192 protein-coding genes, 1 tRNA gene and 6 pseudogenes (1 of these 199 cut by a window edge) are annotated in these 230,686 nt (G+C 72.2%); 123 read left to right on the forward strand and 76 right to left on the reverse strand.

From position 1 onward, the window contains the following. Both HCC30_RS01390 and HCC30_RS01395 read right to left on the reverse strand, forming a co-directional pair. A protein-coding gene (locus HCC30_RS01390; protein WP_169440081.1) for a 2-hydroxy-3-oxopropionate reductase crosses the window boundary here: on the reverse strand, window positions 1-701 show its 5' portion. The gene continues 205 nt to the left of window position 1, outside the view; the window shows 701 of its 906 coding nt (coding positions 1-701); it begins with the start codon at window positions 699-701; its stop codon lies beyond the left edge, outside the window. 90 nt (window positions 702-791) lie between these two features. Further along, entirely contained in the window at window positions 792-1,628 is an 837-nt protein-coding gene (locus tag HCC30_RS01395) for a TIM barrel protein (RefSeq protein ID WP_169440493.1), read from the reverse strand. Window positions 1,629-1,947: 319 nt separating this feature from the next. On the opposite strand from HCC30_RS01395, the gene HCC30_RS01400 reads away from it, so the two are divergent. The 9 genes from HCC30_RS01400 (at window position 1,948) to HCC30_RS01440 (ending at window position 10,504) form a co-directional block, all read left to right on the forward strand. Beyond that, window positions 1,948-2,202, forward strand: a complete 255-nt coding sequence (locus HCC30_RS01400; RefSeq protein ID WP_169440494.1) for a hypothetical protein — start codon at window positions 1,948-1,950, stop codon at window positions 2,200-2,202. After that, window positions 2,199-2,609, forward strand: coding sequence for a helix-turn-helix domain-containing protein (locus HCC30_RS01405; RefSeq protein ID WP_169440082.1), 411 nt, complete (start codon window positions 2,199-2,201; stop codon window positions 2,607-2,609). The genes HCC30_RS01400 and HCC30_RS01405 overlap by 4 nt, the downstream gene beginning before the upstream one ends. 161 nt (window positions 2,610-2,770) lie before the next feature. Further along, window positions 2,771-3,304 carry a 2-oxo-4-hydroxy-4-carboxy-5-ureidoimidazoline decarboxylase gene (gene uraD / locus HCC30_RS01410; RefSeq protein WP_169440083.1) on the forward strand — a complete coding sequence of 178 codons (534 nt, stop codon included), beginning with the start codon at window positions 2,771-2,773 and terminating at the stop codon, window positions 3,302-3,304. Next, entirely contained in the window at window positions 3,301-3,756 is a 456-nt protein-coding gene (locus HCC30_RS01415) for a hydroxyisourate hydrolase (RefSeq protein ID WP_169440084.1), read from the forward strand. Before uraD ends, HCC30_RS01415 begins: the two co-directional genes overlap by 4 nt. A gap of 7 nt (window positions 3,757-3,763) precedes the next feature. Continuing rightward, on the forward strand, window positions 3,764-4,696 hold the full coding sequence (gene pucL / locus HCC30_RS01420) for a factor-independent urate hydroxylase (protein ID WP_169440085.1): 933 nt from the start codon (window positions 3,764-3,766) through the stop codon (window positions 4,694-4,696). Between the two features lie 116 nt (window positions 4,697-4,812). Beyond that, window positions 4,813-6,237: a nucleobase:cation symporter-2 family protein gene (locus HCC30_RS01425; protein ID WP_169440086.1), complete on the forward strand. Its 1,425-nt coding sequence runs from the start codon at window positions 4,813-4,815 to the stop codon at window positions 6,235-6,237. 41 nt (window positions 6,238-6,278) lie between these two features. Further along, window positions 6,279-7,676: an 8-oxoguanine deaminase gene (locus HCC30_RS01430; RefSeq protein WP_169440087.1), complete on the forward strand. Its 1,398-nt coding sequence runs from the start codon at window positions 6,279-6,281 to the stop codon at window positions 7,674-7,676. A gap of 402 nt (window positions 7,677-8,078) precedes the next feature. Further along, window positions 8,079-9,578 (forward strand): nucleobase:cation symporter-2 family protein, encoded by a 1,500-nt coding sequence (locus HCC30_RS01435; RefSeq protein ID WP_169440088.1) that lies wholly within the window; start codon window positions 8,079-8,081, stop codon window positions 9,576-9,578. A 218-nt stretch (window positions 9,579-9,796) separates the two neighbouring features. Beyond that, entirely contained in the window at window positions 9,797-10,504 is a 708-nt protein-coding gene (locus HCC30_RS01440) for a class I SAM-dependent methyltransferase (protein WP_169440089.1), read from the forward strand. On the opposite strand, the gene HCC30_RS01445 is transcribed toward HCC30_RS01440, so the two are convergent. Further along, on the reverse strand, window positions 10,499-14,677 hold the full coding sequence (locus HCC30_RS01445; protein ID WP_169440090.1) for a M48 family metalloprotease: 4,179 nt from the start codon (window positions 14,675-14,677) through the stop codon (window positions 10,499-10,501). The genes HCC30_RS01440 and HCC30_RS01445 overlap by 6 nt on opposite strands. Window positions 14,678-14,680: 3 nt before the next feature. Next, window positions 14,681-15,211, reverse strand: coding sequence for a hypothetical protein (locus tag HCC30_RS01450; protein WP_169440091.1), 531 nt, complete (start codon window positions 15,209-15,211; stop codon window positions 14,681-14,683). Between the two features lie 254 nt (window positions 15,212-15,465). Here HCC30_RS01450 and HCC30_RS01455 point away from each other — a divergent pair, with 254 nt between their 5' ends. From HCC30_RS01455 to HCC30_RS01480, 6 genes are all read left to right on the forward strand, one after another. After that, on the forward strand, window positions 15,466-16,104 hold the full coding sequence (locus HCC30_RS01455) for a TetR/AcrR family transcriptional regulator (protein WP_169440092.1): 639 nt from the start codon (window positions 15,466-15,468) through the stop codon (window positions 16,102-16,104). Between the two features lie 33 nt (window positions 16,105-16,137). Beyond that, window positions 16,138-16,770 carry a DUF2867 domain-containing protein gene (locus tag HCC30_RS01460; RefSeq protein WP_169440093.1) on the forward strand — a complete coding sequence of 211 codons (633 nt, stop codon included), beginning with the start codon at window positions 16,138-16,140 and terminating at the stop codon, window positions 16,768-16,770. Beyond that, on the forward strand, window positions 16,767-17,006 hold the full coding sequence (locus HCC30_RS01465) for an antibiotic biosynthesis monooxygenase (protein WP_169440094.1): 240 nt from the start codon (window positions 16,767-16,769) through the stop codon (window positions 17,004-17,006). The genes HCC30_RS01460 and HCC30_RS01465 overlap by 4 nt, the downstream gene beginning before the upstream one ends. 387 nt (window positions 17,007-17,393) lie before the next feature. Further along, a complete protein-coding gene (locus HCC30_RS01470; RefSeq protein ID WP_169440095.1) occupies window positions 17,394-17,690 on the forward strand; it encodes a hypothetical protein in 297 nt (98 codons plus the stop codon). A gap of 63 nt (window positions 17,691-17,753) precedes the next feature. Further along, window positions 17,754-19,205 carry a putative T7SS-secreted protein gene (locus tag HCC30_RS01475; protein ID WP_169440096.1) on the forward strand — a complete coding sequence of 484 codons (1,452 nt, stop codon included), beginning with the start codon at window positions 17,754-17,756 and terminating at the stop codon, window positions 19,203-19,205. Window positions 19,206-19,222: 17 nt separating this feature from the next. Continuing rightward, window positions 19,223-19,846 (forward strand): hypothetical protein, encoded by a 624-nt coding sequence (locus tag HCC30_RS01480; RefSeq protein ID WP_240979246.1) that lies wholly within the window; start codon window positions 19,223-19,225, stop codon window positions 19,844-19,846. A 711-nt stretch (window positions 19,847-20,557) separates the two neighbouring features. Here the strand turns inward: HCC30_RS01480 and HCC30_RS01485 are convergent. Beyond that, a complete protein-coding gene (locus HCC30_RS01485; protein WP_169440098.1) occupies window positions 20,558-21,019 on the reverse strand; it encodes a VOC family protein in 462 nt (153 codons plus the stop codon). Window positions 21,020-21,089: 70 nt separating this feature from the next. Between HCC30_RS01485 and HCC30_RS28355 the strand changes: the two are divergent. After that, a pseudogene (locus HCC30_RS28355) lies at window positions 21,090-21,400 on the forward strand (methyltransferase domain-containing protein); the annotation flags it as partial. 157 nt (window positions 21,401-21,557) lie between these two features. Here HCC30_RS28355 and HCC30_RS01490 read toward each other — a convergent pair. Both HCC30_RS01490 and HCC30_RS01495 read right to left on the reverse strand, forming a co-directional pair. Further along, window positions 21,558-21,803: a DUF397 domain-containing protein gene (locus HCC30_RS01490; protein ID WP_169440099.1), complete on the reverse strand. Its 246-nt coding sequence runs from the start codon at window positions 21,801-21,803 to the stop codon at window positions 21,558-21,560. Further along, entirely contained in the window at window positions 21,800-22,639 is an 840-nt protein-coding gene (locus tag HCC30_RS01495; protein ID WP_169440100.1) for a helix-turn-helix transcriptional regulator, read from the reverse strand. Before HCC30_RS01495 ends, HCC30_RS01490 begins: the two co-directional genes overlap by 4 nt. Before the next feature lie 158 nt (window positions 22,640-22,797). On the opposite strand from HCC30_RS01495, the gene HCC30_RS01500 reads away from it, so the two are divergent. The 5 genes from HCC30_RS01500 to HCC30_RS01520 all read left to right on the forward strand — a co-directional run bounded on the left by HCC30_RS01500 (window position 22,798) and on the right by HCC30_RS01520 (window position 29,924). Then, the gene (locus HCC30_RS01500; RefSeq protein WP_169440101.1) at window positions 22,798-23,247 is read left to right on the forward strand and encodes an ATP-binding protein; all 450 of its coding nucleotides are present in this window, start codon (window positions 22,798-22,800) and stop codon (window positions 23,245-23,247) included. Window positions 23,248-23,878: 631 nt separating this feature from the next. Beyond that, window positions 23,879-26,125, forward strand: a complete 2,247-nt coding sequence (locus HCC30_RS01505) for a bifunctional polysaccharide deacetylase/glycosyltransferase family 2 protein (RefSeq protein WP_169440102.1) — start codon at window positions 23,879-23,881, stop codon at window positions 26,123-26,125. Then, the gene (locus HCC30_RS01510) at window positions 26,122-27,429 is read left to right on the forward strand and encodes an LCP family protein (protein ID WP_169440103.1); all 1,308 of its coding nucleotides are present in this window, start codon (window positions 26,122-26,124) and stop codon (window positions 27,427-27,429) included. Before HCC30_RS01505 ends, HCC30_RS01510 begins: the two co-directional genes overlap by 4 nt. 142 nt (window positions 27,430-27,571) lie before the next feature. After that, window positions 27,572-27,994 carry a hypothetical protein gene (locus tag HCC30_RS01515; RefSeq protein ID WP_169440104.1) on the forward strand — a complete coding sequence of 141 codons (423 nt, stop codon included), beginning with the start codon at window positions 27,572-27,574 and terminating at the stop codon, window positions 27,992-27,994. Between the two features lie 397 nt (window positions 27,995-28,391). Then, complete coding sequence (locus tag HCC30_RS01520) at window positions 28,392-29,924, forward strand: FG-GAP repeat protein (RefSeq protein WP_169440105.1); 1,533 nt, start codon at window positions 28,392-28,394, stop codon at window positions 29,922-29,924. Between the two features lie 82 nt (window positions 29,925-30,006). On the opposite strand, the gene aceB is transcribed toward HCC30_RS01520, so the two are convergent. Beyond that, window positions 30,007-31,620, reverse strand: coding sequence for a malate synthase A (gene aceB / locus HCC30_RS01525; RefSeq protein WP_169440106.1), 1,614 nt, complete (start codon window positions 31,618-31,620; stop codon window positions 30,007-30,009). Window positions 31,621-32,151: 531 nt separating this feature from the next. On the opposite strand from aceB, the gene HCC30_RS01530 reads away from it, so the two are divergent. Further along, entirely contained in the window at window positions 32,152-32,796 is a 645-nt protein-coding gene (locus HCC30_RS01530; RefSeq protein WP_169440495.1) for a DedA family protein, read from the forward strand. Between the two features lie 145 nt (window positions 32,797-32,941). Here the strand turns inward: HCC30_RS01530 and HCC30_RS01535 are convergent, their stop codons facing one another. Then, complete coding sequence (locus HCC30_RS01535; RefSeq protein WP_169440107.1) at window positions 32,942-33,604, reverse strand: nucleotidyltransferase family protein; 663 nt, start codon at window positions 33,602-33,604, stop codon at window positions 32,942-32,944. Window positions 33,605-33,879: 275 nt separating this feature from the next. Here HCC30_RS01535 and HCC30_RS01540 point away from each other — a divergent pair, with 275 nt between their 5' ends. Continuing rightward, a complete protein-coding gene (locus HCC30_RS01540) occupies window positions 33,880-34,236 on the forward strand; it encodes a DUF5955 family protein (RefSeq protein ID WP_346776474.1) in 357 nt (118 codons plus the stop codon). A 77-nt stretch (window positions 34,237-34,313) separates the two neighbouring features. Here the strand turns inward: HCC30_RS01540 and HCC30_RS01545 are convergent, their stop codons facing one another. Beyond that, window positions 34,314-35,120 carry an IclR family transcriptional regulator gene (locus tag HCC30_RS01545; RefSeq protein WP_169440108.1) on the reverse strand — a complete coding sequence of 269 codons (807 nt, stop codon included), beginning with the start codon at window positions 35,118-35,120 and terminating at the stop codon, window positions 34,314-34,316. Between the two features lie 592 nt (window positions 35,121-35,712). Here HCC30_RS01545 and allB point away from each other — a divergent pair. The 7 genes from allB to HCC30_RS01580 all read left to right on the forward strand — a co-directional run bounded on the left by allB (window position 35,713) and on the right by HCC30_RS01580 (window position 42,846). Then, window positions 35,713-37,056: an allantoinase AllB gene (gene allB / locus HCC30_RS01550; protein WP_169440109.1), complete on the forward strand. Its 1,344-nt coding sequence runs from the start codon at window positions 35,713-35,715 to the stop codon at window positions 37,054-37,056. Next, the gene (gene alc / locus HCC30_RS01555; RefSeq protein WP_169440110.1) at window positions 37,053-38,198 is read left to right on the forward strand and encodes an allantoicase; all 1,146 of its coding nucleotides are present in this window, start codon (window positions 37,053-37,055) and stop codon (window positions 38,196-38,198) included. Before allB ends, alc begins: the two co-directional genes overlap by 4 nt. 170 nt (window positions 38,199-38,368) lie before the next feature. Further along, entirely contained in the window at window positions 38,369-38,812 is a 444-nt protein-coding gene (locus tag HCC30_RS01560) for a ribonuclease (protein ID WP_169440111.1), read from the forward strand. Window positions 38,813-39,131: 319 nt separating this feature from the next. Further along, window positions 39,132-40,067, forward strand: a complete 936-nt coding sequence (locus HCC30_RS01565; RefSeq protein ID WP_169440496.1) for a sugar kinase — start codon at window positions 39,132-39,134, stop codon at window positions 40,065-40,067. 222 nt (window positions 40,068-40,289) lie between these two features. After that, window positions 40,290-40,946, forward strand: a complete 657-nt coding sequence (locus HCC30_RS01570) for a 2-dehydro-3-deoxyphosphogluconate aldolase (RefSeq protein ID WP_169440112.1) — start codon at window positions 40,290-40,292, stop codon at window positions 40,944-40,946. Window positions 40,947-41,034: 88 nt separating this feature from the next. Then, entirely contained in the window at window positions 41,035-42,276 is a 1,242-nt protein-coding gene (locus HCC30_RS01575) for a cytochrome P450 (RefSeq protein ID WP_169440113.1), read from the forward strand. 72 nt (window positions 42,277-42,348) lie between these two features. After that, window positions 42,349-42,846 carry a GNAT family N-acetyltransferase gene (locus HCC30_RS01580; protein WP_169440114.1) on the forward strand — a complete coding sequence of 166 codons (498 nt, stop codon included), beginning with the start codon at window positions 42,349-42,351 and terminating at the stop codon, window positions 42,844-42,846. 19 nt (window positions 42,847-42,865) lie between these two features. Here HCC30_RS01580 and HCC30_RS01585 read toward each other — a convergent pair whose 3' ends face one another. Further along, a complete protein-coding gene (locus HCC30_RS01585) occupies window positions 42,866-43,870 on the reverse strand; it encodes a Gfo/Idh/MocA family oxidoreductase (RefSeq protein WP_169440115.1) in 1,005 nt (334 codons plus the stop codon). Between the two features lie 100 nt (window positions 43,871-43,970). Between HCC30_RS01585 and HCC30_RS01590 the strand changes: the two genes are divergently transcribed. The 9 genes from HCC30_RS01590 to HCC30_RS01630 all read left to right on the forward strand — a co-directional run bounded on the left by HCC30_RS01590 (window position 43,971) and on the right by HCC30_RS01630 (window position 52,719). Continuing rightward, on the forward strand, window positions 43,971-44,726 hold the full coding sequence (locus HCC30_RS01590; protein WP_346776449.1) for a GntR family transcriptional regulator: 756 nt from the start codon (window positions 43,971-43,973) through the stop codon (window positions 44,724-44,726). A gap of 274 nt (window positions 44,727-45,000) precedes the next feature. Next, on the forward strand, window positions 45,001-45,981 hold the full coding sequence (locus HCC30_RS01595; protein ID WP_169440117.1) for a sugar ABC transporter substrate-binding protein: 981 nt from the start codon (window positions 45,001-45,003) through the stop codon (window positions 45,979-45,981). Continuing rightward, complete coding sequence (locus HCC30_RS01600; protein WP_169440118.1) at window positions 45,978-47,036, forward strand: ABC transporter permease; 1,059 nt, start codon at window positions 45,978-45,980, stop codon at window positions 47,034-47,036. Before HCC30_RS01595 ends, HCC30_RS01600 begins: the two co-directional genes overlap by 4 nt. Beyond that, complete coding sequence (locus tag HCC30_RS01605) at window positions 47,033-47,857, forward strand: ATP-binding cassette domain-containing protein (RefSeq protein WP_169440119.1); 825 nt, start codon at window positions 47,033-47,035, stop codon at window positions 47,855-47,857. The genes HCC30_RS01600 and HCC30_RS01605 overlap by 4 nt, the downstream gene beginning before the upstream one ends. A 187-nt stretch (window positions 47,858-48,044) precedes the next feature. After that, window positions 48,045-49,196, forward strand: coding sequence for an ROK family glucokinase (locus HCC30_RS01610; RefSeq protein WP_169440497.1), 1,152 nt, complete (start codon window positions 48,045-48,047; stop codon window positions 49,194-49,196). Continuing rightward, window positions 49,193-49,804, forward strand: coding sequence for a hypothetical protein (locus tag HCC30_RS01615; protein ID WP_346776450.1), 612 nt, complete (start codon window positions 49,193-49,195; stop codon window positions 49,802-49,804). Before HCC30_RS01610 ends, HCC30_RS01615 begins: the two co-directional genes overlap by 4 nt. Before the next feature lie 90 nt (window positions 49,805-49,894). Continuing rightward, window positions 49,895-51,169, forward strand: a complete 1,275-nt coding sequence (pcaC, locus tag HCC30_RS01620; protein WP_169440120.1) for a 4-carboxymuconolactone decarboxylase — start codon at window positions 49,895-49,897, stop codon at window positions 51,167-51,169. Between the two features lie 104 nt (window positions 51,170-51,273). After that, the gene (locus HCC30_RS01625) at window positions 51,274-51,930 is read left to right on the forward strand and encodes an MBL fold metallo-hydrolase (RefSeq protein ID WP_169440121.1); all 657 of its coding nucleotides are present in this window, start codon (window positions 51,274-51,276) and stop codon (window positions 51,928-51,930) included. Window positions 51,931-51,939: 9 nt separating this feature from the next. Further along, entirely contained in the window at window positions 51,940-52,719 is a 780-nt protein-coding gene (locus HCC30_RS01630; protein WP_169440122.1) for an exodeoxyribonuclease III, read from the forward strand. A gap of 116 nt (window positions 52,720-52,835) precedes the next feature. Here the strand turns inward: HCC30_RS01630 and HCC30_RS01635 are convergent, their stop codons facing one another. Then, a complete protein-coding gene (locus tag HCC30_RS01635) occupies window positions 52,836-54,602 on the reverse strand; it encodes an SGNH/GDSL hydrolase family protein (RefSeq protein WP_240979293.1) in 1,767 nt (588 codons plus the stop codon). A 227-nt stretch (window positions 54,603-54,829) separates the two neighbouring features. On the opposite strand from HCC30_RS01635, the gene HCC30_RS01640 reads away from it, so the two are divergent. The 5 genes from HCC30_RS01640 to HCC30_RS01660 all read left to right on the forward strand — a co-directional run bounded on the left by HCC30_RS01640 (window position 54,830) and on the right by HCC30_RS01660 (window position 58,650). After that, entirely contained in the window at window positions 54,830-55,270 is a 441-nt protein-coding gene (locus HCC30_RS01640; protein WP_169440123.1) for a DUF6278 family protein, read from the forward strand. A gap of 114 nt (window positions 55,271-55,384) precedes the next feature. Next, window positions 55,385-56,179, forward strand: coding sequence for an amino acid ABC transporter ATP-binding protein (locus HCC30_RS01645; protein WP_169440124.1), 795 nt, complete (start codon window positions 55,385-55,387; stop codon window positions 56,177-56,179). Window positions 56,180-56,190: 11 nt separating this feature from the next. After that, on the forward strand, window positions 56,191-57,123 hold the full coding sequence (locus HCC30_RS01650; protein ID WP_346776451.1) for a glutamate ABC transporter substrate-binding protein: 933 nt from the start codon (window positions 56,191-56,193) through the stop codon (window positions 57,121-57,123). 16 nt (window positions 57,124-57,139) lie between these two features. Beyond that, window positions 57,140-57,784, forward strand: coding sequence for an amino acid ABC transporter permease (locus HCC30_RS01655; protein WP_169440125.1), 645 nt, complete (start codon window positions 57,140-57,142; stop codon window positions 57,782-57,784). Next, complete coding sequence (locus HCC30_RS01660) at window positions 57,781-58,650, forward strand: amino acid ABC transporter permease (protein ID WP_169440126.1); 870 nt, start codon at window positions 57,781-57,783, stop codon at window positions 58,648-58,650. Before HCC30_RS01655 ends, HCC30_RS01660 begins: the two co-directional genes overlap by 4 nt. 68 nt (window positions 58,651-58,718) lie before the next feature. Here HCC30_RS01660 and HCC30_RS01665 read toward each other — a convergent pair whose 3' ends face one another. Continuing rightward, entirely contained in the window at window positions 58,719-59,504 is a 786-nt protein-coding gene (locus HCC30_RS01665) for a hypothetical protein (protein ID WP_169440127.1), read from the reverse strand. Between the two features lie 141 nt (window positions 59,505-59,645). Between HCC30_RS01665 and ggt the strand changes: the two genes are divergently transcribed. Beyond that, a complete protein-coding gene (ggt, locus tag HCC30_RS01670; RefSeq protein ID WP_169440128.1) occupies window positions 59,646-61,478 on the forward strand; it encodes a gamma-glutamyltransferase in 1,833 nt (610 codons plus the stop codon). 71 nt (window positions 61,479-61,549) lie between these two features. Here the strand turns inward: ggt and HCC30_RS01675 are convergent, their stop codons facing one another. Next, the gene (locus HCC30_RS01675; protein WP_169440129.1) at window positions 61,550-62,506 is read right to left on the reverse strand and encodes an ornithine cyclodeaminase family protein; all 957 of its coding nucleotides are present in this window, start codon (window positions 62,504-62,506) and stop codon (window positions 61,550-61,552) included. A gap of 168 nt (window positions 62,507-62,674) precedes the next feature. On the opposite strand from HCC30_RS01675, the gene HCC30_RS01680 reads away from it, so the two are divergent. Further along, the gene (locus HCC30_RS01680) at window positions 62,675-63,247 is read left to right on the forward strand and encodes a DinB family protein (protein WP_169440130.1); all 573 of its coding nucleotides are present in this window, start codon (window positions 62,675-62,677) and stop codon (window positions 63,245-63,247) included. Window positions 63,248-63,253: 6 nt separating this feature from the next. Here the strand turns inward: HCC30_RS01680 and HCC30_RS01685 are convergent, their stop codons facing one another. Further along, a complete protein-coding gene (locus tag HCC30_RS01685) occupies window positions 63,254-63,703 on the reverse strand; it encodes a GNAT family N-acetyltransferase (RefSeq protein WP_169440131.1) in 450 nt (149 codons plus the stop codon). 51 nt (window positions 63,704-63,754) lie between these two features. Next, complete coding sequence (locus HCC30_RS01690) at window positions 63,755-65,401, reverse strand: CocE/NonD family hydrolase (protein ID WP_169440132.1); 1,647 nt, start codon at window positions 65,399-65,401, stop codon at window positions 63,755-63,757. Window positions 65,402-65,714: 313 nt separating this feature from the next. Between HCC30_RS01690 and HCC30_RS01695 the strand changes: the two genes are divergently transcribed. Genes HCC30_RS01695 through HCC30_RS01710 form a run of 4 tightly spaced genes read left to right on the forward strand, consistent with a single transcriptional unit; the run spans window position 65,715 to window position 70,455 of the window. Then, the gene (locus HCC30_RS01695) at window positions 65,715-66,557 is read left to right on the forward strand and encodes a nitrilase-related carbon-nitrogen hydrolase (RefSeq protein ID WP_169440133.1); all 843 of its coding nucleotides are present in this window, start codon (window positions 65,715-65,717) and stop codon (window positions 66,555-66,557) included. Further along, window positions 66,557-67,975: an aspartate aminotransferase family protein gene (locus HCC30_RS01700; protein WP_169440134.1), complete on the forward strand. Its 1,419-nt coding sequence runs from the start codon at window positions 66,557-66,559 to the stop codon at window positions 67,973-67,975. Before HCC30_RS01695 ends, HCC30_RS01700 begins: the two co-directional genes overlap by 1 nt. Next, window positions 67,972-69,384, forward strand: coding sequence for a dihydropyrimidinase (gene hydA, locus HCC30_RS01705; RefSeq protein WP_169440135.1), 1,413 nt, complete (start codon window positions 67,972-67,974; stop codon window positions 69,382-69,384). The genes HCC30_RS01700 and hydA overlap by 4 nt, the downstream gene beginning before the upstream one ends. Window positions 69,385-69,435: 51 nt before the next feature. Continuing rightward, on the forward strand, window positions 69,436-70,455 hold the full coding sequence (locus HCC30_RS01710) for a TIGR03842 family LLM class F420-dependent oxidoreductase (RefSeq protein ID WP_169440136.1): 1,020 nt from the start codon (window positions 69,436-69,438) through the stop codon (window positions 70,453-70,455). Here HCC30_RS01710 and HCC30_RS01715 read toward each other — a convergent pair. After that, the gene (locus HCC30_RS01715) at window positions 70,433-73,084 is read right to left on the reverse strand and encodes a tetratricopeptide repeat protein (protein ID WP_169440137.1); all 2,652 of its coding nucleotides are present in this window, start codon (window positions 73,082-73,084) and stop codon (window positions 70,433-70,435) included. The genes HCC30_RS01710 and HCC30_RS01715 overlap by 23 nt on opposite strands. Before the next feature lie 84 nt (window positions 73,085-73,168). Between HCC30_RS01715 and HCC30_RS01720 the strand changes: the two genes are divergently transcribed. From HCC30_RS01720 to HCC30_RS01735, 4 genes are all read left to right on the forward strand, one after another. Continuing rightward, a complete protein-coding gene (locus HCC30_RS01720) occupies window positions 73,169-73,966 on the forward strand; it encodes an alpha/beta fold hydrolase (protein WP_169440138.1) in 798 nt (265 codons plus the stop codon). A 61-nt stretch (window positions 73,967-74,027) separates the two neighbouring features. Next, entirely contained in the window at window positions 74,028-74,435 is a 408-nt protein-coding gene (locus HCC30_RS01725) for a DUF1992 domain-containing protein (RefSeq protein WP_169440139.1), read from the forward strand. 463 nt (window positions 74,436-74,898) lie between these two features. After that, window positions 74,899-79,821 (forward strand): DUF6531 domain-containing protein, encoded by a 4,923-nt coding sequence (locus HCC30_RS01730; protein WP_169440140.1) that lies wholly within the window; start codon window positions 74,899-74,901, stop codon window positions 79,819-79,821. 27 nt (window positions 79,822-79,848) lie between these two features. Continuing rightward, a complete protein-coding gene (locus tag HCC30_RS01735; RefSeq protein WP_169440141.1) occupies window positions 79,849-80,781 on the forward strand; it encodes a hypothetical protein in 933 nt (310 codons plus the stop codon). Window positions 80,782-80,808: 27 nt separating this feature from the next. Here the strand turns inward: HCC30_RS01735 and HCC30_RS28360 are convergent. From HCC30_RS28360 to HCC30_RS01750, 4 genes and pseudogenes are all read right to left on the reverse strand, one after another. After that, window positions 80,809-80,937, reverse strand: a pseudogene (locus tag HCC30_RS28360) (lipoate--protein ligase family protein); the annotation flags it as partial. A gap of 15 nt (window positions 80,938-80,952) precedes the next feature. Next, window positions 80,953-83,592 (reverse strand): ParA family protein, encoded by a 2,640-nt coding sequence (locus HCC30_RS01740; protein ID WP_169440142.1) that lies wholly within the window; start codon window positions 83,590-83,592, stop codon window positions 80,953-80,955. Then, window positions 83,589-83,954, reverse strand: a complete 366-nt coding sequence (locus tag HCC30_RS01745; RefSeq protein ID WP_169440143.1) for a HEPN domain-containing protein — start codon at window positions 83,952-83,954, stop codon at window positions 83,589-83,591. Before HCC30_RS01745 ends, HCC30_RS01740 begins: the two co-directional genes overlap by 4 nt. Window positions 83,955-84,259: 305 nt before the next feature. Next, window positions 84,260-85,324, reverse strand: coding sequence for a biotin/lipoate A/B protein ligase family protein (locus HCC30_RS01750; protein WP_169440501.1), 1,065 nt, complete (start codon window positions 85,322-85,324; stop codon window positions 84,260-84,262). A gap of 211 nt (window positions 85,325-85,535) precedes the next feature. On the opposite strand from HCC30_RS01750, the gene HCC30_RS01755 reads away from it, so the two are divergent. Then, the gene (locus tag HCC30_RS01755; RefSeq protein ID WP_169440144.1) at window positions 85,536-85,928 is read left to right on the forward strand and encodes a carboxymuconolactone decarboxylase family protein; all 393 of its coding nucleotides are present in this window, start codon (window positions 85,536-85,538) and stop codon (window positions 85,926-85,928) included. 2 nt (window positions 85,929-85,930) lie between these two features. Next, complete coding sequence (locus HCC30_RS01760) at window positions 85,931-86,149, forward strand: hypothetical protein (RefSeq protein ID WP_169440145.1); 219 nt, start codon at window positions 85,931-85,933, stop codon at window positions 86,147-86,149. A gap of 9 nt (window positions 86,150-86,158) precedes the next feature. Here HCC30_RS01760 and HCC30_RS01765 read toward each other — a convergent pair whose 3' ends face one another. Continuing rightward, the gene (locus HCC30_RS01765) at window positions 86,159-87,355 is read right to left on the reverse strand and encodes a glutathionylspermidine synthase family protein (protein WP_169440146.1); all 1,197 of its coding nucleotides are present in this window, start codon (window positions 87,353-87,355) and stop codon (window positions 86,159-86,161) included. Window positions 87,356-87,406: 51 nt separating this feature from the next. Then, window positions 87,407-87,742, reverse strand: coding sequence for a hypothetical protein (locus HCC30_RS01770; RefSeq protein ID WP_169440502.1), 336 nt, complete (start codon window positions 87,740-87,742; stop codon window positions 87,407-87,409). Window positions 87,743-88,136: 394 nt separating this feature from the next. Between HCC30_RS01770 and HCC30_RS01775 the strand changes: the two genes are divergently transcribed. Next, a complete protein-coding gene (locus tag HCC30_RS01775) occupies window positions 88,137-88,880 on the forward strand; it encodes a phenylalanine--tRNA ligase beta subunit-related protein (protein WP_169440147.1) in 744 nt (247 codons plus the stop codon). 3 nt (window positions 88,881-88,883) lie between these two features. On the opposite strand, the gene HCC30_RS01780 is transcribed toward HCC30_RS01775, so the two are convergent. Beyond that, window positions 88,884-89,645 (reverse strand): Sir2 family NAD-dependent protein deacetylase, encoded by a 762-nt coding sequence (locus tag HCC30_RS01780; protein ID WP_169440148.1) that lies wholly within the window; start codon window positions 89,643-89,645, stop codon window positions 88,884-88,886. 133 nt (window positions 89,646-89,778) lie between these two features. Between HCC30_RS01780 and HCC30_RS01785 the strand changes: the two genes are divergently transcribed. From HCC30_RS01785 to HCC30_RS01795, 3 genes are all read left to right on the forward strand, one after another. Continuing rightward, window positions 89,779-91,683: a gamma-glutamyltransferase gene (locus HCC30_RS01785; protein WP_206323295.1), complete on the forward strand. Its 1,905-nt coding sequence runs from the start codon at window positions 89,779-89,781 to the stop codon at window positions 91,681-91,683. 117 nt (window positions 91,684-91,800) lie between these two features. Beyond that, a complete protein-coding gene (locus tag HCC30_RS01790) occupies window positions 91,801-92,619 on the forward strand; it encodes an inositol monophosphatase family protein (protein ID WP_169440150.1) in 819 nt (272 codons plus the stop codon). A 74-nt stretch (window positions 92,620-92,693) separates the two neighbouring features. Continuing rightward, window positions 92,694-94,121: an NAD(P)/FAD-dependent oxidoreductase gene (locus HCC30_RS01795; RefSeq protein ID WP_169440151.1), complete on the forward strand. Its 1,428-nt coding sequence runs from the start codon at window positions 92,694-92,696 to the stop codon at window positions 94,119-94,121. Window positions 94,122-94,435: 314 nt separating this feature from the next. Here the strand turns inward: HCC30_RS01795 and HCC30_RS01800 are convergent, their stop codons facing one another. Beyond that, window positions 94,436-96,139 (reverse strand): BCCT family transporter, encoded by a 1,704-nt coding sequence (locus HCC30_RS01800; RefSeq protein ID WP_169440152.1) that lies wholly within the window; start codon window positions 96,137-96,139, stop codon window positions 94,436-94,438. 336 nt (window positions 96,140-96,475) lie between these two features. Between HCC30_RS01800 and HCC30_RS01805 the strand changes: the two genes are divergently transcribed. Further along, window positions 96,476-97,618: a glycerate kinase gene (locus HCC30_RS01805; RefSeq protein WP_169440153.1), complete on the forward strand. Its 1,143-nt coding sequence runs from the start codon at window positions 96,476-96,478 to the stop codon at window positions 97,616-97,618. A gap of 301 nt (window positions 97,619-97,919) precedes the next feature. On the opposite strand, the gene pssA is transcribed toward HCC30_RS01805, so the two are convergent. The 9 genes from pssA to HCC30_RS01850 all read right to left on the reverse strand — a co-directional run bounded on the left by pssA (window position 97,920) and on the right by HCC30_RS01850 (window position 108,848). Beyond that, window positions 97,920-98,771: a CDP-diacylglycerol--serine O-phosphatidyltransferase gene (pssA, locus tag HCC30_RS01810; RefSeq protein ID WP_206323219.1), complete on the reverse strand. Its 852-nt coding sequence runs from the start codon at window positions 98,769-98,771 to the stop codon at window positions 97,920-97,922. Beyond that, the gene (locus HCC30_RS01815) at window positions 98,758-99,417 is read right to left on the reverse strand and encodes a phosphatidylserine decarboxylase (RefSeq protein ID WP_169440155.1); all 660 of its coding nucleotides are present in this window, start codon (window positions 99,415-99,417) and stop codon (window positions 98,758-98,760) included. Before HCC30_RS01815 ends, pssA begins: the two co-directional genes overlap by 14 nt. Before the next feature lie 187 nt (window positions 99,418-99,604). Continuing rightward, complete coding sequence (locus HCC30_RS01820) at window positions 99,605-100,810, reverse strand: acyl-CoA dehydrogenase family protein (protein ID WP_169440156.1); 1,206 nt, start codon at window positions 100,808-100,810, stop codon at window positions 99,605-99,607. Window position 100,811: 1 nt separating this feature from the next. Then, window positions 100,812-101,336: a MaoC family dehydratase gene (locus HCC30_RS01825; RefSeq protein ID WP_169440157.1), complete on the reverse strand. Its 525-nt coding sequence runs from the start codon at window positions 101,334-101,336 to the stop codon at window positions 100,812-100,814. A gap of 50 nt (window positions 101,337-101,386) precedes the next feature. Then, on the reverse strand, window positions 101,387-102,355 hold the full coding sequence (locus tag HCC30_RS01830; RefSeq protein WP_169440158.1) for a CoA ester lyase: 969 nt from the start codon (window positions 102,353-102,355) through the stop codon (window positions 101,387-101,389). After that, the gene (locus HCC30_RS01835; protein ID WP_169440159.1) at window positions 102,352-104,403 is read right to left on the reverse strand and encodes a protein meaA; all 2,052 of its coding nucleotides are present in this window, start codon (window positions 104,401-104,403) and stop codon (window positions 102,352-102,354) included. The genes HCC30_RS01830 and HCC30_RS01835 overlap by 4 nt, the downstream gene beginning before the upstream one ends. Before the next feature lie 10 nt (window positions 104,404-104,413). Continuing rightward, a complete protein-coding gene (ccrA, locus tag HCC30_RS01840) occupies window positions 104,414-105,811 on the reverse strand; it encodes a crotonyl-CoA carboxylase/reductase (protein WP_169440160.1) in 1,398 nt (465 codons plus the stop codon). Between the two features lie 377 nt (window positions 105,812-106,188). Further along, window positions 106,189-106,968 (reverse strand): TetR family transcriptional regulator, encoded by a 780-nt coding sequence (locus tag HCC30_RS01845; RefSeq protein WP_206323221.1) that lies wholly within the window; start codon window positions 106,966-106,968, stop codon window positions 106,189-106,191. A gap of 86 nt (window positions 106,969-107,054) precedes the next feature. Continuing rightward, window positions 107,055-108,848 (reverse strand): 3-hydroxyacyl-CoA dehydrogenase, encoded by a 1,794-nt coding sequence (locus HCC30_RS01850; RefSeq protein WP_169440161.1) that lies wholly within the window; start codon window positions 108,846-108,848, stop codon window positions 107,055-107,057. 509 nt (window positions 108,849-109,357) lie between these two features. Between HCC30_RS01850 and HCC30_RS01855 the strand changes: the two genes are divergently transcribed. After that, window positions 109,358-110,032, forward strand: coding sequence for a HEAT repeat domain-containing protein (locus HCC30_RS01855; RefSeq protein ID WP_169440162.1), 675 nt, complete (start codon window positions 109,358-109,360; stop codon window positions 110,030-110,032). A gap of 563 nt (window positions 110,033-110,595) precedes the next feature. Here HCC30_RS01855 and HCC30_RS01860 read toward each other — a convergent pair. From HCC30_RS01860 to HCC30_RS01870, 3 genes are all read right to left on the reverse strand, one after another. Then, the gene (locus HCC30_RS01860; RefSeq protein WP_169440163.1) at window positions 110,596-111,399 is read right to left on the reverse strand and encodes a methyltransferase domain-containing protein; all 804 of its coding nucleotides are present in this window, start codon (window positions 111,397-111,399) and stop codon (window positions 110,596-110,598) included. Continuing rightward, window positions 111,396-111,797, reverse strand: coding sequence for a RidA family protein (locus HCC30_RS01865; RefSeq protein WP_169440164.1), 402 nt, complete (start codon window positions 111,795-111,797; stop codon window positions 111,396-111,398). Before HCC30_RS01865 ends, HCC30_RS01860 begins: the two co-directional genes overlap by 4 nt. Window positions 111,798-111,891: 94 nt before the next feature. Further along, window positions 111,892-112,932 (reverse strand): Rv2578c family radical SAM protein, encoded by a 1,041-nt coding sequence (locus HCC30_RS01870; protein ID WP_169440165.1) that lies wholly within the window; start codon window positions 112,930-112,932, stop codon window positions 111,892-111,894. A 179-nt stretch (window positions 112,933-113,111) separates the two neighbouring features. Between HCC30_RS01870 and HCC30_RS01875 the strand changes: the two genes are divergently transcribed. The 6 genes from HCC30_RS01875 to HCC30_RS01900 all read left to right on the forward strand — a co-directional run bounded on the left by HCC30_RS01875 (window position 113,112) and on the right by HCC30_RS01900 (window position 121,700). Further along, window positions 113,112-113,558 (forward strand): SRPBCC family protein, encoded by a 447-nt coding sequence (locus HCC30_RS01875; protein ID WP_169440166.1) that lies wholly within the window; start codon window positions 113,112-113,114, stop codon window positions 113,556-113,558. 333 nt (window positions 113,559-113,891) lie between these two features. Further along, window positions 113,892-116,411: an MFS transporter gene (locus tag HCC30_RS01880; RefSeq protein WP_169440167.1), complete on the forward strand. Its 2,520-nt coding sequence runs from the start codon at window positions 113,892-113,894 to the stop codon at window positions 116,409-116,411. Between the two features lie 227 nt (window positions 116,412-116,638). Next, complete coding sequence (locus tag HCC30_RS01885; RefSeq protein WP_169440168.1) at window positions 116,639-117,364, forward strand: class I SAM-dependent methyltransferase; 726 nt, start codon at window positions 116,639-116,641, stop codon at window positions 117,362-117,364. Window positions 117,365-117,430: 66 nt separating this feature from the next. Continuing rightward, window positions 117,431-118,264: a M55 family metallopeptidase gene (locus HCC30_RS01890; protein ID WP_169440169.1), complete on the forward strand. Its 834-nt coding sequence runs from the start codon at window positions 117,431-117,433 to the stop codon at window positions 118,262-118,264. Next, window positions 118,257-119,666, forward strand: a complete 1,410-nt coding sequence (locus HCC30_RS01895) for a M20/M25/M40 family metallo-hydrolase (RefSeq protein WP_169440170.1) — start codon at window positions 118,257-118,259, stop codon at window positions 119,664-119,666. The genes HCC30_RS01890 and HCC30_RS01895 overlap by 8 nt, the downstream gene beginning before the upstream one ends. Before the next feature lie 6 nt (window positions 119,667-119,672). Next, window positions 119,673-121,700: a prolyl oligopeptidase family serine peptidase gene (locus tag HCC30_RS01900; protein WP_169440171.1), complete on the forward strand. Its 2,028-nt coding sequence runs from the start codon at window positions 119,673-119,675 to the stop codon at window positions 121,698-121,700. A 33-nt stretch (window positions 121,701-121,733) separates the two neighbouring features. Here HCC30_RS01900 and HCC30_RS01905 read toward each other — a convergent pair whose 3' ends face one another. Then, the gene (locus HCC30_RS01905) at window positions 121,734-122,693 is read right to left on the reverse strand and encodes a WYL domain-containing protein (RefSeq protein ID WP_240979248.1); all 960 of its coding nucleotides are present in this window, start codon (window positions 122,691-122,693) and stop codon (window positions 121,734-121,736) included. Between the two features lie 148 nt (window positions 122,694-122,841). On the opposite strand from HCC30_RS01905, the gene HCC30_RS01910 reads away from it, so the two are divergent. Further along, a complete protein-coding gene (locus tag HCC30_RS01910) occupies window positions 122,842-123,723 on the forward strand; it encodes an NAD(P)H-binding protein (protein ID WP_169440172.1) in 882 nt (293 codons plus the stop codon). An 18-nt stretch (window positions 123,724-123,741) separates the two neighbouring features. On the opposite strand, the gene HCC30_RS01915 is transcribed toward HCC30_RS01910, so the two are convergent. Continuing rightward, window positions 123,742-124,671, reverse strand: coding sequence for a phosphotransferase (locus HCC30_RS01915; RefSeq protein ID WP_169440173.1), 930 nt, complete (start codon window positions 124,669-124,671; stop codon window positions 123,742-123,744). Between the two features lie 20 nt (window positions 124,672-124,691). Further along, entirely contained in the window at window positions 124,692-125,408 is a 717-nt protein-coding gene (locus HCC30_RS01920; protein ID WP_169440174.1) for a TetR/AcrR family transcriptional regulator, read from the reverse strand. Between the two features lie 198 nt (window positions 125,409-125,606). Here HCC30_RS01920 and HCC30_RS01925 point away from each other — a divergent pair, with 198 nt between their 5' ends. Further along, window positions 125,607-127,124: an MFS transporter gene (locus HCC30_RS01925; RefSeq protein WP_169440175.1), complete on the forward strand. Its 1,518-nt coding sequence runs from the start codon at window positions 125,607-125,609 to the stop codon at window positions 127,122-127,124. 192 nt (window positions 127,125-127,316) lie between these two features. On the opposite strand, the gene HCC30_RS01930 is transcribed toward HCC30_RS01925, so the two are convergent. The 4 genes from HCC30_RS01930 to HCC30_RS01945 are packed head-to-tail and all read right to left on the reverse strand — an operon-like array spanning window position 127,317 to window position 130,474. Then, the gene (locus tag HCC30_RS01930) at window positions 127,317-128,168 is read right to left on the reverse strand and encodes a hypothetical protein (protein ID WP_169440176.1); all 852 of its coding nucleotides are present in this window, start codon (window positions 128,166-128,168) and stop codon (window positions 127,317-127,319) included. Continuing rightward, a complete protein-coding gene (locus tag HCC30_RS01935; RefSeq protein ID WP_169440177.1) occupies window positions 128,168-129,508 on the reverse strand; it encodes a putative T7SS-secreted protein in 1,341 nt (446 codons plus the stop codon). The genes HCC30_RS01930 and HCC30_RS01935 overlap by 1 nt, the downstream gene beginning before the upstream one ends. Further along, on the reverse strand, window positions 129,508-129,807 hold the full coding sequence (locus tag HCC30_RS01940; protein WP_169440178.1) for a hypothetical protein: 300 nt from the start codon (window positions 129,805-129,807) through the stop codon (window positions 129,508-129,510). Before HCC30_RS01940 ends, HCC30_RS01935 begins: the two co-directional genes overlap by 1 nt. A 37-nt stretch (window positions 129,808-129,844) precedes the next feature. Continuing rightward, window positions 129,845-130,474, reverse strand: a complete 630-nt coding sequence (locus HCC30_RS01945) for a hypothetical protein (RefSeq protein WP_169440179.1) — start codon at window positions 130,472-130,474, stop codon at window positions 129,845-129,847. Window positions 130,475-130,956: 482 nt separating this feature from the next. Here HCC30_RS01945 and HCC30_RS01950 point away from each other — a divergent pair, with 482 nt between their 5' ends. Then, window positions 130,957-131,451 (forward strand): DinB family protein, encoded by a 495-nt coding sequence (locus HCC30_RS01950; RefSeq protein ID WP_346776452.1) that lies wholly within the window; start codon window positions 130,957-130,959, stop codon window positions 131,449-131,451. A gap of 42 nt (window positions 131,452-131,493) precedes the next feature. Here HCC30_RS01950 and HCC30_RS01955 read toward each other — a convergent pair whose 3' ends face one another. Further along, window positions 131,494-132,537, reverse strand: coding sequence for an aminoglycoside phosphotransferase family protein (locus HCC30_RS01955; RefSeq protein WP_169440180.1), 1,044 nt, complete (start codon window positions 132,535-132,537; stop codon window positions 131,494-131,496). An 868-nt stretch (window positions 132,538-133,405) separates the two neighbouring features. Between HCC30_RS01955 and HCC30_RS01960 the strand changes: the two genes are divergently transcribed. Then, on the forward strand, window positions 133,406-134,059 hold the full coding sequence (locus tag HCC30_RS01960; RefSeq protein WP_169440181.1) for a LysE family translocator: 654 nt from the start codon (window positions 133,406-133,408) through the stop codon (window positions 134,057-134,059). A gap of 67 nt (window positions 134,060-134,126) precedes the next feature. On the opposite strand, the gene HCC30_RS01965 is transcribed toward HCC30_RS01960, so the two are convergent. From HCC30_RS01965 to HCC30_RS01975, 3 genes are read right to left on the reverse strand one after another with little or no spacing between them, the layout of a single operon-like run. Continuing rightward, complete coding sequence (locus HCC30_RS01965; protein WP_169440182.1) at window positions 134,127-135,251, reverse strand: iron chelate uptake ABC transporter family permease subunit; 1,125 nt, start codon at window positions 135,249-135,251, stop codon at window positions 134,127-134,129. Beyond that, window positions 135,248-136,294 (reverse strand): iron chelate uptake ABC transporter family permease subunit, encoded by a 1,047-nt coding sequence (locus HCC30_RS01970; protein WP_169440183.1) that lies wholly within the window; start codon window positions 136,292-136,294, stop codon window positions 135,248-135,250. Before HCC30_RS01970 ends, HCC30_RS01965 begins: the two co-directional genes overlap by 4 nt. A gap of 19 nt (window positions 136,295-136,313) precedes the next feature. After that, entirely contained in the window at window positions 136,314-137,378 is a 1,065-nt protein-coding gene (locus HCC30_RS01975; protein WP_169440184.1) for an iron-siderophore ABC transporter substrate-binding protein, read from the reverse strand. A gap of 317 nt (window positions 137,379-137,695) precedes the next feature. On the opposite strand from HCC30_RS01975, the gene HCC30_RS01980 reads away from it, so the two are divergent. The 7 genes from HCC30_RS01980 to HCC30_RS02010 all read left to right on the forward strand — a co-directional run bounded on the left by HCC30_RS01980 (window position 137,696) and on the right by HCC30_RS02010 (window position 146,021). Beyond that, window positions 137,696-138,310: a 4'-phosphopantetheinyl transferase superfamily protein gene (locus HCC30_RS01980; protein ID WP_206323300.1), complete on the forward strand. Its 615-nt coding sequence runs from the start codon at window positions 137,696-137,698 to the stop codon at window positions 138,308-138,310. A gap of 142 nt (window positions 138,311-138,452) precedes the next feature. Then, window positions 138,453-140,432, forward strand: a complete 1,980-nt coding sequence (locus tag HCC30_RS01985) for a DUF5107 domain-containing protein (protein ID WP_169440185.1) — start codon at window positions 138,453-138,455, stop codon at window positions 140,430-140,432. 545 nt (window positions 140,433-140,977) lie between these two features. Then, window positions 140,978-141,739 carry a DeoR/GlpR family DNA-binding transcription regulator gene (locus HCC30_RS01990; RefSeq protein ID WP_169440186.1) on the forward strand — a complete coding sequence of 254 codons (762 nt, stop codon included), beginning with the start codon at window positions 140,978-140,980 and terminating at the stop codon, window positions 141,737-141,739. A 97-nt stretch (window positions 141,740-141,836) separates the two neighbouring features. Beyond that, window positions 141,837-143,219, forward strand: coding sequence for a sugar ABC transporter substrate-binding protein (locus tag HCC30_RS01995; RefSeq protein ID WP_169440187.1), 1,383 nt, complete (start codon window positions 141,837-141,839; stop codon window positions 143,217-143,219). Then, entirely contained in the window at window positions 143,216-144,175 is a 960-nt protein-coding gene (locus tag HCC30_RS02000) for a sugar ABC transporter permease (RefSeq protein WP_169440188.1), read from the forward strand. Before HCC30_RS01995 ends, HCC30_RS02000 begins: the two co-directional genes overlap by 4 nt. Continuing rightward, window positions 144,172-145,026, forward strand: a complete 855-nt coding sequence (locus tag HCC30_RS02005) for a carbohydrate ABC transporter permease (protein ID WP_169440189.1) — start codon at window positions 144,172-144,174, stop codon at window positions 145,024-145,026. The genes HCC30_RS02000 and HCC30_RS02005 overlap by 4 nt, the downstream gene beginning before the upstream one ends. Further along, window positions 145,023-146,021, forward strand: coding sequence for a zinc-dependent alcohol dehydrogenase family protein (locus HCC30_RS02010; RefSeq protein ID WP_169440190.1), 999 nt, complete (start codon window positions 145,023-145,025; stop codon window positions 146,019-146,021). The genes HCC30_RS02005 and HCC30_RS02010 overlap by 4 nt, the downstream gene beginning before the upstream one ends. 21 nt (window positions 146,022-146,042) lie before the next feature. Here HCC30_RS02010 and HCC30_RS02015 read toward each other — a convergent pair whose 3' ends face one another. After that, window positions 146,043-146,717, reverse strand: a complete 675-nt coding sequence (locus HCC30_RS02015; protein ID WP_169440191.1) for a DUF1326 domain-containing protein — start codon at window positions 146,715-146,717, stop codon at window positions 146,043-146,045. Window positions 146,718-146,966: 249 nt separating this feature from the next. On the opposite strand from HCC30_RS02015, the gene HCC30_RS02020 reads away from it, so the two are divergent. After that, window positions 146,967-147,791, forward strand: coding sequence for a DUF2182 domain-containing protein (locus HCC30_RS02020; protein WP_346776453.1), 825 nt, complete (start codon window positions 146,967-146,969; stop codon window positions 147,789-147,791). Between the two features lie 69 nt (window positions 147,792-147,860). Beyond that, a pseudogene (locus tag HCC30_RS02025) lies at window positions 147,861-148,784 on the forward strand (NADP-dependent oxidoreductase). 53 nt (window positions 148,785-148,837) lie between these two features. Here the strand turns inward: HCC30_RS02025 and HCC30_RS02030 are convergent. From HCC30_RS02030 to HCC30_RS02050, 5 genes and pseudogenes are all read right to left on the reverse strand, one after another. Continuing rightward, window positions 148,838-149,194 carry a VOC family protein gene (locus HCC30_RS02030; protein WP_169440192.1) on the reverse strand — a complete coding sequence of 119 codons (357 nt, stop codon included), beginning with the start codon at window positions 149,192-149,194 and terminating at the stop codon, window positions 148,838-148,840. Between the two features lie 33 nt (window positions 149,195-149,227). Continuing rightward, a pseudogene (locus HCC30_RS02035) lies at window positions 149,228-149,593 on the reverse strand (SAM-dependent methyltransferase); the annotation flags it as partial. A gap of 280 nt (window positions 149,594-149,873) precedes the next feature. Then, window positions 149,874-151,349, reverse strand: a complete 1,476-nt coding sequence (locus tag HCC30_RS02040; RefSeq protein WP_169440193.1) for an MFS transporter — start codon at window positions 151,347-151,349, stop codon at window positions 149,874-149,876. Between the two features lie 985 nt (window positions 151,350-152,334). Then, window positions 152,335-152,700, reverse strand: a pseudogene (locus tag HCC30_RS02045) (class I SAM-dependent methyltransferase); the annotation flags it as partial. Between the two features lie 81 nt (window positions 152,701-152,781). Beyond that, complete coding sequence (locus HCC30_RS02050) at window positions 152,782-154,308, reverse strand: phosphatase PAP2 family protein (protein WP_346776454.1); 1,527 nt, start codon at window positions 154,306-154,308, stop codon at window positions 152,782-152,784. 173 nt (window positions 154,309-154,481) lie between these two features. On the opposite strand from HCC30_RS02050, the gene HCC30_RS02055 reads away from it, so the two are divergent. Both HCC30_RS02055 and HCC30_RS02060 read left to right on the forward strand, forming a co-directional pair. Next, complete coding sequence (locus tag HCC30_RS02055) at window positions 154,482-154,991, forward strand: DUF402 domain-containing protein (protein WP_169440194.1); 510 nt, start codon at window positions 154,482-154,484, stop codon at window positions 154,989-154,991. 67 nt (window positions 154,992-155,058) lie between these two features. After that, on the forward strand, window positions 155,059-156,234 hold the full coding sequence (locus HCC30_RS02060; RefSeq protein WP_169440195.1) for an aminotransferase class I/II-fold pyridoxal phosphate-dependent enzyme: 1,176 nt from the start codon (window positions 155,059-155,061) through the stop codon (window positions 156,232-156,234). Between the two features lie 279 nt (window positions 156,235-156,513). On the opposite strand, the gene HCC30_RS02065 is transcribed toward HCC30_RS02060, so the two are convergent. After that, window positions 156,514-157,152 carry a VTT domain-containing protein gene (locus tag HCC30_RS02065; protein ID WP_346776475.1) on the reverse strand — a complete coding sequence of 213 codons (639 nt, stop codon included), beginning with the start codon at window positions 157,150-157,152 and terminating at the stop codon, window positions 156,514-156,516. 17 nt (window positions 157,153-157,169) lie between these two features. Continuing rightward, on the reverse strand, window positions 157,170-157,961 hold the full coding sequence (locus tag HCC30_RS02070; protein WP_169440197.1) for an MBL fold metallo-hydrolase: 792 nt from the start codon (window positions 157,959-157,961) through the stop codon (window positions 157,170-157,172). Between the two features lie 178 nt (window positions 157,962-158,139). Here HCC30_RS02070 and HCC30_RS02075 point away from each other — a divergent pair, with 178 nt between their 5' ends. Both HCC30_RS02075 and HCC30_RS02080 read left to right on the forward strand, forming a co-directional pair. Continuing rightward, entirely contained in the window at window positions 158,140-160,257 is a 2,118-nt protein-coding gene (locus tag HCC30_RS02075; protein WP_240979299.1) for an alkaline phosphatase family protein, read from the forward strand. 365 nt (window positions 160,258-160,622) lie between these two features. Further along, the gene (locus HCC30_RS02080; RefSeq protein WP_169440199.1) at window positions 160,623-162,062 is read left to right on the forward strand and encodes an amino acid permease; all 1,440 of its coding nucleotides are present in this window, start codon (window positions 160,623-160,625) and stop codon (window positions 162,060-162,062) included. Window positions 162,063-162,316: 254 nt separating this feature from the next. Here HCC30_RS02080 and HCC30_RS02085 read toward each other — a convergent pair whose 3' ends face one another. After that, window positions 162,317-162,628 (reverse strand): YrhK family protein, encoded by a 312-nt coding sequence (locus HCC30_RS02085; RefSeq protein ID WP_169440200.1) that lies wholly within the window; start codon window positions 162,626-162,628, stop codon window positions 162,317-162,319. A gap of 163 nt (window positions 162,629-162,791) precedes the next feature. Then, window positions 162,792-163,367 carry a TerD family protein gene (locus HCC30_RS02090; RefSeq protein WP_169440201.1) on the reverse strand — a complete coding sequence of 192 codons (576 nt, stop codon included), beginning with the start codon at window positions 163,365-163,367 and terminating at the stop codon, window positions 162,792-162,794. 168 nt (window positions 163,368-163,535) lie between these two features. On the opposite strand from HCC30_RS02090, the gene HCC30_RS02095 reads away from it, so the two are divergent. After that, complete coding sequence (locus tag HCC30_RS02095) at window positions 163,536-163,841, forward strand: 4a-hydroxytetrahydrobiopterin dehydratase (RefSeq protein WP_169440202.1); 306 nt, start codon at window positions 163,536-163,538, stop codon at window positions 163,839-163,841. Window positions 163,842-163,904: 63 nt separating this feature from the next. Here the strand turns inward: HCC30_RS02095 and HCC30_RS02100 are convergent, their stop codons facing one another. From HCC30_RS02100 to HCC30_RS02110, 3 genes are read right to left on the reverse strand one after another with little or no spacing between them, the layout of a single operon-like run. Next, window positions 163,905-164,162 (reverse strand): DUF397 domain-containing protein, encoded by a 258-nt coding sequence (locus tag HCC30_RS02100; RefSeq protein ID WP_169440203.1) that lies wholly within the window; start codon window positions 164,160-164,162, stop codon window positions 163,905-163,907. 11 nt (window positions 164,163-164,173) lie between these two features. Continuing rightward, window positions 164,174-164,449 carry a DUF397 domain-containing protein gene (locus tag HCC30_RS02105; RefSeq protein ID WP_169440204.1) on the reverse strand — a complete coding sequence of 92 codons (276 nt, stop codon included), beginning with the start codon at window positions 164,447-164,449 and terminating at the stop codon, window positions 164,174-164,176. Then, entirely contained in the window at window positions 164,446-165,306 is an 861-nt protein-coding gene (locus HCC30_RS02110) for a helix-turn-helix transcriptional regulator (protein ID WP_169440205.1), read from the reverse strand. Before HCC30_RS02110 ends, HCC30_RS02105 begins: the two co-directional genes overlap by 4 nt. Before the next feature lie 149 nt (window positions 165,307-165,455). Between HCC30_RS02110 and HCC30_RS02115 the strand changes: the two genes are divergently transcribed. Further along, entirely contained in the window at window positions 165,456-165,908 is a 453-nt protein-coding gene (locus HCC30_RS02115) for an ATP-binding protein (protein ID WP_240979249.1), read from the forward strand. A 29-nt stretch (window positions 165,909-165,937) separates the two neighbouring features. Here the strand turns inward: HCC30_RS02115 and HCC30_RS02120 are convergent, their stop codons facing one another. From HCC30_RS02120 to HCC30_RS02130, 3 genes are all read right to left on the reverse strand, one after another. Beyond that, the gene (locus HCC30_RS02120) at window positions 165,938-166,357 is read right to left on the reverse strand and encodes a hypothetical protein (protein WP_169440206.1); all 420 of its coding nucleotides are present in this window, start codon (window positions 166,355-166,357) and stop codon (window positions 165,938-165,940) included. 177 nt (window positions 166,358-166,534) lie between these two features. Beyond that, window positions 166,535-167,371, reverse strand: a complete 837-nt coding sequence (locus HCC30_RS02125; protein WP_346776455.1) for an aldo/keto reductase — start codon at window positions 167,369-167,371, stop codon at window positions 166,535-166,537. A 153-nt stretch (window positions 167,372-167,524) separates the two neighbouring features. Beyond that, window positions 167,525-169,351, reverse strand: coding sequence for an AMP-dependent synthetase/ligase (locus tag HCC30_RS02130; protein ID WP_169440207.1), 1,827 nt, complete (start codon window positions 169,349-169,351; stop codon window positions 167,525-167,527). 444 nt (window positions 169,352-169,795) lie between these two features. On the opposite strand from HCC30_RS02130, the gene HCC30_RS02135 reads away from it, so the two are divergent. Next, window positions 169,796-170,803 carry a bile acid:sodium symporter family protein gene (locus HCC30_RS02135; RefSeq protein ID WP_169440208.1) on the forward strand — a complete coding sequence of 336 codons (1,008 nt, stop codon included), beginning with the start codon at window positions 169,796-169,798 and terminating at the stop codon, window positions 170,801-170,803. Here HCC30_RS02135 and fdhD read toward each other — a convergent pair. Next, window positions 170,796-171,647: a formate dehydrogenase accessory sulfurtransferase FdhD gene (gene fdhD, locus HCC30_RS02140; RefSeq protein ID WP_169440209.1), complete on the reverse strand. Its 852-nt coding sequence runs from the start codon at window positions 171,645-171,647 to the stop codon at window positions 170,796-170,798. The two genes, HCC30_RS02135 and fdhD, sit on opposite strands and share 8 nt — an antisense overlap. 140 nt (window positions 171,648-171,787) lie before the next feature. On the opposite strand from fdhD, the gene HCC30_RS02145 reads away from it, so the two are divergent. Both HCC30_RS02145 and HCC30_RS02150 read left to right on the forward strand, forming a co-directional pair. After that, window positions 171,788-172,276 carry a hypothetical protein gene (locus HCC30_RS02145; RefSeq protein WP_169440210.1) on the forward strand — a complete coding sequence of 163 codons (489 nt, stop codon included), beginning with the start codon at window positions 171,788-171,790 and terminating at the stop codon, window positions 172,274-172,276. Continuing rightward, window positions 172,273-173,007, forward strand: coding sequence for an HAD-IA family hydrolase (locus HCC30_RS02150; protein WP_169440211.1), 735 nt, complete (start codon window positions 172,273-172,275; stop codon window positions 173,005-173,007). Before HCC30_RS02145 ends, HCC30_RS02150 begins: the two co-directional genes overlap by 4 nt. 13 nt (window positions 173,008-173,020) lie before the next feature. Here the strand turns inward: HCC30_RS02150 and HCC30_RS02155 are convergent, their stop codons facing one another. From HCC30_RS02155 to HCC30_RS02165, 3 genes are all read right to left on the reverse strand, one after another. Continuing rightward, window positions 173,021-173,917: an SAM-dependent methyltransferase gene (locus HCC30_RS02155; RefSeq protein WP_346776456.1), complete on the reverse strand. Its 897-nt coding sequence runs from the start codon at window positions 173,915-173,917 to the stop codon at window positions 173,021-173,023. Window positions 173,918-174,270: 353 nt separating this feature from the next. Continuing rightward, complete coding sequence (locus tag HCC30_RS02160) at window positions 174,271-175,407, reverse strand: histidine kinase (RefSeq protein WP_346776457.1); 1,137 nt, start codon at window positions 175,405-175,407, stop codon at window positions 174,271-174,273. 49 nt (window positions 175,408-175,456) lie between these two features. Then, window positions 175,457-176,146, reverse strand: coding sequence for a response regulator transcription factor (locus tag HCC30_RS02165; RefSeq protein ID WP_169440212.1), 690 nt, complete (start codon window positions 176,144-176,146; stop codon window positions 175,457-175,459). A 238-nt stretch (window positions 176,147-176,384) separates the two neighbouring features. Here HCC30_RS02165 and HCC30_RS02170 point away from each other — a divergent pair. Continuing rightward, window positions 176,385-176,469, forward strand: a tRNA-Leu gene (locus HCC30_RS02170). Here HCC30_RS02170 and HCC30_RS02175 read toward each other — a convergent pair. The 3 genes from HCC30_RS02175 to HCC30_RS02185 form a co-directional block, all read right to left on the reverse strand. Next, window positions 176,451-177,671, reverse strand: a complete 1,221-nt coding sequence (locus HCC30_RS02175) for a recombinase family protein (protein WP_169440213.1) — start codon at window positions 177,669-177,671, stop codon at window positions 176,451-176,453. The two genes, HCC30_RS02170 and HCC30_RS02175, sit on opposite strands and share 19 nt — an antisense overlap. A 907-nt stretch (window positions 177,672-178,578) precedes the next feature. Continuing rightward, the gene (locus HCC30_RS02180) at window positions 178,579-178,989 is read right to left on the reverse strand and encodes a hypothetical protein (protein ID WP_346776458.1); all 411 of its coding nucleotides are present in this window, start codon (window positions 178,987-178,989) and stop codon (window positions 178,579-178,581) included. A gap of 198 nt (window positions 178,990-179,187) precedes the next feature. Continuing rightward, complete coding sequence (locus HCC30_RS02185) at window positions 179,188-180,144, reverse strand: hypothetical protein (RefSeq protein WP_169440214.1); 957 nt, start codon at window positions 180,142-180,144, stop codon at window positions 179,188-179,190. A gap of 437 nt (window positions 180,145-180,581) precedes the next feature. Here HCC30_RS02185 and pglW point away from each other — a divergent pair, with 437 nt between their 5' ends. From pglW to HCC30_RS02225, 8 genes are all read left to right on the forward strand, one after another. Continuing rightward, a complete protein-coding gene (pglW, locus tag HCC30_RS02190) occupies window positions 180,582-184,982 on the forward strand; it encodes a BREX system serine/threonine kinase PglW (protein WP_346776476.1) in 4,401 nt (1,466 codons plus the stop codon). Next, entirely contained in the window at window positions 184,979-188,710 is a 3,732-nt protein-coding gene (pglX, locus tag HCC30_RS02195; RefSeq protein ID WP_169440216.1) for a BREX-2 system adenine-specific DNA-methyltransferase PglX, read from the forward strand. The genes pglW and pglX overlap by 4 nt, the downstream gene beginning before the upstream one ends. Continuing rightward, window positions 188,703-192,605 (forward strand): PglY protein, encoded by a 3,903-nt coding sequence (locus tag HCC30_RS02200; RefSeq protein ID WP_169440217.1) that lies wholly within the window; start codon window positions 188,703-188,705, stop codon window positions 192,603-192,605. Before pglX ends, HCC30_RS02200 begins: the two co-directional genes overlap by 8 nt. A gap of 11 nt (window positions 192,606-192,616) precedes the next feature. Continuing rightward, window positions 192,617-195,448, forward strand: a complete 2,832-nt coding sequence (pglZ, locus tag HCC30_RS02205; RefSeq protein WP_346776459.1) for a BREX-2 system phosphatase PglZ — start codon at window positions 192,617-192,619, stop codon at window positions 195,446-195,448. After that, the gene (gene brxD / locus HCC30_RS02210; protein WP_169440219.1) at window positions 195,448-196,776 is read left to right on the forward strand and encodes a BREX system ATP-binding protein BrxD; all 1,329 of its coding nucleotides are present in this window, start codon (window positions 195,448-195,450) and stop codon (window positions 196,774-196,776) included. The genes pglZ and brxD overlap by 1 nt, the downstream gene beginning before the upstream one ends. Continuing rightward, a complete protein-coding gene (locus HCC30_RS02215; protein WP_169440220.1) occupies window positions 196,773-198,896 on the forward strand; it encodes a DEAD/DEAH box helicase in 2,124 nt (707 codons plus the stop codon). Before brxD ends, HCC30_RS02215 begins: the two co-directional genes overlap by 4 nt. A gap of 965 nt (window positions 198,897-199,861) precedes the next feature. Beyond that, window positions 199,862-201,346 carry an HNH endonuclease gene (locus HCC30_RS28180; RefSeq protein WP_206323225.1) on the forward strand — a complete coding sequence of 495 codons (1,485 nt, stop codon included), beginning with the start codon at window positions 199,862-199,864 and terminating at the stop codon, window positions 201,344-201,346. Window positions 201,347-201,661: 315 nt separating this feature from the next. After that, the gene (locus tag HCC30_RS02225; protein WP_240979251.1) at window positions 201,662-203,395 is read left to right on the forward strand and encodes a DUF4157 domain-containing protein; all 1,734 of its coding nucleotides are present in this window, start codon (window positions 201,662-201,664) and stop codon (window positions 203,393-203,395) included. 28 nt (window positions 203,396-203,423) lie between these two features. Here the strand turns inward: HCC30_RS02225 and HCC30_RS02230 are convergent, their stop codons facing one another. Beyond that, a complete protein-coding gene (locus HCC30_RS02230; protein ID WP_240979252.1) occupies window positions 203,424-204,617 on the reverse strand; it encodes a transposase in 1,194 nt (397 codons plus the stop codon). A 274-nt stretch (window positions 204,618-204,891) separates the two neighbouring features. Further along, entirely contained in the window at window positions 204,892-205,431 is a 540-nt protein-coding gene (locus tag HCC30_RS02235) for a TetR/AcrR family transcriptional regulator (RefSeq protein WP_169440222.1), read from the reverse strand. Window positions 205,432-205,528: 97 nt separating this feature from the next. Here HCC30_RS02235 and HCC30_RS02240 point away from each other — a divergent pair, with 97 nt between their 5' ends. The 7 genes from HCC30_RS02240 to HCC30_RS02275 all read left to right on the forward strand — a co-directional run bounded on the left by HCC30_RS02240 (window position 205,529) and on the right by HCC30_RS02275 (window position 211,937). Further along, a complete protein-coding gene (locus HCC30_RS02240) occupies window positions 205,529-206,146 on the forward strand; it encodes a pyridoxamine 5'-phosphate oxidase family protein (protein ID WP_169440223.1) in 618 nt (205 codons plus the stop codon). 281 nt (window positions 206,147-206,427) lie between these two features. Continuing rightward, window positions 206,428-207,297: a diiron oxygenase gene (locus tag HCC30_RS02245; protein ID WP_169440224.1), complete on the forward strand. Its 870-nt coding sequence runs from the start codon at window positions 206,428-206,430 to the stop codon at window positions 207,295-207,297. Next, on the forward strand, window positions 207,294-208,151 hold the full coding sequence (locus HCC30_RS02250) for a hypothetical protein (RefSeq protein ID WP_169440225.1): 858 nt from the start codon (window positions 207,294-207,296) through the stop codon (window positions 208,149-208,151). The genes HCC30_RS02245 and HCC30_RS02250 overlap by 4 nt, the downstream gene beginning before the upstream one ends. A gap of 1 nt (window position 208,152) precedes the next feature. Further along, complete coding sequence (locus HCC30_RS29120; RefSeq protein WP_346776460.1) at window positions 208,153-208,830, forward strand: 4'-phosphopantetheinyl transferase superfamily protein; 678 nt, start codon at window positions 208,153-208,155, stop codon at window positions 208,828-208,830. Window positions 208,831-208,873: 43 nt separating this feature from the next. Beyond that, on the forward strand, window positions 208,874-209,698 hold the full coding sequence (locus HCC30_RS02265; RefSeq protein ID WP_169440226.1) for an SAM-dependent methyltransferase: 825 nt from the start codon (window positions 208,874-208,876) through the stop codon (window positions 209,696-209,698). 172 nt (window positions 209,699-209,870) lie between these two features. Further along, window positions 209,871-211,106, forward strand: a complete 1,236-nt coding sequence (locus HCC30_RS02270; protein ID WP_169440227.1) for an MFS transporter — start codon at window positions 209,871-209,873, stop codon at window positions 211,104-211,106. A gap of 39 nt (window positions 211,107-211,145) precedes the next feature. Continuing rightward, window positions 211,146-211,937 carry an alpha/beta hydrolase gene (locus tag HCC30_RS02275; RefSeq protein WP_169440228.1) on the forward strand — a complete coding sequence of 264 codons (792 nt, stop codon included), beginning with the start codon at window positions 211,146-211,148 and terminating at the stop codon, window positions 211,935-211,937. 48 nt (window positions 211,938-211,985) lie between these two features. Here HCC30_RS02275 and HCC30_RS28950 read toward each other — a convergent pair. Continuing rightward, window positions 211,986-212,241, reverse strand: a pseudogene (locus HCC30_RS28950) (TetR/AcrR family transcriptional regulator); the annotation flags it as partial. On the opposite strand from HCC30_RS28950, the gene HCC30_RS02285 reads away from it, so the two are divergent. Further along, on the forward strand, window positions 212,194-212,484 hold the full coding sequence (locus tag HCC30_RS02285) for a hypothetical protein (protein WP_169439842.1): 291 nt from the start codon (window positions 212,194-212,196) through the stop codon (window positions 212,482-212,484). The pseudogene HCC30_RS28950 and the gene HCC30_RS02285 sit on opposite strands and share 48 nt — an antisense overlap. Here the strand turns inward: HCC30_RS02285 and HCC30_RS02290 are convergent. Continuing rightward, window positions 212,474-212,755, reverse strand: a complete 282-nt coding sequence (locus HCC30_RS02290; protein WP_346776477.1) for a helix-turn-helix domain-containing protein — start codon at window positions 212,753-212,755, stop codon at window positions 212,474-212,476. The genes HCC30_RS02285 and HCC30_RS02290 overlap by 11 nt on opposite strands. Before the next feature lie 57 nt (window positions 212,756-212,812). Between HCC30_RS02290 and HCC30_RS02295 the strand changes: the two genes are divergently transcribed. The 11 genes from HCC30_RS02295 (at window position 212,813) to HCC30_RS02345 (ending at window position 222,814) form a co-directional block, all read left to right on the forward strand. Continuing rightward, window positions 212,813-214,288 (forward strand): MFS transporter, encoded by a 1,476-nt coding sequence (locus HCC30_RS02295; RefSeq protein WP_169440230.1) that lies wholly within the window; start codon window positions 212,813-212,815, stop codon window positions 214,286-214,288. A 288-nt stretch (window positions 214,289-214,576) separates the two neighbouring features. Beyond that, on the forward strand, window positions 214,577-215,683 hold the full coding sequence (locus tag HCC30_RS02300) for an aminotransferase class I/II-fold pyridoxal phosphate-dependent enzyme (RefSeq protein WP_346776478.1): 1,107 nt from the start codon (window positions 214,577-214,579) through the stop codon (window positions 215,681-215,683). Between the two features lie 139 nt (window positions 215,684-215,822). After that, window positions 215,823-216,329: a MaoC family dehydratase gene (locus HCC30_RS02305; protein WP_169440232.1), complete on the forward strand. Its 507-nt coding sequence runs from the start codon at window positions 215,823-215,825 to the stop codon at window positions 216,327-216,329. A 129-nt stretch (window positions 216,330-216,458) separates the two neighbouring features. Then, complete coding sequence (locus HCC30_RS02310) at window positions 216,459-217,298, forward strand: SAM-dependent methyltransferase (RefSeq protein WP_169440233.1); 840 nt, start codon at window positions 216,459-216,461, stop codon at window positions 217,296-217,298. Then, a complete protein-coding gene (locus HCC30_RS29125) occupies window positions 217,295-218,392 on the forward strand; it encodes a class I SAM-dependent methyltransferase (RefSeq protein WP_169440234.1) in 1,098 nt (365 codons plus the stop codon). The genes HCC30_RS02310 and HCC30_RS29125 overlap by 4 nt, the downstream gene beginning before the upstream one ends. 84 nt (window positions 218,393-218,476) lie before the next feature. Continuing rightward, on the forward strand, window positions 218,477-219,367 hold the full coding sequence (locus tag HCC30_RS02320; protein WP_169440235.1) for a diiron oxygenase: 891 nt from the start codon (window positions 218,477-218,479) through the stop codon (window positions 219,365-219,367). Between the two features lie 31 nt (window positions 219,368-219,398). Then, complete coding sequence (locus tag HCC30_RS02325; RefSeq protein WP_169440236.1) at window positions 219,399-220,262, forward strand: hypothetical protein; 864 nt, start codon at window positions 219,399-219,401, stop codon at window positions 220,260-220,262. A 1-nt stretch (window position 220,263) separates the two neighbouring features. Next, the gene (locus HCC30_RS02330) at window positions 220,264-220,761 is read left to right on the forward strand and encodes a 4'-phosphopantetheinyl transferase superfamily protein (protein WP_169440237.1); all 498 of its coding nucleotides are present in this window, start codon (window positions 220,264-220,266) and stop codon (window positions 220,759-220,761) included. 9 nt (window positions 220,762-220,770) lie between these two features. After that, a complete protein-coding gene (locus HCC30_RS02335; protein ID WP_169440238.1) occupies window positions 220,771-221,013 on the forward strand; it encodes an acyl carrier protein in 243 nt (80 codons plus the stop codon). A 74-nt stretch (window positions 221,014-221,087) separates the two neighbouring features. Then, window positions 221,088-222,122 (forward strand): PfkB family carbohydrate kinase, encoded by a 1,035-nt coding sequence (locus HCC30_RS02340; protein ID WP_169440239.1) that lies wholly within the window; start codon window positions 221,088-221,090, stop codon window positions 222,120-222,122. Window positions 222,123-222,163: 41 nt separating this feature from the next. After that, window positions 222,164-222,814: a maleylpyruvate isomerase family mycothiol-dependent enzyme gene (locus HCC30_RS02345; RefSeq protein WP_169440240.1), complete on the forward strand. Its 651-nt coding sequence runs from the start codon at window positions 222,164-222,166 to the stop codon at window positions 222,812-222,814. 87 nt (window positions 222,815-222,901) lie between these two features. Here HCC30_RS02345 and HCC30_RS02350 read toward each other — a convergent pair whose 3' ends face one another. Beyond that, on the reverse strand, window positions 222,902-223,642 hold the full coding sequence (locus HCC30_RS02350) for a PIG-L deacetylase family protein (RefSeq protein WP_169440241.1): 741 nt from the start codon (window positions 223,640-223,642) through the stop codon (window positions 222,902-222,904). Window positions 223,643-223,804: 162 nt separating this feature from the next. On the opposite strand from HCC30_RS02350, the gene asnB reads away from it, so the two are divergent. The 5 genes from asnB to mshA all read left to right on the forward strand — a co-directional run bounded on the left by asnB (window position 223,805) and on the right by mshA (window position 230,678). After that, window positions 223,805-225,670, forward strand: coding sequence for an asparagine synthase (glutamine-hydrolyzing) (gene asnB, locus HCC30_RS02355; RefSeq protein ID WP_169440242.1), 1,866 nt, complete (start codon window positions 223,805-223,807; stop codon window positions 225,668-225,670). Then, the gene (locus tag HCC30_RS02360) at window positions 225,667-226,665 is read left to right on the forward strand and encodes a PrpF domain-containing protein (RefSeq protein WP_169440243.1); all 999 of its coding nucleotides are present in this window, start codon (window positions 225,667-225,669) and stop codon (window positions 226,663-226,665) included. The genes asnB and HCC30_RS02360 overlap by 4 nt, the downstream gene beginning before the upstream one ends. Window positions 226,666-226,865: 200 nt before the next feature. Continuing rightward, window positions 226,866-227,594 (forward strand): SDR family oxidoreductase, encoded by a 729-nt coding sequence (locus HCC30_RS02365; protein ID WP_169440244.1) that lies wholly within the window; start codon window positions 226,866-226,868, stop codon window positions 227,592-227,594. Between the two features lie 69 nt (window positions 227,595-227,663). After that, the gene (locus HCC30_RS02370; RefSeq protein ID WP_169440245.1) at window positions 227,664-229,259 is read left to right on the forward strand and encodes a class I tRNA ligase family protein; all 1,596 of its coding nucleotides are present in this window, start codon (window positions 227,664-227,666) and stop codon (window positions 229,257-229,259) included. Between the two features lie 189 nt (window positions 229,260-229,448). Then, on the forward strand, window positions 229,449-230,678 hold the full coding sequence (mshA, locus tag HCC30_RS02375; RefSeq protein ID WP_169440516.1) for a D-inositol-3-phosphate glycosyltransferase: 1,230 nt from the start codon (window positions 229,449-229,451) through the stop codon (window positions 230,676-230,678). Window positions 230,679-230,686 lie beyond the last annotated feature (8 nt).

A 230,686-nucleotide genomic window follows, 5' to 3' on the forward strand; every position in this document is an offset into this window, starting at 1 on the left:
AAGTTGCCCGCCAGGATGCTGTCCTTCTTGCGGGACAGCACCGTCGAGCCGGCCAGACCGCCGTTGAGGACGTCGAGCGCGGCCTCCAGGTCGACACCGGACTTCTGCAGGAAGACCACGGCCTCGGCGACGGCCTCGATGTTGACCGCGACGATCAGCTGGTTCGCGGCCTTCACGGTCTGGCCGGAGCCGTGCGGACCGCACAGCACGATGGTCTTGCCGAGCGCCTCGAAGATGGGCTTGGCGGCGTCGAAGGTCTCCTGCTCACCGCCGACCATGATGGACAGCACGGCCTCGATGGCACCGGCCTCGCCGCCGGAGACCGGGGCGTCGAGCACCTTGACGCCCCTGGCCTTGGCGGCCTCCGCGACGTCCACGGAGGTCTGCGGGGTGATGGAGGACATGTCGATGACGGTGCTGCCGGAGGGGATGTTCTCCAGCACGCCGCCCTCGGCGAGGACGACCTGCTCCACCTGCGGGGAGGCCGGGACCATCGTGATGACGACGTCGGCGCCGGCGGCGGCCTCGGCGATCGAGGCGGCGCCCTTGCCGCCCTCCTTGACGAGCTCGTCGATCTTCGACTGCTCCAGGTTGAAGCCGGTGACGTCGTATCCGGCCTTGACCAGGTTGCGCGCCATCGGGGCGCCCATGATGCCCAGACCGATGAAGCCGATCTTCGTGTTGCCAGGGGTGAACGTCATGCGCGTACTGCCTTTCGGGTCTTTCGCTCGCGGGGAGCCGGGAGGATCGGGTCGGGCCTTCGGGGCCGGATGTCGGGTCCGGCCCGCGGGTCAGGCCGAGCGCAGGGGGGCGGGGAGCCAGCCGAAGGAGCTCGCGCTGGGCTGGTCGCCCGGCTTGTACTCCAGGCCGATCCAGCCCTCGTAGCCCGCCTTCTTCAGCCGGCCGAGGAGGTCGCCGAAGTCGAGCTCGCCGGTGCCGGGGGCGCCGCGGCCGGGGTTGTCGGCGATCTGTACGTGACCGGTCTTCGCCGTGTGCTCGTCGATGATCCGGTGCAGGTCCTCGCCGTTCATGGCCAGGTGGTACAGGTCCATCAGGAACGTGGCGTTGCCCAGGCCGGTGGCCTCGTTGACCTTGTCCACGATCTCGATCGCCTTGGGCGCGCTGACGATCGGGCACTTCGGCGACTCGGCCGCGTTCAGGGCCTCGATCAGCAGCGTGGCGCCGATGCGGTCGGCGGCGCGGGCCGCCAGCTTCAGGTTCTCCAGGGCGAGTTCGTCCTGCTCGGCCTCCGGGACGCCCTCGACGCGGTTGCCGTAGAGCGCGTTCAGCGCCTTGCAGCCCAGGGACTGGGCGAAGTCGGCCGCCACGTCGATGTTGCGGCGGAACTTCTCGGACTCCTCACCGGGGACCGACAGCGCGCCCCGGTCGGGTCCGGGCAGCTGGCCCGCGTAGAAGTTCAGCCCGGTGAGCTGCGTGCCCGCATCCTGCAACGCGGAGCGCAGCGCGTCCAGTTCGGACTGCTCGGGCACGGGCGCGTCGACCCAGGGCCACCACAGCTCGACGGCGGTGAATCCGGCGGCGCGTGCGGCGGCCGGGCGCTCCAGGAGGGGCAGTTCGGTGAAGAGGATCGACAGGTTGACGGTGAAGCGGTGGTCGGTGCTGCCGATTTCAGCGAGGGGCGCCACGGATCGTGCTCCCTTCCGAGGGTGAGTGACGAACGAGCTGAGCGGGGCTGTGGGCCACGGGATCAGCTATTCCGGATTACGGAAGTAAGTTTCTACGTAATGGAAGAGTGCTATCCGATCCCGTGGCTGTCAAGAGGAGTTCTGAGGTTCCTTCGCGGCTTCGTGCGATCCGCACCCGCGGACGGCGCCCGCTCCACCGATCGCACGAAAACCGCCCCGGGCCCGCCGCCGGCCCCGGCGGGAAGCCCGCGGCCGCAGAGCGGGGCCGGTTCCCGGCGGGGATCGCTACGGTGGGCGCATGATGCGATTGCGAGTCGAGTTCACGACCGAACCGTTCGACCTGGAGGAAGCGCCACGGCACGCCGTCGTGGCCCGGGAGGTCGTGCAGTCGGCCGAGCTGGACGCGGTGGACGTCGGCCCGTTCGGCAACACCGCCGAGGGCGAGGCGGACGGCGTCCTCACGGCCGTGGACGCCCTGCTGCGCAAGTCGCTCGCGGCGGGGGCCACCCGGGTCTCCCTCCAGGTGAACGTCCTCGGGGAGGGTGGGGAGGCATGACGGATCCGACGGGACACCCTTTCGCGGCGGCGGTGAAGCCGCTCGTGGACGCGATGGGCGGGGAGATGGTGGGCCCCGAGGAGGCACAGGGTGACGACGTGGTGCTGGCCTGGGAGGGCGAGGACGTCCTGGCGGTGCGGCTGCCGCACCTCTCCGACTCCCTCGACCACATCCTCTCCGAGCTCCAGCGGCGGCACGGGATGCCACTGTCCGAACTCGACCGCAGAACAAAGCAGTCGGTGGTCCGCATCCTGGAGACGCGGGGCGCGTTCTCCGTCCGGCACGGGGTCGAGACGGTGGCCGGCGCCCTCGGCGTCAGCCGCTTCACGGTGTACAACTACCTGAACAGGGAAAACGCGAGAGCGGGTAAGAACGACGAGAACTGCGGGGAACCCAGCGGGGCTTGACCACCCTTCGCTGTCGCGCGAACACGCACTGTCCATGAAGCTGCCGTCCGGACTCCGGGCGGCAGCTTTTCTGTCAGAAGACTTCAACAAACTGTTGACGCAATGTTCTTCGCGCACTTAGCTATTCCCAGCCCGAACAGCACCACGGCTTCGGAGGCCCCGTGACCACGCGTCTCGCACCAGGTCTGGCCTGGTTCAACTCCGCCGTGGAGAGCGACGCATCAGCCGCGCTCCACGACATCTGTGCCGCCCGGGCGTGGGGGGACGCGCTGCTCGCCAAGCGCCCCTACGCCGACGCATCCGCCCTGTTCACCGCGAGCGACGCCGCCATGGCGGAACTCAGTGCCCAGGGGCTCGCGGAAGCGATGTCGGGCCACCCGCCCATCGGCCGCCCCAAGCCCGGCGACCCCACCTCCTCCCGCGAACAGCGGGGGATGTCGGGAGCGTCCGAGGAACTGAAGGCGGAGATGCTCGAACTCAACCTGGCCTACCAGGACAAGTTCGGGCACGTGTTCCTGATCTGCGCCACCGGCCTGTCCGGCGAGCAGATGCGGGACGCCGTCCGCAACCGGATGGACAACTCCCCGGAACAGGAACGCGAGATCGTCCGCAATGAGCTGGTGAAGATCAACCGCATCCGACTGCAGGGCCTGGTCAAGACAGCGCCCGCACAGAAGGAGACCGAGCAGGCATGAGCAGCACACACGAAGCTCCCGGCGCCGTCGACCAGACCTCCGTGTCCACCCACATCCTGGACACGAGCGTCGGACGGCCCGCCGCGGGAGTGGCCGTAGCGCTGAGCGTGCGTGCCGGACGCGACGCCGCATGGACGGCGCACGGCGCGTCGAAGACCGACGCCGACGGGCGCTGCAAGGACCTCCCGGCCCTGCCGGAGGGCACCTCGCACGTACGGATCGACTTCGAGGTCGACTCGTACTTCGCGAGCAAGGAAGAGGAAAACCAGCAAGCCGAGGTACGGCAGGACGCCCCCCGCACAAGGGACAGCGCCCCTGGAGACAGGGACCGTGGCAGCAACTCCCCGTTCTTCCCCGAAGTGAGCGTCACCTTCGCGGTCGAGCCGGGCGAGCACTACCACGTACCGCTGCTGCTCAACCCGTTCGGCTACTCCGTGTACCGAGGGAGCTGACACCGATATGCCCACGTTTCTCGGCCAGAATCAGTACGGCAAGGCGGAGAACCGCGTCGTCAAGATCGTGCGGGACGGCGATACCCACCACATCAAGGACCTGAACGTCTCCGTGGCGCTCAGCGGCGACCTGGACGACGTCCACTACTCCGGGTCCAACGCCCACGTCCTGCCGACCGACACCACGAAGAACACCGTGTTCGCCTTCGCCAAGGAACACGGCATCGAGTCCGCCGAGCAGTTCGCCATCCACCTCGCCCGGCACTTCGTCGACAGCTGCGAGCCGATCCACCGGGCCCGCATCCGCGTCGAGGAGTACAGCTGGGAGCGGATAGCCAGCTCCGACGCCAACTCCCGCTTCATAGGCGCCGACGAGGTCAGCCACTCCTTCGTCCGCAAGGGCCAGGAGACCCGCACCGCGCAGGTCACCTACGACGGCGAGAACTTCGAGGTCCTCAGCGGTCTCAAGGGCCTCACCGTCATGAACTCCACCAACTCGGAGTTCTGGGGCTACATCAAGGACAAGTACACGACGCTGCAGGAGGACTACGACCGCATCCTGGCCACCGAGGTCGCCTCCGTCTGGCGGCACGGCTGGGACTGCGACGAGAAGCGCATGCCCAACTGGGAGAAGTCCTACGAGCAGACCAAGAAGCACATGCTCCAGGCCTTCGCCGAGACGTACTCGCTCTCGCTCCAGCAGACCCTGTTCCAGATGGGCGCGCGGATCATCAACAGCCGCGCCGAGGTGGACGAGATCCGCTTCTCCATGCCGAACAAGCACCACTTCCGCGTGGACCTCTCGCCCTTCGACATGAAGAACGAGGCCGCCGACGGCGCCGTGTACTACGCCGCCGACCGCCCCTACGGGCTCATCGAGGCCACGGTGCTGCGTGACGGCGCCGACGCCCGCATCCCGGTCGACATGACCAACCTGTGACGCGCGGCGGGCGCCGCCCGCAAGGTCCCGCACGCCGCTCACGGCGGCGCCCGCCCCGTCCACCACCACTTCCACCGGCCCGATCCCAGCCGGCGCCCCCATCCGAGAGGTTGGAGATGGCACACCCAGCACGTCCCGACGCCGACGGCGTTCCGGCGGGCCAGAGCCCCGAAGGCAGCGGCGTCCACCCCGTGGACGAGAAGCTTCCCGCCGCGAAGATGATCCCCGCGGCCCTCCAGCACATCGCCGCCATGTACGCCGGTGTCGTCGCGCCGCCGCTCATCATCGGCCAGGCCTGCGGGCTCGACGCTCAGGGCATGACGCTGCTGATCGCCGCCAGCCTCTTCATCGCCGGTATGGCGACCCTGCTCCAGACCCTCGGCATCGGCCGCCTCGCGGGCAACCGGCTGCCGTTCGTCAACGCCGCCTCCTCCGCCGGCATCGCCCCCATGCTCGCCATCGCCGACCAGGCGCCCGAGGGCCGCGGACTGCCCACCATCCTCGGCGCCGTCCTGGTGGCCGGAGTCTTCTGCCTGATCGTCGGCCCCTTCTTCGGCCGGCTGCTGCGGTTCTTCCCGCCCCTGGTGACGGGCGTCGTCATCACCCTCATCGGCGTCTCGCTGATGCCCGTGCCCGTGAAGTGGGCACAGGGCGGCGACGACGCGGCCGCCGACTTCGGCTCCATGCCGAACCTCGCGCTCGCCGCGTTCACCCTCGTCGTCATCCTGCTCGTGCAGCGCTTCGGGCGCGGCTTCCTCCGCCAAGTGGCCCTGCTCGTCGGCCTGTTCGCGGGAACCCTGGCCGCCATCCCGTTCGGCAAGGCCGACCTCGGGGCCATCCGGGACGCGCCCATCGCCGCGCTGCCGCAGCCGTTCCACTTCGGCGCGCCCGAGTTCCAGCCTGCCGCGATCCTCTCGCTGTGCATCGTGATGCTGGTGCTGATGACCGAGTCCTCCGCCGGAATGCTCGCGCTCGGCACGATCTGCGAACGCGACTGCGACAAGCACACCATCACCCGCGGCCTGCGCACCGACGGCATCGCCTCCGTCGTCGGCTCCCTCTTCGGCTCCTTCGCGACCAGCGCCTTCGCGCAGAACGTCGGCGTCGTCACCCTGACCAAGGTGCGCAGCCGGTTCGTCGTCGCCGTCGCCGGTGCCACCCTCGTCGTGCTGGGGCTCTTCCCCGTCCTCGGCGCCGTCGTCAACCTGGTGCCCATGCCGGTGCTGGGCGGCGCGGGTATCGTCCTGTTCGGCTCCATCTCCGTGAGCGGTATCCGTACGCTCTCCGAGGCCGGGCTCGACGACAGCTCCAACATCATCCTCGTCGCCGTGTCCCTGGGCGCGGGCATCATCCCGCTCGCCGCGCCCACCTTCTACGAGGACTTCCCCAGCTGGGCCCAGACCGTCCTGGGATCCGGCATCAGCGCGGGCGCGCTCGTCGCCGTCACGCTGAACCTCTTCTTCCACCATCTCGGCACCCGGAGCGGAAAGGGCGCGGTTCTGTCAGCCGCCCCGGCCGGTTCCGGCACTCAAATCTCCTAGGGCCCTGCCGTGCCCACCCCCGAGTGACACGAGGAAACACCATGGCAGACCACACACCGTCCGCAGCACAGCGCATCGTCATCGAGAACTGCGCCGTCGCCACCGTGGACGGACAGGACACGGAGTACGCCACAGGGCATGTGGTCGTCGCGGGCAACCGCATCGAATCCGTCGGACCGGGACCCGCCCCCCAGGGTCTCGAAGGAGTCGTGCGCCGCGTCGACGGCACCGGGCACCTGGTCACGCCCGGACTGGTCAACACCCACCACCACTTCTACCAGTGGCTCACGCGCGGACTCGCGCAGGAGGCCAACCTCTTCGAGTGGCTGGTGGCCCTCTACCCGATCTGGTCGCGGATCGACGAGGACATGGTCTACACGGCGGCCCGCGGCTCCCTCGGCATGATGGTGCGCGGCGGTGTCACCACCGCCATGGACCACCACTACGTGTTCCCCCGCGGCGCCGGCGACCTCCTCGGCGCCGAGATCCGCGCCGCGCAGGAGATGGGCGTCCGGTTCAACCCCACCCGCGGCTCCATGGACCGCGGTTCCTCCGACGGCGGGCTGCCGCCGGACTTCGCGGTGGAGACCACCGAGGGCGCGCTCGCCGCGACCGAGGAGGCCGTCGACACGTACCACGACGCCTCCTTCGACTCGATGCTCCGCGTCGGCGTCGCCCCCTGCTCCCCGTTCTCCGTCAGCACCGACCTGCTGAAGGAGGCCGCGGTCCTCGCCCGCCGCAAGGGCGTACGGCTGCACACGCACGGTTCGGAGACGGCGGAGGAAGAACAGTTCTGCAAGGAGCTGTTCGGCATGGGGCCCACCGACTACCTGGAGTCGACGGGCTGGCTCGGCGACGACGTGTGGATGGCGCACTGCGTCCACATGACCGACTCCGACATCGCCGCCTTCGCCCGCACCGGCACCGGCGTCGCCCACTGCCCCTCGTCCAACGCCCGTCTCGGCGCGGGCATCGCCCGCGTGCCCGACATGCTCAACTCCGGGGTCCCCGTCGGGCTCGGCGTCGACGGCACGGCGTCGAACGAGACCGGCGAGCTCCACACGGAGCTCCGCAACACCCTCCTCGTCAACCGTCTCGGACCGCACGCCCATAAGGCGCTCAGCGTCCGCAAGGCGCTGCGTCTGGGCACCTACGGGGGCGCCCAAGTACTGGGCAGGCAGCAGGAGATCGGCTCGCTGGAGCCGGGGAAGCTCGCCGACCTGGTGCTCTGGAAGCTCGACGGCATGGCCCACTCCTCGATCGAGGACCCGGTCGCCGCTCTTGTCCTCGGAGCCCCGGCACCCGTGACGCTGTCGCTGGTCAACGGGCGACCGGTCGTCGAGGACAACCGCCTCACCACGGTGGACGAGGACGACATCGCGCGCACCGCGCGGGCCGAGGCACAGCGGCTCGCCCGGATCGCCCAGGACGCGGGCTGATCCCCGCGTCCCCACTGAACTCCGGGGTGCATCACATCCGTCCGGCGGCCGGCAGCCGCCGGACGGCCCCGGAACCCCGGCCGGGAGGGACGGCTCCCGGCCGGGTCTGAGCAGCTGGTGCGCCCCCGGCGCGTGCCGCACCGCGAGAGCGGGACGGAGCGCGCCGGGGCGAAGATGCTCAGACGCTGCCCCGGAGATGTGGCCCAAACACTTCACATCTCCGGGGCAGTTGGTGAACCCGAGCCAGGGCGCGACAGGCCGACGGCGGTACTCCGGGACGACCTCCACGGCCGTACGTCGCACACAACCGCATATCGAGCACGACCTTGCACATGCACAGCCTCCGGGAAGCGCGTACCGGTCATCCGGGCCGGTACTGGAAAACGACAGGAGGAACCGCTCGTGGCCAATCAGCCCCGGTTCACCAAGCAAGGCACGACCCCAGAGGCGGACGACGGAGCGGGTGAGAAGCACCCGGTCGACCAGTCGCTCCCGCCGCTCAAACTCTTCACCACGGGACTCCAGCACGTCGCCGCCATGTACGCCGGCGTCGTCGCACCGCCCCTCGTCATCGGTGCGGCCGTGGGCCTCTCCGTGACCGAACTGACGTTCCTCACCGGCGCGAACCTCTTCATGGCGGGCATCGCGACGCTCCTCCAGACGCTCGGCATCTGGAAGATCGGCGCGAAGCTGCCGTTCGTCAACGGCGTCACCTTCGCCTCCGTCGCCCCCATGCTGGCGATCAACAAGTCGGAGGGCGCCGAGAACGCGCTGCCCGTCATCTTCGGCGCGACGATGGTCGCCGCGGCGCTCGGCTTCGTCATCGCCCCGTACTTCAGCAAACTCGTACGGTTCTTCCCGCCGGTCGTCACCGGCACCGTCATCACCCTCATCGGCATCTCGCTGATGCCGGTCACCTTCAACTGGGCCCAGGGAGGCGACGAACAGGCCGCCGACTACGGCTCGCCCAAGAACATCGCCATGGCGGGCGTCACGCTCGTCATCGTGCTGCTGCTGCGCCGCTTCACCACCGGGTTCATGAAGCAGGTCGCGGTGCTCGCCGGCCTCGTCATCGGCACGCTGATCGCGATACCCGTCGGCATCACCGACTTCAGCGCCCTCGGCCAGGCCGACGTCATCGGCTTCCCCACGCCGTTCCACTTCGGCGCACCGCAGTTCGCCATCGCGGCGATCATCTCCATGTGTGTGGTCATGCTCGTCTCGATGACCGAGTCCACGGCCGACATGCTCGCCCTCGGCGAGATCGTCGACAAGCCGTCCGGTGAGAAGACCATCGCGGCCGGACTGCGCGCCGACACCCTCGGCTCGTTCGTCAGCCCCTTCTTCAACGGCTTCCTGTGCAGCGCCTTCGCGCAGAACATCGGGCTCGTCGCCATGACGAAGATCCGCAGCCGGTTCGTCGTCGCCGCGGGCGGCGGCATCCTGATCCTGATGGGTCTGTGTCCGCTGGCCGCCGCGCTCATCGCGACCGTGCCGCAGCCGGTGCTGGGCGGCGCGGGCGTCGTGCTGTTCGGCTCCGTCGCGGCGAGCGGTATCCAGACGCTGGTGAAGGCCGGCATCGAGAAGGACAACAACGTCCTGATCATCGCGGTCTCGCTGGCCGTCGGCGTCATCCCGATCACCGCGCCGGAGTTCTACCACTCGTTCCCGGAGAGCGCGAAGATCATCCTGGACTCGGGCATCTCCACCGGCTGTGTCACGGCCATCGTGCTCAACCTCCTCTTCAACCACATCGGAGGCAGCAAGGAGGCCGACGACGTCACCTCACCCATGGAGCCGGGCGGCGAAATCCCGCACCAGCGTTCCCACCCCGACGACGAGCCGGGACCCGGCGAGGCGGGCCCCCACCCCACCCCGTCCCCCGAGGGCTCGAAGGCGTAGCGGGCGGCAGCCTTCGACCCACCCCGGGAAACCCTCGGGGTTCGGGAACTCCCGGAGCTCCGGGACCTGTTGCACACCGTCCGGCGGGCCCCCACCCCGCCGGACGCGACACGGCCTCGCCGGGTGCGCCGCACAGCGCACCCGGCGAGGCCGTCGCCGCGTTCAGGGGCGCCGGTGCCGCCTGGCGGAAGCTCCGCGGGCGGTGCGAAGCTGCCCCGATGAGTGCCGGGACCGCGTACCACGGGGACATGGGCGAGCACTTCGCCGCCGCGTCGGCGAAGAGCCTCTACCACGCGCACACCGACCGCCCCGCCCTGCGGGAACTCGCGGGCGACGTGACCGGCGCACGGGTGCTGGAACTCGGCTGCGGAGCAGGGCACTTCGCGGCCGAACTGCTGGAGCGCGGCGCCGGACAGGTCGTCGGCCTCGACGGGAGCGAGAGCCTGCTCCGCGCCGCCCGGGCACAGCTCGGCGCCCGCGCCGTACTGCACCGGCACGACCTGGAGGACCCGCTCACCCTCCTGGAGGACCGGTCCTTCGACCTGGGCGTCATGGCCCTGGCCTACAACCACCTCGACGCGCGGGAGCAGTTGCTCGCCGAACTGCGGCGCGTGCTGCGCCCCGGCGCGGCGCTGCTCGTCTCCACGACCCACCCCACCGCCGACTGGACCTACTTCGGCGGCTCCTACTTCACCGAGGAACGCGTGAAGCTGCCCTTCGGCGACGCGTTCGCGCTGGACTACTGGCGGATGCCGCTGGAGACCTTCCTCGGCGAGTTCCTCGGGGCCGGATTCGTCCTGGAGAAGCTCGTGGAACCACGCGCGCGGGAGGAGGGCAGGCCCGTCGACCCGGTCCGCCACGACAAGACGCACCGGCAGCCGGTCTTCCTCGCCGCCCGCTTCCGGGCTCCCGGCGGGACGTCATGAGCAGACCGCGCCCCTGTGCGGTCCGCAGACCGCGCGCGGGAAGAACTTCGCGTTGTAGCGGACCATCGAGAGGTGCACCTCCATCAACTGGCGGGTGTTGTGGGCGCTTTCCAGCTGGAGCGCGGCCGTGTGGAGGCTCACCTCGCCCCACTGGTCCGTGCCCGGGCCCAGCTCCCGCAGGCCGGTGGCACAGGTCGTGGCCGTCTTGCGCAGCTGCGGGGCGAGCCGCTGCCACGAGAGCTGGGCGCGCGGGTCGGGCGTACGGAAGTAGGCGTCGGTGTCCCGGGCCAGGTGACGGAGGCCGGCGCACACGGGCCGGAGCCCGCGCAGCCGCTCCAGCCTCTCCGGGCCCCGGCCCGAGGCGTTCAGAACCTCGTTGAACCTGGCCCGCTCACGCGACAGCCGGTCCATCAGCTCCTGACCGCCGAGCTCCAGCCACGCGTCCATCTGCTTCTTGCGGACGCGCGCCGTCACCCGGCTCTCCGGCGCCCGGTCCGGCGAGACCTGGTAGCTCATCGCCTGAAGCGCCGCGGCATCCGGCAGCCGCGCCGCCTTCCGCTCCTGATGCACCGTCTCGCCCCCGGCCACCAGCAGCGCGACCAGGACCAGGAGGACGGTGCCCGTGCGCCGGGCGGCGGTGTGGCGGGGGGCTGCCGGTGTCGGTATCGCGGGCCGTCGTCGGCTTCGTATCCGGAGGGACGTGCGCAGGCGGGACGCGGCCGAGAGCAGGGCCGAGATGAGCACGGCGGCGAAGCCCCCGAGCAGGAGCGTGGACTGCACCACGATGTGCAGATCGCCCCACCGGACAACCTCACCCGGGCGCCAACCACAGGATTCCGCAAAGCTGTTGGGCACCGGAGCGCAACCGTCCAGGGACAACGTCACGTACAGCGTCGCCAGCCCCAGCAACACAGTGGTCTCGGCAGCGACAAACGCAGCCAGCAGCCGGTACCCACGACTCAGCACCCCCGCCACGACAGCAGCAAGCACCGCAACCCCCAGCAGCCACCCCCACACCCACGCCAGCACAAGCAGCCCCTGCGAACTCCCCCGCGCCACGGGCGCCGCCTGCCCCGACACGGACGCCAGGTACGCCTGCACCCCCAGCACGGCCAGGGACGCTGCCGCACCGCCCAACAGGGCCGGGATGACGACGGGGCGACGGCGGGGGACGGCGTGCCGGCCGGTGGGCTGTGAACCCGCGTCGGCAGGCTCCAGGTCGGGACTTTCGTCGCCGGAACCCGGTCCTGTAGCGCTGGGCTTTGTGCCGGCGCCGGTACTGGAGGGCTCCGGGTCGGGAAGCTCTGGGCTGGGGCCGGCGGGTTCCGGGCACTTGGCATCGGCACCGGCGGGGGCGGGGTTCGGGTCTGCCGGTTCTGCACCTGCGTCAGCGGACATGGCATCGGTACCGGTGTTCGTGGGCCTCGGGCCGGCGGGCCCCGCTTGTGTGTCGGCAGGTTGCGGGGTGGCGCTGCCGGGTTTGGCACCGGCGCCCGTGTCGCCGGACTCCGCACCGACGCGTGTGTTGGCAGGTTGCGGGCCGGCATCCGTGGGCTTGGGACGGACGCCGGCGTCGGCCCCCGGATCTGTAGCGCTGGGCTCGGTACCGGCACCGGTACTGGCGCCGAGGATCTCCGGGCTGGGGCTGATGGGTTGGGTGTTGGCGCCGGTGTGGCTGGGCTCCGCATCGGTCCCGGTGTCGGAGAGCTCCGGGCTGATGGGTGGTGAACCGGAACCGGCGGGCTCCGTGCTGGGACCTACGTCGCCGGACCGGGGGCTTGTATCGCCGGGTTCGGTGACGGCCTCGGAACCCGCGAACTCCGGGTGGGGGAGCACCGGGCTGGGGTCGAGGCGTTTGGGGCTGGCGTCGGTGTGGCTGGGCTCCGGGCCGGTACCTACGGGCTTGGCATCGGCACCGGTGGATACGGCCTTCGGGTCGGCGGGTCCCGTGTTTGTATCGGTGAGTTCGGCATCGGCACCGGTATGGGCGGGCCTCGGGCCGGTATCGCCGGGCTTCGTACAGGAATCGGAGTCACCCGAACTCGGCTCTGCACCATCGGAGTTGGTGGGGTCTCCGGCGCCGGCGAGTTCCGGGCCGGGGAGTCCCGGTCTGATGCCGACGGGTTCGGTACTGGCGTCGGTGCGGCCGGGCCCCGTACCGGAACCGGTGCCAGCGGGCTCTGGGGTGGGGCGTGTTGCTCCTGTGCGGCTGGGCCCGACGCTGGCAGGGGTGTCGGAGGGCCCCGGGTTGGCGCCCGCGGGGCTGGTACCTGCACTGCCGGGAACCGGGCTGACATCGCCAGGCATCGTGTCGGCACCGGCACCGCCGGGACCCGGGTCTCCACCACCGGACTTGGCCCCGTACCCGGCGCCGGCCGGCACCGCCCCGTCGACCCCCACCCCGGCCTCCCCGCCGAGCCAGCGGGGCGTCCCGTGGGACGGGCGGGAGAGGCAGGCGAGGAGGGAGGCGAGGTACAGGGCGACGATGGCCGAGGTGCCGAGGGGTGGTTCGGCGAGGCTGAGGAGGACGGGGGCCGCGAGGGCGACGGCTGCTCGCAGGCCCTCGTGTTGTCCGGCCGGGCCCGGATACGCGCGGTCCACCCAGGTGCGGAGGTCCTGTGGGTCGAACCACCAGCCGAGGGTGAGTGTCGCGCCGCTGCCCTGCCACCAGGTCAGCCACGAGGCCAGGGTCAGACAGGAGGCCAGGAGGACCAGGAACACCACCGGCCGCAGCGACCGGCCACGCCACTTCGCTACCCACAGCCGGGCGCACTGCGCCGTCCACCAGGCGAAGACGGCGCCGGCCGGCAGGAGCAGCAGCAGGACCAGCGGCCGTGCGGGCAGCCACTGGTTCAAGGCGCCCTGGCCGGCGACGAGCGCGCCCAGGGTCATCCCGGCGCCGAGCCACAGCCCGGCCCGTACGGCGGAGGGCATGCGGTGCCCGGTCAGGAGGGAGTGCACGGCGGCCCGCCAGAGCGGCACCCCGGAGACGGCGACCACGAGTGCCGCAGCGGCCAGCGTCGAGAGCTGCGCCATCCACACGGTGGGGGAGCGCACGTACTGCTGGAACGCGGTGATCAGGTGGTAGTTGAGGAGGGTGGCGGCCGCTCCGGTGAGGAATATCGGGAACGCGGAAATCCGGAACAGCAGCCACGGATCGGCGAGCGCCGCCCGCCGGACGTCCCAGCGGGGGTGGGTGCGGAACAGCTGGGCGAAGGAGACGAGCGCCCGCCGTACCCGGCCGGACTCCGCCGGCGGTTCCGCGACCCGACTGCGGTGCAGGTCGGCGCCCCAGTGGGCCGCGGTCCGGTCGGCGTAGATCTCCCGGCTGCGCAGCACGTCGGCCCGCGACAGGTGGACCAGCATGCCGAGGACGAGCACCAGCACCAATCCGCGGGCGGCGAGCACCAGTTGGGAACTGCCCAGCTCCTGCGCCGCGCCGCCGACGACCATGGCCACGGACCACAGCAGGTAGAGCGGCAGGGTGAGGGCGAGGAAGACCCGCCAGAGCGTGACGGTGGCGTAGGTGAGGGTGAGGTCTCTGTTGCGGACGTGGGCGAACTCGTGGAGGACGACGGCGCGGAAGCCGTCCGGGTCGGTGCTGCGGCGGGCCAGCAGGCCGCCGTGCAGACACATTGTCGGGCGCCCGTCGCGGCCGAACACGAGCGCGCCGGTGGAGAGGGCCCCCGGGTCGACCACCACCCGGGGCAGCCGCAACAGCCCAGCCACCGCGGCCAGTTGCTCCAGCGTACGCCGGACCTCGCCGTCGTGGTCGACGTTCCGCAGCGGCACCACGCGCCGCCGCCGTCCCTTCCACGCGGGGAGGCAGAAGAAGAGCAGCGTGGCCGAGGCGAACAGCGCGAGCGGCCAGACGAGCAGGGCCCACCAGGGCGGCGGCGGGGCGTGCCGGTCCACGCAGCCGTCGAAGGCCACCCACTGCTGCACGCGCGCCTGGAGGATGTCGCTGTCCGTGGCCTGCGCCGGGTCGACGCCGGCGGCGAGCATGCAGTCGAGCAGGGAGTAGTTGGTGAAGGTGATGACGACCCGTAGCGACAGCAGGCTCGAGGTGAGCAGGATCTGGACCACCAGCAGGACGAAGCGCATGGTGGTCCCGGCGCTCACCGCGCGCTCGCCGCCCTGCGGCACCGGGCGTCCCGGAGCCGTCGTGGCCACGGCTCAGACGTCCAGGGCCGCGGCGCCGCCCTCGGCGTCGCCTCCGTCGTCCCGTGGCTCCAGCGCGAGCCGGGCGATCACGGAGTCGGCGACGGACGCCGCCCGTTCGGCGTCCAGCCCCTTCTGCTGGGCGCTCTCCCGCACCCGGCGGTGCACCTCGGCGAGCTGCTCCCGGGTCAGCGCGGGCACGAGCACGGGCGGCGAGGGACGCCTGCGCAGCCGGTCGAACAGGGCCCGGACGCGGGCGAGCCCGGTCTGCACGGCGAGGTCCGTGAACTGCCGCGCCGCCTGGTCCAGTACGAGCCAGACCACGGGTGTCACGAGCACCGCGATCTCCCCCAGCCCGAAACCCAGCGGGTCACGCCGCGGCTTCCGGCGCCCGAGCCGGCGCACCACGGTGGCGTCGTCGTAGACGGACAGGGCGTCCACGAGGGGGAGTTCCTCGGCTGCCGTGTCCGTGACGACGGCGCGGACCACGTCCCGCACGGAGCGCGCGGCCGTGCTGCTGGTGCTGACTGCTGCTTCAGAGTCCATGACGCCCCCCGGCGACTCGAATGGGAACAGCGATGTGCCGGTCACCGGCTGCCACGGGTGGGACGCGCGCTTCGTCCGCGTCCGCTCCGTGCGCCCCAACTCCGGCCGCACAGCGGCATTATGCCCGCGCTTCGCCGTAGCGGCGGCCCCCTCGGCCGAACCTGTGGACAACTCGCCCGGCCCACGACAGGCCGTCCCCCGCAGGGGTGCCGGACCACCGCGCGCGACCGGGGAGCCGCTGCTAACATACATACATGCCTGTACGTAAAGAGAGAGCGGGCGACGGCGAGACCCCGGGCGCGCACCGGTCCACGCAGGCCGAACGCCGGGCGCGCACGCGCAACGCGCTGCTCGAATCGGCGGCGCGCGGCCTGTCCCGCTACGGCTACGGCAACCTCGTGCTGGAACAGGTGGCCAGGGAGGCCGGGTACACGCGCGGCGCGCTCTACCACCTGTTCAAGGGGAAGCAGGAGCTGACCCTGGCCGCGTCCGAGTGGGTCATGGAGACCTGGAACGAGGAGGTCGGCCGCCCCGTCGAGCAGGAGACCGACCCCGCCACCGCCCTGCTCACCCTCGCCCGCGCACACACCGTCTTCTGCCGCCGCGACATCGCCCGCATCGCGATCGCGCTGCGCGTCGAGTTCTCCGGGCAGGACCATCCGATCGGGCGCGAGGTGGAGAAGGGGTACGAGCTGCTCGTCGGCCGGTGCGCACGCCTCGTCGAGGCCGGACGCCGGGCCGGCTCCCTCCCGGACGGCCCCCCTGCACGGGACGTCGCGCTCGCCTTCGTCGGCGCCCTCGAAGGCACCTCGATCACCCTGGCGGGCCGGACCCCCCACGACGAATCCCTGGTGGCCGCGGCCGTCGCCGGGACCCTCGGCCTCACCCCGTAACCGCCGCCCCTCCAAGGAGAAGGAGGCACAACGATGAGTACGGCGACGCGACTTGATCCCGCCGCGCACACCACCCGCCCCTGGCGTATCCATGCGATCGCCTCCGATTTCCGCGTCTACGACGTGTGGGCACTGCCGACGCCCGGTGGCCCCGGCGACTTCCCGCGCCTGGTGCGGCAGACCGTCGCGGGCGACACCTCCGGCAACCCGTCCCGCGTCGCCCGCACGCTCTTCGCGGTCCGCTGGAAGCTCGGCGCGCTGCTGCACTGGGACGACCCGGACTCCGGCGTCGGCTCCCGCGTCCCGACCCTCCGCGACCGCCTGCCGCAGGACCTGCGCGACGGCGAACGCGGCCCGGAGTTCGACCGACTCCCTTTCTCTTCCGTCTACTTGCTGGACGACGAGTGGGCGGCGGAGATGGCCAACCGGACGGTGCACGCCGTGATGCACCTCGGCTGGGTCCGCGACGAACACGGCGGCCACCGCGGGCAGATGGCCGTGCTGGTCAAGCCCAACGGGCTGTTCGGCAGGGCCTACATGGCCGCGATCGCCCCGTTCCGGCACCGGATCGTGTACCCGCCGCTGATGCGCGGCATCGAGGAGGAATGGCGCCGCACGACGCCACTGACGAGCGGCGACGAGACCACCGACGGGAGGACCGCATGAAGGTCGGCATCGTGGCCAGCCACTACCCGCACCCCGAGCACCGCGAGGAGTTCATCGCCCGCGTGCACGAAGTCGCCGCCGCGTTCCGGCAGACACCCGGGTGCCTCTCGGCCGAGTGCTGGTACTCCGCCGAGACGGACGCCGTCGTCTCGACCGTGCAGTGGCAATCCGAGCAGTCCCGCGACGCCTCGGCCATCGGGACACCGATTACGAAACTCGCGAACGCCCCCCGGTGAGATCCTCCAACTGGCCGCGCGCTAGGCGGCGTCCGGCTTCTGACTCCGTGACGCCCCGGCGGCGGCTGTACGTGAACAGCGGTGTGTGCTGCCGGCCCCTCACAAGTGGCGTGCGTCCGGCACGTCCGCCCCGTACCTCTCAACCTCGGCTGCACTGCGGCGCTATGCATACGTGTCGTCATAGCGACCGCCCCGGCGCAGGCTGTGGCCGATTGACGGCGGACAGGGCGTCCTCCTAGGACTCCTCGGGCAGTGCACCGGGGTTTCGGGGCTGCTGTGCCGAACTGTGAGGGGCTGGGGCCGCGACACCCGTGTGCGGTCGAAAGCCCGGTGCGCGGTAACGTGTTGAAAGGCTGTACCAAGCATGGGTAACTCCGGGGAGGGTGTATGGGCGGCTACTTCAAGGTCGAGGTAGACAATCTTGGACGTCTACTGAAGGACCTGCACGACAGTCAGGACAACATGCGCAAGGCGCTGGGCGCGATGAAGGAGACCGGGCCGAAGTCGACGGGATCCGAATCTCTTGATAATGCCTGCGATGAGTTCCATGACAGTTGGGATGGTGCCATCAAGAAAATCGCAGATGGTACTGAGGCGATCGAGGGAAAATTGAAGCAGGTAAAGCAGAACTACGAGTCGCTGGAAGATGCACTCCGAGACGCCTTCGCGAAGAATAGCAAGTAAATTGTTGCACAGTTTACGCTCGCTCAAGCCGTCCTTCGCTCTCCGATCTCCACAGGTGACTCCATGACCACGCGGGACTTCCCTGCACTAGGCTTCAATCCGGCGCCCGGTGATCTGGGCTCCGTTGATTCCCTCACTGGCAAGCTCGACTCAGCCAGGCGCTCTCTGGACTCGGCTCACCTTGTCCTGTCCCGCATTGGCAAGGGTGGTGGCGAGTGGCAGGGGGATGCGGCCAATGCATTCGCGGAAAAAGTCGGTGATCTACCGAAATACGTGCGCGACAGTCGTGACGCCATGCAGGACGCCGTTTCTCAGCTCCGCTCATGGCACACCGCGCTCTCCTCGTATCAGGAAAAGGGGCGCCAGTACGAGGCGCAGGCTGCTGCGGCCAAGCAGACGGTGACGACCAGGGAGGCTGAGAAGGAGCGCGCGGTCAAGGCCTATAACGAGGCCTCTGCCAACCCGGACTTGCGCTTGGCCGGCACCTATTACAGCGATCAGGCCGCCCTGGATGCAGCGCAGAGAAGGATCGACGCGGCGAGCGGAAGATTGAACAGGGCAGATGCTGCTCTCGACTCCGCTGGAAGCCGTCTGGATTCCGCCACCCAGGAGTTGGAGGCGATCGTAAAGAAGGCTGAGGAGCTTCTCGGGAATCATCAGGACGGCGCCCGGGGTATTGCCGACCGTATCCGGCGAGCCACTGAGAACGCGCCGGACCCGGGCTTCTGGGAAGGTCTCGGGGATTTCTTCACCAGTGTCGGTCACAGCATCCAGGAGTGGTGCACCAAGAATGCCGACCTGCTCAAGGAGATCGGCGACTGGCTGTCGATTGCCTCCAGCGTCCTGGGGGTCGCGTCGCTGCTGACTCTGTGGTGCCCGCCGCTCTCGGGTGCCTTGGCTCTCGCCAGTGCGGGTGCTTCTCTCGGCGCGCTCGCCACGCATGGAGCGGCGAAGCTCGGTGGTGCGGACGTGGGCGTGATGGACCTCGTGGGCGACGGGATTGGGGTGGTTCCATTGGGGAAGTTCGGCTCCGTCGCCATGAAGGGGGCCAAGGTCCCAATGAAGTTGGCGCAGGTGGAAGGCCGCACTGTCGCCTCAGTTGACAAGGTCAACAAGATCCGAGCTCTGCGAGATGCCGGCTTCAACGGGCGTGCTCTGGAGGGCAAGTCACTCTTTGGGATGGGTAACGAGTACGTAGGCGGCAGCAAGGCCTTCACGGCCTCTGGGTTCGGAAATCGTATGGGGCTGGCATGGAACAGTCACGTCCAGGATATTGCAGGGGCAAGCATCAAGGAGGCCGGGCTCAGTAAGGGCCTTACCAAGGCCCTCGATAGCAGCCTCACCCCCGATGCGGTCAAGGACTCCCTGCGCGGGGCCATGAGGGCCGATGGTTCTATCGACCCGCTGTCTTGGTGGTCCAAGGGGCCGCAGGTGGCCCAGCAGGCGCCGGGAATTGCTATCGACGCCCACACTCAGCTTACGGATTCAGGTGCGCCGGCTGCGGGGAGGCTTTGATGCGTAATGTCTTGGTCATGCTGGATACGCCGGAAGGTTTCCACGAACTGCCGCTGCATCTCCCTGCGGACGTTCTCGAAGCGGCGTTGTGGGAGCTGGCGGAGGAGATCTGGCCAGGCGGCACAGAGTTCCAACGCGTGACCACTGCCGTTGCCTACTCCGACCTCACCAGCGCTCTGACTGCCGACAACGTCCTTCACGCGTCTGTAGGTCTCTATGAGACGGAGGACGGCGCCGCGAGCACTGCTCATCTCCTGGTGCGTGCGGAGGCCGTTGACCTGGAGGCCCCGGAGGTAGTCGCCGCGGCGTTCCAAGAGGTGCTCTCTTTCGAGGAGCACCGCAGCGTGGCGCGCGTGGACCTGCCCTGCGGTCCGGCCGTGCTCTCTCTGCATGCGACTGAGACGGAGGGTGAAGCTGCTCTCCTGGCAGTGGAGTTCGCGCACATCGAACTCTACGTGCCGTCACCTATCCGGGGCTGGCTTTTGGTGCTTGCCCTTACGACACCGTGCTTCACCGACTTGCCCAGGTACACGAGTATCCTGCGGCAGATCGGAGAGACCCTGGTGGTCCGCCCGGCTGAACAGGAGGGCGACTCAGCAGAGACATCGGTGGTCAGCGATATGCGCGCGACGTTCGGCTAGAGAGGAACGGCGACTCCGCGAGGCGGCGGGCAGCGCCGAGGGCCAGCGTTCCTGTTACTCCGCCGTCCACGAGAGCGCCAGGACCGACATGACGAAACCGGATATTCATGACACTCACCTTCACCCGTAACCCTGACGACAGGGGCTACGAACTGCGCCCCCGAGGCGCGGACCCGGTTCATGTGCACCGCGGTGCTCCGAACGGCCACGCGCTGCCCGAGGGGTGCAAGCCCCGCTTCACCCTCGCAGCCGACCCAGGCGGTGCCTCGCCACTTGCCGTGGTCGTCCGGCAGGAAGGCGGACGTCTGGCAGTGCTCGATCCACACCACGAACGCTTGGCCACACTGCAACTGCCGCCGCGGAAGAAGCGGTGGCGGCCCGCGTACGAGATCCATCTGCCCGACGGGACAGTACTGCGTGGCCGCCGGGGGACTGTGCCGTCTCTGCTGCTGTGTCTGCTACTGCTGCCGTTCGCTCTGCTGTGGCTGGTTGCCCTGGCACTCTCCGACTCCCCGGCCGCTTCCGCCACGGCCCCGCTGCGAACGGCCTGGAAGCGGCCGGGAGATGTCTTCGGCAGACCGTCTCTCACCGAGTCGGCACGAGGCCGGTTCCGGGTCCGGGGTGACAGTCTCGACCGTCGAGTGGCATACGCGCAGGCGGTGGCGAAGTACTGGGAGCGGTGACCCGCCGGCCGCGTAGCAGCGGATTGTCTCACCTGCCGTGATCAAGCACCTCCGGCACCACGCACAGCTCGTTGCCCTCCGGGTCGGTCAGGGTGGTCCAGGTGTACGGGCCGTGCCTGCCGTGGTGGAGGAGGGCGGCGCCGTTGGTGGTCAGGCGCTCCACCAGGTGCGTGGCCTCGTTCGGGGTGGTGCGGATGTCCAGGTGGAGTCGGTTCTTGGTCGTTTTGGGCTCCGGGACGAGCTGGAAGAGGACGCGTGGAGCGCGGGCCGGGCCCTCCGGGTGGCGGATGGCGGTGCCGGCCTTCCAGGCCAGGACCCCGTTGTGCGTGGTGATCTCGGCCTCGTCCACCCGGCCCTCGGCGACGTCCCTGCGGATGGCCGCCTCGTCGTTCTCCACTTCCCAACCGAGCGCCTCGGCCCACCAGTCGGCGAGCGCGTGCGGATCGGCGGAGTCGACGGTGACCTCGAAGGTGAACGCGGTGGGTGCCATGCGGGGACTCTACTGAGGCGGCGGACACCCCGGCCCCGGAACGCGCCGCTGCGCGGCGTTGAGGACGACCGGAATCGACCTGTCTCCGGTGGTGGTCGCGCAAGTCGCCGAAGGTTGGGGGCGCTTGGGGACACACTTCGTCTGTGCCGAGGTGCTGGAACACCTGGCCGACGACACCGAGATCTACGACGCCGTGTACTCGGTCCTTCGGTGCAGCGTGGTTCACGGATCCGGCGGCGGCTGCTCCCCCAGGTCGCCGAGTGGCTGCGTCCCGGTGGCGTGTTCGCTTTCTCGCAGCCTCCAGCGATTCCGGGCGCCTACGGCGTACAGGGCATGCACAAGGGCGGATTCGCTGCCCAGGCGATGTGTACGTACCGCTACGACCAACCCCCCCCGAGACGTGGCTCGGTCCCTGGAGGCCAACGGCTTCAGGCACAGGGAGTGTGTGAGCGGGGGCCGCCGGCTGTGCGGTGTGGGTGTTTCGTGGCTGGTCGCGCAGTTCCCCGCGCCCCTTTTCGGGGCGCGTTCGTCCTCGGCGTCAGCGTGTGGTGGTGTGAGCGAGGAACGCCGACCAGGCGGCGGGGGAGAGGTCGAGCTGCGGCCCGGCCGCCACCTTCGAGTCGCGCACGTGCACGGTGCCGGGGCAGGAGGCGACCTCGACGCACTCGTCGCCGTCAGCGCCGCTGTAGCTCGACTTGCGCCAGGCGAGGGCGACTTCGACGCAGCTGTCGTTGTCTCCGGTGCTGCGGCTGCTCTTGAACCAGGTCAGTTCGCCGGTGCTCATAGCGCTCCTCGGATCTGCTTGAGCAGGCTCCGGGACTCCACGGGGGTGAGAGCCTGCGCTCGCATCCTGGCATACCTGCGCTGAAGCACGCTGAGGTCGTCTGCGTCGGTGATCAGCTGCCCACGGCGTTGTCCTTCCGAATAGGCCATGCACCGGTGTTCCTGCGTTTCCAGTAACTGGATCGGCCCTTCCAGCGCCGCATGGCTGGGCTGCATGAGAGGCATGATCTGGACCTCGACGTTGCGGAGCTCGGTCAGGGCGAGAATGTGTCCGATCAAGCCGCCGGTGACTTCCTTGCCTCCGGTGTGACGCAGGAACAGGGCCTCTTCCAGGATGAAGCTGAAGTCGCTGTTCGCGTTCCGGTGCAGTAGCTGCTGGCGTTCCATGCGGCTCGTGGTCTTGGCTTCGATGTCTTCGTCGCACAAGGACGGCACGCGGTTCCGGTAGACCGCACGTGCGTACTCGGTGGACTGCAAGAGGCCCGGCACCAATCGACACTCGTAGATCTGCAGCGTAAGTGCCTCCTGCTCCAGATCCGCCCACATCTGGAACCAGCTCGCCAGCCCCGGGTTCCGCGACAGGTGGGTGGCGGCCCTGGTGATGATGCCGGAGGCGCCGAGGGCGTGGTCGGCGCGTTGGGGGAAGTGGGGTGGTGGGAAGCGGCGGCCCAACTCGATGGAGGCGATGGTGTGTTTGGAGCAGCAGACCTTGGGGGCCAGCTCCTCCCGTGTCATTCCCGCCAGTTCACGGAAGCCCTTGACCACCTCGCCGAAGCCTTTGAGGCTGTCGGAGGGTTCGGGTTCGCTGCTGCTGCCGGGGCTCTGGTGGTCGGCCATGTTCCGGGTGCCTCTCGCTGGGTGTGGGCCACCTCACGTGGTCACGCGGCATCGTCACGCTGCGTCAGTCGTACTGTCCACCCCCGGGCCGCGTACGGAGCCCCGCGTACGCGCGTCCGAGCTGGCGTGTCCCGTCGCCCGGTGGGAAATCTGGGCGCATGCACGCACACTCGCGTTCCCAACTCCCGGTGACCGTACGTACGTTCAGGCAGCGGTTCAGCTCCACCCCGCGTGGGGCGCGGCTGGCGCGGCGGCTGGCTGTGCAGCAGCTGGACGCGTGGGGGTATCCGTACGGTGGTTCCGTGTCCGAAACCGTCGCGTTGATCGTCGCGGAACTGGTCACCAACGCGGTCACCCATGGCTGCGTTCCCGGCCGGGACTTCGCCCTCACGCTCGATCTTCGCGGGGGCGGGCTGCTCGCCGTCGAGGTGACGGACACCCGGTACGAGCGGCTGCCGCAGCCTCCCGCCGTGCCGCCGGACGAGGCGCCCGCCGAGTCCGGGCGGGGGCTGCTGATCGTCGGCGCGCTCGCCGACCGGTGGTGTGTGGGGCCGCGTACGGACGGGGGTCCGGGAAAGGTGGTGCGGGCCGAACTGGACCTGGTGTGACCGCTGTTGCGGACGTGGCGTGAACTGCGGGACCGGTTGTCGCTGAACCGTTGCGAACCGGCCGTCGAGCAGGAAGTTTATGGCGTGACCATTTCACAATGATGTTACGGATCTTCCTGTTCCCCCCTTGCAGGGACTGGCTACACTCACGCTCCATGCGCAACGTCACCCCCCACAGACGACGCCGCGAACAAGAGAACGACCCCGTATTCCTTGACACTTCAGGGAGGCGCAGACGACTCCTGCGCTGCGTGTCCGTAGCAGCGGGCGGGATATGCCTCGGCTATCTCGTGCTCGTCGCCGTGGTGCTCAGCGGGCTGCCGCAGCCCGCGCAGGCACCGTCCTCCCGAACCGTCGAGCCCCTGCCGGGCAGTTCCGCGCGTCCGCACGACGACGAGATACCCGTGAGCGTCCACCTGCCCGCGCCGGATCCCACGCCACCGGCCGGTCACCCCTCCCACGTGCCCGGCGGACACAGGTCCCCTGCCCCCGGCGGGCACCAGTCCGATGTCCCCGGCGGGCACGGACCGTCCGCTCCGGGCAGTCGCCCGCCCGAGCGTGTCCCCGAGAGTCCGCAGCGCGCCCCTGAGAGAGCCTCGCCGCCCGGAGCCGTTCCGCAGGGCGACGGCGGATGAGTCCCCGGCACGCGCTACGCCGCCCCCCACGCCGGCACTGGCTCCTGCTGCTGCTCCTGCTGCCCGTCGTCAGTGCCTCTCTGCTGTTCGAGGGCTGGACGACCCACGAGGTCGACGGCGCCCGGACGAAACGCGCGTGCACCACCTCCATACCGGCCGCCGCCGACACCGGAGCCCCGGTGCTCCGGGTCACGGGGAACTCGGCCGAGACCACGCGCATGCCCGCCCGTACCGCGGCGCTCACCTTCGACGGCGGGCCCGACCCGGTGTGGACGCCGCGCATCCTCAAGCTGCTGCGGGAGCATCACGCGCACGCCACCTTCTTCCTGTACGGGAACGAGGCGGCACGCCATCCGGAGCTGGTGCGCAAGATCCGGGACGCGGGGCACGAGATCGGCTCGTACACCTACACCGGGGGCTCGCTCGGTTCGGCCTCCGCCCCGCGTACCCGGCTCGAACTCTCGCTCACCCAGACCGCGTTGGCCGGTGCGGCGAACCTGAACACGGGGCTGCTGCGGCTGCCGCACACCACCACGGCCGACACGCTGTGCGGCGCCGAGTGGGAGGCCGCGCGGACGGCGACGGACGAGGGGTACGTGGTGGTCGCGGCGGACAAGAAGTCCCGCAGACCCTCCGAGGGCGTCATCCGCCAGTACAGCCACACCGACCTCGGGCTGCGTGAGGCGGGCGGGCTGCTGCGCAACCGGAACGTCGACCGGTTCACCACCGTCAGCGAGGGCCTGGCCTGGAACCCGCCCGCTGTGCCCGTCTCCTGGGGCGAGCGGGTGCAGGGCGAGGGCCTGATCTGGATGCAGGCCCTCGGGCACGCCTTCGCCCGGCTGATGGCCTGGGGCCTGGGCATCGCGGGCGCGCTCGGCATCCTGCGGCTGGTGCTGCTCGCCTTCCTCGCCCGCGTCCACGTGCGCAGACTGAGCCGCTACCGGCCGGGAGCGCCGTGGCTGCGCCAGGTCACCGACCCGGTGACAGTGCTGGTGCCCGCGCACAACGAGGAGGCGGGCATCGAGGCGACGGTGCGTTCGCTGCTCGCGTCGACCTTCCCGTACCTCCAGGTCGTCGTGATCGACGACGGGTCCTCCGACCGCACGGCCGAGATCGCGCAGAGCATCGAGGACCCGAGGGTGACGGTCGTGCGGCAGCACAACACCGGCAAGCCGGGGGCGCTCAACACGGGGCTGCGGCACGCCCGTTACGACCTCGTCGTGATGGTCGACGCGGACACGGTGTTCGAGCCGGACGCGCTGTTCCGGCTGGTCCAGCCGCTCGCGCATCCGGCCGTCGGCGCGGTCAGCGGGAACACGAAGGTCGGCAACCGGCGCCGTCTGCTGGGGCGCTGGCAGCACCTGGAGTACGTGCTCGGCTTCAACCTCGACCGGCGGATGTTCGAGGTGCTGGAGTGCATGCCGACGGTGCCGGGCGCCATCGGCGCCTTCCGGCGGGACGCCCTGCTCGGCATCGGCGGCGTCAGCGACGACACCCTCGCCGAGGACACCGACCTGACGATGTCGCTGTGGCGGGCGGGCTGGCGGGTGGTCTACGAGGAGACCGCCGTCGCCTGGACCGAAGTGCCCAGCTCGCTGGGCCAGTTGTGGCAGCAGCGGTACCGCTGGTGCTACGGCACCCTCCAGTCCATGTGGAAGCACCGGCACGCGGTGGTGGAGATGGGCTCCTCGGGGCGCTTCGGCCGTCGCGGGCTCACCTATCTGGCGCTGTTCCAGGTCGCGCTGCCGCTGGTCGCGCCGGTCGTCGACGTGTTCGCGCTGTACGGCGTGTGCTTCGGCGACTCGGGGCAGGCCGTCGCCGTCTGGCTCGGCTTCCTCGCCGTCCAGCTGGCGACGGCCGGGTACGCGCTGCGGCTCGACGGGGAGCGGCTGCGGGACCTGTGGTCGCTGCCGCTCCAGCTGTTCGTGTACCGGCAGTTGCTGTACCTCGTCGTCATCCAGTCCGTGGTCACGGCGCTGCTGGGCACCCGCCTGGGCTGGCACCGCATGCGCCGCGCGGGCACGGCGGGCCAGCACCAGATGCTGGAGAGCGGCGAGGAACCGGGCGCCCCGCAGCCCCTGGTGGGCGAACCGCTCCGGGGCACCTCCTCCAGCGGCGCTCCCCTCCCGCAGGCAGAACCACGCCACCATCCGGGACCGGGTCACCATCCGGGACCGGGCCACTACCCGGGCCAGGGGCACCACCCGGTGGGTGACCCGTCGAGAGCTGAGGTGTTCCGATGACCGAGGAGGAGTGGCAGGCGCACCTGCGCGGCCGCCCCGTCGCGGGCGAGCCCGTGCATCTCGGGGGGCCCGATCCGTACGGGCAGGGGGAGGCGTACGAGTACGGCCACCCGCCCGGCGAAGCCCCGCCCCCGCCCGGGAACTCCCCGGCGCCCGCGTACGGTTCGGGCTTCACGGAGCCCTCGGGACGGGTGGTGCGGGCGCGCGGTGCGGGCGTCGAACCGTGGGACGTGCCGCCGCCGCCCGGGCCGCGCGTCCCGTACGGGGGGTACGGGGACGACTCCCCGTACGATCCGCGGCGGCGTGCGCCCCGGCGCCGGGTCAGGAAGCGGCGGCCGGTGCGGCGTTTTCTGCTCGCCCTGCTGCTGGTGCTGTTCGCCACGCCCGTCACCACGTACGCCTGGGCCGACACCCGGCTCAACCGGGACGTCGACCTCGCGGCCTCCGGCATCGGGCAGCGGGAGACGGGCGGCAAGGGCACCAACTACCTGATCGTGGGCTCCGACAGCCGGGACGGGCTCTCCGAGCAGGAGCGCGAGGACCTGCACGCGGGAGGCGGCGGCGGACGCCGCACCGACTCGATGATCCTGCTGCACACGGGGGCGCACGGCACCACGATGGTGAGCCTGCCGCGTGACTCCTGGGTCACCGTCCCGGCGTTCACCAGCCCGCGCACCGGGAAGCACCATCCGCCGACGAAGAACAAGCTCAACGCGACCTTCGCGATGGGCGGTCCGAAGATGCTGGTCCGCACCGTCGAGCACAACACCGGGGTGCGGATCGACCATTACGCGGAGATCGGCTTCGGCGGGTTCGTCGGCCTGGTGGACGCGGTCGGCGGCGTACGGATGTGCCTGGACCGTGCGATCAGGGACGAGAAGTCCGGTGCCGACCTGCGCAAGGGCTGCCAGACCCTGGACGGGGCCGACGCGCTGGCCTTCGTCCGGCAGCGGCACCAGGAGGCCGGGGGCGACCTGGGGCGGACGCGGAACCAGCAGAAGTTCCTCGCCGCGCTGGCCCGGCAGGCGGCGGAACCGGGCACGGTGCTCGACCCGTCGACGGTGTACCCCGTGCTGCGCGCCGGACTGGACACCCTGATCGTCGACGAGGACACCGGGCTGCGCGAGCTCACCCGGCTCTTCCAGGCCGTGCGGGATGTGACGAACGGGCAGGGCAAGCAGCTCAACGTCCCCACGGGGCGCGGCATTTCCACCCCCGCCGGCAGCGCCCTGACCTGGAACAAGCCCCGTGCCGACCGGCTGTTCACCCAGCTCCGCGACGACCTCCCGGTCACGGAACGCTGAGCGCCCTCCGCGGACCTGTCTCGCCCGGCAGTTGGTGAAGTTCCCGGGAAACTGATCTAGAAGTATCCGTGCGTGCCACACTCGGCACAGAAAGTTACGACGGAGGCTCCCGTCGTGCCGGACCTAGAGTAGAAAGTCCTATATGACCGACTACGGAATCGTCCCAGGGGAGAAGTACCGGCTCACCGAAGTGGCGCGGGGCCGCGGCACGCACCACGAGGTGTACGCCGGTTGGGACTACGCACTCCTCACCAGCGAGGACGGCTACGCGGGCGAAGAGGTCGTCATCCACCAGCGCGGCGACGGCTTCGCGTTCCAGAACATCGAGTGCAACTGGGGCGGATACCAGTGGTGGGCGATGTCGACCACCGGCATCTACCTCGCTGACGAGGGCAAGGCCACGACCTGGTATCTCGAAGGGCCCGAGGACGGGTTCTACATCCGCAACAGCGGCAAGAACTACCTGACCTACCCGTGCGACGGGAAGAAGTGGTTGCAGGCGTTGGGTTCCGTCATGCCCAACTTCCGCGAGTTCTGCAAGTGGAAGGTGGTCCGCTCGTCCTAGCGGCTCCCGCCCTGCGGGGCACGGGGTGAGTCAGTGGGGTGCCGCGAGGCTCCTGCCGAGACGCCCGGCCGGGGTTTCCCGGCCGGGCGTCCTGCGTGGGCGGCTGTTGCCGGGAGCGGCCCGAGGAGAAGGGCGGGCATGGCGGCGGCAACGGGCCGCGTACGTGCGGCGTCCGGTGGGCGCGGCCGGCGCGAGCAGCCCGCGGGGCAGCAGGGCGGGTGCCGGGGCGGCTCGTCGCAGGGCTGTCACAGACCGTCGTCGCGGCCCTCCGGGCTTGCCGGGTGCCGGGCCTGTCGCGTTCGCTGGGGTCGTCATGGCCGCGACCGTAGGGGCTGGCGCGAGACGGACGTCCCTCCACGGAGCCGCCCCGCCCCCTACCCGGGCAGGGGGCGGGGCGGTGGAACTGGACGGGACGGAGGGGGAGTTCGTGGGTGACGCCGAGGAGACGCGGCGCGCGTCCGGGAGCGGGCGGCGGCGCAGGGTGCGGGCGGCCGTCGTGGCCGCGGGCGCCGCGGTGGTGCTGGTGCCGGCGGCCTGGTGGGGGCTGGGTGGGGACGAGGCCGGGCTCGCGGCGGCGACCGGGCCGGCGGGGACGGTGCCGCGGGCCGACTTCGACGGGGACGGGCGCGAGGACCTGGTCGTGACGAGCGAGTTCGGCGACGCGGTGGGGGTGGCGTACGGCGCGGGCCCGGAGGGCGGCGAGGCGCGGCGGCAGGCCGTCGGCCAGGAGGTCACGGGGACGCCGGAGAAGAAGGGCGACGGGGTCTCCTTCGCGGGGCACACGCTCGCCCGCGATCTGGACGGCGACGGGTACACCGACCTGGTGGCCGACGTCGACACCTACGGCGCGGACAAGGGCGGCGACGGGGCGCGGAGCGGGCTGCTCGTCGTCTGGGGCTCGGCCGAGGGGCTGCGGGACGGCACGGGCACGTATCTGCGGGGCGTGCCACGGGAGTTCAGCGTCGACCAGCCGGGCGACCACACCCTCGTCGCGGGCGATTTCGACGGGGACCGGCACCAGGACCTGGTCGTCGGGGCCGGCTCGGCGAAGGGTCTGCTGCGGGGCCCGTTCACCCGCGAGGGCGCGCCCGCCGGGACGGCCGCCGTGCCGAAGACGGAGCACCGGCCCGAGGGCATGGTCTCCGAGGGCGCGGTCTCGGACGCGTACGCGGCGGACCTGAACGCGGACGGGGCCGACGACCTGGTCACCGTCCACGAGTTCGAGGACGACGCGATGGGCGGCGGGAAGTTCTCGGCCCTCACGCCCGGCGGACCGGACGGGTTCGGCACCCCGGACGCCACCGCGCTGCCCGGCATCGACCACGCCACCACCGGCGACGTCGACGGCGACGGCAGCACCGACATCGTCCTCCGCCGGCACCCGGAGGACTCCGCTCCGGACAGCGCGGTGGAGGGCCCCGTCGAGGTGTTCCACGGCGGCAAGGACGGCCCGGGCAAGGGCGGTTCCCGGCACACGGTGCTCGACCAGGACACCGCGGGCGTGCCGGGGCGGACGCGGGACGGCGACGACTTCGGCGCGTCCCTGGCCGCCGGCGACGTGGACGGCGACGGCGCGGCGGACGTCGCTGTCGGCGCCCCCGGACGGGACGAAGGCGCCGGCGCCGTGATCCTCCTGCGGGGCGGCCGGGACGGACTCACCGGCGAGCGTGCGGAGTTGACGTCCTCTCCGGCACGGAGCGCCGAGGGCTTCGGCGCGGCCCTGCGGTTCCTGGACACCGACGACGACGGCCACGCCGACCTGGCCGCGGGCGCACCCGGCGAGGACGGCGCACGGGGCGCGGCCCACCTGCTCCGCGGCGCCCGCGCGGGCCTCACCCGCGCGGGCGCGGCGCACCTCACCCCGGACACCTTCGGCATCCCGGCCCCGGCACCCGCCCGGATCGGCCTCGGCGCGCACTTCGCCCGCTGAGCCCGGGCCGCACGCGCCGCCGCCCGCCCGCCGGGCTGAACTGGCGGGCGGGCGGCGGGTGTTGCGGGTCCCCGGGAGTGGCTCAGCCGAGCAGCTCGTAGGCGGGGAGGGTGAGGAAGTCCTCGTACTTCTCGTCGAGGGCGACCCGGAGCAGCAGGTCGTGGGCCTGCTGCCACTTGCCCGCCTCGAAGGTCTCCGAGCCGAGCTCGGCGCGCAGCGCGTCGAGGTCCTCGGCGGCGACCTTGCGGACCAGCTCGGGGGTGACCTTCTCGCCGGTGTCGAGGACGACGCCCGCGTTGATCCACTGCCAGATCTGGGAGCGGGAGATCTCGGCGGTGGCCGCGTCCTCCATCAGGCCGAAGATGCCGACGGCGCCCAGGCCGCGCAGCCACGCCTCGATGTAACGGGTGCCGACCTGAACGGCGTTGACGAGACCGTCGTGGGTCGGCTTCGCCTCGATGGTGTCGACCGCGATGAGGTCGGCGGCCTTGACGTCCACGTCCTCGCGGAGCTTGTCCTTCTGGTTGGGGCGCTCGCCGAGGACCGCGTCGAAGGACTCCATGGCGACGGGCACCAGGTCGGGGTGGGCCACCCAGGAGCCGTCGAAGCCGTCGCCGGCCTCGCGGTCCTTGTCGCCGCGGACCTTGTCGAAGGCGATCCGGTTGGCCTCGGCGTCCTTGCGGGACGGGATGAACGCGGCCATGCCGCCGATCGCGTGCGCGCCGCGCTTGTGGCAGGTGCGCACCAGGAGCTCGGTGTACGCGCGCATGAACGGTGCGGTCATGGTGACGGCGTTGCGGTCCGGGAGGACGAACTTCTCCCCGGCGTCACGGAAGTTCTTGACGATGGAGAAGAGGTAGTCCCAGCGGCCCGCGTTCAGACCGGCGGCGTGGTCCCGCAGCTCGTAGAGGATCTCGTCCATCTCGTACGCGGCCGTGATCGTCTCGATGAGGACGGTGGCGCGGACGGTGCCCTGCGGGATGCCGCAGTAGTCCTGGGCGAAGACGAAGATCTCGTTCCACAGCCGCGCTTCCAGGTGCGACTCGGTCTTCGGCAGGTAGAAGTACGGGCCCTTGCCGAGGTCGATGAGGCGCTGCGCGTTGCGGAAGAAGTACAGGCCGAAGTCGACCAGGGCGCCGGGGACGGGGGTGCCGTCGACCTGGAGGTGCCGCTCGTCCAGGTGCCAGCCGCGGGGGCGGACGACGACGGTGGCCAGCTCCTCGGCGGGCTTGAGCGCGTAGGTCTTGCCGCGGTGGTCGGTGAAGTCGATCCGGCGCTCGTAGGCGTCGGTCAGGTTGAGCTGGCCGCCGATGACGTTCTCCCAGGTGGGAGCGGAGGCGTCCTCGAAGTCCGCGAGCCACACCCGGGCGCCGGAGTTGAGCGCGTTGATGGTCATCTTGCGGTCGGTGGGGCCGGTGATCTCGACGCGGCGGTCGTTGAGGGCCTCGGGTGCGGGGGCCACCTTCCAGTCGCCCTCGCGGACGGAGGCGGTCTCCGGGAGGAAGTCCAGGGTCGCGGTGCGCGCGATCTCGGCGCGGCGTTCGGCGCGCTTGGCCAGCAGCTCGTCACGTCGCGGGGTGAAGCGGCGGTGCAGCGCGGCGACGAACTCCAGGGCGGCGTCCGTCAGCACCTCCTCCTGGCGCTCCACGGGGGCGGCGTCGACGACGGCCAGCGGAGACGGCGCTGGTGCGGACATGGTGGGTCACTCCTTCGGCGAACGGTGCCGCGGGCCGCGGGGCGGGGAGCCGTCGGGGCGGTTCCTCCGGGTCCGGTGACGGGCCCGGGGAACCACCGGACCGCGGGCTGCGCGGCACGGGGTGCCACGCGCCCGTCGGGGCTCCGCAGCGCGGTCTTCGGCGCCGCATGGGTTCCGGCATAGGTGATGGGCGCTTCTGAACAGTGGAGACTAGTTTCCTCATAGTGGAACTTCAATAGTGTGTTGACGTCGAGACACCTCTCACCCGGTTTCGCGGACGCGAGATGGCTCACAGTGCCACCGTGGAACCGGTCCGTTACCGGCACATCGCCACGGACGCCCGTCGCACACGGCGAGGGCCCGCAGCCCCGTCGTGACACGGCATCCGGGGCGGTCCGCACCCCGCGCGCGGGGCGATCACCAGGCCGGACGGGGTCCGTGCGGGGCGAATGGTTGTGCGGGCCAGCCAGTGGACGTTCATCTGCGGCACTTAGGCTCCGTGGCATGATCGAAGACTGGGCCACCGGGCTCATGGAGTCCCTCGGGGCGGTCGGCGCGGGAATCGCCATCGCGCTGGAGAACCTGTTTCCGCCCCTCCCGAGCGAAGTGATTCTCCCGCTCGCCGGGTTCACCGCACACAAGGGCGGGATGAGCCTCGCCGCCGCGATCGTGTGCACCACCATCGGATCCGTCGTGGGCGCGCTCGCGCTCTACGGGGTCGGCGCGTGGCTGGGCCGGGAGCGGACCATCGCCCTGGCCTGGCGGATTCCGCTGCTGAAGGTCTCCGACATCGAGAAGACCGAGGCGTGGTTCACCAAGCACGGCACCAAGGCCGTCTTCTTCGGCCGGATGGTGCCGATCTTCCGGAGCCTCATCTCCGTGCCCGCCGGTGTGGAGCGGATGCGCGTCGGCGTCTTCCTGCTGCTCACCACGCTCGGCAGCCTGATCTGGAACACCCTGTTCATCCTCGCCGGGTACGGGCTCGGCGCCCAGTGGCACCGCATCACCGAGTACGTCGGCGTCTACTCCAAGGTCGTCCTGGTCGTCGTCGCGCTCGGCGCGATCGCCTTCATCGCGGCGCGGGTCCGCAAGGCGCGGGCCGCCCGGAGGGCCGGCGACGGGGCCGGTGACGGCTCCGGTGAGGGGCGTACGGGGCGGGGGCGGCACCGTAAGTAGGTGACGCCGCTTGTGCGTTGAGGGGTGCGGGTGGCGCGGTGGTTTTCGCGCAGTTCCCCGCGCCCCTTTTGCGTGTGTGCCCCGGGCTGTGTGGTGCGTCGTGGTTGTTCGCGCGGTTCCCCGCGCCCCTTTCGGCCTCAGGGGCTCAGGGGGAGAGGCGGTTCAGGTCTTCCGGGGTGTCGATGTCGTGGGGGTCGGCGAGGTCGGCGCATTCGACGAGGGTGAGTTCGGGGGCGTGCGCGCGGAGGTAGTCCCGTGCGCCCCGGTCGCCCGTCGCGCTCTCGGCGATGCCCCGCCAGTGCGCGGCGCCGAACAGGACGGGGTGGCCGCGGCGGCCCGAATAGGCCGCCGCCACAAGGGAGTCGGGGCCCGCCGCGGCAGCCGCGCGGACCCGGGCGACCGTCTCGGCGCCGATGCCCGGCTGGTCCACCAGTGAAATCAGGACGGCTTCCGTGCCGGGCGGCAGGGCCCGCAGTCCGACGCGGAGCGAGGAGCCCATGCCCTCCGCCCAGCCGGGGTTGTCCAGCAGTACGGCGCCGGGGATGCGGACGCGGGCGCGCACCGCGTCGGCGGCCGCGCCCAGCACCACGTACAGCGGGTCGCAGCCGCCCTCGCGCAGCGCGGCCGCCGCGTGCTCGGCCAGCGGCCTGCCGTGGTGCGGGAGCAGGGCCTTCGGCCGGCCGCCCAGCCGCCGCCCGCCACCCGCCGCGAGCAGCAGCCCCGCCACCCGGGGCCCCGACGGCCCGCCCCCGGCCCGGGAGCCCGCCGACTGCCCTGCCGCCGTGCGCTGTTGGTCCTGGTGTGTCATACGCCCTGCCTATCCCACCCCGCGCTCGCTGTCCCGCGCCGCCCCGCCGTTCGTCGTGGTCCGGGTACGTAGGGCGCTTACCGCCGTTTCACGTCCGGTGTCGGACAGTGGGGTATCCGCGCGGGAATCTGCGGCCTGAATTTCGCACTGCGTGTGGCGGGATGAGCGGAGGGTGGCGTTTACTGTGCGGATCGACCGCGTCTGACCAACGCGGAAGGTGTCATCTGTGTGGGGGAGAGACTGTGGGGCGGAGCGAAGCTGTGGGGAGTCAGCCGGTGCTGGGCGGTGCCGCGGATCCACGCGTGGCCGGTCTGTGCGCGAGCGTGGGGCGCCTGAGGGACGAACTGGACGCCTACCCGGCCGAGTTGCGGGACAGGCGCATCGCGGAGGAGGCGCTGGACGCGCTCGCCGCGATGGCGACGGCCGGCGTCCCCGACGTGCAGGAGCTGCGCTTCGCGCTGCTCCAAGTGGCCGGTGCCGTCGGCTCGGTGAGCGCGCTCAGCGACTCCGTGGCGGCCGTGCGGCACGCCGTCGAGCTGTTCGGCGACCCCGCGCCCACGGTGCCGGAGCCCAGGCCGCCGGAGGCGGGCGAGCACCGGCGCCGCACCGAAACCGCCGACGAATCCCGCTGACCCCGCGGGCGGCACCCCGTACGTGAGCTCGCCGGATGCCCCGGGCGCGATGTGCGCCGGGCACCCGGCGGGGTGCGTCAGGCGGGCGGGGGCTGGGTGTTGGCCAGTGCCTCGGAGAGCTCGGCGGCGACCTCGTGCAGCAGCGGGACGAACTTGTCCGTCGCCGCGTCGGTGACGCGTCCGGCCGGTCCGGAGATCGAAATGGCCGCGGGGGTGGGGGAGTCGGGGACGGCGACGGCGATGCAGCGCACGCCGATCTCCTGCTCGTTGTCGTCCACCGCGTAGCCGTCCTTCTGCACCGCCTCCAGCGCGTCGAGGAAGCCCTCGGGCGTGGTGAGGGTCTTCTCGGTGGCGGCCGGCATGCCGGTGCGGGCGAGCAGGGAGCGGATCTCCTCGGCGGGGGTGTCCGCGAGCAGGACCTTGCCGACGCCCGTCGAGTGCGGCAGCACGCGCCGCCCGACCTCGGTGAACATCCGCATGGAGTGCCGCGAGGGCACCTGCGCGACGTAGACGACCTCGTCGCCGTCCATGAGCGCCATGTTGGCGGTCTCGCCGGTCTCCTCGACGAGGCGCGCGAGGTACGGCCGGGCCCAGGTGCCGAGCAGCCGGGAGGCGCTCTCGCCGAGGCGGATCAGGCGCGGGCCGAGGGCGTACCGCCGGTTCGGCTGCTGCCGTACGTAGCCGCAGGCGACGAGGGTGCGCATGAGGCGGTGGATGGTGGGCAGCGGGAGGCCGCTGCTGCTGGACAGTTCGCTCAGTCCGACCTCGCCCCCCGCGTCTGCCATCCGCTCGAGCAGGTCGAAGGCGCGCTCGAGGGACTGGACTCCGCCTGTGGCGGCGGGAGCTGCGGTGGCGCTGGGTTTGCGCTCGTCGGACGGCGGCACGTCGCGGTTCCTTTCCTGGCGGGTCTGCCGAATGCTACCGGCCGGTGCCGTCGGTCACACAGGTCGCGTCCACGCGTTCCTGCCGGTCGCGGGCGGTTTGTCCGGATGTCGCGGGCGGTGCGGAGCAGCGGGGACGCGGTGCAACGGTCGGTTGCCACGTTCTGCTTCTCGGAACGAGTCTTTCATTTCGTGGAAACGTCCAAACCGGTCCGCACGTGATCGGCTCCGGTCCGAGCCGGGCGTGCGGAGGGTGCGGCCCGCTCGCCCGGGCGCGACACGGGTTCCGGGAGCCGCTGCGGGCGCCGCTCGGCCCGAGGGTGCGGGAGAAGCGCAGGTCACGACCGTGCGGTGGGGAGGGTGTCCGGGGGCTGCGCCGGGGGCAGGGGGGTCTTGACTGTTGGGGAGTCGAAATGAAGACTCCATATACAGAAAGTTGCTTTTCGCTTCCCGGAACCGTGGGGTGGTGGAGCTGCTCTCGCGGTCCCCGCATGCGCAGCCGCCGCCTCCGTACTTCCGGTGCTTCCATTGTGCCCGGACCCGGTGCGCCCCGAGCCGCCCGGCCGGTACGACAGCAGAAGAGGAGGGGCGTACGGTGCCCGACGTAACTCTCGTACTGCGCTCGACGCGCGTGATCACGCCCGACGGTGAGCGGCCCGCGTCCGTGGCCGTCGCCGACGGACGGATCGCCGAGGTACTGCCGCACGACGCGGAGGTGCCGGAGGGGGCGCGACTGGAGGACGTCGGGGACGACGTGCTGCTCCCCGGTCTCGTCGACACCCACGTGCACGTGAACGACCCGGGCCGCACCGAGTGGGAGGGCTTCTGGACGGCCACCCGCGCCGCGGCCGCCGGCGGCATCACCACCCTCCTCGACATGCCGCTCAACTCGCTGCCCCCGACGACCACCGTCGAGAACCTGCGCGTCAAGCAGGACGTGGCACGCGACAAGGCGCACATGGACACCGGGTTCTGGGGCGGCGCGATCCCCGGCAACGTCAAGGACCTGCGGCCGCTGCACGAGGCCGGGGTGTTCGGCTTCAAGTGCTTCCTCTCGCCCTCCGGCGTCGACGAGTTCCCCGAACTCGACCCGGAGCAGCTGGAGTCGGCGATCGCCGAGATCGCCTCCTTCGACGGTCTGCTGATCGTGCACGCCGAGGACCCGGACCACCTGCACGCGGCCCCGCAGCAGGGCGGTCCCGAGTACAAGAACTTCCTCGCCTCCCGCCCCCGCGCCGCCGAGAACGACGCCATCGCCCGGCTCATCGACCTCGCCCGCCGCTACGAGGCCCGGGTGCACGTGCTGCACCTCTCCTCCTCCGACGCGCTGCCGATGATCGCCAAGGCGCGGGCCGAGGGCGTCCGCATCACCGTCGAGACCTGCCCGCACTTCCTGACCCTCACGGCCGAGGAAGTCCCGGACGGCGCCACCGAGTTCAAGTGCTGCCCGCCGATCCGCGAGCGGGAGAACCAGGACGCGCTCTGGCAGGGCCTGGCCGACGGCACCCTCGACTGCATCGTCTCGGACCACTCGCCGTGCACCGCGGACCTCAAGTCCGACGACTTCGGCACCGCTTGGGGCGGCATCTCCTCCCTCCAGCTCGGGCTCCCCGCCATCTGGACCTCGGCCCGCGAGCGCGGGCACAGCCTGGAGGACGTCGTGCGCTGGATGTCCTCTGCGCCCGCCGGACTCGCCGGGCTGGACGACCGCAAGGGCGCCATCGAGGCGGGCCGGGACGCCGACTTCACCGTCCTCGCTCCCGAGGAGACGTTCACCGTGGACGCGGCCGAGCTGTACCACCGCAACCAGGTGACCGCCTACGCGGGCAAGACCCTCCACGGCGTCGTGCGCTCCACCTGGCTGCGCGGCGAGCCCGTCACCGACCACGGCCGCATCACCCAGAAGACCGGCCGGCTCATCGAAAGGAACTCCGCATGACAGCGGCGAATTCGCAGGCCGCAGGTTCCGCCACCTTCACCGGCGACGCGAGCCCGTACGGGGGCGGCGACCCCTACGCGGACTACCGCACCCCGGGGCCCGAGGGCTTCCCCTTCTCGCACCTCGCCGACCTCGCCGACCGGCGGCTCGGGGCGGGCGTCATCGCCGCCAACGACGAATTCTTCGCCGAGCGGGAGAACCTTCTCAAGCCCGGCCGCGCCGAGTTCGACCCGGAGCACTTCGGGCACAAGGGCAAGGTCATGGACGGCTGGGAGACCCGCCGTCGCCGGGGCGTCTCCGCCGAGACCCCGCACCCGGTCGAGGAGGACCACGACTGGGCGCTCGTCCGCCTCGGCGCGCCCGGTGTGATCCGCGGAGTCGTCGTCGACACCGCCCACTTCCGCGGCAACTACCCGCAGTCCGTCTCCGTCGAGGCCACGTCCGTCGCGGGCTCGCCCTCGCCGGAGGAGCTGCTCGGTGACGACGTCAAGTGGACGACGATCGTGCCGAAGACGGCCATCGGCGGGCACGCGGCCAACGGCTTCGAGGTCACCGCCGAGCAGCGGTTCACGCACCTCCGCGTCAACCAGCACCCCGACGGCGGCATCGCCCGCCTGCGGGTGTTCGGCGAGGTCGTGCCGGACCCGGAGTGGCTGTCCTCGCTGGGCACCTTCGACCTGGTCGCGCTGGAGAACGGCGGCGCCGTCGAGGACGCCTCCGACCGCTTCTACTCCCCGGCCACCAACACCATCCAGCCCGGCCGTTCGCGGAAGATGGACGACGGCTGGGAGACCCGCCGCCGCCGCGACAAGGGCAACGACTGGATCCGGTACTCGCTCACCGGGCAGTCCGTGATCCGCGCCGTCGAGATCGACACCGGCTACCTCAAGGGCAACTCGGCCGGCTGGGCCTCCCTTTCGGGCCGCGACGGCGAGAGCGGCGAGTGGGTCGAGCTGCTGCCCCGCACCCGCATGCAGCCCGACACGGTGCACCGCTTCCTGCTGGAGGACGCGCCCGCCGTCACGCAGGTCCGGATCGACATCTACCCGGACGGCGGCATCGCCCGTCTCCGGCTGCACGGCTCCCTGACCGAGGACGGCGCCCGCCGCCTCGCCGCCCGTCACCAGGAGCTCGGCGGCTGACTCCCGCCGCGACCGGTCCGCGTACGCCGCCCCGCCTGCACGGGGCGGCGTACGCCTTTTTCCGCGCGCCCCCTCAGGCGCCTCCCCGCCCGTCGTCGGACATGTGAACGGACGGAAAAATCAAGGCACTTGGCGTTGACATGACGTCTACGCGCGTCACCATATGAGGCATGAGAATCCCCCCACGGATCGCGCGCGTCAGCGCCCTCGGTGCACTCTCCGCCGCTCTTCTCGTCGGCGGACCCGCTCTGGCCGGTGCAAGCACGGCCTCCGAACCCGCCCGGGCCCCCGCGGCCGTCTCCGCCGTCGACCGGCCGGGCGCGGCCGAGGTCGGTGACATCTGCGAGACCAAGCTCCCGGCCGAGGCCCACGACACCCTGGACCTCATCGAAAAGGGCGGCCCCTACCCCTACCCGCAGGACGGCACGGTCTTCCAGAACCGCGAGGGCATCCTCCCGGACCAGAACGAGGGTTACTACCACGAGTACACGGTGGAGACCCCGGGCTCCGACGACCGCGGCGCGCGCCGCATCGTCACCGGAGACAAGGAGCAGGAGGACTACTACACCGCCGACCACTACGAGTCCTTCGACCTCGTCGACTACAGCTGCTGAACGCCGGCCCCGCAGCCGGGCGCCCCGGACCCGAACGCGGTCCGGGGCGCTTTCGCGTGCGGGTGCGCCGGGCTCCCTTCTCCGTGCCCGCCGTCGAGTGGACACCCCGGCCCCGGCCGGGGTTAGGCTTCGCCTTTCCCGTCGTGTCGGGGTTTTCCGCCCTCCGCGGCGCCCCGGACGGGTGGGGAGAAGTGACCCCCCGGGGGTGGCAACGGCCCTCTGAGCGGGTAACGTTCCCCACAGAGAGTGATGCGCTGGTGGAAGATGTGGGGAGAAACCGGTGACAAACGGACCGGAGGCCGTCACGTGCGGTGAGGCGATGCTGCTCATGCTCGCCGAACCGGGAATTCCGCTGGACCGCGCCGTGGCCTTCCGCCGTTCCGTCGCGGGCGCGGAGTCCAACGTCGCACAGGGCCTGGCCAGGCTCGGCCACTGGGCGCGCTGGATCGGCCGGGTCGGCGACGACGCGTCGGGCGAGGCGGTGCTGGCCCAGCTGCGGGCCGACGGAGTGGACGTCTCGCACGCCGAGATGGACCCGGCGGCCCCCACCGGGCTGCTGCTGCGGGACAGCCACCCCGCGCGCCCCGTCGACGTGCAGTACCACCGCACCGGATCGGCCGCTTCCTTCCTCGGCCCCGAACAGGTCGGCGAGGACGCGCTCGCGGGCGCCCGCGTGGTGCACGTCTCCGGGATCACGCCGATGCTCTCGCCCTCCGCCGCGCACGCCACCCGGGCCCTGTTCGAGCGGGCGCGGGCCGCCGGCGCCGCGATCTCCTTCGACCCGAACGTGCGCCGCAAGCTCGGCACCGACCACGAGTGGATGCGGGTCGTCAACCCGCTGCTGCGCGAGGCCGATCTCGTCCTCGCCGGCGAGGACGAGCTGGAACTCCTGCTCGGCGGCGGCGCGGAGGAGGCCGCCAAGGCCCTGCTCAGCCTCGGCCGCGCCCGCACCGTCGTGGTCAAGCGCCGGGACCTGACGTCGGTCGCGATCAGCAAGGACGGGCAGTGGACCCAGCCGCCCTTCGACGTGCCGGTCACCGACCCGGTCGGCGCGGGCGACGCGTTCGCGGCGGGCTGGCTCTCCGCCTGGCTGCGCGGCCTCGGGCCGGAACGGGCCCTGGCCGAGGCCGCGTGCGTGGCCGCGCTCGTGGTCCAGGCCCCCTCCGACACCGACGGCCTGCCGACCGCGGCCGGCCGGGACCGCGCGCTGGCCGCCTTCCGGGGCGGCTCCGGCCCCGGCCGGGTCCACCGCTGACGCGGGCCGCCGTCCGCCCCGCATCCCCGACCGAAGCGCCCGACGCCCGAACTCCCCCGCCACCAGCGGAACTCCGTCGCCACCGGCCGCGCCGCCCGGCAGCACCACCCGGGCGAGCGGCCCGCACCGCCCGCACGGCACGGGCCCGCACTCCAGCGGCGCCCGGGCCCGTACCGCACAGGAACGACAACAGGCCGAGGACGAGAGAGGCGGCGAACTGCCGTGTACCGCTGGGAGATCACCCGCACCGCGCTCGCACAGCGCGTCGTCGCCGTGGTCCACGGCGAGAGCTACGAGGACGTCACGGCCACCGCCGACACGCTGCTCGGCGCCGGCCTGACCAGCCTCGAGATCTCGCTGACCGCGCCGCACGCGCTGGAGGCGGTCAGCACGCTGCGCCGGGAGACGGGTGACGACATGGTCATCGGCGCGGGCGGAGTGCTCGACGCCGCCACGGCACGGACGGCCGTCGAGGCGGGTGCCCGCTTCCTGGTCTCGCCCGCGCTGGACGCCGAGGTGTTACGAACAGGACACCGGTACGGCACCCCTGTCTTCGCCGGCGTCAATACCCCGACCGAGATGGTCCGCGCCCTCGAACTGGGCGCCGACGCGCTGAAGTTGTTCCCCGTCACGGGCCGCGACCCGCGCTGGCTGCGCGAGGTGCTGGACGCCCTGCCGCAGGCGCCGGTGCTGCCGAGCGGCGGCGTCACGCTGGAGACGGCGCCCGAGTGGATCGGCGCCGGAGCCGTGGCCTGCGCCCTGAACGCCGAACTGGCCGGGCGGGACCGCGAGTCCGTGGCCAAGCGCGTGACGGAACTGCTGCAACGGCTGGAGGACGCCGCCGGGGTGCCCCGGCCCCGCCGGGCCCGCCGCGGCTGACGACCCCGGCCCGCGCACGCGTCTTGAACTCGCCCCTCGCGCGGGCGAGTTCTTCCCGGTGCGGCCGGGGCGCCCTAGCCTGTGCCGCATGAGCGACGTGGAAGCGCCGGACGCGGACGCAGCGGAGATCACCGACCTCGCGGCATTCGGCGAGAGCTTCACCCGCGACCCGTACCCGGTCTACGCACAGCTGCGCGAGCGCGGACCCGTCCACCGGGTGCGGCTGCCGGAGGGCACCGAGGCGTGGCTCGTCGTCGGGCACGAGGCGGCCCGCGCGACGCTCGCCGACAGCCGGCTGACCAAGTCCTGGGACCACGCCGCGCCCGAGGTGGGCCCCTCGCCCTTCTTCGTCGGGCACCACATGCTCAACACCGATCCGCCGGGGCACGCGCGGCTGCGCGGGCTGGTGGCCCGCGAGTTCACCCCGCGCCGGGTGGCGGGCCTCGCCCCGCGCGTGGAGGAGCTGACGAACGAGCTGCTGGACACCATGCTCGCGAGCCCCGGCGGCGCGGCCGATCTGGTGGAGTCCTTCTCGCTGCCGCTGCCCCTCGGCGTGATCTGCGAACTCATCGGCGTGCCCTTCCTGGACCGGGACGCCTTCCACGGCTGGACGCTGGCCCTCGTCGGCGTCGCGCCGAAGGAGGAGAAGGACGCGGCGCGCGCCGCCGTCGGCGAGTACCTCCAGTCGCTGGTGGAGCACCGGCGCCGGAAGCCGGGCGACGACCTGCTCAGCGGACTGGTGCACGGCGGCCCGGTGAGCGCCGAGGACGCCGACGGGAGCGCCCCGCTCTCGGACGACGAACTCGTCGCCATGCTCTGGCTGCTGCTCGTCGCGGGGCACGAGACGACCGTCAACCTGATCTCCAACGCGGTCCTCGGCCTGCTCACGCACCCCGCGCAACTGGCCGCGCTGAAGGCCGACTTCTCCCTCACCGACAACCTCGTCGAGGAGGCCCTCCGCTACGACGGGCCGGTGGAGACCTCCACGTACCGCTTCACCCGCGAGGCCGTCGAGATCGCCGGGACCGTCATCCCCGGCGGGGGGCAACTGGTGCTGCCGGTGATCGCCGACGGCGACCGCGACCCGGCGAAGTTCCCCGAGCCCGACCGCTTCGACATCCGCCGCAGGACCCGCGGCCACCTCGCCTTCGGGCACGGCATCCACTTCTGCCTCGGCGCCCCGCTGGCCCGGCTGGAGGGGCGTACGGCGCTGCGCACCCTCTTCGAACGCGCCCCGCGGCTGCGGCTCGACGCGCACCCGGCGGCGCTCACCTGGCGGCAGGGGATGGTCATCCGCGGACCGCACCGGCTGCCGGTGCGCTTCGGCTGACGGCCCCTCGGGCCGGGGCCCCGGCGCCCCGGCGGGTGCCCGGCGCGCGGGCGGCTCCTTAGGGTAGGGCGAATGAAGATCAGCGAGTGCCGCGAAGAAGACCTCGCCCTGCTGGAGCAGCACATGCCGACGCTGGGCGCGCCCTCGCGGCACGCCCTGCGGTTCGCGCGGCACGCCGAGGGCACCGGCACCTACCTGGTGGCCTGGTACGAGGGCGTGCCCGTCGGCAGCTGCGAGGTGCGCTGGGACGGCTGCGCGGCCCCCGAGATACAGGCGGCCCACCCCGGATACCCGGAGGTGAACGGGCTCGGCGTGTGGCCGGGGACGCTGCGTTCGCAGGGGATCGGCACGGCGCTGATCCGGGCGGCGGAGGAGCGCGCGAGCGGGCGCGGGGCGGCCGGGATCGGGCTGGGCGTGGAGAAGAACAACCCGCGCGCCGAGGCCCTGTACAAGCGCCTCGGCTACCGCCCGGCCACCCCCTACCTGGACTGCTGGAGCTACCAGGACGGCGTGGGCGTCACCCACCGGGTGGCCGACGCCTGCACCTTCCTGGTCAAGGAACTGCCCTGAGCCGGCACGGACTTGGGGCTCACCTCGCGGGCACCTCGCCGAGCGCCACCGGGCGGCCGCCGCGGCGGGAGAGCGCGCACGCCTCGGCGATCCGGAACGCGGTCAGCGCCTCCCGCCCGTCGCACGGGTTGGGGATCTCGCCGCGCACCGCCCGCAGGAACGCGCCGAGTTCGGCCTCGTACGCGGGCAGGAAGCGGTCCACGAAGCCGGGCCACGGGTCCTTCGGTGCCCCCGTGGCCGCGGGTTCGACGGAGGTGAGCGGGGTGCGCGGGCCGAGCCCGACGGCCACCTGGTCCCGCTCGCCCGCGAGTTCCATCCGGACGTCGTAGCCCGCGCCGTTGAGCCGGGTCGCGGTGGCGGTGGCGAGGGTGCCGTCGTCGAGGGTGAGCAGCGCGGCCGCGGTGCCGACGTCGCCGGCCTCGCGGAACATGGCCGGGCCCGCGTCCGAGCCCGCCGCGTACACCGAGACCACCTCGCCTCCGGTGACCCAGCGCAGCACGTCGAAGTCGTGCACGAGGCAGTCGCGGTAGAGCCCGCCGGAGTGCGGGAGGTAGCCGGCGGGCGGCGGCGCCGGGTCGGAGGTGCACGCCCGCACGGTGTGCAGCCGCCCGAGCCGGCCGGAGCGCACGGCCTCGCGCGCGGCCGCGTAGCCCGCGTCGAAGCGGCGCATGAAGCCGACCTGGAGCAGGGTGCCGGCGGCCTCGACGGCGCGGAGCGCCTCGGCGGTGCCGGGCAGGTCGGTGGCGACGGGCTTCTCGCAGAAGACGGGGAGGCCCAGGGCGGCGGCGGTGCGCACGAGTTCCGCGTGCGAGGCGGTGGCCGAGGTGACGACGACGGCGTCGAGCCCGAGGCCGAACAGCTCGTCGGGGGAGGGGACATGGTCCACGCCGAGGGTGGCGGCGACGTCCGCGGCGCGCGTGGTGTCCGCGTCGGTGACGACGAGGCGGCTCACGTCGGGGAGCGCGGTGAGGGTACGGGCATGGAGGGTGCCGATCCGGCCGGTGCCGATGAGTCCGATGCGCATGGGGACCACGCTCGCCCCGGGCCCACACGGTGTCAATGTTTTGTCAGGACAACCGAACGTATGGCTTCCGGTGGGCCGTACGGGGGACTACCCTCGCCGCGTGGCAAAGAACGATCCCGCCGGTCTCCAGCTCAGCGTCGACCGCACCAGCCCGGTCCCGCTGTACTTCCAGCTGTCCCAGCAGCTGGAGGCCGCCATCGAACGGGGCGGGCTCGCGCCGGGCAGCCTGCTCGGCAACGAGATCGACCTCGCCGGACGGCTCGGCCTCTCCCGCCCCACCGTGCGCCAGGCCATCCAGTCCCTCGTCGACAAGGGCCTGCTGGTCCGCCGCCGTGGCATCGGCACCCAGGTCGTGCACAGCCGGGTGCGCCGCCCGCTGGAGCTGAGCAGCCTCTACGACGACCTGGAGGCGGCCGGCCAGCGCCCCGCCACCCGGCTGCTGGCGCACCGCACGGAGGAGGCCGCGGGCGAGGCCGCCGCCGCGCTCGGAGTGCCGGAGGCCACCCCCGTGCTCCGCGTCGAGCGGCTCCGGCTCACCCACGGCGAGCCCATGGCGTACCTGCGCAACCACCTGCCGCCGGAGCGCGTCGCGCCCTCGCCCGAGGAGCTGGAGACCACCGGCCTTTACCGGCTGATGCGCGGCGCCGGGATCACGCTGCACAGCGCCCGCCAGTCGGTCGGCGCCCGCGCGGCGACGGCCGAGGAGGCGGAGCTGCTCGGCGAGGAGGAGGGCGCGCCGCTGCTGACGATGGAGCGGACGACGTACGACGACACGGGACGCGCCGTGGAGTACGCCGCGCACCTGTACCGCGCCTCCCGGTACTCCTTCGACTTCCAGCTCCTCGTGCGCTCGTGAACGGCCGGCCCGCGGCACGGGGAGCCGGGACCCCATGAAGGCTTCGGGGCGTAGTGACGGATACTTGTGCGAGGTCCGCGAAACCCGCACCGATCACCACCGGGCACAGTGCCCCGGCGGCCGTGCGGGACGGTACGGCGGTGCGGCCGCCGCGAGGATCATCGGCCATACCCCCCACCGAGAGGGCGACAACCGCGTGTCCACGCCGGAGACGTTCCGAAGAGGCCGTACGCGCAGGCGTGCGGGAGCAGCTGTCAGGGCGGCGTTCGCCGTCGTGGCCGCCGTGACGGCCACCGCCGTGCTCGCTGGATGCAGCAGCACCGGGGGCAAGCGCGCCGAGGAGGAGCGCGCCGCCGCCACCTCGGGCAAGGCGAACGTGACCACCCCGCGCTGGAAGATCGCGATGGTCTCGCACTCCGGTGACGGCGACACCTACTGGGACATCGTCCAGAACGGCGCCAAGCAGGCGGCGGCCAAGGACAACGTCGAGTTCCTCTACTCGCACGACAAGGAGGCCGGCCGGCAGGCCCAGCTCGTCGACGCCGCCGTGGACAAGCGCGTCGACGGACTGATCGTCACCCTCGCCAAGCCGGCCGCGATGAAGAGCGCCGTCGAGCGGGCGGTGAAGGCGGGCATCCCGGTCGTCACCATCAACTCGGGGCAGGACGTCTCCAAGGCGTACGGCGCGCTCGCGCACATCGGCCAGGACGAGGTCATGGCCGGTGAGGCGGTGGGCGAGGAGCTCAACGAGCGCGGCCGGAAGAAGGCCGTCTGCGTGCTGCACGAGCAGGGCAACGTCGGCCACGAGGAACGCTGCCGCGGCGTGAAGAAGACCTTCGACGGCAAGGTCCAGAACCTCTACGTCGACGGCACCAACATGCCCAACGTGCAGTCCTCTCTTGAGGCCAAGCTCCAGTCCGACAGCTCCGTCGACACCGTCGTCACCCTCGGCGCGCCCTTCGCGGCCACCGCCGTCAAGGCCGTCGAGTCCGCCAGGGGCGCAGACAGCGAGGCGGAGGTCGACACCTTCGACCTCAACGCGCAGGTCGCCACGGGCCTGGAGGACGGCTCGGTCGGCTTCGCCGTCGACCAGCAGCCCTACCTCCAGGGGTACCAGGCCGTCGACCTGCTCTGGCTGTACCGCTACAACGGCGACATGCTCGGCGGCGGGAAGCCCGTCCTCACCGGACCGCAGATCCTGACCAAGAAGGACGCGCCCCGGCTGAAGGAGTTCACGAAGCGGGGCACCCGATGAGCGGCGGAGCGAGCGAGGCCGTCGGCAGCGAGGCGGTCCCCGACGAACGGCTCGCGCACCGCTCGCTGGTGCGCCGCATGGTCAGCCGCCCCGAACTGGGCGCGGTCGTCGGCGCGGTGGCCGTCTTCCTGTTCTTCGCGTTCGCCGCCGACAGCTTCCTGCGCGCCTCCAGCCTCTCCACGGTGCTCTACGCCTCGTCGACGATCGGCATCATGGCGGTGCCGGTGGCGCTGCTGATGATCGGCGGCGAGTTCGACCTGTCGACCGGCGTGATGGTCACCACCTCGGCGCTGGTCTCGTCGATGTTCAGCTACCAGATGACGGCCAACGTGTGGGTGGGTGTCGGCGTCTCGCTGCTGGTCACCCTGGCGATCGGGCTGTTCAACGGGTACCTGCTGGTGCGCACGAAACTGCCGAGCTTCATCATCACGCTCGGCACCTTCCTGATGCTGACGGGCCTCAACCTGGGCGTCACCAAACTCGTCAGCGGCACCGTCTCCACCAAGAGCATCAGCGACATGGAGGGCTTCTCCTCCGCCAAGGCGCTGTTCGCCTCGCGGCTGACGGTCGGCGGCGTCGACGTCCAGGTCACGGTGATCTGGTGGCTGGCCCTGGTGGCTCTGGCCACCTGGATCCTGCTGCGGACGAAGGCGGGCAACTGGATCTTCGCCGTCGGCGGCGGCGAGGACACCGCGCGCGCCGTGGGCGTCCCCGTCTCCCGCACCAAGATCCTGCTGTACCTGGGCGTCGCCCTCGGCGCCTGGATCTCGGGCCAGCACCTGCTGTTCAACTACGACGTGGTGCAGTCCGGCGAGGGCGTCGGCAACGAGCTGATCTACATCGCCGCGGCCGTCATCGGCGGCTGCCTGCTGACCGGCGGCTACGGCTCCGCCGCGGGCGCGGCCGTCGGCGCGCTGATCTTCGGCATGACCAGCAAGGGCATCGTGTACGCGCAGTGGGACCCGGAGTGGTTCAAGTTCTTCCTGGGAGCGATGCTCCTGGTCGCCACGCTGCTCAACGCGTGGATCAGGAAGCGGGCGGAGGCGAAACGGTGAGCGAGCTCGTCGAGCTGACCGGCGTCAGCAAGTTCTACGGCAACATCCGCGCCCTGGAGGACGTCTCCCTCCAGGTCGGCGCGGGCGAGATCACCTGCGTCCTGGGCGACAACGGCGCGGGCAAGTCCACCCTCATCAAGATCATCGCGGGGCTGCACCGGCACGACGCGGGCACCTTCCGCATCGAGGGCGAGGAGGTCGCCCTCGACTCCCCGCGCGACGCCCTCGACCGCGGCATCGCCACCGTCTACCAGGACCTGGCCGTCGTCCCGCTGATGCCGGTCTGGCGGAACTTCTTCCTCGGCTCCGAACCCACCAAGGGCCGGGGCCCCTTCTCCCGCCTCGACGTCGACGCCATGCGCCGCACCACGCACAGCGCCCTGCTGCGCATGGGCATCGACCTCCGCGACGTCGACCAGCCCATCGGCACCCTCTCCGGCGGCGAACGGCAGTGCGTCGCCATCGCCCGCGCCGTGCACTTCGGCGCCAAGGTCCTCGTCCTCGACGAGCCGACCGCGGCGCTCGGCGTGAAGCAGTCCGGGGTCGTGCTCAAGTACGTCGCGGCCGCGCGGGACGCCGGGCTCGGCGTGGTCCTCATCACGCACAACCCGCACCACGCGTACCTGGTCGGCGACCGGTTCGTGCTGCTCAAGCGCGGCACGATGGCCGCCAGCCACGTCAAGGAGGGCCTGGAGCTGGAGGAGCTCACCCGCCAGATGGCCGGGGGCAGCGAGCTGGAGCAGCTGAGCCACGAGCTCGGCAGGACCGGCCCCGGCGCGGACTCCGGGAGCCCGGAAGCGGAGGGACCGGGCGGATCGTGACGTGTCCGTCACACACGCACCGGAGCACACGGGTAAGGCACAATCGGCGGCGCGGGCCCGGCGCCGCGCCCGCACCGGACCAGCCAGCCACGCAGAGACGAGACGAGACGTTGCGCGCATCCATCCGCGGCCACCGCACCTGCCACGCGCCCGCGCCGGCGTCCGGTGAGGAGGCTGCGCAGTGAGCATGCACCGAGACCGAAGCGGTGACCGCGTCTACCGCCGCAGCGCGCCCAACGCGAGCGTGCTGCGCACGGTCAGCACCCGGGAGCGGCGCTCGCCGCAGGCCGCGCCCCGCGTCCCGACCGTCGGCATCGACATCGGCGGCACCAAGGTCATGGCGGGTGTCGTCGACGCCGACGGGCACATCCTGGAGAAGGTCAGGGCCGAGACCCCGGACAAGTCCAAGAGCCCCAAGGTCGTCGAGGACACCATCGCCGAGCTCGTCCTCGACCTCTCCGACCGGCACGACGTGCACGCCGTCGGCATCGGCGCCGCCGGCTGGGTCGACGCCGACCGCTCCCGGGTGCTGTTCGCGCCGCACCTCGCCTGGCGCGACGAGCCGCTGAAGGACGCGCTGACCTCGCGGCTCGCCGTCCCCGTCATGGTCGACAACGACGCCAACACGGCCGCCTGGGGCGAGTGGCGCTTCGGCGCGGGCCGCGGCGAGGACCACCTCGTCATGATCACCCTCGGTACGGGCATCGGCGGCGCGATCCTGGAGGAGGGCCGGGTCAAACGCGGCAAGTTCGGCGTCGCGGGCGAGTTCGGGCACATGCAGGTCGTCCCCGGCGGTCACCGCTGCCCGTGCGGCAACCGCGGCTGCTGGGAGCAGTACAGCTCGGGCAACGCGCTGGTCCGCGAGGCCCGCGAACTGGCCGTCGCCGAGTCGCCCGTGGCATACGGGATCATCGAACGGGTCGGCGGGAAGCCCGCGGAGATCACCGGCCCGCTGATCACGGAGCTGGCCCGCGAGGGCGACGCGATGTGCACCGAGCTGCTCCAGGACATCGGCCACTGGCTGGGCGTCGGCATCGCCAACCTGGCCGCCGCGCTCGACCCGTCCTGCTTCGTCATCGGCGGCGGCGTCAGCGCCGCCGACGACCTGCTGATCAACCCGGCGCGGGACGCGTTCCGGCGCCAGCTCACCGGCCGCGGGTACCGCCCCGAGGCCCGCATCGCCAAGGCCCAACTGGGCCCGGAGGCGGGCATGGTGGGCGCCGCCGACCTGGCGCGGCTCGTCGCCCGGCGCTTCCGCCGGGCCAACCGCCGCAGGCTGGAGCGGTACGAACGGTACGAACGGGCAGCGGACAACCTGCGCAGGGCGGTGGGCCAGTGACCACGTCGACCACGACCACTCCGTCCCCGGGGGCCCCGGGCCCCGGCACCGGCGACGGAGCCGTCCCTTCCGGTACGCCGGAGCGCCCGCCGCGCAAGCCGCGGCACCGGGTGCTGACCCTGCTCGTCGTCGTCCTGCTGATCGCCATCCCCGCCGGGTATCTGGTGATCTCCGCGTTCCAGAGCCGGGACAGCGGCGAGGACAAGGAGCGCGGCGCGGCGGCCACGAGCCTCTCGTACGGCTGGCCGAGCAAGGTGCAGCAGCGGATCTACGACGTGCCGGTGCCCCCGCGTTCCTCCCGGATCGCCTTCTACGAGGACAACTCGTGGAAGAAGAGTGTGCTCTTCGTGCAGTTCCGTACGTCGCCCGAGCGGCTGGACGACTTCCTCGGTGACATCGGCAGCGGCACTTCCGAACTGACGGACGGCCGTGTCACCATCAGCGGCGAACAGGCGGCGGAAGTCGGCTGGGACCTGGGGGAGAGCGATCACCGCTACGCGGGCACCACGCTCGAACAGCCGGGCGCACAGCCCGACTTGGCGGTCACCGTGGACCGCACGCACGAATCCCGCCCGCAGGTCTACGTCGTGTCCACCGCCACGTTCTGACCCCCACGAAGTCTCCCGGCGGCGGTGCGGACGCCGGAGAGAGCTGACCCGCGTGTCAGTACCCCCATCAACTCTCGGTAGCGTGAGCGTGTGAGCGAGACGAAGACCTCCCAGCTGTTGCAGCACCGGATCGACGGTCCCGACGGAGCACCCCTGCTCGTCCTGGGCCCCGAACTGGGCACCACATGGCACATGTGGGACCGCCAGATACCCGAACTGACGCGTCACTGGCGGGTCCTGCGGTTCGACCTCCCCGGACACGGAGGGTCCCCGGCCCACCCGGCCGACTCGGCCCAGGCCCTCGCGGAGCGCCTCCTCGCCACCCTCGACTCCCTCGGCGTCGAACGCTTCGGCTACGCGGGCTGCTCCATCGGCGGCGCCATCGGCATCCAGCTCGCGCTCATCGCCCGCGAACGCGTCTCCTCGCTCGCGCTCATCTCCTCCTCGCCCCGGCACGGCACGCCGGACGCCTGGCGGCAGCGCGGCGTGGTCGTCCGCACCAACGGCCTCGACCCGCTGGCCCGTTCCACCCCGGAGAAGTGGTTCACGTCCGGCTTCGCCACGGCGCAGCCCGCGATCGTCGAGTGGGCCGTGCAGATGGTCCGCACCACCGACCCCGGCTGCTTCATCGCCGCCTGCGAGGCCCTCGCCGCCTTCGACGTACGCGAGGACCTCGGCCGCATCGGCGTCCCCGCGCTCGTCGTCTCCGGCGCCGAGGACGAGGCGACGCCGCCCGCCGACGCGCGCGCCCTGGTCGCCGGGATACCGGACGCGCGGCTCGCGATCGTGCCCGGCGCCTCGCACCTCACGCCCGTCGAACAGCCGGGCGCCGTCACCGAGTTGCTGATCCGGCACTTCACCACCACCTGGCAGGAGTCCCCCGCGGGCCCGCCCGCGCCCGCGCCGATCGTCACGCAGATGCCGCCGCGCGCCTCGGCCGTCGCCGAGCTGGAGTCGGCGGAGATCGCGGGCGTGCGGATGCGCACCGACCAGTACGACGGCGGGCTGAAGATCCGGCGCGAGGTGCTCGGTGACGCGCACGTCGACCGCGCGCTGGAGGAGGCCGACGAGTTCACGCAGGACTTCCAGAACTTCATCACCCGCTACGCGTGGGGCGAGGTCTGGGGCCGCACCGGCATCGACCGCCGCACCCGCTCGGTGATCACCCTCACCGCGCTCGTCGCGCGCGGGCACATGGGCGAACTCGCCTTCCACATCCGCGCGGCGCTGCGGAACGGGCTCACGCCGACGGAGATAAAGGAGATCCTGCTGCACACCGGGGTCTACTGCGGTGTCCCCGCGGCGAACGCGGCCTTCGCCGTCGCCCAGGACATCATCCGCGAGGAGACCACACCGGAGGAGTGAGCCTTCGCGGGGTGCTCCGTGCGTCACCGGATCACCCCGCCGTCATGGCCCGGTCGCGCAGTTCCCCGCGCCCCTGCGGGGCGCGACGCGCCACAATGGCGGCCATGGATCTGATCAAGAAGGGCCACTCCTGTGTGCGGCTGGAGAAGGACGGCCGGGCGCTCGTGGTGGACCCCGGCAACTTCACCGAGGCGGACGCAGCCGTCGGCGCCGACGCGATTCTCGTCACGCACGAGCATCCCGACCACTTCGACGAGGGGCGGCTGCGCTCCGCGATGGAGGCCAACCCGGCCGCGCGGATCTGGACGCTGCCCAGCGTCGCCGAACGGATCTCCACCGCCTTCCCCGGCCGGGTGACCACGGTCCGGGAGGGCGACGCGTTCGAGGCCGCGGGCTTCGACGTCCAGGTGCAGGGGCAGCTGCACGCGGTCATCCACCCGGACATCCCGCAGATCGGCAACGTCGGCTACGTCATCGGCGACGGCGCGCACACCGTCTTCCACCCCGGCGACGCGCTGACCGTCCCCGACACCGGCGGCGAGACCCTCGGTACCCTGCTGCTTCCGGTGCACGCGCCGTGGAACAAGATCTCCGAGGTCATCGACTACGTGCGCGAGGTCGCGCCGCGGCAGGCGCTCGACATCCACGACGGCCTGCTCCAGGACCGCGCGCGGCCGATCTACGACCGGCAGATCGGCGATCTCGGGGGCGTCGCCCACGGGCGTCTGGCCGCGGGCGAGCGTGTCGGTCTCGCGCGGTAGATTTCGGCTATGCGTATCGCCACCTGGAACGTCAATTCCGTGACCGCGCGGCTGCCGAGGCTGCTGGCCTGGCTGGAGTCCTCCGGCACGGACGTGCTGTGCCTGCAGGAGCTGAAGTGCTCCGGCGAGGCGTTCCCCACCGAGGCCCTGCGCGAGCTCGGGTACGAGGCCGCGGTCAACGGCAACGGCCGGTGGAACGGCGTCGCGGTGGTCTCCCGCGTCGGCCTGTCGGACGTCGTCGCCGGGCTGCCGGAGCAGCCGGAGTACGACGGCTCGGTGGAGGCCCGCGCCGTCGCCGCGACCTGCGGCGGCGTCCGCGTGTGGTCGGTGTACGTGCCGAACGGCCGCGAGGTGGACCACCCGCACTACGCCTACAAGCTCGACTGGCTGGCCGCGCTCCGCGCCACCGCCGAGAAGGACGCCCCGGGCGAGCAGCCGTTCGCCGTCCTCGGGGACTTCAACATCGCCCCGACCGACGACGACGTGTGGGACATCGCCCGCTTCGACGGCGCCACCCACGTCACCGGGCCCGAGCGGCAGGCGCTGGAGTCGCTGCGCGGCGCCGGCCTGGCCGACGTGGTGCCGCGTCCGCTCAAGTACGACCACCCGTTCACGTACTGGGACTACCGGGAGCTGGGCTTCCCGAAGAACAAGGGCATGCGGATCGATCTGGTCTACGGGAACGCGGCGTTCTCCGCCGCGGTGAAGGACGCGTACGTGGACCGGGAGGAGCGGAAGGGGAAGGGGGCCTCGGACCACGCGCCGGTGGTGGTGGATCTGGAGCGGTAGGTCTTTGACCGCTTCGGGGTACGGGGGTGCCCCGGTCCGTGCGTCGCCGGCTGCGGGTGTGTGGGGGGTTGTTCGCGCAGTTCCCCGCGCCCCTTGTGGGGGCGCGGGGTGTGCTGTCAGGGGCGGAGTGCCGGCAGGTCGACGGATTCGCCGAGGGCGCGGAGGCCCGCGTCGCCGGGGTGCAGGTGGTCGCCGCTGTCGTAGGCGGGGAGCATCCGCTGGGGGCGCTGCGGGTCGCGGATGACGGCGTCGAAGTCGAGCACGTCGTCGAAGACGCCGGAGCCGCCGTCGTTCTCGCGGATGAACCGGTTCACCACCGTCCGGCGCTCCTCCACCACGGGCGTGCAGTCCTTGTAGCCCTCGCAGGGCGTGAGGGTCGCCGCGACCACCCGCAGGCCCCGCTCCCGCGCCCGCTCCGCGATCGCGCGCATGCCCGCGACGACCTGCTCGGGCGGGGTGTCCCAGCGCACGTCGTTGATTCCCTCGAAGAGCACCACCGTGCGCACGTTCGTCTGCGCGAACACGTCCCGCTCCAGCCGGTGCTGGGCGCTGACGCCCGCGGTGTCGGTGCTGACGCCGTCGCCCGGGTAGCGGTCGGTGACGATGCGGTTGGCCGAGATGCCGTGGTTGAGGACGCCGAACTGCGGGACGGTCGCGCCCCCGTCGTCCTCCAGGCGCCGCGCGAGCACGTCCGGCCAGCGCCGGTTGGTGCCCTCCGTCGAGCGCACCCCGTCCGTGATCGAGTCGCCGAGCGCGACCACCGAGCCGGGGCCGCCCCGCACGTCGACGCCGGTGAGGAACGGCCACATCGACAGGGACCGGGTGAAGGAGCCGCCGCCGGTCTCGCCGGTGCGGTCGCCGACGCCGCTCTCCGTCAGGTACGAGCGCTGGATCGCCTCGCTGTGCACCGGCGCCGCGGGCACCGGACCCGGCAGGTGGAGGCTGACGAGCAGGTCGGTGTTCTCCGGCACGTCGAAGTCGACCGGATCGCTCACCGCCCGCTCCCCGGCGGCCATCACGGTGCCCTTCCCGCCGTCGAACCGCAGCGGCACCGGCGGCCCCGCCGCGGCCGCGCCCTCCCCGCGCACCGCGACCGAGGCGGAGCCGATCCGTACCGGGGTGGACGCGAAGGTGTTCTCCAGGCGGATGCGCGCGCCCTGGCCGCCCCGCGAGGTGTGGACGACCAGCCGCAGCGTCTGGTCCTCCCACAGCCCGGTGCCGGTGTAGCCGCCGGTGCTGGCCGACCAGCTGCCGCTCCAGCCGTCCTGGAGCGGCCGGACGGCGGCGGCGAAGACGTGCAGATCCGCGTCGGGGCCCGGGTCGCGCGGCAGCTCGACGGAGCCGATCGGCTGCCCCTCGCGCACCGGCACCGTCACGGCGTACAGCTTGGCCTTCTCCTGCACGGTGCCGCCGCCGGTGGCGATGTGCGGCAGCGCGACCGCCTTGGTGGCGAGCGAGCCGCCGCGCCAGTCCTCGGCGGAGAGGGTGTAGCCGCTGGTGGAACCGTCCGTGTAGTGCACCGTGCCGCGGCCGGAGACGGCCGGGCCCGGGCCGCCGGGTGAGGTGGCGGCGACGAGGAAGGACACGGCGTCGCCCCGTCCCTCCAGCCGGACCCGCTGGCCGTCGGCGACGACGTTGTCCGCGCCGTCGGGGCCCGGCTCGGGCCAGGTCAGCGGCGCCGCGTCGAGGTCGAGACCGGCGCCGGGGCGCCAGCCCGCCGCGTTCAGGTCGGCTTCCGGCAGGGCGTTGCCCGCGCCGTCGAAGTCGGCAGGGTGTCCGGGGCGTTCGGGCCCCGCGACGGCCCGGTTGTCGAAGAGCTGCTCCAGCGGCAGCGGCTCGGCGGCGTCGGCTGCGGTGCCGACCGCGACGGCGGGGGTGGCCATCGCGGTCATCACGACCGTGAGGGGAATGCTCCAGATACGTCTGTGCACGGCTGTCCGTCCTCTCGTGCGGCTCCAACACACGGCTGTACGGCTCTGATTCGACCGGGACGCGGTGAAGGCGGAGAGGCCGTGGAGCAGCGCCCAGGTTTCCGTGGGGGCAAGCGGACACTGCATGTCCACAGCGTGCCTGTGGTGCCGCGGCCCTGGGGGATGCCACTCTGATCCGTATGAACATCCCCTTCCTGGACAACTGGCGCAAGAGGCATGACGCGACGCACGGCATCTCGTCGCCGGACGCGGTGGCCAGTGACCCGGAAGGCGCGGCACAGCTCTTCTCCGAATGCGAGCTGCTGCGCGCCCAGGCGGAGAGCTCCGGCGTCGAACTCGACGACTCCGCCGACTCGTTGGCCGCACTCGACCAGCTGCTCCCGCGCTGGCGGGACGACCCGGAGGTCGCCGAATGGCTCGGCACGGACGCGGGCCTCTACCTCGGCACCGTCCTCGTCCGGACCGTGCCCGGCGCGCACTGGCGGCTGTCGGACGAGGGGCAGCCCGTGGTGCGGCTGCCGTCGGAAACGGACGTCGAGGTGCTGGCCGAGGGCACCTCCTGGGCCGAGACCGGCACCCCGGAGCTGTCCCAGCTGTACGCGGAGGCCGCGGAGGGCTAGTCCGCGGGCGCCGGTCCGGGCGGCGTGGTCACGCCTTCCAGGGGAGCGCTGCGTGTCCTCCCGTAAGTCGCCTGTTTGCGGCGATAGTTTCCAGCTTCTATGGAAACGCCGCCTATGGACAAGCCGCCCAATGACCCCTCAGCCGTCGGCTCCTCGGCCCAGGGGTCGTCGACGGAGCCGCTCATCGAACTGCGCGGCGTCAACAAGCACTACGGCAAACTGCACGTGCTGCGGGACATCGATCTGACCGTCGGACGCGGTGAAGTCGTCGTCGTCATCGGCCCGTCGGGCTCCGGCAAGTCGACGCTGTGCCGGACCATCAACCGGCTGGAGACGATCGAGTCCGGCACCATCGTCGTCGCCGGGCAGCCGCTGCCCGAGGAGGGGAAGGCGCTCGCCAGGCTGCGGTCCGAAGTGGGCATGGTCTTCCAGTCGTTCAACCTCTTCGCGCACAAGACCGTGCTCGCGAACGTGATGCTCGCGCCGCTCAAGGTCCGCCGGAAGCGCAAGGACGAGGCCGAGCGCCGCGCCCGCGAACTCCTCGAACGCGTCGGCCTCGCCTCGCAGGCCGAGAAGTACCCGGCGCAGCTCTCCGGCGGCCAGCAGCAGCGCGTCGCCATCGCCCGCGCGCTGGCGATGGACCCGCAGGCGCTGCTGTTCGACGAGCCGACCTCGGCCCTCGACCCCGAGATGATCAGCGAGGTGCTGGAGGTCATGCAGCAGCTCGCCCGTGAGGGCATGACGATGGTCGTCGTCACCCACGAGATGGGCTTCGCCCGGTCCGCCGCGAACCGTGTGGTGTTCATGGCCGACGGCCAGGTCGTCGAGGACCGCGTCCCGGAGGAGTTCTTCACCGCGCCGTCGAGCGCGCGGGCCAAGGACTTCCTGTCCAAGATCCTCAAGCACTGAGAGGGCGAACCGTGCGAACCCGCCGTACAGTTGCGCGCCCCGCCCGCCACGCAGCCCTTCTGCTGTGCGTGCTGGCGCTGCTCGCCGCGGGCTGCGGCAGGGCGGGCAGTCCGCCCGTCCGCGGCCCGCAGCCGAAGGAGGAACCCCGCTACGTCGTCGACCGGGACTTCCGGCTGCCCGGGTCGCCGACCTGGGAGCGCGCGAAGAAGCGCGGCCACCTCGTCATCGGCTCCAAGGAGGACCAGCCGGGCCTGGGCGAGATGGACCCGGCCACCGGCGAGTACTCCGGATTCGACGTCGAGATCGCGAAGATGCTCGCCGCCTCGCTCGGCTTCGACCCCGAACGGGACGTCACGTTCAAGGCGATCGCCTCCGCCAACCGCGAGACGGCGCTGCAGAACGGCCAGATCGACTACTACGTCGGCACCTACACCATCAACGACGGCCGCAAGAAGCTCGTCGGCTTCGCCGGCCCGTACTACATCGCGGGCCAGAAGCTGCTGGTGCGCGCCGACGAGAAGCGGCTCAAGGGGCCCGGCTCGATGGCGGGCCGGAAGATCTGCTCGGCCGTCGGCTCCACTCCTCTGCAGCGCATCCAGGCCGACTACCCCAAGGCCGTCTCCGTCGCCTACGACAGCTACGCGATCTGCGTCGACAACCTGCTCAACAAGCAGGTGGACGCCGTCACCACCGACGACACCATCCTGCTCGGCTACGCCTCGAAGCTGCCCGACGAACTGAAGGTCGTCGGCAAGGCGTTCTCCGAGGAGCCGTACGGCATCGGCGTGCCCAGGAGCGACCGGAAGCTCGCCGAGGCGCTCGACACCGCCCTGACCGCGCGGGAGCGGAACGGCGACTGGAAGAAGGCGTACGACGCGACCCTCGCGCTCTCCGGAGAGCCCGCGCCGAAGCCGCCGCGCGTCGACCCTTCGCTGACTCGATAAGGAGGGCAGCCGGCACATGAACGTACTCACCGAGAACTTCTCGCTCTACGGGGAGGGCTTCCTCGGCACGATCAGGCTGACGGTCTACGCCTCGGTCCTCGCCCTCGTCGTGGGCGTCGTCATGGCGGGCTTCCGCGTCGCCCCCGTGCGTGCGCTGCGCGCCATCGGCACCGGCTGGGTGACCGTGCTCCGCAACACCCCGCTCACCCTGCTGTTCTTCGCGATGCTGCTGGGCCTGCCGCGCTTCGGAGTGGCGCTCTCCTTCGAGGTGTTCGCCGTGCTCGCGCTCGGCTGCTACACCTCCGCCTTCATCTGCGAGGCGGTGCGCTCCGGCATCAACACGGTGCCGCTCGGGCAGGGCGAGGCGTCCCGCAGTCTCGGCATGACCTTCGGGCAGACCCTCGGCACGGTGATCCTGCCGCAGGCGTTCCGCACCGTCATCCCGCCCATCGGCTCGACGCTGATCGCGCTCGCCAAGAACTCGGCGATCGCCGGCTCGTTCAGCGTCGTCGAGCTGCTCAGCACCTACAAGACACTCAACGAGAACGGCTACAGCGTGATCTGGAGCTTCATCTGGATCGCGCTCGGCTACCTGATCCTGACCCTCGCCATCAGCGCGCTGTTCCATCTCATGGAGAAGCGCTGGGGAGTCGCCCGATGACCGCGCACACGACCTCCTCGGCCCTGTACGACCTGCCGGGCCCCAAGGCCCGCGCCCGGCACCTGCTGTACGGCGTGGTCGCCACCGTGGTGCTGGCCGCGCTCGTCGGCTGGGTGATGTATCTCCTTGTCGACACGGGCCAGTTCGAGGCCGCCAAGTGGCGTCCCTTCACCTACGCCGGCATCCAGGAGCTGCTGCTCGCCGGGCTCGGCAACACCCTCAAGGCCTTCGTCTTCGCCGCCGTGCTCTCGCTCGCGCTCGGCGCGCTGCTCGCCTCCGGGCGGCTGTCCGAGCACGCGCCGGTGCGCTGGGTCTCCACGCTGCTGGTGGAGTTCTTCCGGGCCATGCCCGTGCTGGTGATGATCTTCTTCATCTTCGTCGCGCTCCAGGTGCAGCCGCTACCCGCGCTCGTCGCGGGGCTGACGCTGTACAACGGCTCGGTGCTCGCCGAGGTCTTCCGCTCCGGCGTGCACTCCGTCGAACGCGGACAGCGGGAGGCCGCGTACGGGCTGGGGCTGCGCAAGACGCAGGTGATGACGCACGTCCTGGTGCCGCAGGCGGTGCGGGCCATGATGCCCGCGATCATCAGCCAGCTCGTCGTCGCGCTGAAGGACACCTCGCTCGGATACCTGATCACCTACGAGGAGTTCCTGCACGCGGGCAAGCTCATCGCGATCAACCTGGACTACGCGATGCCGTTCATCCCGGTCGTCATCGTCATCTCCGCGATCTACATCGGGATGTGCATGCTGCTGTCCTGGTTCGCGCAGTGGGTGGCCAGGCGGGAGCGCGGCAACGTCAAGAACAAGGCCGTCGACATCGCACCGGCCGAGGCCGGCTCCACCATGCCGGGCGCCCGCGGCTGACGCTCCCGGACCGGCACCGGCCCTCCACCCGCACCGCGGGCGGAGGGCCGGTTTCCGTTTCCGCCGGGTCAGGGCGCGCGGTGGCTGCCGCCCTTGCGGGCGCCGCCGTTGGGCGCGGGGGCGGCGGCGGGCGGCGGGCTCGTGGCCGCGCGGGTCACGTCGGAGACCAGCTCGACCACGTCCGGGCCGTACGCCTGCGAGTTGACGACCTTCAGCAGCAGGCAGAACGAGCCGCTGCCGTACTTCCTGGCCAGCCGCGCGTGGTTCCTGGCCAGATAGCGGGAGGCGGCCTGGTGGGTGACCGGACGCTGCCCGCAGAAGAGGAACACCGGGCGGGTGTTGCCGTTCTGCCCCGCGGTGAGCCGGGCCAGCAGGACGTGTTCGACGCTGCCGTTCGCCATCCGGTACCGCTCGCCGCCGATCGCGAACGCGCCCCGGTCCGGGCCGGGTTCGGCGTCCGGGCCCGCGTTGATCCGTACGCCGGGCAGCAGCGAGGTCAGGTGGGCGGCCATCCGGCGGTTCGCGCCGGGGCCGCCGACGCAGAACTCCGTCCGTTCGCCGAAGCCCTGCTGCGCCGCGTCGTGCGGGACGAGTTCGGCGTGCGCGCCGCACTCCTTCACGTGCGCGGACAGCTCCAGCAGGGCCAGGGCGTCCCCGCGCGTCACGGGCCACTCGGCCGCGCCGGTCTCGCGGCCGACGACGAACAGGCACTCCGAGTTGTCCGGCAGCCCGAAGAACCTCTGGGTGCGCCGCCGTCCGCGCCGCCACACGGCGCCGCGCACCGCCCAGCCCGCGGCGAGCGCCGCCGCGGCCACGATCAGGACGAGCACGGTCTCGCGGAGGGTGTCATTCATGGGGCGGCAGCGTACAGCTGATGGAGAATCCGTGTTCGAGCGGGAGGTGAGGTGTCCGCGACATCCCGCCCCCGACGTGTACTGACGTGTCCGCAACATCCGGTCTAGGCTGCGCTGACCTACACGCACAGGAGGTCACGGATGCGGCGCGTACGACGACGCGGTGCCCGTTTCACCGCCCGCTCCCGGGCGTTGACGGCGCTGACCGCGCTCGCGGTGGCAGGCACACTCACGGCGGGGGCCGCCCCGCCGGGCGACCGGGCCCCGGCGAAGCCCCCCGAGAAGACCCCGGTGGCCACCGGTTCGGGCGGGGCCGTCTCCAGCGTCGACCCGGACGCCTCGGCCGCGGGCATCGAGGTGCTGAAGCAGGGCGGCAACGCCGTCGACGCGGCCGTCGCCACCGCGGCGGCCCTCGGCGTCACCGAGCCGTACTCGGCGGGCATCGGGGGCGGCGGCTTCCTCGTCTCGTACGACGCGGCCAGCGGCAAGGTGCGCACCCTCGACGGCCGGGAGACCGCGCCGGCCGGCGCCGACGAGAACCTGTTCCGTGAGGACGGCGAGCCCGTCCCCTTCGACGAGGCCGTCACCTCGGGGCTGTCCACCGGTACGCCCGGCACGCCCGCGACCTGGCAGCGGGCGCTGGCCTCCTGGGGCAGCAAGCCGCTGCGCGAGGTGCTCCGGCCCGCCGAGCGGATCGCGGACGAGGGCTTCACCGTCGACGAGACGTTCCGGAAGCAGACGGCCGAGAACGCCGACCGCTTCCGCGACTTCCCCGCCAGCGCCGAACTGTTCCTCCCCGGCGGCAAGCCGCCCCGTACCGGAACCACCCTGCGGAACCCCGATCTGGCCCGTACCTACCGCGAGTTGGGCCGGGACGGGGTCGGGGCGATGTACCGGGGCGGCATCGGCGAGGACGTGGTGCGGACCGTCCGCAAGCCGCCCGTCGACCCGGACGCCGAGCGGAAGGTGCGCCCCGGCGACCTGACCCGCGCGGACCTGCGCGGCTACGAGGCGCTGGAGCGCGAGCCCACCCGCAGCGAGTACCGGGGGCTCGACATCTACGGCATGGCGCCCTCGTCCTCCGGCGGCACCAGCGTCGCCGAGGGGCTGAACATCCTGGAGAACAGCGACGTCGGCGAGCTCGGCGAACGCGACTACCTGCACCGCTACATCGAGGCCAGCAGGCTCGCCTTCGCCGACCGCGGCCGCTGGGTCGGCGACCCGGCGCAGGAGGACGTGCCCACCGAGGGCCTGCTCTCGCAGCGCTTCGCCGACTCGCGGGCCTGCCTCGTCGACGACGACAAGGCCCTCACCAGCCCCGTCGCGCCCGGCGACCCGAACGACCCGCAGCCCTGCGAGCCGGGTGACGCGCCCGCGCCGACCACCTACGAGGGCCGGCACACCACGCACCTGACGACCTCGGACAAGTGGGGCAACATCGTCGCCTACACGCTCACCATCGAGCAGACCGGTGGCAGCGGCATCACCGTTCCCGGGCGCGGCTTCCTGCTCAACAACGAGCTGACGGACTTCTCCTTCGAGCCCGCCGTCGAGGGCGTCCACGACCCCAACCTGCCCGGACCGTCCAAGCGTCCGCGCTCCTCGATCTCCCCGACGCTCGTCCTGGACGACGGCCGGCCGCTGCTGGCGCTGGGCTCGCCCGGCGGCGCCACGATCATCACCACCGTCCTGCAGACCCTCACCAACCACCTGGACCGGGGCATGCCGCTCGTCGACGCGATCGCCGCGCCCCGCGCCAGCCAGCGCAACGCCGAGGAGACCGAGGCCGAACCGGCCCTCTACGACAGCCCGTTGCGCAAGCGACTGGAGGCGATGGGGCACCGGTTCAAGGAGACCGAGGAGATCGGCGCCGCCACCGGCATCCAGCTCCTGCCGGACGGGCGCTGGCTCGCCGCGGCCGAGAGGGAGCGGCGCGGCGGCGGCTCCGCGATGGTCGTCCAGCCGGACGACTGAGCCCGGTCACGACCGAGCCCGGTCACGACTGAGCGGTGCCCCGCGGTGCACGGCCGCGGGGCACCGCCGGTTCACGACCGGCCGGGCAGGGCTTCGTACGCGGCGGCGGCGAGGGCGAGGTCCTCCCAGGACATGCCGGTGCTCTTGAAGAAGCGTGGCCCCGTGGCCGGCAACGTCGCTTCGCCGCGCGCCAGTTCGGCCAGCCCCGTCAGCTCCTCCTCGGTCAGGACACCGGCCGCGAGGGGGAGCAGGACGTCGCCCGCCTCGCGCAGCGCCGAGGCGCGGGACTCGACGACGACCGAGGCGCGGCGCACCAGCGCGTCGTCCGTCTCCCGGGCCTCCGGCGAGTGCGAGCCGACGGCCAGCACCGTCGCGTGCCCGGCCACCCGCTCGCCCGCGAACAGCGGCACCGCCGAACTCGTGCAGCAGGCCACCAGATCGGCGCCCGCCACCGCCTCGTCGGCCGCCGCCCCGGGCGCCGCCACGGACACCGTGAGCCCCGGTCCGGTGCGCGCGGCCGCGAACTCGCGGGCGCGCCGCTGGTCCCGGCCGACGACGGTGACGCGGCGCAGCGGGCGTACCGCGCGCAGCGCCGAGAGGTGGCTGTGCGCCTGCGGCCCCGTGCCGAACAGCACCAGTTCCGCCGCCTCCTGGGGCGCGAGCAGCTCGGCGGCGGCCGCCGAGACGGCCGCGGTGCGGACCGAGGTGAGCGCCACCCCGTCGAGCAGGGCCAGCGGGGCGAGGGTCTCCGCGTCCAGCAGCAGGTAGCCGCCCTGGATGCGGGGCAGGCCCCGGGCCGGGTTGTCCGGCGCCACCGAGGCCAGCTTGACCCCGGCGTACCGGGCCGACTGCGAGGGCATCAGCAGCAGTTCGCCGTGCGCGACCGGTACCCGCGCACGTGCCGGATCGGTCTCCGGGTCCAGGCCCTCCCGCAACGCGCGCAGGACGGCGTCCACCGCGCGTTCCATCGGAAGGGCGGCCTCGATCTCCTCGGCGCCGACGGTCATGGGCATGGCTGTGCTGGACATGCTGCTCGCTCCCCGGGATGGACTGCGGCAGCGACCCTACGGCACCCGGACCTGCGGGTTTCGGGCCCCCGGGGCGGTGGGGGCCGGAGGGCGCGGTGTGTCCGTCGGGGCCGGTGTCAGTGGGCGGGGCTAGGGTCCTTCCCGTCGGTCACGAGGAAGGGGACGGTCATGGGCACGGAGCACGAGAGCGGCGGGGCGGGGCCGGGGGAGCGGGCCGATCTGCTGGAGATCGTGGCGGATCAGCGGACCAACTTCCGGTACACGGTGGACGGGCTGACCGACGAGCAGGCCCGCGCCCGCACGACGGTCAGCGAACTGACCCTGGGCGGCCTGGTCAAGCACCTGGCCGGTACACAGCGGATGTGGCTGGAGACGATCGCGGGGACGGCCCCCGCGCAGGTCGCCTTCGCCGACCTCGACCCGGACGCGTACCGGATGACGGAGCGGGAGACCCTCGCCGGGCTGCTCGCCGAATTCGACGCCGCGGCGGCCGAGTTCGACCGCGTGGTGCGCGAGGAACCCGACCCCGACCGGATGCTGACGCTGCCGAGGTACCCGTGGTCGCCGCCGGAGCCCGAGCGGTGGACGGTCCGGCACGTCCTCCTGCACGTCTTCCGCGAGATCGCGCACCACAGCGGCCACGCCGACATCATCCGCGAGTCCCTCGACGGTGCCAGCACCACCCACCGCATGGCCGAGGGGACGCCGGCGGAGGGGATGTTCGAGGAAGGGGAGGGTTAGGGCGCGTCACAGCTCCCGTTCGTAGCAGTGGGAGGCGGAATGGCCGGTGTAGGCACCGAAGTTGGGGATGCGGTGGTAGCCGGAGCGGGTGTAGAAGCGGACGGCGGCGTGCTGGAGCGGGCCCGTCTCCAGGCGGAGCCGGGTCCAGCCACGCGCGCGTGACCAGGACTCCAGAGCGTCGAGGAGCCGCGCGGCCGCGCCCGTGCCGCGGGCGGCGGGGACGACGTACATGCGCTTGATCTCCCCTGTGTCCGTGCCGAGTTCACGGAGCCCCGCGCAGCCCAGCGGGCTGCCGTCGTCCGCGCGGGCGAGGAAGAAGGCGGTGATGTCGGCGGCCGACGGGGGCACCCCGGGCTCGCTGTCCGGGGTGCCGTAGAGCCCGGCGATCTCCGCGCGCTGGTACGCGCGGAGCGCGGCGGCTTCCTCGTCGTCCCACTCCACCTGTGCGGTCTGCATGCGGGAATGGTGTCTGTGCGCTGTTTCCCGGGGGTTACGGCGCCGGGTCGGTCAGTCGCGTACCGGGATGGTGAGGCGGGACGGGTCGGTGGCCGGGGAGGTGAAGGTGAGCCGGGCGCCGTCGGGGTTGTGGTCGATGTAGAGCGGGTCGACGCCGTCGACGACCAGGGCCGTCCGGTGGCCTTCCGGTACGTCGTAGGCGGTGGCGCCGAGTTCGACGTCGACGGGGAAGGGCTCGCCCGGCTTCCGGTCGTGGAAGGTGAACGGCGCGCTGCTGATCAGCTTGGCGTGCCCGAGCGGCCCGACGTCGTACAGGTAGGCGATGCCCGTGCCGCTGCTCTCGTGCGGGGTGACGGTGGTGTGCAGCCGGGGCGCGCCGCGCACCTTCCTGGCCCGCTCGTACGGCGCGGACTCCCAGACGGCGGCGCGGGACCTGGGCAGCAGCGGGAGGGAGGCGGTCGGGGGGAGGCGGAAGAACTGGTCGAGGAGCTGGGAGAGGAAGATGGTGCCGCCGTTGGCGCCGGAGTCCTTGTCGGCTGCGATGGTCCGCGGCTCGCCGTCGAGGGGGAGTTCCTCCCGCGAGGAGGCGAGGGAGTCCCAGTCGGCGTAGCCCTCGTAGCCGCCGCTGCTGCGGGACTTGAGCTGGACGGGGGCCTCCTCGTCGATGCCGTTGCGCTCGCCCTTGAGGTAGCGGTCGAGCCAGCTCCGGGCGTGCGACCAGGTGTCGTTGGGGAGGCCGAGCAGTCCGCTCATCTCGGGGGTGGCGTGGTCGCCGGGGCGGAACTCCAGCCGCTTGGGCCCTTCGAGCTTCTCGAAGAGGTCGGCGTACTGGTTGGGCGGGAAGATCGAGTCGCCCCAGGCGTTGCCGAGCATGACGGCCGCGCCGTTGTCGTTGATCCGGTCGACGTAGGTGCTGGGGGAGCGCTTCTTCCCCCAGGCGATCATCTCGTCCTCCTTGTCGAGGTTCGAGTGCATGAAGTCGTCCAGGATCTGTCGGAGTTCGGCGCTGGGGCGGCCGGTCAGCGCGCCCGCGCCGCCGAGCATCGCGGCCGCCTGCTTGTGCTGGGTGCGGCCGCCGTAGATCGACTCGATGAGGTCGCCCCAGCCGCTGAGCGCGACGACGGCCTTGATCCGCTCGTCGTGCGCGGCGGCGAGCAGGCCGATGCCCGCTCCGTAACTGACGCCCGCCATACCGACCTTGTCCGGGTCGGCCGAGGTGTGGGCGAGGGTCCAGTCGATGACCTTGGAGGCGTCGCGGACGTCCTCGGGCCCCGCGGTCTCGATCTCGCCGCCCGACTGCCAGAAGCCGCGCGAGTTGTAACTGACCACCACATAGCCCGAGTCGGCGAGCTTCTTGGCCTGCGCGAGGTATTCGACCTGCGGCATCGCCCAGCTGGTCGGCAGGACGACGGCGGGGTGCCGCTCGCCCGGCTTCGCGTCGGCGGGGGAGACCACGTTGGCCTTGAGTGCGGTCCCGCCGTCCCCGGCGATGTCGACGAACCGCACGCGCCCGTCGTCGGACTGGCCCTGGCCGGCGGCCGCGGCCGGTGCGCTGCGGGGCGCGGCCTCGGCGTGCGGGGCGCCGGCCAGGGCCGCGGTGGTGAGGAGGCCGGCCGCCGCCGCGCCCGCCACGGCGCCGCGGGCGCGCGGGGAGCGGAGGGAGGGCGCGGCGAAGGTGCGGGGTGTGGGGGAGGGCATCAACTGCTCCAGTCGGTCGGCCGGTTCGACGGGTGGGCACCGGGTCGAGGCGCCGGGGGCGGCACATGCGAACTGACCGGAGAGTAAGCAGCAATCCGTACCCGAGGTAACCCGTCGGTAGGTTACGTCCGGGTAAAGGCATCCTCGCACCCGGGTCCGGGGTCCGCGGAAGGCTGTGCCCAGCGGGGAAACGAGATCGCGCCCGCGACGTAACGTCGATGGTCTTGCCACACTGGGTGACGGGAATTACGGTCACAAGCTCACGTGATCTACGCGTGTCGAACTGGCTGACGCCCCGGCAAAGGAGCAGTTCATGGCCCAAGTTGTGCGTGCCGCGCTGGTGCAGGCGACCTGGACGGGCGACACCGAGTCGATGATCGCCAAGCATGAGGAGCACGCCCGCGAGGCGGCCCGCCAGGGTGCGCGGATCATCGGCTTCCAAGAGGTGTTCAACGCCCCGTACTTCTGCCAGGTGCAGGACCCCGAGCACTACAAGTGGGCCGAGCGCGTGCCCGACGGGCCCACCGTCCAGCGGATGCGGGAGCTCGCGCGGGAGACCGGAATGGTCGTCGTCGTCCCGGTCTTCGAGGTCGAGAGCTCCGGCTTCTACTACAACACCGCCGCCGTGATCGACGCCGACGGCACCGTCCTCGGCTCCTACCGCAAGCACCACATCCCCCAGGTGCGGGGATTCTGGGAGAAGTTCTACTTCCGGCCCGGCAACCTCGGCTGGCCCGTCTTCGACACCGCAGTCGGCCGCGTCGGCGTGTACATCTGCTACGACCGGCACTTCCCCGAGGGCTGGCGGGCGCTCGGCCTCGCCGGCGCCCAGCTCGTCTACAACCCCTCCGCCACCTCCCGCGGCCTGTCCTCCTACCTGTGGCAGCTGGAACAGCCCGCGGCCGCCGTCGCCAACGAGTACTTCGTCGCCGCGATCAACCGCGTCGGCAGCGAGGAATACGGCGACAACGACTTCTACGGGACGAGCTACTTCGTCGACCCGCGCGGCCGGTTCGTCGGGGACGTCGCCGGGGACAAGGAGGACGAACTCGTCGTCCGTGACCTCGACTTCGGCCTCATCGACGAGGTCCGCCACCAGTGGGCGTTCTACCGCGACCGCCGGCCCGACGCCTACGAAGGACTGGTGCGTCCCTGATGCCCGGCACCCACCCGGACGACCGTCCGGCCGAACGCGGCGAGGAAGCCCGCGCGGGCGTCCAGCCGCCGCTGCCCGGCGCCGCCGGAGGCCCGACGGGCAGCCTCGAACTGCACGCCAGGCACCGCGCCGTGCTGCCCGAGTGGCTCGCCCTCTACTACCGCGAGCCGATCGACCTCTCGCACGGCGAGGGCCGGCACGTGTGGGACAGCACCGGCAAGCGCTACCTCGACTTCTTCGGCGGCATCCTCACCACCCTCACCGCGCACGCGCTGCCCGAGGTCACCAAGGCCGTCCAGGAACAGGCCGGACGCATCCTGCACACCTCCACCCTCTACCTCAACCGCCCCATGGTGGAGCTCGCCGAACGCGTCGCCGCCCTCTCCCGCATCCCCGACGCGCGGGTCTTCTTCACCACCTCGGGCACCGAGGCCAACGACACCGCGCTGCTGCTGGCCACCGCGTACCGCCGCTCGAACCAGATCCTCGCGCTGCGCAACAGCTACCACGGGCGCTCCTTCTCCGCCGTCGGCATCACCGGCAACCGCGCCTGGTCCCCGACGAGTCTCTCGCCGCTCCAGACGCTGTACGTGCACGGCGGCGTCCGGCACCGCGGCCCCTTCGCCGGTCTGGACGACGCCGTCTTCACCACGGCCTGCGTCGACGACCTGCGCGACATGCTCGGCCAGACCCGTGCCGACGTCGCGGCGCTGATCGCCGAACCGGTGCAGGGCGTCGGCGGGTTCACCTCGCCGCCGGACGGGCTGCTCGCCGCGTACCGCGAAGTCCTCGCCGAACAGGGCATCCTGTGGATCAGCGACGAGGTGCAGACCGGCTGGGGGCGCACCGGGGACCACTTCTGGGGCTGGCAGGCGCACGACGGCAACGGGCCGCCGGACATCGTCACCTTCGCCAAGGGCATCGGCAACGGCATGTCCGTCGGCGGCGTCATCGCCCGCGCCGAGATCATGAACTGCCTGGACGCGAACTCCATCTCGACCTTCGGCGGCAGCCCCGTCACCATGGCCGCCGCCAACGCCAACCTCGCCCACCTCCTCGAACACGACCTGCAGAGCAACGCCAGGCGGGTCGGCGGGCTGCTGCTCCAGCGGCTGCACGCCGTCACCGCGGGGCTCGGCATCGTCCGCGAGGTGCGCGGCCGGGGGCTGATGCTCGGCATCGAGTTCCACGAGCCGGCCTCGCCCGCCGCGCCGCACCCCGCCGACCTCGTCCTGGAGGCCGCGCGCGAGCGGGGGCTGCTGATCGGCAAGGGCGGCGGGTACGGCGCCGGCGGCGTGCTGCGCATCGCCCCGCCGCTGTCGCTGACCGTCGCCGAGGCCGAGGAGGGCGCCGAGATCCTCGAACAGGCCCTGCGGCAGGCCCAGTCGCAGCTCGACGGAGGGGAGTCCGGAGCATGACGCACCAGCCGAGCCGCACCGCGATCCGGAACGGCCTCGTCGTCACCGCGTCCGACGAACTGCACGCCGACGTGCTCATCGAGGATGGCCGGATCGCCGCCGTCGCCGCCACCGGCAGCACCGTCGCCGAGGGCTGGAGCGCCGGGCGCACGCTGGACGCCACCGGAAAGTACGTGCTGCCGGGCGGAGTCGACGCCCACACGCACATGGACTTCCCCTTCGGCGGCACCTTCTCGTCCGACGACTTCGAGACCGGAACCCGCGCCGCCGCCTGGGGCGGCACCACCACGATCGTCGACTTCGCCGTCCAGACGAAGGGCCGCGCGCTGCGCGAGGGCCTCGACCGCTGGCACGCCAAGGCCGACGCGCGGTGCGCCGTCGACTACGCGTTCCACATGATCCTCTCCGACGTGAACGAGGGCACCCTCAAGGAGATGGACCTGCTGGTGGAGGAGGGCATCTCCTCCTTCAAGCTGTTCATGGCCTACCCGGGCGTCTTCTACAGCGACGACGGGCAGATCCTGCGCGCCCTCCAGCGCGGCGCCTCCAACGGTGGCCTGATCATGACCCACGCGGAGAACGGCATCGCCATCGACGTCCTCGTCGAACAGGCCCTCGCCGCCGGGCGGACCGACCCCCGCCACCACGGCGAGGTGCGCCGGGCGCTGCTGGAGGCGGAGGCCACCCACCGCGCGATCCAGCTCGCCCGCGTCGCCGAGGCGCCGCTGTACGTGGTGCACGTCTCCGCCGAGGAGGCCGTCGCCGAACTCGCCGCGGCCCGCGACAAGGACCTGCCCGTCTTCGGCGAGACCTGCCCGCAGTACCTGTTCCTGTCCACCGACAACCTCGCCGAGCCGGACTTCGGCGGCGCCAAGTACGTCTGCTCCACCCCGCTGCGCCCCCGCGAGCACCAGGCGGCGCTCTGGCGCGCGCTGCGCACCGACGACCTCCAGGTCGTCTCCACCGACCACTGCCCCTTCTGCTTCACCGGCCAGAAGGAGCTGGGCCGCGGCGACTTCTCCAAGATCCCCAACGGTATGCCCGGCGTCGAGCACCGCATGGACCTGCTCCACCAGGCCGTCGTGGAGGGCCACTTGACCCGCCGCCGGTGGATCGAACTGGCCTGCGCCACCCCGGCCCGGATGTTCGGCCTCTACCCGAAGAAGGGCACCCTCCAGCCGGGTTCGGACGCCGACGTCGTGCTCTACGACCCGCACGCCGAGCAGACCCTCTCCGCCGAGACGCACCACATGAACGTCGACTACTCGGCGTACGAGGGGAAGCGGATCACCGGACGCGTCGAGACCGTCCTCTCCCGCGGCGAGACCGTCATCGACCGGCGGACGTTCACCGGCCGTGCCGGGCACGGCCAGTACACGCCGCGCGGCCTCTGCCAGCTGCTGCGCTGAATCCCTCCGGACCAGGAGCCACCCCTCGTCTCCCACAAGGAGCCGCACGTCATGGACTTCGGACTCGTCCTGCAGACCGACCCGCCCGCCTCCCGCACCGTCGACCTGATGCGCCGGGCCGAGGAGCAGGGCTTCCGCTACGGCTGGACCTTCGACTCGGCCGTCCTGTGGCAGGAGCCGTACGTCGTGCACAGCCGCATCCTCGACCACACCGAACGGCTGACCGTCGGCCCGATGGTGACCAACCCCAGCACCCGCGCCTGGGAGGTCACCGCCTCCACCTTCGCCACGCTCAACGAGATGTACGGCAACCGCACCGTCTGCGGCATTGGCCGCGGCGACTCGGCCATGCGCGTCGCCGGACGCAAGCCCAACACCCTGGCCACGCTGAGCGAGGCCGTCTCCGTCATCCGCGAACTGGCCGAGGGCCGCGAGGCCGTCGTCGACGGAACGCCGGTACGGCTGCCGTGGGTCGAGGAGACCAGCAGGCTGCCGGTCTGGGTGGCCGCGTACGGGCCGAAGGCCCTGGCCCTCGCGGGCCGCGAGGCCGACGGCTTCATCCTCCAGCTCGCCGACCCGTACCTGACGGAGTGGATGGTCAAGGCGGTACGCGAGGCCGCCGCCGAGGCCGGACGCGACCCCGACGCGGTCACCATCTGCGTCGGCGCGCCCGCCTACGTCACCGCCGACGACAGCCCCGAGGCGCTCGCGCACGCGCGCGAGCAGTGCCGCTGGTTCGGCGGCATGGTCGGCAACCACGTCGCCGACCTCGTCGCCCGCTACGGCGAGGGCACCGACGCCGTCCCCGCCGCGCTCACCTCGTACATCAAGGCCCGCCAGGGTTACGACTACGCGCACCACGGCCGCGCCGGGAACCCCGACACCGCGTTCGTCCCCGACGAGATCGTCGACCGCTTCTGCCTGCTGGGCACCGCGGAACGCCACCGCGAACGCCTGCGCGAACTCCGCGAGTTGGGCGTCGACCAGTTCGCCCTCTACGCGATGCACGACGCGGTCGAACCGACGATGGAGAGCTATGGGGCGGAGATCATTCCCGCGCTTGACGCCTGAACTGCTCCTCCTGTTCACGCCTGATCCGCGCCTCCTCGGGCCTGAGCCGCTCCTGCCGCCGTCTGACCCGCTCCTGGAGGGCGGCGGACGGCTCCGGCAGGCCGGGCGGAGGCTCGGGGACGTGGATCAGTGCCAGGGCATGGAGCCGGGCCAGCTCCGCCTCCTCGTGGCGGCCGAGCCGTTGCAGGACGATGGACAGGTTCTGCCGCGAGTTCATCTCGCTCCGGTCGTCCCCGGCCTCCCGGAAGAGTTCGGCCGAGCGGCCGAAGGCGGCGGCGGACGGCGCGTGTTGGCCGGTGTCGAACAGCACGGTGCCGAGGCGGGCGAGGGCGAGCCCCTCGCCGTGCCCGTCGCCGGTCTCCCGGTAGCGGGCGGCGGACCGCTCCTGCGTCTCGACCGCCTCGGCGGGGCGGCCGGCCAGCCGCAGCGCCTCTCCGAGGTTGCACAGGTTGACCGCCTCGCCGTGCCGGTCACCGTCCTCACGGTGCATGCCGGCGGCACGGCGCAGCGCGGTGACCGCCTCCCCGTGGCGGCCGGAATGCAGATGGCAGAGGCCGAGTGCGCCATGGGCGAGGGCCTCGCCGTGCGGCTCGCCCAACTCCTGGAACAGCTCGGCGGAGCGGGCGTGGGCCTCGAACGCTTCGTCGTACCGGTGGAGTCGGCGCAGCGCCGCCCCGAGATTGTCCAGGGCCCGGGCCAGCCCGTGCGGGTGGCCCGTGGCGCGGCAGAGCTCCAGTTGCCGGTCGAATGCCTCCAACGCCTCCTTGTGGCGCCGCAGTTCGAGCAGGGTGTTGCCGAGTCCGCTCAGGGAGATGGCCTCGCCGTTCCGGTCACCGCTCTCCCGGGCGGCCGCGACGGCCCGTTCCTGGCACTCGACGGCCTCCTCGAAGCGCCGTACGGCCCGGAACGCACCTCCGAGGTTGCCGAGCGTGGATGCCTCATGGAACCGGTCGCCCGCCCGGCGGAAGTACGCGGCGGCGCGGGTGTGGGCCTCGATGGCCTCCTCGTACCGCCGCAGGTTCCGGAGCGCGCTCCCGAGGTTGTCCAGGGCGCGGGCCTCGGCGTCCGGGTGGCCGAGATCCGCGAAGACCTCCGCGGCCCGCTGGTGTGCGGAGACGGCCTCCTCGAAGCGGCGCAGGCCATGGAGGGCCAGCCCCTCGTTGTTCAACGCCGAGGCGGCGTCGGCGAGTCGGCGGGCGTCGAGGGAGCTGCGCCGCGCGGTCCGGCAGAGGCCGAGCCACTCCTCGTGTCCGCGGGTGAGGCTGAGGTAGGTGCCCAGCAGGTGGTGCATCCGGGAGGCCGTCTGCGCGGGGCAGTGGAAGGCGGCGGCGAGCAGGTTGGCGCGTTCGGTGTCCAGCCACCGCAGCGCCTCCTCGCGGGAGGCGAACCGGGGGTGCCGGAAGGGCGGGGTCAGGTGGGCGTCCGCCGCCTCGGCCGTGTCCAGGTAGTGGGCCAGCAGGCGGTTCAGGGCCGGGGTGCGCCCGTCCTCCTGCGCGTGGCGGCGGCCCAGGTCGTCGGCGTACAGGCGTACCAGGTCGTGCAGCCGCCAGCGGCCGTACACCGGGCCCGGTTCCAGCAGGTGGGCCCGCTCCAGCGCGCGGAGCAGCTCGTCGGCCCGGTCCTCGTCGGTGCCGGTCAGGTGCGCGGCGGCCGCGGTGGACAGGTCGGGACCGGGGTTGAGCGGCAGCAGGCGGAACAACCACGCCTGTTCCGCAGGGAGTTGGGCGTAGGAGAGATCGAAGGCGGTGCGGAGGGCCAGCGTGCCGCTCTCCAGCCGCCGCAGCCGCTCGCGCGCGTCCCGGAAGGCGCCGGTCAGCGAGGACAGCGGACGCGTGGGCGACTCGGCGAGCAGGGCGCCCGCGATGCGCAGGGCCAGCGGCAGGCCACCGCAGAGGGCGGCGAGTTCGGCCGCCTGCTCCGGCTCGGCGTCGACGCGGGTGTCCTCCGCTCCCCGCGTCCCGTGCAGGGTCCGCCGCAGCAGATCGACGGCGGCGGGCTCGTCCAGCACCGTCAGATCGACCAGGCGGGCACCGAGTTCGGCGAGGGTGTGCCGGGAGGTGAGGACGACCGGGACGCGGGGATCACCGGGGAGCAGCGGCCCAGCCTGCCCGGCGCCGTCCGTGTCGTCGAGGACGACGAGCAGGCGGCGGCCCTGGTCGGCGTAGGCGGACAGCACCGAACGGTAGAGCCGCGCGCGGTCGTCCAGCGTGGCCGGGACGTGTTCGCCGGGGATGCCCAGCGCGCGCAGCATGGAGGCCAGGGCCCCTTCGGGGGACACCCGGCGGACGGGGTCGTACCCGGCGAGCCGGGTGAACAGGACCCCGCCGGGGAACCAGCCCGCGCGGGCCCGTGCCCCGTGCGCCGCCTGGAGCGCGAGTTCGGTCTTGCCGACGCCGCCCAGCCCCGTCACGACCGTCACCGCGTCCGCCGCAGTTGCCCGAGGGGGCGCCAACCGATGCGTGAGCTCCATGAGTTCGGCCTCGCGGCCGGTGAACGCGGGGGAGCGGGGCGGCAGTCCGGACAGTGCCGGGGTGATCTCCGGCGGCAGCGTCAGCGTGATGTCCCGGCCCTGCACGACGACGTTGAAAAACACCCCGCCGTGGATCTCGTTGCCCGTCTCCCCCGGCACCGGGCCCCCTCCCGTCCGCGCCCACCTCACCGGGTCCAACCCTAGTGCCGCGTAAGCCCGTTCGCCGGAACGTACCCTCACTCCATGGCGATCGCGTACGCGGACGACGGGGCCGCGCTCTGGTACGAGGTGCGGGGCGGTGGGGAACCGCTGGTGCTGCTCAGCGGGCAGGCGAACGATCACCACTGGTGGGACGGCGTGCGGGCGGACTTCGAGGAGCGGTTCACCACCCTCGTGCTCGACCAGCGGGGCACGGGGCGCAGCGACAGCACCGGCTCCGACGGTTGCAGCACGCGGAGCTTCGCCGACGACGTGCGGGCGGTGCTCGATCACGCCGGGTTCGCGCGCGCCCATGTGTACGGGACGTCCATGGGCGGCCGGGTCGCGCAGTGGCTGGCTGCCGACCGGCCTGAGCGCGTCGGCCGCCTCGTGCTCGGCTGCACCTCGCCCGGCGGGCCGCATGCCGTCGAATGCGGGCCCGAGGTCCGCCGGGCGCTCACACAGAGCGACCCCGAGGCGGCCCGCCGGGCCCTGCTGGAGCTGATGTACACCCCGAGCACCCTGGCCGGCGGCGCGGGCCCGTTCCACACGCTGGGTGACCCGACGATGTCCGCTTCGGCCCGCCGCGCCCACCTGCGCGCCAGCGCCGGGCACGACGCGTGGGACGCGCTGCCGCGGATCACGGCGCCGACGCTGATCGTGCACGGCACCGACGACGTCCTCAACCCCGCGGCCAACGCGGAGCTGCTGGCCCGCCGTATCCCGGACGCGCGGCTGCGGCTCGTCCCCGGCGCCCGGCACGCGTACTTCGAGGAGTTCGCCGCCACGGCCACCCCCCTCGTCCTCGGCTTCCTCGCGGAGACCGGTCCGGCGGCCGGGTGACGCGGGCCCGTGCCATCATCGGCAAGCGAGGAGGGCACCGGCCGAGTGGAGGGAACGCACGGTGACCGAACGCAAGCCGCCCGGCATCAGCTTCGAGTCCTGGGCCGACCGGCAGATCCGCGAGGCCGGGGAACGTGGCGCCTTCGACAACCTCCCCGGCGCGGGCAAGCCCCTCCCCGGCGAGGGCCGGCCGTACGACGAACAGTGGTGGATCCGGCAGAAGATGCGGGACGAGGACCTCTCCTGCCTGCCGCCGTCGCTCGCCCTGCGCAAGGACGTGCAGGACGCGCGCGAGGCGGCGCTCGACGCGCGCACCGAGTCCGAGGCGCGGCGGATCGTGTCCGAGATCAACGTGCGCATCCGCGAGGCCATCCGCCACCCGCCCGAGGGCCCGCCCTTCCGCACCGCCCCGCTCGACCCCGACCGCATCCTCACCGAGCGCCGCGCACGGCGGGGGCAGCGGGACTGACCCCCCACTTCCGGGGCGGGACCTGTCGACGGAGGTGACGGGGAGGGGCGGGTGGGGGTGGGGAGGAAAGCGCCAGTCCCGTGAGTCCGGACCGGCGGACGGCGCGCCCGGCATACGGGGTCGCGGCCGCAGGGAACCGGCCACCCCGGCGCGCACGGACCATGCCCCGTCCGGAGGCGCGCATCTGCGCGGAGTGGAAGTCCGGGCCGGGCATGGGAGTACGGGGGCACGCCGGCGGCCCGCTTCCCGCCCGGGGCGGGACGGGAACATCTGGCCGAGATGCGCCTTTGGCGCGGCGGGCTTCTGCCCGAGCCTTGGTGAAGCCGTGCCCATCCGGAACACCCGGAACGCCGGGGCTCTTCGGGCACATCCGACGCACCGGGGCAGGGCGCCGCTCTGCGCCACGACCACTGGGGGGCAGGCAGTGCCGGACAGAGCGGAATCGAGCGAAGTGGTCCGGCCCGTGGCGGAGTTGCTGGGGGAGCACCCCGGCTACGGCTTCGCGGGCCAGGGAGTCAGCACGGCGATCGGCAACTACACGCGGCACACCGCCGATCTGACGTTCCCCGAGCCCCTGCTCGGGCTCCTGGACTGGCGGCGTACCTACAACTCCCGGAATCCGGCGGACAGTCCGTTGGGCCGGGGATGGACCTCGTCCTTCGACGCCCGGCTCAGCGAGCGTCCGGAGGGCGCCGTCGCGTTCCACGACACCGACGGCCGCACGCTGGTCTTCACCCGGGGCCCCGATGGCGGGTTCCGGCGGCCGCAGGACCTCACGGCCGATCTCGTCGAGGCCGAGGACGGCTCCCGGAGCCTGCGCTACAACTCCGGCCTTGAACTGCACTTCGGCCCGGGCGGAAGGCTGCTCTCCTGCGCGGACGAGAGCCGCCGGGCCGCGCTCGACTACGACGAGGAGGGCCGGCTGCTGCGCGTCACGCACTCGCTCGACCGCGCTCTGAGCCTCTCCTACGACGCCGCGGGCCGCCTGGCCGCCGTGCGGGCCGACGACGGCCGCGCCGTGTCCTACGGCTACACGGACGACGGCCTGCTGGCCACCGTCACCGCGCCGGACGGAGCCGTCACCCGCTTCCGGAGCACCGAGGGCGGCCTGCTCGCCGAGGTCGCCGACGCCGACGACGTCACCCTCGTCTCCCACACCTACGACGAACTGGGCCGGGTGGTACGGCAGGTGCACCCGTCCGGCGGCACGACCGAGTTCGACTACGACGACCCGCCGGGAACCACCGTTGTCATCGGCCGCCCGTCCGGCGCCCTCGCCACGTTCAGGGCCGACGGGGACGGCAGGCTCGTCTCCACCACCGACCAGGAGGGCCACACCGCCACCTTCGGCTACGACGCGCGCGGCCGTCTCACCCACGCGGCCACCCCGGGGGGCACCCCGCTCCGGCAGAGCTGGGACGAGAGGGACAACCTGCTCAGCAGCGACCTGGCGGGGTTCACCACCCAGTACCGGTACGACGCCCTCGACCGCACCGTCACCGACACCGACCCCGGCGGCGAGGCCACCCACTACGCGTACTCGGGCAGCAGCCGCATTCCGACGGCCGTCACCGAACCCGGTGGCGCGCGCACAGAACGCACCGTCGAGAGCGGCCTGGTCACCGCCGAGGCCGACGCCGACGGGCGGACCACGCGCTACCGCTACGACCGGCACGGCAGCCTCGTCGAGCAGTCCGACCCCGGCGAGCTGGTCACCAGGTACGACTACGACCCGGCCGGCAACCAGACCCGGGCGACGGCCCCCGATGGAGCCGCCTCCGCGTGGACGTACGACTCCGCGAACCAGGTCACCGGGCACACGGACCCGCTCGGCGCCCGCACCGCCTACCAGTACTCGCCCGCGGGGCGGCTGCTGCGGCAGACGGACCCGGCGGGCGGCACCAGTACGTTCACCTACGACGAGCACGGCAACCGGACGGCGGCCACGGACCCGATGGGGCACGCCACGACCTTCGGGTACGACGAGGAGGGCAACCTCACCGAGGTCACCGACCCAGAGGGCGGCGTCACGCGCTACGAGCACGACGCGTTCGGCAGGGTCACCAGGTCGACGGGCCCCGAGGGAGCCGTCACCGAGTACGGCTACGACGGCGACGGACGGCTCGTCGAGGAACGCGGCCCCTCGGGCACGGCGCGCGCCGAGTACGACGCACGCGGCCTGCCCGTCACGGTCACCGGCGCCGCAGGCGGGCGCACGCGGAACGAGTACGACGCCTCCGGCCGGCTCACCGCCGTCACGGGGCCCGAGGGAGGCACGTGGCGGATCGCGTACGACAAGGCGGGGATGCCGGACGCCGTCACCGACCCCGACGGCGCCCGTACCAGGAATGAGTGGAGCCGCGCCGGGCACCTGGAGGCGGCCGGCGACGGCGACGGCAACCTGCTGCGCCTGACCCGTGACCGGCGCGGCCACGTCCGGGAGGTCGTCGACCCGGAGGGCGGGATCACCCGCTACGCCTACGACCCGCAGGGCCGCCGCATCTCCGTCACCACTCCGGCGGGGCTGCTCACCCGGGTCCGGTTCGACAAGGCGGGCAACCAGGTCGCCACCATCGACGCCCGCGGCTGGGTCACCAGCCGCACCTTCGACGAACACGGGCAGGAGACCTCGGAGACCAGCCCCAGCGGCATCACCACCCGCTACCGCTACGACGCCAACGGCAACCTCACCGCTGTGGTCAACGGCGAGGGAAACGAGACCCATTACGGCTACGACCGCGCCGGACGGCTCGTCTCCGTCACCGACGCCAACGGCAACCGCACCCAGTACGGCTACGACAAGGCGGGGCGGCTCATCTTGGAGACCGACCCGCTGGGCCGGGTCACCCGGCGCCGCTACGACACGTCGGACAACCTCGTCGCACTCGTCGACCCGGACGGGCGGGAGCAGCACTTCCGCTACGACCCCGAGGGCCGCTGCACCGAACGCCGCGCGGACGACGGCACCTGCGTCACGTTCACCTACGACAAGGCCGGACGCTGCACCGGCATGACCGACGGGAACGGGACCACCCGGTACGACCACGACAGGGCCGGCCGCGTCACCCGCGTCACGGGGCCCGACGGCGCCATCTTCACCGCCGACCACGACCGCACCGGACGCCGCACCCGGCTCGGCTATCCGGACGGACTCCAGCTGCACTACAGCTACAACCTCAACGGCCGTCTCGTCGGCCTGCGCGACGAGCGCGCCGGGGAGGCCGCCTACGGCCTCGACCCGGACGGCAGGCTGCTCACGGAGCGGCTGCCGGACCGCCACGCCCGGCGCTACGACTACCGGCAGGGGCTGCTCAGCCGGTTCGAGACGGTCCAGGACGGCCGGCCCGTCCGGCGCACCGTCCTCACCCACGACCCCGACGGCAAGATCCTCTCGCAGCGCGACGACGGACACCTCCGCACCTTCCGCTACGACCGGCTCGGCCAGCTCGTGGGCGTACGCGGGTGGGAGCAGCGGCCCTGGCCGTGGGCGGAGCGGCCCTGCGGTCTGGGCAGCGACGCCGGGGACCACCACGGGCCGGGCCACCACGGGGACCCGCACGAGGGCCCGGACGACTGGGCGCACCAGGCACGCGAAGAGGGCGGTTTCTGGCACGAACTCCCCGACGAGCGGCGGTACTTCCGCTATGACGCCGTCGGCAACCGGGTGTTGCTCCGTCATGGTGACCAGATCACCCACTACCGCTACGACGACGCGGACCAGCTCATCCACTCCGAAGCGCACGGCCAGCGCACCCACTACCGGTACGACGGCGCGGGGCGGCTCACCGAGGCCAGTTCCGGCGAGCACCGCCGCACCCTCACGTACGACGGGTTCTCCCGCCCGGTGCGGATGGAGCGCACCGGTGTGTACCCGGCCGAGCGGATCGAGGCCACGTACGACGGTGACGGGCTGCCGACCCTCCTGGTCCTCGCCAACGTGGACGAGCGGCATGCGACGGAGCGCACCGCCTCCGTCCGCTACCGCTGGAGCTGGGACAGCGTCCCGCAGATCCTCACCCAGCGCGCCGACCCGGTGCTGTCCGACACGGAACGCGGCCATCCCGGCCCGCATGACGCCGACTTCAGTTACGGCTACGGACGGACCTTCGGCCACTGGAAGGAGGACACGGCGACCTTCCGGCGGGACGTCCACGGTTCTCCGCTGCGTACCCACGACACCCGCTGGTGGGTCGCGGCAACGGGGTACGACACCTTCGGCCGCCCCGTGCGCGACCACGGCCCGGAAGGCCACGGCAGGCACGGCGGAGGTGGACCCGAGCGCCACCGTGAGCACGCCGGGCACGGCGAAGACCACGATCAGCGGGAGCGCGACGACCACCACCACGCCCGGCATCTGCCGCCGCCCGAGCTGCCGCGCTTCGGCTACCGGGGCGAACTGGCCACCGGCGGCGACCTGTTCCTGCGCGCCCGCTGGTACGACACGCGCACGGGCCGCTTCGGCACCCGCGACCCGATCACCGTGCAGGAGGTCGGCCCGGACAACGCCGATCACCCCTACGCGTACGCCGACAACGACCCGGTCAACAACACCGACCCGCTGGGGCTGCTCGTCGCCGGGCCCGCCGCCGGCTCCGCGGCTCCGCGGCAGGCGGGCGGTCCGCGGGCGCAGGCGCAGCACCGCGTCCAGGGTGCGGTGATGCGGGCCGCGGGTCCCGGCGGGGACAAGACCACGCTGCACAACCTGGCCCGCGACGTCGCCAGGAAGCAGCTCGCCACGCAGCTGCGCAAGCGCTACGGCAGCAGGGTGAGCAAGCACCTCCACCCGGTACCGGGCGGCAAGGAGTTCGAGCTCACCGGGGCCTCCAAGAACGGGACCGGAAACCGTGGCTGGGTCGACATCCTCTACCAGCACGAGGACAAGCGGGCCTTCATCTGGGAGGTGAAGTCGGGGAAGACCTCCGTGGCCAAGGGCAAGCGCGAGGCCAAGGACCAGGTCAAGCACTACATCAAGCGGTACGAGAAACAGGAGAAGGAGTCCGCGGCCCCCGGCGAACCGATGACCCGCACCCGCCAGGTCCCCTACGTCCCCCGGGACGGCAAGGACTACCACTACGTGTACTCACCGGACTTCAACCAGGACGGAGCCATCGTCTACGTCAAGAAGCGTCCGCAGAAGCCGCGGGAGAAGCCCCCGCAGCCGGAGCCGCTGCCCCGTCCGCTGCGTCAGCCGCACACGGAGGACAGGCCCAGGCCGCAGCCCAGCCGGCCCGACCCGGCGCCTCAGCCGCCCGGTGTCGACTGGGGTGATGTGGCCATCGGCGTCGGCGCGGTGGCTGCCGTGGTCGTCGTCGGCGCCCTGACGGCCGGGGTCGGCGGGGCCATCCTGGGCGGGGTCCTCGGCGGCGGCGCGCTGGCACTGGGCTGACCCGGCCCCGTACCGGACACTGGACCGATGCCGACCCGTCACCTCACCCTGGAGCTCAACTCCCCGTACCGGCCGGGCGACCTCGCCCGGCCGGTCACGGCGTGGCTGACCGAGGCGCAAGCCGCGTTGCTCCCCGACCACACGGAGGAGCCGGCGGACGGGCCCGCGCCCCGAGGCCCCCGCGAGGACGACCCGGATGCGCCCTGGGGCCCGCCGCACGGCCTGTACGCCCAACTGTTGGTGAAGCGCGGACCGCACAGCTCCTTCCGGAGCAGCCGTTTTTCGGCCCGGCGCCGGCAGCGCCTCCTGGCCGGGCTGCACGAGGACCCGCCGCACCACATCGTCCTCCAGCTGCACCGGCTCGACGCGCGGGGCCTGCCGGAGGACCCCGAGTTGTGCGCCGAGCTCGAATGCCAGTGGCTCCCCGGAGACCCGGAAGTGCCTGGGGAACCGCGCTGGCTCCGCTGTTCCGCGACCCTCCCTGTGGGCCGCCCGCCGTGGCCCGACGCCGCCGGAGTTGCCGCGCGCTGGTGCGACTCCCTCGCCACCTGGGCCACTCGGCTCGACGCGGCGTACGGGCACCTCACCGACGACGCCTCCACCGAATACGGCACCGCTCTGGAACGCGTGCTGCATCGCTGGCCCGAGGACACCGTCCCGCGGTGCGATCGGACTCTGCGTGGCTACTCCTGGGTGACTCTCTGCTCGCCGGGCATCGCCGCCCGCACCGGCGGAGTCCGCGCCCTCCGCTCCTCCGGCGCCTTCGCCGAGGTGCGCGAACTCCCTGCTGGGCAGGTCGTGTTGAGGGCCACGCCCGGTCTGGACGAGTACACCGGAGAGGCGCCGGCGCTGGTCCTGCGCGCCCTCGCCCCCGTGCTGCCGCCCGGCCGCACCGAGCGCGCGTACCTCTCCCCCTGGATGCGCCTCGTCCCGGAGGGGGACTCTGCCGACTTCCGCTGACGGTGCGCCGGGCCCGCCCGGCTCCCCCTACGGCACCCGCCCCGTCCACTCCCCGTCGCTGAAGCGGGTGTGGGCGAGGTGGTCGGCGCGGGGGAGGCCGGTATGGTGGCGCAGCGGGTCGACGCGCTTCTTGGCGCCGACGGTGCCTTCTGCCGTGGAGATTGAGTAGCTTCAGGCCTGACCCTTGCGGCCCATGTTTAGGGCCTTACGGTACATCTCGGGCACTCGATAGCGCTCGGCCTTGTACCGGGGGCCGGCTACCTCCTCGAGCAGACCCACGTCGCGGGCGAGCCTGACCAGGTCAGGGGACGCATCTCCAAGATGTTCGGCGGCAAAGGGTGTTGAGCCGATAGCCCGCAATTTTTCCAGCAACGGGTCCAGTTCGGGGAATTCGTCCCGCTGGAGGGCATCCAGTGCCGAGTCGCTAACCTCGTCCAGGGACTCTACCAGCGCTCGCGGGCGGATGATGGATCGGGAATAAGGGTTCCCTGCCTCGAAGCCCCGCTCCAGCCCAACCGCTGCCGTCATCATTTGGGTGAGCGTTCTAGGGGTGTGATCACCGTTGGCGTCAGCGAGTCGGGACCATACCCAGTTGTCGGTGTACGCCGTGCGGCCGCCGGACACACGCTCGCTGGCCAGGATGACCCAAGCGTTGCGGACAAATTCCTCTGGCCAGTATTCGACGTGAGTGTCCTCCAGTCGGAAATCAGGCTTGTTCAGGCGACTGGTAACCAGCTGCTGGAATGGGTAGGAGCGCCACGCCTGCTTAATGGCGATGCGCAAGTAGTCCATCTTGTTTGACCAGCTCAGGCGTGCTGATCGGGCGCTGAGGTGGGACTTGTTGGGAACCCTCACCTCTCGCCAAATATCCTCACGCAGCAGCACCTTGAACTTCAGTCGGCGTAGTTGTGGCCCTACTGCACCCACGGCCGTAAGTAGCCCTGCCACCCCGTCGTTACGGCGCCTGCGGTCGTTGTCGCTGTTGCCGAAGCCAGTGTCCAGGGCATCGAACAGCAATACATGGTCCGAATCGAGGCTGCGGTCGATCTTTTGAAGCCACTCTTCGGCGAGCAAAGGTGCTTGCGGATGTGACAGAAGACGTGTCACATCCCTCAGCAGGTCTGTCCTGAGGTATTCATCGCCCGCCCCCGGGCGGGCGATGGGCTCTTGTGGCCAGCCTGGTTGTGGGACATCGGGAAGGTGTTGGTGAATAGCAAGGCCGACCAGTACGGGCCATGCCTGGCGCCACTCCAGCCCTCGCTTTTGGAGCTCTTGCTCCAGACTCATGTACACATTCGCGTCCGGCGTCCAGCTCCGGTGGGTGTCGAGGCCCGATGGGCTTGTGACGACGACGGCTGCTGACGCCTCGGCAAGCCGGCGAAATACGGCTGTTTTGCCTGTTCCCTTGCGGCCGATGACGACGTTGGTGTCCAACGCGAGTGCCCGGTCCACGTCGGCCGTGCTCAGGAAGGTACCGCGTAGCTCCTCGAGTTCTTGGTTCTCGGCGGTTTCGCCAGCGAACTGAAGTGAGGCCAGTACTTGTGCTTTACCTGGTTCAGGAGCCTCGCTTCCGCGCTCTCCCAGAGCGTCACGGGGCTCAACGAGCCCCGTGACCCAATCAGCTACCACGCTGAAGTCATCTCCGCCCTGAGCCCGCATCACAGAGTCCGAGACGGCTAGCGTTTCCTGGTAGCCGATAACTTGAACGATCTCGTCCAGCGCCTCGACCGCCGAATCACCATCAACGTTCCGTGCAACGGAGAGCCAATCCCGGATCCATGTCTGGGCGCGGTCCGAGTAAACCTCGCGCACCTCTGGAGAGGCGGGCACCGGTGAGACGATGAAGCGAACCTCGGGGGTGCAGAGCTCCTTCTCCGTCGACCGCCGGGACTTTGCAGCAAGAAGAGCACGTGTGAGGGCCTGTGTGCCTGCCTTGGCCTGAGGGTGCGGGTAAAAGGCGATGACGTTGATGTCGGATACGTCAAACAGGAGAGGTGCAGCAAGCGGGCTTATGCCCGTTCGTGAGTCGATGAGCACCACGTCAGGTCGCTCGTCGAGGCTGGAAACCGCTTCGATGAGCAGGCGCAATGGATTTACTTCGTCCTCGCCGTACCAGGCAGAGGGGTCAAGATGAGACAGCAGTCGGGCATATTCTGCGCCAGGGCGTCCCGCAGGGAGCAGGAACAGTCCGGCTTCTTCGGTGACGCGGAGGATGTGCTCGTCGAGAGAGCCGATGCTGCCGCTCATCTCACTGGACGCTAGGAGTTGCACCACTCCCATGCCGTCGGTGACACGGTCCTCGATGTCGAACAGCGAGGCAAGCCCGGGGGCTTCGAGGTCCATGTCAATGCAGAGTACATTGAGCCCCTGCCCCGCAATGATCTTTGCGGCGTGGGCGAGAGCGGTCGACCGCCCGACACCGCCACGCAGTGAATAGAACGTGGCGACCACTGGTGACGGGAGAGTTCCGTAGTCCTCAGATGGAAAACGTACGGTGATTTCGTCCGCTCTGCCATTTGCCAATGCTTCGGGCCACAGCGGTAGTTCGGCAGGATCGGGTGGTGTGCCAAGTTCTTCCTGCTCCACGAAGCTTGCTTCGTCGGGGGTGAGCAGCTCGTACCAGACGATGTCTGCCGCTGGGGCCAGAGTCTGTACACGCTCTCGGCGGGCGCGTGGGGTCAGGCCGATGAACTCTCCTGAAATCACCGCAACCCTGAGCCCGGCAAAGGGGTCTTGAGTCACCCGCACCTGTTCGCCGAGTGCATGCCGGAGCGCCTGCTCTGTGCCCCTGATGTCATCAGACCGTGTCACGGCGCGTTCCTCCTGTGCGCTTTTGTACGACGTCGCAACTGCTTGGTGCACCAGGTCACGAAGCGAGTGGCCGCTTTGATCTCGTCCTCGATCTTGACATCTTCCGGGAGCGCGGGCTGGTAACGGAGCCCAACATCACGATCCGTGAGGAAGTTCTGCACCTCAGGCGGCAGCACGCGCGGGCTGAACCCCGCGTGTGTCAGGATCGCCAGCACGTTGTGCTCTCGGGGTACTGTTCGTCCCTTTGCGGCGCACAGCGCCTTGGCGAAGCACTCTGCGGTAAACCCCAGGTAGTAGAGGCAGGCGACTTCCCGGTCGGCCCGGCGCAACTCCACTGCGTCCGTTCGGCGTTCCAGCGCCACGTCCTCCCAGTCCTGAGGCGTGTGCGGATCCTTGTACAAGCGTCCCCCCTACAGTGCTGTCCGCCGTCACTGTAGATGGACGTCTCCTGCGTCCGCACAAGGTTCCCGCGGCTTTGCCATGTCCCTCCCTGAACCCGGCCCTGATGCAGGGTGGCGCGAGGTGTGAGCGAGGAACTACCGGGACTGCAGCCGGTGGTTGCGATGTCAGGCGCGGGCAGCGGAGGCCGAGCCGTTCTGGATGGAACGGTTCTGTCGCGCCTGGGTCCCCGATTTCATTGCGATAGTGCAAGGGGCGGTTGGCTTGCTCAGGGGACGCGGGCGGTCCACGCGTTCGCGGTGAACCGCTCCTCTGCCAACCGCCGCGCGCGGGCCAGTTCCTCGTCCGTGACGTGGCCGGGGTGGAGGCCGTAGCGGGTGCGGAAGGAGGTGATCATGCGCTGGATGACCTCGTCGCGGGGGAGGCCGGTCTGGCGGCGCAGGGGGTCGACGCGCTTCTTGGCGCTGGTGGTGCCCTTGTCGGAGAGCTTCTCCTTGCCGATGCGGAGGACGTCGAGCATCTTGTCGGCGTCGATGTCGTAGGCCATCGTCACGTGGTGCAGCACGGCGCCCGTCCCGCCGGCGGGGGCTGTCATCCGCTTCTGCGCGGCGCCCGCGATCTTGCCCGCGCTGGAGGCGATGTCGTTGAGCGGCTGGTACCACGCCTTGACGCCCATGTCGCCGAGCGCGCCCAGCACCCAGTCGTCGAGGTACGCGTAGCTGTCGGCGAAGGAGAGCCCGTGCACCAGGGCGTCCGGCACGCTCAGCGAGTAGGTGATGGTGTTGCCCGGTTCGACGAACATCGCGCCGCCGCCGCTGATCCGGCGGACGACGTCGATGCCGTGCCGGGCCGCGCCCTCGGGGGAGACCTCGTTGCGCAGCGACTGGAAGCTGCCGATGATCACGGCGGGCGAGGCCCACTCCCACACCCGCAGCGTCGGCGGCCGCCGCCCGGCCGCGACCTCCTCGGTGAGCACCTGGTCGAGCGCCATGTGCAGGGCGGGCGGCTGGGGCGGCTCGTGGATCAGCTGCCAGTCGTAGTCCGTCCAGTCGGTGGCCTCGGCGACGGCGCGGCGTACGGCGATGCCGACGGCCTCGGCGGTGAAGCCGAACATCACCGTGTGCTCGGGCAGGGTGGCCTCGATCCGGGCCGCGAGCTGGGCGGCGTCGGCGTCGGCCGGGGCGCCCTCCAGGGCCTGGTCGATGGCGGCGAGCGCCTCGTCGGGTTCGAGGAAGAAGTCACCGGCGACCCGGACGTTCCGCAGCACCCCGCCCTCGCTGTCGCAGTCCACGACGACGAGCTTGCCGCCCGGGGCCTTGTACTCGCCGTGCATCGGCGCCACCCGCTCTCCTGAAAGGGCCCGCCTGCTGCTGGTTCCGGCCGCCGCCCCGGGCCTCGGGCCCGGCCGGACACCAGGCTAACGCCCGCGGATGTCCCGGTTCGTCATGGGTTGCGGCGCGCGGTCGCCGCCCGGCCCGGGGCTGACTAGCCTGGACAGAGGGGGCTTGTGACTCCATATCTCGTGGAATGGGGAAGTGGCCGTCATGGCTGGCCGAAGCCGCAGCGAAGTCGAGGCCGAGATCAAGGAGACCCTGGGCCTCGTACCGCATTTCCTCGCCGGAATCCCTGACGAACTGCTCGACTACGAATGGCAGATCTTCCAGCGGATCGAGCTCGGCGAGACGCTCATCCCGAACAAGTACAAGGAACTGATGGGGGTGGCACTGCACTCCGAGACGAAGTGCCGCTACTGCCTGCTGTTCCACACCGAGGCGGCCCGCTTGTTCGGCGCCACGGAGGAGGAGATCCAGGAGGCCGTGCACTACGCGAAGAACAGCCTGGGCTGGAGCGCGTACATCAACGGCATGCGCGAGGACTACGACGACTTCGCGCAGGAGGTCGCCCAGATCAAGAGCTATGTGGAGGCGAAGGGCTGACCATGCGGCTGGAATGGGCCCGGCCGGGAGTCCTGCGCGCGACCTCGCGCGCCCATGAGCTCGCGGCGCTCGTCGCCGCGGCCCGGCTCGTGGCCGAGTCCCCGCCGCCGGAGATCTCCGGCGCGGCGCGCGAGGACCTCCGGCGGATCATCGACGACTACGACACCCAGGTCCGGCGGCTGCACGGCGAAGTGCCGCCGCCGGAGGGGGAGTCGGGGTGAGCCCGGCCGTCAGAGGATGACGTGGGGCAGGAAGCGGGCGTACTCGTCCGTGACCGGGCCGGCGGACTCGCGGATGCCGAGCCCGGCCGACTCGTCCCCGACCACCCAGGCGCCCAGCACGACGCGGTTGCCGTCGAAGTCCGGGAGCGGCGCCAGCTGTTGGTAGCAGCAGGGGTCCGTACGGGCCGCCGGCGGCTCCTCGGAATCGGCCGTCGGCCGGTGCAGCGTGACGCCCTCGCCCTCGCGGCCGAGCAGCGGCTTCGCGGCCCAGCCGGTGGTACGGGCCAGCTCGCGCGGGCCGTCGAGGTACGCGGCGAGCAGGTTGGGGTGCCCCGGGTACAGCTCCCAGAGGATCGCCAGCAGCGCCTTGTTGGAGAGCAGCATCTTCCACGTGGGCTCGATCCACATGGTGGAGCCGGTGCCGCCGCCGTTGTCGAGGGTGGCCAGGACGCGCGGGCCGAACTCGTCGGTCGCCAGCCACTCCCACGGGTACAGCTTGAAGCAGGCGCGTATCCAGCCGAACCGCTGGTCGACGAAGCGGCCGGAGACGCGGTCCCAGCCGATGTCCTCGACGGCGAGCGCCGCCGTCTCCAGCCCGGCCTGCTCGGCGGTCTCCTTCAGGTACGCGACCGTCATCAGGTCCTCGCCGAGCTCGTCGCCGACGGAGTGCGCGAAGTGCACGGGCGCGCCGGGCGGGAGCAGTGCGGCCTGCGACTTCCAGGCGTCGACGAGCCGTTCGTGCAGCGAGTTCCACTGGTCGGCGCCGGGGAAGCGCTCCTCCATCCAGAACCACTGGGGGGAGGCGGCCTCCACCAGCGAGGTGGGGGTGTCGGCGTTGTACTCCAGCAGCTTGGCCGGGCCGGTGCCGTCGTAGTGCAGGTCGAACCGGTTGTAGACGGTGGGCTGTTCGGCCCGGCGGTGCCAGGAGTCGGCGACGGCATCCGCCAGCCGCGGGTCGGTGATCCCGAGGTCGGCGAAGCGGTCGTGCTCGACGATGTACGCCGCCGCCGCGAGGCACATGGCGTGCAGTTCCTCGACGGTCTCCTCCAGCGCCTCCACCTCGGGCAGGCTGAAGGAGTAGTAGGCGCTCTCGTCCCAGTAGGGGCGCAGCGAGTCGTCGGGGTAGCGGGTGAGCGGGTAGATGCAGCCCTGCTCCTCGACGGTCTGCTGCCAGCCGGGCCGCGGGGTGATGGTGTGACGCTTCATGGGTGCCGTGCTTCGTGGTGAGTGGGGTGCGGACGCCGGTGCTCTCCGTCGTCAGCCGCCGGACGAGCCGGAGCGGCCCGAGCAGCCGAAGCCGCCCCGGTCCACCGCCTGGGACTTGGAGAACGTGCCGCTGTCCGCGTGCCCGCCGCCCTTCGACGAGTCGTAGTACCACTGCGGGTCGCTGCCGCCCAGGCTGCTCTTGCCCTTGCTCACGCCGCTCCGGGAGCCGCCGCCACCGGCTGCGCCCCCGCCGCTGCTCGAACTGCTCTTGCAGCGCGAGGAGTCGACGACCTTGTACCCGTTCGCGTAGTCGTAGCTGTTCCGGTCGACGCACCGCTTGTCCGGCTCGGAGCTGCACGCCGACAGGGCGGCGGCGAGGACGCCCATGCCGCCGAGGATGACGGTGCTGGAGCGCAGCTTGCGCCGGGAGCGCGGCGCGGGCGCCGTCCGCTCGTCGGTGGGCTCCGCCGCGCTGTGCGTCGTGGGCTGCTGCTGTGTCCGAGGCATGGCTGTCTCGACTCCCCCGTATGGATGACCAGTTGACCGCGCGCAAGCATAAGGGAGGCGTCTGTCAGCCGATCGCCCCGGCGGCCGGGAGCGCGGGGCGGGCGCGGAACCGTCGCGGAATCCGCGCGGAACCCACGGGGGATCTGCGCGGGATCATGGTCACGGGGGTGGAAGCGGGCCCCGGTCCCGCCCCGGAATCGTCTGGGATAGTGCATCGCGCAGTGCACTACAGTGTCCCGTGTTCGTGCCGGACCGCAGCACCGCAGGGAGAACCGTGACCACCGAGACCCGCAGCAGCCAGGACGTCCACAGCTGGCTGGAGGCCGTGACCGTCGATCCGGCCGTGGCCGAGCTGCGCCCCGACTACCGGGCCCTGCTGATCACCGCCGAGGGCCTGCGGCCCGGCCCCTCCGACGAGTTCAGCGAGCGGATGCTGACCGCAGCCGAGGAGCGCGTACGGGAGAGCGGCGTCGCCGAGGACCCGGGCAGCCACCCGCACATCGCCGCCTGGCACGAGGCCTTCCGCTCCTTCGGCGCGAAGCCGAAGCGCATCCGCCCCAGCGCCGACGCGCTGCTGCGCCGGGTGCCCGAGGGCCTGCCCCGGGTGGACCGGATCACGGACATCTACAACGCGGTCTCCGTCACCCACGCCGTCCCCATCGGCGGCGAGAACCTCGACACCTACCAGGGCCCCGCGCGGCTCGCACGGGCCGACGGCACCGAGGAGTTCGAGATCATGACGGCGGGCGAGCCCACCGTCGAGCACCCGAAGGCGGGCGAGGTCGTCTGGCGCGACGACGCGGGCGTGACCTGCCGCCGCTGGAACTGGCGCCAGTGCGTCCGCACCCGCCTCACCCTGGAGACCACCCGCGCCTTCTTCCTGCTCGACGCGCTCGGCCCGATGGACGACGCCGCGCTCACCGCCGCCGGTGACGAACTCACCGCCGCACTCGCCGAGTCCAGCCCCGGCCTCGTCACCACCACCCGCCTGCTCCGGGCCGTCCCCGAGCAGTCCTGAGCGTCAGCCGCCCCCGGCCAGCCGGTCGAGCAGCGGCGGCAGGGCCTCGCCGATGGGCTCGCGGACGACCTCGTCGGCGAGCCCGTCGTACGGGGTCGGCTCGGCGTTGACGATCACCAGCCGCGCCCCGTGCTCGGCGGCCAGCCCGGCCAGGGAGGCGGCCGGCTGCACCTGGAGGCTGGTCCCGACGGCGACGAACACGTCGCTGGCCCGCGCCACCGCCATCGCCTCGCCCAGCACCCGCGGGTCCAGGGCCTGCCCGAACATCACCGTCGCCGACTTCAGGATGCCGCCGCACTCCCGGCACGGCGGATCCTCCTCACCCGCGGCGACCCGCTCCAGCGCCTCCGTCATGGTGCTCCGCGCCGCGCACCGGGTGCACACCACCGTCCGTGAACTGCCGTGCAGCTCCAGCACCTTGCGCTCGGGGACCCCGGCGAGCTGGTGCAGCCCGTCGACGTTCTGCGTCACCACGCGCAGCGGGGCGCCCGAGCGGGCCAGCCGGGCCACGGCCTCGTGCGCCGCGTTCGGCCGGGCCGCCCAGACGGGGCTGTCCCGGCGCATCCGCCACGAGCGGCGGCGGATCTCCGGATCGGCCATGTAGTACCCGTACGTCACGAGCTTCTCGGCCTCCGGGTCGCGCGTCCACACGCCCCGCGGGCCCCGGTAGTCGGGGATGCCGGAGTCGGTGGAGATCCCGGCGCCGGTGAGCACGGCCAGCAGCGGCCTGCCGGGGCCGCCGTCCGTGCCGCCGTCGGTGTCCATACCGGCAGGGTAGCGAGCGCGCCGGGGACCAACGACCGCCCGCGCGCCGCCCGATGGCCTTGTGGGCGGGTCCGGCAGGACGTACGTTCGCGCCGTGTTCAGCACCCGGCCCACGCTCCAGGGCACCTTCGGCATGGTCTCCTCCACCCACTGGCTCGCCTCGCAGACCGCCATGGCGGTGCTGGAGGACGGCGGCAACGCGTACGACGCCGCCGTCGCCGCGGGCTTCGTGCTGCACGTCGTCGAGCCGCACCTGAACGGCCCGGCCGGCGAGGTGCCGGCGCTGCTCGCACCGGCGGGCGGCCCGGTGCGGGTGCTGTGCGGGCAGGGCGTGGCCCCGGCGGGCGCCGACGTCGCGCACTACACCGCGCTCGGCCTGGACCTCGTACCCGGCACGGGACCGCTGGCCGCCGCCGTGCCCGGCGCCTTCGACGCCTGGATGCTGCTGCTGCGGGACTACGGCACCCGCCCCCTGGCCACCGTCCTCGACCACGCGATCGGCTACGCGGAACGCGGCCACCCGGTGGTGGAGGGCGTCGGCCGGACCGTCGAGACCGTCCGCGAACTCCTCACCACCGAGTGGACCGACTCGGCCGCGCTCTACCTCCCCGACGGCCGCCCCCCGGCCCCCGGCACCCTGCTCCGCAACCCCGCGCTGGCGGCCACCTGGCGGCGGCTGCTCGCCGAGGCCGAGGCCGCCGGGCCGGGACGGGAGCGGCAGATCGAGGCGGCCCGGCGGATCTGGCGCGAGGGCTTCGTCGCCGAGGCGCTGCTGCGCGCCGTGGCCCGCCCCACGCTCGACACCTCGGGCACCCGCCACACCGGCACCCTCACCGGCGACGACCTCGCCCGCTGGGAGGCCACCTACGAGGAACCGGCGAGCCACACCTGGGGCGAGTGGACCGTCTGCAAGGCGGGCCCGTGGTCCCAGGGTCCGGTCCTGCTCCAGCAGCTCGCACTCCTCGGCGACGGCCCCGAGGACCTCGCGGCCCCCGAGTTCGTCACCCGCGCCGACAGCACCGAGCCCGGCACGGGCGGCGGCTACGCCGACGGCGGCTGCCTGTCCCCGGACGGCGCCGCGTACGTCCACCGCCTGGTCGAGGGCACCAAGCTCGCCATGGCCGACCGCGAAGCCTGGTACGGCGACGCGGACGGCGCGGAACAGGTCCCCCTCGACGCGCTGCTCTCGCCCCGCTACTCCGCACAGCGCCGCGCCCTGATCGGCGAGACCGCCTCCCGCGACCTGCGCCCCGGCCGCCCCGTGCCCGACGGTCCGGCCCCGCGCCTGCCCCGGCACGTCACCGGCGAGCCCGGTGACGGGCAGGGCGCGGACGACCTGCGCGGACGGGCACCCGGCGCGGGCGAGCCCACCGTCGAGGCCGAGCGGCCGGTCGTCGAGGCGGGGGAGCCGGCCGTGGGCGCGGACGGGGCGACCCGCGGCGACACCTGCCACCTCGACGTCGTCGACCGCTGGGGCAACATGATCAGCGCGACGCCGAGCGGCGGCTGGCTGCACTCCAACCCCGTCGTCCCCGAACTCGGCTTCCCGCTCGGCACTCGCCTCCAGATGACCTGGCTGGAGCCGGGCCTCCCGAACACCCTCACCCCGGGCCGCCGCCCGCGCACCACCCTCACCCCGTCCCTCGCGCTGCGCGGCGGCGAGCCCGTCCTCGCGTTCGGGACGCCCGGCGGCGACCAGCAGGACCAGTGGCAGCTGCACTTCTTCCTCGCCGCCGTCCTCCGCCCCGCCGTACGCGGCGGCCTCGACCTCCAGGGCGCCGTCGACGCCCCGAACTGGCACACCGACGCCTTCCCCGGCTCCTTCTACCCGCGGGCCACGCGCCCCGCCTCCGTCACCCTGGAGTCCCGCGCGGGGGAGGCGACGGCGGCGGGGCTGCGGCGCCGGGGGCACGAGGTGACCGTCGGCCCGCCCTGGTCCGAGGGCCGGCTCTGCGCCGTCACCCGCGACCCGGAGACGGGCGTGCTCGCCGCCGCCGCGAACCCGCGCGGTATGCAGGGCTACGCCGTCGGCCGCTGACCTGCGCTCTTCCCGGACCGGCCGGGGGAGGGGCTGCCTCGGCCCGCTGGACCGCGTTCACCGGACGTCCACCGGGAGGGCGGTGGACGTTCCCCGGCGGCGTGCTTCCATGGAGGCATGATCGACGATGAGCTGGTGACCGCGGTCGAGAAGGCCGTACGCGACGCAGTGGCCGAGGAGGTCATGCCGCGTTGGCGGCAGCTGAGCGCCGAGGAGGTCGACCAGAAGAGCGGCCCGCACGACCTCGTCACGGTGGCCGACCAGCGTGCCGAGCAGCACCTCACCCGCGCCCTGGAGCGGCTGCTGCCCGGCTCCGTGGTCGTCGGCGAGGAGGCCGTGCACGCCAAGCCCGCCACCTACGAGGCCCTGCGCGGCGACGCACCGGTGTGGATCGTCGACCCCGTCGACGGCACCCGGCAGTTCGTCCGCGGCGAGGAGGGCTTCTGCACCCTCGTCGCCCTCGCCCGGCACGGCGAGACCCTGGCCTCGTGGACGTACGCGCCCGTCACCGACCGGATGGCCGTCGCCCGGCACCGGGGCGGCGCGCTGCTCAACGGCGAGGCGCTGCGCGCCGGTTCGCCCGCGCCCGAGGACGCGCTCCGCGTCGCCACCTCCCACCCCGACTTCACCACCGACGAGCAGAAGCGCGCGCTCCTCGGCGTGCACGGCACCGGCGTCGACGCGCGCCCCTGCGGCTCCGCCGGACTGGAGTACCTGGCCGTCGCCCAGGGCGAGTTGGACGCCGTCGCCTTCAGCTGGGAGGCCGCCTGGGACCACGCGGCCGGACTGCTGCTGGTGCACGAGGCGGGCGGCGCGAGCGCCACCGTCGCCGGCGAACCGTTCCGGCTCGCGGGCGGGAACGCGCTGCCCTTCACCGCCGCCCGCGACGCCGCCACCGCCCGGCGTATGGTGGGGCTGCTGCGCGGCGAGGACTGACCGGCCCCCGCGGGACCCGGGCCGGGGACCGACGCCCCCGCGCGGCCGACCACAGGGGTGAGGGGAGAGCGGAAGTGCCACCGATCCGTGACGCCGTCGTCGTCGGAGCCGGACCCAACGGCCTGACGGCGGCCGTCGAACTGGCCCGCAGGGGCATGTCCGTCGAGCTGTTCGAGGCGCACGCGTCCGTCGGCGGCGGGGCGAGCACCGAGGAGCTCACCCTCCCCGGCTTCCGGCACGACACCTGCTCGGCCGTGCACCCCACCGGCGCCGGCTCCCCGGCCTTCCGCGACATGCCGCTCGCCGAGCACGGCCTGGAGTGGCTGCACCCGCCGCTGCCCCTGGCCAACCCCTTCCCCGACGGCAGTTCGGCCGTCCTCGCGCACTCCGTCGCCGAGACCGCCGCCTCGCTCGGGCCGCGCGACGCCGGGACGTACCGGCGGCTCGTCGCCCCGTTCCTCGACCGCTGGGACGAACTCGCCGCCGACTTCCTCGGCTTCGGCTCGGCCCTCAACGGCCGCCTCCCGCAGTCCCCGCTGCTGCTCGCCCGCTTCGGCCTCCAGGGGCTGCGCCCCGTCTCGTGGCTCAACCACCGCTTCCGCGACGAGCAGGCCCGCGCCCTCTTCGGCGGCCTGGCCGGACACGTCATCGCCCCGCTCGGCAGCCTCGCCACGGCCGCGCCCGCGCTGGTGTTCGCGCTCGCGGCGCACGCGTACGGCTGGCCCGTGCCGCGCGGCGGCTCGCAGGCCATCTCGGACGCCCTCGCCGGGTACTTCCGCGCGCTGGGCGGCACCGTCCACACCGGCACCGAGGTCAAGCGGCTCGACGAACTGCCCCCGGCGCGGGCCTACATCTTCGACACCTCGCCCACCGCGCTCGCCCGCATCGCCGGCCTGGGCGACGCGTACGCGCGGTACCGGTACGGCGGCAGCGTGTTCAAGATCGACTACGCGCTGGACGGGCCCGTCCCCTGGACCTCCGAGGACGCCCGCCGCGCGGGCACCGTGCACGTCGGCCCGACCGCCGGCGCGATGGACCGCGCGCTGCGCGACGCCTCCGTCGAAGGCCGGGCGCCCGAGCGGCCGTTCCTCATCACCGCCCAGCCGAGCCTCGTCGACTCCACCCGCGCGCCCGAGGGCAAGCACGTCTTCTGGGCGTACGGGCACGTCCCCAACGGCTGGGAGGGCGACCTCACCGACGCCGTCGAACGCCAACTGGAGCGTTTCGCGCCCGGGTTCCGCGACCGCGTCCTCGCCCGCGCGACGGCCGGGCCGCCGCAACTGGCCGCGCGGAACGCCAACTACGTCGGCGGGGACATCGCCTGCGGCAGCGCCGCCGGGCTCCAGCTGATGATCCGGCCCAAGCTGGCCCGCGTCCCCTACGCCACCGCGCACCCCGCCGTCTACCTCTGCTCCTCCGCGACCCCGCCCGGCCCCGGCGTCCACGGCATGGCCGGCCACCACGCGGCCCGCGCCGCCTGGCGCCGGCTCCGGTCGCGGTAGGGGTTTCGCGGGCCGGCCCCGCGCGGGGTGCTCCATGCCGTCACCGGGCCACCCCGTACGTCGTGGCCGTTCGCGCCGTTCCCCGCGCCCCCAAGAGCGCGCAGTTCCCCGCGCCCCTTGTCGGGCTCGCCTCGCTTCTCGGGCCCGCCCCGCTTGGGAGGTCTGCGCCTAGGCGCAGGGCTGGCAAGCGCAGCGCCCCGGCCCCGGCGCGGGGTGCGCAACTGCCGTCACCGGACCACCCCGTACGCCGTGGCCGTTCGCGCAGTTCCCCGCGCCCCCAAGAGGCGCCGTTCCCCGCGCCCCCAAGAGGGGCGCTACTCGTCCGGGGTCTGGCGGCGGGAGTCGGCGGCGCGGCGGAGGCGGGGGTGGCGGCGTTCCTGGCGTTCCTCCGTGATCGCGTCGCCGACCATGGCCCGTACCGCGTCCCGCATACCGTGCAGCGGATGGTGCCGGGGCGGGCCCGCGCCGGGGTCCTCGCGCAGCTCCCGCAGCAGCGACCAGCACAGCCCGAGCATCACGACGACGAACGGCAGCGCCACGAGGATCGTCCCGGACTTGAGCGACTCCAGTCCGCCCGCGAGCAGCAGCACCGCCGCGACCGCCGCCATCAGCACACCCCAGGTGACCACCAGCCAGGTACGCGGGTGCAGCGCGCCGTGGCTGGTGAGCGAACCCATCACCAGGGAGGCCGAGTCGGCGCTGGTGATGAAGTACATCATCACCAGCAGCATGGCGACGACGGAGGTGAGCGCGCCCAGCGGCAGCGCGTCCAGCATGGAGAACAGGGAGCGTTCGGCGTCGTCGGCGTTGGCCGCGAGGTTCGCGTCACCGGTGGAGTCGAGCCGGATCGCGGTGCCGCCCATCACGCAGAACCAGACGGTGGAGGCGCCGCTGGGGATCAGCAGCACCCCGATGAGGAACTCACGGATGGTGCGCCCGTGCGAGATGCGCGCGAGGAACGTGCCGACGAACGGCGCCCAGGACAGCCACCACGCCCAGTAGAAGATCGTCCAGGCGCCCAGCCAGTCGCTGCTGCCGAACGCGCCCGTCCGCGAGGAGGTGACCAGCAGCTCCTGGAGGTACGGACCGACCGTCGCCGGGATCGAGTTGAGCGAGAAGACGGTCGGGCCGACGACGAAGACGAACAGCATCAGCAGCGCGGCCAGCACGATGTTGATGCTGCTGAGCCACTTCACGCCCTTGTGCAGCCCGGAGAAGGCGGACAGCACGAACGCGGCGCCCAGCACGACGATCACCATCAGGTCGACGGACTGCGTGTGGTCGAGTCCCGTCGTCAGCTCCAGCCCCTCCGCGACCTGGAGCGCGCCCAGCCCGAGGCTCGTCGCGGTGCCGAAGACCGTGGCGAAGACGGCGAGGAGGTCGACGGCCTTGCCCTGCCAGCCGTCCGCGCGGCGGCTGCCGAGGAGCGGGATGAACACGGAACTGATGCGGTTGCCGCGGCCCTTGCGGAACGTCGCGTAGGCCAGGGCGAGTCCGGCGACGCCGTAGATGGCCCAGGGGTGGAGCGTCCAGTGGAAGAGCGAGTACTCCAGGCCGATCTGGGCCGACTGGTCGCTGCGCGGCGCGATGTCGCCGAACGGGGGCGGATCCGCGTAGTGCTGGAGCGGTTCGCCGACGCCGTAGAACATCAGGCCGATGCCCATCCCGGCGCTGAACATCATCGCGATCCAGGACAGGTTGGTGAACTCCGGTTCGTCCTCGTCCTGTCCGAGTCGGATGCGTCCGAAGCGGCTCATGGCGATGACGACGCACAGCACCAGGAAGATGTTCGCCGCGATCATGAACAGCCAGCTGAAGTTGCCCAGAACCCAGTTGAGGCTGTTCGTGGTGAACGAGGCGAAGGAGTCCTGGCCGATCGCCGCCCAGAGCACCACGGCGAGGACGGCCGCGGCGCCGATGGAGACGACGATCCGGTCGGGCGGCGGGTCGGTCGGCGGTCCCGGAACGGCTCCGCTCTCCTCGGGAGGGGAGGGGGGTGCCTGTGCGTCACTGCTCATGCCGCCCCACTATGGTGCGGTTTCGCCGCGTTCCGGGTGGGGCCACGCCGACCACCGGCGGACACGGAGAGCCCCGAACCGTGAGTGCAGCGTGAGCAGATGACGCCCCGGCCCGGCGGAGGCGGAACGCGGGCGCCGTCCGGCATCCGGTGAGCGGGGGCCCGCGTGATCACCGGCGGCCCCAACTATGGGAGGGTTTCCGGCGTTTTCGCTTCGCACAACGTCACGCGTACGGGCCGTGCGGGACAGCGGCCCATGGTCCCCGGGCACACCGGCGGATAGGGTCGCACCGGCGCGACTGCCTGTTCGACATAAGAGAGATCCAGGGGCAGAACCATGACAACGACGGCGCGCGTGCTGATCGCCGCGGACAAGTTCAAGGGATCGCTGACGGCCGTCGAGGTCGCCGAGCGGGTCACGGCCGGTATCCGGCGGGTCCGTCCGGAGGCGGAGGTCGAGTTCCTTCCCGTCGCCGACGGCGGTGACGGGACGGTGGCCGCCGCCGTCGCGGGCGGCTTCGAGCGCCACGAGGTGGAGGCCACGGGCCCGCTCGGCGCGCCCGTCACGGCCGCCTTCGCGCTGGACGGCGAGACCGCCGTGGTCGAGATGGCGGAGGCCTCCGGCCTCGGCCTCATGCCGCCCGGCGTCTTCGCGCCGCTGACCGCCACCACGTACGGCACCGGCGAGGTCATCCGCGCCGCGCTCGACGCGGGCGCGCGGCGGGTCGTCTTCGGCGTCGGCGGCTCGGCCACCACCGACGGCGGCGCCGGCATGCTGGAGGCGCTCGGCGCCCGCTTCCTCGACGAGGACGGCGACCCGGTGCCGCACGGCGGCGGGCCGCTGCGCGAGATGACCACGGCCGACCTCTCGGGGCTCGACCCGCGGCTGGCGGACGTCGAGTTCGTCCTCGCCAGCGACGTCGACAACCCGCTCACCGGGCCCAAGGGTGCGGCGGCCGTGTACGGGCCGCAGAAGGGCGCCAGCGAGGGCGACGTCGCCGTGCTGGACGCGGCGCTCGACCACTTCACGCAGGTCCTCGCCGAGACGGAGTCCGTGGGGCAGCGGGCCGTCGAGCTCGCCGAGTCGCCGGGCGCGGGTGCGGCGGGCGGTATCGGCTTCGGTGCGCTGATCGGGCTGAACGCCTCGTTCCGGCCCGGCATCGAGGTGCTGCTGGAGGTTCTCGGCTTCGCCCCGGCGCTGGAGCGCGCCGGGCTGGTCATCACCGGCGAGGGGTCCCTCGACACCCAGACCCTGCACGGCAAGGCGCCGGCCGGGGTCGCGGCGGCGGCCCGCGAGGCGGGCAAGCCGGTCGTCGCGGTGTGCGGGCGGCTGGCCATCGACACGGCGGCGCTGAACGGCGCGGGCATCGAGCGGGCCTACCCGCTCACCGACATCGAGCCCGACCCGGCCCGCTGCATCGCCAACGCGGGCCCCCTCCTGGAGAAGACCGCCGAACGCCTGGCCGCGGAACAGCTGTAGCGCCCTGCGGGGGCGCGGGGAACTGCGCTTGCCACGTTGTACGGGGTGGCCCGGTGACGGCGGTTGTGCACCCCGCGCCGGGGCTGAGGCGCTGCGCTTGCCAGCCCTGCGCCTACGCGCAGTTCTCCCAAGCAGGGCGGGCCCGAGAAGCGAGGCGAGCCCGATCAGGGGCGCGGGGAACTGCGCAAAGAGCCCGGGCCCCGAAGCACCCGCGCCCCGAGAATCCAGCGCACTCCGACAAGAAACGGGTGGGGCCCCGGACCATCGGTCCGGGGCCCCACCCGTTTCGCTTCGTACCGGCTCAGCCCTGCGCAGCAGCCCGCGCCTCGCGCCGGTTGTCGCGGAAGGTGTTCACGCGACGTGCCGTCGCGAACAGCGGAATCACCGCGCCGAGGACGACCTGCAGCGCACAGCCGGTCTGGAGCAGCAGCTCACCGCCGGGCGCGTCGAAGGCCCAGGCGGCCAGCAGCCCCATGCTCGCGACGATCCAGCTGAGCATCGCGACGGCCAGCCTGCCCTGCGGCTTCGGGTACTCGACCCGGCTGACCATCAGCCACGCGACGCCCACGATGGCGAGCAGCGTCGGCACGAAGGGCAGCTCCAGCAGCACGATGGAGACGACCGTGAGCGCCCCGAAGGGGCTGGGCATGCCCTGGAAGATGCCGTCCCGCAGGGTCACGCAGGAGAATCTCGCAAGCCGCAGCACCACCGCCAGCAGCACCACGATCGCGGCCACCACCGAGACGCGCTGGTTCGCGTCGTTGGCGACCATCCCCCAGACGGCCACGAAGTAGGCCGGCGCCAGCCCGAAGCTGATCAGGTCGGAGAGATTGTCCAGTTCCGCACCCATGGCGGAGGAGCGGAGTTTACGGGCCACCAGGCCGTCGAAGAGGTCGAAGACCGAGGCGAGGAGCATGAGAACGACGGCGGTCGCGGCGCTGTGCCGCGCCATGCCGCCGTCCTCGCTGCCGGTGAGGTGCGGGATGAGCACGCCGGTGGTGGTGAAGTACACGGCCATGAAGCCGCAGGTGGCGTTGCCCAGGGTGAGGGTGTCCGCTATCGACAGGCGCGTCGACAGGGGCATTTCGTCCTCGTCGTCGTCCTCTGCCTCGGGTACCCAGGCGGCCTGGGTATCGGGATCAATCACGGTCAATTCGAGTCACCCCCGCGGTCGTGGCCTGGCCGACCTCGACGGCGGCCTCAACTCCCTCCGGAAGGTAGATGTCCACCCGGGAGCCGAAGCGGATCAGCCCGACCCGTTCGCCCTGCTCGACCTTGGTCTGCTCGGGCACGTAGGGCACGATGCGGCGGGCCACCGCACCGGCGATCTGCACCATCTCGATGTCCCCGAGCTCCGAGTCGAAGTGCCAGACGACCCGCTCGTTGTTCTCGCTCTCCTTGTTGAACGCCGGCACGAAGCCGCCGGGGATGTGCTCCACGGACGTCACCGTGCCCGCCACGGGCGCGCGGTTGACGTGGACGTTCAACGGGCTCATGAAGATCGCGACGCGGGTGCGTCCGTCCTTCCACGGCATGATGCTCTGCACGACACCGTCGGCCGGGGAGATCACGCGGCCCTGAGCGATCTCGCGCTCGGGGTCGCGGAAGAACCACAGCATGCCCGCGGCGAGCGCGGTGGCGGGCACGGCGACCGCGGCGGCCTTGCCGGAGCGGCGTGCCCTGAGGAGGCTGACGGCTGCGGTAGCGACGGTCGGCAGAAGCCACGGCGACGCTCCGCGCGCGAGGCGCACCCCCCGTGCCGGGGGAACGCCTGGTGCAGAGGATGGGCTGTGGGGCATGGATACCTTCGTAGCGGAGAGGGTGCCGCACGGTGCTGGGGACGGGCGGCTTTTTCCGGGATGCTATCGGTTAGTGGTGGCAACTGGGCAAGCCAGAGCGCCAGTCAAGGACCGAAGCCCCGGATCGGGGTGTGATCCTGACCTCCAGGAAAACACCCCGAATCGGGACATTTGGAGAAGGGGTCGCTCAGCCCTGGAAGCGGTACTCCTCCAGCAGGCGGCGGCCCACGATCATCTTCTGGATCTCGGCCGTCCCCTCGCCGATCAGCAGCATCGGCGCTTCGCGGTACAGCCGTTCGATCTCGTACTCCTTGGAGAAACCGTACCCGCCGTGGATGCGGAAAGCGTCCTCCACGACCTCCTTGCAGTACTCGGAGGCGAGATATTTGGCCATTCCGGCTTCCAGGTCGTTGCGCTGCCCGGAGTCCTTCTTCCGTGCGGCACCGACCATCAGGGCGTGCGCGGCCTCCACCTTGGTCGCCATCTCGGCCAACTTGAACTGGATGGCCTGGTGCTTGGCGATGGGCTTGCCGAAAGTCTGCCGCTGCTGCGCGTAGTCGATGCCCAACTCGAAGGCACGCTGCGCGACTCCGCAGCCACGCGCGGCGACGTTCACGCGGCCGACCTCGACGCCGTCCATCATCTGGTAGAAACCGCGCCCGGTTTCGCCGCCCAGCACACGGTCGGCCGGAATCCGCAGGCCGTCCATGACGAGCTCGGTGGTGTCGACGCCCTTGTAGCCCATCTTGTCGATCTTCCCGGGGATCGTGAGGCCCTTCCTGACCTCCCCGAAACCGGGCTCCTTCTCGACCAGGAACGTGGTCATCGACTTGTGCGGCGCGGTGCCCTCGGGATGCCCCTCGTCCGTCCGGCACAGCACCGCGACCAGCGTCGAGGAACCGCCGTTCGTCAGCCACATCTTCTGGCCGTCCAGGACGTACTCCTCGCCGTCCCGGACGCCCTTGGACGTGATCGCCGACACGTCCGAGCCGAGGCCCGGCTCCGACATCGAGAAGGCGCCGCGCACCTCGCCCGTCGCCATCCGCGGCAGGAAGTGGTCCTTCTGCTCCTGCGTGCCGTGCTGCTTGAGCATGTACGCCACGATGAAGTGCGTGTTGATGATGCCCGAGACGCTCATCCAGCCGCGGGCGATCTCCTCCACACACAGCGCGTAGGTGAGCAACGACTCACCGAGGCCGCCGTACTCCTCCGGGATCATCAGCCCGAAGACGCCCAGCTCCTTCAGGCCCTCGACGATCTCCGTGGGGTACTCGTCCTTGTGCTCCAGGTCGGTGGCGACCGGGAGGATCTCCTTGTCGACGAAGTCGCGGACCGTGGCGAGGATCTCCCGCTGGATGTCCGTCAGCCCGTCCGTCTGCGCGAGGCGTCCCATGTCACTTCCCGCCCTTCCGCGGGGGCTCGACGAGCTCGGGACGTCCCGGCTGCTCCCCGCCGCGCTCCTTGACGTACGTCTGTGTCGGCACCATCACCTTGCGGCGGAAGACGCAGACGAGCGTGCCGTCCTGCTTGTAGCCCTTGGTCTCGACGTGCACCACGCCGCGGTCGCTCTTCGACTTCGACGGGGTCTTGTCCAGGACGGTCGTCTCGCCGTACAGGGTGTCCCCGTGGAAGGTCGGCGCGACGTGCTTGAGCGACTCGATCTCCAGGTTGGCTATCGCCTTGCCCGACACGTCCGGCACGGACATGCCCAGCAGCAGCGAGTAGATGTAGTTGCCGACGACGACGTTCCTGCCGAAGTCGGTGGTCTGCTCCGCGTAGTTGCTGTCCATGTGGAGCGGGTGGTGGTTCATGGTCAGCAGACAGAACAGGTGGTCGTCGTACTCGGTGACGGTCTTCCCCGGCCAGTGCCGGTACACGTCGCCGACCGTGAACTCCTCGTAGGTGCGGCCGAACTGCATGGTGCGACTCCGTAGGGTGCGAAGCGCGCGGGCACTCCCGCGCGGCGGGCTCAGGACTGCGGGGGCTCGAAGACGGAGGTGCGCTTCATGCCGGCCGCGCGCCCCTTGCCGGAGACGACCAGCGCCATCTTGCGGCTCGCCTCGTCGATCATCTCGTCGCCGAGCATCGCCGAACCCTTCTTGCCGCCCTCCTCCGAGGTGAAGTACTCGTAGGCGTCGAGGATCAGCTCGGCGTGGTCGTAGTCCTCCTGGGACGGCGAGAAGATCTCGTTCGAGGCCTCGACCTGTCCGGGGTGCAGCACCCACTTGCCGTCGAAGCCGAGCGCCGCGGCGCGCTGCGCGACCTCGCGGTAGCCGTCGACGTTCTTGATCTGCAGGTACGGGCCGTCGATCGCCTGGAGGTCGTGCGTACGGGCCGCCATCAGGATGCGCATCAGGATGTAGTGGTACGCGTCCGCCGGGTAGCCGGGCGGCTGCTCGCCGACGACCAGGGACTTCATGTTGATGGACGCCATGAAGTCGGCCGGGCCGAAGATGATCGTCTCCAGCCGCGGCGAGGCACCGGCGATCGCGTCGACGTTGACCAGGCCCTTGGCGTTCTCGATCTGCGCCTCGATGCCGATCCGGCCCGGCTCGAAGCCCATCGTCGTCTCGATCTGGGTCAGCAGCAGGTCCAGGGCCTGCACCTGCTGCGCGTCCTGCACCTTCGGCAGCATGATGCAGTCCAGGTTCTGGCCCGCGCCCTCGACGACGGTGATCACGTCGCGGTAAGTCCAGTGCGTCGTCCAGTCGTTGACCCGGACCACGCGCGTCTTGCCCGTCCAGTCGCCCTCGTTGAGGAACTTGACGATGGTGTGCCGCGCGTCCGGCTTCGCCAGCGGGGCGCAGGCGTCCTCCAGGTCCAGGAAGACCTGGTCGGCGGGGAGGCCCTGGGCCTTCTCCAGGAAGCGCGGGTTGCTGCCCGGCACGGCCAGGCAGGAACGGCGCGGGCGAAGGCGGTTGACGTGCTGCTCGGTCATGCGGGGACCTCCAGGGGATCGAGCGTGTTCGCGGTGCGGATCTCGTCGACGATACGGCCGATGATCTCCGTGATGCCGAAGTCCTTCGGCGTGAAGACCGCGGCGACACCCGCGGCGCGCAGCGCCCGGGCGTCCGCGGACGGGATGATGCCGCCGACGATGACGGGCACGTCGTCCGCGCCCGCCCGCCGCAGCCTCTCCAGGACGTCCGGCACCAGCTCGGCGTGCGAGCCGGAGAGGATGGACAGGCCCACGCAGTGGACGTCCTCGGCGAGGGCCGCCGAGGAGATCTCCTCAGGGGTGAGCCGGATGCCCTGGTAGACCACCTCGAAGCCCGCGTCGCGGGCCCGGACGGCGATCTGTTCGGCGCCGTTGCTGTGCCCGTCGAGCCCGGGCTTGCCCACCAGCAGCCGCAGCTTGCCGACGCCCAGCTCCTTCGCCGTGTGGTCGACCTTGCGGCGCACCTCGGCGAGCGTCGAGCCCGCCTCTGCCGGCACCGCGACAGGCGCGCCGCTCACGCCGGTCGGCGCCCGGAACTCGCCGAACACCTCGCGCAGCGCGCCCGCCCACTCGCCGGTGGTGACGCCGGCGCGGGCGCACTCCAGCGTGGCCGCCATCAGGTTCTCCTCGGAGGCCGCCGCCTCCTTCAGCCGGTCCAGCGCCTGGGCCGCGCTCGGGAAGAGGGCCGGATCGCCCTCGCCCTGCCGCCAGAACGGCTCGTCCCGGCTGCGCCGCCACCCGCCGACGGCCTCGGTGACGCGCGCTTCGTTCGCCGGGTCGACGGTCTGGATCGCGGTGTCCAGGTCGGCGGTGAGCGGGTTCGGCTCGGTCGACTCGAAGCAGTTGACGCCGATGATGCGGTCCTCGCCCGACTCGATCCGCGCCCGCCGCTCCGCGTGCGAGGCGACCAGCTGCGACTTCAGGTAGCCGGACTCGACGGCCGCCATCGCGCCGCCCATCTCCTCGATCCGGCCGATCTCCGCGAAGGCCGCGTCGACCAGCTCGGTGACCTTCTCCTCGACCACGTGCGAGCCGTCGAACAGGTCGCCGTACTCCAGCAGGTCGCTCTCGTGCGCCAGCACCTGCTGGATGCGCAGCGACCACTGCTGGTCCCAGGGGCGCGGCAGGCCCAGGGCCTCGTTCCAGGCCGGGAGTTGGACGGCGCGGGCGCGCGCGTCCTTGGACAGCGTGACGGCGAGCATCTCCAGCACGATGCGCTGCACGTTGTTCTCCGGCTGCGCCTCGGTCAGGCCGAGCGAGTTGACCTGGACCCCGTAGCGGAAGCGGCGCTGCTTCGGGTTCTCGATCCCGTACCGCTCCCGCGTGATCCGGTCCCAGATGCGGGTGAAGGCCCGCATCTTGCACATCTCCTCGACGAAGCGGACGCCCGCGTTCACGAAGAACGAGATCCGCGCGACGACGTCGCCCATCCGCTCCGGCGGCACCTGCCCCGAGTCACGGACGGCGTCCAGCACGGAGATCGCGGTGCTCATGGCGTACGCGATCTCCTGCACCGGCGTGGCCCCGGCCTCCTGCAGGTGGTAGCTGCAGATGTTGATCGGGTTCCACTTGGGGATGTGCGCGACGGTGTACGCGATCATGTCCGTCGTGAGCCGGAGCGAGGGACCCGGCGGGAACACGTGCGTCCCGCGCGAGAGGTACTCCTTGACGATGTCGTTCTGCGTGGTCCCGGCCAGCTGCGTGATGTCCGCGCCCTGCTCCTCCGCGACCACCTGGTACAGCGCCAGCATCCACATGGCGGTGGCGTTGATGGTCATGGAGGTGTTCATCTGCTCCAGCGGGATGTCCTCGAACAGCCGCCGCATGTCCCCGAGATGGGAGACCGGCACCCCGACCCGGCCGACCTCGCCGCGGGCGAGGACGTGGTCCGGGTCGTAGCCGGTCTGCGTCGGCAGGTCGAAGGCCACGGACAGCCCCGTCTGCCCCTTGGCGAGATTCCGCCGGTACAGCTCGTTGGATGCCTCGGCGGTGCTGTGGCCCGCGTACGTCCGCATCAGCCACGGACGGTCCCTGTTCCGCTCCGTCATCAGGCGTCTCTCACACGTTCCGGCTGGGCTGGCTGGTCCGCTCGCCTTCGGCTTCACGGAACAGGTTGATGGAGTCGAGGTGCCGGGCGCGCTTCTCGTGGTCGCGGACGCCCATGCCCTCCTCGGGGGCGAGGGCGAGGACGCCGACCTTGCCCTGGTGCAGGTTGCGGTGGACGTCGTGGGCCGCCTGCCCGGTCTCCTCCAGGCGGTAGGTCTTCGACAGGGTGGGGTGGATCTTGCCCTTGTCGATGAGGCGGTTGGCCTCCCACGCCTCGCGGTAGTTGGCGAAGTGCGAGCCCACGATCCGCTTCAGCGACATCCACAGGTAGCGGTTGTCGTACTGGTGCTGGTAGCCGGAGGTGGAGGCGCAGGTGACGATGGTGCCGCCCTTGCGGGTGACGTAGACGCTCGCGCCGAAGGTCTCGCGGCCGGGGTGCTCGAAGACGATGTCGACGTCCTCGCCGCCGGTGAGTTCGCGGATGCGCTTGCCGAAGCGCTTCCACTCCCGCGGGTCCTGGTTGTGCTCGTCCTTCCAGAAGCGGTAGCCCTCGGCCTTGCGGTCGATGATCGCCTCGGCGCCCATCTTCCGGCAGATCTCCGCCTTGTCCTCGCTGGAGACGACGCAGATCGGGTTGGCGCCGCCGGCCAGCGCGAACTGCGTGGCGTAGGAGCCGAGTCCGCCGCTGGCGCCCCAGATGAGGACGTTGTCGCCCTGCTTCATGCCCGCGCCGTTGCCGGAGACGAGCTGCCGGTAGGCGGTGGAGTTGACCAGCCCGGGCGCCGCCGACTCCTCCCAGCTGAGGTGCTTGGGCTTGGGCATCAGCTGGTTGGACTTCACCAGCGCGATCTCGGCGAGCCCGCCGAAGTTGGTCTCGAAGCCCCAGATGCGCTGCTCGGGGTCGAGCATCGTGTCGTTGTGCCCGTCGGCGCTCTCCAGCTCGACCGAGAGGCAGTGCGCGACGACCTCGTCGCCCGGCTTCCAGGAGTTGACGCCCGGGCCGGTGCGCAGCACGACGCCGGAGAGGTCGGAGCCGATGACGTGGTACGGCAGGTCGTGCCGGGCGGTGAGCGGCGAGAGCTTCCCGTAGCGCTCCAGGAAGCTGAAGGTGGAGACCGGCTCGAAGAGCGAGGTCCACACCGAGTTGTAGTTGACCGAGGAGGCCATCACGGCCACCAGGGCTTCGCCCGGGCCGAGTTCGGGGACCGGCACCTCGTCCAGGTGCAGCGACTTGCGCGGGTCCTTGTCGCGCGAGTCGAGCCCGTCGAACATGCCGGCCTCGTCCTTGTGGACGGTCACCGCGCGGTACGACTCCGGGAGGGGAAGGTTCGCGAAGTCGTCTGCGGTCACGGCGGGGGAGCCGTTGTCGTGTGCTGTGGACGCGAGAACCGCGTCGAGGATCTGGTTCACGGATTGCCTCCGGCGAAGCGCGATGAGGGAAGACGCTTGAGGGTGTCGTCGGTGCTGAGGCAGTGCCGTCGGTCCGGCGGACTGTGCGGTACGGCAGCGCTGGTGAGCGCGGGAGGTGCCTGTGACGCAGGCGTCCGGTCGCACACGGAGATCGCTCCGCGGGGACAGCGCCCGGACTGACGTCAACGTATGACACCCTGTGCCAGTCGACAAGGCACTGCGTGCCAAAAACTTGTCTCAGTTGTGAGCGTCACATCTCAGATGAGCGATGATCGATCGTGTGGTCCCGCGAACCGGGCGGAATCCCCGCATACGGAAACACCTCCGCCCGGCGGCAACTCGGTTGCCGCCGGGCGGAGTTCGTCAGGAGCGGGCCGTCAGCCGTCGCGGTGGATGGCCTGCTCGATGGTGCGCATGATCTCGTCCAGCGGCGCGTCCGTACGGGCCACCGTGACCAGCACCTCGCCCTCCCGCGAGGCCGAGGCGGCGGACCGCTCGCCGGCCGGACGGTTCGCGCCGAAGCCCGTGCCGAAGGTGCGTCGCACGATCGCGAACGCCTGGTCCAGCTGGGCCTCCACGTCGCCCACGCCGCCGCCGCGCAGCCAGCGCCGCAGCACGTGGTTGTGCGCGGTGACCACGGCCGAGGCGGCGACCTCGGCCAGCAGCGGCTCGTCGAAGTCGCTCCCGGCCTCGCGGTGCGCCGCCTCGTCGAAGTGCCCCAGCAGATAGCGCGTGAACAGCCGCTCGTACCGGGCGACCGAGGCGATCTCCCGCTCCCGCAGCGCGGGGACCTCACGCGTCAGCTTGTACCGCTCGACGCTGCCCTGCGGTGACGATGCGTACATCTTCATCACCTCTTTGATCCCCCGGCAGACGGTGTCCAGCGGGTTCTCGTGCGCGGGGGCCGCGTCCAGCACGGCCTGGGCGCGCACCAGGGTGTCGTCGTGGTCGGGGAAGATCGCCTCTTCCTTGGAGCGGTAGTGCCGGAAGAACGTCCGCCGCGCGACCCCGGCCGTCGCCGCGATCTCGTCGACCGTCGTCGCCTCGTAGCCCTTCGTGGCGAAGAGCTCCATGGCGGCGGCGGCCAACTCCCTGCGCATCCGGAGACGCTGGGAGGACGCGGCTGACGTGCGGGAAGGCTTTACGGGCTCGGACATGTGGTGAACGTTACACGCCGTGACGGACTCGGGGGGCGGGCAGTCCTCGGAAGGCTCCAGCAGCCCGCCCCACCGGGCGTGGGACGTCACCGCCTCGCGTACTCGCGGAAGCCCCGCCCCGTCTTCCGGCCCAGGCAGCCCGCCGCGACGAGGTGCTCCAGCAGCGGCGCCGGGCTCAGCCCCGGATCGCGGAACTCGCGGTGCAGCACCTGCTCGATCGCCAGCGAGACGTCCAGCCCGACCACGTCCAGCAGCTCGAACGGGCCCATCGGGTAGCCGCCGCCGAGCCGCATCGCCGCGTCGATCTCGTCCAGCGTCGCGTAGTGCTGCTCGACCATCTTCACCGCGTTGTTCAGGTACGGGAACAGCAGCGCGTTCACGATGAACCCGGCGCGGTCGCCGCAGTCCACCGGGTGCTTGCGGATGCGCGCGCACACCGCGCGGGTGGTCGCGTGCACGTCGTCCGCGGTGAGGACGGTGCGCACGACCTCGACCAGCTTCATCGCGGGCGCCGGGTTGAAGAAGTGCATCCCGATCACGTCAGCAGGGCGCGAGGTGGCCCGCGCGCAGGCCACCACCGGCAGCGAGGACGTGGTCGTCGCCAGCACCGCGCCGTCCTTGCAGACCTTGTCCAGCGCGGCGAACAGCTCCCGCTTGACCTCCAGGTCCTCCGCGACGGCCTCCACCGCGAGGTCCACCCCGGACAGCGCGTCCAGCGAACCGGCCGGCGTGACCCGGGCCAGCGCCGCCTCCCGGTCCTCCTCGCTCATCCGGCCCTTGGCCACCGAGCGCGCGAAGGACGTGGCGATCCGCTCCTTCGCCGTCCGCGCCTTCTCCTCGCTGCGCGCGGCCAGCACCGTCGGGTACCCGGCCTTCGCGAACACCTCGGCGATCCCGCTCGCCATCGTGCCGGACCCGGCGACGCCGACGGACTCCACCGTCCTGGCCGCCCCCGCGGCCGCGGCCGGGTCGGGCGTCTCCGCGTCCGGGACGACGACGCCGCTGCCCGGGGCTTCGTAGGTGTAGAAGCCGCGGCCGGCCTTCTGTCCCGTCAGGCCCGCGTCGCTCAGCTGCCGGAGGATCGGCGCGGGGGCGTGCAGCCGGTCCTGGCTGTCGGCGTACATGGCCTCCAGGACGGTGCGGGCCGTGTCGATGCCGATCAGGTCCAGCAGCGCGAGCGGGCCCATCGGCAGGCCGGCGCCGAAGCGCATCGCCGCGTCGATGTCCTCGCGGCCCGCGTAGCGCGACTCGTACATCGCCGCGGCCTGGTTCAGGTAGCCGAACAGGAGCCCGTCGGCGACGAATCCGGGCCGGTCGCCGACCGAGACCGGCTCCTTGCCCAGCTCGCGGGCGAGTGCGGTCACCGCGTCCACGGCCTGCGGCGAGGTGAGCACCGAGGAGACCACCTCGACCAGCCGCATGGCGGGCGCGGGGTGGAAGAAGTGCAGGCCGAGGACGCGCTCGGGGCGGTCCGAGTCGGCCGCGAGCCGGGTCACCGACAGCGCGTTGGTGCCGGTGGCGAGGATGGTGTCCGGGGCGACGAGGGTGTCGAGCTCGGCGAAGACCCGGCACTTGGTGTCGTAGTCCTCGTCCACGACCTCGATGACGAGGTCGGCCTCGGCGGCCGCCCGCAGGTCGGGGAAGGTGCGGAAGCGGGCCAGCGCGTCGCCGCGCTCGGCCTCCGTCATCCGGCCGCGCTCCACGGCGCGTGCGGTGGACGACTCGAACGCGGCCCGCGCGGTGCGGGCCGCGGCGTCGCTGATGTCGATGCCGATGACCTCGCGGCCGGAGCGGGCGAGCACGTCGGCGATGCCCGTACCCATCGTGCCGAGGCCGACGACGGCGATGGTCTGCAGAGTCTTCAGAGGCGGACGGTCCATCAGGGGACTCCTGGGAGTGACGACTGACGATGAGGGTGGAGCCGGGCCGCGCGTCGCGGGAGGGGCCCGAACGCTCGGGCGCGGCGGGGGAGTCGGCCACGGGGCGCGGCGCTTCGTTGCGCGCGCGGGCGCCGTGGGGGAGAACTCCGCGAAAAGCGGGGGAAACCGGCCGGCCCTGTCCCGGGGCCCTGCCGTGCGAAACGAACCGAACCGACTGCACTCACGGCGGCTGCGTCACCAGGCCGCCTGAGCGGGGGTGCCGCTCTGATGAGCACGTTAACCCGTCGGTAGCACTCGCCTCAAGACCTGCGCGGGATCGGGTGCGTCCAATCCGCCCCAGCGACCCGCCTGTTGGTGTCGCTGAGTCACCACGCACACACGGACCGAATGCGACGCGCGTGGCATTCCCCGCCCGTCACCTGTGCGGATTACCCGTGGGTAATCGAAAGGCGAGGGGTATGGCATTTCCAAGGCTGGTGGCACGGACCACGTGCGGGAAGGTGGCGGAAGTGGCCGACGCATTCCGATCGTTGATCGATCGCACCCGGGCCGAGGCGGATCCACCGGAGTACGAACGCCTGGTCGCCCTCGCGCGGGAGAGCACCCCGGCGGCGCGCGACCAGCTCGCGGCCGTCCTCATGCAGCCCGAACGCCCCCTGTGGGCCCGGGAGATAGCCGCCTTCGCGCTCGGCAACGCGGGCGACCGGCGGGCCTTCGAGACGCTCATCTTCATGCTCAACTACCGCGACCCCGTCCGCTGCGCCACCGCGGCCCAGGCGCTCGCCCGTCTGCGCGACCCGCGCACGGCACGCGCCGCGGCCGCCATCGCCACCAACGAACTCCGCACCGCCTACGCGCTGCACGCCGTACGGCTGCTCACCGCGCTCCGCGCACCCGAGTCCGTCCCCACCCTCGTCACCGTGCTCCAGCGGCTGCTGATGGGACCCGTCCACTACTGGCCCATCGCCGAGGCGTGCGTCGAGGGCCTGGGCGCGCTGGAGGACCGCCGCGCCGTGCCCGTACTGATCGCCGCCGCCGAGCACCACCGGCTCTCCCCGGCCGCCAAGGCGGCCCTCGCCCGCATCCCCGCCACCGGCGCCCGGGCCCGCCGCGCCCGCCGCCAGCCCGCCGGCCGCCAGGCCCCGGCCCCCGCACCCCGCCACGGCCACGGGCACGCGCCCTAGCGCACCGTCCGGTCCGCGTGGAACGGGCCTCTGGCGTACCGGAGTCGGGCCTCCGCCCGGTACGCCAGAGGCCCGTTCCGCTTCCCGCCGCCTTCCTGCTCGCCCCCGCCGCCTCCCTGGTGCCGGGGGCTGTTCTGGTGTCCGGGCGGCGGTTCCGGTGGTGCCGGGCCGGGGCGTCGTGGCCGGGGCTTCGGTCCCGGCCGTCCTCGCCGGTCGGGAGGTTTCCGGGTGACGAGGCGGGTGGACGCGGAGTGCCGCAGGTACTCATCGAGACGTACGGGCGTCTCCTCGGCCCGCCGGGAGTACGGGTACGCCCGTGGCATCAGTCCCGTATAGGCGAACCGCCAGGCGTGCACGCGCAATTCGGCCACTTCCGGCACCCCGGACACGGTCAACTCCCGTATGCGCGGGCCGTCATGGTGACTGGCGGTGACGCTCCGGGCGCCCGGCTGCGGGGCGATGCCCGGCAGCACGATGGGGACATGACCCCCGCGGCGGACGGTGCGCGGCGGGCGGCCCGGGCTCCAGGCCTCGAAGACGGGGCCACGGGGCCCGCGCGCTCCTCAGCCGGCCGGGCCGTGCCCCTCCGGCTTCCGTGCGGTGAGCTGGAACAGGCGCGCCGTACGGCGGTACGGGTCGCGGGCGGAGGCGGCCAACTCCAGGCGTTCCAGCCGCGAGTAGAAGGCCGGATCGTGTTTGAGGGCGTCGTCGGCGATCCAGTCGCAGAAGGCGCGGATGCCGAAATGGCGCACGGCCTCGCAGCCGAGGGTGCGCAGCATCCCGCCGACGTCCTCGGCGGTGTGCAGCCGCATGGACGTCCCGGGGGCGAACAGCTCCGTGCGGGCCGTGTCCTGGTCGAGCGCCGCGAGGGCCGCCTCCGGGTCCAGGTCCCGCAGGGCGCTCTTCAGCGGTGCCGAGTGCCGGTTCAACGCCATCACGGAGAACAGGCCGCCCGGCCGCAGCGGCACCAGCGCGGTGCGCAGGACGCCGCGCGGGTCGGGGGTGTACGGGATGAGGTTGTGGCAGAGCACGACGTCGAAGGCGCCGTGTGCCACGGCCTCGGGGAGATCCGCGGCGCACGGCGTGATCTCGGCCTCGACGGTCGTGACCCGCTCCGACAGGCCGCTGTCGGCGGCCCGTTCGCGGGCACCGGCGAGCATCGCGGGCGCGTGGTCGACGACCGTGACGTGGTGCCCCCGGGCCGCCAGCCGGAGCGCGTCGCCCCCGTCGCCGCCCGCCAGATCGAGCACCCGCGCGGGGCCGTCGGCCAGTGCGGGGGCGAGGTTGGCCTCGGCCACGGTGTAGCGCAGCCGGCCCCAAGGCGCCTCCTGCCAGGCGCGCCAGGCGCTCCCGTCCGTGGCCGTCACGTCCGCGGGAGCAGCGCGTAGGCCTCCACCTCGAGGACGAGGTCCGGGTGGATGAGGCCGGAGACCTGGACGGCGCTGCTCGCGGGCGGCGCGGCGGTGTCGATGTACGCGTCGCGGGCCACCCGGACGGCGGGGAGGTGGGCGATGTCGGTGGTGAAGAGGGTCAGCTTCACCACGTCGGACCAGCCGGCGCCGGCCGCGGAGAGGCAGCGGTCCAGGTTCGCGAAGACCTGGCGGGCCTGCGCCTCGGGGTCGCCCGCGCCGACGACGGCACCGTCCGCGTCGAGGGATATCTGACCGGACAGGGCGACGAAACGGCCTTCCCCGAGGACGACATGGCTGTAGCCGTTGCCCTGCGGAAGGCCGGAGGGGCTGGTGAGGTGGGTGAGTTCGGGCATGCGGTGATGATCACCGCCGGCGGGCCCGCGCGCCAGGGGTTTTCCGGCCCCAACTGCCTGTCCTGCCAGGCACGTTGGGTTCCGGTCGGCCGGGTCAGAGCAGGGTGAGCTGGGTGGCCCGGGGTTCCGGTTCCGCGTCCGGTGGCGGGGTGTCGTACGGGCGGGGGAGGGCGCGCGCGGCGCCGGGGGCGCTCGGGCCGATGCCGTACTCGGCGGCCAGCTCGTGCACCTGGCGCGTGATCCGGCGCTGGTACCACTTGGGGGCGTACGCACCGTCCGCGTACAACGCCTCGTAGGGGCGCACGAGTTGCGGATGGTGGGTGCGGAGCCACTGCATGTACCACTCGCGCGCCCCCGGCCGCAGATGGAGCGCGAGCGGGGTGACCGAGGTGGCGCCCGCGGCGGCGATCGCCCGGACGGTGGTGCGCAGCCGCTCCGGCGAGTCGCCGAGGAACGGGATCACCGGGGCCATCAGGACCCCGCAGGGGATGCCGTGTTCGCTGAGCGTGCGGACGACGTCGAGCCGGCGCTGCGGCGCGGGCGTTCCCGGCTCGACGGTGCGCCACAGCTCCTCGTCCGTGAAGCCGACGGAGACGGACACCCCGACGTCGGCCACGGCCGCTGCGGAGCGCAGCAGTTCCAGGTCCCGGAGGATCAGCGTGCCCTTGGTGAGCACGGAGAAGGGGTTGGCGTGGTCCCGCAGGGCGGTGAGGATGCCGGGCATCAGGCGGTAGCGGCCCTCGGCGCGCTGGTAGCAGTCGACGTTGGTGCCCATGGCGATGTGGTCGCCGCGCCAGCGGCGGGCGCCGAGTTCGCGGCGCAGCAGTTCGGGCGCGTTGACCTTGACCACGATCCGGGAGTCGAAGTCCTCGCCCGCGTCGAGGTCGAGATAACGGTGCGTGTTGCGGGCGAAGCAGTACACGCAGGCGTGCGAGCAGCCGCGGTACGGGTTCACGGTCCATTCGAACGGCATGCGCGAGGCGCCGGGGACGCGGTTCACGATCGAGCGGGCGCGGATCTCGTGGAAGGTGATCCCCCGGAACTCGGGGGTGTCGAAGGTCCGCGTCACGGCGTTCGCGCCGAAGAGGGCGGGGGCGTCCGCGCTTCCGTCGCCGCCCAAGCTGTCCCAGCGCATCGAGCCCTCCTCGGCCTTTCCGTCCGCTGTTCGGTTCTGCTGTCGTACGTGAATAGAACACCTGTTCCCCTCGGCTCTGTCAACCCGGATTTTGGCGGGCGCGCGGAGGGTGATTGGCTATGGCCGGGTCCTTGGTGGCCACCGGGCGACCCGTTCAGGTGCCTACAGCAGGAGGAGCAATGGCTCAGGTCGAGTCGGTCACCCAGCGTGAGATCACGGCCAAGCCGGACGACGTGTTCGACGCGCTCGCCGACTACAGCGACACCCGGGCCAAGCTGCTGCCCGGCCAGTTCAGCGAGTACGAGGTGCGCGAGGGCGGCGACGGGGAGGGGACCGTCGTGCACTGGAAACTCCAGGCCACGAGCAAGCGCGTCCGTGACTGCCTCATGGACGTCTCCGAGCCCACCGACGGCGAACTCGTGGAGAAGGACCGCAACTCCACGATGGTCACGACGTGGAAGGTCACCCCGGGCAGCGCCGACGGCACGGCGCGCGTGACCGTCACCACCGTCTGGAACGGCGCGGGCGGCATCGGCGGCTTCTTCGAGAAGACCTTCGCGCCGAAGGGCCTCGCCCGCATCTACGACGAGCTCCTCGCCAAGCTCGCCGCCGAGATGGAGAAGTGACCCGCCGCCCGGGTTCTGCCGGGCAGGCGTGAACCAGGGCCCGGCGCCCGGGAGTTCGCGGCCGCGTGCCCGCGGCCGGAGCCCCGGATTCCGGGGCCGGGCCGCTCACCGGAACGAGTGGTTCTCGCGGCGGGCGGGGCGTGCACCGTCAGCCCCGCCCGCCGCGTCACTCGTCGGTGAAAGCCCCTGGTGGAGGGCGAAAGGGCGCCCGGGGCAACGGAGTTGGCGGGCCGCCGGCGCCGCCCCGGAACGCCCGCCTCCGACTTGATCGGCCCCTCGCCCGGTGCGAGAAATGCTCACCCGAGACGGCGCCGCGGCGAAATGGGGTGAGCGATGGCCGGCACGGCACTGGGCGACCGGGACGCTCCCCTCGCCACCGTCGAACTGCCCCCGGTGACGGGCGCCCCCGTCGAACTCGGGCCCCGGCGCCTCCGGTTGGTCTTCCACGGGCTGATGCTCGTGCTGCTGCTGGCCGCGCTCGAGCAGACCATCGTCGCCACCGCGCTCCCGAAGATCGTCGGCGAGCTGCACGGCCTGGACCGCATGTCCTGGGCCGTCACCGCGTACCTGCTCGCCGCCACCATCGGCCTGCCCGTCTACGGGAAGCTCGGCGACCTCTTCGGCCGGAAGGGCGTCTTCCTCTTCGCCATCGTCGTCTTCACCGCGGGCTCCGGACTCGCGGGCTGGGCCCGCACGATGGACGAGCTGATCGCCTTCCGCGCCATCCAGGGCATCGGCGCGGGCGGGCTCATGACCGGCGTGCAGGCGATCATCGCGGACATCGTGCCGCCCCGGCAGCGCGCCCGCTACATGGGCGTCATCAGCGGCGCCTTCGGGCTGGCCTCCGTCGCGGGGCCGCTGCTCGGGGGCTGGTTCACCGACACCCTCTCGTGGCGCTGGTGCTTCTGGTTCAACGTGCCCTTCGGCCTCGTCACCCTCCTCGTCATCGGCCTCGTGCTGAGGCTCCCCCGGCCGGACCGCGCCCGCGTCCGGCTCGACGTCCCCGGCGCCCTGCTGCTCGCCGTCTTCTCCACCTGCCTTGTCCTGCTGACCAGTTGGGGCGGCACCCGCTACGCCTGGGGCGACAGGGTGATCCTCGGGCTCGCCGCCGGCGCCGTGCTGAGCGCGCTGCTCTTCCTCCTCGTCGAGCGGTACGCCGCCGAACCGGTTCTGCCGCTGCGCCTGTTCCGCGACTCCGTGTTCAACGTGACGGGGCTCGTCGGCGCCGCCATCGGCATCGCCCTGTTCGGCGCGGCCAGTTATCTGCCCAGCTTCCTGCAGATGGTCGACGGCGTCAGCGCCACCACCTCGGGCCTGCTGATGCTGCCGATGATGGGCGGCATCGTCCTCGCCTCGATCGTCTCCGGGCACCTCATCGCCCGCACCGGCCGCTACCGGAGCCACCCCGTCCTCGGCTGCGCGCTGGCCGCCGTCGGCATGTGGCTGCTGTCCGGGCTGGGCGAGGACACCGGGCGCGTGGAGTACAGCCTGTGGATGGGCGTGCTCGGGCTGGGGCTCGGGTGCGTGCTGCCGGTGCTCGTCCTCGCCGTGCAGAACTCCGTGCCCCCGGCCGACCTCGGCGTCGCGACCAGCGCCAACACCTACTTCCGGCAGGTGGGCGGCAGCGTCGGAGCCGCCGTGTTCGGCACCCTGTTCGCCCACCGGCTGGCCGGCGCCCTCGCCGACGAACTGCCCCGGCACGCCTCGGGCGACGGGCCGCTGCCCGACCCGGAGTCGATCACCCCGCAGCTGGTGCACGCACTGCCCGCGCAGCTCCGCGAGGGCTACGTCCGGGCGTACGCGGAGGCGATGCCGGGGATCTTCCTGTACCTCGTCCCGGTGCTCGTCCTCGGGCTCCTGTTCGCGCTCTTCCTCAAGGAGAAAAGCCTGGTGTCCGCCAACCCGCCCGTCCCCGGAGCCCGTCACCCGGAGGAGCCCGCAGACCGCCGGACGGCCGCCGACTCCCTCGCCCACGTGCAGGCGTACCGCGAGGCCGCGGGCGCGGCGGCCCCGCCACCGGCCGCCGCCTCGGCCCCCGTCACGGTCACCGTCGGCCAGGAGCCCGGGACCGAAGCCGGGCCCGACCCGGCGGACGAGTGGATTCCGGTACGCGGCAGCGTGCGGCACCACGACGGGACGGGCGTCCCCGGAGCCGCGCTCACCCTCATCGACACCGGCGGGCGCCAGACCGGCCGCGGCACCACCGGCGAGAACGGGCGGTACGCGCTGAGCACCCCGGGCGCCGGCTCGTACGTCCTCATCGCGGCGGCGGGCGGGCACCAGCCGCAGGCCGTGGGCGTCACCGTCGCCGACCGCCCCGTCGAACTGGACGTGCTGCTCGGCGGCGCCGGACGCCTCGCGGGCACCGTCCGCGGCGCCGACGGACAGCCCGTACGGGACGCCTCGGTCACCCTCACCGACGTGCGCGGCGAGGTCGTCGCCTCGGCCCGGAGCGGGCCCGAAGGGGCCTACAGCATCGACGAGTTGGTCTCCGGCGAGTACACCCTCGCCGCGAGCGCCTCCGCGTACCGGCCCGCCGCGCTGCCCGTCTCGGTGCAGCCCTCGCGCGCGACCCGGCAGGACATCGAACTGGCGGGCGGCGCCCTGCTGCGCGGCACCGTACGCGCAGGCGGCGGACGGCCCGTCGAGGACGCCAGGGTCACCCTGCTCGACGTGACGGGAAACGTCGTGGCCACCGTGACCACCGGCCCCGACGGCGTCTTCCGCTTCGCCGACCTGCCCTCCGGCGAGTACACCGTGATCGCCGCCGGATACCCGCCCGTGGCCACGGTCCTGCGGGTCGCGGGCGGCGGCCGCACCGAACGCGACGTCCAACTGGGCCACGCGGACTGACGGTTGGGCCCGGCCCCGGGCCCCGTTCCGGCGCGGGAGGAGGCGACCGGCGCGGGACACGGGGCCGGGCGCCGGGAACGGGAGCCGGGCGCCGTGCGCGGCACCGGCCGGGCGAGCCGCCGGATCGATCCGTCGTGCGACGTCCCTTGTGCGCACGGCCCGAGGGGCCTTCACTGCGGGAGGAAGACGCCGCCGTCCCGGCGTTCACCTCGGGCATGGAGCCACATATGGAGGCAAGCACGCACTACGCCGACGCCTGGGAGGGCTTCTGGCGTGCCGCACCCGAAGGGGAGGGCGAGGTCCTGTGGGACACCGCCCCGCAGTTCGCCGCGGCCCGCCATCTGCCGCTGCTGACCGCACACTCCGGCGGCGCCGCCGCGCTCGTGGACGTCGGCTGCGGAAACGGCACCCAGACCCGGTACTTCGCGGCGCGCTACCGCCGCGTCGTCGGCATCGACGTCTCCCGCGCGGCGATCGCCCGCGCCCTCGCCGGGCCCGCCACGGCCGCCGACTTCCGCCGCGTGGACGCCGCCGACCCGGTCCCGGTCAAGGGCCTGCACGCCGAGACCGGCGACGCCGACGTCTACCTGCGCGGGGTGCTGCACCAGTGCGGCCCGGGGGACCGCGCTCGCGTCGCGTCCGGCGCCGCCACCCTCGCCGGCACCCGCGGCCGGGTGCTGGCCGTCGAACCCGCCGCCTCAGCCAGGGACGTGCTGGCCGCGCTGATGAGCCGCCCCGGCGGACCGCCGCCGTCCCTCGCCGCCGTCGTCGGACACGGCATCGCCCCCGCGGAGATGCCCGACGAATCGGTGCCCGCGCTCTTCGCCGCGCTGGGCCTGAGCATCCTCGCCGCGGGCAGCGCCCCCTTGCAGCTGACCCTGCGGGACGCCGGGGGCTCGCCGGTCGAACTCCCCGCGAACTGGCTGGTCGCGGGCCGGATGAGTGACTTCTGAGAACGAGATCTCCGGAGTTATCCACAGGGGTGTCGCGGCGTTTGCCGACCGCGTAACGTTCCGCGCATGAAGATCCTCATCAGCGCCGACATGGAAGGCGCCACCGGTGTCACCTGGCCCGCTGACGTCCTCCCCGGCACCCCGCAGTGGGAGCGTTGCCGCTCCCTGTTCACCTCCGACGTGAACGCAGCGGTGCAGGGCTTCTTCGACGGCGGAGCCGATGAGGTCCTCATCAACGAGGCGCACTGGACGATGCGCAACCTGCTCCTCGAAGAGCTCGACGAGCGCGCCGAGATGCTCACCGGAAAGCACAAGTCCCTCTCCATGGTGGAGGGCGTGCAGCACGGCGACGTCGACGGCATCGCCTTCGTCGGCTACCACACGGGCGCGGGCGCCGAGGGCGTGCTCGCCCACACCTACCTGGCCAACTCCCTCACCGGCGTCTGGGCCGACGGCGTCCGCGCGAGCGAGGGCCTGCTGAACGCCCTGGTGGTGGCCGAGTTCGGCGTCCCCGTCGTCCTCGTCACGGGCGACGACCGCACCGTCGAGGACGCCGGGGGATACGCCCCCGCGGCCCAGGGCGTCGCCGTCAAGGACTACGTCTCCCGGTACGCGGCCGTCTGCCGCACCCCGGCCCGTACGGCGGCGGACATCCGCGCCGCGGCCGCCAAGGCCGCGCCGCTCGCCGTGCGGACCACACCCGCACCGCCCCAACCGCACACCATTGAGCTGGAGTTCGACGCCGAACACCTGGCCGGCGCGGCTACCGTCGTGCCCGGCGTGGAACGGGTGGGGGAGCGCCGCGTGGCCTACACCTCGCGGGACATGTACGAGGGAATCCGCTGCTTCAAGGCGGTCACGACCGTCGTCTCGGCGGCGGTGGAGGAGCAATATGGCTGAGACGGGCACGCCCGGCACCCCGGGCGACAGAAACCGGCACCAGGAGCACACGGGCCCGGCCGCGCACATCGACCAGCAGGCGCTGGACGAGGTCGTCACGTTCACCTCGGACCTGATCCGGATGGACACCACGAACCACGGCGGCGGCCGGGGCAACGAACGGCAGGCCGCCGAGTACGTCGCGGACCGGCTCGCCGACGCGGGCCTGGAGCCGACCCTCCTGGAGAAGGCCCCCGGCCGCACCAACGTCGTCTGCCGCATCCCCGGCAGCGACCCCACGGCCGACGCGCTGCTCGTGCACGGCCACCTCGACGTCGTCCCCGCCGACCCCGCCGAGTGGTCCGTGCACCCCTTCTCGGGCGAGATCCGGGACGGCGTGGTCTGGGGCCGGGGCGCCATCGACATGAAGAACATGGACGCCATGGTGCTGGCGACGGCCCGCGCCTGGGCCCGCGCCGGAGTCCGCCCCCGGCAGGACGTGGTGCTGGCCTTCACCGCCGACGAGGAGGACAGCGCCGAGTTCGGCGCCGGATACCTCGCCGACCAGCACGCCGAACTCTTCGAGGGCTGCACCGAAGGCATCAGCGAATCCGGCGCGTTCACCTTCCACACCGGCGACGGGATGCGGCTGTACCCCGTCGCGGCGGGCGAGCGCGGCACGGCCTGGCTGCGCCTGACGGCCGACGGCCGCGCCGGACACGGCTCCAAGGTCAACCACGACAACGCGGTCACCCGGCTCGCCGCCGCAGTCAACCGCATCGGCGAGCACCGCTGGCCGCAGCGGCTCACCCCGACGGTCCGCGCGGCGCTCGCCGAACTCGCCGCCCTGCGCGGCCTGGAGCCCCCAGAGTTCGACGCACCCGGCTTCGACGTCGACACCCTGCTCGCCCGGCTCGGCCGCGAGTCCCAGCTCGTCGAACCGACCGTACGCAACAGCGCCAACCCCACCGTCCTGGACGCCGGTTACAAGCTGAACGTCATCCCCGGCAGCGCCACCGGCTACGTCGACGGCCGCATCCTCCCCGGCGGCGAGGACGAGTTCCACGCCACCCTCGACGCACTGACCGGACCCGAGGTCGACTGGGCCTTCCACCACCGCGAGGTGCCGCTGGAGGCCCCCGTCGACGGCCCCGCGTACGCGGCCATGCGGGAGGCCCTGCTGCACTTCGACCCCGAGGCGCACGTCGTGCCGTACTGCATGTCCGGCGGCACCGACGCCAAGCAGTTCTCCCGGCTCGGCATCGCCGGGTACGGCTTCTCGCCGCTCCGGCTGCCCGAAGGCTTCGACTACCAGGCGCTCTTCCACGGCGTGGACGAGCGCGTCCCGGTGGACGCCCTGCACTTCGGCGTCCACGTCCTCGACCGCACCCTGCTCGCCCTCCGGGGCACCCGGGAGGCCTGACCGCACATGGCGACCGCTACCGCTCCCCACGGCACCTGGCCGTCCCCGATCGACGCCCCGCTCGTCGCGGCCCACGACGGCCGGCCCGAGTATCTCGGGGCGGTCGGCGGGGAGTTGTGGTGGACGGAACCACGCCCCGAGGAGGGCGGCCGCCGCGCCCTGATGCGCCTCTCCCCGGACGGCGGCCCCGCCGCCCCGGCCGTCGAGCGCACGGTGCTGCCCGCCCCGTGGAACGTACGCAACCGCGTCATCGAGTACGGCGGACTGCCCTGGGCCGGGGCGGCCCGCCCGGACGGCAGCCCCGTCGTCGCCTTCACCCACTTCGACGACCAGCGCCTGTACGCCTACGAACCGGACAACGGCTCCCCGGAGCCGCCGAGGCCGCTGACGCCGGTCTCGGAGGTGACCGACGGCGGACTGCGCTGGTGCGACCCCGTGCTGCTCCTCGACCGGGGCGAAGTGTGGTGCGTACTGGAGGAGTTGACCGGGCCCAGGCCCACGGACGTGCGCCGGATGCTCGCCGCCGTCCCGCTGGACGGCTCGGCGGCCGAGGACCGCTCCCGCATCCGCGTCCTGACCGGTGAAGGGCCGGACGCCAACCGCTTCGTGACCGGCCCCCGGGTCTCCCCGGACGGACGGCACGCCGTCTGGATCGCCTGGGACCACCCGGCGATGCCCTGGGACGGCACGGAACTCAAGGTCGCCCGCGTCACCGCGCAGGGCACGTTCGAGGACGTCCGCGCCGTCGCCGGCGGGCCGGAGGAATCCATTCCGCAGGTCGAATGGGCGCCCGACGGGCGGCTGTTGTTCGTCTCCGACACCACCGGCTGGTGGAACCTCCACCGGCTCGACCCCACCGCACCCGACGGGGCCCGCACCGAACTCTGCCCGCGTGAGGAGGAGTTCGCGGCCGGCGTGTGGCGCATCGGCGGCAAATGGTTCGAGCCGCTGCCGAACGGCCTCGTCGCCGTCCTGCACGGCCGCGGCTCCATGGTCCTGGGCATACTCGACCCGGAGACCGGCGACCTCGTCGACGCACCCGGCGCCTGGAGCGAATGGGGCCCCGCCCTGGCCGCTGCCGACACCCGGATCTTCGGCGTCGCCGCCGGCCCCCGCACCGCGTACGAGATCGTCGAGCTCGACACCGGCACCGGCCACAGCCGCGTCGTGGCCTGCGGCCACACCGACGACGTCGACCCCGCGTACTACCCCGAGCCCCTCGTCCGGACCTTTACAGGACCGGGCGGCCGCGACATCCACGCCCACCTCTACCCGCCCCACCACCCCGGGTTCACCGCGCCCGCAGGCGACCTCCCGCCCTACGTCATCTGGGCACACGGCGGCCCCACCTCCCGCTCGCCGCTCGTACTCGACCTGGAGATCGCCTACTTCACCTCCCGCGGCATCGGCGTCGCCGAGGTCAACTACGGCGGCTCGACGGGCTACGGGCGGGAGTACCGCAACCGGCTCCGCGAACAGTGGGGCGTCGTCGACGTCGAGGACTGCGCCGCCGTCGCCCGTGCCCTCGCCGAGGAAGGCTCCGCCGACCCGGCACGCCTCGCCATCCGGGGCGGCAGCGCCGGCGGCTGGACGACCGCCGCCTCCCTGACGTCCCCCGCCACCGAGGGCCTCTACGCCTGCGGCACCATCAGCTACCCCATCCTCGACCTGGAGGGCTGGGCCACCGGCGAGACGCACGACTTCGAGTCGCAGTACCTGGAGTCGCTCGTCGGCCCCCTCGAACAGCACCGCGAGCGGTACCGCGAACGCTCACCCATGCACCACGCCGACCGCGTCACCGTGCCCTTCCTGCTCCTTCAGGGCCTGGACGACGTGATCTGCCCGCCCGTGCAGTGCGAACGCTTCCTCCAGCAGACGGCCGACACCGTGCCGCACGCCTACCTCGCTTTCGAGGGCGAAGGCCACGGGTTCCGCCGCGCCGACACCATCATCCGCGCCGTCGAGGCCGAACTCTCGCTGTACTCCCAGGTGTTCGGCCTCGGGCGGGAGGATGTGGGGCGGGTGGAGCTTTAGCTGGTTCCGGGCCTTCCGGCCGGACCGTGCGATTCAGGTGCCCCCGGTGGCCCGCGCTGTCCGTGTGGCGCGGGTCGCCCGGGTGGTCATGCGGCGGGTGGCCTCGGCCAGTTCGGCGGGGGACTCGACCGTGTAGGGGACGGCGACGGCCGCGACGATGCCCGCGAGCCAGTCCCAGTCGTCGGGGTCCGTCCGGTAGCGGCAGCGGTCCGTGCCGACGGCTTCCAGCGTGCCCGCCTCGGCCGTCAGCCGCCGGGTGACGACGGACAGCGGGGCGTCGAAGAGCACCGAACCGTCCGCGCCCGGTGCGCCGGTGAACGGGCCCTCGGGGACCGGCCGTGGTGTGAACGTCGTTCCCGGGACGCCGACTTCGCGCATCGCCCCGACGCGGAAGCTGCGCCAGTCCTCCCGGTCCAGGTCCCAGCAGAGCAGGTACCAGCGGTGCCGGAGCAGGACGAGACGGTACGGCTCGACCCGGCGCCCGCTCTCCCGGCCGTCCCGCGCCGTGTAGCGGAAGCGGACGTGCGCGTGGGTGTGCGTCGCGGGGGCGAGGTGCCGGAGCGCGGCGAGCGTGCGGTCGTCCGGCGCCCCGGCCGGGGGCTCCGGCGGCTCCGTGGACGCGGCCACGGACTCCACGCGGTGGCGCACCCGGGACGGCACCACCTGCTCGATCTTGCCCAGCGCCGAGGCCGCCGCGGCCGCCTCGGCACCGCCGTACGCCGCGGCCGCGTGCCGCAGGCCGACGACGGTGGCGACGGCCTCGTCGTCCGTCAGCAGCAGCGGCGGCATGCCGTGCCCGCCGAGCAGGCGATAGCTGCCGCCGGTGCCGGGGGCGGAGCCGACCGCGTAACCGAAGCCCCGCAGCCGCTCCACGTCGCGGCGCAGCGTACGGGCGGACACCCCGAGCCGCCGGGCCAGTTCGGGCCCGCTTTGGGCACGGCCCGACTGGAGCAGCGACAGCAGCTCCAGCATTCGCCCGCTGGGGTCTCCCATGCCGGCTCACCTCCCTCGTTCCTGCGGTGCCGCCGGTTCGGGCTCCCGTCGATGGTGCGGCTCGTTGCGGACAGGTTCTGGCCTCAAGTGTCCCTACGGTGGCAGCACGTCCGCATCTCGCCCGCGCTCCGTGGAAGGACCTTCCGCCATGACCATTGCCGTGACCACTCCGACCGGCCACGTCGGATCGCGCGTCGTCCGGCTGCTGTTGCAGGCCGGTGTCCGCCCGCGCGTGCTCGTCCGCGACCCGGCCCGGCTGGACGCGGACACCCGGGCACGCGTCGACGTACGGCGCGGCGACCTCACCGACGGCACCTACGTGCGGGAGGCGACGGCGGGGGCACGCACCGTGTTCTGGGTCGACCCGACGCCGCACACCCACCCTGAGCCGATCGACACCTCGGAGCGGACCGGAGCGCACATCGCGGCCGCCGCCCGCTCCGGCGACGTCGCCCGCGTCGTCCTGCTCAGCAGCATCGGCGCGGAGCGGCGGCACGGCGCGGGGCACGTCGACGGGCTGGCGCGGATTGAGGAACAGCTCGACGCGAGCGGCGCCGACGTCCTCCACCTGCGCTGCGGCTACTTCTTCAGCAACCTCCTCCTCGACCTCGACGGCCTCGCCCGCGGCGTCCTCACCACCCCCTTCGACCCCGGGATGCCGATGGCGTGGGTCGACCCGCGCGACATCGGGGACGTCGTCGCGGCGCGACTGCTGAACGACGACTGGCACGGACGGACCGTGCAGGCGGTGCACGGCCCCGAGGACCTCACGTTCGCGGGCGTCGCCGGCATCCTCACCGAGGCGCTCGGCCGCACGATCCGGCTGGAGACCGTCAGCGAGGACGCGCTCCGGGCCCAACTCCGGGACGCCGGGCTGCCGTCGGGGGCGGTAGAGGGCATCGTGGGCATGTCGGCCGGGATGCGGGGACTCGTTCCGGAACAGCCCCGCGACCTGCTCACCACCACCCCCACCTCACTCGGCGCCTGGGCCTACGAAACCCTCCGCCCGCTCCTGGCCGTTCGCGCGTGACAGCCCGGGACGTGCCGGTCAGCGGAAGCCCCGGAGACCGTCGTCCAGCTCGCCGTCATCGCCGTCCCGGTGCGCCGCGAGGGCCTGTTGGAGGGCGAAGGTGCCGTGGATGGCCGCGATCCGCTCCGGGAGGCGGCCGTACGGGTCCGGCACCCCGAGCGACGCGACCACCCGGCGCAGAAACGCCGGCCCGTGACTCGCACGCATCGCGGCCAGGTCCTCGGCCGGGTCGCCGAGGGCGACCTCGTCCCAGTCGAGCACGCCGCTGAGCACGGGCAGGCCGTCGCCGTCCCGGGTCCACAGGACGTTCTCGGCACCCAGATCACCGTGGACCACCGCACCCGCGACGTGCGGCAGCCCGGCGAGGGGCGCGAGCCGCTGCTCCGCACGCCGCCGCCCGCGTTCGGACATCAACGGAAACAGCTCCGCGCGCACCTCTTCGGCGAATCGCCGCCACCGGTCCGGCGCCGGGCGCGGCAGCCCCGCCCGCGCGGGCTCGCCCCGCCCGGCGGCCGCCAACTCGTCCAGCAGCCGGGCGTACTGGGACGCGACCGGGCTGTCGTCGTCCGCTTCGAGGGCGGTGCGGAGCTCGTCCGGTATCAGTGGGGAACCGGGGACGCGGCTGAGCACGAGGTACGGCGGAACGTGCCCCGCGACGGAGACGTCCAGCGGCTCCGGGGTGCGGACGCCGAGCCCCAGGGCGGCGACGGCGCGCAGAGCGGCCGCCCGCCGGGGCAGCCGGGCCGCGGCGGCGCCGGTCCGGGCGAGGCAGACCACACGCTCGGCACCGATCAGCACGAGGTGGAACTGCCCCTGTTCGACGGTGAGTTCATCGACCTGATCCCGGGACAGCAGCTTCCGAAGGAGGAGGTGGTGCCGGTCGAGGAGGGCGGCGGGTTCGTCATCGGCCCGTGTTCCGGTTCCGGGCCGTGATGCGGGCGTGGGCACAGGGCGGGGGCTGTGATCGTTTACGACTCTCTCCTTGGCTCAACTGCTTGCTCTGGCACGGGTTCTGACTCCGGCTCCGAATCCCGCTCTGCGTTCTCCACCCGGACGTCGAGGTGCGGGCCGCCCGGGTGGCCGGCGTCGTCGAAGAGGTCGGCGAGGTGGTAGCGGAGGACCGTTCTCGCCGTTTCGGGGCTGTGCAGGCCGACCAGGACGCCGGTGCCCAGGCCGTGGCTGACGGCGAGGAGTCGGGCGGCCTCCGCCTCGGCGTCCACCTTCGGGGCGAGGGTGCCGTCGTCCTGGGCCTGTTGGAGTATGTCGCGGAGCTGGCCCTCCAGCCGGGCGGGGCCCTCGACCAGGGGCTGGTCCGCGAGTTCGGGGTCCGTCCTGGCGAGCGTCGCGTACGAGGTCCACACCTGGTGGAAGGTGCGGCTGGGCTCGTCCGAAGGGAGGGCCTCGGCGGTGAACGCCTCCACGAAGGCGGGTGCCGTGACCGGCTGGGGGAGGCCCTCCAGGCGCTCGGCCCAGCGCTGATGGCTCTGTTCCTCCAGGCGCTGGAGAGCGGCGCGCGTCAACTCGGCCTTGGAATCGAAGTAGTACTGCACGACGCGGAGGGAGACGTCCGCCTCGGCGGCGACGGAACGCATCGTCACCGCATGCGGCCCCTCCCGCGCGGCGACGCGCACCAACGCGTCGATGATGTGCGCCCGCCGTTCGGCGTGATCCACCCGCTTGGGCACGCGATGTCCTCCTGTCTTTCTGCGGCCGGACGAGCCGTCCGGCACTGAAGTCCCCTGAAAGTCCTGCCGGTTGTCCTGACGATTCCCGGCTGTGTCGTCGACGGTTTTTATGATACACCTGTATCTGCAAGAGAGGATACAGGTGTATCCGCAAAAATTCGCGGGTCGCCGGACGGGACGAGGGGCGGAGGGGGCGCGATGGTGCGACGGGGGAAGTTGCCGGGTCAGGGCGCCGGGGTGCTGGCGCTGGCGTGTGCCGCGCAGTTCATGGTGGTGCTCGACGTGTCCGTGGTGAACGTGGCGCTGCCGTCCATCCGCGCCGCGCTCGGCTTCGACCCGGCGGGGCTCCAGTGGGTCGTCGGGGCGTACGCGCTCGTCTTCGCCGGGTTCCTGCTGCCCGGCGGCAGACTGGCCGATCTCCTCGGCCACAGGCGGACGTTCCTGCTGGGGCTGGCCCTCTTCACGGGCGCGAGCCTGGTCGGCGGACTCGCGGCCTCGCCCGGAACGCTGACGGCGATGCGGGCCCTCCAAGGGCTGGGGGCCGCGGTGCTGGCTCCCGCCACATTGACGATCCTGACGGCCGCCCACCCCGAAGGCCCCTCGCGCACCCGCGCGTTGGCGGTCTGGACGGCCGTCAGCTCGGCCGGCGGGGCGGCGGGAAACCTGATCGGCGGCGTCCTCACGGACACCTTGTCCTGGCGCTGGATCCTGCTGATCAACGTCCCCGTCGGCGCGCTCGCCCTGCTCGCCGCCATACGCCTGCTCCCCACGGGCGCGGGGGACGGTCCAGGCCCGGCGAGGGGAGCGTCGGGCGGAAGCGGGAGTACGGTCCGCCGGCTCGACGTGCTCGGCGCGGTGCTCGCCACGGTGGGCGTCGGGGGCCTGGTGCACGGCCTGAGCCGGGCGGGGGCGGACGGCTGGTCATCGCCCGCGGCCGTGACGGGGGTGGCCGTCGGGCTGGTCTCGCTCGCCGCCTTCGCCGCCGTCGAGGCGCGGTGGGCCCGTGCGCCCCTGGTGCCCGCGCGACTCGTCCGACTCCGGGCCGTCCTGGCCGGGAACGCCGTGATGCTGCTGGCGGGAGCCTGCTTCATCCCCATGTGGTACTTCCTCTCGCTCCACATGCAAGAGGCCCTGGGATACGGGGCGTTGGCGACGGGCGTCGGGTTCCTCCCGCACACCCTGGTGGGCATCGTGGCCGCCCGCTGCGCTCCCGCCGTCATGCGGCGTACCGGGGCACGCACGTTGATCGTCCTGAGCGCGCTGCTGGCTGCCGTGGGCTTCCTGTGGCAGAGCGCCGCCGGGGCGGCCGACGGCTACCTCGTGGGGATGCTCGGCCCCGGCATCGTCATGTCCGCCGGGATGGGGCTGCTCGTCACCCCGGTCACGGTCCTCGCGACCTCCGGCGTCGCGGCCGACGACGCGGGCGCGGCCTCCGGACTCATGAACGCGGCGCGCCAGATGGGCGGCGCGATCGGCCTGGCGGCCCTGGTCACCCTGCCCGGCACGGCATCGCGGGAGCCCGGCGGGCCCACGGACGCGATACCCGCGTACGGGCCGGTGTTCACCGCGATCGCGCTCCTGTGCGCGCTCGTCGCCGCCCTGGCGGCGGTGGCGCTGCCGCGCTCCCACGACGGTGCGGCAGTGCAGCCGGAAGGCGGACGGGGCTCATGCGAGGGCGTCGAGGAGGTGAGCGGGCGGAACCAGGGCCTCTCTTGACGGGGCCGAGGGCACTCGCCCGACGTGACGTACGCACGCCGGGCGAGCGCCCTCGAACGGCGGCCCTGCGCCCATCGGTTGGCGGGCAGGCTGCCGTCGGGCGGTCATCAGCTGAGGCCGGCCGTCAGTTGACCGTGACCTTCAGCGAAGGGAGGACATCTGCACGGAGGTGCTTCCAGCCGACCGTGGCCTTCAGCCGAAGGTGGCCTGCATGTCCGCGTGGACGCGTTCCGCGGCGCGCAGTTCCTCCTCCGTCGGGGGCTCCGGCGGAGGGGTGAAGGAGATCCCGGCCGCGAACACGGTGGCCAGCTCCAGGAACTCGTCGTCGTGCGTCAGGTCCTCCGTCGCCAGGGAGACCGACACGGCCTCCGCCACGTGCGGGAACGCCAGCTGGAAGGTGACGGTCCGCAGCCGTGACACCGAGTCCTCAGCCACCCCGAACGCGGCCCCGGGAACCGTCACTTCGTGACCGGAGACCGTCACGGCGGCGAGCCCCGCCGGGAGCTCCACGATGCCCTGGTGCGTCCCCGTCTCCAGGGCGTCCTCGTCGCGCAGCACGCTCAGCGGATACATGTGCGGGTCACCCGGCGGACGCTCGACCACGGCGATCTGGCAGACACCGGAGACGAGTTCGTCCCCCTCGGTGCGCAGCAGAAAGGAGCTGAAGTGCACGACCCCCTCGTCCGCGAGCCTCGCCAGCGTCACCTCGAAACTGAGCGCGGCGGCGACCAGTTGCTCCCGCGTCGCACCCGTATAGACCCCGCCGAGGTCCGCGACAACCTCCTCCAGCCGCTCCTCCGGAAGCCGCGCGAAGTCGACGGGATGGAACCCGTCGGGGATCCGGTACCAGAGCGGGATCGGGTCCCCGGGCGGTTCGGAATCCTGCGGGGCGTCCTGCTCCGGTGCGGCAGGGGCCTGCTCTCGCTGCTCGTTCTGCGCCGGCGGGGTGTCCTGTGTCTGCCGGTTGTCCTGTGTCTCCGGGCCGCTCTGCTGCTGCGTGGCGTTCTGGCCCGCGGGCCGGTGCTGTTCGGTGAGGTCGCGCATCACAGGGCCTTCGCGAGGGCGGAGATCTTCTGGACCGGGCCGGCCGCCATACCGCCCGCGACCACGCCGTTGTTGATGACGGTGCCGGCCGTCGCGGCATTGGCCGTGGAGTCGCTGGAGTCCCACAGCGACATCGCCGTCGGCGCCGCGAGCCCTCCGGTGACGGTGGCCTGGGTGACGTCGGACGCCATCGCCGCAGCCGAGTCCGAGGCGCCCAGCGCGCGGCTCGCTCGTTCGACCGTCCCTGTGAAGATGGGGTTCGACGGGTCGGCGGCCTTGGAGTACTCCTTGAAGTGCACCGCCCCGTTCTTCGCCGCCTGGACGGCGCGGGAGGCGCCCGTCGCGCCCTCGGCGCCCCGTGCGGCTTGGACGATGGCGCGGGAGTTCTTCAAACCGGTGGCCATCCGGGCCGCGTTCGCGCCGCGGCTGGTCGCGATGGCGGCCTTGGCGCCGCGTACGGCCGGGCCCACGCCGGGGACCGCGCCCAGCACGTCGCCGCCGAGGGTGGCCCATTCGCTGAGGTTGCTCGATGTCGGCGGCCACATGTCCTTGCCGCTCTTCGCGTACTGGTACGCGTGCTGGCCCGCCGCCGCCAGGCTCAGACCGATGGCCACGGGGGCGAGGACGGGCACGAAGATGGCCGCGATTCCGGCGACGGTGGCGGCGACGGTCAGCAGGTCGCCGCCGTGCTTGTCCCACCAGTCGGAGATCTTCGACCAGACGCCGCTGTCGGGGGCGTGGTCCTCGGCGTGCTTGCGGATCTGGTCCGCGTGGTCCTGGGCGGTGTCGCCGTGGTCGCGTTCCAGCTTCTTCGCCGCGTCGATGAGCTCCTCGAGCTCCGACTGCGCGCTGTCCAGCCGCTTCCACGCGGACTCGACCTCACTGTTGGCGGCGTCCAACCGGCGCTGTGCGCTGTCGAGTTCGGCGCCCTTGCTGAAGGTCTGCCCGGCGAGGTTCAGATCCGGGTTGCTGCGGGCCTTCCCGTACGCCTTCTCGGCTTCCTCGGCCCGCTTCCTGGCCTTCTTCGCGTCTGCCTCGTAGTTGCCGGCCTTCGTCTTCATGCTCTCGAGGGAGTCGCTCCAGGACTGGATCTCCTTGCTCGCCCCGCGCAGTGAATCCTTCGCATCGGCAAGGTACTTGGGGAGGTCGGATATCTTGTCCGTGAACGCGTCCCTGGCCTTGCCCTTCCAGTGCGAACTCTCCTTCGTCAGGGAATCCAGCAGGTCGTGGGTGTCCTTCAGGACATCCGCCGTTCCCTTGAGGTGGTTCGCGAGATTCGTGGCCAGTCGCGGATGGCCGGGGGTGGGGTTCCAGCCGAGCCCGCTCCAGTCGTCCGCCACTATCTTCCCCCTGTGCTCGACGTGAGACTCTTGTGAATCTCGGATTCGGTCTTCTCGTAGTTCTTCAGAATCGCGTCGATTCCCTCTTCGAGGATCTCGATGCGCTTCTTCGTCTCGCTGAGCCCGTGCTCCCAGTCGTCCTCGAAGTCCTCGCAGGCCGCGTCGAGCGAACGCTTCCCGAGGTTCTTGGGACCGGTGTCCTTCATCCGCCGCAAGGACTCCTCCATCCGGTCCTTGCTGCTGGTGAGTTTGCTCTTGAGCTTGCGCAGCTCGGCGAGGTCGACTTCGAAGTCGGCCATGATTCCCCCTATTCCGTCGGTGCTGAGTGTGGTCCGATCACCGCTTCTTGGGTTTCCCGAACAGCAGGCGGAACCCCCAGACGAGTGCGAGCACATTGAGCACGTGCGTGACGGCGAGCGTGACGCCGTCGCCGTAGTCGATCCACTCGAGCATGTTCCCGTTGACCCAGTTGGTGACATGCGCCAGCCCGGCGCCGATGCCCACCATGAGGAGGAGAATGCCTCCCGCTTTCCGGCCTTCGCTCCGCCTGGCCCCGGTGCTCGCGTCGCCCGCAGAGATTGTGCCCTTCGGATCTCCGGTGTCGACGGGTCCTTCGGGCATCTGCTCGGGATGGAACAGCCAGTTCCCCTTGGCTCCCGCGGTCTGCCGGAAGAAACCGGCTTCGGCGGCGATCTCCTCCGCCGCCGCACCTGAGAGGCCAGGGTATGTGGACGGGTTGAGCCGGACGTATCCACGGGTGTGGACGTGGCCGGTTCTCAGGTCGTGCAGCAGGTTCTCTTTCTGCTGCTCCAGGGGGACTTTCCGGTTTTTCAGGCTCTCGAGGAACGGGGCGACGACGCCGACGGCAATGCCCACGAGGAAGATGCCGCCGACGACCACCCAGACCCAGGTCGGTTGTGGGTCGCTCGTGGGCGGGGCGGCGAGTGTGGGCAGAGTGGTGTCCATATGTCGCAAGGTGTACTCCCGAAGTCAGCGACAACAGCGGTGAGATGAACGGGCAGCGGGGAGCCCGGGGCCCGGCTGCCGGGCGGGCGGGCGTGGTTACGCGGACCGGAACCGGAGGGAAGCGTGCGGCTCCCGGGGTTCGGTGTGCGGTGTGGTGCGGTGTGTGCTGCGCATGTGTGTATCCCCCGTGGCACCCGTTCGGGACGGATTCGTACGCGTCCCGGCTGACCATATGTCACGTTACCTGCCCATGATCGGCGGTGCGTGCTCGGGGCAACTTTCGTGGAGATGGCGGGGGATGGGCGGCTTGGCGGGTTCCGCGCCCCGGGCGTTGTCAGTGGTCGTGGCTAGGGTGATGAGTGATGGCGAGGGGCCGCTGACGAGCCGTGGCGCGGGGCCGATGACGTGGGGGCCCGTGGAATCGGGGAGAGGGGTACGGCATGGGTGCTGAGGTGCCGGCGTTGCCGCCGGGGGAGCCGGAGTTGTCGGTTGCGGGGGCCTGGGAGCTGATGGGCGGGCATCTCGACTACTACCGGGGGGCGGTGCTGCGGAAGCTGGAGGGGCTGTCGGAGGCCGAGTTGCGGGGCAGCCGGGTGCCGTCGGGGTGGTCGCCGCTGACGCTGGTGCGGCACCTGACGTACATGGAACGCCGGTGGCTGGTCTGGGGGTTCGAGGGCGAGCAGGTGAGCGATCCGTGGGGTGACCAGGACGCGTCGGGGGAGTGGTACGTCCCCGAGGGGGTGGGCGTCGAGGAGGTGCTGGCGGCGTTCCGGGAGCAGGCGGAGCGGTCGCGGCGGATCGTGGCGGCGGTCCTGGACCCGTCCCTGGCCCGGGCGCGGCTCGGTGGCCGCTTCGGCTCGGAGGGGGAGGCGCCGGCGCTGTCCTGGATCCTCTTCCATGTGCTGCAGGAGTACGCCCGTCACGTCGGCCAGTTGGACGTCTCCCGCGAACTCGCCGACGGAGCCACGGGGGAGTAGCCGCGAGGATCCGTCCCGGTCATCGGCGCTCGTGGGCGCCGGTCACAGGCCTGCCACGTCCGCGAGGACGCGGGCCTGGCGCAGCAACTCGACGCTGCGGGTGCGGTTTTCGTCCTCGTCGACGGACCACAGGGCGTACTCGACGTGCCGGGCGACGCACCAGGCGCGGACGCGGTCCACGTCCGTGCCCAGTGCGTCGGCGACGAGTGCGGTGCGGCGGGTGAGGACGGTGTGCGCGGCGTCGCCGTACGCGAACGGGTCGTCGACCTGTTCGATGAGGGGCCAGGGGTCGAAGGCGGGGTCGCCCGTCATGGGTTTGGTGTCGATCGCCAGCCAGGGGCTGCGGCGGGCCGCGAGGACGTTGCCCGGGTTGAAGTCGCCGTGGACGAGCACCGATCGGGGTGCGGAGAGGGGGAGTTCGCGCAGGAGTCCGGCGGCGAGGGTGAACAGGCCGGTGTCGAGGGCGTCGGGCCAGCCGGGGCGGGCGGCACGTTCCTCGGCCACGTCCGCCCAGTCGGCGGTGATGGTGCGGACGGTGTCCATCGCCGTGAAGTCACCGTGTACGGACCACAGTTGACGGAGTACGGCGCAGGCCGCCGTCAATCGGTGCTCGGGGGGAAGGTGGGTGGCGCGTCCGAGCTCGGTGCCCGGGTCGCAGCGCTCCAGCAGCAGGGCGTACCGGTCGGCGTCGTGGGCGTACACGCGGACGGCGCCGTGTCCGGCGCGCAGGCGCAGCGCCTCGGCCTCGTGCCGGGCCTCGGGGTGCGGCCAGGTCACCTTGAACACGGCCGGGGTGCCGTCGGGCAGGACGGCGGGCGCCACCCACGAGCAGCTGCCGCCGTGGAAGGGCGGGCCGAGCCGCAGCCGCCACATCCCGCGCAACTCGTCGACCAGCGCGGGAAGCCCGGCCAGCCACCGGCGCCCGCTCGCGTGCTTCCGCATGGAGGCCACGACGGGGAGCGTGGGCGGGAAGCGGCTGTGGTCGGTGAGGGCAGCGAGAGCTTCGGGGGAGACGTCCGAGCCGGCGACGCCCTCCGCGCCGTCCGGCTCGTCGGCTTCGGCGGCGGTGTGCGAGACCAGTGTCATGGGTTTCCCTCGGGCTGCGTCGTCGGTGCGGCGGTGTTTTGTACACGGGGACGGCGCGCGGTGCCCAGGCATTTGCGGCAGCCGCCGTTGGACCGTCGGTACCCCCGGACCGTGGTGCTGTGGTGCCTCCCCGAACCGTGGCCCCGAACCGCAGGCAGTGCTGCCCCCGAGCAGTGGGAACCCCCGAGCCGCAGTCACCTTCGGACGCTGCTGAACCCCCTGAGCCGTGGGCACTGCGAACCGCAGGACACCCCTAGACCGTCGACACCCCCGATCGTCGGCACCCCGGACAGTGGTGCGCCCCGGGTCGGTGGCCCCGGGCTGCAAGGCACCCCGAGCTGTCGGCGCCGGGACCGTGGCGCGCCCCCGGACTGTGGCCCGAACGGCAGGGCGCCCCGCGCCATGCTGCTCTCCCGGGCTGTGGGCACCTCAAACTTGCAGACACCCCCGATCGTCGACACCCCGGACAGTGGTGCGCCCCGGGTCGGTGGCCCCGGGCTGCAAGGCACCCCGAGCTGTCGGCGCCGGGACCGTGGCGCGCCCCCGGACTGTGGCCCGAACGGCAGGGCGCCCCGCGCCATGTTGCTCTCCCGGGCTGTGTGCACCCCGAACTTGCAGAGCCCCCCGAGCGTCGGCACCCTCAGCGCCCCCGGCCCGTGACGCAGCCCCGGGCGCCTGGCCCCGAGCCGCAGAGCACCCCGAGCCGCAGAGCACCCCGAGCCGCAGAGCACCCCGGACCACGCTGACCCCTGAGCCGCTCACACCCTGAACCGCAGGACACCCCCAGGCAGCCCGCCCCCGCCGGACCGTGGACCCCAACCCCAGCCCCCCCAGCTCCGAGCCCCCACCCCCCTGCCATCATTCCGCCATGGACGTCTCCTCCGCTCTTACTTCGTTTGCCCTGGTTGCCGCTGTGTTGACGATCACGCCGGGGCTGGATACGGCGCTGGTGCTGCGGTCTGCCGTGACGCGGGGGAGGCGGCACGCGATGGTGACGTCGCTGGGGATCATCAGTGGTGCGTTCGTCTGGGGTGTCGCGGCCTCGGTGGGGATTTCGGCGCTGCTGACGGCGTCCCATCTGGCGTACACGGTGCTGAAGGTGGTGGGTGCCGCGTACATGCTGTGGCTGGGGTTCAGCATGATCCGTAAGACGCTGCGCCGTCGTGGCCGTCCGGAGGAGGCGGTGGTCATGGCGGAGGCCGCTCCGGCTGGTGGGGAGGAGCGGGCGTTGCGGGTCTGGTCGCGGGGGATGCTGACGAATCTGCTGAACCCGAAGGTCGGGGTGTTCTACGTCGCGATGCTGCCGCAGTTCATCCCGGTGGGGGCGCCGCATCTGCCGATGGGGCTGGGGCTGGCGCTGATCCACGCGCTGGAGGCGATGCTCTGGTTCACGCTGCTGACGTTCGGGACGGGGCTGGCGAAGGGCTGGTTCCAGCGCGGTGCGGTGCGGCGGGGCATGGACCGGGTGACGGGTGTGGTGCTCGTCGGGTTCGGCCTCAATCTGGTGCTCGGCGGCAAGTGACGGACCGGCCGGAACGACGAGGGGCACCCCGGATCTCCGGGGTGCCCCTCGTCGTCGTCCGGGTGGTTCACAGGGTGCCGCGGCGCCATTCGCGGGTCAGGAGGTAGCCGAGGTAGAGGCCGCCGATGCCCATCGTGTAGATGCCGACGGGGAGTTCCTCGAAGAGCGGGAGCTGCTGCGAGGCGAGGTCGGCCAGTGCCATGAGCAGCATTCCGACGAGTGCGGAGAGCGTCAGGTGCGGGCCGGTACCGCGGGTGACGCGCTTGGCGATCTGCGGTGCCGTCAGCGAGACGAACGCGATCGGCCCGGCGACGCTGACGGCCGCTGCCGACAGGATCACCGAGAGCGTCACGGCGAGGGTCTTGGTGCTGCCGGGCCGTGCCCCGAGCCCTGCCGCGAGGTCGTCGCCCATCTCGCAGATGCTCAGGCGCCGGGAGATGGCGGCGACGAGCGGCACGAGCGCCGCGACGATGATCCAGATCGTGGCGGCCTGGCTCCAGTCGCGGGTGGCGAGGCTGCCGTGGATGTAGGCGGTGAGGGCCGAGGCCTTGTCCCGTTCCACGGCGTACACGACGTACTGGGTGATCGCGGTGGCCAGTGCGGCCACGCCGATGCCGGCCACGACGAGCCGTCCGCGGTTGCGGAAGCCGGAGCCCGTCGAGACGTACACCAGCGCCATCGCGCCCGTGGCGCCGAGGACGGCGCCGAGCGGCACGGGCACGATGCCGGGCAGCATCAGCGCGGCGATGGCGGCGCCCGCTCCGGCGCCGGCGGCGAGTCCGATGATGTCGGGGCTGCCGAGCGGGTTCCGGGTGACGGACTGGAACAGCGCGCCGGAGAGGCCGAGTGCGGCGCCGACTCCGAGGCCGACGACGAGCCGCGGCCCGCGCAGGCGTTCCAGTACGAAGCTCTCCTTGACGCCGATGTCCCCGGAGAGGAGGTCGGGCACCCCGGAGAGTGGGATGCCGAGCCGTCCGAGCGCGAAGGTGGCGACGGAGGTGGCGAGGATCAGCAGGACCAGCACCAGTGCGGCGATCACGGCCACCCGCCGCGCGGGCAGGGCCACATGCCGCCCGAGTGTGAGGTGTCCGCGTGCAGAGCCGTCCTGTTCGGGCGTCCGTTCCGCTTCGAGGAGTGTCCCGGTGGCGCCCGGTTCGTGGTGGTCCGTGGTGGTCTCGGGCTGCCGCGTCATGCCGCCCCCTTCATCCTGCGTACGGCGTACAGCAGCGCGGGTGCGCCGATGAACGCGGTGACGACGCCGACCATGAGTTCCTGCGGGCGCAGCACCACGCGCCCCACCACGTCGGCGAGGAGCAGCAGGGCCGGGCCCGCGATGGTGGAGAAGGCGATCTGCATCCGGAAGTCGACCCCGACGAGGGCCCGCACGATGTGCGGGACGGCGAGGCCGACGAAGGCGATGGGCCCGGCGGCCGCCGTGGCCGCCGCGCTGAGCAGGGTCGCCGCGATGAGTCCGGCGCCGCGGACGAGTGCCGGGTTCGAACCCAGGGCGGTGGCGGCGTCGTTGCCGAGGGCGAGGGCGTTGAGGCTGGGTCCGAGGAGGAGCGCCACGACGAAGCCGACGGCGGCGAAGGGCATCACGGACCACAGGACGTCGAAGTCCCGCCCGGCGAGGGAGCCGACGACCCAGTACCGGTAGCTGTCGAAGACCTGCGGCTTGCTGAGCGTCACGGCCTGGATGAAGGCGGTGAGGACGGCGGTGAGCACGGCTCCGGCGAGGACGAGGCGCACCAGGCTGGTGCTCGATCCGGCCGAGCCGATGGCGTGCACGAGGACTCCGGCGAGCAGGGCTCCGGGCAGTGCCCACCACATGGTGGCGGTGCTGCCGGTGGCGCCGAGGAACGCGGTGGCCGCGACGATGCTGGCGGAGGCGCCGGCGTTGATGCCGAGCAGGCCGGGCTCGGCCAGCGGGTTGCGGGTCACGCCCTGCATGAGCGAGCCCGCGACGGCGAGGCAGACCCCGGCGAGGACCCCGAGCGCGGTGCGGGGGTAGCGGCTTTCGATGACGGTCGTGGTGTTCGCGTCGGCGGTGCCGGACAGTACGTGGACGACGTCGCTGAACGAGGTGTCGCTGCTGCCGTACATCAGGCTCGCCGCGATGGCGAGGGCCAGCACGACGAGCCCGGCGAACAGCACGAGCGCCCGACGGGCGGCACGCGCACCAAGGGGGGTGCGGGTGCCGCCCGTCGGGGCGTCTGGCGAGGTGACGGTGGTCATGAAGAGGTTCCGGCGTCCCTCACTTGTCGGCCTTGTCAGCCTTCTCGGCCTTCTCGATCGCCTTGTCGATCATCGGCTCGTAGCGGTCGATGACCCACGGCACGGTGAGCGGGTTGATCAGCGAGGAGGCGGTGACGAACGGCTTGTCCTCGCTGGAGACGACCGCGCCGTTCTTGATGGCGGGGATCTTCGCGTACAGCGGCTGCTTCTCGATCTCCTTGCGGTTCTTCTCGTCGCTGTAGAACGTGAAGATCAGGTCGCTGTCCTTGAGCTTGTGACCGTTCTCCAGGCCGATGAGCGCCGAGGCGGTGCCCTTCGTCTCCTTGAAGTCGTTCACGACCGGGTCGGTCTTGAGGCCCAGCGAGGAGACCATCTTGACCCGCTGCTCCTCGGGCTTGAAGACGCCGAGGGTGCCGGGGCCGTTGTTGTAGATGTACGAGTACGTGACGTCCTGGTACTCGGGGTGCTTCTTGCGCTCGTCGGCGAACTGCTTCTGGATGTCGGCCTTGAGCTCGTCGGCCTTCTTCTCCTTGCCGAGCGCCTTGCCGATCAGGTCCATCTGGTCGTCCCAGTCCGTGGTCCACGGCAGGTCCGGGTAGGCGACCGTGGGCGCGATGTCGGAGAGGACGTCGTACTGCTTCTGCGTGATGCCGGACCAGGGGGCGAGGATCACGTCGGGCTCCAGCTCGACGATCTTCTCGACGTCGATGTCCTCGCCGCCCTTGAACTGGGTGGGGAGCTTGTCGCCCTTCTTCTTCACGGCCTCGTGGACCCAGGGCAGGTAGCCGGTCTTGTCGCTGCCCCAGGGGTAGCTCTCCATGCCGACGGGGGTGTTGCCCAGGGCTATGGAGGTCTCGGCCGAGCCCTGGCCCAGCGTGACGACGCGCTCCGGCTTCTTCTCGATCTCCGCCGTGCCGAGCGCGCTCTTGATCTTCACGGGGAACCCGGCGCCGCTTTTCCCGGACGTGGAGGTGTCCTTGTCGTCCGACGAGCCGCAGCCGCTCACGGTGAGGCTGAGGGCGAGTACCGCGGCCGAGGCGGCGACCGTCTGACGGCGCGCACGGCGGGTGAACCAGGTGGGCATGGACGTTCCTCATCGTCGCGTGGGGCGTACCGTCCCCCACGTCGTGAACAGGGCACCGGGCCGCTGACGTGCTGCACGAGGGCAGCGGTGAGCACGGTCCGGCCGGAAAAACTTAGGTAACCCTAAGCTAAGGGCGTGCGGCTTTCAACCGGACCCCCGCCCCCGCTCCGCACCGGTGCACGCCCGCCCCGCGCGGTCGGCTACGTTCGTGCCATGGCCACTCACCGCAACTGTCCCCGTGCCTCCGGGAGTTCGGCCGCCGCACCGGTCACGCCCGTCCGCGCGGGAGGTGGCGCGTGAGCGTCGAGCGGCGGGTGCTGCGGGTCTCCGCGCACGCGGCCGCGGCCCGCCGGGAGGCCGGCTCCCTCTCCGCCGGGGAGCGCGAACGCGCCGCCGCCTTCCGGCGGGAGGCGGACCGCGACCGGTACCTCGTCGCGCACACCGCGCTGCGCGGGGAGCTGGCCGCGCGCCTCGGCGGCAGCCCGCGCGCCGTGCCGCTCACCCGCGCGCCCTGCCCGGGCTGCGGCGGTCCGCACGGGCGGCCCTCCGTCGCCGGCGACCTGCTGCACTTCTCCCTCTCGCACGCGGGCGACCTGGTGCTGCTCGCCTTCGCGGACGCCCCGGTCGGCGCCGACGTGGAGGCGCTGCCCGCGCCCGGTGTCGTCGCCGACGTCGGCGCCTCCCTGCACCCGCGCGAGCGCGCGGAGTTGGCCGCGCTGCCCGAGCGGGAGCGCCCCGCCGCCTTCACCCGCTGCTGGACCCGGAAGGAAGCGTTCCTGAAGGGCCTGGGCACCGGCCTCGCCACCGACCCGGCCGCCGACTACGTCAGCACCCTGGAACGCCCCGCCCCCCTCCCGGGCTGGCACCTCGCCGACGTCCCCGTGCCCCCGGGCTACGCGGCCGCCACCGCCCTCGCGCGCCCGGCGGGCTGAACGCGCGGTCGGGGAAGGGGGCGCGGAAAGTGCAACTCCCCGGCGGAAGAGTCCCTGTCCAAGCCGGCCGCCGCCGTGTTCCATGACGCGCGGGGGCCCGGGAGGCCGGGGCCGCACCCCCTCGGAGGAGAGCGAGGCGCTCGTGGCGACGACCGTACGACGCAGCACACTGACCCTTCCCGCCGCGCCGGCCGGACCGGCGAACCCGCTGCCCACGCTGCTGCCGCTGGACGAGGCGCACACCCTCGACGAGCGGCAACGGGCCGCGCTGCCCGCCGACATGGCCCGCCAGATCGGCTACGCGCCGCTCCGCTCCCCGCTGCCCACACCGCTCCTCGACGGCTACGGGCGCACCCGCACGCCCACCACGCTGGACACCCTCGTGCTGGAGAACGACCGGCTGCGGGCGACCGTGCTGCCCGCGCTCGGCGGCCGCGTCCACTCGCTGTTCCACAAGCCCACCGGGCGCGAACTGCTCTACACCAACCCGGTGTTCCAGCCCGCCAACTTCGCGCTCAACGGCGCCTGGTTCTCCGGCGGCATCGAGTGGAACATCGGCGCCACCGGACACACCCCGCTGTCCTGCGCCCCGCTGCACGCGGCCCGTCTGCCCGCGCCGGACGGTGGCGAGATGCTGCGGCTGTGGGAGTGGGAACGGCTGCGCGACACCCCGTTCCAGGTGGACCTGTGGCTGCCGGACGGCGCGGACTTCCTGTACGTCGGCGTCCGGGTCCGCAACCCGCACGACCGTCCCGTCCCCGTCTACTGGTGGTCGAACATCGCCGTCCCGGAAGACGAGCACACCCGCGTCCTCGTCCCCGCCGACGAGACCTGGAACTTCTCCTACGAGCGGAAACTGCGCCGCATCCCCGTGCCCGAATGGGACGGCGCCGACCGCATGTACCCGCTGCGCAGCGAGTACCCCGGCGACTACTTCTACGAGCTGCCCGACGGCACCCGGCGCTGGATCGCCTCCCTCGACGGGCAGGGCCGCGGCCTGGTGCAGACGTCGACCGACCTGCTGCGCGGCCGCAAACTGTTCGTCTGGGGCCACGGGCCCGGCGGCCGCCGCTGGCAGAGCTGGCTGACCGAACCCGGCACCCCGGGCTACGCGGAGATCCAGGCGGGCCTCGCCCGCACCCAGCTGGAGCACGTACGGCTGGAGGCGGGCGAGGAGTTCGCCTGGCTGGAGGCGTACGGGCCGCTGGAGACCGAGGCGGGCACCACGCACGGGACGGACTGGCGCGCGGCGCGCACGCACGCGGCCGGGCGACTGGAGGAGGCGCTGCCGCGCGCCGCCGTCGACGCGGCCTACGCGGGCTGGCGCCCGCTGGCCGACGCCGCACCGGAGGGGGAGCCGCTGGCCGCCGGTTCGGGCTGGGGCGCGCTGGAGGTGGCGCGCGGCGGGTACGTGCTGCCGGGCACGCCGTTCCCCGAGGAGTCCCTCGGGGACGAGCAACAGCCCTGGCTGGAGCTGCTGATGACCGGACGCTTCCCCGAGGGGGGCGGCGCGCCGGGGCCCTCGCTGGTGTCGGACGCCTGGCGGGACCAGCTGGAGTGCGCCCCCGACGGTCCGCTGACGCACTACCACCTGGGCGTCGCGCAGTGGCACGCGGGCGACCGGGCCCAGGCGGTGCGCAGTTGGGAACGGTCGGCCGCCGCCGCGCCCGAGCCGTGGACCCTGCGCGCGCTCGCCGTCGCGGACCTCGCCGAGGCCGGCACCGGCGTGCGACGGGACCGGGCGGCGGACCGGCTGCTGACGGCCGCGGAGACGGCGGCCGAGCGCGAACCGTCCTGCGCGGACGGGCAGTTGCTGGTGGCGCTGGTCCGTGAGGCGGTGCCGGCGCTGCTCGCGGCCGGGCGGGTGTCCGAGGCGCGCCGGGTGCTGGAGCGGCTGCCGGCGGCGCAGCGGGCGCGGGGGCGGTTCCGGCTGCTGCACGCGCGGGTTCTGCTGGCGGAGGGGGAACGGGGGGCGGCGCGGGCCGTGTTCGACGCGGGGGTCGAGGTGGACGATCTGCGGGAGGGGGACGAGGTGTTGACCGAGACGTGGTCCGCGGTGTGTGCCGGGGAGCCGTTGCCGGCTCGGTACGACTTCCGGATGCGGCCGGCGTCCGGCGCGTAGCGTTGGGGGCTTGTTGCGTCGGGGGGTGCGGGGCTGTGTGGGCGGGTGCGGGTACGTCGTGGTGGTTCGCGCAGTTCCCCGCGCCCCTTTTTGCGCAGTTCCCCGCGCCCCTGATCGGGCCGGCCCCGCTTCTCGGGGTGACCCCGCTTGGGAGAACTGCGCCTAGGCGCAGGGCTGGCAAGCGCAGCGGGGTCACCCCCGCGCGGGGTGCTCCATGCCGTCACCGGGCCACCCCGTACGCCGTGGCCGTTCGCGCAGTTCCCCGCGCCCCTGGTGGGGCGCACCTCCCCGCACCCCGGAAAGGGCGAACGGGCATCTCCCGGGCGCCCGTTGCCCCCCAAGCGGGCGTCGAAGACGGGCGGCGCACGAGGGTCCCGAGAGGAAAGTCCTGGTGAGGCAGCGCATGGCGGGACGCCCTGGGCGGGCGGAAGCGGGCGGGATCGGGGGAGGGTGGGGCCTGGCTGGGGTGCGGCGGGGCCGGTAGAACTCTGGGCACGGGCCCGAACGGGCGGGCCCGTGCCCGTACGGAGAGAGGGAGCGTGCCGATGGGTGCGGAGGAGCGGCAGCGCGTCATCGTCGGGGCGGCACGGCGCTCCGGCGCCGTGGACGTCGCCGAACTCGCCGCCGAGCTGGGCGTCGCGAAGGAGACCGTCCGCCGCGACCTGCGCGTCCTGGAGTCGCACGGCCTGCTGCGCCGCACCCACGGCGGTGCGTACCCGGTGGAGAGCGCGGGCTTCGAGACGACGCTCGCCTTCCGGACGACGATGCACGTGCCCGAGAAGCGGCGGATCGCCGCCGCCGCGGCGGACATGCTCGGCGAGGCCGAGACGGTCTTCATCGACGAGGGCTTCACCCCGCAGCTCATCGCCGAGGCGCTGCCGCGCGGCAGGCCGCTCACGGTCGTCACCGCGTCCCTGGCGGCGGCCGGGGCGCTGGCCTCGGCGGAGGAGATCACGGTGCTGCTGCTCGGCGGCCGGCTGCGCGGCTCGACGCTGGCCACCGTCGACCACTGGACGACGAAGATGCTCTCCGGATTCGTCATCGACCTGGCGTACCTGGGGGCGAACGGCATCTCCCGCGACCACGGGCTCACCACGCCCGACCCGGCCGTGAGCGAGGTCAAGGCGCAGGCCGTACGGGCCTCCAGGCGGCGGGTGTTCGCGGGGCTGCACACGAAGTTCGGCGCGGTCAGCTTCTGCCGGTTCGCCGAGGTCAGCGACTTCGAGGCGATCGTGACCAGCACCGGTCTGTCCGCCTCGGAGGCGCACCGCTACTCGCTGCGCGGCCCGCAGGTCGTCCGCGTCTGAACCCCGGCGCGGACGCGGCCCGTCCGCCACGCCGCGCCCCCGCGCGCCCCGGCATGCCCGATACGCACCGCTTGTCCCTACCCGACCTGGAGAGTTCATGGGCAGTCACCATCGGCCCCGCGCGTACCGGAGGGTGCGCACGGCCGTCGGCGTCCTCGCGGCGAGCGCGCTGCTGGCCTCGTGCGCGGGCGCCGGGGGCACCGGCGCGGACGACGACACCCTCAACGTCCTCATGGTCAACAACCCGCAGATGCAGGAGCTGCGGAAGCTCACCGCCGAGCACTTCACCGCGGAGACCGGCGTCAAGGTCAACTTCACGGTGCTGCCGGAGAACGACGTACGGGACAAGCTCAGCCAGGACTTCGCCAACCAGGCCGGACAGTACGACGTCGCCACGCTCAGCAACTACGAGACGCCGATCTACGCCAGGAACGGCTGGCTCCGCTCGCTCACCCCGTACGCGGAGGCCGACGAGGACTTCGACCAGGAGGACGTCCTGCCCTCCGTCCGCCAGTCCCTCAGCGGCCCGGACGGGGAGGTCTACGCGCAGCCCTTCTACGGGGAGTCCTCGTTCCTGATGTACCGCAAGGACGTGTTCGCGGAGAAGGGCCTGCGGATGCCCGCGCACCCCACCTGGCACCAGGTCGCGCGGCTCGCCGAGCGGGCCGACGGCGCCGAGCCCGGCATGCGCGGCATTTGCCTGCGCGGCCTCCCCGGCTGGGGCGAACTCGCGGCGCCGCTCACGTCGATGGTGAACACCTTCGGCGGCACCTGGTTCGACCACGACTGGAAGGCCCGGCTGGACGGCCCCGGTTCCGGGTTCCGCGAGGCCACCGAGTTCTACGTGAAGCTGGTCCGCGCGCACGGGCAGGCCGGAGCGGCCCAGTCCGGGTACGCGGAGTGCCTGAACAACATGACCCAGGGCAAGAGCGCCATGTGGTACGACGCCACCGCGGGCGCCGGATCGCTGGAGGCCGCGGACTCCCCGGTCAGGGGGAAGATCGGCTACGTGCCCGCTCCGGTGGAGAAGACCCGCTCGTCCGGCTGGCTCTACACCTGGGCCTGGGGGTTGCAGAAGTCCTCCGAAAAGCCGGACAAGGCATGGGAGTTCATCTCCTGGGCGTCCGGCAAGGAGTACGAGCGGCTGGTCGGCGAGGAGTCCGGCTGGGCCGACGTGCCCGCGGGCAAACGCGCCTCCACCTACCGCATCCCCGAGTACCGGCGGGCCGCCGGCGCGTTCAGCGAGGTCACCCGCGAGGCGATCGTCCGCGCCGACCCGCGTGACCCGGGCGTCCAGCGGCGGCCCGCGCCCGGCGTCCAGTTCGTCGGCATCCCCGAGTTCCCCGACCTCGGCACCAAGGTCACCCAGGAGATCAGCTCCGCCATCGCGGGCCGCCGGTCCACCGACGAGGCGCTGCGCAACGCGCAGCGGCTGGCCGAGGTCGTCGCCCGCGACTACGAGGGGCGGGAGGCCCAGTGACCACCACAGCGACGCGTACCCTTCCGGCAACCGCCGGCCCGCGCCCCCGCAGGGGCGGGCCACCGGACCGGCTGCGCGCCTGGGCCGCGCGCGGGCCCCTGCTGCCCGCGCTGGTCTTCCTGATCCTGGTGACCCAACTCCCGTTCGTGGCCACGCTGGTGATCTCCCTCTTCGAGTGGAACGCCTTCTATCCGGACGAGCGCACCTTCGGCGGACTCGCCAACTACCAGCAGGTGCTGACCGAACCGGCGCTCCGCGACGCGGTGCTCACCACGATCCTGCTGACCGTCACCGTGGTCCTGGTCAGCCTGCTGCTCGGGCTCGGCCTGGCGCTGCTGCTGGACCGGAGCTTCCGCGGCCGCGGCCTCGTCCGCACCCTGCTCATCGCCCCGTTCCTGGTGGTGCCGGTCGCGGCGGCGCTGCTGTGGAAGCACGTGCTGTACAACCCCGAGTACGGGCTCTTCAACGGGCTGCTCACCTGGCTGTCCGGCGGCACCCCGGGGGACGCGCCGCAGCCGGACTGGGTGGCCGAGATGCCGCTCGGCGCGGTCGAGGCGTCCCTGGTGTGGCAGTGGACGCCGTTCATGATGCTGATCCTGCTGGCCGGGCTCCAGTCCCGCCCGGCGGACGCGATCGAGGCCGCCCGCATCGACGGCGCCGGCCCCTGGCAGATCTTCCGCTACCTCACGCTGCCGCACCTGCGCCGCTACCTGGAACTCGGGGCGCTGCTCGGCTCGGTGCACATCGTGCAGAACTTCGACGCGGTGTTCACCCTGACCTCGGGCGGCCTCGGCACCGCCAACCTGCCGTACACCATCTACCAGACCTTCTACCAGGGGCACGAGTACGGACGGGCCTCGGCCGCCGGTGTGCTGGTGGTCATCGGCTCCCTGATCATCGCCACGTTCGCGCTGCGCGTGGTCTCGTCCCTGTTCAGCGAGGAGTCCCGCGGATGACCGCCCCCGCACTCGCGCGTCCCCGGCGCCCCCGTACCGCGCACACCCTGCTCGGGCTGCTCGCCTGGCTGTGCGCGCTGGTCTTCTTCCTCCCGCTCGCCTGGATGGCGCTGACCTCGCTGCACTCCGAACCGGACGCCGCCACCAACCCGCCGTCCCTCACCGCGCCGCTCACCCTCGACGGCTACCGCGAGTTCTTCGGCACCGGGGGCGGCGCGAGCCCGTGGCCGCCGCTGGCCAACTCGCTGACGGCGTCGGTCTGTTCGACCCTGCTCGTCCTCCTCCTCGCGCTGCCCGCCGCGTACGCGCTGTCGCTGCGGCCGGTGCGGAAGTGGCGGGACGTGCTGTTCTTCTTCCTCTCCACCAAGATGCTGCCGGTGGTCGCCGGGCTGCTGCCGGTCTACCTCTTCGCGCAGCGGGTGGGGCTGCTGGACAACGTGTGGCTGCTCGTCGTCCTCTACACCTCGATGAACCTGCCGATCGCGGTGTGGATGATGCAGTCCTTCCTGGCCGAGGTGCCCGTCGCGCTGATCGAGGCGGCCAAGGTGGACGGGGCGCGGCTGCCCGCGGTCCTGCTGCGGGTCGTCGCGCCGGTCGCCGCGCCCGGCATCGCCGCGACGTCCCTGATCTGCTTCATCTTCAGCTGGAACGAGCTGCTGTTCGCCCGGGTGCTCACCGGTGTGGTCGCCGAGACCGCGCCGGTCTTCCTCACCGGCTTCATCACCAGCCAGGGCCTGTTCCTGGCCAAGGTGTGCGCCGCGTCCCTCGTGATCTCCCTGCCGGTGCTCGCCGCGGGGTTCGCCGCCCAGGACAAGCTGGTCCAGGGCCTGTCGCTAGGAGCTGTCAAATGAAGGCCGCACTCGTCGAATCCGTCGGCAAGGTGTCCCTGACGACCGTGCCCGACCCCGCGCCCGGGCCCCGCGACGTGGTCGTCGAGGTGGCGGCCTGCGGGCTGTGCGGCACCGATCTGCACATCGCGCAGGGCGAGTTCGCGCCCACGCTGCCGGTGGTACCCGGGCACGAGTTCGCCGGGAAGGTCGTCGCGCTGGGCCGTGAGGCCGTCGAGGATTCCGGGCTCCGCGAGGGCGACCGGGTCGCCGTCGACCCCTCGCTCTACTGCTACGAGTGCCGCTACTGCCGCACCGGGCACAACAACCTCTGCGACCGCTGGGCCGCGATCGGTGTGACCCGCGCGGGCGGCGCCGCCGAGTACGCCGTCGCGCCCGCGGCGAACTGCGTACCGCTGCCCGAGCACGTGCGCACCCAGGACGCGGCGCTCATCGAGCCGCTGTCCTGCGCCGTGCGCGGCTACGACGTGCTCAGGTCGCAGCTCGGCTCGCACGTGCTGATCTACGGCTCCGGCACGATGGGCCTGATGATGCTGGAGCTGGCCAAGCGCACCGGCGCCGCCTCCGTCGACGTCCTCGACCTCAACCCCGAACGCCTCGCCACCGCCCGGCAGTTGGGCTGCTCGGCCGCCGCCGCGCACGCGGACGAGCTGGACCGCCCGCAGGGCTGGGACCTCGTCGTCGACGCGACCGGCAACGCCGCCGCCATCCAGGACGGCCTGGGCCGCGTCGCCAAGGCCGGGACCTTCCTCCAGTTCGGGGTCTCCGACTACGCGACGACCGCGACCATCGAGCCGTACCGGATCTACAACCAGGAGATCACCATCACCGGTTCGATGGCCGTCCTGCACAGCTACGAACGCGCCGCCGAACTCTTCGCCGCGGGCGTCCTCGACCCGGCCGTCCTCATCTCCGACCGGCTCCCGCTCGACGACTACCCGCGCGCCCTCGACCGGTTCGCGCAGGGCCGGGGCCGGAAGATCGTCGTGGTGCCGTGAGGGTCCCCGGCGCGGGCGTCGTCAGCCGCCGTCCGGGCCGCTCCAGTCGAAGGTGATGTGCTTGCTGGAGCGTCCCTCGCGGCTCCAGGAGAAGCCGAAGGCGCTCGCGTGGTCACGGGTGGCCCGGCCCCAGGTCGCCACCTGTCCGGGACCCGTCTCCGAACCCGGCAGGTTCACCGTCCTGACCCGGGCGCCCTCGGGCGTGGTCGGCCCGGTCAGCGCCTCTGCACGCGCCTCGACCCGGCCGGGGACGACGGCGCTCCAGCCGCTCATGTCCTCGGCCACCTCGATCGTGACCGGCGCGAACTCCATACCGGTCGTCTCCCCGTTCATCATCGCGACCATCTCGGCCGGCCAACTGCCCGCCTGCCCACCGAAGATCATCTGCAGGGCCTCGCGCTGCGCGTCGTCGGCACGCTCGTCCACGAAGACCGCGACCCGGGTGTCCGAGTGCTCGGCCCAGATGTTGCCGGTGAACGCGCCCAGCATCACGACGTTGAGCCCGTCCAGCCGGACGTCGCCGTAGCTGCCCGCGCGGACGTGCCAGGCGAGCACCCCCTCGCAGTCCCCGTACGTGGGCGGCTGCGCGAAGGAACAGGGGCAGGGGATCGCGCACTTGCACGTGTCGAACCAGTCGCCCTCGACGTGCCAGCGGGGAACGGCGGGCGCGCCCGCCCGCTCGGTCGTCTCCACCATCTCGGACACCTCCGTACCTCTCCGCGGCCGGGCGGGTGTCGCACGGTGCGGCGGCGGGGCCCCGGCGCGCGGCGCAGCGTCGTCGCGCGCGAGGGGCCGGGAGGCATCGCCGAGAAGCGCTCGGTCGTCCTCGGGCTCTCCTTACATGGTGCATCCGGCCCGGTCCCGCCGCACCGCGCGGGCTCGTGCCCGGTGTGCTGTGCTGGGAGAGCCGCGCCCGAACGCCGGTGAATCCCCGGGAGGAACACCGTGTGCAGCGCCCGGAGCACCCGCGAACCGCCGCTCCGCAGCGGGAACCTGCTCCCGGTCCGGGCCCTGGTCCCGGCCTGGACGCTGCTGCTGCTGATCGCCCTGCTCGCCTGGCTGCTGACGCTCGGGCAGATGCGCGGCATGGGCGTCGAGCCGGGCACGATGGGGCTGGGCCCCGGCCTGTTCCTGCTGCTGTGGCTCGCCATGACGGCCGCGATGATGCTGCCGTCCATGGCCCCGGTGACGATCACCTGGGCGCGGGGCATCGGCCGCCGCTCCTCGGGCGGCGTCCGGGCGGCCAGGATGGCCGGGTTCACCGCGGGCTACCTGCTGGTGTGGACGGCCTTCGGGCTGCTCGCCTACGCCGGGCTGGCGTGGACGGGGGAGCTGGTCGCGGACCGTCCCGGCGCCGGACGCTGGATCGCGGCGGCCGCGTTCGCGGTGGCGGGCGCGCAGCAGCTCGGCCCGCTGAAGAACGTCTGCCTGCGCCACTGCCGCAGCCCCATGGGCCAGTTGGCCCGCTACGCGCGCTACCGCCCCCTGCTGCGTGACCTGCGGGTGGGCGCGAGTCACGGGCTGTACTGCCTCGGCTGCTGCTGGGGGCTGATGCTCGTGCTGATCCCGCTGGGCGTGATGAACGTCCCGGCGATGGCCGGAGTCGCCGCGGTGATCTTCGTGGAGAAACTCTGGCGGCTGGGGCAGGTGTTCTCCACCGTCGTCGGCCTCGTCCTGCTGGTGTGCGCGGTGCTGGCGCCGCTGCCGCCGTTCCAGGACTGGCTGCTGCCGGGCCTCCAGAACGCGCCGATGCCGATGCCGGGCCACTGACGGCGCCCGCGCCACCCGTGTGGTCGACGCGGGCGGAATCTTCCCGGCGCGTGCCCCGTTGTGCGGCGCATGAAGGCAATCGCACAGCAGGAATACGGCGGTCCGGACGCGCTCCAGCTCAGGGAGCTCCCGGACCCGAAGACCGCACCCGGCGAGGTCCGCATCCGGGTCCGCGCCGCCGGGATCAACCCCGTCGACTGGAAGCTCGGCGCCGGATATCTGGACGCGGTCATGGAGACCCACTTCCCCCTCGTCCCCGGCTGGGACGTGGCCGGGGTCGTCGAGTCGACGGGCTTCGACGTCAGCGAGTTCGCCGTCGGCGACGAGGTCATCGGCTACGTCCGCAAGGACCAGGCCCAGCACGGCGCCTACGCCGAACTGGTCTCCGCGAGCGTCCGGATGCTCGCCCGCAAGCCCGCCGCGCTCGGCTGGGAGGAGGCCGCAGGGCTGCCGCTGGCCGGGCTCACCGCGTACCAGTCGCTGCAGCGCGTCGGGGTGGGCGAGGGCGACACCGTCCTCATCCACGCGGCGGCCGGCGGTGTCGGCTCGCTCGGCGTCCAGATCGCGGTGGCGCTCGGCGCCCGCGTCATCGGCACCGCGGGCGAACGCAACCACGACTTCCTGCGCGGCCTCGGCGCCGAGCCCGTCGTGTAGGGGGACGGGCTCGCCGACCGGGTCCGCGCGCTGGTCCCCGAGGGCGTGGACGCGGCGCTCGACTTCCACGGTGAGGGCGAGGCCGAGCTCTCCCTCGGCCTGCTGAAGGACCGCGGCCGCCTGGTGTCCATCGCCGACCCGGCAGCGGCCGGACTCGGCGGCCACTACCTGTGGGTCCGCCCCGACGCGGCCGACCTCACGGCCCTGGCCGGGCTCGCGGACGCGGGCAAGCTCTCCGTCACCGTCGAACGGGCGCTCCCGCTCGCCGAGGCGGCCGAGGCGTGGCGGCTGAACCAGTCGGGCCGCACCCGCGGCAAGATCGTGCTCACCGTGGACTGACCGCACCGGGCCGTCCGGGGCCAACCGCCCCCGGGCGGCCCGGAGTTGCTCCCTCAGGCCGGGGCGTCGCGGCGGTCGACGTACTCGAAGACCGAGCCGTCCGGATGGCGGGCCACGAGATTGCGGCCGATCGGTGTCGGCGAGGGGCCCGCGAGCACCGCCGCGCCGACGGCCTGGAGATCGGCCACCGCCTCGTCGACGTTCTCCACGGCCAGCGTCGCCGCCACCTTCCGCAGCACCTCCATGTGCCCCTCGGGCCCGCTCAGCAGGAAGAACGGGCCGACGGCCGCGACCTGCACCGGCCCCTGCGCGAAGCGCACCGCCTCGGCCCCCGTCAGCTTCTCGTACACCGGCACGGCGGCGTCCAGGTCGTCGACACAGACGCGCAGCGAAGTCCCCAGAATGTCCATGCGGGGGAGCCTAGTTGGGCTCGTAGCCGCACGTCAGGCCCGGCAGAGGATCTCTCCGTGCGGGGCGAGGAACCAGGCGTCCGGGTGCGCCCCCCAGGTGCGCCATGCCGCCGCGATCCGCTCCAGGTCCGCCGCCGTCGCGTGCCCGGAGGCGACGGCCCGGTCCGCGTACGCCGAGGCGACCGTGCGCTCCGCCCACAGGCCGCTCCACCACTCCCGCTCCTCGGGCGAGGTGTAGAGCCAGGAGCTGGTGCTCAGGGTGACGTCGGTGAAGCCCGCCTGCCGTGCCCAGGCGTGCAGCCGCCGTCCGGCGTCCGGTTCGCCGCCGTTGGCGCGGGCGACGCGGCGGTAGAGGCCGAGCCAGTCGTCCAGTCCCGGCACGGTGGGGTACCAGATCATGCGTGTCCGGTGCAGTTGCAGGCTGCACCGCCGGGTGGGGGTGACCAGCGCGGCGAAGAGTATGTCTTCAGGGCGTGCGCCGATGTTGTGAAGTCCTGCCTGGCGTTTTCGACGGGCAGCGGTTCGGCCCGGCTGCCCCACCGCTCCCGTACCCGCAGGTGTCCGCGGGGTCGGGCTGTGGTCGTGGTCGTGAGGCTCCCACCTCGTGGTTGCACGAGGTGTATAGGGAAAGGACGAGGCGGCGGCACCGGGCCGGGTACCGCCGCCCCGGGGAACTCGTCTATTCGGTCTGGCTGTTCGGGTGCTTGGGCAGGCACAACATCAGGGCCCACATCAGAGCGAGGAGGCTGCCGACCCACCACAGCACGGTGACGAACGCGTCGCGGTTGAGTGCGGCGTCAGGTGAGCCGTTGGTGGTGGCGAAGAACACCAGGGCGGTCAGCGCGGTGCCCAGCGCGATGCCCAGGTGCATGACGGTGTTGAACAGGCCCGATGCCGATCCGGCGTCCTCGTGCGGGACCCTGGCCAGCGACATGTCGGCGAGCGGTCCGCCGACCATGCCGAGGCCGAAACCGATCAGTACCACCGGAGCGGTCATCGCCAGCAGAGTCAGGCCAGGAACTGCGTCGATCTGGAGCCCGTAGGCGGCCATCGCAGCGATCGTGATGAGGGCTCCGGCCTGCGGCAGGCGGCGGGCGAAGCGCCCGCCGCTCTTTGCTACGACCGTCGCACCGCCCAGCTCTCCAACGGAGAGCAGCACGAAGGCCAGAGCCGCGTGGAAGGGGCTCATGCCTAGTCCGCGCTGGAGGTAGAGCGTCCAGGTCATGAAGAACAGCCCGCACAGCAGGCCGTGCATCAGTTGCGCGGCCATGCCGCCGGAGAACTGCCGGCTCCGGAAGAGGGAAAGGGCTACGAGCGGCGCGTTGCCCTGCTTGTGCTTCTGGTGGCGCAGGAAGACACCGAGGACGAGGAGGCCCGCGGCGAGCAGGGCGAAGCACCAAAGCGGCCAGTGATGAAGATGCCCCTCGGAGAGCGGGAAGACGATAAGGACGATGGCCAGTGCGGACAGCACCATGCCGGTCAGGTCAGGGCGGTCGGCCTTCCGCGCGGTCGACTCGGGGATGAACTTGCGTCCCAGGAGGATCACGGCGAGGCCGACGGGCACGTTGACCAGGAAGATCGGCCGCCAGGACAGCCCGAACAGATCCGCCTCGGTCAGCAGACCGCCCATCACCGGGCCGAGAACATTGGCCAGCGACATGACGGCCCCGTACAGGCCGAAGACTTTGCTGCGATTCTGGCCCTCGAAGGTGACATGGAGTGTGGCCAAGATCTGCGGGATCATCACGGCCGCTCCCAGGCCCTGGAGCCCGCGGGCGCCGATCAGCATGCCCGGTCCGGCAGCAAGGCCGCACAGCAGCGAGGCCGTGGTGAACACGACGGTGCCGATCAGGAGGAGCCTGCGCCGGCCGTAGAGGTCGCCGAGGCGTCCGCTGGTGATCAGCCCGAGGGCGATGGGCAGTGAGTAGCCGGTGGTCAGCCACTGCACCGTGTCCGGTCCAGCGCCGGTCGACTCCTGGATCGCGGGCAGAGCGGTCAGGACGACCGACTGGTCGATCATGTCCATCAGCTCGGCGCCCAGCAGCACCAGCAAGGCGATCCAGGCCGCCAGGCCCATCTTCGACAGGCCAGGTGCTGGGTGGGTTGGGGTCTGGGTGGTGTGCTGCGGCTCGTTGTCGAGCGCGGAGGAAGACAAGACGGGAACTCCTGATCCAAAGGGGAGGGGAGCCCTGCCGGCAGCCGCACCGGGACCGGAAAACACGAAATCCCGGGGCAGACGGCAGAGCTGCACCCGGGCGAGAAAACTGCGAGGGAGGGTGACGCAACTCAGGCCAGCGCGACGTCCGCCCCCGGACACGTGCGACACAACAGCACGCGGGGAACGCGGACGACTACATGGCCTGGTTAATAGGTCGCCACCTCAAGAGCGATACAGAAGAATCAGGGAGTCCGGTCGCTGCCACCGGTACCTCGGCGCAGGAACCCATCGACGATACGACGTCCTAGGCTTCCGCTGCAAAACAGCATCCGAGGCATGACGGCTCCAGAGGGGCTTCCCCGAGCGCCGCGGACGATGTCGAGCGCCCCCTGCTCGCGCTGCCGGGCCAGACTCGGCTCGCGCTCCGGCGCGGGCGCCAGCACCTACCACACAGGTGCCCTCCCACTTCACGTACTGAGGGTCGCGGTCTCGGGGGAGGACCGGCTTGAGGTGGCCGTGGAAGAGGAGGGTTCGGCCCTGGTTCCGGCGGAGCCGGCTGAACCACGCCGCGCTCTTGTCGTGCCGGGCGAGGCGGTTGGCGGCGAGGGCGGGGAGGGTGCCGCGGACGCGGCCGGGTGTGCAAGTGGTCAGGGGTCGGCTGGGTGGGCGCCAGGAGTCGGCGAGGGCCCAGTGGGCGATGGCGTCGCCGCTGCGGTCGGGCGGGTTGTAGGGGTAGGTGACGCGGCCTGCGACCTCCGTGAGGAACCGGGCCTGCTCGGCTTCGGTGCCTCCGGCCAGCCGTCGCCAGTAGGGCGAGGCGATCAGCGGGGCGAGGGGCCCGCAGAACCACCCGGCAGCACCTCTAACGCCGACCACGCTCGCCAACCCCACCCTCACCGCAAGGTACGACTTCAACCCGCAAGATCCTCCGCAGAGTGTCGCTTCAATCCGCAGCCTTCGAAGTCACAGGACACATGCCGCCGTAGTCGCCGTCCCGGACGGCGACGGTGCCGCCCGGCGCGCACACCCGCCGCATCTCGCGCAGCGCGGCCACCGGATCGCCCACGTGCTGGAGCGTCTGGTGGGCGTGGACGACGGTGAAGCTGTCGTCGGGGTACGCGAGCGCGTGCACGTCCGCGGTGGCGAACTCCGTGTTGCGCAGGCCGCGTTCGGCGGCGAGGGCGCGCGCCTGCGCCAGGACGCGGTCGCCGGGGCGGAGCGAACCGAGCAGGTACCCGGCCGAGTTGGCTGCGGTGCGCCAGGTGTGCGAGCGCAGCACCGAGGGGTGGTGCCCGTGCGTGTAGACGGCGGTCTCCTGCGCGGAGCTGCTTCCTGTGTCTTCCGGCATGCCGGGAGCGTACGCCCGGCGTCCGCATACTGAGCAAATATGTCTCGGGATGCGGACTCGCCGTTCTGTGCGGCCGGTTGGTCAGTCCGCGCGCGGCCGGTAGACGGCCAGCGCCTCGTGCACCTTGTCCAGCAGCAGGCTCTCCGGAGCCTCCGCCACCTCGCCGTCGTACGCCAGGTGCGTCCCCGGCGGTATCCCGTCGATCACCAGGCGGCGCAGCGACCGGGTGCTGTGCAGCGGCGACCGGTCGACGGCGCTGGTCACCGCCGCGACCAGCAGCCGGGCCCGGGCCCACCGCCCCGCCCTGACCACCCGGACGTCCAGCCGCCCGTCCGCCAGATCGTTCCGCCGCACCGGCGCGAGCCCCACCCGGTAGCTGCAGTTCCCCGCGAACAGCAGCCACAGCGGACGGCTGCTCCCGCCCAGCCCGGCCTCCACCGGGCCACTGGTGCGCAGCACGTGCAGCGCGGCGAGCACCCCGGCGGGCCAGGCCCCGATCCGGTGCGCCCACCGCTCACGGACCCGCACCAGATCGGGGTAGGCGCCCAGGCTGAAGGTGTTGAGGAAGTAGCCGGTCCGGGCCCCGTCCGCCCCGGAGCGCGGCGTGAAACGCCCCAGGTCGACGCCGACGGCGTGCCCCGCCTCCACCGCGCGGCACATGTCCCCGACGGCCTCGATGCCGAGGTCGAGCGCGAAGTGGTTGTGCGTACCGCCCGGCGCGACCGCCATCGGCACACCCGTGCGGGCCGCCACGGCCGCCGCCGCGTTCAGCGTGCCGTCGCCGCCGTACACGCCGAGCGCGCCGCCCCGTTCGGCGGCCCGCCGGGCGGCCGATTCCAACGCCCCGGTGAGCCCGCCCGCGCGCGGATCGCAGGTGACCACCTCGGCCTTCGGCAGCAGCTCGCGCAGCAGCCGCAGCGGACCCGGCTCGGTCACCTCGCTCGCCCCGCCGGCCGCCGTCGCCGGGGACTCGATGCGCGAGCCCGAGGAGACGTTCGCGACGAGGACCAGCCCCTCGCCCTCGGGCAGCGCGGGCGCGTGCGCCAACGGGCGGGCCGGGGAGGGGAGTTGGTCGCGCGTCGGCACCAGCCCGCGCACCGCCAGCGCGGCCCCGGCGCCGAGCGCAGCGCCGGCCAGCACGTCGCTCGGGTAGTGCACGCCCGTGTACACCCGGGAGAACGCCACGGAGGCGGCCAGCGGCGCCACCACCGCGCCCCAGCGCGGCGACTCCAGCGCGACGCCCGTCGCGAAGGCCGCCGCCGAGGCCGCGTGCCCGGAGGGGAACGAGGTGGTCACCGGCTGCCGCCGCAGCTGCCGGATGAGGGGCACGTCGTCCAGCACCGGGCGCGGCCTGCGCACCGACCGCTTCCCGAGGGTGTTCACCGCGGCCGAGGCCACCGCCAGCGAGGCCAGGCCCCGTACGGCGGCCCGGCGCCCGCGCGGGGTGCGGGCCGCCGCCATCGCGGCGCCGACGACGGTCCACAGCCGGGCCTTGTCCGCGCTGCGGCTGAGCGCCGGCAGCACCCGTTCCGCGCCGGGCCAGTGCCGCTCCGCGACCAGCCCGAAGACCGCCGCGTCCAGCCCGGCCGGACCCGCGGCCGGCTCCACGGGCCGCGGCCCGCCGCCCCACCGCCGCACCGCGCCGCCGAGCACCCGCCCGACCCGCTCCCTCGCGCTCCTGCCGCCTTCGCTGTTCAGGGCCTGCTCCTCTCGGTTCCGCCGGGTGCCCGGCGTACGGAAAACCGTGTGCGGACGGGGCCGCGCTTCGGCAGGCTGCCCCCATGACCGCTGCACCGAACGGCCTCACCCCCGGCACGGAGATCACCGTCACGCTGCTCAAGGCGCCGCGCCCCGACGTGCGTTACCCGGCAACCGTCGTCCGGGACGACGGCACGCACGCCGTGGTCACCGCCCCCTGGGCCGGACCGCCCGTCTCGGACTTCGGCGCGTTCCGCTTCGAACGCGGCGACGTGTTCACCGAACACTACTGGCGGGACCGATGGTTCTCGGTCAAGGAGGTGCACGCCCCCGACGGCACCCTCAAGGGCTGGTACTGCGACATGACCCGCCCCGCACGCGAGACCCCCGACGGCCTCGCCGTCGCCGACCTGGACCTCGACCTGTGGGTCTCCGCCGACCGCGCGCTCGTACTGCGCCTGGACGAGGACGAGTTCGCCGCGAGCGGCCTGGCCGAGACCGACCCCGCCGCCGCCTCCGCCGCCCGCGCGGCCCTCGACGAACTGGAGGCCCTGGCCCGCACCGAGGGCCTGGAGGGGCTGCTCGCCCGCTGACCCGGAGCCGGTCCGGCGCCGGTGTCATCGCAGGACAGCGGCATGCCCTTCTGCGAAGGTGGGCCCCATGCAGCCAGACCGGTCGGAACCGCCGCACGCGCCGGACGCCCTCGACGACGGCGCCCCGGACGCCCCCCGCGCCGCCGCCGTGCGCGCCGCCTGCGGGTACTGGCACCGGCGCGGCATGCGCACCGCCGACGAGCAGGTCGTCCTCGCCTCCGGCGCACCGCTGCTGCTCCTCGCGCTGCTCGCGGCGACCGGCGAGGACGGTGCCGCCGGGGGCGGGGGAGTGCTGCTGCCCCGGCCCGGCGCGGCCTGGCACGGCGCGCAGGCCCGGCTGCTCGGGCGGACCCTGCGGACGGTGCCCGTCCCCGCCGAAAGCGGCGGCGTGCCCGACCCGTTCGCGCTGCTGGAGACCCTCCGCCGGGCGCGGGCCGAGGGCGAGACGCCGCGGGTGCTGGTGCTGTCCGTCGCCGACGAGCCCACCGGTACGGCCGTACCGCCCGAGCTGCTGCACGAGGTGTGCGAGGTGGCGGTCGACGAGGGCCTGCTGATCGTCAGCGACGAGAGCCTGCGCGACACCTCCTTCGACCCGCACGACACCGTCGTCGTCAGCCCCGCCGAGATGCTGTGGGGCGGTCCGCACCCGGACGCGGTCGTCGTCCTGAGCGGCCTCGGCGCCGCGCTGCTGCCCGCCGGGCTGTACGCGGGCATGGCCCGCTTCCCCGCCACCCCGCACGGGCGCGAACTCGCCGCCGCCGTACGGGAGGTGCTCGACACCCTGCACACCGAACTCTCCGACCCCGTCGCCCGCGCCGCGGCCGAGGCGCTCGCGGAGCCGCCGGGCGCGCGGGAGCGGCGCGCGGCCGGGGCACGGGCGCGGGGACAGCTCGCGCGGGCGCTGCACCGCGCGTTCACCGAGGCCGACGCGGTCTGCCGGCTGCCGCACCTGGGCCGGTACGTGTACGCGGACCTGGAGGCGTCCCGGCCGCTCCTCGCGGCGCGGGGCATCGCCGACGCGGCGGCGCTGGAGGCCGAACTGGTGCGCCGCCTGGGCCCGTACGCGCTCGGCGGCCACCGCCTCGGCGACGATCCCCGCGAACTCCGCGTCTCCCTCTCCACCGACGTCCTCACCCCCCGGGCCGCGGTTCCGTCCGACCCCCTCCAGGACCCCACCGTGACCCGAGCGCTCGAATCGGTCCGCGGAACCCTGACCGCCCTCACGTCCCCGCCTGCCCCATAGGGGACGCGGGATCGCCCCGTCAGGGGCGCGGGGAACGGCGCGAACGGCCACGACGGCGGGGTGGCCCGGCGACGGCATGGAGCACCCCGCGCCGGGGCTGAGGCGCTGCGCTTGCCAGCCCTGCGCCTAAGGCGCAGTTCTCCCAAGCGGGGCGGGCCCGCGACAAGGGGCGCGGGGAACGGCGCAAAAAAGGGGCGCGGGGAACTGCGCGAATCACCACGACGTACCGGCACCGGGCCACACAGCCCCGTACCCCGAGAAGCGAAGGCGCCCCCGCCCTCAGCGGAACCGGCGCCAAACCGCCGGCCCCGCCCCGACCAGCAGCGTCAGGCCGACCGCCGCCGCCACGCCCTCCCACGGCTGCGGGAACAGGGAGCCGCCGAGGATGCCGATCAGCGCGTACGTCACGGCCCAGGCCAGGCACGCGGGCGCGTTCCCGCGGGCGAAGTCCCGCATCCGCACCCGCGCCAGCAGACAGGCCAGCATCACCGGGATGCGCCCGGCGGGCAGCAGCCGCGACAGCACCAGCACCGTGATGCCGTGATCCCGCAGCCGTACCCGCGCCTGCGCCAGCCGTTCCGGCGCCGCACGCTCCCGCAGCCGCTCCAGCCAGCGCGAACCGTTCCGCGAGCGCACGCCCCGCTGCCCGAGCCAGTACAGCGCCATGTCACCGGTGAAGGCCCCGAGCGCCGCCACCCCCAGCACCCCGGCCAGCGGCACGGCGGGCCCGGTCTGGTGCAGCGCGACCACGGCCGCGCCGCTGACCAGCGCGCCCGTCGGCACCACCGGCACCAGCGCGCCGAGCACCACGAGCAGGAACAGCGAGGGGTAGGTGACGGCCTGCTGGGCCGACTCGGGCGGCACCGCGCCGCCGCCCGCCTCCAGCGCGGCCCCGACCGCGCGGCTCAGCCCGTCCACCGCCACCGGACCGGCGCTCACCCGCGCCCCTCCAGCCGCACGCTCTCGCCGTGGTCCAGCCGGTGCACGGCGACCCCGGGCGCGGCCTTCGCGGCGAGCCGGACGAACTCGTCGCCGGGCGCGTGGAATTCGTGCGGCCGCACCGCGTCCATCCCGATCGGCCAGTACGTCCCGTAGTGCACCGGCACCGCGCTGCGCGGCCCGAGCCGGGCCAGGGCCTGTGCGGCGCCCGCCGCGTCCAGGTGCCCGTCGCCGAGGTACGGGCCCCAGCCGCCGACCGGCAGCAGCGCCACGTCGACGGGGCCGACGGCCGCGGCGAGCCCGGGGAAGAGGCCGGTGTCCCCGGCGAAGTAGGTGCGGGCCGTGCCCTCGACGACGTAGCCGAGCGCCGCCGTCCGGTGCGGGCCGACCGGCAGCCGTCGCCCGTCGTGCGCGGCGGGCACCGCGCGTACCCGTACCGAGGCGCCGTCCGGTCCTGCGACGGTCAGCTCCTCGCCGGGCGCGATCTCGGTGACGTCCAGCAGCCGGCCGAGCCGCCGCAGCGCCGGCACCGCGCGCGGGGCGCCGCCGGGGACGACGACGCGGGTGCCGGGGGCGAGCCGGGACAGCGAGCCGGTGTGCAGATGGTCGGCGTGCAGATGGGAGACGAGCACCACGTCCGCCACCGTGGCCGAGGCGGGCGGCAGCGCGCCACGGCGGCGGCGCAGATGGGCTGTCCTGCGCACCAGCAGCGGATCGGTCAGCACCGTCACGCCCGCGTCCCGCAGGGTTGTGGTGGCGTGCCCCCACCACGTCACCTCCACCGTCACGGGGTCCTCCTGCGTCGTGTGCCTGCCCGGACTGCCGAGCCTACGAGCCGGCGGCGGCCGCCGGGCGTGCGCCGGCCGGTGGAACCGCGCCCCCGGTCGCATGAAAAAGTGGACAATGACCGTTGTTGTCCGGGGTGTCAGGGCCCCGGTGACGGACGCGAGGAGGCGGTGGGTGCGACTGCGGTTTCGGCCTCCGGCGTGGCGGAACCTCGGCGCTGCCGCGCTGCGGGTCGTCGCCGTCTGGACGACGGCCACGCTCACCATGCTGCTCCTCGCCGGCCTCCTGCCCGACTTCCGGCTCCAGTCCGAGGACGGCGACAGCGCCACCCGGATCGGCGCCACGGCCGCCGTCGGCGCGGGCGCCTTCGCGCTGCTCAGCGCCGTGGTCTGGCCGGTGCTGGTGCGGGCGCTGCTGCTGGTCCCCGCGTTCGTCCCCGGCCTGCTGGTGTTCTTCCTCAACGGCTCGCTGCTGTGGATCGCCTTCACCCTCGCCCCGTACGGGCGGGGCTCGCTGCGCCCGGAGAACGCCGTCCTCGTCGCGGCCGCCATGTCCGCGGTCTCCTCGGCGACCAGCACCTTCCTCGCCGTACGGGACGACAGCGCCTACCGCCGCCGCCTCGCCCGCCTCGCGGGCCGCGACCGCCGCCGCGCGGGCGGGGACGAGGTCCCGCAGACCCCCGGCATCGTCTTCCTCCAGCTCGACGGGCTCGGGCACGAGGTGCTGCGCGAGGCGGTCACCGACCAGGACGGCACGGGCCCGCTGATGCCCGCCGTCGCGGCGCTCCGGCGCGAGAGCCACCGGCTGGCCCGCTGGCGCACCGACTGGTCCAGCCAGACCGGCGCCAGCCAGCTCGGCATCCTGCACGGCAGCAACGCGGACGTGCCCGCCTTCCGCTGGTACGAGAAGGACACCGGCGAGGTCGTCGTCAGCAACCGGCCCTCCAGTGCCGGTGAACTCCAGCGCCGCGCCACCGCCCGCGCGGCCCGCGCCGGGCGCCGCGGGCTGCTCGCCGACGGCGGCGCCAGCCGGGGCAACCTCTTCACCGGCGGCGCCTCGCAGGTCGCGCTGGTCCTGTCGGTCGCCGCGCGGCGGGGCCGGGACACCCGCTCCCGCGCCGGGTACTTCGCGTACTTCTCCGATCCGGCCAACGCCACCCGCACCGCCGTCTCCTTCGTCGCCGAGGTGGTCCGGGAGACCGTCCAGTCGCTGCGGGCCCGCTTCCGCGGCGACCGCCCGCGGGTGTCCAGGGCGGGGCTCTACCCCTTCGTGCGGGCCTTCGCCACGGTCGTCGAGCGGGACGTGGTCGTCGCCGCCGTCCTCGGCGACCTGCTCACCGGCCGCCCCGCCGTCTACGCCGACCTGGTGTCCTACGACGAGGTCGCGCACCACTCCGGGCCGCGCGGACGCGACACCCGCCAGGTGCTGCGCCGCCTGGACCGCGCGGTCGCGCTGATCGCCGACGTCGCCGAACGCGCCCCGCGCCCGTACCACCTGGTGCTGCTCTCCGACCACGGGCAGAGCCGGGGCGAGACCTTCCAGCGGGCGTACGGGCTGAGCCTGGAGGAGCTGGTCCGCGCGGGCTGCGGCCTGCCCGTGCCGCGCAGGGCCGGGCGCACCCGCAGCGGTTCCGAGGCGCGCACCGCGGCCCGCGCCGCGCTGCACCGGCCGGAGAACGGCGACGCGGAGGTCCCGCGACGGCCGTCGCGCGGCGCCGGTCCTGTGGTGCTCGGCTCGGGAAACCTGGGCCTGATCTCCTTCCCCGACGTGCCGGGCCGGATGACCCGCGAACAGCTCGACGCCCGCCACCCCGCGCTGCTCCCCGCGCTCGCCGGGCATCCCGGGGTGGGCTTCCTGCTGGTCGAGAGCGAACGGCACGGGCCCGTCGTGCTCGGCCCGGCGGGCGGCGAACACCGGCTGCGTACGGGCGAGACCATCGGGGAGGACCCGCTGGCGCCGTTCGGTCCGGGAGCCGCCGAGGCGGTGCTCCGCACCTCCGGGTTCGCCAACGTTCCCGACATCATGGTCAATTCGCGCTGCGATCCGGAGACCGGTGAGGTGCACGCCTTCGAGGAGCAGGTCGGCTCGCACGGCGGCCTCGGCGGCGAGCAGTCCGACGCGTTCCTGCTGTGGCCGCGGGTGTTCTCGCCGCCCGGCGGGCCGATCGTGGGCGCCGAGCGGCTGCACCTGGTCCTGCGCCGCTGGCTGGAGGAGTCGGCCGAGGGCTGGTTCACCCCGCCCGAGCCGGACGCCGAGCCGTTCCCCGCCTCCCGCGAACCGGCCCGGCGCGCCCGCTGACCCACCGCGTGTTCGTTATGCGTACGCGTCCGCGCGTGCGGTGCGCGCGGGGCGTCGGACGAAACGCTGTCGCGAGGGGCTCCGGGCGGATCTTTTTCACGGCCGAGGGTGCCCCCGCGAAGAAAGAACGGCGATTTTGCGGAGCCTGACCGGTATCCGAACATAGGCGCTGTTCCCGGGGCCGAGCCCCACGTGACCTGCGCGGTCGCGTCACCGCCACCGGGAACCCGCGGCGCTCCCGCACCCCTCCCCGCTCCCGGCGGACGTCCCACCGTGGCCGCTCCACGGTGGTCCGCCCGGCCGTCGCACGGCGGACGCCACTCGGTGGCAGCCGCCGTCCCCGCGTCATGAAAGGCCCGACGCCGATGTCCAGTTCCGCTCCTCCCGCACCCCCCGAGGCCACGCCCCTGGGCGACGGCCCCGCCGGGGACGCCACCGCGCCCGAGGGCGCGCGGGCCGCCGGCGGCGAAGGCTCACCGGCCCGGCGCCGCTTCGGCCTTCCCGTCGCGACGACGCTGGTCATGGGCAACATCATCGGCGGCGGCATCTTCATGCTCCCCGCCTCGGTCGCGCCGTACGGGACGATCAGCCTGGTCGCGTTCGTGGTGCTCAGCCTCGGCGCGGTCTGCCTGGCCCTGGTGTTCGGCCGGCTCGCGCGGCACAACCCCCGCACCGGCGGCCCCTACGTCTACGCCCGCGAGGCGTTCGGCGACTTCGCCGGGTTCCTCAGCGCCTGGACGTACTGGATCACCTCCTGGGTCAGCAACGCGGCGCTCGCCGTGGCCGCCGTCGGCTACCTCGGGGTGCTGCTGCCGTTCCACTCGACGACGCAGCAGATCCTCGCGGCGCTCGCGCTGATCTGGCTGACGGCGCTCTCCAACCTCGCCGGCACCCGCTTCATGGGCGCCGTGCAGGTGGTGGCCACGGTGCTGAAGTTCCTGCCGCTGGCCCTCGTCGCGGTCGGCGGTCTGTTCTTCTTCGACGCGGACAACCTGGGCCCCTTCCACGCGGGCGGCGAGAGCCCGCTCGGCAGCCTCTCGGCCGCGGCCGCGATCCTGCTCTTCAGCTACCTCGGCGTCGAGTCCGCCTCGATGAGCGCGGGCGAGGTCCGCGACCCGCGGCGGAACGTCGGACGGGCCAGCGTCCTGGGCACGCTCGGCGCCGCCGCGGTCTATCTGCTCGGCACGGTCTCGGTGTTCGGGCTCGTCTCGCACGACAAGCTCGTCGACTCCACCGCCCCGTTCTCCGACGCCGTCAACGCGATGTTCGGCGGCTCCTGGGGCGGCACCGCCATCGCCCTCGCCGCCGTGGTCTCCATGGCCGGTGCGCTGAACGGCTGGACGCTGCTGAGCGCCCAGGCCCCGTACGCGGCGGCGCAGGACGGCCTCTTCCCGAAGATCTTCGCGCGCAAGCGGCGCGGGGTGCCGACGGTCGGCGTGCTGGTCGCCGCGGTGCTCGCCTCGCTGCTGACGATCGCCAACTTCACCGGCGGCGCGAGCGGCGCGTTCAACAGCCTGGTCCTGGTCACGACGTTCACCGCGACCGTCCCGTACCTGCTGGCCACCGCCGCGCAGCTGTACTTCCTGGCCTCGGGCCGCCGCGACAAGGTCAGCGCGGGCCGGCTGGCCAGGGACGGCGTGCTGGCCGTCGCCGCCTTCGGCTTCTCCCTCTGGCTCGTCGCCGGCGCCGGCTACGAGGCGGTCTACCAGGGCGTCCTGTTCCTCTTCGCCGGCGTCCTCGTCTACGTCGGCATAGCCGCCCGCCGCGACCGCGCCGCAAGGGGCGCGGGGAACGGCGCCCTATAAGGGGCGCGGGGAACTGCGCGCTCAGCCCGCGGCGCCCGGGTGGCCCGGTGACGGCGTAACGCACCCCGTGCCGTGGCGGGCCTGCGCTTGCCGGCCCTGCGCCTGAGGCGCAGACCTCCCAAGCGGGGTGAGCCCGCGATCAGGGGGCGCGGGGAACTGCGCGAACAGCCACGACGGCGGCGGCAGGCGGCGACGTACCGACAGCCCGCAGCCCCGCATCCGGCGAAAGCCGCCCGCACCCCGCGCAGGGACCCTCAGTAGTCCAGCGGCGACCCGTGCAGGCCGGGCCCCGGCCCGTGCAGGCGGCGCAGATGCACCTGGCGGGAGAGCCGGATCGCGGGCCGGACCAGCAGCTCGACGCTGCCGAAGACGAAGCACCAGGTCCCGGCCGTCATCCAGGCGTCGGAGAAGAACATGATGCTGCCCGCGAGGAACCACAGGGCGATCAGGATGTCGTTGACGATGCTCGCGGCCTCGTAACGCTCCCGGACGGTGAGCTCCTCGCGGCCGATGTGCAGGGTCAGCGGTGACGTGCCCCGCGGACGTGCGGAGTCCGGTTCCGGCATGTGCGGTCTCGCTCCTCTCCGGCTCCCGGCGCCTGCCGCCCGGGTGGGAGGCCGCGCGCGGCGCCGACGTGCTCACCGCTCATCCTGCCGACCCGCCCGCCCCACGGCACGCGTACGGGCACCCCGCGCGGCGTGCGCGGGGTGCCCGTGGGGCGGACGTCCGTCAGACGTTGACGCCGAAGTCCTGGGCGATTCCGGCCAGTCCGGAGGCGTAGCCCTGGCCGACCGCGCGGAACTTCCACTCGCCGCCGTGCCGGTACAGCTCGCCGAAGACCATCGCGGTCTCGGTGGAGGCGTCCTCGGTGAGGTCGTAGCGGGCCAGCTCGCGGCCGTCGGCCTGGTTGACCACGCGGATGAAGGCGTTGCGGACCTGGCCGAAGCTCTGGCCGCGCTGCTCGGCGTCGTGGATGGAGACCGGGAAGACGATCTTCTCGACCTCGCCGGGCACCTTCGCGAGGTCCACGTCGACGGACTCGTCGTCGCCCTCGCCCTCACCGGTGAGGTTGTCGCCGGTGTGCTGGACCGAGCCGTCCGGGCTGGTCAGGTTGTTGTAGAACACGAAGTGCTGGTCGGAGACGACCTTGCCGCCCTGGCCGCAGAGCAGGGCCGAGGCGTCCAGGTCGTAGTCGGCGCCCGTGGTGGTACGGACGTCCCAGCCGAGGCCGACCGTGACGGCCGTGAGGCCGGGGGCCTCCTTCGACAGCGAGACGTTTCCGCCCTTGGCCAGCGAGACTCCCATTGCTTCCCTCCCGGTGGATCGAGTGTGCCCGGACCAGCGAATCTACAGCACTGTAGAAGAACCCCGGAGGCGGGGGCGTGACGGACCCTCCGGGCGCACCGGACGCACCGGACGCAACCGCCCCGTACGCCCTAGGCTGGACAGCCCCGACAGGAAGCGAGGACCGTCATGCCGCCCGAGCCACTGACCGACCAGGAGCTTCAGGACGCGCTCGCCGGACTGCCCGGATGGACGCTGGAGGGCGACCGCATCGCCCGCACCTACTCCTTCGGCGGACATCTTCCCGCCGCCGCCATGGTCATCCATGTGGCCGCGATCCAGGAGGAGTTGGGCCACCACAGCGACCTGGAGCTGGGCTACAACAAGCTGACCGTCTCGGTGAACACCCACAGCATCGGCGGCCGGGTCACCGCCCTCGACACCGGCCTCGCCCGCCGCATCGAGGACATCGCCCCCGGCCACGGCGCCCGCTGAGCGCCCCGCCCCGACGGGCTGGCGGCACGCGGCCCGTACCCGCACGGACCGCGTGCCCCTCCCTCACCCCCGGCGCCGCCCGGCGAACACGATGAACTCCGCCCAGGCGCCGGGCCCGATGTCGAGCACCGGGCTACCGGCCACCTTCGAGTCGCGCACGTGCAGGACGCCGGGACAGGCGGCGACCTCGACGCACTCGCCGCCTTCACCACTGCTGTGACTGCTCTTGCGCCAGGTCATGGCGACCTCGACGCATTCGCCGCCCTGGCCTGTGCTGTAGCTGCTCGTGAACCACCGCAACCCGGCAGCCCGCGTTGTCACCCCGCCTTCGTTCACAGATCCCCCGGCCGCCGTGCGGCGTACGCGACGAACTCGGCCCAGGCGCCGGGTGCTACGTCCAGCACGGGGCCGCCGGTCACCTTCGAGTCGCGTACGTGCAGGACGCCGGGGCAGGCGGCGATCTCGACGCACTCGCCGCCGTTGCCTGCGCTGTGACTGCTCTTGCGCCAGGCCATGGCGACCTCGACGCATTCGCCGCCGTTGCCTGCGCTGTGGCTGCTCTTGAACCACTTCATGGCCTGCGTATCGATGTTGTCTATGCGGTTCATCTCTCTCCCAGCAACTTCTCTACGAAGTCCAGCGACTCCGTCGGGGTCAGCGCCTGTGCCCGCAGGATGCCGTACTGCTCCTCCAGTTCGCGAACGTGTCTCCGCTCGCTGTAGAGGCGGCTGTTTCCTTGCGTCTCCGCGTAAGCGATCCTCTGTCCCCGGATTGTCTCGATCAAGGTGAACGGTCCTGCCATAGCGGCGTGTTCAGTCCGCTCGGTCGGCATGACCTGAATCTCCACGTTCCTGCGGTGGCCGCAGAGGAGTACCTGTTCAAGTTGGCCACGCCAGACTCCGTGCCCGCCGATCGGGCGCCGCATGACGACCTCCTCGACCACGAAACTGATGGTCGGCATGGGAGAGCGCTCGAATATCTGCTGCCGGGCCACGCGGGCGGCAACGCGCTGCTCGATCACGGTGTTGCTCAACAACGGGCGCCACATGCCGAACACGGCCTGCGCGTACTCCGGCGTCTGCAACAGCCCCGGCACCGCCTGGTTCGCGTACACATGCAGCTCGACAGCCTCCGCTTCCAGCTTCGCCGCATCTTGGAAGAACGCCGGATACCGTGCCCGTCCCACCTCGTCCTTCGCGGCGCTCAACGCCCCGCCCGCGTCCAGGACTTCATCCGACTGGTCGATGAATCTCGGCAGCGGGATGCGTTTGCCCTGTTCGAAGGCGGCGATGCTGGCGGACGAGTAGCCCACCAGGGCGCCGAACTCCGCCCGTCCCAGGCCCGCGCGCAGACGCAAGGCCTTCAGCTGTCTGCCGAAGACGACGAGGAAGCCCCCGCCGACCTCCGGTTCCGGCGCCGCTCCGGCGTCCGTCTCCTCGTCCCCGTACCGCTCCGGTTCGTCCATCCGGTCACCTCCGCCCCTGCTCAACCCGCGGGACGCGCACGCTGGTCACGGGCCGCCTCGCGTACAGCCGCGGCCGCCTCGCGTACAGCTGCCGCCGGTGGGCCCGTCGGTTCTGGCCGACGGTACGCGGGAGGACTGACAGTCGACCCATGAACCCGAGAACCCGTACACCTCAGCCACCCGCGCAACAGCCGGGCCCCGCCCGCCTGTTCGCCATGCGGTTCACCTCCACCCCGCGCGGCGCGCGCCTGGCCCGGCGTCTGGTCGCGCATCGGCTGGACTCCTGGGGCCACCCGTACGCCTCGGCCGTCCACGAGACGGTCACCGCGGTCACCGCCGAGCTGGCGGCGAACGCGGTGCGGCACGGCCACGTGCCGGGCCGCGACTTCCACCTCGCGCTCACGGAGTCGGCGGAGGAGGTGCCCGTCCTGCGCGTCGAGGTCACCGACACCCGCGGCGACCGCTGGCCCCGGCCGGGCCCCGCTCCCGGGGGCGAGGGCGGACGCGGTCTGCTCCTCGTCGCCGCCCTCGCCCGCGACGGGGGCACCGTGCCGCGCACGGCGGGCCCGGGCAAGACGGTGTGGGCGGAGGTGGTGACGTAGGCGTCAAAGTGCCCTGCCCGGAGGGGTGTTCAGGCCCGGAAGTACGCGCGGGCCGCGGGCCGGAACATCAGCCACACGGCGGTGAGCACGGCGGCGACGTGCAGGGTGCGGCTCGCGCCGAACAGCAGGCCGTCGGTCCCGGAGAGTGCGGCGGCGGGGGCGGCGCCCGTGAGGACGGCGCGCAGCGGCTCGGCGACCATCGACGCGGTGCCGAGGACGCCGAGGCCGAGGGCCAGCGCGAGGCGGGCCCAGTTCCGTCCGGCCCGCATCCGCCCGGCGACCCACAGCGCGACGGCGAAGACCAGCACGCGGACGGCGACCCCGGGAGCGTCGGCGCTTCCCCGTACCACGGCGAGCGCCGTCTCGAACACCCCCGCCGCCACCGCCGTCACCCACAGGACGAACGCGCGGCGCACCGGCGGGGGAGTGCTCGTTCGCGGCTGCGGCACGGTGCTCATCTCCTCGTCGGCGCGGGTGAGTTGCTCGCCCCGATGCTTCCGCGCGCGCCCACGCGCCGCAGCCCGGCCAGCCGGTGGACCCGGGGTGGGGCAGTCCTCACCCCGGGCCGCGTACGACGAACGCCGCCGCCCCGGGACGGGGCGACGGCGTCCGCGTGAACGGGTGGCTCAGCCGAGCCAGTTCATGGTGTCCGGGTCCGGGCCCAGGCGGGTGTCCGTGTTGAGCGCGGCCACGGCCTCCATGTCGGCGTCGTCGAGCGCGAAGTCGAACACGTCGATGTTCTCCTTGATCCGCGACGGGGTCACGGACTTGGGGATCACGACGTTGCCGGTCTGGAGGTGCCAGCGCAGCACGATCTGCGCGGCGGACTTGCCGTGCTTCTCGGCCAGCGCGGCCAGCTTCGGGTCCTGGAGCAGATCCTTGCCCTGGCCCAGCGGCGACCAGGCCTCGGTCGCGATGCCGTGCTCGGCGTGCAGCGCCCGCAGTTCGGCCTGCTGGAGGTTCGGGTGCAGTTCGATCTGGTTGAGCGCCGGGATGACCTCGGCGTGCTCCAGCAGGCGGCGCAGGTGCGCGGGCTGGAAGTTGGAGACGCCGATGGCCTTGGCGCGGCCGTCCGCGTAGATCTTCTCGAACGCCTTCCAGGTGTCGAGGTACTTGTCGATCTCCGGCAGCGGCCAGTGGATCAGGTACAGGTCGACGTGGTCGAGGCCCAGGCGCTCCAGGGAGGCGTCGAAGGCGCGGAGCGTCGAGTCGTAGCCCTGCTCGCTGTTCCACAGCTTGGTGGTGACGAACAGGTCGTCACGGGCGAGGCCGGACTCGGCGAGGGCGCGTCCGGTGCCCTTCTCGTTCTCGTACACGGCGGCCGTGTCGATGCTGCGGTAGCCGGCCGCGAGCGCGGCGGACACGGCGCTCGTCGCCTCGTCGTCCGGAACCTGCCAGACGCCGAAGCCGAGCTGCGGCATGACGGTGCCGTTGTTGAGGGTGATGGTGGGAACGTTGCTCACGAGGGGATGGTCCTCACGTACATGTCGATTCCGGATGTCCTCACGGTCAACGATGACAACCCGGGCGTGATTCCCGGCCGCGCCCGCCGGTTCGGCTCGTTTACCAAGGTTTTGCGAGGTGGGAGGGGGTTTCCCGGAGGAGTCCGGTCCGGCTCAGTTGTGGTACAGGGCCTCGATCTCGACCGCGTACGCGTTCTCGATCGCCTTCCGCTTCAGCTTCAGCGAGGGCGTGAGCAGGCCCTGTTCCTCGGTGAACTGGGCGGCGAGGATGCGGAAGGTGCGGATCGATTCCGCCTGCGAGACCTGGGTGTTGGCGGCCACCACGGAGCGGCGGATCTCGGTCTCCAGATCGGCGTCCCGCACCAGTTCGGCGGGCTGGAGCGCGGGCTTGTCCCGCATCGTCAGCCAGTGCGAGACGGCGTCCGTGTCGAGGGTGACCAGCGCCGCGACGTACGGCCTGTCGTTGCCGACGACGATGCACTGCGCGACCAGCGGGTGCGCCCGCACGCGCTCCTCCAGCATGGCGGGGGAGACGCTCTTCCCGCCGGAGGTCACCAGGATCTCCTTCTTCCGCCCGGTGATGGTGAGGTAGCCGTCCTCGTCGAGCGAGCCGAGGTCGCCGGTGGCGAGCCAGCCCCCGCGCAGCGACTCGTGCGTCGCCTTGGAGTTGTTGAGGTACCCGGCGAAGATCTGGCCGCCGTGCAGCAGGATCTCGCCGTCGTCGGCGATCGCCACCGTCGTGCCGGGCACGGGCTGGCCGACGGTGCCGAAGCGGGTCTGCTCGGGCGGGTTGGCGACGGCGGCCGCGGTGGACTCCGTCAGCCCGTAGCCCTCGAAGATGCGCATGCCCGCGCCCTCGAAGAACAGCCCGAGCCGGCGCTCCATCGCGCTGCCGCCGGACATCGCGTGCCGGCAGCGGCCGCCCATCGCGTCCCGCATCTTGGCGTAGACGAGCTTGTCGAAGACCTGGTGCTGCACGCGCAGCGAGGCGCTGGGGCCCGGGCCCTTGCCGAACGCCTTGCGCTCGACGGCCTCGGCGTACCGCACCGCCACGTCCACGGCCTTCTCGAACGGGCCGAGCTTGCCCGCGAGTTCGGCCTTGCGGCGGGAGGCCTGGAAGATCTTCTCGAACAGGTGCGGAACGGCCTGGATGAACGTCGGCCGGAACGCCGCCAGATCGGGCAGCAGCGCGGAGGCCGTCATCACCGGCTGATGGCCGATCTTGACCTTGCCGCGGACGGCGGCGACCTCCACCATGCGCCCGAAGACGTGCGCGAGCGGCAGGAACAGCAGCAGCGACGCCTGCTCGCCGGGCTTCGAGCGGAACACCGGGTCGTAGCGGGCGACGATGTTGTCGGCCTCGGCCATGAAGTTCGCGTGCGTGATGACGCAGCCCTTGGGGCGGCCCGTGGTGCCCGAGGTGTAGATGACGGTGGCGACCGAGTCCGGGGTGAGCGCGAGCCGGTGCCGGTGCACCACGTCGTCCGCGATGTGCCCGCCCGAGGCGGTCAGTTTGGCGACGGCGCCGTCGTTGAGCTGCCACAGCCGCTTGAGGCGGGGGAGGCGGTCGATGACGGAGCCGATGGTCATCGAGTGGTCCTCGTGCTCGACGACGGCGGCCGAGACCTCCGCGTCGTGCATCATCCAGAAGACCTGCTCGGCGGAGGAGGTGGGATAGACCGGCACGACCTGGGCCCCGATCGACCACAGCGCGAAGTCGAAGAGCGTCCACTCGTACCGCGTACGGGACATGATCGCGACGCGGTCGCCGAACCGGATGCCCTCGGCGAGCAGGCCCTTGGCCAGCGCGAGAACCTGGTCGCGGAACTCCAGGGCCGACACGTCCCGCCACTGGCCGCGTTCGTCCTTGATCGCGAGCGCGGCGCGCTGCGGGTCCTCGGCGGCGTGGTCGTAGACGGCGTCAGCAAGCCCTCCTACCTGGGGCGCCGTCGCCATGGCCGGGACGGTGAACTCGCGCAATGGGACTGCTCCTCGACGTGCAGGAAACACGCTGTCTGACACAGCGCGAGTGACCGTATCCGATACGGAACGGAATCGGGAGAGTCGTCTGAGCAGCTCAGACGGTCAATTCCGGTCACTTCGGAAGTGCGGGGCCAGGTCGTTGCAGATCACTCCGGGTTTCTGCACGGAACCTTCGCGAGCGTAACCTCCGGCACCGTAGGTTCCCGTCGGTATCCGGCCACGTTCCGGGGCCGGAGCGGGTCCCCGCCATGTGCCGGTTGTGTGGTGACGCCCCGGCCCCGCCCGCGCCTGCCCCGCGCCCGCGAACCGTCCGGGACGCGGACCGGGGCGGCGCCGGACGCGGGGCCGTGAGGAGAATGGGACCGGCACCGGCGGGCAGGCGGATCATGGCCGCCCGGACCGCCCGGGACCGTCCGGACCGCGCACGTACCGAGGGAGATCATGCGCCGCGTTGCACGACTGGTCGATCCGTACATAGCCCTGCTGCTCGGCACGGTCCTGCTCGCGGTGCTGCTGCCCGCGAGCGGCGGCACCGCGGACGGCTTCGCCTGGGCCACCAGGATCGCGGTCGGGCTGCTCTTCTTCCTCTACGGGGCGCGGCTGTCCACCCGGGAGGCCGTCGACGGGCTGCGGCACTGGAAGCTCCATCTCGCCGTCGTCCTGTGCACGTTCGCGCTCTTCCCGCTGCTCGGCCTCGCCTCGTACGGGCTCGTCCCGCACGTCCTCACCCCCGAGCTCCAGTCCGGGCTGCTGTTCCTCTGCCTCGTCCCGTCCACCGTCCAGTCCTCGATCGCGTTCACCTCCCTCGCGCGCGGCAACGTCCCCGCCGCCATCTGCGCCGGCACCTACTCCAGCCTGATCGGCATGATCGCCACGCCGCTGCTCGTCGCCTGGCTGATCGGCGGGCACGCCGCGCTCAGCGCCGACGGGCTCATCGGCATCGGCTGCCAGCTGCTCGCCCCGTTCCTCGCCGGGCAGCTGCTGCGCCGCTGGATCGGCGGCTTCCTCACCCGGCACAAGCGGGTGCTCGGTTACGTCGACCGCGGCTCCGTCCTCCTCGTCGTCTACACGGCCTTCAGCCAGGGCATGGCGACGGGCGTGTGGGGGCAGGTCACGCCGCTGCGGCTGCTCGCGCTCGTCGGGGTCGAGGCGGTGCTGCTCGCGGTGATGCTGACCGGCACCTGGTACGGCTCGCGCCGGCTGGGCTTCGTCCGCGAGGACCGGATCGCCGTCACCTTCGCCGGGTCGAAGAAGTCCCTCGCGGCCGGACTGCCCATGGCCAGCGTGCTGTTCGGGGCCCAGGCGAGCCTGGCCGTGCTGCCGCTGATGCTCTTCCACCAGATGCAGCTGATGGTCTGCGCCTACCTCGCCCGCCGCTGGGGGCGCACCGAAGCGGAGACGTCGGCCGGCACCGGTGCACGGGCGCCGGTCCCCGGTTCCGTCAGGTGACGGCCTCGCCGGAGACCGTGAGGCGCTGCGCCCCCGCGTAGACGTTCATGGAGCGGCCGCGGAGGAAGCCCACCAGGGTCAGGCCCGACTCCGCCGCGAGGTCCACCGCCAGCGAGGAGGGCGCCGAGACCGCGGCCAGGACCGGAATGCCCGCCATCACCGCCTTCTGCGCCAGCTCGAACGAGGCGCGCCCGGACACCACCAGCACCGCGTCCCGCAGCGGCAGCCGGCCGTCCCGCAGCGCCTGCCCGACGAGCTTGTCCACCGCGTTGTGCCGCCCGACGTCCTCCTTCACGTCCAGCAGCTCCCCCTCGGCGGTGAACAGCGCCGCCGCGTGCAGCCCGCCCGTCCGCTCGAACACCCGCTGCGCGGCGCGCAGCCGGTCCGGGAGGACGGCCAGCGTGGCCGGGTCGAGCCGGGGCAGCGGCGAGGGCTCCTCGGGCAGTGGCCAGCGGGTGGTGGTGCGTACCGCGTCCAGGCTGGCCTTTCCGCACAGGCCGCAGGAGGAGGTGGTGTAGACGTTCCGCTCCAGCCCGGCCTCCGGCAGCGGGACGCCGGGGGCGAGGCGGACGTCGACGATGTTGTACGTGTTCGCGCCGCCGTCCTCGGCGCCCGCGCAGTACACGATGCGGGACAGCTCCTCCGCGTCCCCCAGCACGCCCTCGCTGACCAGGAACCCGGCCGCGAGCGCGAAGTCGTCGCCCGGGGTCCGCATCGTCACGGCGAGCTGCCGTCCGTCGACGCGGATCTCCATCGGCTCCTCGGCGACGAGGGTGTCCGGGCGCGTGCTCACCGCACCGTCCCGAATGCGCAGTACGCGGCGCCGCTCCGTGACCCGTCCCATGGCCCGTCCTCCCGAGTCCTGCGTCCTGAAGAGCCGCCCATTCTCCCGCACCGGGCGCGATCCCGGCCCGCGCGCCCCCGCCTCCGCGTACGCTGCCGACAGAACCGGACGAACCCGCGCCCGAAGCGACCGGAGGCGAAGTGACCGCAGCCGAACGGCCCGTGGCCGTCTTTGACCTGGACGGCACGCTGTCCGACGCGCGGCACCGGCTGCCGTATCTGGAGACCCGGCCGCGGAACTGGAAGGCGTTCTTCCGCGCGGCCCCCGACGACCCCCCGCTGCCCACGGGCGTCCGCCTCGCGCTGCGCTGGGCGGAGACCAGCGACCTGGTGTACGTCACCGGCCGCCCCGAGAGCTGCCGCCGCGACACCGAGCGCTGGCTGGCCGGAGCGGGCCTCCCCGAGGGCGAGGTGCGGATGCGCCCCGCGCGGGACTTCCGCCCCGCCCAAGTCACCAAGCTGGAGCTGCTGCGCGCCCTGGCCGCCGAACGCACCGTCGCGGTGGCCGTCGACGACGACGAGCGGGTGTGCGCGGCCTACGAGCAGGCCGGGTTCGAGGTCGTCCGCGCGGACTGGATGCCCGGCGCGGAAACCCTCGACACGGCGCAGGAGACGGAGGGCCGCACATGACGGCCGGGACCGCACCGGTCATGGGCCCCGAGGGGCCGATACGGCCGGCCGTGGACGGGGCCGGGCCGCGCCCGCTGCGCGCCGTGCTCTTCGACTTCTCCGGCACGCTCTTCCAGGTCGCCTCGTACGCGGACCGGATCAGGGCCGCGTCCCAAGTTCCCGTCCCCGACGAGGAGTTGGAGGCGCTGCTCGACGGCCTGGAGGCCGGGCTCGACGACCCGGACGTCGCCGCCGCGCAGCACGCGCGCGACGTCTCCGCCGAGGCGCACCGGCACGCGTTCCTCACCTGGTACGCCTCGGTCCCCGCGCTCGCCCCGTTCGCCGGGGCGCTCTACGAGCAGCTGCGCACCCCCGCGCACTGGCTCCCGTACGCGGACGCGCGCCCTGTGCTGGAGGAACTCGCGGCGCGGGGCGTGCCGATGGGCGTGGTCAGCGACGTCGGCTGGGACCTGCGGCCCACGTTCGCCGCGCACGGCCTCGACGGGTTCTTCACCGCCTGGGTGCACTCCTGCGACCACGCCACCGAGAAGCCGGACCCGTACCTGTTCCGGCACGCCTGCGGCCTCCTCGGCGTCGGCCCCGAGGAGACGCTGATGGTCGGCGACAACCCGGCGAAGGACGGCGGCGCCGTCGGCGCGGGCCTGCGGGCCTACGTGCTTCCCGTCGCGGCCGGGGGCACGGCTCCCGGTTCGCGCCGCGGCCTCGACGCCGTCCCGCGCCTGCTCGGCTGAACCGGCGCGGCCGTCAGGGCAGTTCGCCGTAGGTGTGGGCGAGGTGGCGGGTGAGCTCGGCCGCCGCGGTCAGCGTGCGGCCGTACGCGGCGGCCGCGACCTCGGCCGTGACGGTCCTGGTGTGCCAGCCGAGCGCGGCGAGCCTGCGGTCGGACGGCGCGCGGAGGTCGCCGTGCACCATCGCGCCGAGCTCGGCGCCGAGGATGCCGCCGCTGTGCCGCATCAGCTCGCTGCGGGTCAACTCCGCGACGCGGCCGACCTGTTCGACCGCGATCCGGCTGCCCGGCGCCGACAGCGCGCCGATCCGCGCGAACAGCCGCTCCTCCGCCTCCCCGGGCAGACAGGGCAGCAGCCCCTCGGCGACCCACACCGTGGGCCGGTCCCGCTCGAAACCGGCCGCCTCCAGCGCGTCGGCCCAGTCCTCGCGCAGGCCGGCCCGTACGGGACGGTGCGTGCAGCCGGGCCGCGCGCCGCGCTCCGCGAGGGTGCGCAGCTTGAAGTCGAGCACGGCGGGACGGTCCAGCTCGAAGCAGACGGTGCCCGAGGGCCACCGCAGCCGGAACGGCCGCGCGTCCAGCCCCGGGGCGAGCAGCACCACCTGGGTGATCCCGTGCCCGACCGCCTCCCGCAGATGGTCGTCGAAGGCGCGGGTGCGCACCCCCACGTACTCGGTGACCATCGCCCACAGCGCCTCCGTCGCCATCTCCGGCGTCAGCTCGGCGAGCGAGACCGGCATCGGTACGGGCGGCCTGGCGGCGGTGACGAAGTGCGCCGCGTACGGGTCGGAGACGAGCGGGTCGGCGCGGGTGGCTTCCATCGCGCGGCCCGCCGCCACGGCCAGAGCCGTCATGCCCACCCCGGAGACGATGTCCCCGCGCTCGCCGCCGCCCACCTGGTTCGCGTCACTCACGTGCACCTCCGTACCGGCATCCGCTGGGTGGCACGCCCCTCGGGCCTGCCGCACGCGGATGCTATCCGCGAGGAGTCAAGGGGAGGTCAAAGCACGTGCAAGGGCGGGGAGTTGAGGCTTCTCCTGCCCGTGCGGACGCTCAGTCGCGCAGGGCGTCCAGGCCGTGCAGGACGACGGACAGGCCGCGGGTGAACTCCTCGTCGGCGGCGACGTCGCGGGCGTCCCCGGCGGTCGCGGACAGCAGCGGGTACTGCTCCGGGGGCAGTCCGGCGAGGGCGGCGGTGTCCCGGGCCGGCCGAGGTGCTCCCGCCGGCTCATGAACGGGCCGCCGGCGCGGGGGAGTGACCGCCGGGTCAGCCCCGGGGTGCTCCCCTCGGCAGGAGCGCGACGACCTCCCAGCCGCCCTCGGGCATCGGGCCCGCCCGCAGCGTCCCGCCGACCGCCGCGGCCCGCTCCGCCATCCCCACCAGGCCGAACCCGCCCGCCGGATGCTCCTCCCCGCCCCGGTCGCCCGGGGAGCGCCCGTCGTCCGTGATGCGCAGCTCCACCTCCGTGCGCCGCGCCCGCAGCCGGACGCGCACGCTCGTCGCCCCGTGCGCGTGCTTGCGGACGTTCGTCAGCGACTCCCGTACGAGCCGGTACACGCTGGCGGCCGTGTCCGGCGGCAGCTCCGCCTCCAGCCCCGGGTCGACGTCCAGCACCACCGGCGGCCCGGTACGCGAGAAGCCCGCGGCCAGCTCGCTCACCTCGGAGAGCCCGGCCACCGGCGCCGTCGCCGGACCCTCCGCGTCCCGCCCCTCGCCGCCGTCCCGCATCAGGGACACCAGGCGGCGCATCGCAGCCAGCGCCTCGTCCGCCTCGGCCTCCACCCGCTCCAGGGTGCGCCGCGCGACCTCCGGGTCCGGCGAGGCGAACCGCGCCGCCCGCGTCTGCACCACGATCCCCGTGACGTGATGGGCCACCACGTCGTGCAGCTCCCGCGCCAACTCCCGGCGCTCGAAGGCCCGTACGGCCGCCACGTCCCGCACCCGCTGGTCCGCCTGGACCCGCAGCAGCAGCGAGTACACCGTCACCACTCCGGCCAGCACGGAGAACAGCAGCGTCACATGGCCCGGGTTCACGTCCCGCGCGGGTGCCGCCACGCAGCCGAGCGCCAGCGGCGGTGCGAGCAGCATGGCCCGCCGCCGCGGCTCGTGCCGCAGCACCGACGTCAGCAGCACCAGCAGCGCGACGGCCTCGCCCATGCCCCAGGCGACGAGCGGACGCTGCCCGATCATCAGCGCGAGCGAGGCCGTCCACGACACCACCGCGGCGGCCCCGGCCCGCACCCGCAGCGGCACCCGCGCCTGCGGCACCGCGCACACGCAGACCAGGACCCCGGAGACCCACACCGCCGCGTGCGGAAAGGTCGGCTGCCGGGCCAGCACCACCCCCTCGAAGCTCACCAGGAACAGCAGCACCCCCGCCAGCGCCACCTTGCCCGCCGTCACCCACCGCGGATGCGCCGCGGCCCACCGCGCCACCGGGCTCACGCGGCGCTCACGCCCGCACCAGCCCGGTCTCCCAGGCCCAGGCGGCGATCTCGACCCGGTTCCGCGCCTCCAACTTGCCCTGCACGTTCGCCAGATGGGCTTTCACCGTGGACAGCGCGAGGAACAGCTCGGCGGCGATCTCCGCGTTCGTCCGCCCCCTGGCCACCAGCCGGACGATCTCCTGCTCACGCTCGGTGAGCGGCTTGTCCGGTGCCCTGCTCCCGGACGGGTCCCCGGCGCCGGCCGCCATGTCCCGCAGCAGCCGCACGGTGATCGCGGGCGAGATCAGCGAGTCCCCGGCGGCCGCCGCCTGGACGGCCTCGACCAGCAGCTCCGGACTCGCGTCCTTCAGCAGAAAGCCGCTGGCCCCGTGGTGCAGCGCGGTGTGCACGTACGCGTCGTGATCGAAGGTCGTGACGATCACGATCCGGGGGCGGTACGGCTCGTCCGCGGTGCTCCCGGGCCCGGACGCGGCGTCCGGCCCGCACAGGCGCCGGGTGACCTCCAGCCCGTCCAGCCCCGGCATCCGGATGTCCAGCAGCAGCACGTCGGGCCGCAGCCGGGCGACGGCCTCCAGCGCGGCCTCCCCGTCGACGACGTCCGCGAGCACGTCGATGCCGGGCCGGCTCTCCAGGATCATCCGGAACCCGATCCGGACCATCTCCTGGTCGTCCGCGATGACCACACTGATCGCCATACGCTCCCTCGGGTGATTCCGACCGGAATGTCAGCGTATCTCCGCGGCAACCACCCCCACGGCACCGTCGCCCCACCGCCGGCCCGACGAGGAATCGAGAAAAGATCCGCACGAGCAACCGTGCCAATTCACCGTGAACCCGACATCAAGGCGGTAATCGCAGGTGAAGACCACTCCGAAACCTTGCTATTGTTTTCCACGTCGCCGCGGCCGAGAGGCCACGAACGACAGACACCTTGTCCGGGTGGCGGAATGGCAGACGCGCTAGCTTGAGGTGCTAGTGCCCTTTATCGGGCGTGGGGGTTCAAGTCCCCCCTCGGACACGTGCTGGTAGCCCACGGCTATCGCGAGAGTGCTGGTCGAGATGGATCTCGGCCAGCACTTTTTGTTGTGCGGGCTCGCAGTTCGGCTTCTGCTTGGTTCCGGCGGGCCTTGGTCTCGGCGATCCACTGGGTGACCAGTGTGGGATCGGCTCCTGCTTCGAGCGCGGCTCGGTGGGTGGCCAGCTGGCGTCGCACTCGGCGATGAGGGCACGGGCGGCTGTCTCGGAGGCCTCGGTGGGGGAGTGGTCCGGTTCCTCGGCGGCGGCTGATGCCATCTGATCGATGGTTTCGTCGATCCGGTGCGGCAGAAACACCTTGGCCAGCCAGTCGTCCAGGGGCTTGAGCAGCCACACTTCGCGTACGTAGACGTTGCGGGGGTGCTGGACGCGGTTGGCGAGCGCGTATTGGTCGGGGAAGCGGCAGCGGTAGTAGGCCTCGTCGTGCGCCCAGTTGCCCTGCATCTTGCGTCCGCACGGTCCGCATTCGACGGCCCCGCGCAGGGCGTAGACGTTGCGGGTGCGCCGCACGCCGTGGGCCGGGCTGCTGCGGGAGCGGGACTGGAAGATGTCCTGGGCGCGGGCGAAGGTCTCGTCGTCGACGAGAGGCGTGTGGACGATCTCCTTGGAGACGATCCACTTGTGCTGGCTGTTCCAGCGCAGTTTCGTGGTGTAGCCAAGCGACACGTCATGGATGTCCAGCAGGGACTCGTGTTTGTGCTGACGGTTCCAGACCTGTCGGCCGGTGTAGCGGGGGTTGCCGAGGATCGCGTGTACGGCAGTCTTGGCCCAGGCCCGGGTGGCGCGCAGCAACCGCACTCCCGCATCCGGCTCCCCACGACAACCCCCGCCCGCGCCCAGCACGGCCAACTCCGCGGCCACGGCGGTCAGTACTTCCTGTTCCAGCTTGGCGTGCTCGACCTCCGCGAGTCGCGGCAGCCGCGCCAGCGCCCGCCGCAGCGCCGGCACGATCAGCCCCACCGCGACGGTGTCCCACGGCTCGCCCTGCCGCGCATGCCGCACCACCGCCTCGTCCCACGTCCGGACGCGCACCCGCGCATCCGCAGCCGGATGTGGGAGCCGCGCCTGCACCTGATCCACCGGCAGGCGATCCACAGAGAGCCGAGGCGCGAAGAGCTCAGCCGGCAGCGTCAACGGCCGCGGCCCGGCAGCCAGCGCGAGGAAGGCAGCATCCGCCTCCTCCAACGGACACACGCCGGGGGCGGAGGAATTGGACGTCGAGGTCGACGAGATAGGACACATGAGCAGCTCCCCGAAGAGCGATGTACAAGGGCGCCACTCATCCCGCCAACCACCCCTGCCACCACCCCGCCACGCCCCCGCACTGCCTCAGCCACAGGTTCGCCCCAGCCCTGCCACCACCGCGCAACGCCGCGGCGAATCCCCCGACGACCAGCACCTTCGTGCACGAGGTCACCGGCGGAAATTCGCGCAGTTTTCTTCCGGCGTGCCGAGGCGCGATCAGGCCCAACGCGTCGCCGAGCCATGGCAAATCCGGTTACGACCTGTAGAAACGCGTCTCACACGGCAACAGCGGCTGGAGCGCTCTCAGGGCGGAGGGCGCGGGCCTGTCCAGCCTTCTGTGCGACTGACGTTGTTACTTGCGGGCCGCCATCCGCGTACAACGGCATGGCGCCCCGCGTCGATCGGTGCCTTCGCACACGGACGCTCACCCGAGAAATCCGCACAATTCTCCTCCGGGTGAGACAGCGGTCCAAGCCCCCGAGCCCTGTCGCTAATGCATGGCAGATCCGGCTATGACCTGCACGTATGCATGCCGGGACAGGCACAGCGGCCGGAGCGCAATCGTCGACGGCTCGACCGGGCTGCTCGTGAAGACTGTGACGCCCGGGACGTCAGTCGTCGTCGAGCTCCAGCGCGCCGCTCCCTAACGCTTCCCGCGCAGCCGCCGCCATCTTGTGAGCCGCCTCCGCCACTCGCTGCGCCTGGGCCTCACCGCCCGCACGCGCTGGGTGCAGGACCCCCAAGGCTCGCCCGCACCTCGCGCTCGTCCCCATCTAGTGGAACCCACTTCGTCCGGGACGCCGCAGGGCGCTGACGGCGACCGGTCGGCGCCGGACGGCCGCACTGCTCACTCCGGCCGCTCCAGATCGGTGTCCGCCGCCTCGATGACCCGCCCGAACAGCCAGTGCAGCCGCAGTGCACGCACCGCACCGAGGCAGATGGCGAACTCGGCAAGCCAGTGCACCCCTCCTCGATCGGAATCCGTGGTGTCGAGGATCATGGCAAGGAGGCACAGGCCAGATACGGCGAGCGTCGCCCCGAGTACACTCCGCCAGTTCCGGCGGAACTGCGGCCCCTGGACGGGATGCGTGCGCAGCAGCCGCATCCGCGGTCCTGCCGCGGCGACGTAGTGGGAGACGGCAGCCGTGACGAAACTGCCGACGAGCGCCGCAACGGTTGCGATCGCCGTGTAGATGGTGATGCGCTGCTCGCGATCGGGCCAGACCAGTACGTCTCCCCGCCCGATCGTCAGCACCACTGCCAGATGGCCTCCGACAAGGGCCAGAGTGCAGCACCAGTCGAGCCATGGACGTCCCACCCAATGGAACCACCTATCCCACCCCATCGATCCCCGCCCACTGCTCCGCCGTGCCCTGCATCACCGAAGTTCGCTGGTCAGCAACCCTAGCCACCACCGCTGACAACCGGGGCTGACGGAGGGTCCCTGTCTGGCTGGTCACCGGCAGGCGTCACGCAGGGCCTGTTCATGTGTGCGTGCCGCACCGAACACGGTCCGGACCGCGAAGGCGAGGTCCACCGAACGGCCGTCCGTGAGAGTCACCGGCACCTCGACCTGGGCGGTGATGCGATGAGACAGGAAGTCCAGTGGTTCGTAGGCCAGCGACTGCCGGTGTGGATCACGGACGGCGACCTGGCCGGTGACCGACCGGACCACTCCCGACTCGTCCACCCATTCGTCGAGATCGGGCATGAACTGCAAGACGTCGTTGCGGAGCCGAGTGGCGGCGCGATTGCGGCGCAGGCGGCTGAGCGGGTTACCGCGACGGGGCACCTTGAGGCTGAGCGTGATCGAGGTGTCCGGGTGGCGGCGCCCCAGGTTCCACAGGCTGCGGCCCACCTCTGCGTTGGCGCGCAGGCCGGACAGGGTGTCCGCGGGCGCGCCCTCCAGGGTCACGGTGAACTCGGAGACCGCCTCGATGCGGTCGAGAGTCTCGCGCGCCCCTGGGTGGATCACCGGCTTCAGGGCCACTGGGTTGCAGGGCAGGCCCACTCCGTTCAGCCATTTGGTGAGTGCGGAGATTCGCGGCGCCGACATACCGCCGTACAGGGCGCCGACGAGGTTGCCGTAGGGCAGGAAGCAAAGCGTGGTCACATGGGCGACATCGGTGCCGTCCGGGAGCTCCAAAGCACCGATGGTGCCCCGCTCCCGATTCAGCTGGTGGGGAACCTCGCCGGTGGTCTTGGCGATCAGGAGATGATCAGCCGCCGTGTCTGGGTCGACGAAACCGACCAGCTTGTCCTCGCCGCTGACCACGGTCCGTTCGCAGGGGGCGCGGGCCGCTACCCCGTCCAGGAACTCGCGCCAGGGCTGGGGCTCCATCCGAGACTCCTCGGGGCCCGCCCGGACGATCTCGAAGAAGAACACGGTGCGCTTGCGCGTCGACCTGGTCATGCCACACCCCCGGGGACCCCGTACGTCCACAAGATCCTACGACGATCGCCGGTGGCGTCCTCCGGCCCCCCGAATCTGGCTTGATCGCTACACCTTATGTCCCGTGTGTATCGCCTGTGTCGTTCCTGCTCTCCCACCTCACTCATGCTGTGCCCCCAGAGTCACTTCCGACTCCGCGCAGCCATCGTGCGGACTTTGGACAAGCCCTGCGATGCCGCCTCTCACCTGGCAGTATGTCCAGGCTGGGAGGGACTGCGATTTCGAGCTCCCGCAATTTGCCCCATACCATCGCGGGGGAATCGGAAACACGCCGAGACACCGGTGGACCGGCAGCCATGAGCGGGCATGGCCGGCAGCGGGGGAATGGAAAGGTGCGGTGAGCGTCAGTGGCGGCAGCAGGTGGCGGTCCGGTGGTCCCCAGACCTGGTCCACCTCAGGTGAAGCGCTGGTACCAGACACGGCCGTCCCCCTTCCCCTGGGAGCAGGACGCATTGGACCACCTGCACCGCCGGATGCCGGACACTGCCCCGCACTACGCCTGGGCGACCTTCTCCTTCACCGCGATGAGCGGCCGGATCAACGAGTGTGACCTGTTCGTCGCGACCCCCCGCGGCCTCTACCTGGTCGAGCTGAAGGGCCACCCCGGCCGGGTTGTCAACAGCAGCGACACATGGAGCTTCCGCGCTCCGGACGGCCGGATCCGCACCATCCGCAACCCGCTGCACCTCACCGATTTGAAGTCCAAGGAGCTCAAGTCCCGCCTCCAAGAAGCGGCCCGCTCCCTCTACCCGCGCCTGCGCATCCCGCGGATCGAACCGGCCGTCTTCCTTACCGACCCGCTCCTGAACAGCGAGCTGGACACCGTGCAGCGCACCCGTGTATTCGGACGGGACGGCGCCGATACTGGGCTGCCCGGTATCTGGGACGATTTCCTCGGGCTGCCGCCGGACCGAGAGGAGCGGCGGATCCGCGAGGACTTCGCCCGGCACCTGCCGGAGCTCATGAAGAAGATTGGAGTGCGGGCCTCCACCGCCCACCTCGACTTCGGTGACGGCTGGACACTCGCCTCCCGCCCACTGGACGCCGGCCCCACCTGGGAGGACAGGTTCGCCTCGCGCAACGAGCCGATCCACGAAGAGGGCCGGGTCCGCGTCTACCTCGTCGAGCGCATGGCCGACGAGCAGAAGCGGCGCTCCACCGCCCGCGCCGCGGAGCGCGAGTACCAAGTCCTCCAGGGCATCAACCACCGCGGCATCTCCCAGGCTGTCGCTCTGCGCCAGCACCAGGGCGGCCCGGCGATCCTCTTCCGGCACCGGGAGAGCGATCTGCGCCTCGACAACTACCTTGCGCTGCACGGCCCGAAGCTCTCCGAGACGGTCCGCCGCAGCCTGGTCCGCCAGCTCGCCGATGCCGTCCGGTACGCCCACCGCCGCTCCCTCTACCACCGTGCCCTGGCAGCCCGTTCGGTGTACGTCAGCGCTCGAGGGAACGGCTCCGCCCCGGTCCTGCGGATCATCGACTGGCAGGCCTCGGCCCGCGACTTCGATACCACCTCGCTGCGCTCGCTCGGCGAAGCCTCCTTCACCGGCGAGCACCTGGAGGACTCCGCCCAGTGCTACCTGGCCCCGGAGACCGACTCCGACTACCCCGACCCGGTGGACCTGGACGTCTTCGGCCTCGGCGCGGTCTCCCATCACATCCTCACCGGGACCCCGCCGGCCTCATCACGTACGGCCCTCAAGGAACGCCTCGCGGCCGACGGCGGCTTGCACATGTACGGGGTCAGCGACTCCGTGGACCCAGGCCTCGACGAGCTGGTGTACGCCGCCACCCGCTCCCTCACTGACGACCGGCTCGCCTCGGCCGACGCCTTCATCGACCTCCTCGACCAGGCGGAGCAGGCCAGCGCCGCCCAGGCCCTCTCGGTGGAGGCCGACCCGCTGGAGGCCACCCCAGGCCAGTCCGTCGACGGTGACTGGACGGTCGAGCGGGTGCTCGGTGCGGGTGCCACCGCCCGCGCCCTCTACGTCACCCGGGCGGTCGAGGACGAGCACGGCCGCACCGTCCGCCAGGAGCGCGTCCTCAAGGTCGCCCTGGACCAGGAGAAGAACGAGCGTCTCGCGGCCGAGGCGGCAGCCCTGAAGCAGGTCAGCAGCGGCCGCATCGTCAAGCTGTACGACGGCCCGCGCAGCCTGGCTGGACGTAGCGTCCTGGCCCTGGAGTACGCGGGCCAGGAGACACTCGGCCAGCGGCTGCGAGCGAAGGGGCGCCTCGGCTACGAGCACCTGGCCTCCTTCGGCGATGACCTGTTCACCGCCCTCGACGACCTGGCCGCCCGCGGCATGCGCCATCGCGACCTCAAGCCCGACAACCTCGGCATCACGCTGCGCGAGGACGGCGGCTCGCAGCTCATGCTGTTCGACTTCTCCCTCGCCGGCGCTTCCGACCGGGACATCAAGGCCGGTACCCGCGGCTACCTCGATCCCTTCCTGGGATCGGGAGGACGCCGGGTGTACGACGACTACGCCGAGCGGTACGCGGCCGGTGTAGTCCTGCACGAGATGGCTTCCGCTGTCCGCCCGGAGTGGGGCAGCGGCGGCGACGACCCGCAGACCGCCCTCACCGACGCAACGCCGGTGATCGCTGTCGACGCATTCGACCAGGCGCTGGCGCCGGGCCTGGAAGCCTTCTTCGAGAGGGCCCTGCACCGTGAGACGAAGCAACGTTTCGAGACTCTGCGGCAGATGCGCGACAGCTGGCGGGCCGTCTTCAGCGACGCGGAGGGCGGACGCCCGCACCCCACCGGGGAGGCCGCTGCCCTGGTCGGTCTCGGCGTGCTGCCCGAAGGCTTGACCGAGGACGACATCCGCGACCTGCAGGCCGACCGGGCCGGTCTCGGCACCGACCTCAAGACGGCAGGCCTGACCGTGCGCGCGGCGGCAGTGGCCGAGGAGTTCGGCGCCGCGACGGTGGAGGAGTTGCTCGACCTTCCACTCAACCGGTTCCGCGGCAAGCGCGGCATCGGCGCGGTGGTGAAGAAGGAGCTCAGCCGCCGGCACCGGCAGTGGACGGCGGCGTTGCGGCCGAAGAAGGGGCGGGGCTCGGCGGCGGTCTCGCCGACGCCGCCCCGGTCCGGCGCCTCGGCGGAGGAGGCGGCTGCGTCCGAACTGCTCGCCGGGGAGCAGGTCCGGCAGAACGTCGAGCGGCTCGCAGCGCTGCTCAATCCGGTGCCGGGGGGTCGCAAGGACAACAGGCGGCCGCAGGTTGTGGCGGCCTGGCTCGGGCTCGACGGGAAGGCGGAGGCGGGAGCCTGGCCGACCAACCGCGAGGTCGCGAAGACCGTGCGGGTCTCCGAGTACACCGTCTCCAAGCACCTCAAAGACGCCGTCGGCGAGTGGGTCGGGGCGGGCTGGATGTCCCTGCTCCGCGACGAGCTGGTCGAGGCCGTACGGGAGGCAGGACGCGTCATGACCGCCCGCGAACTGGCCCGCGTCCTGGTTGCCGCCCACGGCTCGGAGAGCGGGTCGGCGGACGACTCCGAGCGGGCGGCAACGGCGATGGTGCGCGCGGCTGTTGCCGCAGAGGCGGTCCTCACGGGCCGTGATGAGCAGCATGAGCCCCGGCTTGCTTTGCTGCGGCGGAGCGGACGGATCGTGATCGCTCTGGAGTCCCTGGACGGGGCGGACGCCCCGACCTCGGACGAACTGGCCGCCTATGCCATGGCGCTCGGTGAGGCAGGTGACACGATCGCCTCCGCGGAGCCGCTCCCGGCCTCGGACGGTGCGCTCCGTGACCTGCGGGCGGTCGACACCCCCGAAGGAATGCCCCCGCTGTCGGATGCGCGCCTGGTCAGCCTGGCAGCCGCCACGTCGGAAGGCGCGGCAGCCTCGCCGCGCCTGGAGCTCTACCCCCGAAGCCTGGAGCTGTGGCGGGCGCTGCAGATCTCGCAGGCTGCGGCAGGCGTACGCCGGGAGACCGGAATCAGCCTGGAGGGGCTGCTCGCGCGTCTGCGTTCCCGCTTCCCCGAGATGGCTCTCGACCGGCCCACCCATGTGGAGGTCGAGGACGCGCTTGCCAAGGCCGGCTTCCCACTCACGTACGAGCTGACCGAGAAGCGCTTCAAGCCGCCGGCCCCGGCAGGCGGGCCAGGTCTGGGCAGCAGCTGGCTGAGCTCCTCAAGCACTGGGACGCTCCCCACAGCCCAGGCCGGCCCGTCGAGCGTGGTCGGAGACGGCCGCGCTCCGGAGCAGCTGCTGCGGGCGAAGCTGAACGCGGCGGTCCGCGCAGGCGGCTTCCTCGCCCTCAACGTGCACCACAAGCGCCTTCGGGGAGCGGCGGACGCGGTGGCGGAGGCCTTCCCTGTACAGCCGGTGAACCTGGCACGGGTCTTCCTCGCCGAGTTCAAGTCGCTCGCCGCCGAGCAGGGCACCGACTGGACGAAGGTCCTCGGCGCCGACACCCGTTACACGCGCTCCGGCGCGCTGCCTGGCGGCCTTCGGTCGTACGTGGCCCGAGTATGGCCGAGGGTGGGCGAGCGGCTGGCCGAGGCGGGCAGCAGCGAACCCGGCACGGTCTTGTTCGTCCACACGGCCGGTCTCCTGGCCCACTACTACGAGGCGGGCGGCCACGACATCCTCGTCGGCCTCCAGCGCGAGGCCCGCCGCCCCGGCGGGAGCCCGCACGGCCTCTGGCTCCTCACCCCGGCCCAGAGCCAGAACGGCTACCCGGAACTGGACGGCCGTACGGTCGAGATCACCGGCGGCGATGCCGAACGGGCCGTCCTGACCCGTGACTTCCTCAACCACCTGACGACGCATCGAGAGGTACTTGCACAGTGAGCGCGCGGACCAAGGGCAAGGACGATTCGCTCCTCAAGGACCTCCGGAAGCAGGTCGCTGACCTGGAGGACGATCTGCGGGCGCGTAGCGAGTCGGAGCCCGAGTACCGGGAGAAGCTCCAGGCCGAGTACCGGCAGGCCCGGGAGGCCGAGCGGACTGCCGCGACGTATGGCGCGTGGCGCGACGAGCGGGTCACGCAGATCGCGGCCGCGTGGGTGCTCGGCTGCGTCTTCGTCCGGTTCTGCGAGGACAACGGCCTTGTCGAGCGGAACTGGCTCGCGGGTGTCGGCGAGCGCCTGAAGGACGCGGAGGACCACGACCAGGCGTTCTTCGCGAAGAACCCGGAGTTGAACGACCGTGACTGGATCATCGCGGCTTTCGACCACCTTGCGGAGACGAACCGTACGGTGGCGGGCCTGTTCGACCGGGCCCACAACCCGCTCTGGGAGATCGAGCCTTCGTACGAGGCGGCGACGGCGCTGCTGAAGTTCTGGCGCCGGGTCGCGGCGGACGGCGAGATCGTCCACCGCTTCGATGACCCGGAGCTGGACACGCGATTCCTGGGAGACCTGTACCAGGACCTGAGCGAGCACGCCCGCAAGACGTATGCGCTGCTCCAAACTCCGGTCTTCGTGGAGGAGTTCATCCTCGACCTGACCTTGGAACCGGCGGTGAAGGAGTTCGGCCTGACCCCGGTCGTCGAGATCCACGACGGGCACGGTGGCGTACGCGAACTCCCGCCGGGCCTGCGGACGATCGACCCGGCGTGCGGCTCGGGGCACTTCCTGCTCGGCATCTTCGAGCGGATGCTCGCGAAGTGGCGGGAGGCGGAACCCGGCACGGACGACATGGTGTTGATCCGGCGAGCGCTGGGGGCGGTGCACGGCTGCGACAAGAACCCGTTCGCGGTGGCGATCGCGCGGTTCCGGCTGCTGATTGCTGTGTTGAAGGCGGCGGATGCGCGGCGTCTGGACGCGCTGGGTGAGTTGCCGATTAACGTGGCGGTGGGCGACTCGCTGCTGCACGGGCGGGGTGCGGAGACGGTCACCGAGTCGTTGTTCACGGAGGAGACGTTTTTCTACCGGACCGAGGACGCGGGTGCGTACGCAGAATCGGTGGACCTGCTCGGTAAGAGTTCCTATCACGTGGTGGTGGGCAACCCGCCGTACATCACGGTCAAGGACTCCCAGGAGAACAAGAACTACAAGGAGGCATACGACGCTTGCTACCGGCAGTACGCGCTGTCGGTACCGTTCGCGCAGCGCATCTTCGAGCTCGCGATCCGGGCGGGCGGCGGGCAGCGGGACGGCGGTTTCACCGGGCAGATCACCGCGAACTCCTTCATGAAGCGGGAGTTCGGCAAGAAACTGATCGAGGAATTCTTCCCGAAGGTCGACCTGACGGACGTCATCGACACCTCCGGGGCGTACATCCCGGGGCACGGGACGCCGACGGTCATCCTGGCGGGGCGGAATAGGAACCAGCTGGCGGCGGACCGGGTGCGGGCGGTGCTCGGTGTGCGAGGGGAGCCGGGGCAGCCCGAATTGCCTAGCGACGGATTGGTGTGGCAGGCAATTGTGGATCAGCACCGGGCGCCTGGCAGCGAGTCCGAATGGATCTCGGTTGAAGACGCAGAGAGAAATCGCTTTCTGCAGCACCCTTGGGCCTTGGGTGGCGGGGGTGCAGCGCCCCTGCAGGCGAAGATTGAGAGTGGCACCCGCCACATCTCGGAGCTGGCCGACGACATCGGATCAGGTGCTGTAACGCGGGAGGACAGCGCATACCGAGTAGGTGCCGGGGCGTTGCGTAGGCATGGCATTTCCGAGGAGTTTCAGCGGACCCTCCTCGAATCAGAGAACTTGCGCGACTACGGGTACGACGAACCCGTGATTGGCCTGTGGCCTTACGGTGATACGACCCTTGAAGCCCGAGCGACACAGGCGATCGAGCGGTTTCTATGGCCAGCGCGAGTGATCCTGCGTGGGCGTATCGCGTACGGAAAGAATCAATTGGAGCGTGGGCTGCAGTGGTTCGAGTACTCGATGTTCTTCCCAGGCAAGTACGCGACGCCTCTATCGCTCACATTCGGTTTTTTCGGAACGCACAATCACTTCACACTTGATCGCGGAGGGAATATCTTCAACCGCTCCGCACCGGTCATTAAGCTCTCGAAACAGGCCGGTGAAAACCAGCACCTGGAGCTCCTTGGAGTCTTGAATTCGTCCACTGCGTGCTTCTGGCTCAAGCAAGTGAGCCACGATAAAGGAATTCGAGGCGAGGCTGGCGGCTTTACAAGCGACGACTGGGAGCGGTTCTATGAGTTTTCGGTAACGAAGCTCAAAAAGTTTCCGGTCCCTGACGCGTTGCCATTGGCTCTCGGTCGAGAGCTCGACGCCATAGGGCGGAATCTGGCCATTCGCGAGCCCTCCGCGATCACTTCAGCAGAGGCGCCGACCCGCGCTCGACTCGATGCGGCGCGTGTCGCGCATGCTGGCCTCCGCGCTCGAATGATCGCCCTCCAAGAGGAGCTTGATTGGACCGTGTACGGGGCGTACGGGCTGCTGTCACCCGCCGAGGTATCCCGCACTACCCTGTCCGGCGACCTCGCCGACGTGCCTGGCATCGCCCTCGGCCAGCGCGCCTTCGAGATCGTGCTCGCGCGCAAGGTGCGGGACGGCGAGGCCGAGACCGTCTGGTTCACGCGGCACGGCTCGACGCCGATCACCGAGATTCCCGATGAGTGGCCCGACGCCTATAAGGCCGTCGTGCAGGCCCGGATCGATATGATCGAGTCCGACAAGGACATCCGCCTGATCGAGCGCCCCGAGTGCAAGCGCCGCTGGTCCACCGACCCCTGGGAGAAGCGCGAGAAGGCGGCCCTGCGGACCTGGCTGCTCGACCGGTGCGAGGACCGTTCCCTCTGGTTCCACATCCGGGACGGGTTCGAGCAGCCCCGTACCCTCACCACTGCCCAGCTCGCCGACGAGCTGGAGAAGCGGCCGGACGCCGAAGCCGTACGGAATACGGCCGCGTTGTACGCCGCCCACCTCGGCAAGCCGAACCTGTCTCTGGCCGCCGTCCTCGCGGACGTGACCGACGCGGAGCACGTCCCGTACTTGGCCGCGTACCGGTACAAGGAGTCCGGTCTGCGCAAGCGCACCGACTGGGAGAAGGTCTGGGACCTTCAACGCAAGGAGGACGAGGACGGGACGCGCCTCGACATTCCCGTCCCCCCGAAGTACGCCTCCGCGGACTTCACTAAACAGAGCTACTGGTCCAACCGTGGCAAGCTCGACGTCCCCAAGGAGCGCTTCGTCTCCTACCCGGACGCCAGCCCCGACGCCGACACCTCCCTCCTCCTCGGCTGGGCCGGCTGGGACCACCGTGACCAGGCCACTGCGCTGCTCGACCTCGTACAGAACCGCCGCCGTCAGCACGCCTGGCCCGAGGAGCGGCTGCTTCCTCTCCTCGCCGGGATCGCCGAGCTGATGCCCTGGCTGCGGCAGTGGTTCGGCGAGGTGGACGAGGAGTGGGGCGAGCAGTCCGCCGCCGAGGAGCTGCAGAGTTTCCTCGACGGTGAGTTGGACGAGCTCGGAATCGCCCGTACCGCGCTGCCCGCCTGGCGGCCGCAGAAGAAGAGCAAGGCGCGCAAGGCCACAACGGCCGCCAAGAAGAAGATGACGAAGACGGCGATGCAGACGGAAGAAGGCGCGCACAGCCATGAGTAACCGCACCAGCCACGGCGATCTCTACCTGCGCGACGTGCTCAACCTGCCCGAGTCCGTCCTCGCCGGGTCGTTCAAAGTCGATCTGTCCGAGGGCATCGATCAGGTCGAAGAATCCGTGGATCAGTACGTCGTCACGCCCAACATCGACAAGGCGCTGCGTCGCGCACTCAGCGTCGTACGGGAGTCGGTGCGTACGGGCAAGCCCAACGCGTCTTACCTGCACGGGTCGTTCGGTTCCGGCAAGAGCCACTTCATGACCGTGCTGCACGCGATCCTCTCCAACTCCCCGGCCGCACGCGGCAAGCCGACCCTTCAACCGATCATCGCCGACCACGATTCCTGGCTGCGGGACCGTAAGTTCCTCAAGGTGCCCTTCCACCTCGTGGGCGCGACCGACCTGGACTCGGCGATCCTCGGCGGCTACGTCCGCTACATCCGCGAAGTGGAGCCGACCGCCTCCGTGCCGCCGGTATACCGGGCCGACGCGATGCTCGAAGACGCCCGCCGGCAGCGGGAGTTCTTCCAGGACGACGCCCAGTTCGTGCGCTGGCTTGGAGATCCCGCTCTGCCGCAGGAGGAGGCCGCCACCGCCGCCAGCACCCCCGAAGACGACGACCTGGACGACCTCGAGGACCTCGACGCCAAGGAGGCGCCCAAGGTCTGGACCCCTGCTCTGCTCGACGAGGCTTTCGACGCCGCCCCCGGCGACAAGGCCCGCGACTGGCTGGCCTCGGCACTCCTCTCCGGCCCGTACTCCTCGTACACGCAGGGCGCGCTCGGTGCGAAGGATGCGTTCCTGCCGCTGGAGAACGGCCTGGACATCATCAGCCGGCACGCCAAGTCCCTCGGCTATGACGGGCTCATCCTGTTCATCGACGAGGTGATCCTCTGGCTGCAGGCGCACCTCAAGGACCGGACGTTCGTCAATAACGAGGTCAACAAACTGGTCAAGCTGATCGAGTCGGGCACCGGCGGCCGTCCGCTGCCGATCGTCTCCTTCATCTCCCGGCAGCGCGACCTGTCCGAACTCATCGGTGCCAACACCGTCGGACTGGACGCCAAGAATCTAGAGGGCCAGCTCAAGTACCTCGCGGGCCGGATCGACCCGATCGACCTGGAGGACCGCAACCTCCCGGAGATCGTGAAGGAGCGCGTCCTCAAGCCGAAGGACGACGCTGCGCGCGCCGCGCTCGACGCGGCCTTCGCCGGCATCGAGACGTCCAACCAGTCGGTGCGCGACGTCCTGCTCGACCCGCAGGGCGCCACCCACGCCGACTGGGCGGACTTCAAGGCCCTTTACCCGGTCTCCCCTGTGCTCTTGAACGTCCTGGTCGCGCTCTCCGGAGCCCTTCAGCGCGAGCGCACCGGGCTCAAGCTGCTCCAGCAGCTGCTCTACAAGCGGCGCGACGACCTGAAGGTCGGCCAGCTGATCCCGCTCGGCGACCTGTGGGACGTACTCGCCGAGGACTTGAAGGGCGCCTTCACCGAGCGACTGACCCATGAGGCGGAGGCCGCCGACCGCTTCCACGGCAAGGTCCGGGAGTTCCTCCTGGAGAAGTACGGTTCTGCCGACGACCCGAAGTTCATCGCCGACGAGCGCTTCGTGAAGACCTTGCTGCTCGCCTACCTCGCCCCCGAGGTGCCCGCCCTGGCCCGGCTCACCGGCCCCCGCCTGTCCGCGCTCAACCACGGCTCGGTGCGCTCCCGCACCGGGCAGGAGGACCGGATCGTCGTCACCCGGCTGCGGGACCTGCAAGCCCACTTCCCTGGCGAGCTGCGCACCGAGGGGACCGCTGACCCGGTGTTCACGCTGCACCTCTCCGACCTTGACGTCGAGCCGATCCTGGACAGCGTCGGCGAGAAGGACACCGTCCCTGCCCGCAAGCGCTGGGTGCACGAGTGGCTGTGGCGGGAGCTGGGGGTCGTCGACGACGGAGGCTTCGTCGCCACGCGGGAGATCGTCTGGCACGGCACCAAGCGCACGGCCGAGTTCGTCTTCGAGAACGTACGGGACCGGCAGCTGCTGCCGTCCGCCCAGTTCGAGCCGTCCTCGGCGGACCGGATCCGCTTCGTCGTCGACTACCCCTTCGACGAGGAGGGCTCACCGAGCGCGGACGAGAACCGGGTCCGCGAGCTCCAGCAGGAGAAGCCGCAGGCGGCGACCATCGTCTGGATCCCCTCCTTCCTGGCCACCCAGCGGATCAACCAGCTCGGCCGACTCCTGAAGATCGACTACCTGCTCGACCGGGACCACCTCAAGGACTTTGCCACCCACCTCTCCTCCGACGACCAGATCCGGGTCAGGCACCAGCTCGAGGCCCAGCGCGAGACGCTCACCGCGAACCTCGGCACCGTCCTGCACCAGGCGTACGGCATCAACAAGGGCAGCGACACCGACCTGGGGTCCGAAGTCACCGACGGTCGCCATGTGCACGCGCTGTACGCCGGGCACATCCCGGAGCTACACCGCGGCGGGGTCTTCGAGTACAACCTGCTGAAGCTCGCCGACGGTCTGCTCGACGCGATATACCCCAAGCACCCCAACTTCGACCGCGCAGAGAACCGCAAGCCGGTCACCCCCGCGCAGTTCAAGAAGGCGTACGGCTGGATCGTCAAGGCCATGGACGACGGCTCCCGTCGGGTAGTGGTCGACAGCTCCGACCTGGCGCTCGTCGCGAAGATCGTGCACCCGCTGGAGCTCGGCGAGGTGCACGACGGCCCCCTGAATGTCTCCACCGACTGGCGCCGTGCCATCGAGCAACAGGCGGGCAAGCACCAGGCTAAGGGCGACTTCAAGGCCGAGGACATCCGCCAGTGGATCGCCGAACTCGGCTGGACCGGCCTGGACCGGATCGTGTCCAACCTGGTGATAGCTACCTACGCGCTGATCGCGGACCGTTCCTGGCTCTACAACGGCGAGCCGAGGCCGGCCCCGCCCCTCGACCAGATCGGCCCGGGTTGGACCCTGAGAGCCCAGGAACTTCCCGGCGCCGAGGAGTTCGCCGCCGCGCACACCCGGGCCGCCGCCGTCTTCGGCACCAGTGTGCCCACCGTGCTCTTCGCCCGTAACGTCAATGCGCTCGCAGAGCACGTACGGGAGAAGGCGGAGGCCCGCGAGGACGCCGTGGACGAACTGCGCCGCGCCCTGGAGGGCTACCGCACCTCCCTCGGGATCACTGGCACGGAGCCGACGGCGCGTGAGCGCGCGGTGCGCGACGCCGCCGACCTGCTCGCCCGCATCCGGCAGACACCGGAGCCGACCCCGCTCGCCCGGGACCTCGCGGCGGCCTCCTACGCCACCACCGACGTCGTCCTCGCCAAGACTGTCTCGTCGGCGCAGCAGGTCCTGGCCGCGCTCGACGGAACCGATTGGGAACTCGTCGACAGCCTGAGCGCCTACACCGGGCGCGGGGACACCCTCGCTGACCGTTCAAGGCACCTCTTGGCCGAGATCGCCGAGGCGGCGGCCAAGGACGAGTTCGACACCGCACTCGCCCCGGTACTGACCGGCACCCGCAGCAGGGCAGTCGCACTGATCAACGAGGCGGCACGGCTCAGCACCGTGGCGCAGCCCACACCGCCGCCCGCTCCCGTCGCCCCCCGCCCCGCCGACGCCGAGGACGTCAGCCTGACGACTCACGCAGAGCCGGCGGTCCCCTCCACGCGACCAGACGCCCCACAGTGGGGTGCCCCGACGGAGCCCGTCGCCCGCCGCGCTCGGAAGGTGCTCGCGGCCGGCGACAGCAGCGTCCTGGAGGAGACGCTCGGCGACGCGCTGTCCGGAGTCCAGGACGAAATCCGCACTTATGCGGCTGCACACCCCGGAGTGGAGATCGAGATCAACTGGACGGTCGTGAACCCGGAGACCGCCGGCGACGCGGGCGGCGAGAGCTGATGGGGGTCACTGTGCCGGAACTCGACCAGCGGGTCGTCGCCGGACTGCTCACCGCCCACATCCCACTAGCCAAGGGGCGTCGACTCGTTCTGGTACAGGGCAAGTACGCGGCGGGCAGCCCCGAGGAGTTCACCCTCTCCGTCGGGGAGGGCGAGCGACGGTCGGTCCGGGTCGTGCACAGCACCTCGGTGCTCGGCATCACCGACGCCTGGCAGGCCCATCTCGCGGACAGTGGTACGGACTCCAGTACGGGCAGTCGTACGGGCACGGGCAATCGGCGAGACGTCCTCGTGGTGACGACCGACGTCCCCGACGACCGGCTCGGGCTCGACCTGGTCGGCGAGATGATGCGCTCGCACGTCATCAAGGTGGACGAGGCCGACATCGTCAAGCAGCTCTTCGGTGCCGCCGACCTGGACCCACGGATGCGCCGCGACCCCTGGCTGTGGCTGCCCGCCGCACTGATCGCGGCCGAACCGGCCGCCGGGGGCTGGCCGCAGCACGGGGCCGTGCTCACCCTGGACGCTGCGATGCGCGCCCTGGTCGGCTGCCGCCTCGGCCTTATCGAGGTCTTCGAGGGCGGCGGCTCGGTCGACATGGACGCACTGCTCGCCTGGTCCCGCACTCCCGGCGGACCTGAACAGTTCGCCGCGCTTGAGGAGACCGAACGGTCCGGTATCGCCGGCTGGCTGGAGCAGAGCGCTGGCGACGCTGCCCCGCTGCTTCTTCGCCTTGCACTGAACGGACGCGGCGCCGAAGCCACCGCGCTCGGTGTGCTCGCCTCCGCAGTCGCCGGGGACAACGCCTCCCCTGATGCGGCCATGGCCCTGGGCACTCTCTTCGGCGCCGCAGGCGCCAAGGTCACCGAATTGCGCGCCTACGCCCGCGCGGTGGAAGGCACCCTCACCCGCTGGATCGACGAAGCCGCCGGCCGCGGCGATTCGGCCGACAAGGCCCGGCAGCGGGTACTTGAGGTGCTTCGCCAGGCCGACGAGCTCGCCACCGCCGCTCATCTGACCGACGCCCTGGCCGACAACCCCTTCCTGCCTTCCAGCTTCCAGTCGCGGCTCAGGCTCCTCGCCGAGGCACTGCCTGCCGGCCCGGAAGCCGCCCAGACCGCATGGGAGCACGTGCGGGACCACCGGACAGCCGCACTGTTCGCCCCGCACCGGGTCGAACTCGCACAGATGGCAGTCCGGCTCACCCGCTGGCTGGACGAGCCGGAACCGCAGGTGACCGACGTCGACCAGGCCGTACGTGCGCAAGCGGCCGACTGGGGCCTGGTCGACCGGGCCCTCACCCAGCTGCGATCCGGCGACGCCGAGGCTGCCCCGGCGCTAGCCCGCGCCTACCAGGACCTGCACGACGCCGCACAGCGACGGCGCCGCACCCTCGACGAGACCTTCGCCTCGAAGCTCGCCGCATGGGCCGCCCATGCCACGGCCGGACACTCCGAAGGCGCACTTCTCATCGAGGACGTCCTCGAACAGATTGTGGCCCCGCTCGCGATGAAGAAGGACAGGCCCCGCCCACTCCTGATCGTCCTTGACGCTATGAGCAGCGCGGTCGCCGCCCAGCTCGGCGAGGAACTGACCAGCGCCGCCCGCTGGAGCGAACTGGCGGCCGGCGGACAGCGGGCTGCTGCAGTCGCGATGATCCCCTCGGTAACGGTGATCAGCCGGGCCACCCTGCTCTCCGGACGCCCGACCTCAGGCGGGCAGAGCGTGGAACAGGAAGGCTTCACCACCTTCTGGCGCGACCGGCACCGACTCGACTCCTCGCTCTTCCACAAGGCGGATATCCCCGGCCCACCCGGCCATCTGCTCCACCCGCGCTTGGTCGCCGCCCTCGCCTCGGACGACGTGGTCGCGGTGGTCCTCAACGCCATCGACGACAGCCTTGACCACGGACAGCAAGGCTCTGTCTCCGCCTGGTCCGCGGCTGACATCACCTACCTCCCGGAACTCCTCAACGCGGCCCGCGGGCAGGGCCGCCCGGTGGTCCTGGTCTCCGACCACGGCCACGTGCTGGACCAGGCCGATCCCGGTGAGGGGCCGGTGCCCGCCGAAGGCGTGGAGTCCGCACGTTGGCGCACCGGCACGGTCCCCGGAGAGGGGGAGGTCCAGCTCGCCGGCCCCCGCATCCTGGAGAACGGCGGCCGGGTCACCGTCCCCTGGGACGAGCGGATCCGGTACACCCCGCGCAAGGCTGGCTACCATGGCGGAGCGACTCTCGCAGAGATGACCGTGCCGGTCCTCGTCCTCGCCCCCTCGGCCGCGTTCGCACCAGCCGGGTGGAGCGAGGTGTCGGCGGAGTCCGTACAGCCTCAGTGGTGGAAGCCGCGCGAGGGCACTCCCGGTGCCCCCGCTCCGGTCGAACCGGCCCGGAATCCAGTGCCTCCCAAGCAGAAGCCGCGGCCGCAGGAGGGCGTGCCGTTCACCGACGACGCGGTCAAGACACCTGCAGGGAAGAGCACACCCCCCTCCCCCGAGCCGGTCGGTCTCGGTCCGCAGGTGGTCGCCACCAAGATCTACGAGGACCAAGGCAAATACGTCCGCAAGGCACCAGATCGCAAGGTGGTGGCTGCTGTCATCGACGCGCTCGACGCGGCGGGCGGCACCTTGTCTCTCGCCGCCGTCACAGCAGCCGTCACCGCCTCCGGCGGACGGACCCACACCCGCCCTGAGGGCCTGGTTACCATGCTCACCCGGCTGCTCAACATCGAGGGATACGAGGTCATCGGACTGGTCGACTCCCGCACCCGGGTCCGCCTGGATCGCGACATGCTGCGCGAACAGTTCGAACTCACTGGCCAGGCAGGCTCTGCAGGGGAGAACAGCTGATGACCACCACACGCGTGAGCGCGGCCCGTCGCCGGGAGGTCCTGGACGCACTGCGGCGCGGCACCGTACCGCAGACCGGGCTCGACCTCTTCGCGGTTGGCCTGAACCGTTTCACTCCCGCCCTGGACGAGCGGATCACAGGTACCGCGAGCGGCAGCGGCGCCTTCCACGCGATCCGCGGTGAGTACGGCTCCGGCAAGACCTTCTTTGCCCGCTGGCTCGCTGAACGTGCCAAACGGGCCGGGCTCGCCACCGCCGAGATCCAGATCTCCGAGACCGAGACCCCGCTGCACAAACTGGAGACGGTCTACCGCCGCCTCACCGAACGCCTCACCACCGCCACCGAACCGGCCAGCGCCCTGCGGGCTGTCGTGGACGGCTGGTTCTTTACTCTGGAAGAGGAGGTGGACGAGGCCCACCCCGAACTCGCCGAAGACTCCGAGGCGTTGGAAGGTGCTGTAGAGAACCTCTTGGAGGAACGGCTGCGCTCGGTCGCCCGTACCACGCCCGCCTTCTCCGCCGCCCTACGCGGCTACCGCAAGGCCGTTGTCGCCGGGGACACCGCCACCGCCGAGGCCGTCATCGCCTGGCTCGGCGGCCAGAAGTCGGTCGCCGCCTCCGCCCGGCGCACCGCAGGCGTGCGCGGCGACCTCGACCACTTCGCCGCCCTCGGCTTCCTCCAGGGCCTGCTCACCGTGCTCAGAGACTGCGGCCACCCCGGACTCCTCGTAGTTCTCGACGAGATCGAAACCCTTCAGCGGGTACGGGGAGACGTACGCGAAAAGGGGCTCAACGCCCTGCGCCAGCTCCTCGACGAGATCGACTCCGGACGCTTCCCCGGCCTCTTCCTCGTGATGACCGGCACCCCCGCCTTCTACGACGGCCAGCAGGGAGTGCAGCGCCTCCCCCCGCTCGCACAACGCCTGGCCACGGACTTCTCCACCGACCCGCGCTTCGACTCCCCCCGCGCGGTCCAACTCCGGCTGACCGGCTTCGACCTACAGCGGCTCGGCGAACTCGGCCGCGCTGTACGGGACTTGTACGCGGGCTCGGCCCGTAACCCGGAACGCATCGCCGCACTCGTCGACGACGCGTACGTCAGCGAACTGGCCACCGCGATGACCGGCCGGCTCGGCGGCCGCGCCGGCATCGCGCCCAGGCTCTTCCTGCGGAAACTGGTCGCGGACGTACTCGACCGGGTCGACGAGTTCGAGGACTTCGACCCGCGCACCCATTACGCGCTGACCGTCAGCACGGCAGAATTGACCGACATCGAGCGCAACGCGGCGGCGGACAGCGCCGACGAGATCGAACTGGATCTATCGTGACGGGCGCACCCGAGCCGCTCGACCGGCTCCACCCCGGCCTGGTCCACCACATCGTCAACACTCTCGGCTGGACGAGCCTGCGGCCGCTGCAGGAGGAGTCCATCGTCCCGCTGCTCGACGGCTCGGACGCGATCCTGCTCGCGCCCACCGCCGGCGGCAAGACCGAGGCGGCCTCCTTCCCGCTGCTCTCCCGGATGGACCGGGAACGCTGGACGGGCACCTCGATCCTTTACGTGTGCCCGCTGAAGGCGCTGCTCAACAACCTTCTGTCGCGCTTGGAAACCTACAGCTCCTGGCTGGGCCGGACAGCAGCCCTGTGGCACGGTGACGTGTCACAGCCGAAGCGCAGGCGGATCCTGGCCGCCCGGCCAGACATCCTGCTGACCACCCCCGAATCCCTCGAAGCGATGCTGGTCAGCGCCAACGTCGACCATCAGGCCTTCTTCGCCGGGCTGCGCACCATCGTCGTGGACGAGGTGCACGCCTTCGCCGGGGACGATCGGGGCTGGCACCTGCTCGCCGTCCTCGAACGCCTGGAGCGCGTGGTGGGACGACCGGTGCAGCGGGTCGGTCTCTCGGCCACCGTGGGCAACCCGGAGGAACTGCTCGGCTGGCTGCAGGGGGCGGGCCGGGGCAGGCGGACCGCCACGGTCGTCGCCCCACATCTGCGCGAGGAGCAGCCCGTTCTCCCGCCGCCCGGCGACATCCAGCTCGACTACGTGGGCTCGGTGGAGAACGCGGCCAAGGTGATCGCGGCGTTGCACCGGGGGGAGAAGCGCCTCGTTTTCTGCGAGTCACGGCGACAGGTGGAAAAGCTCGGCGAGTCCCTGCGGGCCAAGGGCGTCAGGACCTTCCTCTCCCACGCCTCACTCTCCGTGGACGAGCGGCGACGGGCTGAGGAGGCTTTCGCGGAGGCCCGCGACTGCGTGATCGTCTCCACTTCCACCCTCGAACTCGGCATCGACGTCGGCGACCTCGACCGGGTTATCCAGATCGACGCACCCGGCACAGTGGCCTCGTTTCTGCAACGCCTCGGCCGTACCGGCCGGCGCGCCGGTTCCACCCGCAACTGCCTCTTCCTCGCCCTCGACGAGGACGGCCTGCTCGCCTCCGCCGCCCTGCTCCTCCTGTGGTCGCGTGGCTGGGTCGAGCCGGTTGTCGCCCCGCCCGAGCCACGTCACATCGCCGCTCAGCAAATCCTTGCGCTCTGTCTGCAGGAGCACCGGGTCGGCGACCGGCTCTGGCCCGAGTGGTGGGGTGGCCTCGCACCCTTCGGGCCCGCCGCGGAGCCGATCGTGCGGCACCTGGTGGAGGACGGATTCCTCGACCAGGACGGCGGGATGCTGTTCATCGGCCCCGAGGCCGAACAGCGCTTCGGATTCCGCCACTTCATGGATCTCACGGCGGTGTTCACGGCCGCCCCCGAGTTCACCGTGCTGGCCGGCCGCACCGAGATCGGCACCACCGACCCGGCGCTGCTCACGGAGGAGGTAGCGGGCCCACGGCGGCTGCTGCTCGCCGGCCGCAGCTGGGAGGTGACCTACATCGACTGGGGGCGTCGCCGCTGCTTCGTCGAACCCGTCGAGGGCGGCGGCCGCGCCCGCTGGGGAGGTATGGGCGGAGGACGGGCCACCTCGTACGAGCTCACGCGCGGGGCCCGCGAGGTCCTGCTCGGCGCGACACCTCCGGTCACCCTCACCCGTCGTGCGGAGGCGGCACTCGCCGAAGCCCGGGAGAGCGGCGCGGAGCTGGTGCATCCGGAGCGGACGGTGATTCTGCGGGGCGGCAAGGACACTGGAGTGCGCTGGTGGACCTGGGCCGGCCAGCGAGCCAATGCGACGCTGGCCGCAACGCTCAGCACGGTGGCCGACCCTGTCCAGCGGCCCACCGCCACGCATCTCCGGCTGCGCGAGGACCTCACCCCCGATGCCTGGAAGCAGGCCGTCGCAGATGTCACGGATCGGATGTGTCTGCCCTCGGTCGATCCTCAGGCCTTGAACGGACTGAAGTTCAGCGCCGCGCTACCCGCCCGGCTGGCGGAGGCCACTCTGGCCGCTCGCCTCGCGGACCTGGACGGCGCGGAGGCAAGCCTGGCGCAAGCCGTCCGATTCACCGGTTAAGGGTGCTACGCCCTGTGACCTCGCGGAGCAACTGCGTGAGTTCCTCAGCCAGACTCGGCCCGTGCCGTCACGCCGCCCATGCGTACCGTGGAGAGCGTGCCGAGCAGGAGTGCAGAGCCGTCAGGGTGCGCAAGAGATACGCCGATGCGTCGTCGAAGAGTGACCTGTCACGCGCCTGGCGACAACCGCGGCCGTGCCGGGGCTGGCTCGGGAAAGAGGCTGACGACCTGATCGGGCAGAAAAGGCCCACCACCTACGACCGGGCGGTGAGGTTCTCTCAGCGAAGTGATCGACGCGATGGAGTGTGGACGGCTCAACACGTTCGCGACCAGGGGCTGTTGACCTCGGCGGTAGCCAGGCGTGAAGCCCCCTGGTAGGAACAGGCCTGCCAAGATCATGTCCGCTGAACCAGGCGCCACGTTGGTCGCCTATGGTGCCACTCTCGACATCTCGCTCCACAGGGTGGAGTACGTCGCCCGTCGCCTGGCCGCCCACCGCCACCGGATCGGCGCCCCGGAAGCACTCCCGGGAACAAACCCGCCTGGTCTTCGAGTTGAGGGCACCGACCCCGGAGAGCATCGATCTCACCGTGCACAGCACCAGCGGCCACGCATACACGGAGCGCCTCGACCGTACGTAGAGCGCACGGCTCCCCACATGCTCCGGCTCACCCCAGCGTGATCACCGTGGTCAGCGGGGTGATGCGTGGGGGATTGGGCCAAGTCCCCCCTCGGACACCAGCAGAGACCCCAGTTGGTCTGGGGCCTTTCTGTTTTCTGGGGCCGTGGCGTGATCAGCTGCGTGGCCAACAGCCGGGCGAGTCCCCAAGGGGGTCCAGACGTGGCGGGCCGATACGGCTAGGGCAGGACGTCGTCCCTGGCCGCTGCCCGGCCCCTTGCGGGCCGGGTCACCTCGAGTCGGCGCTATGAACACCGAATGTCAGTGCCGGCACCTACGGTGCGCTCATGAACGACAGCCCTCAGAAGCCGACTCCGGGGCTGGGCTTAGCCCGCTCCGGGGCCATGCACGAGGCAGCCCCACCCGAGGGGGCGGAGGCCGATGGGTCAACGAGGGGCGTCGCCCTGTATCACGACATGCGGGTCGAAGAGGATTTCGCCAAGTGCGCCACTCGCCTCTTCTCGATCCTCAAGCACGCTGCCGCCACGAATCCCGGTGGCCCGCGCCACCTCTTCCTCGACATCCAAGGACACCGCAACGCCGCTGGGGGCTTCGACGCCGATGCTTTGGAGATCATCCAGGAGTTCCTGCTGGACTTCCTCGGCCCCTACCTCACGGAGATCAGCACGCCGCTCTACCGCGTGAGGAATCCCAAGCCGCAGCGTGAGGACGTACCTGACGTCCTGAAGATCCGAGACCCGGATCGTGAACACGCCTACGACCATCGCGAGTTGCGCGTGCGCCAACGGGAAAGTCGCCCCGACGGACGCCGCTCCAGGCCTCCGGCCCAGGCCATCGCCGACTATCTCGGCCTTGAAGAGCCGATCTGTCTCATCTGCTGGCAGGCGCCGGTGGAGAGGGCCCATGTGGTTCCGGAGTCGCTCGGCGGGTCCAACGACGTGCGCAACTTTGCCCTCCTCTGCCCGCGCCACCACCGTGAGGCCCCTGACGTCGCGGACGCCGAGGCGTTCTGGTCCTGGGTCGACTACGCCTGCGAACGCGACGGCCATATGAAGTGGCAAGGCGTGGACCCCCAGACGCTGGCCAGGGCGGAACGTGTCGGGCTCCGCATCGACACGTCCGGACCGGTGCGCAAGAGCCTTCACCATTTCGGTCGGGTCCGGGACGAACTCGTGCGTCACTACGGCTGGTGCCCCGAGGACTTCGCCGGTGGCGACCAATGGGGCGCGCTGATGGAGGAGTTCCACACGGTGATGGACGCCGCGACCAGCACCCACTTCAATGTCGCCAAGAAGGCATCCACCGAGGCATGGGCGTTCGAAGTGGCTCGCAGACGCCTGCGGGACGGCGTGACGGAGCCCGGGGTGGGCGAGGACGTGCCGCCCGCGTCGAGTCATCCCTCGGTGGAACTGGCCGAGCGGACACTGCGGGACGCCTCCGAGGGCGACTCTGGGAAGAACCTTGTCGCTGCCGCGCGCCGAGCCGATATCGCCACCGAAGCGGCGGCGCTCGTGCGCGACATCATCGCTTCCGCGGGGGTTTCCCGTGCCGAGGAGGTGCTGCGGGGCATCAACGAAGAGGTCGTGGACCGTACCGCGCAGTTCGAGCGACTGGCTGACGAGCTGATGGAGCACGCGGTCTGCCGGCACTGCGGCCACGCAGTTGCCCGAATCGGGAACGCTCACTGGCGCCATAGTGCCGCGGCGCCCATGTCTCGTGGTTGCCGGGCTGCCAGCTTCGACCGAGACGGAGCTTGGGACGATTCCCTCGACCGAGCGTGGAAGGCGACCCCACCGAAGTCCTATCGATGAGGTGCCCGCGGACGTCGGCAGGGCTGCGACGGCATGATGCCGAGACCGTTGGGCAACTGGCCTCCTCCCGCACGGGACATGCTCGGGGAGCTCATCGAGATGAGGTCGGCACGTGCCCTCTCGGGCACCCCCTGTGCCCCCGGGACAGCGCGTTCCGGCCTTGCTCGGGGTGGGGGTTTCCGTTGTGGTGGGCGGTTGTGGTGCTCGACTACGGGGAGGTGGCCGGTGGTTCATCAGCGTGTGCCGGAGCAGGGGCCGGGGCGGAAGAGTGCGGCGGGCTCCCGGGGGGCGGCCAAGCCGGGTGGGCTGGCGGGGTTGCAGCGTGCGGTGGGGAACGCGGCCGTCGTGCAGTTGCTGCGGCGGGCCGGGCATGCGGAGGGCGGCGAGCACGACGCTCCGGAGCGGGCGGAGGGGGCGGCGGTGCGGGATGTGCTCGCCGGGCCCGGGCGGCCGCTCGACGGTGCGCGGCGGGCCGAGATGGAGGGGCGGCTCGGGGCGGACTTCTCCGACGTCCGTATCCACGACGACAGCGCGGCGCGGTCCTCCGCGGCGGGGATCGGGGCCCGCGCGTACACCTCCGGCAGCCATGTCGTCCTCGGCGACGGCGGTGGGGACAAGCACACCCTCGCGCACGAGCTGACGCATGTGATCCAGCAGCGGCAGGGGCCGGTCACGGGCAGCGACGACGGTTCGGGGCTGAAGGTCTCCGACCCCGCGGACCGCTTCGAGCGCGAGGCGGAGGCCAACGCAGCCCGGGCCATGGCGGGTCCGGCCCCGGACCGCGCCGGTCCGGTGGGGCACCACGGCGGAGGGCCGACGCGTCCCGGGCCGGTGACCGTGGCACGTCTGACCTCGGCCGCGGAGTTCAAGGAGCAGAGTCGACGGCCGGGCAAGACCTCCCAGTTGCGCAGTCGCGGCAAGGAACTCAAGGCGCTGGACAACCTGTTGGACAAGTATCCGGGAATCCCGGACATGGGTGCCCCGATGGCCGAGCACGCGCGGTGCGCCGCCGCCCTGGAGCAGATCCGGGCCGCCGCCGACGCGGCCCTCGCCAAGGACCTGAAGCCGGAGCAGACCCTGGCCGTGCGCGCGCTCCGCGAGGAGGCGGTCACGGAGCACATGGTCTACGCGGGGCTCAGCGGGGTGCCGGACGCGACGGGGGTGGCGGAACTGGTCCGGCTCACCGACCTGTACGACCACGTCCTGCCGCACGCCCAGTCCGCCGTGGTCGGTTCTGACCTGTCCCGGCTCCTCAACCACGTGACCGGCGAACTCACCCGGCGCCTGGGCAATCTGCTGGACACCGTGCGGGCGGGGGGACCCGGCGCCGAGGAAGCCGACGCCGTCCTCAAGGGCGCGCACCGCCGGGAGATGGAAGCGCTGGTGAGGATGGCCCAGGACCCCACCCTGCCGAGGCTGACCAGGGACATCCTCACCGAGGTGACGAGCCTGCGGGAGATGGTCACGCTGAGCCAGGGCACACCGGGGACCACGAAGGCGGGGCCCGGCGACTACCGGATGAAGAACGAGCTGGGCCCGCCGGAGGGCAGGGTCGAGCGCCTGGGTGCCCTCGCCCATGAACTGACGCACGTCGCCGCCGGTGAGAGCTACCGCAACACGTCCATCCTGCTGCTGTGCCGGCAGGGGCTCGGCAAGCAGGAGATGCTGCACCTCGCGAAGGAGCGCGCCGGCCAGGTCCGGCATCTGAAGTCACTCGTCACCGACGACATGGTCACCGGCCGGCAGCACATGCTGCTCGACAACAAGCTCGACTACATGGTCAGGCCCACGCGTCTGGCCGGGTACGTCATGAGCTTCAAGGAGCAGCTGAAGGCCGAGATCGGCGAGGAGCGGCACACGGAGCTCATGGAGATCGCCCACGAGGAGATGGCGGACAGCGCCACTCTGGTGGAGTTCGACACCGTCCTGACCCAGCTTCTGGTGTTCCTGCACTCCTGGAACGTGCCGGAGAGCCACCCCTTCTACCAGGAGGTGCAGCGTCTCGCCCGGGTCCAGCGGAACAGCCGCCTCTCGGCGATGACGGGGTAGCGCCCCGGCTTCGGCCGCCGGGCTTCCGTCAGCGGGCCAGGCCCTCCAGTACCGCTCCCGGGGCCGGTGTCCCGTGGGGTGGGGTGTGGAGGTGGCGGTAGTGGTAGGCGGCCGAGGCCATGGTGGTGTGGTGGTGCCAGCCGGGGAAGGAGCGGCCCTGGAAGTCGAGGAGGCCGAAGTCCTGTTCCAGGGTCCGCACCGTGGCGGAGGTGAGGGCGGAGCGGCCGATGTGGTCGAGGACCTCGTCCAGGCGGTGCGCGGGGAGGTTGGTGAGCCAGTGGCCGCCGGTGGCGTGCTCGGTGACGAGCAGGTAGGTACGCGGCGCCCGGCGCGCGCCGGGGAGCCGTACCGGGGTGGACAGGGCGCCGCGGGGGCCCAGGGTCACCGTCCGGGGCTCGCCCGCGGGGGACGTCAACCGGTGGGCGGCGAGGGGCTGTTGGGGGGCGTCGGGGCGGGTCGGTGAGGCGTGGGTGACGGGCTGGCCGGGGTGGACGGCCAGGACGAAGGGCAGGCCGCGCTCGCTGAGCCGGTCCGCGACGGGGCGGGCGTCGGCGCTCAGGGGGCGGGTCACCACGAGCGGGACGGGGTGGGAGATCCGCAGCCGGGCGAGCCAGTCCACCATCTCCAGCAGGTGCGCGGGCGCGGACCGGTAGTGCGCGGAGTCGGGTATGCGGGCCCGTTCCCGCTGTTCCTCGCCGAACCACTTCTCGTCCATGACCAGCCGCCAGGCGACGGGGACGCATGCGGTGCCGGAGACCACGAACAGGCCGATGCCGACCTGGCAGTTGAGAGTGCGTCCGGCGTCGGGAACGTAACGCCGGTGCACTCCGACGGTGTGTTCCCCGCGTTTCTCCACCACCACCATGCTGCTCGTCCACGCCTCGACGGGGCGGTTTTCCGCCGCGAGGAGGGCGAGTCCGGCGCAGGCTGGCAGCCAGTCCCAGGGGCTGGAGGAGATGAACTGCTGGAGCGACTGGGAGGTGTTGGGCGAGGCGGGGCAGAGGGTTTGTGCCATCTGCCGGACGGTTTTCCGTCCCGGCGCGGACAGCAGTCCTCTGAGATAGGTCTCCGCCGTGCGCTGCTGGTCGGCGCGTGGCAGATATCCGAATATCCGGCGCACGAAGGCGGAAACGGGGGTGTGCCTCGCCTCGTGCGGTCGGGTGGGTGCGGTGGCGCCAGGTGCGGCCATGACTGCGTCCCCCTCGGGGATGTGCGTGCCCATGCCGCCAGAACATAGTGAGGATCTTCCGGATTTCCGGGTGGCGAAGCGGCAGGAGACGATTACTTCCGCAAGTCATCGTCGCCGGTTCGCCGAACTTAACCGTACGTCCAAATCCGCGCAACAATTCCGGCGCCGGAGCGGGGCGGTCCGGTAAAGGCAAATGCGTGGCAAAGAATGCGAGGGGGCCGCGAGTTGTTGAAGTCGGCGTTGGGGGTGAGGTGCGGAACGGCGCATGATCGGGGCGTCGCCCGCACGAATCCGGGGCTTCCGGGCTCTAGTCCAGGAGGCGTTCGGCCACGGCGCGGGCGCGTCGGGCCGCGCCGCCGCCGCGTTCGCGCATCGCGGTGACCGAGGCGCCGTCCAGGAGCAGGATGAACTGCTCGGCCAGTTCGCGGTGCCGGGGGTGGCCGGCCTCCTTCAGGAGGCGGTCGAAGAAGTCCGTCACCTTGCCCTTGTGCGCGTTTGCGAGGCGGAAGATCTCGCCGTGCGGATCGGCGGCCTCCGCCATGGCGTTGATGAAGGCGCAGCCGCGGAAGCCCCCGGACTCGGCGGATTCCGCCAGGGCGTCGAAGACGGCGAGCGGCCCGCCGCCGTGGGAGGCCACCGCCTCCTCCAGCCAGTCGTGCCACTGCGCGTCGCGGCGCTCCAGGACGGCGTGCACCAGCTCGTCCTTGCTGGCGAAGTGCCGGTAGAAGGAGGCGCGTCCGGCTCCGGTGGCCTCCAGCAGGCGTTCCACGCCGACGGCCTGGATGCCCTCCTTGTAGAAGAGCTCCTCGGCGCCCTGGAGGAGTCGCTCACGCGCTTGTGTCGCCATGCGGCCAGTGTAAGGGGCCTTGACGCGATTCGGGCCCGATCGGTACCGTTTTGAAAACGGTACCGATCGGTACCGCACCTCCGGAGGAGGGGAACCGGTGAGTCGCTTCGCACACCTGGCCTACACCGACAGCGTGCGCCGCGTGCAGGAGGAACAGGGCAGCACCCGGGCCGCCGGCCGCGCGCTCTCCGGGCCCGCCGGACCCGACCTGATGGGGCCGGCGGAGAAGGAGTTCATCGAGGACCGGGACGGGTTCTACCTGGGCAGCGTGAGCGAGGACGGCTGGCCGTACATCCAGCACCGTGGCGGCCCGCCCGGCTTCGTGCACGTGCTGGACGAGCGGACGCTGGCCTTCGCCGACGTCCGCGGGAACCGGCAGTACATCACCACCGGGAATGTGCGGGCGCGAAGCCGCGTCGCGCTCTTCTTCATGGACTACACGCGCCCCGCGCGGCTGAAGCTCTTCGGCCTGGCGGCGACCCGGTCGGCCGAGGAGTACCCCCGGCTCGCCGAACGGCTCGGCACGGTACGCACGGCGGGGCGTGTGGAGCGGCTGCTGGAGATCCGGGTGGAGGGCATCGCCTGGAACTGCCCGCAGCACATCACCCGCCGCTACTCGGCGGAGGAGACCGAGCAGGCCGTCCGCCTGATGAGCACCCGCCTCGTCGAACTGGAGCGGGAGAACAGGCGCCTGCGCTCCCTCCTGCCCGACTGACCCGCGTCCCTTCAGCCGTCCGCACCCCGGCAATGCCGGCCCCGGGAATTCTCCTCGCCGAGCGACAAGGAATAGGCGGCGCAGAGTTATTGAGGTCGGGGTTGGTGGCCGGCCGCGGCCGCGTGCATGCTCGGGACCGAGCGGGAGCCGGAGCGGTCGATGCCCCTCGTACGTTCCGGCCCGGTTCACGGGGGAGTGCGTTTTCCCCTGCCATTTCCCGGACCGGCGCGCCACGTACGCGGAAATCCGCGTCGGCGCGGATGAGTTGGAGGCAGCCACGCATGGTCAGTGACGTGATCGAGCAGGACGAGCGGTTTCTCGGAATCCTGGACCGTCTGACCACGAAGTCGGTCGACGACTATTACAACCCGTACAAGCTCTTCGAATGGCCGGACAGTCTTCCGGAGCGGATGTGGTGGATGAGTCCGGAACTCACCACCACGTACGGCACGGAGGTCGCGGAGCGGCTGAGCCAGGAGCAGCTGTACGCCCTTTCCCGTTACGAGAGCATCAACTTCTACAGCCTGAACGTGCACGGCATCCGGGAGTTGCTCATCGAGGTGACCCGGCGCATCCACACGTCCGGGTTCGAGACGCCGTCGGAGTTCTTCCACCACTTCATCGGTGAGGAGAACGAACACATGTGGTTCTTCGCGGAGTTCTGCCTCCGGTACGGCGGGAAGATCTACCGCCAGCCGGGCGGCGCGGCCGCGGAGATCCCCCGGTCCGGCGTGGAGAGCCTGCTGGTCTTCGCCCGCATCCTGATCTTCGAGGAGCTGGTGGACCACTTCAACGCGCGGATGGCGGCGGACGAGCGGCTGGACGGGACGATCCGCGCACTCAACCGGATCCACCACCAGGACGAGTCCCGGCACATCGCGTTCGGCCGCGAGCTGGTGACGGCGCTGTTCAGGAAGGTCCGGGAGAGCTCGGGCGAGCAGGAGCTGAAGGAGATCGCCGACTACATCCGGCGCTACATGACCTTCAGTTTCGAGTCGCTGTACAACCCGCAGGTGTACCGGGACGCGGGGCTGGCGGACCCGATCGGGCTGCGCCGGGAACTGCTGGACTCGCCGCAGCGGGCCGAGGCCGAGCGGAACGTCTTCCGGAAGACGAGCAGGTTCCTGGAGAAGACGGGGATCATCCGATGACGGCCACCACGGCGAGCGCGGCGGACCGGGACGTGTCCGTCTCCGGCGGGCTGGTGATCCTCGGCCCCGAACACACCGAACTGCTGCGTGAGTTGGACGCAGTCTTCACCTCTTGGGGAAGGGGCGCCGGGGCGCGGGAGATCCTGCCGCCGCCGGTGTACCCCGTCCGGGACCTGGAGAAGTTCGACGTCTACACCAACTTCCCGCACCTGACCCTCGCGGCGGCCCCGCTGGAGCTTGCGGACGGCCCCGGCAAGCCGGTGGACGGCGTCTTCGACCCGTCCGACCTGCGGGGCGCGCAGCTGGGCCTGCCGCACGCCACCTGCTACGGCGCGTACCTCTTCCACGAGAACACCGAGGTGGCCGAGGACACCCTGGTCACCCTGGTCAACCGGTGCTTCAGGAACGAGGAGCACTACACCGGGCTGCGCCGGATGCTCAGCTTCCAGATGCGGGAGATCGTCGCGCTGGGCGGTTTCGAGCACACCCAGCGGGTGATCGAGGAGTTCACCGCGCGCATCACCGCGTTCGCCGGGGCGCTCGGGCTGCCGCTGCGCCAGGAGGCCGCGTCCGACCCGTTCTTCGAGAACGACGGCGGCCGCGCGCTGATGCAGCGGCTCAGCCCCGTGAAGTACGAGTTCCTCGCCGGTGAGCTGTCCGTCGCCTCCGTCAACACGCACCGGAACTTCTTCGGCGAGCGCTGCAACATCACGCTCCCGGACCGCACCCACGCGCACACCGGCTGCGTGGCCTTCGGGCTGGAGCGCTGGGTCGCGGTGCTGCTGGAGCGGCACGCGGGGGACGCGGCGGCGGCGCTGGCGACCGTGCGGGACGCCGCCCGCCGGGCCGGCTGAGGTGTTCGGCGGACGGGTCGGCGTCGACGTGGTGCCGTTCAGCCGGGTCCGCCGGCTGCTCGCCCCCGAGGCGCGGCCCGCGCTGCTGCGCATGCTCTCCGGCGCGGAGGCGGGACGGTACTGCGCGGAGCGCCCGGACGTCCCCGGCATCGCCGGCCGACTGGCCGCCAAGGAGGCGGTGTTCAAACTCTTCCAGGCCACGGAGGTACCTCTCCCGTGGCGGTCCATCGAGGTGCTGAACGGCGCCGGCGGCTGGCCCGAGGTACGGCTCGGCGGGCGCGCCGCGGCCCTGGCCGAGCGGGCCGGGGTCGGGCACGTCGAGGTCAGCATCGCGCACGACGACCCCTGTGCCGTCGCGGTCGCGCTCGGCGCGGGGCCCGCGCGCACACCCAGGAAGCAACTCACCATCCAGGAACGGAAGTTCCGGCAAGGAGGAAGCATGTCTTCGGGCGGAATCGACGACGTCAGGAAGTGGATTCTCGGGCGGAACCCGGACCGGGACTCCCTCTCCGCGGACGAGAACCTCATCGAGAGCCGCCTCGTCGACTCGCTCTCGTTCGTCGAACTGGTCTACGCGATCGAGGGGGCCGGCGGCATCGAGATCGACCTCGACGCCATCGACCTCCAGGACTTCCGGACCCTCGCGGCGATCGAGAAGGCCTTCTTCACGGCGGCGTGACCCGCGTACGCCCCACACCCACCACCGCAGAGAGGTCGGCACCATGGAAGCTGTCTCCTACACGGCCCAGTGGACCGCCGCGGCCCGCGCCGCGGAGTCCGAGCGCGGGGACGACGCGCTGTTCGACGACCCGTACGCCAGGGAACTCGCCGCGCCCCGCGGGTTCGAGCTGCTGGAGAAGTACGGGGGCGGCGGGCTGCGGGAGTTCATCGGCATCCGCACCCGCTATCTGGACGACGCCGTCACGGACGCGCTGGACGGCACCGGCGTCCGGCAGGTGGTCCTCGTCGCCGCCGGGATGGACACCCGCGCCTTCCGCCTGGGCTGGCCACCCGGCGTGACGGTGTACGAGGTGGACCACGAGGCGCTGGTGCGCGAGAAGCGCGCCCGGCTGGAGCGGCTGGGCGCCACGGCGCGGACGGAGCGCCGGGAGGTCGGCGCCGACCTGGCGGGGGAGTGGCTGCCGCGGCTGGAGGAGGCCGGGTTCGACAGGTCCCGTCCGGTGCTCTGGGTCGCCGAGGGCCTGTTCTTCTTCCTCACCCGTGAGCAGGCCACCGGGCTGCTGCGGCTGCTGCGTTCGGCCTCGGCCCCCGGCAGCGCGCTGGCCACCGACTTCGCCAGCGAGGCGCTGCTGCGCAGCCCCTTCTCCCGCCGCTTCCTGGAGCATCTGCGGGCCGACGGCACGCCGTGGCGCTTCGGCACCGACGAGCCGGAGGAGTTCCTGGCCGGTTCCGGCTGGAAGGCCGTGGAGGTCAAGGAGCCGGGCGAGCCGGGCGCGGGCCGGGGCCGCTGGCCGTACGAGGTGCAGCCGAGGGAGCGCCGCGGGGTGGCCCGCAGCTGGCTGGTCCGCGCCGAAAGCGCGGGCTGACGGAGCGGGGCGGCGCTTCGGCTCCGCCCCGCCAACTCCCTTCCGTCCAGCGGCACTTGACCCTATTCGGAACCGATCAGTACCATCCAGGCCGGTGCTATTCGGTACCGACCAGTACCGTCCTGGCGGTGAACCCCGGCCGGGACCGGTCCGAACCGACAGGGATCTTCAGATGAGCGAGAACGACACCGCCTCCCCGGGGCGCGGCTGGCGCGCGCGTACCGCAGTCCTGACGCTGGGCACGTTCGCCGTGGGCACCGACGGATTCGTCATCGTCGGACTGCTCCCCGAGATGAGGAGAACCCTCGACGTCAGCATGGCCCAGGCAGGCCAGCTGGTCAGCGTGTTCACCCTCGCCTACGCGATCCTCTCGCCGGTGCTGGCCACCGTCACCGGCAAGTGGCCCCGGCGCAGGGTCCTGGTGACCGCGCTCCTGCTGCTCGGCGCCGGCAACGCGGTCACCGCGCTGGCCCAGGACTACGGGGCGGTCCTCGCCTCCCGGGTGCTCGCGGGCTCCGGCGCGGCGCTGTTCGCCGCGAACGCCGTGGCGACCGCGGCCCAGCTCGCCGGGGACAAGCGACGCGGCAGCGCCATCGCCATGGTGACCGCCGGTTCGACCCTGGCGCTGGTGCTGGGCGCCCCGCTGGGCACGTTCATCGGGAACGCCTGGGGCTGGCAGGCGGCCATCTGGTTCGTCACCGGCGTCGCCGGCGCCGTCGCCCTGGCCATCGCGCTGTTCCTGCCGGACATCCGGTCCCGGCAGAGCGTCACGCTGCGGGAGCGCCTGGTGCCGCTGACCGACCGGCGGGTACTGAAGATCCTGGTCGTCACGGTGCTCGCGTTCATCGCCATCTTCCTGCCCTTCACCTACATGGGCGCGGTCTTCGAGCCCGCGACCGGCGGCGACCAGGCCCGACTCGCCCTGCTCCTGCTGGTGTTCGGCGTCGCCGCCACCGGCGGCAACCTGCTCTCCGGCGCGCTCGCCGACCGGCGCGACCCGCGGCACGTCGTCATCGCCGCCACCCTGGGTGTCGCCGTGGTGGTCCTGCTGATGCTCACCGTCCGCGAGGCCTTCGTCCCGGTGGCCGTCCTGCACGCGCTCAGCGGCGTGGTGTCCTTCTCCGTCATCGGGCCGCAGCAGCACCGCGTCATCGGCTACGCCCCCGAGGGCGGAGCGCCCCTCGTCACCTCACTCAACACCTCCTCCGCGTACCTGGGTCAGTTCCTGTCCAGCGTGATCGGCGCGGCGATCCTCGCCACCGCCGGCTCCGCCGCCTGGCTGCTGCCCGTCTCCGCCGTCTTCGCCCTGACCGCGGCCGCCCTCACCCGGTGGACCGGACGGCCGGCCCCGGCGGCGGACGGCGAACCCGTCACGGACGGCGGCCGGCCGGCGGCGCGGGCCACCTGACCCGGAACGCCGGGGGACCACACCTGTAAGGGGAATCGCATGATCAGCACCGCGGCGCTGAGCGTCGACGTCGACGGCCTGCCCGTCGGCTACTACCGGGAGGGCCACGGCCGGGAGATCGTCCTCCTGCACGGCGCCAGCGGCCACCCGGAGACGAGCTTCCCGCACCTGCTCGACGAGGTCATGAAGAGCCGGACCGCGATCGTGCCCGGCTACTCCGGAAGCAGTCTCACGCCGCTCCCCGAGGGGGAGTTGACCGTCGACCTGCTGGCCGAGCAGGTGCTGGGCGTGCTGCGGGCCGCCGCGCACGGCCCGGTGGACGTGGTCGGCTTCTCCACCGGCGCCGTCGTCGGCGCGGTGGCCGCGGCCAAGGAGCCCGGACTCGTCCGCCGTCTCGTCCTCAGCGGGGGCTTCGCCCACTACGGGCACCCGTGGCAGCGGCTGTTCACGCGCACCTGGCGGCGCCTCGCGGACCTGGACGCCAACACCTTCGCCGAGTTCACCCTGCTGCACGCGCTCTCCGACGGCCACCTGGACACCCTCGCGCCCCGGGACCGCCTGATGCTCCGTTCCGGACTGATGCCCTCGCCGGGCATGGTGGCCCTGGTCGAACTCGTCAGCCGGCTGGACATCGGCGCACACCTGCCGAAGATCACGACACCCACCCTCGTCCTCGGCAACACCCGGGACCAGCTGGTACCCCTCCGGTACGCGCGCGAGTTCCACGAGGCGATCCCGGGCAGCGCGTACGCCGAGATCGACTCGGGCCACCTGGCGGCACTGGAGCGGCCGGAGGAACTGGTGGCGCACATCGAGGACTTCCTCGGGTGAGGGCCGGCCCCGCCCAACCCGGAGGTGGCATAACGGAGTTGGGGCGCGTCACTCGGGGGCGAGCCCGTCTGTCAGGCGGTCGAGGAAGCGGGTGAAGGTGGCTTCAGGGGCGGCGAGGGCCTCGGCGAGTTCCGGGTGCCGGCCGTCCGCGGCGACGGCGGCGAGGTAGCGGGCCTCGGCCGCGGCGCGGCCGGGGGGCCGCGAGGCCGCGGACCGTGCGGTCTCGTGGGTGACGTGTCCGGCCACGGACGCGCGCGTGGGGGCCGGGAGCGCGTCCGGTGGACAGGGCGGCCGGCAGCCCAGGGAGGCTCCGGCCCGGCACGCGTCCCGGCAGGTGCGGACGGACGGCCGGCAACCGTCCCGGATCACCGTGCCGTTGAGTTCGGCGGCGCACCGGTTCGCCGCCGGCCACCGCCTCCGCTGCCCGCGCAGCCCCGGAAACGGGCAGCCCGCCCTGGACGCGACCGCCTTCACGCCCACGCACATCACCGTCCGCGCGGACTCGGCGCTGAGCCTGCCGGTGCGCGGCGGCACCGTCAGTCCGTAGCCGGGCCGGGTGCGGGGTTGTTCCTGATGAGGGTGATCAGGCCGGGGTAGCGGGCTTCGAGGTCGGCCGTGCGCAGTTGGGCCATGCGGCTGTTGCCGCGGTCGACCTGGCGGATCAGGCCGGCCTCGCGGAGGATCCGGAAGTGGTGGCTGCGGGTCGACTTGGAGACGGGCAGGCCGAAGGACGTGCAGTGCCGTTCGGTGCCCTCCGGCTCGCGGGCCATGTACTTGGGTAGGCAGAGCCGTAAGTCTTGGATACCCCCCAGGGGTATGCTACGTTCCCCGCGTCAGGTACCCGGAGGGGGTATCGTGTGAAGGAGGGTGTGGTGATGTCAACCGTCAACCCCAGGCGTTGGTGGGCGCTGCTTGTGCTCGCTGTCGCCCAGTTCATGGTGATCATGGACGTGTCGATCGTGGGTGTCGCGCTGCCGGAGATGCAGCGTGAACTCGGGTTCGCCGCCAGCGAGTTGCAGTGGGTCATCAACGCGTACGTCGTCGCCTTCGGCGGGCTGCTGCTGCTCGGTGGGCGGCTGTCCGATCTGCTGGGCGCCAGGCGGGTGTTCATCACCGGCTGGGTGGTCCTGATGGCCGGTTCCGTCGTCGCCGCGCTCGCCGGTTCGGCGGGGACCGAGGTCGTCGGCCGGGCGGTCCAGGGCGTGGGCGGTGCGCTGATCGCGCCCGCGGCGATGACGCTGCTGATGGTGCTCTTCAGCCACGACCCGAAGGAGCTCGGCAAGGCCATGGCCTTCTACGGCGCCGCGGCCCCGGCCGGCGGCACGGCGGGCGTGTTCCTCGGCGGCGTGTTCACCGAGTGGATGAGCTGGCCGTGGATCTTCTGGATCTACCTGCCGATCGGCCTCGTCACCCTGCTCGCGGTGAACCTGCTCCCGGACGTCGGCAGACGCCGCGGCGCGGTGGACGTGCTCGGGGCGGCGGCCGTCACCCTCGGTCTGGCGCTCGCGGTGTTCACCGTCGTGCGGACCGAGTCGGACGGCTGGGCGTCCGCCTCGACGGTGCTCGGACTGGCCGGTGCCGCCGTCCTGCTGGCCGGGTTCCTGGTGCTGCAGAAGACGGTCCGCTCGCCGCTGATGCCGCTCAGCATCTGGCGCACGCCGCGGCTGGCGTCGGCGAACGTGGCGATGGCGCTGCTCGGCGGGGCGTGGATCCCGATGTGGTACTTCCTCAACCTGTACCTCCAGCAGGTCCTCGGTTACGGCGCGTTCGCCGCGGGTGCCGCGCTGCTGCCGATGACGACGCTGCTGATGGTCTTCATGATCGGTATCACCGGGCGGCTGATGGGCCGCTTCGGGATGAAGCCGCTGCTCTCCGGCGGTCTGCTGGTGCTGGCGCTCGGGCTGGTGTGGCTGGCCGCGGTGGAGCCGACGGGGACCTTCCTCGTCGACGTGCTGCCCGCCTCGCTGGTCGCCGCGCTGGGCATGTCCCTGGCGTACATCCCGGGTCTGATGGCCGCCATGTCCGGTGCGCCGCAGGAGCAGGCCGGGCTCGCCTCCGGCATCGTCAACACCACGTACCAGGTGGGTTCGGCGCTCGGCCTGGCCGCGCTCACGGCCATCGCGACCGCCGCCGGCGCCGACCGGCTCGGCGACCTGCCGGCGCTCACCGAGGGCTTCAGCGCCGCGTTCATCGGCGCCGCGGTGGTCGCCGCCGCCGGCTCCCTGCTCACCGCGATGCTGATGCGCGGCGGACGGGACGCGGGTGATTCGGCGGACGCCGGCGCGCCCGCCGCCGAGTCCGCACCTGAGCCGGACGCCGGTGCGCGGCCCGGCGAGGGGGTGCGCGTCTGACCGGTGGGTGCCCGGCGGCGGGCCGTCTTCCACCCGTGCCGCCCGCCGTCCGGAGTTCCCACGGAGCCGCCCGACGCCTGCTCACGGCGTCGGGCGGCTGTCCGTTTGGGGCGCCGGTCCCGGTGCTCCCCGCCTCCAATCAAGCCCAGCAGCACCGCACTTGAGACGTACGTAAGCCCCCCCATCCACCCCAAGGAGGACCCCATGCACCCCATGACCCGCGCAGTCCACGCCCCGGCCGGCCCGGAGGAGGAGAGGTGCGACGCCCCGGGAGGGCGGCCGTTGAGTGTGCCGGTGTACCAGTCGTCGGCCTTCGCCTTCGGGTCGGCCGAGGCGCTGGCGGAGGCGATGGCGGGACCCGAGGGGGACTGCGCGTACAGCCGGCGGGGGAATCCGACGGTGCGGACGCTGGAGCGGCAGGTGGCGGAACTGGAGGGCGGGCGGGCCGCGTTGGCCGCCGCCTCGGGAATGGGGGCGATCAGCGCGGTGCTGCTCGCGCTGCTGCGGCCCGGGGACCACGTCGTGGCGCAGCGCTGCCTCTACGGCGGGACGCACGCCCAACTGGCCGATCTCGCGGAGCGGTTCGGGGTGGAGGTCGAGCGGGTGGAGGGCGGTGACGTGGCGGCCGTGCGGGCCGCGCTGCGGCCGGGGCGTACCCGGTTGCTGCTGCTGGAGACGATCGCCAACCCCACCTGCGAGGTGCCGGACCTGCCGGTGCTGCTGGCGGCCGCGCGGGCGGCGGGCGCGGTGTCGGTGGTCGACAACTCGCTGGCCTCGCCCATGCTCTGCCGCCCGATCGAGCACGGCGCCGACGTCGTCGTGCACTCCACCACCAAGTACCTCGGCGGGCACTCGGACGTCCTGGGCGGCGCCGCCGTGTTCGCCGACGAGGAGCTGTACGCCACCGTGTGGGGGCGGGCCGTCGAACTGGGCGCCGCGGCCGACCCGTTCGCGGCCTGGCTGACGCTGCGCGGCATCCAGACGCTGCCGTTGCGCATGCGCCAGCACTGCGCCAACGCGGAGCTGACAGCCGGCCGGCTGGCGGCGCATCCGCGGGTGCGCGGGGTGTTCTGGCCCGGGCTGCCCGGGCACCCCTCGGGCGCGGTGGCGGCGCGGGTGCTGGACGGCGGGGGCGGGATGCTCGCGTTCGAGCCGGCCGGCGGGCGGGACGCGGGGCGGGAGTTCGTGGAGCGGGTCCGGGTGGCGCGGCTGGCGCTGTCCATCGGGGGCGTGGAGACGCTGGTGACGCACCCGGCGAGCACCTCGCACCGGGAGCTCGACGACGCGGAGCTGGCGGCGGCCGGCATCAGCGCCGGGCTGGTCCGGATGGCGGTCGGCATCGAGCACCCCGAGGACCTGTGGAAGGACATCGAGCAGGCGCTGGAGGGCTTCTGACGGCCCGTCCGGAGCGGCGCCCGGCGCCCCGTCGCCACCCGCCGCCATCAAACCGTAAATTTGGTTTGACAAAAAAAGCGGCTCAGTAATAACTTGGTCCGTGTCAGAGAAATCTGGTCACAGCGAACGGGGAGCCACTGTGCGCTACTTCGACGATTTCCGGACCGGTGACGTGCACGAACTGGGCACGGTGACGGTGACCGAGGAAGACGTGCTGGACTTCGGGCGCCGCTTCGATCCGCAGCCCTTCCACACCGATCGGGAGCGGGCGGCGCAGAGCCCGTTCCAGGGACTGGTGGCCAGCGGCTGGCACACCGCCTCGCTCTTCATGCGCCGCTACGTCGACGGGCTGCTGGCCTACAGCGCCTGCGAAGGATCGCCCGGCGTCGACGAGTTGAGGTTCCACCGGCCCGTGCATCCGGGCGAGGTGCTCACCGCCAGGTTCGAGGTGCTCGGCAAGCGGCCCTCGCTCGGGAACCGCGACACCGGCATCGTGCAGCCCCGCTGCCAGCTGGTGGCCGAGGACGGCACCGTCGTGTTCAGCATGATCCTGCACAGCATCTTCCGGCGCCGCCCCGCCGGGTCCCCCGCGCTCGCGCAGGCGGCCCCGGCGCAGGACCCGGTCCCGTGCGCGGGCGGCCGCTGAGCGGGCGCCCCGCGCCCGAGCCCCGTACGGCAGAGGGCGGTTTCCCCACGTCCCAAGCCCGCGCGCACCCCTGCGCGCAGGCGTCCCGTACCCGTATCCGATCAGCACGACAACGAGGGAGGTCCATTCGTGGAGGCGGTATCCCGCACCGCACAGTGGACGGCCGCGGCCCGGGCCCTGGAGTCCGAGCGCGCCGACGCGCTGTTCAACGACCCGTACGCCAGGACCGTCGCGGCGGACACCGGATTCACGCTCCTGGAGCGTTACGCAGGGGCCGGCACCGTGCCGTTCCTGGCCATCCGTACCAAGTATCTGGACGACGCCGTCGTGCGGACCGTCGCCGAACGCGGCATCCGCCAGGTGGTGTTCCTCGCCGCCGGCATGGACACCCGGTTCCACCGGCTGCCGTGGCCGGACGGCGTCACGGTCTACGAACTCGACCGCCCCGCCCTCCTGGAGGCGAAGGAAGAGCTGCTCGAAGGCACCCCGCAGCCCGCGGGGCGCGAACGGCGCGGCGTGGCCGTCGACCTGACCGAGGAGTGGACGGGCCGGCTGAAGGAGGCCGGCTGGAAATCCGAGGAACCCGTGCTCTGGGTGGTGGAGGGGCTGCTGTTCTTCCTGCCCGAGGAGGCCGTGCGCGGCCTGCTCTCCACCCTGTCCGGGCACAGCGCCCCCGGCTCCGTCCTCGTCGGTGACGTGATCAGCCGGGCCGCGCTCCGCAACCCGCTGTCCAAGGACTTCCTCTCCGCGCTCCGCGAGGACGGCAACCCCTGGCTGTTCGGCACCGAGGACCCGGAGCAGCTGCTGGCCGACTGCGGCTGGGAGCCGCGCGAGATACGCCAGCCCGGTGAGGACGGCGCCGACTTCGGGCGCTGGCCCTACCGGGTCGCGGACCGCGAGGTGCCGGGCGTGCCCCGCTCCTTCCTCTTCACCTGCGACCTCCCGTCCGACGGGGTGAGCGCGCCGTGACGGCCGCACCCGGCCCGGCGGCCGTCCCCCGCGCGAACACCACGGCCGCGACCCCCGAGGAGTTCCACCAGCGGGTCATCGGGGACGCGGCGGCGGCCGTCCGCGGGCTCACCGTCGCCATCGGCGAGCGGCTCGGCCTGTACCGCGCCCTCGCCGAGCACGGCCCCGTCACCCCGGCCGGCCTCGCCGAACACGCCTGCATCGACCGGCGGTACGCGGAGGAGTGGCTGCACGCCCAGCTCAGCGCCGGGTACGTGGAGCACTGCCGCGGCACCGACCGGTACGCCCTGCCCGCCCAGCACGCCGCCGTCCTGGCCGACCCCAAGGCGCCGACGTTCACCGCCGGGTTCTTCACCGCGCTGCGCGCCCTGTACGCCACCGAGGACGCGCTCGTCGAGGCGTACCGCAGCGGCGAGGGCGTCGGCTGGGCCGAGCACGACCCGTGCCTGGACACCGGGATGGGCAGCTTCTTCCAGCCGACGTACGAGCACAAGCTGGTGCCCGAGTGGCTGCCCGCGCTGGAGGGCGTGACGGACAAGCTGGCCGCCGGCGGCAAGGTCGCCGACGTCGGCTGCGGCGTCGGGCACACCACGCTGCTGATGGCCCGCGCCTTCCCGCAGGCCACCGTGCACGGCTTCGACTACTCGGCCGAGGCCATCGGCCTCGCCAGGCAGCTGGCCGAGGAGGAGGGCCTGAGCGACCGCGTCACCTTCGAGGTGGCCACCGCGGACGACTACCCGGGCCAGGACTACGACCTGGTGACCCTCTTCAACTGCCTGCACGACATGGGCGATCCGGGCGCCACCGCCCGGCACGTGCACAAGTCGCTGCACCCGCGCGGCACCTGGATGCTCGTGGAGTCCAACGCCTGCCCCGAGGACGTCTGCTGCGACTGCGCGCCCGCGGGGAAGATGTTCATGAGCCTCTCGGCCGTCATGTGCCTGCCCGTCGCCGTGGCCCAGGACGGGCCGCACGCGCTCGGCAACCACTCCGGCGAGGAGGCGTTCCGCTCCATCGCCGCCGACGCCGGCTTCACCCACTGGCGCCGCGCCGTCGAGTCCACCGCGCAGATCGTCTACGAGGCCCGTCCCTGAGGCCCGGCCGCGCCGCCCGTGCCCGAGCGGCCGCGGCGGCGCGGTACGTCACCGACCACCCCAGCGCACCCAGGAGGAACCGTCATGGCCGTCGCGGCACTGCCCGTCACGGACCGCTTCCACGAGGTACTGGAACGGCTCAGCAGCAAGTCGATCGAGGACTACTACAACCCCTACCTGCGGTTCGAGTGGCCCGAGAGGCTGGACGAGAACCGGATGTGGATGAGCCCCGAACTGCTCACCCCGTACGGCACCCCGCACTTCGACGAGCTGGGGGAGGAGACCCTCATCCGGCTCTCCAAGTGGGAGAGCATCAACTTCTACAGCCTCAACGTGCACGGCATCAGGGAACTCCTGATGGAGGTCGTCGCCCGCATCCACATGCCCGGCTTCGAGGTGCCCTCGGACTTCTTCCACCACTTCATCGGTGAGGAGAACGAACACATGTGGTTCTTCGCCGAGTTCTGCCGCCGCTACGGCGACAAGATCTACTCGACGACGGCCATGCGCGCCGACTCGGTGTGGGAGCCGGAGGTGGAGAACTTCCTGGTCTTCGCCCGCATCCTGTTCTTCGAGGAACTGGTCGACCACTACAACAGCCGGATGGCGCGCGACGATTCGCTGTGCGACACCATCCGGAAGGTCAACCGCATCCACCACGAGGACGAGTCCCGGCACATCGCCTTCGGCCGCGAACTGGTCTCCCTGCTGTTCACGCGGATGTGCGAGACCGTGGACGAGGAGCGCCGCGCCGAGGTGGAGGCGTACCTCAAGCGGTACGTGGTCTACAGCGTCAACTCGCTCTACAACCCCCATGTCTACCGGGACGCCGGCGTGGCCGACCCGCTGGCGCTGCGCAACGCGCTCCTGGCCGACGAGCGGCGGCGGCCCGTCGAGCGCACCGTCATCCGCAAGCCGCTGTCCTTCTTCCGCAAGACCGGCATCTTCACGGACGACGTCCTGCCGGCCGTCTGACCCCCGCCCATCACGACTGCGAGGTGGCTTCATGCCCACGTCCATCAGTCAGCCCCTGACGCAGCCAGGCCCGGACCGCACCCGGCCGGACCTGCCCTCGCTGGGCCCCGAGGACACCGCCCTGCTGCGGCTGCTCGACGACACCTTCGAGGGCTGGGGGGTGGCCGCGGGGGCACGCGTCATGACGATGCCGCCGCTGCTGCCCGCCGCCGACCTGGCCCGGCTCGACTACTACGAGAACTTCCCGCACCAGGCGGTGGTCGCCACACCGCTGGACCTCACCGGCGAGGGGCCGGAGTTCTGCGACGAGACGGGCTGCTTCCCGTCCGGCGGGCTCCAGCCCGCCTCGCTGGGCCTGCCCAGCGCCTCCTGTTACGCGGTCTACCTGGACCACGAGGGCAGCAGCGTGCCCGACGACACCCTCGTCACCGTCGTCAGCTGGTGCTTCCGCAAGGAGCAGCGGTACGAGGGGCTGCGCCGGCAACTCGGCTTCCGCATGCGGGAGATCGTGGCCCTCGGCAGCCGGGAGCACGCGGAGGAGCACCTGTGCGCCTTCGCGGAGCGGATCGAGTCCTTCGCCGAGGCGCTCGACCTGCCGCTGCGCAAGGAGGCGGCCACCGACCCGTTCTTCGACAAGGGCGGCTCCAAGGCGGTGCTCCAGCGCCTGGTCCCGGTCAAGCACGAGTTCCTCTACGAGGACCTGGCGATCGCCTCGGTCAACACCCACCGCAACTTCTTCGGTGACCGCTGCTCGATCTCCCGGCCCGAGGGCGGCCCCGTGTTCACCAGCTGCGTGGCCTTCGGCCTGGAGCGCTGGCTGTCCGCGCTGACCCGGCGGCACGGCAGCTGGGAGGCGGCGGCGGACGCCGTGGTACGGGCCAGGTCGGCGCTCTGACATGCCGACCCGACCCGTCGCCAGGTCGCCGGGCGGGCCGGGCTGGGCGAATCTCGGCATGGACATCGTGTCGGTCACGCGCGTCCAGCGCCTGCTCGCCGAGCACGGCGAGTCCTTCTTCGGGCGGATGCTCCGGGACGGCGAACTCGACGACTGCTCCACGAGCACCGGGCTGGATCTCCTCGGCCTGTGCGGGCGCATCGCCGCCAAGGAGGCGGCGTTCAAGACGCTCCGGGTCCGCAACCGGCTGCTGCCCTGGCGGGACATCGTCGTCCGCCGCGCCGACGGCGGCTGGCCGCTGGTGGAACTGCGGGGCCGCGCCGCCGAGATGGCGGCCGAGTCCGGCATCCAGGAGATCACCGTCAGCATCAGCCACGACGTGGACTACGCGGTCGCCGTGGCCGCGCCCGTCGTCGGCGAGCCGCCCGCCCACGCCACCGCCCCGGCGTACGCCACCGCAACGGCGCACCATCACACCGAAACCGAACGAGCACAGTGAGGAGTACCCATGTCCGAGGGTCTTGAGCAGGTCAAGCAGTGGATTCTCAAGCGGCACCCCGAGCGTACGGACATCGCTCCGGACGCCGATCTCATCGAGAACCGTCTCATCGACTCGCTGTCCTTCGTGGAGTTCGTCTTCCTGCTGGAGCAGCTGAGCGGCCGGACGATCGACATGGACAGCCTGGAGGTCGACGAGATCCGCACGCTCGCCGCGATCGAGGAGCAGTTCTTCACCGCCGAGGTGCACTGACCCTCCGGCCCCGGCCGTCCCTCCCGTGGCGGACGGCCGGGGCCGGAGTCCGTGACGGAAAGGGGAGCGAGACCATGGGCCGACGCCCGCTGGCCGTGAGCGGAACCCTCGCCACCAGCCATCTGACGGAGTTCCGGGGCCACGTGGGCGGGCGCACGCCGGCCGCCCCGCCGCTCCCCGCCGAGGAGCCGGAGGTGCGCTGGGACGGCGCGGCCGGGAACCTCGCCTACGGCCTCGGCCTGCTCGGCCTGGGCCCGGCGCTGGCCGGCGCGGCCGGCGCCGACTTCGAGCCGTACCGGCGGCACCTGAAGAGCCACGGCGTGGACACCGGCGCGGTCCGGATCAGCGCGACCCTGCCCACCGCCCGCTTCACCGGGACGAGGGGCCGGTGCCGGAGCCGGATCACCGGCTTCCACCCGGGCGCCGCCGCCGAGTCCCGGCACGTCGACCTCGGCAGCGTGCTCGCCCGCACCGGCAGGCTCGCGCTGATGGCCGTCACCGCCGACGAGCCCGCCGCGATGCTCCGGCACACGGCCGACTGCCGCCGCCTCGGCGTGCCCTTCGCCGCCGCGCCGGGCCGCCAACTCGCCCTGCTCGACGGGGCGGAGGCGCGCCGGCTGGTGGACGGCGCGCGCTGGCTGTTCACCGACGAGCGGGAGAGCGCGCTGCTGCGGGAGCTGACCGGCTGGACGGCGGAGGAGCTGCTCCGGCGGGTCGGCTGCTGGGTCACCACGCGCGGCCGGGACGGGGCGCGGCTGCGCCTCGGCCGCCGCGGCGGCGTGCCGGGCTCCGGCGTGCCCGCCTCCCCGCTGTCCGGCTGCCGGGTGCCCGGCTCGGCCGTGGACGTCCCCGCCGTGCCGGTCCCCGGGGTCGTCGATCCGGCCGGTGCCGGGGACGCGTTCCGGGCCGGGTTCCTGGCCGGTGCGGCCTGGGGCGTGGGGCCGGAGCGGGCGGCGCAGCTGGGCTGCGCGGTGGCGGCGGCCGCGCTGGACTACGCCGGCACCCAGGAGTACCGGCTCTACCGCGAGCCGCTGCTGATCCGCGTGCGCGAGGCGTACGGGACCGCAGCGGCGGCCCAACTGCTGCCGTTCCTCGGCGCGTTGACGTGACACCCGAAGACCATCACCGACACCGAGAGGGCGATCAGCCCATGAGCGAACGGGATCCGCGGCTGCCGGGCCGGCTGCTGCTGTCCGAACGGGACACCCTGCTGCCGCTGCTGCGGCGGCTTCCCGAGCCGGCGTTCGCGCTGCGGACGGCCTGCCCCGGATGGTGCGTCCGGGAGGTGCTGGCCCACTGCGGGGCCGCGCTGGTGCGCATCGTGGAGGGCCGTACGGAGGGCGCGTTCGGCCCGGAGGCGAACGCCGGGGACGTGGCCGAGCGCGCCCGCTGGCCCCTCGGCCGCGTACTGGACGAGCTGGAGCGCGGCCTCGGCGAGGCCGGCGAGGTCATCGCCGCCGCGGACGGACGGCTGGACGTGATCGGCCTGGGGGAGTGGGTGCACGCGGGCGACGTACGGGACGCGCTGGGCGAGCCCGGCGCCTACCAGGGCCCCGGCACCGGCGAGGCGCTGTCCTTGCTGCAGACCGTCAGCCGCGAGCGCGGGACACCCCGGGTGCACGTCCGACTGCCGGACGCGCCGGGCGAGTTGCGCTTCGGCAACCCCGTGCCGGGCCGTCCGCCCGCGCGGCTGGAGAGCGACGCGCCGACCCTCGTGAGGCTCTACACGGGCCGCCCCCTCGTCGGCACCCGCTACCGCCTGCACGGCGCCGAGGAACGCGAACTCGTGGTCTACGGCTGACCGGGCCCCGCACCGTCACCGCCCCGCCGCACGGTCCGTGCGACGGGGCGGTGGTCCTTGGCCGGTCCGGGGTGCGCGGTGGCGGGCTCACGCCGTCCGGACGACCTGGAACGCCTCGGCGAGCCGTCCCGGGGGCAGTCCGGCGGCGGTGGCGTGTTCGGTGAGCCACTCGCGCAACAGCCCGGCGAGGTCGTCGAAGTGGGCCGTCTGCGAGGTGTGCAGGCGGAGCGCCTCGACCTTCCGGTCGAAGAAGGGGGTGACGTCCATGTACTGGTTGGGCCGCGGGCCGGTCATCAGCCAGGTCTCGTCCACCGTCCAGGGCGCCAGCCCCTCGTCCTTGAGGAGTGTCGGATGCGCGAACGGGTTGCGGGCCTCCGGGTAGACCGCCCGCAGCGCCGCCTCGCCGACCGAGCGGTGGTCGGGGTGGGTGTCGGCGATGCGGGCCCAGTTGATCTCGGGGCTGGGGATGATCGCGCGGTCGGGGCGGACCTCCCGGATCACGCGGCACAGGTCGCGGCGGAGCGCCGGTTCGGGCTCGACGAGGCTGTCGGGGTAGCCGAGGAAGCGCACGTCGTGCACGCCGCTGAGCTTCGCCGAGTGGACCTGCTCGGCGCGCCGCAGGTCGGCCATGGCCTGCCGGGGCAGCTGCTCGTCGTACCCGCCGGCGCCGCCGTCGGTGACGATGCAGTACGTCGCCCTGGTGCCCTGCTCGATCCAGTGCAGCACCGTGCCGCTGACGCAGAACTCGATGTCGTCCGGGTGGGCCGCGACCACCAGCAGGCGGTCCGGCGCGCCCCGGTCGACGGGTCGGGGTGTGGTCTCGTCCATGGCGTCAGCCTGTTGCCGCGGGTGTCCGGCGGCAAGGGGAGGCTCCTGGCGCACTCGCGACATGGCACTTACGTGCCAGTCAAAGAATTGGTACATTCAAAAAGAAAGCGCCGTGGCAGGTACGTTCGGCAGCCCCGGGCAGTCGCTGGGAGAGGACCCGCCGTGTGCAGGATCTTCGGTTCATTCGCCACCGCTACGAACGGCCCGGAGCTCGCGGCCGTCTCGGCCCGCCAGCGGCACGGCGGCCCCGACGCGCACGGCCTGCGCACCGGCCCCGACTGGGCCCTGGGCTGCGACCGGCTGGCCGTCACCGACCCGCACGGCGGGCGCCAGCCGTACCGACTCCCCACTGTCCCGGGCGTGCTGGCCGTGCTCAACGGCGAGCTGTACAACCACCACACGCTGCGGCGGCACCTGGCCGCACGCGGACACGTCTTCCCCGACCACTGCGACGGCACCCTCCTGCCCGCGCTCTACGCCGAGTACGGGCCCGGCTTCGCCGACCGCCTGGAGGGCATGTTCGCGCTCGCGCTGATCGACCTGCGGGCCCGGCCACGGCTCGTCCTCGCCACCGACGACCTGGGCATGAAGCCGCTCTACCACCACACGGGCCCGCGCGGCGCCGTCCGCTTCGCCTCCGAACTCCCCGCGCTGCTCGCCTTCGAGGACGTCCCCGCCGACCCGCGCCCCGAGGCGCTCGACGAGTACCTCACCGCCCGCACCTGCCTGGGCGAGCGGACCGCGCTGCGCGGCGTCTCCGCGCTCGCCCCCGGCGCCACCGCCGTCGCCGAGGGCGACGGCGGACTCCGCGTCCACCGGCGCGCCCCGTACGCCGCCCGCACCGCGCCCGCGCCGCGCGAGCTGCGCACCCCGGGCGGCGGGCTGCGGCGCACCCTGCGCCGGGAGGTGCGCCGACTCCTGCGCGCGGACCGGCCGGTGTGCGTCGTCACCAGCGGCGGCCTCGACTCCGGCCTCGTCACGGCGCTCGCCGCCGAGGCGGCCGCCGACGGCCCGCCCGTGCACAGCTACCACCTCACCTACCGGGGCCGCTGGCCGCACTCCGAGCACGGCTACGCCCGCGCCGTCGCCCGGCACAGCGGCACCGTCCACCACCAAGTCGAGGCCGACCCACGGCAGTTCGCCGAGCTGCTGCCCCGCACCGTGCGGCACCTCGGGCAGCCCAACGCCGACCCGATCACCCTCAGCAGCCTCGTGCTGTACGAGGCCATCGCGCGGGACGGCTTCGCCGTGGCCCTCACCGGGGACGGCGCCGACGAGTTCTTCGGCGGCTACGACCGCGTACGGGCCGCCCTCGCCGCACCGCCGGGGACCGACTGGGCCGGGGCCTACACCGAGGCACTCGCCGCCGTGCCCCGGCCGCTGCGCGAGCGCCTCTACACCCCCGAGTTCCGCGCGCTGCTCGCGGCACGCGAGAGCACGGCCGGCCGGATCGCGGACGGCCTGCGCGCCGCGGCAGCCCGGCAGGCGGGGGACGCGGGGGAGCGGCGGGCCCGGCTGGACGCGCTCACCCGCTTCGAGACCGCGCGGCGGCTGCCCGCCTACCACCTGCGCCGCACCGACCACCTCAGCATGGCCGCCGGGGTCGAGGCGCGGCTGCCGTTCTGCCAGCCCGCCGTCACCGCCTGGTCGGCCGCCCTGCCCGCCGCGCACCGCGAGGGCAAACGCGTCCTCTACGCGGCCGGGCGCGGGCTGCTGCCCACGAGCGTGCTGCGCCGCCCCAAGCAGCCGTTCACCCTCCCCGTCGCGGCGATGCTGGGCCCCGGCCAGCCCCTGCTCACCCTCGCCCGCGACCTGCTCACCCCCGCCCGGTTACGCGCCGACGGCCGCCTCGACCCGGCCCGCGTCACCGCCCTCCTGGACCGCCAGACGCGCACCCCCTCGCCCGCCGCCGCGACAGCCGTATGGGCCCTGCTCGTGCACGAACTGTGGCGCGAACAGCAGCCCGCCGCCGCGCCGTTCACGTGGCGCGCGACGGGCGGCGGCCACCGGGAGAAGGCGGCGGCGTGACGCTCGTGACCGCGCACACCGTGCGGGTGCACGGCGCCCCCTGCCCCACGCTCGTCCTCGCGGCCGACCGGCCGGGCGCCTTCCCGTCCCAACAGGCCGAACTCACCGGGCTGTTGGAACGGGTCAGGCGACGGCTGGCCGCGGACGGTGTCCTGAAGTTCGCGCTCGTCACGCCCTCCGCCGACGCCGCGCACGACCTCGACTACACCTTCGCGCAGTACCTGCCCGGCGCCCCGGGCCGCTTCGATCTCCGGGCCGGCTGCGGGCACTCCCTGCTGGCCTCGGTCGCCGCACTGGGCCACCGCGGGCCCGTGCGGGTGCGGATGCTCAACACGGGGGAGCGCGCCGTCTGTTCGGCCGACCCGGCCGGACGGCTCGGGGCGCGGTTCGTGCACGACCCGCCGCTGCCCGTACGCCGCCTGCTGACCACCGGGCGCCCGGTGGACCTGCTCCGCGCCGACGGCCGCCCGTACCCCGTCTCCCTGGTCACGCTCGGCAACCCGTACGTCTTCCTCGACGCGGCCCGGCTCCAACTAGCCTGCCCCGAGGCGCTGTTCGGCGCGGGAGCGCCGCTGCTGCGGCGGCTGGAGCGGCTGCGCCGCGCCGCCGCCCGGCTGCTCGGGCTGCACCCGTGCGGCGCGCTGCCCAAGGTCGCCGTCGTCGGCGCCTTCGGCCCGGGACGGCTCGCCGTCCGGGCCGTGACCGTGCCGGGCTGGCACCCCGGCATCGCGCTCACCGGCGCCGCCTGCCTGGCCGCCGCCTGCGCCGTCGAGGGCACCGTGCCGCACGCGCTGGCCACTTCGGCCGGCGCCGCCCCGGACGCGCTGTGCCTCGACACCCCGGGCGGTACCGTACGCGCCACCGCCGCGACGGGTACCGCGCCGGGCGGCGGGCAGATGCTGTACGGGGCCGGGGTCGAGCACAAGCGGGCCACCGTCCTGGCGCGGCACCCGGAGCTCGGGCCCGCGCTGTGGCGCACGTACGCCACTGCGTGAACGCGCCGCGCCGATCCGTCGATCGGGCCCTTCCGCTCTGCCACGATGGAACCCACACCCCGTCCGGGAATGCCTCCGAGGAACCGGACTTGACCGGAGAACCGGACGCGCGGAAAAAGCGCTCCGCCGGAAACCCGATCCGCTGGAAACCCAATCCACTGTCCCGGCCGCGCGCCGGGAAACGGGGAAACAGGTCGAGGATGAAATTCGAGAACCTTCGCGTCGTCGTCACCGGCGCCTCACGTCATTTCGGCCGAGGACTCGCCGTGGGATTCGCCCACCTCGGGGCCGAGGTCTACGTCTCCGCACGCACCCTGGCCGCCGCCGAACAGACCCGCGCCGACGTCGTCGGCGCGGCACGCGACCGCATCCACGCCTTCGGCTGCGACCTCAGCAGGGCGGACGAGATCCGGGAGTTCGCGCACCAGGTCTCGGCCCGCACCGACCGCGTCGACCTGCTGGTCAACAACGGCGCGCGCTGGCTGGACGGGACGGCGCTGGACGACGCCTCCGACGAGCAGATCATGGAGACGATCGAGTCCACCGCCGGCGGCACCGTGCTCATGGTCAAGCACTTCCTGCCCCTGCTGCGGGCCAGCAGCAGGCCGGACATCGTCAACATGGTCTCCGTCTGCGGAACCGCGGGCGAGGACAACTCCCGGGCGCACGAGGCTTTTTACGCGGCGAAGAGCGCACAGGCCGGATTCGCCGACATCCTCTCCCGCCGTCTCGGCCCGTCCGGCGTCCGCGTCTTCTCGCTCTATCCGCCCGACTTCTCGACCTCGGACCCGAAGTTCTCCGAGTGGGAGGGAACTCCCCGTGACCCCGACGAGAAACTCACCACCCAGGCCCTTTTCGAATGCATCGTCTACGCGGTCGAGCAGCCGCGGGACTTCTTCATCCGCTCCTTCCACTTCGAACCGCGCTGACCCGGGCCCGCCCGGCAGACGCACCCGCCAGCCCAGCCCCACCGCCGACCGCGTGAAGGAGGTCCGATCATGACCGGACCCGTCTGGATCACCGCGACCCCGCCCGCGACGGACGGCGAGCTGCACATCGGCCACCTCGCCGGACCGTACGTCGCCGCCGACATGCTCAGCCGCTACCTGCGCGCGGACGGCACCCCCGTGCGCTTCACCACCGGCACCAGCGACCACGACAGCTCCGTCGAGGTCAGGTCGCTGCGGGTCGGCCGCAAGCCCGACGAGGTCGCGGCCGGCTACCGCGAGGCCATCGCCGCCGACTGGCTCAGCTCCGGCGTCGAGTTCGACGAGATCGTGCACCCCGGCGCCTCCACGGCCTTCGTCGGCTGGCTGCGCGAGCTGTACGCGCGGATGGCGGCCGAGGGCCTCCTTGTCCCCCGCACCCGGCTGCTGCCGCACTGCGCCTCCTGCGAGCGCTGGCTGCACGGCGCGCACGTCACCGGCAACTGCCCGCACTGCGACGCGCCCGGCTCCGGCGGCATGTGCCACGAGTGCGCCCGCCCCAACGACTGCGGCGACCTGCTCGACGCGCGGTGCGCCCGGTGCGGCGGCGAGGCACGCGCCCGCCGCTGCCGCCGCCTCTACCTGCCCCTGGAGCCCTTCAGGGAGCGGCTGGCCGAGTTCTGGGACGACGGCGCGGGAATGCCCCCGCGACTCGTCGCGCTCTGCCGCCGGCTGGCCGAGGACGGGCTGCCCGAACTCGCCGTCAGCCACCCCGGCGAGTGGGGCGTCCCGGTGCCGGTCGAGGGCTTCCCCGAACAGCGCGTCGACGCCTGCTTCGAGGCCGCCGCGCTGCACCTGTACGGCTACGCCTTCGACCGCCGCGCCGAGCCCGGGCACACCGTGCACTTCTGCGGCTTCGGCCACGCCTTCTGCCACGCGGTGTTACTGCCGGTGCTGATGTTCACCCGAGGGCTCAAGCTCCCGCAGGACTTCGTCGTCAACGAGCCGTACGTCCTGGACGCCCGGGACGCCGAGGGCGAACCCCCGGTGTGGGCACTGGACCTGCTCGCCGAGCACGGCTCCGACACCCTCCGCCGGCACGTGCTCAGGGAACGTCCCACCGCCCGCCGCACGGCCTTCAGCCACGAGGAACTGCGCCGCACCCGCGCCGAGCTGGACGCGACCTGGAACCGCTGGCTGAGCCGCCTGTTCGCCGCCGTCCGCGAGGAGTGCGGCGGCGTCGTCCCGGACGCCGAACCGGGCGGGGCCGGCTGGCCGACGCTGCTGCGGCGCCTGGAGCGCGCGGCCGAGGACCTGCGCGAGGCGTACGGCCCGCTCGCCCTCGACCCGCGCCGCGCCGTCGCCGTCCTGGACGAAGCGGTGCGCTGCGCCGCCGACTTCGCCGACGTCAACGCGCACCTCCACGACCGGGACCGCGGCCGCGCGCCGACCACCGGCGGGGACGAGCGGCCTCGCGCGCTCGCCGCGCAGCTGGCCGTCGCCGCCGCGCTCACCGCCTGGGCCCGGCCCGTCATGCCGGAGGGCGCCGACCGGCTCGCCGCCGCGCTCGGGGTCACCCCCGGCGGGCCGGTGACGGCGGCCGCGCTGTGCGCGCCGCGCCCGGGGAGCCGCCTGGCGCCGCCCTCGGGACCCGTCTTCGGGTTCTGACCCGGGCCCCTCCCGGGCCGCACCACCCGCACCACCGAACCGCACCACCCCTCCCGGGCCGCCCGGCCGGGGAGCCCGCATCGCCCGCCGCGTGCCTGGGCGTCGGTACGCGGCGGCAGGTCACGTGGCCGAACCCAGGGAGTCCACGTGACCTCAGGCCGAGCCGCGAACCGTCCGCTGCGCGTCGCCATGCTCAGCGTGCACACCTCTCCGCTGCACCAGCCCGGGACGGGCGACGCCGGCGGGATGAACGTCTACATGCTCCAGCTGGCCCGCCGCCTCGCCGAACAGGGCGCCGACGTCGACCTGTTCACCCGCTGCGGCGCCGCCGCCGAGCCCCTGGACGTCGACCTCGCCCCCGGCGTCCGGGTGCGGCACCTCGTCGCGGGCCCGCGCGCCCCGCTCGCCAAGGAGCAACTCCCGCACCGGCTCCCGGAGTTCTCGCTCGCGCTGCTGCGCGCGGCGGAGTCCGGGGCCGGTGCCGGGGCGCGCCCGTACGACGTCGTCCACTCGCACTACTGGCTGTCCGGGCAGGCGGGGCGGATCGCCGCGGCCCACTGGCGGATACCGCTGGTGCACACCATGCACACCCTGGCCCGGGTGAAGAACGCCGCGCTCGCCGAAGGCGACACCCCCGAACCGGAATCCCGCGTCCAGGGCGAGCACCGCGTCGTCGGCGCCGCCGACCGCCTGATCGCCAACACCCCGGCGGAGGCCGAGGCGCTCCGCTCCCTCTACGGCGCCGCCGCCCCGCGCACCCGCGTCGTACGCCCCGGCGTCGACCTGCGCACCTTCAGGGCCGGGGACGGACGGGACGCGGCCCGCGCCCGGCTCGGCATCCCCCGGCACGCCTTCGTCCCGCTGTTCGCCGGCCGCATCCAGCCGCTCAAGGGCCCCGACGTGCTGCTCCGCGCCGTGGTCGAACTCCTCGGCCTGGCCCCGGACCTGCGCCGCAGGCTGCTGGTGCCGGTCATCGGCGGACTGAGCGGAACCGGCACCGCGCAGCCGGAGCGCTGGCACAAGATGTGCGCCCGGCTGGGCATCGCCGACGTCGTCCGCTTCCAGGACCCGGTGCCGCAGCACGTGCTGGCCGACTGGTACCGCGCCGCCGACGTCGTGGTGGTCCCCTCGCGCAGCGAGTCCTTCGGGCTGGTGGCGCTGGAGGCCCAGGCCTGCGGAACTCCCGTACTGGCGGCGGCCGTCGGCGGTCTGCCCACCGCGGTGCGGGACGGCGTCTCGGGGATGCTCGTCGAGGGCCACGACCCGCGGGACTACGCGCGGGGGCTGCTGCGGCTGGCCCGGCGCCCGGAGCTGACCCGGCGGATGGGACGCGCCGCCGAGGGCCACGCGGCCGGGCTGAGCTGGGAGCGCGCGGCGGCGGAGACGCTGGAGGTGTACCGCTCGGCCGCGGGGAGCTGACCGGTGGG

The organism is Streptomyces sp. HNM0574, assembly GCF_012726235.1.
GTDB lineage: Bacteria > Actinomycetota > Actinomycetes > Streptomycetales > Streptomycetaceae > Streptomyces.

Bases quoted from the DNA above. Each gene is read 5' to 3' on its own strand.
- HCC30_RS01585 (WP_169440115.1), bottom strand. From the start codon at position 43,870: ATGCGCATCGGACTCATCGGCACCGGCCGGATCGGCACCCTCCATGCC.
- HCC30_RS01710 (WP_169440136.1), top strand. From the start codon at position 69,436: ATGGACTTCGGACTCGTCCTGCAGACCGACCCGCCCGCCTCCCGCACC.
- hydA (WP_169440135.1), top strand. From the start codon at position 67,972: ATGACGCACCAGCCGAGCCGCACCGCGATCCGGAACGGCCTCGTCGTC.
- HCC30_RS01490 (WP_169440099.1), bottom strand. From the start codon at position 21,803: ATGAGCACCGGCGAACTGACCTGGTTCAAGAGCAGCCGCAGCACCGGA.
- HCC30_RS01760 (WP_169440145.1), top strand. From the start codon at position 85,931: ATGCGGCTGGAATGGGCCCGGCCGGGAGTCCTGCGCGCGACCTCGCGC.
- HCC30_RS01425 (WP_169440086.1), top strand. From the start codon at position 4,813: ATGGCACACCCAGCACGTCCCGACGCCGACGGCGTTCCGGCGGGCCAG.
- HCC30_RS01495 (WP_169440100.1), bottom strand. From the start codon at position 22,639: ATGGCCGACCACCAGAGCCCCGGCAGCAGCAGCGAACCCGAACCCTCC.
- HCC30_RS02010 (WP_169440190.1), top strand. From the start codon at position 145,023: ATGAAGGCCGCACTCGTCGAATCCGTCGGCAAGGTGTCCCTGACGACC.
- HCC30_RS01945 (WP_169440179.1), bottom strand. From the start codon at position 130,474: ATGGACACCACTCTGCCCACACTCGCCGCCCCGCCCACGAGCGACCCA.
- HCC30_RS01675 (WP_169440129.1), bottom strand. From the start codon at position 62,506: ATGTCCAGCACAGCCATGCCCATGACCGTCGGCGCCGAGGAGATCGAG.
- HCC30_RS02085 (WP_169440200.1), bottom strand. From the start codon at position 162,628: ATGCCGGAACCGGACTCCGCACGTCCGCGGGGCACGTCACCGCTGACC.
- HCC30_RS01880 (WP_169440167.1), top strand. From the start codon at position 113,892: ATGGCCGGCACGGCACTGGGCGACCGGGACGCTCCCCTCGCCACCGTC.
- HCC30_RS01655 (WP_169440125.1), top strand. From the start codon at position 57,140: ATGAACGTACTCACCGAGAACTTCTCGCTCTACGGGGAGGGCTTCCTC.
- HCC30_RS01580 (WP_169440114.1), top strand. From the start codon at position 42,349: ATGAAGATCAGCGAGTGCCGCGAAGAAGACCTCGCCCTGCTGGAGCAG.
- HCC30_RS01485 (WP_169440098.1), bottom strand. From the start codon at position 21,019: ATGGCACCCACCGCGTTCACCTTCGAGGTCACCGTCGACTCCGCCGAT.
- HCC30_RS01905 (WP_240979248.1), bottom strand. From the start codon at position 122,693: ATGGGAGACCCCAGCGGGCGAATGCTGGAGCTGCTGTCGCTGCTCCAG.
- HCC30_RS02270 (WP_169440227.1), top strand. From the start codon at position 209,871: ATGAGCGAGAACGACACCGCCTCCCCGGGGCGCGGCTGGCGCGCGCGT.
- HCC30_RS01750 (WP_169440501.1), bottom strand. From the start codon at position 85,324: ATGCACGGCGAGTACAAGGCCCCGGGCGGCAAGCTCGTCGTCGTGGAC.
- HCC30_RS01785 (WP_206323295.1), top strand. From the start codon at position 89,779: ATGGTCTCCTCCACCCACTGGCTCGCCTCGCAGACCGCCATGGCGGTG.
- HCC30_RS02115 (WP_240979249.1), top strand. From the start codon at position 165,456: ATGAACCCGAGAACCCGTACACCTCAGCCACCCGCGCAACAGCCGGGC.
- HCC30_RS02200 (WP_169440217.1), top strand. From the start codon at position 188,703: ATGAGTAACCGCACCAGCCACGGCGATCTCTACCTGCGCGACGTGCTC.
- HCC30_RS01835 (WP_169440159.1), bottom strand. From the start codon at position 104,403: ATGACGGAGCGGAACAGGGACCGTCCGTGGCTGATGCGGACGTACGCG.
- ggt (WP_169440128.1), top strand. From the start codon at position 59,646: ATGCGGCGCGTACGACGACGCGGTGCCCGTTTCACCGCCCGCTCCCGG.
- HCC30_RS02110 (WP_169440205.1), bottom strand. From the start codon at position 165,306: ATGGACGAACCGGAGCGGTACGGGGACGAGGAGACGGACGCCGGAGCG.
- HCC30_RS02340 (WP_169440239.1), top strand. From the start codon at position 221,088: ATGGGCCGACGCCCGCTGGCCGTGAGCGGAACCCTCGCCACCAGCCAT.
- HCC30_RS01800 (WP_169440152.1), bottom strand. From the start codon at position 96,139: ATGAGCAGTGACGCACAGGCACCCCCCTCCCCTCCCGAGGAGAGCGGA.
- HCC30_RS01995 (WP_169440187.1), top strand. From the start codon at position 141,837: ATGGGCAGTCACCATCGGCCCCGCGCGTACCGGAGGGTGCGCACGGCC.
- HCC30_RS02295 (WP_169440230.1), top strand. From the start codon at position 212,813: ATGTCAACCGTCAACCCCAGGCGTTGGTGGGCGCTGCTTGTGCTCGCT.
- HCC30_RS01790 (WP_169440150.1), top strand. From the start codon at position 91,801: ATGATCGACGATGAGCTGGTGACCGCGGTCGAGAAGGCCGTACGCGAC.
- HCC30_RS02005 (WP_169440189.1), top strand. From the start codon at position 144,172: ATGACCGCCCCCGCACTCGCGCGTCCCCGGCGCCCCCGTACCGCGCAC.
- HCC30_RS02230 (WP_240979252.1), bottom strand. From the start codon at position 204,617: ATGGGCACGCACATCCCCGAGGGGGACGCAGTCATGGCCGCACCTGGC.
- HCC30_RS01770 (WP_169440502.1), bottom strand. From the start codon at position 87,742: ATGGGCGTCCTCGCCGCCGCCCTGTCGGCGTGCAGCTCCGAGCCGGAC.
- HCC30_RS02325 (WP_169440236.1), top strand. From the start codon at position 219,399: ATGCCCACGTCCATCAGTCAGCCCCTGACGCAGCCAGGCCCGGACCGC.
- HCC30_RS01470 (WP_169440095.1), top strand. From the start codon at position 17,394: ATGGGCGGCTACTTCAAGGTCGAGGTAGACAATCTTGGACGTCTACTG.
- HCC30_RS02150 (WP_169440211.1), top strand. From the start codon at position 172,273: ATGACGGCCGGGACCGCACCGGTCATGGGCCCCGAGGGGCCGATACGG.
- HCC30_RS02265 (WP_169440226.1), top strand. From the start codon at position 208,874: ATGGAAGCTGTCTCCTACACGGCCCAGTGGACCGCCGCGGCCCGCGCC.
- HCC30_RS01535 (WP_169440107.1), bottom strand. From the start codon at position 33,604: ATGACACACCAGGACCAACAGCGCACGGCGGCAGGGCAGTCGGCGGGC.
- HCC30_RS02320 (WP_169440235.1), top strand. From the start codon at position 218,477: ATGGCCGTCGCGGCACTGCCCGTCACGGACCGCTTCCACGAGGTACTG.
- HCC30_RS01660 (WP_169440126.1), top strand. From the start codon at position 57,781: ATGACCGCGCACACGACCTCCTCGGCCCTGTACGACCTGCCGGGCCCC.
- HCC30_RS01990 (WP_169440186.1), top strand. From the start codon at position 140,978: ATGGGTGCGGAGGAGCGGCAGCGCGTCATCGTCGGGGCGGCACGGCGC.
- HCC30_RS02080 (WP_169440199.1), top strand. From the start codon at position 160,623: ATGTCCAGTTCCGCTCCTCCCGCACCCCCCGAGGCCACGCCCCTGGGC.
- HCC30_RS02330 (WP_169440237.1), top strand. From the start codon at position 220,264: ATGCCGACCCGACCCGTCGCCAGGTCGCCGGGCGGGCCGGGCTGGGCG.
- HCC30_RS01780 (WP_169440148.1), bottom strand. From the start codon at position 89,645: ATGGACACCGACGGCGGCACGGACGGCGGCCCCGGCAGGCCGCTGCTG.
- HCC30_RS01415 (WP_169440084.1), top strand. From the start codon at position 3,301: ATGAGCAGCACACACGAAGCTCCCGGCGCCGTCGACCAGACCTCCGTG.
- HCC30_RS02365 (WP_169440244.1), top strand. From the start codon at position 226,866: ATGAAATTCGAGAACCTTCGCGTCGTCGTCACCGGCGCCTCACGTCAT.
- HCC30_RS01820 (WP_169440156.1), bottom strand. From the start codon at position 100,810: ATGGGACGCCTCGCGCAGACGGACGGGCTGACGGACATCCAGCGGGAG.
- HCC30_RS01975 (WP_169440184.1), bottom strand. From the start codon at position 137,378: ATGCCCACCTGGTTCACCCGCCGTGCGCGCCGTCAGACGGTCGCCGCC.
- HCC30_RS01480 (WP_240979246.1), top strand. From the start codon at position 19,223: ATGCTGGATACGCCGGAAGGTTTCCACGAACTGCCGCTGCATCTCCCT.
- HCC30_RS02055 (WP_169440194.1), top strand. From the start codon at position 154,482: ATGACCGCTGCACCGAACGGCCTCACCCCCGGCACGGAGATCACCGTC.
- HCC30_RS01940 (WP_169440178.1), bottom strand. From the start codon at position 129,807: ATGGCCGACTTCGAAGTCGACCTCGCCGAGCTGCGCAAGCTCAAGAGC.
- HCC30_RS01765 (WP_169440146.1), bottom strand. From the start codon at position 87,355: ATGAAGCGTCACACCATCACCCCGCGGCCCGGCTGGCAGCAGACCGTC.
- HCC30_RS01600 (WP_169440118.1), top strand. From the start codon at position 45,978: ATGAGCGGCGGAGCGAGCGAGGCCGTCGGCAGCGAGGCGGTCCCCGAC.
- HCC30_RS02015 (WP_169440191.1), bottom strand. From the start codon at position 146,717: ATGGTGGAGACGACCGAGCGGGCGGGCGCGCCCGCCGTTCCCCGCTGG.
- HCC30_RS01575 (WP_169440113.1), top strand. From the start codon at position 41,035: ATGAGCGACGTGGAAGCGCCGGACGCGGACGCAGCGGAGATCACCGAC.
- HCC30_RS01530 (WP_169440495.1), top strand. From the start codon at position 32,152: ATGGAGTCCCTCGGGGCGGTCGGCGCGGGAATCGCCATCGCGCTGGAG.
- fdhD (WP_169440209.1), bottom strand. From the start codon at position 171,647: ATGGGACGGGTCACGGAGCGGCGCCGCGTACTGCGCATTCGGGACGGT.
- HCC30_RS01885 (WP_169440168.1), top strand. From the start codon at position 116,639: ATGGAGGCAAGCACGCACTACGCCGACGCCTGGGAGGGCTTCTGGCGT.
- HCC30_RS01965 (WP_169440182.1), bottom strand. From the start codon at position 135,251: ATGACGCGGCAGCCCGAGACCACCACGGACCACCACGAACCGGGCGCC.
- HCC30_RS28180 (WP_206323225.1), top strand. From the start codon at position 199,862: ATGAACGACAGCCCTCAGAAGCCGACTCCGGGGCTGGGCTTAGCCCGC.
- HCC30_RS01645 (WP_169440124.1), top strand. From the start codon at position 55,385: ATGGACAAGCCGCCCAATGACCCCTCAGCCGTCGGCTCCTCGGCCCAG.
- HCC30_RS01690 (WP_169440132.1), bottom strand. From the start codon at position 65,401: ATGCCCTCCCCCACACCCCGCACCTTCGCCGCGCCCTCCCTCCGCTCC.
- HCC30_RS01695 (WP_169440133.1), top strand. From the start codon at position 65,715: ATGGCCCAAGTTGTGCGTGCCGCGCTGGTGCAGGCGACCTGGACGGGC.
- HCC30_RS02275 (WP_169440228.1), top strand. From the start codon at position 211,146: ATGATCAGCACCGCGGCGCTGAGCGTCGACGTCGACGGCCTGCCCGTC.
- HCC30_RS01825 (WP_169440157.1), bottom strand. From the start codon at position 101,336: ATGCAGTTCGGCCGCACCTACGAGGAGTTCACGGTCGGCGACGTGTAC.
- HCC30_RS02350 (WP_169440241.1), bottom strand. From the start codon at position 223,642: ATGGACGAGACCACACCCCGACCCGTCGACCGGGGCGCGCCGGACCGC.
- HCC30_RS02345 (WP_169440240.1), top strand. From the start codon at position 222,164: ATGAGCGAACGGGATCCGCGGCTGCCGGGCCGGCTGCTGCTGTCCGAA.
- HCC30_RS01845 (WP_206323221.1), bottom strand. From the start codon at position 106,968: ATGTCCGAGCCCGTAAAGCCTTCCCGCACGTCAGCCGCGTCCTCCCAG.
- HCC30_RS02245 (WP_169440224.1), top strand. From the start codon at position 206,428: ATGGTCAGTGACGTGATCGAGCAGGACGAGCGGTTTCTCGGAATCCTG.
- HCC30_RS01700 (WP_169440134.1), top strand. From the start codon at position 66,557: ATGCCCGGCACCCACCCGGACGACCGTCCGGCCGAACGCGGCGAGGAA.
- HCC30_RS01475 (WP_169440096.1), top strand. From the start codon at position 17,754: ATGACCACGCGGGACTTCCCTGCACTAGGCTTCAATCCGGCGCCCGGT.
- HCC30_RS01960 (WP_169440181.1), top strand. From the start codon at position 133,406: ATGGACGTCTCCTCCGCTCTTACTTCGTTTGCCCTGGTTGCCGCTGTG.
- mshA (WP_169440516.1), top strand. From the start codon at position 229,449: ATGCTCAGCGTGCACACCTCTCCGCTGCACCAGCCCGGGACGGGCGAC.
- HCC30_RS01890 (WP_169440169.1), top strand. From the start codon at position 117,431: ATGAAGATCCTCATCAGCGCCGACATGGAAGGCGCCACCGGTGTCACC.
- HCC30_RS02185 (WP_169440214.1), bottom strand. From the start codon at position 180,144: ATGACCAGGTCGACGCGCAAGCGCACCGTGTTCTTCTTCGAGATCGTC.
- HCC30_RS01625 (WP_169440121.1), top strand. From the start codon at position 51,274: ATGGATCTGATCAAGAAGGGCCACTCCTGTGTGCGGCTGGAGAAGGAC.
- HCC30_RS01505 (WP_169440102.1), top strand. From the start codon at position 23,879: ATGAGTCCCCGGCACGCGCTACGCCGCCCCCCACGCCGGCACTGGCTC.
- HCC30_RS01680 (WP_169440130.1), top strand. From the start codon at position 62,675: ATGGGCACGGAGCACGAGAGCGGCGGGGCGGGGCCGGGGGAGCGGGCC.
- HCC30_RS01665 (WP_169440127.1), bottom strand. From the start codon at position 59,504: ATGAATGACACCCTCCGCGAGACCGTGCTCGTCCTGATCGTGGCCGCG.
- HCC30_RS01560 (WP_169440111.1), top strand. From the start codon at position 38,369: ATGAGAATCCCCCCACGGATCGCGCGCGTCAGCGCCCTCGGTGCACTC.
- HCC30_RS01635 (WP_240979293.1), bottom strand. From the start codon at position 54,602: ATGGCCACCCCCGCCGTCGCGGTCGGCACCGCAGCCGACGCCGCCGAG.
- HCC30_RS01455 (WP_169440092.1), top strand. From the start codon at position 15,466: ATGCCTGTACGTAAAGAGAGAGCGGGCGACGGCGAGACCCCGGGCGCG.
- HCC30_RS01805 (WP_169440153.1), top strand. From the start codon at position 96,476: ATGACAACGACGGCGCGCGTGCTGATCGCCGCGGACAAGTTCAAGGGA.
- HCC30_RS01465 (WP_169440094.1), top strand. From the start codon at position 16,767: ATGAAGGTCGGCATCGTGGCCAGCCACTACCCGCACCCCGAGCACCGC.
- HCC30_RS01405 (WP_169440082.1), top strand. From the start codon at position 2,199: ATGACGGATCCGACGGGACACCCTTTCGCGGCGGCGGTGAAGCCGCTC.
- HCC30_RS02235 (WP_169440222.1), bottom strand. From the start codon at position 205,431: ATGGCGACACAAGCGCGTGAGCGACTCCTCCAGGGCGCCGAGGAGCTC.
- HCC30_RS01925 (WP_169440175.1), top strand. From the start codon at position 125,607: ATGGTGCGACGGGGGAAGTTGCCGGGTCAGGGCGCCGGGGTGCTGGCG.
- HCC30_RS01830 (WP_169440158.1), bottom strand. From the start codon at position 102,355: ATGACCGAGCAGCACGTCAACCGCCTTCGCCCGCGCCGTTCCTGCCTG.
- HCC30_RS01450 (WP_169440091.1), bottom strand. From the start codon at position 15,211: ATGGACTCTGAAGCAGCAGTCAGCACCAGCAGCACGGCCGCGCGCTCC.
- HCC30_RS01815 (WP_169440155.1), bottom strand. From the start codon at position 99,417: ATGCCCCACAGCCCATCCTCTGCACCAGGCGTTCCCCCGGCACGGGGG.
- HCC30_RS01720 (WP_169440138.1), top strand. From the start codon at position 73,169: ATGGCGATCGCGTACGCGGACGACGGGGCCGCGCTCTGGTACGAGGTG.
- HCC30_RS02060 (WP_169440195.1), top strand. From the start codon at position 155,059: ATGCAGCCAGACCGGTCGGAACCGCCGCACGCGCCGGACGCCCTCGAC.
- HCC30_RS01865 (WP_169440164.1), bottom strand. From the start codon at position 111,797: ATGCCCGAACTCACCCACCTCACCAGCCCCTCCGGCCTTCCGCAGGGC.
- HCC30_RS01910 (WP_169440172.1), top strand. From the start codon at position 122,842: ATGACCATTGCCGTGACCACTCCGACCGGCCACGTCGGATCGCGCGTC.
- HCC30_RS01685 (WP_169440131.1), bottom strand. From the start codon at position 63,703: ATGCAGACCGCACAGGTGGAGTGGGACGACGAGGAAGCCGCCGCGCTC.
- HCC30_RS02250 (WP_169440225.1), top strand. From the start codon at position 207,294: ATGACGGCCACCACGGCGAGCGCGGCGGACCGGGACGTGTCCGTCTCC.
- HCC30_RS01515 (WP_169440104.1), top strand. From the start codon at position 27,572: ATGACCGACTACGGAATCGTCCCAGGGGAGAAGTACCGGCTCACCGAA.
- HCC30_RS02135 (WP_169440208.1), top strand. From the start codon at position 169,796: ATGCGCCGCGTTGCACGACTGGTCGATCCGTACATAGCCCTGCTGCTC.
- HCC30_RS01510 (WP_169440103.1), top strand. From the start codon at position 26,122: ATGACCGAGGAGGAGTGGCAGGCGCACCTGCGCGGCCGCCCCGTCGCG.
- HCC30_RS01640 (WP_169440123.1), top strand. From the start codon at position 54,830: ATGAACATCCCCTTCCTGGACAACTGGCGCAAGAGGCATGACGCGACG.
- brxD (WP_169440219.1), top strand. From the start codon at position 195,448: ATGACCACCACACGCGTGAGCGCGGCCCGTCGCCGGGAGGTCCTGGAC.
- HCC30_RS02165 (WP_169440212.1), bottom strand. From the start codon at position 176,146: ATGGCGATCAGTGTGGTCATCGCGGACGACCAGGAGATGGTCCGGATC.
- HCC30_RS01500 (WP_169440101.1), top strand. From the start codon at position 22,798: ATGCACGCACACTCGCGTTCCCAACTCCCGGTGACCGTACGTACGTTC.
- HCC30_RS01955 (WP_169440180.1), bottom strand. From the start codon at position 132,537: ATGACACTGGTCTCGCACACCGCCGCCGAAGCCGACGAGCCGGACGGC.
- HCC30_RS01875 (WP_169440166.1), top strand. From the start codon at position 113,112: ATGGCTCAGGTCGAGTCGGTCACCCAGCGTGAGATCACGGCCAAGCCG.
- HCC30_RS01895 (WP_169440170.1), top strand. From the start codon at position 118,257: ATGGCTGAGACGGGCACGCCCGGCACCCCGGGCGACAGAAACCGGCAC.
- HCC30_RS02090 (WP_169440201.1), bottom strand. From the start codon at position 163,367: ATGGGAGTCTCGCTGGCCAAGGGCGGAAACGTCTCGCTGTCGAAGGAG.
- HCC30_RS01870 (WP_169440165.1), bottom strand. From the start codon at position 112,932: ATGCGCTGGGACAGCTTGGGCGGCGACGGAAGCGCGGACGCCCCCGCC.
- HCC30_RS01440 (WP_169440089.1), top strand. From the start codon at position 9,797: ATGAGTGCCGGGACCGCGTACCACGGGGACATGGGCGAGCACTTCGCC.
- HCC30_RS01735 (WP_169440141.1), top strand. From the start codon at position 79,849: ATGCCGACCCGTCACCTCACCCTGGAGCTCAACTCCCCGTACCGGCCG.
- pucL (WP_169440085.1), top strand. From the start codon at position 3,764: ATGCCCACGTTTCTCGGCCAGAATCAGTACGGCAAGGCGGAGAACCGC.
- HCC30_RS02030 (WP_169440192.1), bottom strand. From the start codon at position 149,194: ATGGACATTCTGGGGACTTCGCTGCGCGTCTGTGTCGACGACCTGGAC.
- HCC30_RS01930 (WP_169440176.1), bottom strand. From the start codon at position 128,168: ATGCGCGACCTCACCGAACAGCACCGGCCCGCGGGCCAGAACGCCACG.
- HCC30_RS01610 (WP_169440497.1), top strand. From the start codon at position 48,045: ATGCACCGAGACCGAAGCGGTGACCGCGTCTACCGCCGCAGCGCGCCC.
- HCC30_RS01900 (WP_169440171.1), top strand. From the start codon at position 119,673: ATGGCGACCGCTACCGCTCCCCACGGCACCTGGCCGTCCCCGATCGAC.
- HCC30_RS01460 (WP_169440093.1), top strand. From the start codon at position 16,138: ATGAGTACGGCGACGCGACTTGATCCCGCCGCGCACACCACCCGCCCC.
- alc (WP_169440110.1), top strand. From the start codon at position 37,053: ATGACAGCGGCGAATTCGCAGGCCGCAGGTTCCGCCACCTTCACCGGC.
- HCC30_RS01970 (WP_169440183.1), bottom strand. From the start codon at position 136,294: ATGACCACCGTCACCTCGCCAGACGCCCCGACGGGCGGCACCCGCACC.
- HCC30_RS01850 (WP_169440161.1), bottom strand. From the start codon at position 108,848: ATGGACCGTCCGCCTCTGAAGACTCTGCAGACCATCGCCGTCGTCGGC.
- HCC30_RS02105 (WP_169440204.1), bottom strand. From the start codon at position 164,449: ATGAACCGCATAGACAACATCGATACGCAGGCCATGAAGTGGTTCAAG.
- HCC30_RS01565 (WP_169440496.1), top strand. From the start codon at position 39,132: ATGCTGCTCATGCTCGCCGAACCGGGAATTCCGCTGGACCGCGCCGTG.
- HCC30_RS02335 (WP_169440238.1), top strand. From the start codon at position 220,771: ATGTCCGAGGGTCTTGAGCAGGTCAAGCAGTGGATTCTCAAGCGGCAC.
- aceB (WP_169440106.1), bottom strand. From the start codon at position 31,620: ATGTCCGCACCAGCGCCGTCTCCGCTGGCCGTCGTCGACGCCGCCCCC.
- HCC30_RS01430 (WP_169440087.1), top strand. From the start codon at position 6,279: ATGGCAGACCACACACCGTCCGCAGCACAGCGCATCGTCATCGAGAAC.
- HCC30_RS02095 (WP_169440202.1), top strand. From the start codon at position 163,536: ATGCCGCCCGAGCCACTGACCGACCAGGAGCTTCAGGACGCGCTCGCC.
- HCC30_RS01400 (WP_169440494.1), top strand. From the start codon at position 1,948: ATGCGATTGCGAGTCGAGTTCACGACCGAACCGTTCGACCTGGAGGAA.
- HCC30_RS01630 (WP_169440122.1), top strand. From the start codon at position 51,940: ATGCGTATCGCCACCTGGAACGTCAATTCCGTGACCGCGCGGCTGCCG.
- HCC30_RS01755 (WP_169440144.1), top strand. From the start codon at position 85,536: ATGGCTGGCCGAAGCCGCAGCGAAGTCGAGGCCGAGATCAAGGAGACC.
- HCC30_RS02370 (WP_169440245.1), top strand. From the start codon at position 227,664: ATGACCGGACCCGTCTGGATCACCGCGACCCCGCCCGCGACGGACGGC.